At 74.1% G+C, this 221,000-nt stretch carries 202 protein-coding genes (1 of these 202 running past the window's edge); 75 read left to right on the top strand and 127 right to left on the bottom strand.

Features of this window, described 5'->3' with window-relative positions:
* The 3 genes from ACIGW2_RS25675 to ACIGW2_RS25665 form a co-directional block, all read right to left on the bottom strand.
* A protein-coding gene (locus ACIGW2_RS25675; protein ID WP_356065234.1) for a GNAT family protein crosses the window boundary here: on the bottom strand, positions 1-339 show its 5' portion. 228 nt of this gene lie to the left of the window's left edge; the window shows 339 of its 567 coding nt (coding positions 1-339); its start codon is at positions 337-339; its stop codon lies off the left edge, out of view.
* A gap of 64 nt (positions 340-403) precedes the next feature.
* Positions 404-763, bottom strand: a complete 360-nt coding sequence (locus ACIGW2_RS25670) for a hypothetical protein (RefSeq protein ID WP_391656072.1) — start codon at positions 761-763, stop codon at positions 404-406.
* A complete protein-coding gene (locus tag ACIGW2_RS25665) occupies positions 760-1,002 on the bottom strand; it encodes a DUF1049 domain-containing protein (protein ID WP_391656073.1) in 243 nt (80 codons plus the stop codon). Before ACIGW2_RS25665 ends, ACIGW2_RS25670 begins: the two co-directional genes overlap by 4 nt.
* 154 nt (positions 1,003-1,156) lie before the next feature.
* Between ACIGW2_RS25665 and ACIGW2_RS25660 the strand changes: the two genes are divergently transcribed.
* Both ACIGW2_RS25660 and ACIGW2_RS25655 read left to right on the top strand, forming a co-directional pair.
* On the top strand, positions 1,157-1,906 hold the full coding sequence (locus ACIGW2_RS25660) for a GntR family transcriptional regulator (RefSeq protein WP_399846223.1): 750 nt from the start codon (positions 1,157-1,159) through the stop codon (positions 1,904-1,906).
* 125 nt (positions 1,907-2,031) lie between these two features.
* The gene (locus ACIGW2_RS25655; RefSeq protein ID WP_399846221.1) at positions 2,032-3,123 is read left to right on the top strand and encodes an adenosine deaminase; all 1,092 of its coding nucleotides are present in this window, start codon (positions 2,032-2,034) and stop codon (positions 3,121-3,123) included.
* 63 nt (positions 3,124-3,186) lie between these two features.
* On the opposite strand, the gene ACIGW2_RS25650 is transcribed toward ACIGW2_RS25655, so the two are convergent.
* The 4 genes from ACIGW2_RS25650 to ACIGW2_RS25635 all read right to left on the bottom strand — a co-directional run bounded on the left by ACIGW2_RS25650 (position 3,187) and on the right by ACIGW2_RS25635 (position 8,324).
* Positions 3,187-4,116, bottom strand: a complete 930-nt coding sequence (locus tag ACIGW2_RS25650) for an LD-carboxypeptidase (RefSeq protein WP_391656076.1) — start codon at positions 4,114-4,116, stop codon at positions 3,187-3,189.
* Positions 4,113-6,101: a prolyl oligopeptidase family serine peptidase gene (locus tag ACIGW2_RS25645; RefSeq protein ID WP_399846219.1), complete on the bottom strand. Its 1,989-nt coding sequence runs from the start codon at positions 6,099-6,101 to the stop codon at positions 4,113-4,115. The genes ACIGW2_RS25650 and ACIGW2_RS25645 overlap by 4 nt, the downstream gene beginning before the upstream one ends.
* Positions 6,102-6,163: 62 nt before the next feature.
* The gene (locus ACIGW2_RS25640) at positions 6,164-7,498 is read right to left on the bottom strand and encodes a M20/M25/M40 family metallo-hydrolase (RefSeq protein ID WP_391656078.1); all 1,335 of its coding nucleotides are present in this window, start codon (positions 7,496-7,498) and stop codon (positions 6,164-6,166) included.
* Positions 7,491-8,324: a M55 family metallopeptidase gene (locus ACIGW2_RS25635; protein WP_391656079.1), complete on the bottom strand. Its 834-nt coding sequence runs from the start codon at positions 8,322-8,324 to the stop codon at positions 7,491-7,493. Before ACIGW2_RS25635 ends, ACIGW2_RS25640 begins: the two co-directional genes overlap by 8 nt.
* Before the next feature lie 273 nt (positions 8,325-8,597).
* Here ACIGW2_RS25635 and ACIGW2_RS25630 point away from each other — a divergent pair, with 273 nt between their 5' ends.
* A complete protein-coding gene (locus ACIGW2_RS25630; protein WP_399846215.1) occupies positions 8,598-9,728 on the top strand; it encodes a hypothetical protein in 1,131 nt (376 codons plus the stop codon).
* 75 nt (positions 9,729-9,803) lie between these two features.
* On the opposite strand, the gene ACIGW2_RS25625 is transcribed toward ACIGW2_RS25630, so the two are convergent.
* Entirely contained in the window at positions 9,804-12,293 is a 2,490-nt protein-coding gene (locus tag ACIGW2_RS25625) for an MFS transporter (protein ID WP_399846212.1), read from the bottom strand.
* A gap of 280 nt (positions 12,294-12,573) precedes the next feature.
* Complete coding sequence (locus ACIGW2_RS25620; RefSeq protein WP_356065264.1) at positions 12,574-13,017, bottom strand: SRPBCC family protein; 444 nt, start codon at positions 13,015-13,017, stop codon at positions 12,574-12,576.
* 148 nt (positions 13,018-13,165) lie between these two features.
* Here ACIGW2_RS25620 and ACIGW2_RS25615 point away from each other — a divergent pair, with 148 nt between their 5' ends.
* Together ACIGW2_RS25615 and ACIGW2_RS25610 are read left to right on the top strand one after the other, a co-directional pair.
* Entirely contained in the window at positions 13,166-14,245 is a 1,080-nt protein-coding gene (locus ACIGW2_RS25615) for an Rv2578c family radical SAM protein (RefSeq protein WP_391656082.1), read from the top strand.
* Positions 14,246-14,440: 195 nt separating this feature from the next.
* Complete coding sequence (locus tag ACIGW2_RS25610; protein ID WP_399846208.1) at positions 14,441-16,036, top strand: alpha/beta hydrolase; 1,596 nt, start codon at positions 14,441-14,443, stop codon at positions 16,034-16,036.
* A 54-nt stretch (positions 16,037-16,090) separates the two neighbouring features.
* Here the strand turns inward: ACIGW2_RS25610 and ACIGW2_RS25605 are convergent, their stop codons facing one another.
* The 6 genes from ACIGW2_RS25605 to ACIGW2_RS25580 form a co-directional block, all read right to left on the bottom strand.
* Positions 16,091-16,798, bottom strand: a complete 708-nt coding sequence (locus tag ACIGW2_RS25605) for a DUF6230 family protein (protein ID WP_399846205.1) — start codon at positions 16,796-16,798, stop codon at positions 16,091-16,093.
* The gene (locus ACIGW2_RS25600) at positions 16,795-17,391 is read right to left on the bottom strand and encodes a hypothetical protein (protein WP_356065274.1); all 597 of its coding nucleotides are present in this window, start codon (positions 17,389-17,391) and stop codon (positions 16,795-16,797) included. Before ACIGW2_RS25600 ends, ACIGW2_RS25605 begins: the two co-directional genes overlap by 4 nt.
* The gene (locus tag ACIGW2_RS25595; RefSeq protein WP_399846203.1) at positions 17,391-17,834 is read right to left on the bottom strand and encodes a DUF6114 domain-containing protein; all 444 of its coding nucleotides are present in this window, start codon (positions 17,832-17,834) and stop codon (positions 17,391-17,393) included. Before ACIGW2_RS25595 ends, ACIGW2_RS25600 begins: the two co-directional genes overlap by 1 nt.
* Before the next feature lie 77 nt (positions 17,835-17,911).
* Positions 17,912-18,673, bottom strand: a complete 762-nt coding sequence (locus tag ACIGW2_RS25590; protein ID WP_391656086.1) for a DUF6230 family protein — start codon at positions 18,671-18,673, stop codon at positions 17,912-17,914.
* Entirely contained in the window at positions 18,670-19,152 is a 483-nt protein-coding gene (locus ACIGW2_RS25585; RefSeq protein WP_391656087.1) for a DUF6114 domain-containing protein, read from the bottom strand. The genes ACIGW2_RS25590 and ACIGW2_RS25585 overlap by 4 nt, the downstream gene beginning before the upstream one ends.
* Before the next feature lie 210 nt (positions 19,153-19,362).
* A complete protein-coding gene (locus ACIGW2_RS25580) occupies positions 19,363-20,088 on the bottom strand; it encodes a DUF6230 family protein (RefSeq protein WP_399846199.1) in 726 nt (241 codons plus the stop codon).
* 165 nt (positions 20,089-20,253) lie between these two features.
* Here ACIGW2_RS25580 and ACIGW2_RS25575 point away from each other — a divergent pair, with 165 nt between their 5' ends.
* The gene (locus ACIGW2_RS25575; protein ID WP_391656089.1) at positions 20,254-20,856 is read left to right on the top strand and encodes a TetR/AcrR family transcriptional regulator; all 603 of its coding nucleotides are present in this window, start codon (positions 20,254-20,256) and stop codon (positions 20,854-20,856) included.
* A gap of 7 nt (positions 20,857-20,863) precedes the next feature.
* On the opposite strand, the gene lepB is transcribed toward ACIGW2_RS25575, so the two are convergent.
* From lepB to ACIGW2_RS25560, 3 genes are all read right to left on the bottom strand, one after another.
* Positions 20,864-21,478: a signal peptidase I gene (gene lepB / locus ACIGW2_RS25570; RefSeq protein WP_399846196.1), complete on the bottom strand. Its 615-nt coding sequence runs from the start codon at positions 21,476-21,478 to the stop codon at positions 20,864-20,866.
* 188 nt (positions 21,479-21,666) lie between these two features.
* Positions 21,667-22,734 (bottom strand): AraC family transcriptional regulator, encoded by a 1,068-nt coding sequence (locus ACIGW2_RS25565; protein WP_399846193.1) that lies wholly within the window; start codon positions 22,732-22,734, stop codon positions 21,667-21,669.
* A gap of 110 nt (positions 22,735-22,844) precedes the next feature.
* Positions 22,845-23,435, bottom strand: a complete 591-nt coding sequence (locus ACIGW2_RS25560) for a HEAT repeat domain-containing protein (protein ID WP_399846191.1) — start codon at positions 23,433-23,435, stop codon at positions 22,845-22,847.
* A 313-nt stretch (positions 23,436-23,748) separates the two neighbouring features.
* Between ACIGW2_RS25560 and ACIGW2_RS25555 the strand changes: the two genes are divergently transcribed.
* The 9 genes from ACIGW2_RS25555 to pssA all read left to right on the top strand — a co-directional run bounded on the left by ACIGW2_RS25555 (position 23,749) and on the right by pssA (position 34,682).
* Positions 23,749-25,530, top strand: coding sequence for a 3-hydroxyacyl-CoA dehydrogenase family protein (locus ACIGW2_RS25555; protein WP_391656093.1), 1,782 nt, complete (start codon positions 23,749-23,751; stop codon positions 25,528-25,530).
* A 124-nt stretch (positions 25,531-25,654) separates the two neighbouring features.
* Positions 25,655-26,494 carry a TetR family transcriptional regulator gene (locus ACIGW2_RS25550; protein ID WP_361577686.1) on the top strand — a complete coding sequence of 280 codons (840 nt, stop codon included), beginning with the start codon at positions 25,655-25,657 and terminating at the stop codon, positions 26,492-26,494.
* Positions 26,495-26,902: 408 nt separating this feature from the next.
* Positions 26,903-28,240, top strand: coding sequence for a crotonyl-CoA carboxylase/reductase (gene ccrA, locus ACIGW2_RS25545; protein WP_391656094.1), 1,338 nt, complete (start codon positions 26,903-26,905; stop codon positions 28,238-28,240).
* Between the two features lie 14 nt (positions 28,241-28,254).
* Positions 28,255-30,291, top strand: a complete 2,037-nt coding sequence (locus ACIGW2_RS25540) for a protein meaA (RefSeq protein WP_391656095.1) — start codon at positions 28,255-28,257, stop codon at positions 30,289-30,291.
* Positions 30,288-31,262: a CoA ester lyase gene (locus tag ACIGW2_RS25535; protein WP_356065309.1), complete on the top strand. Its 975-nt coding sequence runs from the start codon at positions 30,288-30,290 to the stop codon at positions 31,260-31,262. Before ACIGW2_RS25540 ends, ACIGW2_RS25535 begins: the two co-directional genes overlap by 4 nt.
* Before the next feature lie 5 nt (positions 31,263-31,267).
* Complete coding sequence (locus ACIGW2_RS25530; RefSeq protein ID WP_128981445.1) at positions 31,268-31,780, top strand: MaoC family dehydratase; 513 nt, start codon at positions 31,268-31,270, stop codon at positions 31,778-31,780.
* Between the two features lie 2 nt (positions 31,781-31,782).
* The gene (locus ACIGW2_RS25525; RefSeq protein WP_361577697.1) at positions 31,783-32,988 is read left to right on the top strand and encodes an acyl-CoA dehydrogenase family protein; all 1,206 of its coding nucleotides are present in this window, start codon (positions 31,783-31,785) and stop codon (positions 32,986-32,988) included.
* A gap of 169 nt (positions 32,989-33,157) precedes the next feature.
* Entirely contained in the window at positions 33,158-33,814 is a 657-nt protein-coding gene (locus ACIGW2_RS25520; protein ID WP_391656097.1) for a phosphatidylserine decarboxylase, read from the top strand.
* Positions 33,807-34,682: a CDP-diacylglycerol--serine O-phosphatidyltransferase gene (pssA, locus tag ACIGW2_RS25515; protein ID WP_391656098.1), complete on the top strand. Its 876-nt coding sequence runs from the start codon at positions 33,807-33,809 to the stop codon at positions 34,680-34,682. Before ACIGW2_RS25520 ends, pssA begins: the two co-directional genes overlap by 8 nt.
* Positions 34,683-35,337: 655 nt before the next feature.
* Here pssA and ACIGW2_RS25510 read toward each other — a convergent pair.
* On the bottom strand, positions 35,338-36,306 hold the full coding sequence (locus ACIGW2_RS25510; protein WP_399846184.1) for a GNAT family N-acetyltransferase: 969 nt from the start codon (positions 36,304-36,306) through the stop codon (positions 35,338-35,340).
* Between the two features lie 835 nt (positions 36,307-37,141).
* Positions 37,142-38,293 carry a glycerate kinase gene (locus ACIGW2_RS25505; protein WP_399846182.1) on the bottom strand — a complete coding sequence of 384 codons (1,152 nt, stop codon included), beginning with the start codon at positions 38,291-38,293 and terminating at the stop codon, positions 37,142-37,144.
* Between the two features lie 112 nt (positions 38,294-38,405).
* On the opposite strand from ACIGW2_RS25505, the gene ACIGW2_RS25500 reads away from it, so the two are divergent.
* Together ACIGW2_RS25500 and ACIGW2_RS25495 are read left to right on the top strand one after the other, a co-directional pair.
* Positions 38,406-40,082 (top strand): BCCT family transporter, encoded by a 1,677-nt coding sequence (locus tag ACIGW2_RS25500; RefSeq protein ID WP_399846180.1) that lies wholly within the window; start codon positions 38,406-38,408, stop codon positions 40,080-40,082.
* A gap of 81 nt (positions 40,083-40,163) precedes the next feature.
* Positions 40,164-41,276, top strand: coding sequence for an ADP-ribosylglycohydrolase family protein (locus ACIGW2_RS25495; RefSeq protein WP_399846516.1), 1,113 nt, complete (start codon positions 40,164-40,166; stop codon positions 41,274-41,276).
* Positions 41,277-41,313: 37 nt separating this feature from the next.
* Here ACIGW2_RS25495 and ACIGW2_RS25490 read toward each other — a convergent pair whose 3' ends face one another.
* Positions 41,314-41,517, bottom strand: coding sequence for a DUF2191 domain-containing protein (locus ACIGW2_RS25490; RefSeq protein ID WP_356065327.1), 204 nt, complete (start codon positions 41,515-41,517; stop codon positions 41,314-41,316).
* Between the two features lie 64 nt (positions 41,518-41,581).
* On the opposite strand from ACIGW2_RS25490, the gene ACIGW2_RS25485 reads away from it, so the two are divergent.
* Positions 41,582-42,298: an SIR2 family NAD-dependent protein deacylase gene (locus tag ACIGW2_RS25485; RefSeq protein WP_399846176.1), complete on the top strand. Its 717-nt coding sequence runs from the start codon at positions 41,582-41,584 to the stop codon at positions 42,296-42,298.
* A 20-nt stretch (positions 42,299-42,318) separates the two neighbouring features.
* Here the strand turns inward: ACIGW2_RS25485 and ACIGW2_RS25480 are convergent, their stop codons facing one another.
* From ACIGW2_RS25480 to ACIGW2_RS25470, 3 genes are read right to left on the bottom strand one after another with little or no spacing between them, the layout of a single operon-like run.
* Positions 42,319-42,819, bottom strand: coding sequence for a methylated-DNA--[protein]-cysteine S-methyltransferase (locus ACIGW2_RS25480; RefSeq protein WP_391656103.1), 501 nt, complete (start codon positions 42,817-42,819; stop codon positions 42,319-42,321).
* A gap of 42 nt (positions 42,820-42,861) precedes the next feature.
* Positions 42,862-44,355, bottom strand: coding sequence for an AlkA N-terminal domain-containing protein (locus ACIGW2_RS25475; RefSeq protein ID WP_399846174.1), 1,494 nt, complete (start codon positions 44,353-44,355; stop codon positions 42,862-42,864).
* A gap of 50 nt (positions 44,356-44,405) precedes the next feature.
* Positions 44,406-45,185, bottom strand: a complete 780-nt coding sequence (locus ACIGW2_RS25470) for a TetR/AcrR family transcriptional regulator (protein WP_399846172.1) — start codon at positions 45,183-45,185, stop codon at positions 44,406-44,408.
* Positions 45,186-45,290: 105 nt separating this feature from the next.
* Between ACIGW2_RS25470 and ACIGW2_RS25465 the strand changes: the two genes are divergently transcribed.
* Entirely contained in the window at positions 45,291-45,770 is a 480-nt protein-coding gene (locus tag ACIGW2_RS25465; RefSeq protein ID WP_391656106.1) for a VOC family protein, read from the top strand.
* On the opposite strand, the gene ACIGW2_RS25460 is transcribed toward ACIGW2_RS25465, so the two are convergent.
* The 3 genes from ACIGW2_RS25460 to ACIGW2_RS25450 all read right to left on the bottom strand — a co-directional run bounded on the left by ACIGW2_RS25460 (position 45,767) and on the right by ACIGW2_RS25450 (position 48,768).
* Complete coding sequence (locus ACIGW2_RS25460) at positions 45,767-46,342, bottom strand: O-acetyl-ADP-ribose deacetylase (RefSeq protein WP_399846168.1); 576 nt, start codon at positions 46,340-46,342, stop codon at positions 45,767-45,769. The two genes, ACIGW2_RS25465 and ACIGW2_RS25460, sit on opposite strands and share 4 nt — an antisense overlap.
* A 64-nt stretch (positions 46,343-46,406) precedes the next feature.
* Positions 46,407-47,831 carry a phytoene desaturase family protein gene (locus ACIGW2_RS25455; protein ID WP_391656108.1) on the bottom strand — a complete coding sequence of 475 codons (1,425 nt, stop codon included), beginning with the start codon at positions 47,829-47,831 and terminating at the stop codon, positions 46,407-46,409.
* A gap of 58 nt (positions 47,832-47,889) precedes the next feature.
* Entirely contained in the window at positions 47,890-48,768 is an 879-nt protein-coding gene (locus ACIGW2_RS25450) for an inositol monophosphatase family protein (protein WP_391656109.1), read from the bottom strand.
* A 126-nt stretch (positions 48,769-48,894) separates the two neighbouring features.
* On the opposite strand from ACIGW2_RS25450, the gene ACIGW2_RS25445 reads away from it, so the two are divergent.
* A complete protein-coding gene (locus ACIGW2_RS25445; RefSeq protein WP_361577737.1) occupies positions 48,895-49,950 on the top strand; it encodes a biotin/lipoate A/B protein ligase family protein in 1,056 nt (351 codons plus the stop codon).
* Between the two features lie 19 nt (positions 49,951-49,969).
* On the opposite strand, the gene ACIGW2_RS25440 is transcribed toward ACIGW2_RS25445, so the two are convergent.
* The 9 genes from ACIGW2_RS25440 to ACIGW2_RS25400 all read right to left on the bottom strand — a co-directional run bounded on the left by ACIGW2_RS25440 (position 49,970) and on the right by ACIGW2_RS25400 (position 59,936).
* Positions 49,970-51,493: an NCS1 family nucleobase:cation symporter-1 gene (locus ACIGW2_RS25440; protein WP_391656111.1), complete on the bottom strand. Its 1,524-nt coding sequence runs from the start codon at positions 51,491-51,493 to the stop codon at positions 49,970-49,972.
* 48 nt (positions 51,494-51,541) lie between these two features.
* Entirely contained in the window at positions 51,542-52,558 is a 1,017-nt protein-coding gene (locus ACIGW2_RS25435; protein WP_391656112.1) for a TIGR03842 family LLM class F420-dependent oxidoreductase, read from the bottom strand.
* Between the two features lie 13 nt (positions 52,559-52,571).
* Positions 52,572-53,975 (bottom strand): dihydropyrimidinase, encoded by a 1,404-nt coding sequence (gene hydA, locus ACIGW2_RS25430; protein ID WP_391656113.1) that lies wholly within the window; start codon positions 53,973-53,975, stop codon positions 52,572-52,574.
* 114 nt (positions 53,976-54,089) lie between these two features.
* Positions 54,090-55,370, bottom strand: a complete 1,281-nt coding sequence (locus ACIGW2_RS25425; RefSeq protein ID WP_399846161.1) for an aspartate aminotransferase family protein — start codon at positions 55,368-55,370, stop codon at positions 54,090-54,092.
* Complete coding sequence (locus ACIGW2_RS25420; protein WP_356066119.1) at positions 55,367-56,209, bottom strand: nitrilase-related carbon-nitrogen hydrolase; 843 nt, start codon at positions 56,207-56,209, stop codon at positions 55,367-55,369. Before ACIGW2_RS25420 ends, ACIGW2_RS25425 begins: the two co-directional genes overlap by 4 nt.
* Positions 56,210-56,442: 233 nt before the next feature.
* Positions 56,443-57,720 (bottom strand): UL36 very large tegument protein, encoded by a 1,278-nt coding sequence (locus ACIGW2_RS25415; protein ID WP_399846156.1) that lies wholly within the window; start codon positions 57,718-57,720, stop codon positions 56,443-56,445.
* 53 nt (positions 57,721-57,773) lie between these two features.
* Complete coding sequence (locus ACIGW2_RS25410; RefSeq protein WP_399846512.1) at positions 57,774-58,202, bottom strand: PPOX class F420-dependent oxidoreductase; 429 nt, start codon at positions 58,200-58,202, stop codon at positions 57,774-57,776.
* 25 nt (positions 58,203-58,227) lie between these two features.
* Positions 58,228-59,487 (bottom strand): alginate lyase family protein, encoded by a 1,260-nt coding sequence (locus ACIGW2_RS25405; protein WP_399846154.1) that lies wholly within the window; start codon positions 59,485-59,487, stop codon positions 58,228-58,230.
* 41 nt (positions 59,488-59,528) lie between these two features.
* On the bottom strand, positions 59,529-59,936 hold the full coding sequence (locus tag ACIGW2_RS25400) for a winged helix-turn-helix transcriptional regulator (protein ID WP_391656117.1): 408 nt from the start codon (positions 59,934-59,936) through the stop codon (positions 59,529-59,531).
* A gap of 70 nt (positions 59,937-60,006) precedes the next feature.
* On the opposite strand from ACIGW2_RS25400, the gene ACIGW2_RS25395 reads away from it, so the two are divergent.
* Positions 60,007-60,711: an NAD(P)-dependent oxidoreductase gene (locus ACIGW2_RS25395; RefSeq protein WP_391656118.1), complete on the top strand. Its 705-nt coding sequence runs from the start codon at positions 60,007-60,009 to the stop codon at positions 60,709-60,711.
* A gap of 29 nt (positions 60,712-60,740) precedes the next feature.
* On the opposite strand, the gene ACIGW2_RS25390 is transcribed toward ACIGW2_RS25395, so the two are convergent.
* Positions 60,741-61,034: a hypothetical protein gene (locus ACIGW2_RS25390; RefSeq protein ID WP_391656119.1), complete on the bottom strand. Its 294-nt coding sequence runs from the start codon at positions 61,032-61,034 to the stop codon at positions 60,741-60,743.
* 131 nt (positions 61,035-61,165) lie between these two features.
* A complete protein-coding gene (locus ACIGW2_RS25385; protein ID WP_356066104.1) occupies positions 61,166-61,417 on the bottom strand; it encodes a helix-turn-helix transcriptional regulator in 252 nt (83 codons plus the stop codon).
* Positions 61,418-61,450: 33 nt separating this feature from the next.
* Here ACIGW2_RS25385 and map point away from each other — a divergent pair, with 33 nt between their 5' ends.
* Positions 61,451-62,218, top strand: a complete 768-nt coding sequence (map, locus tag ACIGW2_RS25380) for a type I methionyl aminopeptidase (RefSeq protein ID WP_391656120.1) — start codon at positions 61,451-61,453, stop codon at positions 62,216-62,218.
* Positions 62,219-62,247: 29 nt separating this feature from the next.
* Here map and ggt read toward each other — a convergent pair whose 3' ends face one another.
* Entirely contained in the window at positions 62,248-64,077 is a 1,830-nt protein-coding gene (gene ggt, locus ACIGW2_RS25375; protein WP_391656121.1) for a gamma-glutamyltransferase, read from the bottom strand.
* 106 nt (positions 64,078-64,183) lie between these two features.
* Between ggt and ACIGW2_RS25370 the strand changes: the two genes are divergently transcribed.
* Positions 64,184-64,915 carry a hypothetical protein gene (locus tag ACIGW2_RS25370; protein ID WP_399846147.1) on the top strand — a complete coding sequence of 244 codons (732 nt, stop codon included), beginning with the start codon at positions 64,184-64,186 and terminating at the stop codon, positions 64,913-64,915.
* Here the strand turns inward: ACIGW2_RS25370 and ACIGW2_RS25365 are convergent.
* The gene (locus tag ACIGW2_RS25365; protein WP_399846144.1) at positions 64,869-66,140 is read right to left on the bottom strand and encodes a cytochrome P450; all 1,272 of its coding nucleotides are present in this window, start codon (positions 66,138-66,140) and stop codon (positions 64,869-64,871) included. The genes ACIGW2_RS25370 and ACIGW2_RS25365 overlap by 47 nt on opposite strands.
* A 148-nt stretch (positions 66,141-66,288) precedes the next feature.
* Between ACIGW2_RS25365 and ACIGW2_RS25360 the strand changes: the two genes are divergently transcribed.
* Both ACIGW2_RS25360 and ACIGW2_RS25355 read left to right on the top strand, forming a co-directional pair.
* On the top strand, positions 66,289-66,609 hold the full coding sequence (locus tag ACIGW2_RS25360; protein WP_399846141.1) for a hypothetical protein: 321 nt from the start codon (positions 66,289-66,291) through the stop codon (positions 66,607-66,609).
* A 144-nt stretch (positions 66,610-66,753) separates the two neighbouring features.
* Positions 66,754-68,310: an alpha/beta fold hydrolase gene (locus ACIGW2_RS25355; RefSeq protein WP_399846139.1), complete on the top strand. Its 1,557-nt coding sequence runs from the start codon at positions 66,754-66,756 to the stop codon at positions 68,308-68,310.
* 59 nt (positions 68,311-68,369) lie between these two features.
* On the opposite strand, the gene ACIGW2_RS25350 is transcribed toward ACIGW2_RS25355, so the two are convergent.
* From ACIGW2_RS25350 to ACIGW2_RS25285, 14 genes are all read right to left on the bottom strand, one after another.
* A complete protein-coding gene (locus ACIGW2_RS25350; RefSeq protein ID WP_361577788.1) occupies positions 68,370-69,242 on the bottom strand; it encodes an amino acid ABC transporter permease in 873 nt (290 codons plus the stop codon).
* Positions 69,239-69,883 (bottom strand): amino acid ABC transporter permease, encoded by a 645-nt coding sequence (locus ACIGW2_RS25345; RefSeq protein WP_356066087.1) that lies wholly within the window; start codon positions 69,881-69,883, stop codon positions 69,239-69,241. The genes ACIGW2_RS25350 and ACIGW2_RS25345 overlap by 4 nt, the downstream gene beginning before the upstream one ends.
* Before the next feature lie 20 nt (positions 69,884-69,903).
* Positions 69,904-70,821: a glutamate ABC transporter substrate-binding protein gene (locus ACIGW2_RS25340; RefSeq protein ID WP_391656126.1), complete on the bottom strand. Its 918-nt coding sequence runs from the start codon at positions 70,819-70,821 to the stop codon at positions 69,904-69,906.
* A 25-nt stretch (positions 70,822-70,846) separates the two neighbouring features.
* Positions 70,847-71,593 carry an amino acid ABC transporter ATP-binding protein gene (locus tag ACIGW2_RS25335; protein WP_391656127.1) on the bottom strand — a complete coding sequence of 249 codons (747 nt, stop codon included), beginning with the start codon at positions 71,591-71,593 and terminating at the stop codon, positions 70,847-70,849.
* A gap of 209 nt (positions 71,594-71,802) precedes the next feature.
* Positions 71,803-72,240, bottom strand: a complete 438-nt coding sequence (locus ACIGW2_RS25330; RefSeq protein ID WP_356066078.1) for a DUF6278 family protein — start codon at positions 72,238-72,240, stop codon at positions 71,803-71,805.
* A gap of 53 nt (positions 72,241-72,293) precedes the next feature.
* Positions 72,294-73,073, bottom strand: a complete 780-nt coding sequence (locus tag ACIGW2_RS25325; RefSeq protein WP_391656129.1) for an exodeoxyribonuclease III — start codon at positions 73,071-73,073, stop codon at positions 72,294-72,296.
* Between the two features lie 41 nt (positions 73,074-73,114).
* Positions 73,115-73,747 carry an MBL fold metallo-hydrolase gene (locus ACIGW2_RS25320; protein WP_391656130.1) on the bottom strand — a complete coding sequence of 211 codons (633 nt, stop codon included), beginning with the start codon at positions 73,745-73,747 and terminating at the stop codon, positions 73,115-73,117.
* A 94-nt stretch (positions 73,748-73,841) separates the two neighbouring features.
* Positions 73,842-75,104, bottom strand: a complete 1,263-nt coding sequence (locus ACIGW2_RS25315) for an alpha/beta fold hydrolase (protein ID WP_392172492.1) — start codon at positions 75,102-75,104, stop codon at positions 73,842-73,844.
* Positions 75,105-75,518: 414 nt separating this feature from the next.
* Complete coding sequence (locus tag ACIGW2_RS25310; RefSeq protein ID WP_399846130.1) at positions 75,519-76,250, bottom strand: lysophospholipid acyltransferase family protein; 732 nt, start codon at positions 76,248-76,250, stop codon at positions 75,519-75,521.
* A gap of 183 nt (positions 76,251-76,433) precedes the next feature.
* Complete coding sequence (locus ACIGW2_RS25305) at positions 76,434-77,042, bottom strand: hypothetical protein (protein ID WP_391656563.1); 609 nt, start codon at positions 77,040-77,042, stop codon at positions 76,434-76,436.
* Positions 77,039-78,214: an ROK family glucokinase gene (locus ACIGW2_RS25300; protein WP_391656564.1), complete on the bottom strand. Its 1,176-nt coding sequence runs from the start codon at positions 78,212-78,214 to the stop codon at positions 77,039-77,041. Before ACIGW2_RS25300 ends, ACIGW2_RS25305 begins: the two co-directional genes overlap by 4 nt.
* A 36-nt stretch (positions 78,215-78,250) precedes the next feature.
* Positions 78,251-79,063 carry an ATP-binding cassette domain-containing protein gene (locus ACIGW2_RS25295; RefSeq protein ID WP_361577822.1) on the bottom strand — a complete coding sequence of 271 codons (813 nt, stop codon included), beginning with the start codon at positions 79,061-79,063 and terminating at the stop codon, positions 78,251-78,253.
* Positions 79,060-80,115 carry an ABC transporter permease gene (locus ACIGW2_RS25290; RefSeq protein WP_391656565.1) on the bottom strand — a complete coding sequence of 352 codons (1,056 nt, stop codon included), beginning with the start codon at positions 80,113-80,115 and terminating at the stop codon, positions 79,060-79,062. The genes ACIGW2_RS25295 and ACIGW2_RS25290 overlap by 4 nt, the downstream gene beginning before the upstream one ends.
* Complete coding sequence (locus ACIGW2_RS25285) at positions 80,112-81,131, bottom strand: sugar ABC transporter substrate-binding protein (RefSeq protein ID WP_391656566.1); 1,020 nt, start codon at positions 81,129-81,131, stop codon at positions 80,112-80,114. Before ACIGW2_RS25285 ends, ACIGW2_RS25290 begins: the two co-directional genes overlap by 4 nt.
* A 229-nt stretch (positions 81,132-81,360) precedes the next feature.
* Here ACIGW2_RS25285 and ACIGW2_RS25280 point away from each other — a divergent pair, with 229 nt between their 5' ends.
* Positions 81,361-82,368 carry a Gfo/Idh/MocA family oxidoreductase gene (locus ACIGW2_RS25280; RefSeq protein ID WP_399846123.1) on the top strand — a complete coding sequence of 336 codons (1,008 nt, stop codon included), beginning with the start codon at positions 81,361-81,363 and terminating at the stop codon, positions 82,366-82,368.
* A 7-nt stretch (positions 82,369-82,375) separates the two neighbouring features.
* Here ACIGW2_RS25280 and ACIGW2_RS25275 read toward each other — a convergent pair whose 3' ends face one another.
* Genes ACIGW2_RS25275 through ACIGW2_RS25260 form a run of 4 tightly spaced genes read right to left on the bottom strand, consistent with a single transcriptional unit; the run spans position 82,376 to position 85,910 of the window.
* A complete protein-coding gene (locus ACIGW2_RS25275) occupies positions 82,376-82,801 on the bottom strand; it encodes a PaaI family thioesterase (protein WP_399846120.1) in 426 nt (141 codons plus the stop codon).
* Between the two features lie 5 nt (positions 82,802-82,806).
* Positions 82,807-83,988, bottom strand: coding sequence for a cytochrome P450 (locus ACIGW2_RS25270; protein WP_399846117.1), 1,182 nt, complete (start codon positions 83,986-83,988; stop codon positions 82,807-82,809).
* A gap of 9 nt (positions 83,989-83,997) precedes the next feature.
* Positions 83,998-84,681: a response regulator gene (locus ACIGW2_RS25265; protein WP_391656569.1), complete on the bottom strand. Its 684-nt coding sequence runs from the start codon at positions 84,679-84,681 to the stop codon at positions 83,998-84,000.
* Positions 84,678-85,910, bottom strand: a complete 1,233-nt coding sequence (locus tag ACIGW2_RS25260) for a sensor histidine kinase (protein ID WP_399846113.1) — start codon at positions 85,908-85,910, stop codon at positions 84,678-84,680. Before ACIGW2_RS25260 ends, ACIGW2_RS25265 begins: the two co-directional genes overlap by 4 nt.
* A 155-nt stretch (positions 85,911-86,065) precedes the next feature.
* Here ACIGW2_RS25260 and ACIGW2_RS25255 point away from each other — a divergent pair, with 155 nt between their 5' ends.
* Positions 86,066-86,284 (top strand): hypothetical protein, encoded by a 219-nt coding sequence (locus ACIGW2_RS25255; RefSeq protein WP_391656571.1) that lies wholly within the window; start codon positions 86,066-86,068, stop codon positions 86,282-86,284.
* Between the two features lie 19 nt (positions 86,285-86,303).
* On the opposite strand, the gene ACIGW2_RS25250 is transcribed toward ACIGW2_RS25255, so the two are convergent.
* Positions 86,304-87,188, bottom strand: a complete 885-nt coding sequence (locus ACIGW2_RS25250) for a maleylpyruvate isomerase family mycothiol-dependent enzyme (protein WP_399846109.1) — start codon at positions 87,186-87,188, stop codon at positions 86,304-86,306.
* A gap of 87 nt (positions 87,189-87,275) precedes the next feature.
* Complete coding sequence (locus tag ACIGW2_RS25245; protein WP_391656573.1) at positions 87,276-88,202, bottom strand: DMT family transporter; 927 nt, start codon at positions 88,200-88,202, stop codon at positions 87,276-87,278.
* A 222-nt stretch (positions 88,203-88,424) separates the two neighbouring features.
* Between ACIGW2_RS25245 and ACIGW2_RS25240 the strand changes: the two genes are divergently transcribed.
* Positions 88,425-89,165: an SDR family NAD(P)-dependent oxidoreductase gene (locus ACIGW2_RS25240; RefSeq protein WP_391656574.1), complete on the top strand. Its 741-nt coding sequence runs from the start codon at positions 88,425-88,427 to the stop codon at positions 89,163-89,165.
* Positions 89,166-89,452: 287 nt separating this feature from the next.
* Here ACIGW2_RS25240 and alc read toward each other — a convergent pair whose 3' ends face one another.
* Positions 89,453-90,568 carry an allantoicase gene (gene alc, locus ACIGW2_RS25235; RefSeq protein WP_391656575.1) on the bottom strand — a complete coding sequence of 372 codons (1,116 nt, stop codon included), beginning with the start codon at positions 90,566-90,568 and terminating at the stop codon, positions 89,453-89,455.
* Between the two features lies 1 nt (position 90,569).
* Entirely contained in the window at positions 90,570-91,853 is a 1,284-nt protein-coding gene (gene allB / locus ACIGW2_RS25230; protein ID WP_399846509.1) for an allantoinase AllB, read from the bottom strand.
* Between the two features lie 387 nt (positions 91,854-92,240).
* On the opposite strand from allB, the gene ACIGW2_RS25225 reads away from it, so the two are divergent.
* Entirely contained in the window at positions 92,241-93,050 is an 810-nt protein-coding gene (locus tag ACIGW2_RS25225; protein ID WP_361577858.1) for an IclR family transcriptional regulator, read from the top strand.
* Positions 93,051-93,123: 73 nt separating this feature from the next.
* Here the strand turns inward: ACIGW2_RS25225 and ACIGW2_RS25220 are convergent, their stop codons facing one another.
* Positions 93,124-93,810 carry an ABC transporter ATP-binding protein gene (locus tag ACIGW2_RS25220; RefSeq protein WP_399846102.1) on the bottom strand — a complete coding sequence of 229 codons (687 nt, stop codon included), beginning with the start codon at positions 93,808-93,810 and terminating at the stop codon, positions 93,124-93,126.
* Positions 93,807-94,889 (bottom strand): ABC transporter permease, encoded by a 1,083-nt coding sequence (locus ACIGW2_RS25215; protein ID WP_391656578.1) that lies wholly within the window; start codon positions 94,887-94,889, stop codon positions 93,807-93,809. Before ACIGW2_RS25215 ends, ACIGW2_RS25220 begins: the two co-directional genes overlap by 4 nt.
* Before the next feature lie 181 nt (positions 94,890-95,070).
* On the opposite strand from ACIGW2_RS25215, the gene ACIGW2_RS25210 reads away from it, so the two are divergent.
* From ACIGW2_RS25210 to ACIGW2_RS25200, 3 genes are all read left to right on the top strand, one after another.
* Positions 95,071-96,756 (top strand): serine/threonine-protein kinase, encoded by a 1,686-nt coding sequence (locus tag ACIGW2_RS25210; RefSeq protein ID WP_391656579.1) that lies wholly within the window; start codon positions 95,071-95,073, stop codon positions 96,754-96,756.
* A gap of 87 nt (positions 96,757-96,843) precedes the next feature.
* A complete protein-coding gene (locus ACIGW2_RS25205; protein WP_391656580.1) occupies positions 96,844-98,013 on the top strand; it encodes a sensor histidine kinase in 1,170 nt (389 codons plus the stop codon).
* Positions 98,010-98,636 carry a response regulator transcription factor gene (locus tag ACIGW2_RS25200; protein WP_361577873.1) on the top strand — a complete coding sequence of 209 codons (627 nt, stop codon included), beginning with the start codon at positions 98,010-98,012 and terminating at the stop codon, positions 98,634-98,636. Before ACIGW2_RS25205 ends, ACIGW2_RS25200 begins: the two co-directional genes overlap by 4 nt.
* 47 nt (positions 98,637-98,683) lie before the next feature.
* Here the strand turns inward: ACIGW2_RS25200 and ACIGW2_RS25195 are convergent, their stop codons facing one another.
* The 3 genes from ACIGW2_RS25195 to ACIGW2_RS25185 all read right to left on the bottom strand — a co-directional run bounded on the left by ACIGW2_RS25195 (position 98,684) and on the right by ACIGW2_RS25185 (position 100,146).
* Positions 98,684-99,157: an amphi-Trp domain-containing protein gene (locus ACIGW2_RS25195; RefSeq protein WP_391656581.1), complete on the bottom strand. Its 474-nt coding sequence runs from the start codon at positions 99,155-99,157 to the stop codon at positions 98,684-98,686.
* On the bottom strand, positions 99,154-99,606 hold the full coding sequence (locus ACIGW2_RS25190; protein WP_361577879.1) for a hypothetical protein: 453 nt from the start codon (positions 99,604-99,606) through the stop codon (positions 99,154-99,156). The genes ACIGW2_RS25195 and ACIGW2_RS25190 overlap by 4 nt, the downstream gene beginning before the upstream one ends.
* Before the next feature lie 183 nt (positions 99,607-99,789).
* Complete coding sequence (locus ACIGW2_RS25185; RefSeq protein WP_391656582.1) at positions 99,790-100,146, bottom strand: DUF5955 family protein; 357 nt, start codon at positions 100,144-100,146, stop codon at positions 99,790-99,792.
* 175 nt (positions 100,147-100,321) lie between these two features.
* On the opposite strand from ACIGW2_RS25185, the gene ACIGW2_RS25180 reads away from it, so the two are divergent.
* From ACIGW2_RS25180 to ACIGW2_RS25170, 3 genes are all read left to right on the top strand, one after another.
* Positions 100,322-100,933, top strand: a complete 612-nt coding sequence (locus ACIGW2_RS25180) for an NTP transferase domain-containing protein (RefSeq protein WP_399846093.1) — start codon at positions 100,322-100,324, stop codon at positions 100,931-100,933.
* A 242-nt stretch (positions 100,934-101,175) separates the two neighbouring features.
* Complete coding sequence (gene aceB / locus ACIGW2_RS25175; RefSeq protein ID WP_399846090.1) at positions 101,176-102,798, top strand: malate synthase A; 1,623 nt, start codon at positions 101,176-101,178, stop codon at positions 102,796-102,798.
* Between the two features lie 275 nt (positions 102,799-103,073).
* On the top strand, positions 103,074-104,222 hold the full coding sequence (locus ACIGW2_RS25170; RefSeq protein ID WP_399846088.1) for a GDSL-type esterase/lipase family protein: 1,149 nt from the start codon (positions 103,074-103,076) through the stop codon (positions 104,220-104,222).
* Positions 104,223-104,318: 96 nt separating this feature from the next.
* On the opposite strand, the gene ACIGW2_RS25165 is transcribed toward ACIGW2_RS25170, so the two are convergent.
* From ACIGW2_RS25165 to ACIGW2_RS25155, 3 genes are all read right to left on the bottom strand, one after another.
* A complete protein-coding gene (locus ACIGW2_RS25165) occupies positions 104,319-106,139 on the bottom strand; it encodes a hypothetical protein (protein WP_399846086.1) in 1,821 nt (606 codons plus the stop codon).
* An 85-nt stretch (positions 106,140-106,224) separates the two neighbouring features.
* Positions 106,225-106,734, bottom strand: a complete 510-nt coding sequence (locus ACIGW2_RS25160) for a GNAT family N-acetyltransferase (protein ID WP_391656586.1) — start codon at positions 106,732-106,734, stop codon at positions 106,225-106,227.
* Between the two features lie 80 nt (positions 106,735-106,814).
* A complete protein-coding gene (locus tag ACIGW2_RS25155) occupies positions 106,815-107,768 on the bottom strand; it encodes a fibronectin type III domain-containing protein (RefSeq protein WP_399846082.1) in 954 nt (317 codons plus the stop codon).
* 155 nt (positions 107,769-107,923) lie between these two features.
* Here ACIGW2_RS25155 and ACIGW2_RS25150 point away from each other — a divergent pair, with 155 nt between their 5' ends.
* Complete coding sequence (locus ACIGW2_RS25150) at positions 107,924-108,502, top strand: hypothetical protein (protein ID WP_391656588.1); 579 nt, start codon at positions 107,924-107,926, stop codon at positions 108,500-108,502.
* A 7-nt stretch (positions 108,503-108,509) separates the two neighbouring features.
* Here ACIGW2_RS25150 and ACIGW2_RS25145 read toward each other — a convergent pair whose 3' ends face one another.
* The 9 genes from ACIGW2_RS25145 to ACIGW2_RS25105 all read right to left on the bottom strand — a co-directional run bounded on the left by ACIGW2_RS25145 (position 108,510) and on the right by ACIGW2_RS25105 (position 116,772).
* Positions 108,510-109,355, bottom strand: a complete 846-nt coding sequence (locus ACIGW2_RS25145) for an aspartate/glutamate racemase family protein (RefSeq protein WP_399846078.1) — start codon at positions 109,353-109,355, stop codon at positions 108,510-108,512.
* Positions 109,356-109,420: 65 nt separating this feature from the next.
* Positions 109,421-110,872 carry a nucleobase:cation symporter-2 family protein gene (locus tag ACIGW2_RS25140; protein ID WP_391656590.1) on the bottom strand — a complete coding sequence of 484 codons (1,452 nt, stop codon included), beginning with the start codon at positions 110,870-110,872 and terminating at the stop codon, positions 109,421-109,423.
* A gap of 295 nt (positions 110,873-111,167) precedes the next feature.
* On the bottom strand, positions 111,168-112,559 hold the full coding sequence (locus ACIGW2_RS25135; protein ID WP_399846074.1) for an 8-oxoguanine deaminase: 1,392 nt from the start codon (positions 112,557-112,559) through the stop codon (positions 111,168-111,170).
* Between the two features lie 75 nt (positions 112,560-112,634).
* Positions 112,635-114,062 (bottom strand): nucleobase:cation symporter-2 family protein, encoded by a 1,428-nt coding sequence (locus tag ACIGW2_RS25130; protein ID WP_391656592.1) that lies wholly within the window; start codon positions 114,060-114,062, stop codon positions 112,635-112,637.
* Between the two features lie 74 nt (positions 114,063-114,136).
* Positions 114,137-115,060, bottom strand: coding sequence for a factor-independent urate hydroxylase (gene pucL, locus ACIGW2_RS25125; protein ID WP_361577915.1), 924 nt, complete (start codon positions 115,058-115,060; stop codon positions 114,137-114,139).
* Positions 115,061-115,065: 5 nt separating this feature from the next.
* Positions 115,066-115,473 (bottom strand): hydroxyisourate hydrolase, encoded by a 408-nt coding sequence (gene uraH / locus ACIGW2_RS25120; RefSeq protein WP_391656593.1) that lies wholly within the window; start codon positions 115,471-115,473, stop codon positions 115,066-115,068.
* Positions 115,470-115,991 (bottom strand): 2-oxo-4-hydroxy-4-carboxy-5-ureidoimidazoline decarboxylase, encoded by a 522-nt coding sequence (gene uraD / locus ACIGW2_RS25115; protein ID WP_399846067.1) that lies wholly within the window; start codon positions 115,989-115,991, stop codon positions 115,470-115,472. The genes uraH and uraD overlap by 4 nt, the downstream gene beginning before the upstream one ends.
* Before the next feature lie 155 nt (positions 115,992-116,146).
* The gene (locus ACIGW2_RS25110) at positions 116,147-116,467 is read right to left on the bottom strand and encodes a helix-turn-helix domain-containing protein (RefSeq protein ID WP_361578249.1); all 321 of its coding nucleotides are present in this window, start codon (positions 116,465-116,467) and stop codon (positions 116,147-116,149) included.
* A gap of 44 nt (positions 116,468-116,511) precedes the next feature.
* Positions 116,512-116,772, bottom strand: a complete 261-nt coding sequence (locus ACIGW2_RS25105; protein WP_037881565.1) for a hypothetical protein — start codon at positions 116,770-116,772, stop codon at positions 116,512-116,514.
* Between the two features lie 141 nt (positions 116,773-116,913).
* Between ACIGW2_RS25105 and ACIGW2_RS25100 the strand changes: the two genes are divergently transcribed.
* The 3 genes from ACIGW2_RS25100 (at position 116,914) to ACIGW2_RS25090 (ending at position 120,364) form a co-directional block, all read left to right on the top strand.
* On the top strand, positions 116,914-117,747 hold the full coding sequence (locus ACIGW2_RS25100) for a TIM barrel protein (RefSeq protein WP_399846065.1): 834 nt from the start codon (positions 116,914-116,916) through the stop codon (positions 117,745-117,747).
* A 65-nt stretch (positions 117,748-117,812) separates the two neighbouring features.
* Positions 117,813-118,727 (top strand): 2-hydroxy-3-oxopropionate reductase, encoded by a 915-nt coding sequence (locus ACIGW2_RS25095; RefSeq protein ID WP_391656595.1) that lies wholly within the window; start codon positions 117,813-117,815, stop codon positions 118,725-118,727.
* Between the two features lie 179 nt (positions 118,728-118,906).
* On the top strand, positions 118,907-120,364 hold the full coding sequence (locus tag ACIGW2_RS25090) for a catalase (RefSeq protein WP_361577930.1): 1,458 nt from the start codon (positions 118,907-118,909) through the stop codon (positions 120,362-120,364).
* Between the two features lie 297 nt (positions 120,365-120,661).
* Here ACIGW2_RS25090 and ACIGW2_RS25085 read toward each other — a convergent pair whose 3' ends face one another.
* Complete coding sequence (locus tag ACIGW2_RS25085) at positions 120,662-121,870, bottom strand: MFS transporter (RefSeq protein WP_399846060.1); 1,209 nt, start codon at positions 121,868-121,870, stop codon at positions 120,662-120,664.
* A 79-nt stretch (positions 121,871-121,949) separates the two neighbouring features.
* On the opposite strand from ACIGW2_RS25085, the gene ACIGW2_RS25080 reads away from it, so the two are divergent.
* A complete protein-coding gene (locus ACIGW2_RS25080; RefSeq protein WP_399846057.1) occupies positions 121,950-122,930 on the top strand; it encodes an ArsR family transcriptional regulator in 981 nt (326 codons plus the stop codon).
* Positions 122,931-123,019: 89 nt separating this feature from the next.
* Here the strand turns inward: ACIGW2_RS25080 and gcl are convergent, their stop codons facing one another.
* Positions 123,020-124,807, bottom strand: a complete 1,788-nt coding sequence (gene gcl, locus ACIGW2_RS25075; RefSeq protein ID WP_361577939.1) for a glyoxylate carboligase — start codon at positions 124,805-124,807, stop codon at positions 123,020-123,022.
* Between the two features lie 237 nt (positions 124,808-125,044).
* Between gcl and ACIGW2_RS25070 the strand changes: the two genes are divergently transcribed.
* The 3 genes from ACIGW2_RS25070 to ACIGW2_RS25060 all read left to right on the top strand — a co-directional run bounded on the left by ACIGW2_RS25070 (position 125,045) and on the right by ACIGW2_RS25060 (position 127,541).
* Entirely contained in the window at positions 125,045-125,923 is an 879-nt protein-coding gene (locus tag ACIGW2_RS25070) for a hypothetical protein (RefSeq protein WP_399846054.1), read from the top strand.
* A 67-nt stretch (positions 125,924-125,990) separates the two neighbouring features.
* Complete coding sequence (locus ACIGW2_RS25065; RefSeq protein WP_399846052.1) at positions 125,991-126,776, top strand: TIGR04222 domain-containing membrane protein; 786 nt, start codon at positions 125,991-125,993, stop codon at positions 126,774-126,776.
* A gap of 171 nt (positions 126,777-126,947) precedes the next feature.
* The gene (locus ACIGW2_RS25060; protein ID WP_399846049.1) at positions 126,948-127,541 is read left to right on the top strand and encodes a GNAT family N-acetyltransferase; all 594 of its coding nucleotides are present in this window, start codon (positions 126,948-126,950) and stop codon (positions 127,539-127,541) included.
* On the opposite strand, the gene ACIGW2_RS25055 is transcribed toward ACIGW2_RS25060, so the two are convergent.
* Together ACIGW2_RS25055 and ACIGW2_RS25050 are read right to left on the bottom strand one after the other, a co-directional pair.
* Positions 127,489-129,171, bottom strand: coding sequence for an AMP-binding protein (locus tag ACIGW2_RS25055; protein WP_399846046.1), 1,683 nt, complete (start codon positions 129,169-129,171; stop codon positions 127,489-127,491). The two genes, ACIGW2_RS25060 and ACIGW2_RS25055, sit on opposite strands and share 53 nt — an antisense overlap.
* Entirely contained in the window at positions 129,168-130,856 is a 1,689-nt protein-coding gene (locus tag ACIGW2_RS25050) for an AMP-binding protein (protein ID WP_399846043.1), read from the bottom strand. The genes ACIGW2_RS25055 and ACIGW2_RS25050 overlap by 4 nt, the downstream gene beginning before the upstream one ends.
* 102 nt (positions 130,857-130,958) lie before the next feature.
* Here ACIGW2_RS25050 and ACIGW2_RS25045 point away from each other — a divergent pair, with 102 nt between their 5' ends.
* Positions 130,959-131,867, top strand: a complete 909-nt coding sequence (locus ACIGW2_RS25045) for a response regulator transcription factor (protein ID WP_391656603.1) — start codon at positions 130,959-130,961, stop codon at positions 131,865-131,867.
* A gap of 19 nt (positions 131,868-131,886) precedes the next feature.
* On the opposite strand, the gene ACIGW2_RS25040 is transcribed toward ACIGW2_RS25045, so the two are convergent.
* Together ACIGW2_RS25040 and ACIGW2_RS25035 are read right to left on the bottom strand one after the other, a co-directional pair.
* Positions 131,887-132,996: a winged helix DNA-binding domain-containing protein gene (locus tag ACIGW2_RS25040; protein WP_399846040.1), complete on the bottom strand. Its 1,110-nt coding sequence runs from the start codon at positions 132,994-132,996 to the stop codon at positions 131,887-131,889.
* A gap of 170 nt (positions 132,997-133,166) precedes the next feature.
* On the bottom strand, positions 133,167-134,660 hold the full coding sequence (locus ACIGW2_RS25035) for an IMP dehydrogenase (RefSeq protein ID WP_399846038.1): 1,494 nt from the start codon (positions 134,658-134,660) through the stop codon (positions 133,167-133,169).
* A gap of 354 nt (positions 134,661-135,014) precedes the next feature.
* On the opposite strand from ACIGW2_RS25035, the gene ACIGW2_RS25030 reads away from it, so the two are divergent.
* Both ACIGW2_RS25030 and ACIGW2_RS25025 read left to right on the top strand, forming a co-directional pair.
* Entirely contained in the window at positions 135,015-135,338 is a 324-nt protein-coding gene (locus tag ACIGW2_RS25030) for a plasmid stabilization protein (protein WP_361577962.1), read from the top strand.
* Between the two features lie 44 nt (positions 135,339-135,382).
* On the top strand, positions 135,383-135,952 hold the full coding sequence (locus ACIGW2_RS25025; RefSeq protein ID WP_399846506.1) for a type 1 glutamine amidotransferase domain-containing protein: 570 nt from the start codon (positions 135,383-135,385) through the stop codon (positions 135,950-135,952).
* A 105-nt stretch (positions 135,953-136,057) separates the two neighbouring features.
* On the opposite strand, the gene ACIGW2_RS25020 is transcribed toward ACIGW2_RS25025, so the two are convergent.
* Positions 136,058-136,573, bottom strand: coding sequence for a universal stress protein (locus tag ACIGW2_RS25020; protein ID WP_391656624.1), 516 nt, complete (start codon positions 136,571-136,573; stop codon positions 136,058-136,060).
* A gap of 780 nt (positions 136,574-137,353) precedes the next feature.
* Here ACIGW2_RS25020 and ACIGW2_RS25015 point away from each other — a divergent pair.
* Positions 137,354-138,313, top strand: coding sequence for an NmrA/HSCARG family protein (locus ACIGW2_RS25015; protein ID WP_399846034.1), 960 nt, complete (start codon positions 137,354-137,356; stop codon positions 138,311-138,313).
* Positions 138,314-138,341: 28 nt separating this feature from the next.
* On the opposite strand, the gene ACIGW2_RS25010 is transcribed toward ACIGW2_RS25015, so the two are convergent.
* A complete protein-coding gene (locus tag ACIGW2_RS25010; protein ID WP_399846031.1) occupies positions 138,342-139,142 on the bottom strand; it encodes an NAD(P)H-dependent oxidoreductase in 801 nt (266 codons plus the stop codon).
* Positions 139,143-139,272: 130 nt separating this feature from the next.
* Between ACIGW2_RS25010 and ACIGW2_RS25005 the strand changes: the two genes are divergently transcribed.
* From ACIGW2_RS25005 to ACIGW2_RS24995, 3 genes are all read left to right on the top strand, one after another.
* The gene (locus ACIGW2_RS25005) at positions 139,273-140,124 is read left to right on the top strand and encodes a helix-turn-helix transcriptional regulator (RefSeq protein WP_391656608.1); all 852 of its coding nucleotides are present in this window, start codon (positions 139,273-139,275) and stop codon (positions 140,122-140,124) included.
* Positions 140,125-140,222: 98 nt separating this feature from the next.
* Entirely contained in the window at positions 140,223-142,226 is a 2,004-nt protein-coding gene (locus tag ACIGW2_RS25000; protein WP_399846026.1) for a TerD family protein, read from the top strand.
* Position 142,227: 1 nt separating this feature from the next.
* Complete coding sequence (locus ACIGW2_RS24995) at positions 142,228-142,899, top strand: hypothetical protein (protein ID WP_399846023.1); 672 nt, start codon at positions 142,228-142,230, stop codon at positions 142,897-142,899.
* Positions 142,900-142,963: 64 nt separating this feature from the next.
* Here the strand turns inward: ACIGW2_RS24995 and ACIGW2_RS24990 are convergent, their stop codons facing one another.
* Complete coding sequence (locus tag ACIGW2_RS24990; protein ID WP_399846020.1) at positions 142,964-144,322, bottom strand: NAD(P)/FAD-dependent oxidoreductase; 1,359 nt, start codon at positions 144,320-144,322, stop codon at positions 142,964-142,966.
* Positions 144,323-144,566: 244 nt separating this feature from the next.
* Here ACIGW2_RS24990 and ACIGW2_RS24985 point away from each other — a divergent pair, with 244 nt between their 5' ends.
* A complete protein-coding gene (locus ACIGW2_RS24985) occupies positions 144,567-145,919 on the top strand; it encodes a GH1 family beta-glucosidase (RefSeq protein WP_399846503.1) in 1,353 nt (450 codons plus the stop codon).
* Between the two features lie 70 nt (positions 145,920-145,989).
* On the opposite strand, the gene ACIGW2_RS24980 is transcribed toward ACIGW2_RS24985, so the two are convergent.
* The 3 genes from ACIGW2_RS24980 to ACIGW2_RS24970 form a co-directional block, all read right to left on the bottom strand.
* A complete protein-coding gene (locus tag ACIGW2_RS24980) occupies positions 145,990-146,403 on the bottom strand; it encodes a VOC family protein (protein WP_391656611.1) in 414 nt (137 codons plus the stop codon).
* A 136-nt stretch (positions 146,404-146,539) separates the two neighbouring features.
* Positions 146,540-148,000 carry an LCP family protein gene (locus ACIGW2_RS24975; RefSeq protein WP_391656612.1) on the bottom strand — a complete coding sequence of 487 codons (1,461 nt, stop codon included), beginning with the start codon at positions 147,998-148,000 and terminating at the stop codon, positions 146,540-146,542.
* A gap of 113 nt (positions 148,001-148,113) precedes the next feature.
* Positions 148,114-150,090, bottom strand: a complete 1,977-nt coding sequence (locus tag ACIGW2_RS24970; RefSeq protein WP_391656613.1) for a heavy metal translocating P-type ATPase — start codon at positions 150,088-150,090, stop codon at positions 148,114-148,116.
* Positions 150,091-150,185: 95 nt separating this feature from the next.
* On the opposite strand from ACIGW2_RS24970, the gene ACIGW2_RS24965 reads away from it, so the two are divergent.
* The 5 genes from ACIGW2_RS24965 (at position 150,186) to ACIGW2_RS24945 (ending at position 158,399) form a co-directional block, all read left to right on the top strand.
* A complete protein-coding gene (locus ACIGW2_RS24965; protein ID WP_356075513.1) occupies positions 150,186-150,572 on the top strand; it encodes a metalloregulator ArsR/SmtB family transcription factor in 387 nt (128 codons plus the stop codon).
* Between the two features lie 177 nt (positions 150,573-150,749).
* Entirely contained in the window at positions 150,750-152,567 is a 1,818-nt protein-coding gene (locus tag ACIGW2_RS24960) for a methylmalonyl-CoA mutase family protein (protein WP_391656614.1), read from the top strand.
* A complete protein-coding gene (gene scpA / locus ACIGW2_RS24955; RefSeq protein ID WP_391656615.1) occupies positions 152,567-154,759 on the top strand; it encodes a methylmalonyl-CoA mutase in 2,193 nt (730 codons plus the stop codon). Before ACIGW2_RS24960 ends, scpA begins: the two co-directional genes overlap by 1 nt.
* 3 nt (positions 154,760-154,762) lie before the next feature.
* Positions 154,763-155,767 (top strand): methylmalonyl Co-A mutase-associated GTPase MeaB, encoded by a 1,005-nt coding sequence (gene meaB, locus ACIGW2_RS24950; RefSeq protein ID WP_391656616.1) that lies wholly within the window; start codon positions 154,763-154,765, stop codon positions 155,765-155,767.
* A 553-nt stretch (positions 155,768-156,320) separates the two neighbouring features.
* Positions 156,321-158,399 carry a SpoIIE family protein phosphatase gene (locus tag ACIGW2_RS24945; RefSeq protein ID WP_391656617.1) on the top strand — a complete coding sequence of 693 codons (2,079 nt, stop codon included), beginning with the start codon at positions 156,321-156,323 and terminating at the stop codon, positions 158,397-158,399.
* Between the two features lie 46 nt (positions 158,400-158,445).
* Here ACIGW2_RS24945 and ACIGW2_RS24940 read toward each other — a convergent pair whose 3' ends face one another.
* From ACIGW2_RS24940 to rpmG, 6 genes are all read right to left on the bottom strand, one after another.
* Positions 158,446-159,237, bottom strand: a complete 792-nt coding sequence (locus tag ACIGW2_RS24940) for a DUF4239 domain-containing protein (RefSeq protein ID WP_399846011.1) — start codon at positions 159,235-159,237, stop codon at positions 158,446-158,448.
* A 145-nt stretch (positions 159,238-159,382) separates the two neighbouring features.
* Positions 159,383-159,706 carry a hypothetical protein gene (locus ACIGW2_RS24935; RefSeq protein WP_399846008.1) on the bottom strand — a complete coding sequence of 108 codons (324 nt, stop codon included), beginning with the start codon at positions 159,704-159,706 and terminating at the stop codon, positions 159,383-159,385.
* 98 nt (positions 159,707-159,804) lie between these two features.
* Positions 159,805-161,565 (bottom strand): hypothetical protein, encoded by a 1,761-nt coding sequence (locus ACIGW2_RS24930; protein WP_399846005.1) that lies wholly within the window; start codon positions 161,563-161,565, stop codon positions 159,805-159,807.
* Positions 161,566-161,741: 176 nt separating this feature from the next.
* A complete protein-coding gene (locus ACIGW2_RS24925) occupies positions 161,742-162,899 on the bottom strand; it encodes a CobW family GTP-binding protein (protein WP_391656619.1) in 1,158 nt (385 codons plus the stop codon).
* Positions 162,899-163,144: a type B 50S ribosomal protein L31 gene (locus ACIGW2_RS24920; RefSeq protein WP_361578012.1), complete on the bottom strand. Its 246-nt coding sequence runs from the start codon at positions 163,142-163,144 to the stop codon at positions 162,899-162,901. The genes ACIGW2_RS24925 and ACIGW2_RS24920 overlap by 1 nt, the downstream gene beginning before the upstream one ends.
* Before the next feature lie 49 nt (positions 163,145-163,193).
* Positions 163,194-163,358, bottom strand: a complete 165-nt coding sequence (gene rpmG / locus ACIGW2_RS24915) for a 50S ribosomal protein L33 (RefSeq protein WP_123456582.1) — start codon at positions 163,356-163,358, stop codon at positions 163,194-163,196.
* A gap of 68 nt (positions 163,359-163,426) precedes the next feature.
* Here rpmG and rpmB point away from each other — a divergent pair, with 68 nt between their 5' ends.
* Complete coding sequence (gene rpmB, locus ACIGW2_RS24910; RefSeq protein ID WP_391656620.1) at positions 163,427-163,663, top strand: 50S ribosomal protein L28; 237 nt, start codon at positions 163,427-163,429, stop codon at positions 163,661-163,663.
* Entirely contained in the window at positions 163,663-163,968 is a 306-nt protein-coding gene (gene rpsN, locus ACIGW2_RS24905) for a 30S ribosomal protein S14 (RefSeq protein ID WP_391656621.1), read from the top strand. Before rpmB ends, rpsN begins: the two co-directional genes overlap by 1 nt.
* 105 nt (positions 163,969-164,073) lie before the next feature.
* On the opposite strand, the gene ACIGW2_RS24900 is transcribed toward rpsN, so the two are convergent.
* Positions 164,074-164,649 carry a flavodoxin family protein gene (locus ACIGW2_RS24900; RefSeq protein WP_391656626.1) on the bottom strand — a complete coding sequence of 192 codons (576 nt, stop codon included), beginning with the start codon at positions 164,647-164,649 and terminating at the stop codon, positions 164,074-164,076.
* Between the two features lie 28 nt (positions 164,650-164,677).
* Entirely contained in the window at positions 164,678-165,469 is a 792-nt protein-coding gene (locus tag ACIGW2_RS24895; protein WP_399845998.1) for a class I SAM-dependent methyltransferase, read from the bottom strand.
* Between the two features lie 399 nt (positions 165,470-165,868).
* Here ACIGW2_RS24895 and ACIGW2_RS24890 point away from each other — a divergent pair, with 399 nt between their 5' ends.
* Positions 165,869-166,657 carry a LuxR C-terminal-related transcriptional regulator gene (locus ACIGW2_RS24890; RefSeq protein WP_391656628.1) on the top strand — a complete coding sequence of 263 codons (789 nt, stop codon included), beginning with the start codon at positions 165,869-165,871 and terminating at the stop codon, positions 166,655-166,657.
* 39 nt (positions 166,658-166,696) lie between these two features.
* Here ACIGW2_RS24890 and metK read toward each other — a convergent pair whose 3' ends face one another.
* The 16 genes from metK to ACIGW2_RS24810 all read right to left on the bottom strand — a co-directional run bounded on the left by metK (position 166,697) and on the right by ACIGW2_RS24810 (position 187,249).
* Positions 166,697-167,986 (bottom strand): methionine adenosyltransferase, encoded by a 1,290-nt coding sequence (metK, locus tag ACIGW2_RS24885; protein ID WP_399845994.1) that lies wholly within the window; start codon positions 167,984-167,986, stop codon positions 166,697-166,699.
* Positions 167,983-168,831 carry a thioesterase II family protein gene (locus ACIGW2_RS24880; protein ID WP_391656630.1) on the bottom strand — a complete coding sequence of 283 codons (849 nt, stop codon included), beginning with the start codon at positions 168,829-168,831 and terminating at the stop codon, positions 167,983-167,985. The genes metK and ACIGW2_RS24880 overlap by 4 nt, the downstream gene beginning before the upstream one ends.
* On the bottom strand, positions 168,828-169,820 hold the full coding sequence (locus ACIGW2_RS24875; RefSeq protein WP_399845989.1) for a 3-oxoacyl-ACP synthase III family protein: 993 nt from the start codon (positions 169,818-169,820) through the stop codon (positions 168,828-168,830). Before ACIGW2_RS24875 ends, ACIGW2_RS24880 begins: the two co-directional genes overlap by 4 nt.
* A 1-nt stretch (position 169,821) precedes the next feature.
* Positions 169,822-170,868: a MupA/Atu3671 family FMN-dependent luciferase-like monooxygenase gene (locus tag ACIGW2_RS24870; protein ID WP_391656632.1), complete on the bottom strand. Its 1,047-nt coding sequence runs from the start codon at positions 170,866-170,868 to the stop codon at positions 169,822-169,824.
* Positions 170,869-170,895: 27 nt separating this feature from the next.
* Positions 170,896-172,137, bottom strand: a complete 1,242-nt coding sequence (locus tag ACIGW2_RS24865; protein WP_361578042.1) for an MFS transporter — start codon at positions 172,135-172,137, stop codon at positions 170,896-170,898.
* Entirely contained in the window at positions 172,121-173,758 is a 1,638-nt protein-coding gene (locus tag ACIGW2_RS24860; RefSeq protein ID WP_399845984.1) for an amino acid adenylation domain-containing protein, read from the bottom strand. Before ACIGW2_RS24860 ends, ACIGW2_RS24865 begins: the two co-directional genes overlap by 17 nt.
* Positions 173,751-174,854 (bottom strand): HAD-IIIC family phosphatase, encoded by a 1,104-nt coding sequence (locus ACIGW2_RS24855; protein ID WP_391656635.1) that lies wholly within the window; start codon positions 174,852-174,854, stop codon positions 173,751-173,753. The genes ACIGW2_RS24860 and ACIGW2_RS24855 overlap by 8 nt, the downstream gene beginning before the upstream one ends.
* Before the next feature lie 2 nt (positions 174,855-174,856).
* Positions 174,857-175,861 (bottom strand): 3-oxoacyl-[acyl-carrier-protein] synthase III C-terminal domain-containing protein, encoded by a 1,005-nt coding sequence (locus tag ACIGW2_RS24850; RefSeq protein WP_391656636.1) that lies wholly within the window; start codon positions 175,859-175,861, stop codon positions 174,857-174,859.
* Positions 175,858-176,985, bottom strand: coding sequence for an acyl-CoA dehydrogenase family protein (locus ACIGW2_RS24845; RefSeq protein ID WP_399845980.1), 1,128 nt, complete (start codon positions 176,983-176,985; stop codon positions 175,858-175,860). Before ACIGW2_RS24845 ends, ACIGW2_RS24850 begins: the two co-directional genes overlap by 4 nt.
* Entirely contained in the window at positions 176,978-177,250 is a 273-nt protein-coding gene (locus ACIGW2_RS24840) for an acyl carrier protein (RefSeq protein ID WP_391656638.1), read from the bottom strand. The genes ACIGW2_RS24845 and ACIGW2_RS24840 overlap by 8 nt, the downstream gene beginning before the upstream one ends.
* Entirely contained in the window at positions 177,247-178,140 is an 894-nt protein-coding gene (locus ACIGW2_RS24835; RefSeq protein WP_399845976.1) for a 3-hydroxyacyl-CoA dehydrogenase family protein, read from the bottom strand. The genes ACIGW2_RS24840 and ACIGW2_RS24835 overlap by 4 nt, the downstream gene beginning before the upstream one ends.
* Positions 178,137-181,625 (bottom strand): beta-ketoacyl synthase N-terminal-like domain-containing protein, encoded by a 3,489-nt coding sequence (locus tag ACIGW2_RS24830; RefSeq protein WP_399845973.1) that lies wholly within the window; start codon positions 181,623-181,625, stop codon positions 178,137-178,139. Before ACIGW2_RS24830 ends, ACIGW2_RS24835 begins: the two co-directional genes overlap by 4 nt.
* Positions 181,626-181,642: 17 nt before the next feature.
* A complete protein-coding gene (locus ACIGW2_RS24825) occupies positions 181,643-181,996 on the bottom strand; it encodes a phosphopantetheine-binding protein (RefSeq protein ID WP_391656641.1) in 354 nt (117 codons plus the stop codon).
* Positions 181,993-185,085: a condensation domain-containing protein gene (locus ACIGW2_RS24820; protein WP_399845970.1), complete on the bottom strand. Its 3,093-nt coding sequence runs from the start codon at positions 185,083-185,085 to the stop codon at positions 181,993-181,995. The genes ACIGW2_RS24825 and ACIGW2_RS24820 overlap by 4 nt, the downstream gene beginning before the upstream one ends.
* The gene (locus ACIGW2_RS24815) at positions 185,082-186,950 is read right to left on the bottom strand and encodes an amino acid adenylation domain-containing protein (RefSeq protein WP_391656643.1); all 1,869 of its coding nucleotides are present in this window, start codon (positions 186,948-186,950) and stop codon (positions 185,082-185,084) included. The genes ACIGW2_RS24820 and ACIGW2_RS24815 overlap by 4 nt, the downstream gene beginning before the upstream one ends.
* Positions 186,951-187,015: 65 nt before the next feature.
* Entirely contained in the window at positions 187,016-187,249 is a 234-nt protein-coding gene (locus tag ACIGW2_RS24810) for a hypothetical protein (RefSeq protein ID WP_399845965.1), read from the bottom strand.
* Between the two features lie 274 nt (positions 187,250-187,523).
* On the opposite strand from ACIGW2_RS24810, the gene ACIGW2_RS24805 reads away from it, so the two are divergent.
* Positions 187,524-188,081, top strand: a complete 558-nt coding sequence (locus tag ACIGW2_RS24805; protein WP_356073538.1) for a GNAT family protein — start codon at positions 187,524-187,526, stop codon at positions 188,079-188,081.
* 196 nt (positions 188,082-188,277) lie between these two features.
* Complete coding sequence (helR, locus tag ACIGW2_RS24800) at positions 188,278-190,464, top strand: RNA polymerase recycling motor ATPase HelR (protein ID WP_399845962.1); 2,187 nt, start codon at positions 188,278-188,280, stop codon at positions 190,462-190,464.
* A 6-nt stretch (positions 190,465-190,470) separates the two neighbouring features.
* On the opposite strand, the gene ACIGW2_RS24795 is transcribed toward helR, so the two are convergent.
* Entirely contained in the window at positions 190,471-191,028 is a 558-nt protein-coding gene (locus ACIGW2_RS24795; protein ID WP_399845960.1) for a heme-binding protein, read from the bottom strand.
* A 288-nt stretch (positions 191,029-191,316) separates the two neighbouring features.
* Here ACIGW2_RS24795 and ACIGW2_RS24790 point away from each other — a divergent pair, with 288 nt between their 5' ends.
* Positions 191,317-192,621, top strand: a complete 1,305-nt coding sequence (locus ACIGW2_RS24790; RefSeq protein ID WP_399845957.1) for a sensor histidine kinase — start codon at positions 191,317-191,319, stop codon at positions 192,619-192,621.
* 78 nt (positions 192,622-192,699) lie between these two features.
* Here ACIGW2_RS24790 and ACIGW2_RS24785 read toward each other — a convergent pair whose 3' ends face one another.
* Positions 192,700-194,352: an adenosine deaminase gene (locus ACIGW2_RS24785; protein ID WP_399845954.1), complete on the bottom strand. Its 1,653-nt coding sequence runs from the start codon at positions 194,350-194,352 to the stop codon at positions 192,700-192,702.
* 887 nt (positions 194,353-195,239) lie between these two features.
* Between ACIGW2_RS24785 and ACIGW2_RS24780 the strand changes: the two genes are divergently transcribed.
* The 5 genes from ACIGW2_RS24780 to ACIGW2_RS24760 all read left to right on the top strand — a co-directional run bounded on the left by ACIGW2_RS24780 (position 195,240) and on the right by ACIGW2_RS24760 (position 198,374).
* The gene (locus ACIGW2_RS24780; RefSeq protein ID WP_399845951.1) at positions 195,240-196,310 is read left to right on the top strand and encodes a questin oxidase family protein; all 1,071 of its coding nucleotides are present in this window, start codon (positions 195,240-195,242) and stop codon (positions 196,308-196,310) included.
* A 99-nt stretch (positions 196,311-196,409) separates the two neighbouring features.
* Positions 196,410-196,832, top strand: a complete 423-nt coding sequence (locus ACIGW2_RS24775; protein ID WP_399845948.1) for an STAS domain-containing protein — start codon at positions 196,410-196,412, stop codon at positions 196,830-196,832.
* Between the two features lie 93 nt (positions 196,833-196,925).
* Entirely contained in the window at positions 196,926-197,309 is a 384-nt protein-coding gene (locus tag ACIGW2_RS24770) for an STAS domain-containing protein (protein ID WP_391656674.1), read from the top strand.
* Entirely contained in the window at positions 197,306-197,845 is a 540-nt protein-coding gene (locus ACIGW2_RS24765; protein WP_391656651.1) for an ATP-binding protein, read from the top strand. Before ACIGW2_RS24770 ends, ACIGW2_RS24765 begins: the two co-directional genes overlap by 4 nt.
* Positions 197,846-197,906: 61 nt before the next feature.
* Complete coding sequence (locus ACIGW2_RS24760) at positions 197,907-198,374, top strand: ATP-binding protein (RefSeq protein WP_399845944.1); 468 nt, start codon at positions 197,907-197,909, stop codon at positions 198,372-198,374.
* Here ACIGW2_RS24760 and ACIGW2_RS24755 read toward each other — a convergent pair.
* On the bottom strand, positions 198,371-199,123 hold the full coding sequence (locus ACIGW2_RS24755; RefSeq protein ID WP_399845941.1) for a LysR substrate-binding domain-containing protein: 753 nt from the start codon (positions 199,121-199,123) through the stop codon (positions 198,371-198,373). The two genes, ACIGW2_RS24760 and ACIGW2_RS24755, sit on opposite strands and share 4 nt — an antisense overlap.
* A 55-nt stretch (positions 199,124-199,178) precedes the next feature.
* On the opposite strand from ACIGW2_RS24755, the gene ACIGW2_RS24750 reads away from it, so the two are divergent.
* A complete protein-coding gene (locus ACIGW2_RS24750) occupies positions 199,179-202,433 on the top strand; it encodes a HAMP domain-containing protein (RefSeq protein WP_399845938.1) in 3,255 nt (1,084 codons plus the stop codon).
* Here ACIGW2_RS24750 and ACIGW2_RS24745 read toward each other — a convergent pair.
* Both ACIGW2_RS24745 and ACIGW2_RS24740 read right to left on the bottom strand, forming a co-directional pair.
* On the bottom strand, positions 202,405-204,780 hold the full coding sequence (locus tag ACIGW2_RS24745) for a PP2C family protein-serine/threonine phosphatase (RefSeq protein ID WP_399845935.1): 2,376 nt from the start codon (positions 204,778-204,780) through the stop codon (positions 202,405-202,407). The two genes, ACIGW2_RS24750 and ACIGW2_RS24745, sit on opposite strands and share 29 nt — an antisense overlap.
* A 107-nt stretch (positions 204,781-204,887) precedes the next feature.
* Positions 204,888-205,142 carry a hypothetical protein gene (locus ACIGW2_RS24740; protein ID WP_399845932.1) on the bottom strand — a complete coding sequence of 85 codons (255 nt, stop codon included), beginning with the start codon at positions 205,140-205,142 and terminating at the stop codon, positions 204,888-204,890.
* A gap of 251 nt (positions 205,143-205,393) precedes the next feature.
* Between ACIGW2_RS24740 and ACIGW2_RS24735 the strand changes: the two genes are divergently transcribed.
* Together ACIGW2_RS24735 and ACIGW2_RS24730 are read left to right on the top strand one after the other, a co-directional pair.
* Positions 205,394-206,704, top strand: a complete 1,311-nt coding sequence (locus ACIGW2_RS24735; RefSeq protein WP_399845929.1) for a serine hydrolase domain-containing protein — start codon at positions 205,394-205,396, stop codon at positions 206,702-206,704.
* Positions 206,705-206,820: 116 nt separating this feature from the next.
* Complete coding sequence (locus ACIGW2_RS24730; protein WP_391656658.1) at positions 206,821-208,248, top strand: esterase-like activity of phytase family protein; 1,428 nt, start codon at positions 206,821-206,823, stop codon at positions 208,246-208,248.
* A 359-nt stretch (positions 208,249-208,607) separates the two neighbouring features.
* Here the strand turns inward: ACIGW2_RS24730 and ACIGW2_RS24725 are convergent, their stop codons facing one another.
* Positions 208,608-209,447: a LysR family transcriptional regulator gene (locus tag ACIGW2_RS24725; RefSeq protein WP_399845926.1), complete on the bottom strand. Its 840-nt coding sequence runs from the start codon at positions 209,445-209,447 to the stop codon at positions 208,608-208,610.
* A gap of 105 nt (positions 209,448-209,552) precedes the next feature.
* On the opposite strand from ACIGW2_RS24725, the gene ACIGW2_RS24720 reads away from it, so the two are divergent.
* Positions 209,553-210,278 (top strand): SDR family NAD(P)-dependent oxidoreductase, encoded by a 726-nt coding sequence (locus ACIGW2_RS24720; protein WP_361578130.1) that lies wholly within the window; start codon positions 209,553-209,555, stop codon positions 210,276-210,278.
* Positions 210,279-210,282: 4 nt separating this feature from the next.
* On the opposite strand, the gene ACIGW2_RS24715 is transcribed toward ACIGW2_RS24720, so the two are convergent.
* From ACIGW2_RS24715 to ACIGW2_RS24705, 3 genes are all read right to left on the bottom strand, one after another.
* On the bottom strand, positions 210,283-211,002 hold the full coding sequence (locus tag ACIGW2_RS24715; protein ID WP_391656661.1) for an alpha/beta fold hydrolase: 720 nt from the start codon (positions 211,000-211,002) through the stop codon (positions 210,283-210,285).
* A gap of 118 nt (positions 211,003-211,120) precedes the next feature.
* Positions 211,121-211,789 carry a phosphoribosylanthranilate isomerase gene (locus tag ACIGW2_RS24710; RefSeq protein WP_399845923.1) on the bottom strand — a complete coding sequence of 223 codons (669 nt, stop codon included), beginning with the start codon at positions 211,787-211,789 and terminating at the stop codon, positions 211,121-211,123.
* Between the two features lie 330 nt (positions 211,790-212,119).
* On the bottom strand, positions 212,120-213,190 hold the full coding sequence (locus tag ACIGW2_RS24705; RefSeq protein WP_399845920.1) for a hypothetical protein: 1,071 nt from the start codon (positions 213,188-213,190) through the stop codon (positions 212,120-212,122).
* 410 nt (positions 213,191-213,600) lie between these two features.
* On the opposite strand from ACIGW2_RS24705, the gene ACIGW2_RS24700 reads away from it, so the two are divergent.
* The gene (locus ACIGW2_RS24700; protein ID WP_391656664.1) at positions 213,601-214,848 is read left to right on the top strand and encodes a threonine/serine exporter family protein; all 1,248 of its coding nucleotides are present in this window, start codon (positions 213,601-213,603) and stop codon (positions 214,846-214,848) included.
* Positions 214,849-214,912: 64 nt separating this feature from the next.
* Complete coding sequence (locus ACIGW2_RS24695) at positions 214,913-215,752, top strand: PhzF family phenazine biosynthesis protein (RefSeq protein ID WP_399845917.1); 840 nt, start codon at positions 214,913-214,915, stop codon at positions 215,750-215,752.
* Positions 215,753-215,841: 89 nt separating this feature from the next.
* Here the strand turns inward: ACIGW2_RS24695 and ACIGW2_RS24690 are convergent, their stop codons facing one another.
* Positions 215,842-216,531 (bottom strand): esterase/lipase family protein, encoded by a 690-nt coding sequence (locus ACIGW2_RS24690; protein WP_399845914.1) that lies wholly within the window; start codon positions 216,529-216,531, stop codon positions 215,842-215,844.
* Positions 216,532-216,807: 276 nt separating this feature from the next.
* On the opposite strand from ACIGW2_RS24690, the gene ACIGW2_RS24685 reads away from it, so the two are divergent.
* Complete coding sequence (locus ACIGW2_RS24685; RefSeq protein ID WP_356075715.1) at positions 216,808-218,253, top strand: glyceraldehyde-3-phosphate dehydrogenase; 1,446 nt, start codon at positions 216,808-216,810, stop codon at positions 218,251-218,253.
* Between the two features lie 231 nt (positions 218,254-218,484).
* On the opposite strand, the gene ACIGW2_RS24680 is transcribed toward ACIGW2_RS24685, so the two are convergent.
* Positions 218,485-219,489: a LysR family transcriptional regulator gene (locus tag ACIGW2_RS24680; RefSeq protein ID WP_391656666.1), complete on the bottom strand. Its 1,005-nt coding sequence runs from the start codon at positions 219,487-219,489 to the stop codon at positions 218,485-218,487.
* A 150-nt stretch (positions 219,490-219,639) separates the two neighbouring features.
* Positions 219,640-220,188: a carboxymuconolactone decarboxylase family protein gene (locus ACIGW2_RS24675; protein ID WP_356075689.1), complete on the bottom strand. Its 549-nt coding sequence runs from the start codon at positions 220,186-220,188 to the stop codon at positions 219,640-219,642.
* A 130-nt stretch (positions 220,189-220,318) separates the two neighbouring features.
* Between ACIGW2_RS24675 and ACIGW2_RS24670 the strand changes: the two genes are divergently transcribed.
* Positions 220,319-220,909, top strand: a complete 591-nt coding sequence (locus ACIGW2_RS24670; RefSeq protein WP_391656667.1) for a TetR/AcrR family transcriptional regulator — start codon at positions 220,319-220,321, stop codon at positions 220,907-220,909.
* Positions 220,910-221,000 lie beyond the last annotated feature (91 nt).

The following is a 221,000-nucleotide window of genomic DNA, read 5'->3' as shown; positions in this document are numbered from 1 at the left end:
CTCGGTGAGGAGTCCGCGGCCGGCCGCGTGCGCGAAGGCGCCGTAGCCGAGGGCGCCGGAGAGGAAGGCGCCGCGGACGATGTTGTTGATGTTGACGAAGCCGGCGATCCCGCCGCCGTCCCGCTCGCACACGAGGAAGCCCTCCCGGGCCGGGTCCTCGATCAGCGGACGGCTGTAGACGGCGTACGCCTCGGGGGTCTGGGGCGGGTAGAGCCAGGGCGCGTGCAGCTCCCGGCTCTCCCGGGCCCGTGCGGTGAACTCCTCGGCGTCCGCGGCCGTGAAGGGCCGCAGCCCGACGCGGGGCCCGGTGACGAGATACCGACCAAGATCGCCAGACATGGGCCCAGGCTACCGGTGGGGCGGTCCGGGTGGCAGCCCCGTGGGGCTGGGGCTCGGCGACGGGTCAGCGGCGGGCGGCCGTCACGCGGGGCGGGCAGGGCTCGCCCTTCTTCGCCACGCCGACCACGACCCGGCCGCGCGGGGCGCGCTCGGCGCCCGGGGCGGGGTGCTGGGTGCAGACCCACCAGTTCGGCGGCCAGAGCACGCGCCGGTCGCCGCCGCCCACGTCGATGACGTCGAGCCGGGTGCGCGGCGCGAGGCTCGTGAAGACCCGCCACAGGCCTCCGCCGAGCAGGTCCGGCATGGGCTGGCGGGCCGGTGGGCCGGTGTCGTCCTCCTGGTCCGCGAGCGGTTCGGCCGAACCGACGGCGACGGCCGCGAGCGCCAGGACCGCGCACGCGCCGAGCAGGGTCGAGCGTCTCATTTCCGCCTCCGGGCCGCCGCGTAGTAGCCGCAGACCGCGCCGAGCAGCGCGGTCGCGAGCAGGGCGAGGTACAGCGGCGTGGTCACCTCGGGGACCAGCAGCCTGATCCGTACCTCGCGGGTGTTCTCGAAGATGAACACGAGCAGCAGGATCGCCACGACGCCGATCGCGATCCGGCCGGGAGTGAAGACCCCGCCCGCCCGGGACGTGCCCGTGCTCGCTGTCTCCTTGCGACTCATCGCCGGCCCTCTCCTCCGTCGTGCGTCCCCCCAGGATGGGCAGATGTGTCGGGTTCGGCGGAGGTGGAGTAGGCCATCCGAGTGACTTGTCAGACAAGGTCGGGCGGCTACGGTAGATCCCGGAAGACCTGAAGCGCGTGAGGAGGACCGATCCGTGGCAGCCGGCGGACCGCAGCGACGTCCCGTGGTGGCGCTCTACGAACGGATCGCGGACGCCATCCACGACGGCACCTACCCGCCGGGCTGCACGCTGCCCTCCGAGCCCAAGCTCGCGAGCGAGCTCGGGGTGAGCCGGCCGGCCCTGCGCGAGGCGCTGCTGCTGCTCCAGGAGGACGGGCTGCTCACGGTCCGCCGCGGGGTCGGGCGCACGGTCAACGCGCATCCGCCGCGGCGCGGGTTCGAGCAGGTCAGGGCCCTGGAGGAGCTGCTGGGCGGGGCCGCGCCGCTGCGCGTGCGGGGGCTGCTGCGCACGGCCGAGGAGCCGACGGACTTCACCACCCAGCACCTGCTCGCCCCGGCCGGCGCCGAACTGCGGTTCTGGGAGTCGGTGCTGGTGGGCGAGGCCGGTCCGGCAGCGCTCAGCCACGAGTGGGCGGCCGCCGACGAGGTCCTGGAGCGCGTCCACCCGGCCTTCGCCGAGGCCCTGCGGACCGCCTCCGCGGCCGAGCGCACCTCGATGCTGGCCGTGCTGGCCGGGGCCTCGCGCGGTGTGCCGCTGGCCGCGCACAGCGCGGTCACGGCGACCCTGCTCGGGCGGCGCCGGGGCGAGCAGCTGGGCCGCTCGGCGGACACCCCCGCGGTGCTGGTCACCCAGGTGGTACGGGTCGGGGAGACGCCCGTCCTGGCCGCCAAGCACATGCTGCCGACGGGTGCGCCCGCGCTGCCGGTGCTCCAGTCGAACTGAGCGGGAGCGGGGCCGGCACGGCAGCCCGCAGTACGGCTGCGGGCACCCGCTCGCGCACCGGCGCTCGGCGGCCTGTCGCCGGGGTCACACCGCCGCGTCCCCCGGGTGGCGTACACTTCCCCGCCATGCACTTGTCTGACAACCCCGCCGCCGCCTCCGTCACCACTTCCGTGGCCGAGTGGATCCGCCGCGCCCCCAAGGCCGTCCTGCACGACCACCTCGACGGCGGGCTGCGCCCGGCGACGATCGTCGAACTGGCCCGGGCCTGCGGTTACACCGGGCTCCCCACCGAGGACCCGGCCGAGCTGGCGGTCTGGTTCCGGGACGCCGCCGACTCCGGTTCCCTGGAGCGGTACCTGGAGACCTTCGCCCACACCTGCGCGGTGATGCAGACCCGCGAGGCGCTGGAGCGGATCGCGGCCGAGTGCGCCGAGGACCTGGCCGCCGACGGGGTGGTCTACGCGGAGATCCGCTACGCCCCCGAGCAGCACCTGGCCGGCGGGCTGACCCTCGACGAGGTGGTCGAGGCGGTGAACGACGGCTTCCGCGAGGGCGAGCGCCGCACCGGCGGCCGGATCACCGTCCGCACGCTGCTCACCGGCATGCGGCACACCGACCGCTCGCTGGAGATCGCGCAGCTGACCGTGGCCCACCGGGACAAGGGCGTGGCCGGCTTCGACATCGCCGGCGGCGAGATCGGCAACCCGCCGGCCCGCCACCTGCCCGCCTTCCAGCACCTGAAGCGGGAGAACTGCCACTTCACCATCCACGCGGGCGAGGCCGTCGGCGCGGAGTCGATCCACGAAGCGGTGCAGGTCTGCGGCACCGAGCGGATCGGGCACGGCGTGCGGATCACCGACGACATCGCCGAGGACGGCACGCTCGGCCGGCTCGCCGCCTACGTCCGGGACAACCGGATCGCCCTGGAGGTCTGCCCGACCTCCAACCTCCAGACGGGCGCCGCGAAGGACTACGCCTCGCACCCGATCGACGAGCTGCGCCGGCTCGGCTTCCGGATCACCCTGAACACCGACAACCGGCTGGTCTCCGGCACCACCATGAGCGAGGAGTTCCAGCACATGGTGGACGCCTTCGGCTACGGCCCGGAGGTCTTCGAGGAGTTCACGGTCGCCGCCCTGGAGGCCGCGTTCCTGCCGCTGCCGGAGCGGCAGCGCCTGATCGACGAGGTCGTGCGCCCGGGGTACGCCGCCCTGTAGGACCTTCCGGAGCGCCTCCGTCCCCCGACCGGGGCGGGGGCGCTCCGCCGTGTCCGGACCGGGTCAGGCGAGGGCGGGTACGTCGAGGGTGAGGGTGCCCGCGTCGGCGTCGAGCACGCCGGGTATGCCGAGCGGGACGGTGGGCGCGGCGGCTCCGTGGCCGAAGCCCAGCCGCTCGACGACGGGGACGCCGAGCGTGCCGAGGCGGTCGGCGAGGACGGCGCGCACCTCCTCGTAGGGCCCGCACTCCTCCCACGAGCCGAGGCCGATCCCGGCGACCCCGTCCAGCCAGCCGGAGCGGAGCAGCTGGGTGAGGATGCGGTCGAGACGGTACGGCTCCTCCCCCACGTCCTCCAGGAGGAGCAGCCCGCCCCGGGCGGAGCGGCGGGCGTGCGGCGTGCCGAGGTCGGCGGCGAGCAGGCTGACGCAGCCGCCGAGGGTGACGCCGTGGGCGCGGCCCGGCACCAGGGCGCCGGCGCCCTCCGGGCGGAGGACCCGTACCGACTCGGGCTCGAACAGGGTGGCGCGCAGCGACTCCTGGGTGCGTGCGTCCGTCAGGAAGACGGCGGCGGCGACCATCGGGCCGTGCAGGGTGGCGAGGCCGAGCCGGGTGGCGAAGGCCTCGTGGAGGGCGGTGACGTCGCTGTAGCCGACGAGGACCTTGGGGCCGGCGGCCCGCAGGGCGTCCCAGTCGAGCAGGTCGGTGATCCGCTGGGCTCCGTAGCCGCCGCGGGCGCAGAACACCGCGGACACCTCGGGGTCGCACCAGGCCTCGGCGAGGTCGCGGGCGCGGTCGGCGTCGGTGCCGGCGAGGTGGCCGAGGGTCGGGTGGGCGTCGAGCACGTGCGGGGCGACGACGGGGTCGAGGTCCCAGCCGCGCAGGATGTCGAGCCCGGCCCGGAGGCGGTCCTCGGGGACGGGGCCGCTGGGAGCGACCACGGCCACGCGGGCGCCCGGGCGCAGCCGGGGCGGGCGGACGAGCCCGGGCGTCACGAGCGCAGCTCCAGTTCCGCGAGGTCGTCCCGGGTGATGCCGAAGACGCGGGCGTAGAGGGCGAGTTCGGACTCCAGGGCTCGGATCATGGTCTCGGCGCGGCGGAAGCCGTGGCTCTCGCCGGGGAAGGCGAGGTAGCCGTGCGGGACGCCCCGGCCGGCCATCCGGGCGAGGAGCCGCTCGGCCTGCGCGGGCGGGCACACGGGGTCGTCGAGGCCCTGGAGCAGCAGGAAGGGGGCGGAGATCTTCTCGGCGTGCTCCAGGGGCGAGCGGTCCCGGTAGCGGTCGGGCACCTCGTCGGGCCGGCCGATGAGGGAGTGCATGTACTGCGACTCGAAGTCGTGGGTCTCCCCGGTGGTGAAGGCGGTGGCGTCGAGGACGGGGTAGAGGATGGTGCCGCAGGCGTAGACGTCGGTCCGGCCGAGGGACGCGGCGGCGGTCCAGCCGCCGGCGCTGCCGCCGCGGATGGCGAGGCGCTCGCGGTCGGCGGTGCCCTCGTCGGCGAGGGCGCGGGCCACGGCGGCGCAGTCCTCGACGTCGACCACGCCCCACTGCTCGCGCAGGCGGTTGCGGTACTCCCGGCCGTAGCCGGTGGAGCCGCCGTAGTTGACCACGGCGACCCCGATGCCGCGAGAGGTGAAGTAGGCGATCTCCAGGTCGAGGGCGAGCGGGGCGTGGCCGGTGGGGCCGCCGTGCGCGCACACGATGTAGGGCGGGAGCTCGCCGGCGGGGGCGGTGTGGTCGGGGTGGTGCGGCGGGTGGACGTGGGCGTGGATCTCGCGGTCGTCGGGGCCGGTGAAGGTGCGGATCCGCGGCTCGGGGTAGTGGGCGGGGTCGACGGGGTCCTGGTGCGGGGAGCCGATGACCCGGGTGCGGCCGGTGCAGGTGTCGAGCTCGACGACCTCGTAGGAGCGGCGGGGTCCGGCGGCGACGCCGACCACGCGGGTGCCGTGCACGGCGAGGGTGGCGGCCCAGGCGGTCCAGGGTCCGGTGACGTCGACGAGTTCGCCGCCGGCCGGGTCGAGGATGCCGAGGGTGGTGTCGCCGCGGCCGTGGACGACGGCGACGAGGCCGCTGTCGAGCGACTGGAACCAGCTGAGGCCGAGCTGCCACAGCGGGCCGGCGAACTCCTCGGGGCGCGGGCAGAGCGGGACCGGTTCGGCGCCGGGGGCGGGGGTGCGGTAGAGGTTCCACCAGCCGGTGCGGTCGCTGACGTGCAGGAGCTGGCCGGACGCGGTCCAGCCGACCTGGGGCACGGACTCCTCGGGGCCGCCGGCGACGGTGCGCGGTGCCTCGAAGGTGCCGTCGTCGGTGACGTCGGCGAGCAGCACCTCGGTGCCGTCCCAGGGCATCCGGGGGTGGTCCCAGGCGATCCAGGCGGCCTGCCGGCCGTCCGGGGAGAGCCGGGGTCCGGTGACGAAGCGGTGGGTGTCGTCGGTGAGTTCGCGGATCCGGCCGCGGTCCTCGGCGGCGGAGCCGTCGAGCGGCACGGCGGCGATGACCCGGCGCACGTCGGTGGGCGCGGGACCGGTGAACTCCTCCAGGACGCACCAGACCTCGCCGCGCCCGGGCAGCAGCACCGGGTCGGCCCAGCGCAGGCCCTCGCCGGTGCCGGAGAGCGGGGTGAGCGGCCGGGGGTCCGGGCCGCCGGGTGCGTCGGGCTCGAAGGCGTAGAGCCGCTGGTCGGGGTGGTGGCTGAAGACGACGAGCGGGGTGCCGTCGTCCCGTACGGTGCCGGCCCAGGCCTGGCCCCCGTATTCGAGGACCCTGGTGCGCACGTTCCAGGGGGCGGGGAGCACCGATTCCTCGGTGCCGTCCGGGCGGCGGCGCACCAGGGCGCGCCGTCCGCCCTCGGTGGGCCGCGGGGCGGTCCACCAGACCTCGTCACCGACGAATCCGACGGAGTCGGGCCGCCCGTCGTGGGCCGCGGCGAGCGCGGCGTCGATGGGTGACGGCCAGCTGCCGTAGGTGGCCGTGGTTGCCATCAGGTTCCCCCCTGGTGGGTGTGGTGGTGGGTGCGGGTGCGGGTGTGCGGACCGGCCGGGTGTCAGGCCGTGCGCAGGTAGTGGTCGAGGACGCGGACGCCGAAGTGCAGGGCGTCGACCGGGACGCGTTCGTCCACGCCGTGGAAGAGGGCCCCGTAGTCGAGGTCCGGGGGCAGCTTGAGCGGCGAGAAGCCGTAGCCGGTGATGCCGAGGCGGGAGAACTGCTTGGCGTCGGTGCCGCCGGTCATGGAGAAGGGCACGGTGTGTCCCTCGGGGTCGAAGCGCTCGACCGCGGCGCGCAGCTTGGCGAAGGTCGGCGAGTCGACGGGGGCCTCCAGGGGCACCTCGCGGTGGTGGAACTCCCAGTCCACGCCGGGCCCGGTGAGCCGGTCCATGGTCTCGGTGAACTCGTCCTCGCCGCCGGGCAGCATCCGCCCGTCGACGTAGGCCACGGCCTGGCCGGGGATCACGTTCACCTTGTAGCCGGCGTCCAGCATCGTGGGGTTGCTGCTGTTGCGCAGGGTGGGTGCGACGAGGGCGGCGGCCGGGCCGAGCTTCTCCAGGAGCAGGTCGACGTCGAAGCCGGGGGCGTCGACATCGGTCTCGATGCCGTAGAGCGCGGCGAGTTCGCTCAGGGCGGCGCGGACGGTCCGGGTGATCCGCACCGGCCACTCGTGGGCGCCGATCCGGGCGACGGCGGCGGCGAGCCGGGTCACCGCGTTCTCCGTGTTGATCTTCGAGCCGTGGCCGGCCCGGCCGTGCGCGGTGAGCTTGAGCCAGGCCGTGCCGCGCTCGCCGGCCGCGATCGGGTAGAGCCGGGTGCTCGGGTCCGGGTGGAAGCTGAAGGCGCCGGACTCGCTGATCCCCTCGGTGCAGCCCTCGAAGAGCTGGGCGTGCCGCTCGGCGAGGAAGGCGGAGCCGTCCTCGGCGCTCGCCTCCTCGTCGGCCGTGTAGGCGACGACGATGTCACGGCGCGGCCGGACGCCCTGCCGGGCCCAGGAGCGCACGACGGAGAGCACCATCGCGTCCATGTTCTTCATGTCGACGGCGCCGCGCCCCCACACGACGCCGTCGCGGACCTCGCCGGAGAAGGGGTGCACGGTCCAGTCGGCGGCCTCGGCGGGCACGACGTCCAGGTGGCCGTGGACGAGCAGCGCGTCGGCCGTCGGGTCGGTGCCGGGGATCCGGGCGACGACGTTGGTGCGGCCCGGGGTGCGCTCCAGGAGCGTGGCCTGGAGGCCGGCGTCGGCGAGGCGCTCCGCCACGTACTCGGCGGCGGGGCGCTCGCGGCAGTCGCCGCCGCCCCGGTTGGTGGTGTCGATCCTGATGAGCTCGGACGTGAAGGTGACGACCTCGTCGAGTGCCGTCGCGTCCGGGCCGGGGTGCTGCTCAGCCATACTGCTCCTCCACGGCGGCCGACACAATGGTGGTGACCGCCTTGAACGTGCGAATTGCCTCGTACATCGTCTCGCTGGTGTAGGCGGTGCGCCGCTCGCCACTCCGCTCCGCGCCCGGCACCACCGTGGCGGCGGCGGCCAGGTGCTCGGCGTCGAACTCCAGCTCCACGGTGAAGGGTCCGGCGCTGACCGGCTCGTGCCGGACGGCGAGCGCCGCGGCCTCCTTGGCGGCGGCGCGGATCTCCGCGGCGGTGCGGGCGGGGGTGCGGCAGACCGCCGCGTACCGCGACACGTAGTCCTTGACGGCGACCTTGTGCGCCTCCGGCGCGTAACCGAGGGCGTCCTCGCAGGTGAGGTCGTCGCCGGTGACGAGCACGACGGGGACGCCGAACTCGGCGACCACGCGCGCGTTGAGCAGGCCCTCGCTGGCGCGGACGCCGTCGAGCCAGACGCCGGTGATGGAGTTGGCGAGATAGGTGTGCGCGAGGACGCCCTCGGCGCCGGCGCCGGTGTGATAGCCGACGAAGGCGACGCCGTCCACGTCCCCGTGCTGCACGCCCTCGACCATCGAGAGCGACTTGTGGCGGCCGGTGAGCATCTCGGCCCGCTCGTCGAGCCGCTCCAGGAGCAGATTGCGCATGGACCAGTGCGCCTCGTTGATCAGCACCTCGTCGGCGCCGCCGTCGAAGAAGCCGAGCACCGCCGCGTTCACGTCGGAGGTGAACATGGACCGGCACCGCTCCCACTGCGGCGTGCCGGGCAGCACGTCGGCGGGCCAGGTCACGCCGGTGGCGCCTTCCATGTCGGCGCTGATCAGGATCTTCATGCCTGGCACCGTACGCGCCGAGCGGCAGGCCCCACCACCCCTGTGGAAAAGTGTCGAAGGCGTGGACCGGTGACGCCGGTTCGGGCCCGGGGGCGTGCGGTCGGGAGTGCGATCGGGGCGGGTGGTCCGGGGCCGGTGCCGGGTGGTCCGGGGCCGGTGCGGGGCGGTCCGGGGCCGGTGCCGCGCCGCCGGTGATTCGGGCGAATCCTTTCATCTCGTGCGTATAGGCTGTCGGCCGCAGAATTTCCCTCCCGATTCGCAGGAGACCCCTCGGTGACCACCTCGCTCGCCCCGTCCGAAGTCCCGTCCCCCTCCGCCGAGCCGGCCGTCGACACCGGCGAGTGGGTCGAGCCCGCCGCGCAGGCCGTCGCCGAGGCCGTGGTCCGCGACGCCCGCGACTTCGGGGTGTACGCGCGGACCGGCGGCTGGGCCTTCGCGCTCAAGGTGGCCCGCAGCGTGCGGCCCGGCGGCCAGGCCGCGGAGGGCACGGACAAGGTGTCCGCGAAGGCCTTCGCGGAGCTGGCCGGCTGCTCGCCCGAGCGCGTGATGCGCTACTACAAGGCGTGGGACATGGCGGCGGACGACGGGCTCGTGCCGCAGTTCGAGGCGCTGGAGCCCGGCGCGGAGGTCGAGCTTCCGGAGGCCGACGTCTGGCTGTCGTACTACTCCTCGCGCAACAGCGCGACCTCCGTGCGCGGACACGCGATCAGCGCGGCCGCGGAGGCGGAGGGCATCAAGCCGACGAAGGCGCTGGAGGTCGCGGAGAACCCCACGGCCCTGCGCGCCGCGATCCTCGCCGACCCCGGCACCGCGGAGGCGGCGCGCGGCGCGCTGCTCGACCGCATGAAGGAGGACCCGGCCCTCCAGACCGAGATGGCCCGCGCCATCGCCCGCACCGGCGACCTGAAGAAGGCGGTGGCCCAGGAGGCGAAGGCCGCCGACCGCATCGAGTACGTCCGCCAGATCGCCGAGGGCGGCCGGATCAAGACCCCGGCCGGCCAGACCGTCCCCGCCCCGCCGGAGCTCCGCGCCGAGGCCGAGCGCCACCTGTCCCTCATCGACGAGCTCGACGACTCGGAGGAGGCCGGCGAGTGGGCCGGCGAGGCGTACGAGACGGTCCGCACGATGGTCGCCAAGGCGGTCGAGGAGAACCCGGAGCTGCGGGTCCAGGAGCGCCGCACCAAGTTCTACAACAGCCTCCAGAAGGCCACGAAGGTCTTCGAGGAACTGACCCTCGACGAGGTCCTGGAGGAGGACGTCGTCGAGGAGGACATGCTCCAGCGCCTGGAGGCCCTCCAGGCGGCGATCGGCGCCTGCATCAGCGCCCTGCGCAAGGCGACGACGCCGGGGGCCGCCGAGGCCACCGGGACCGCCGGGGCCACCGAGACGGCGGACGAGGGCTGAGGGAGCGGGCGCGACGCCCTCCCCCGCAGCGAGACCCCCGGGCCGCCCGCCCCCTCAGGGCCGCTCCCGGGCCCCTCAGTCCTCGTGGCCCAGCTGAAGATCGCGTTCCGTGCGGCCGCCGCCGGCGACCTGGAGGACGGTGGCGACCGGGGGGTAGCCGGCGGCGATGACCGTGTATGCGCCGGACGCGAGGTCGACGAAGCGGAAGGTGCCGTCGGGGCCGGTGGTGAGGGTGTCGACGACGTTGCCGGCGGCGTCGAGGAGGGTGACGCGGGCGTCCTCGACGGGGCGGCCGGCGCCGGCGCGGACGGTGCCGCGGAGGACCGAGCCGCCGGCGAGTTCGATGTCCTGGCGGGTCTCGCGGGAGGACTGGACGGTGACCGGGAGGGCGGCCGGGCGGAAGGCGGGGGCGCTGGCGGCGAGGGTGTACTCGCCGGCGACCAGCTCGCCGATGACGTAGCCGCCCTCGCGCCCGCTGCGGGTGGAGGCGACGACCTCGCCGCGTACGTCGGTGAGGGTGACGGCGGCGTCGCCGACCGGGGTGCCGTCGGCGGTGACGACCGTGCCGGCGAGCCGGCCCGCGCCGCCGAGGACGACGTCGAGTTCGACCGGGCGGTCCCCCACCGTCACCGAGACGGCCTGCGGCTGGTGCCCGCCGGCGGCGGCGATCAGCACGTACGCGCCGGCGCCGGGCACGCTCAGCGCGTACCGTCCGTCGTCGCCGCTCGCGCCGCGGCCGATCTGCCGGCCGGTGACGTCGATGAGGGTGAGGGCGGCGCGCGGCACGCAGCTGCCGTCGGGGTGCTGGACGTGGCCGCAGACGGGGACGCCGGACACGGGCGGGGCGGTGCGGGCCGGTGGGATGGGGGTGGTGGCCTCGGCGGCGGGGGTGTGGTGGGACACCAGCGGTTTCTCCTTGAGGAAGAAGGCGAGGACGAGGCCGAGCGCGAGGACCGGCACGAGGTAGAGGAAGATCCGGGGCATCGCGTCGGCGTACGCCTGGACGAACGCGTCCCGGAGGGCGGGCGGCAGGGCGTGCACGGACTGCGGGGTGACCGACTCGGCCGGCGGCAGCGCGCCCGCGCTGTCCCGGGGCAGCCGCTCGGCGAGGGCGTCGTCGAGGCGGGCGGCGAAGAGCGTGCCGAAGACGGCGGCGCCGACGCTGCCGCCGATCTGCCGGAAGTAGTTGTGCGCGCTGGTGGCGGTGCCGAGGTCGGCTGGCCGCACCGAGTTCTGCACGGCGAGCACCAGGACCGGCATGATCAGGCCGATGCCGGTGCCGAGCACCGCCTGCCACAGGCTGTGCTGGAGGCGCGGGGTGTCGGTGTCCATCCGGGAGAGCAGCCACATGCCGAGGGTGGCGACGGCGGCACCGGCCACCGGGTAGGCCTTGTAGCGGCCGGTGCGGCTGATGAGCTGCCCGGAGACGACGGACGCGACGACGATGCCGCCCATGAGCGGGAGCATCAGCAGCCCGGACTCGGTGGCGCTGGCGCCCTCGACCATCTGCAGGAAGGTGGGCAGATAGCTGGCGGCGCCGAAGAGGGCGATGCCGACGACGGCGCCGACCAGGCTGGTGACGGTGAAGACGGAGTCGCGGAACAGCCGCAGCGGGATGAGGGGTTCGGGCGCGAAGCGCTCGACGACGAGGAAGAGCGCGGCGGCCGCCGCCGCGCCGGCCCCGAGGCCGACGATGACCCGCGAGTCCCAGGCGTACTCGGTGCCGCCCCAACTGGTGAGCAGCACCAGGCAGGTGGACGCGGCGGCGAGCAGCAGCGTGCCGAGCCAGTCGAAGCGGGCCCGCGCGATGGGCTTGGGGAGCTTGAGGACGAGGGCGACGACGGCCAGGGTGACCAGGCCGAAGGGCACGTTGAAGTAGAAGCACCAGCGCCAGGAGACGTGGTCGGTGAAGAAGCCGCCGAGCAGCGGACCGGCGACCGAGGCGAGGCCGAAGACGGCGCCGATCAGGCCCATGTAGCGGCCGCGTTCCCGGGACGGCACGATGTCGGCGATGATCGCCTGGACGCCGATCATCAGGCCGCCGGCACCGACGCCCTGGAGGGCGCGGAAGGCGATGAGCTGGTCCATGGTGCGCGACCAGCCGGCCAGCCCGGAGCCGATGACGAAGACGACGATGGCGAAGACGAAGACGCCCTTGCGGCCGAGCAGGTCGCCGAGCTTGCCGTAGACCGGCAGGCCGATGGTGGCGGTGAGCAGATAGGCCGTGATCGCCCAGGACATGCGGTCCAGGCCCTGGAGTTCGCCGACGATCTTCGGCAGCGCGGTGGCGACGATCATCTGCTCCAGCGCGGCCAGGAGCAGCGCGAGCATCAGGCCGACGAAGACCAGCCGGACCCGGCGGGGGTCGAGCGCCGCTGCCGCGTCCGCGTCCGGACCCGGGTCTACGGGACTCGAAGCCCCCGAAGCACCCGCAGGAGCCTCCGTACCCGAAGGAGCCGCCGCACCCGAGGGGTCCTCGGGTCCCGGGCCGGCCGGGGGCGCCTCGTGGGCCGGGGCCGGGGCCCGGGCCGGTTCGGCGTCTTTCACGCTCGTGATGGCACCCACCTGCTGCTCCCCTCGACCCGGCCGTGGCTCGTCACGGCCCCTGCGCGCGCCATTCTTCGCATTGCGCGCGAAGCAGGAGCAAGTCGGGCGGTACGGGGGCGGGGTGGGACCGGGGCGCCTGAACCTCCCTGCGGGACGGCGCACTTGGGGCGCTCATCAGCGCGTTTACCGAATGACGCGCGACCCCCGGGTGCGCCGGGCACTCTTGCGGGGGTCGCGCGGAAACCACTCGAATCGGTGACGATTCGGGGCGTTACTTCATGGTTCCGGTTTCCCGGGGCTACTTCTCGACCTCGGCGGCCAGGTTGGCGAGCACCGCGTCGTAGATCCGGGCGAGGCCCTTGGGCGCGAAGGTGCGCTCGAAGAAGCCGCCGATGCCGCCGGCGCCGTTCCAGACGGTGGTGACGACGGCCTTGGAGCGGCCCTCGCCGGCCGGGGTGACGGTCCAGGTGGTGACCATGGAGGAGTTGCGGTCCTTCTCGACCAGCTGCCCGTCGGTGGGCTCGGTGACCTCCAGGAGGCAGTCGCGGACCCGCTTGCTGGTGGCCTGGAGCTTCCAGTGGACGAGGGTGCCCTCGCCGTCGCCGCCCTCGCGCACCTCGTACTCGCTGAAGTGCTCGGGGAGCAGCTTCCCGCGCGTGCCGGTGTAGTCGGCGAGCGCGTCGAACACCTTCTCCGCGTCGGCGGCGACGATCCGCTCCGTCGTGGCCTCGACCTGCGCCATGGCACTTCCTCCAGCTGTTCTCGTGGTGCTCACGGGGATGTGGGCCAAGCCAACCACCTGGGCGCCGGGGCCCAAAATCCGGGTTGCAGCGATCAAGGGAACACCTGTTCTATTCTGGCACCCATCACCGCTCACCGAGGAGGCGTCCATGCGCTGGGACCATCTGGCCGACACCCCGGGCACGCCCGCCGCTCCGGCCGCTCCCGCCGAGATCGCGCTGTTCGGCCGGGACGCCGTGACCACCCGGACCTTCGACACGCCCGAGTTCCGCGGGATCACCTTCCACGAGGTGCGGGCGAAGTCGATCGTGAACCGGGTGCCCGGCGCCTCCCGGATGCCGTTCGAGTGGACGGTCAACCCGTACCGCGGCTGCACGCACGCGTGCGTGTACTGCTTCGCCCGCAAGACGCACAGCTACCTGGACCTGGACACGGGCATCGGCTTCGACTCGCAGATCGTGGTGAAGGTGAACGCGCCGGAGCTGCTGCGCGCCCACCTCGCCTCGCCGCGCTGGCAGGGCGCGCACATCGCGATGGGCACCAACGTGGACTGCTACCAGCGGGCGGAGGGCCGCTACCGGTTGATGCCGGGCATCCTGGAGGCGCTGCGGGACCGGGCCAACCCCTTCTCGATCCTCACCAAGGGCACGCTCATCCTGCGCGACCTGGAGCTGCTGCGGCAGGCCGCCGAGGTGACCGAGGTCGGGGTCTCCGTCTCGGTCGGCTTCACCGACCAGGAGCTGTGGCGCACCGTCGAGCCCGGCACCCCGGCCCCCGAGCGGCGCCTGGACGTCGTGCGGACCCTCGCCGCGCACGGCATCGGCTGCGGGGTCCTGATGGCGCCGGTCATCCCCTTCCTCGGGGACCGGCCGGAGCAGCTGCGGGCCACCGTCCGCGCGGTCGCCGAGGCCGGCGCGACCTCGGTCACCCCGCTGGTGCTGCACCTGCGGCCGGGCGCCCGCGAGTGGTTCCTCGGCTGGCTCGGCCGCCACCATCCCGGACTGGTCCCGCGGTACGAGCGCATGTACGCGGGCGGCGCCTACGCGCCCACCTGGTACCAGCGCCGGATCACCCGTCAGGTGCACGAGCTGGCCGCCGAGTTCGGCATCGGCCCGGCGGACCGCGGGACCGGGCGCCGGGGACACCGGCCGGAACGCCGGCCCGCCCCCGCACCCGTACCCGAGCACCACGCGCGCGTGTCCGAGCCGGAGCAGCTGACCCTCCTCTGAGCTCCGGGGCCGCGAAGCCCTGCGCCACGAACGGCCCGGACAGCTCGGACGACCCGGACGGATCCGACGGCTGATGCGGCTCCGGCGGCTCGGGGGGTCCGGCAGCGTCGTCCTGACGGCGCGTCATGTCTGCCGAACGGGTCAACTCCGCGCCGAACCGGTCCTTTCGCGCCCCGCACGGGGCACGCACGCCGTATGACACCCCGCGCAGGCATGCTGATCGCCGCTGGGGCGCTGGTCGCCGGGACGGTCGCCGTCCTGCCCGCGCCCGCCACCGCCGCGAGCGAGCCCGTACCGACCACCCGTCCCGTGGCCCCGCTCACCTGGACCGACTGTCCGACCCGGGCCTATCCGAAGCTCCAGTGCGCCACCCTCCGGGTGCCGCTCAACCACGACGACCCGGCCGGCCGGAGCATCTCGCTCGCCCTCACCCGGGTCGCGCACACCGCGAAGACCTTCCAGGGCCCGCTGCTGGTCAACCCGGGCGGCCCGGGCGGCAGCGGCCGGGGGATGGCCGGTTACGTCGCGGCCTCGCTGCCGCCGAAGGTGGCCGCGCAGTACGACGTCATCGGCTTCGACCCGCGCGGCGTCGGCAAGAGCGAGCCCGCCCTGAACTGCCGCCCCGGGCACTTCGACCCGGTGCGCCCGGACTCCGTGCCGCACGGCGCGGAGGGCGAGCGGACGAACCTGGAGCGGGCCCAGGCCTTCGCCAAGGCCTGCGGCGACAAGTACGCCGACGTCCTGCCGTACGTCGACACCGTCTCCACCGCGCACGACATGGACGCCGTCCGCGCCGCGCTCGGCGCCCCGAGGATCAACTACCTCGGCTACTCCTACGGCACCTACCTCGGCGCCGTGTACGCGCGGCTCCACCCCGACCGGGTCCGGCGGATGGCCCTGGACTCCGTGGTCAACCCGCACGGGGTCTGGTACGAGGACAACCTCGCGCAGGACTACGCCTTCGACACCCGGCACAAGGACTTCGCCGCCTGGGTGGCCCGCAACGACGCGACCTACCGGCTCGGCACCGACCCGACGGCGGTCGAGGCGGCCTGGTACCGGATGCGCGACGAGCTGGCGGAGGCGCCGGCCGGCGGCAAGGTCGGCCCGGGCGAGCTGGAGGACACGTATCTGCCCGGCGGCTACTACAACGGCTACTGGCCGCGGCTCGCGACCGCCTTCGCCGCCTACGTCAACGACCGTGACAGCGCGCCGCTGGTGAAGGCGTACGAGGACTACGGGGCGGCGGACGCGGCGGCCGAGAACGGCTACTCGGTCTACGCGAGCGTGCAGTGCAGGGACGCGGCCTGGCCGCGCGACTGGAGCGTGTGGCGCAAGGACAACTGGGAGACCCACGCCAAGGCGCCGTTCTCCACCTGGAACAACGCCTGGTACAACGCGCCGTGCGCCTTCTGGCCGGTCGAGCCGCTGTCCCCGCCGGACGTGCACAACGACGAGGTGCCGCCCACGCTGATCCTCCAGGCCACCGACGACGCCGCCACGCCGTACGAGGGCGGGGTCGCCCTGCACCGGATGATGCGCGGCTCCAGCCTGGTGGTGGAGGAGGGCGGCGGCAACCACGGGGTGACGCTGGCCGGCAACGACTGCATGGACGCGCACCTCGCCGCGTACCTCTCCTCCGGCAAGGTGCCGCGCGGCGCGGCCGGCGCGGAGGCGGACGCGGTCTGCGAGACGCTCCCCGAGCCGGAGCCCGCGAAGGCCGCCGCCACCCGCGGCGCGGCCCCGGCGGCGGGCACCACCCTGCACGGGCTGCTCGGCCACGTGCGCTGACGGCCCGCCGGCCACCGGGACCCCGGGAATCGCCGCCGCCGGCGACGTACGCGGCTACGGCGTTCCCGGGGTCCCGGTCGGTGCGGGGGGCCTCGGACAGGCGACCGTGCCCGGCTTCACCGTGAGGCTCAGCCTGGGGGTGGTGAGCAGGCCGGGGATCTGCATGTCCTGGGCGGTGCCGGTGATGGCGTCGAACTTGGCGTAGCGGGCCTGGATGCCGAAGCGGTGCTGGGGGCTGTCGAGCGGGTTGGGGACGTACGCGCCGGTCGCGTCCTTCACGGTCCTCACGTCGGCGCCGTTGACGTTGAGGTCGACGATGCCGTCCATGTCGAGTTCGCCGGTGGCGCTGCGCAGGTCGAGGACGGTGTTCCTGGTGCGGATCTCCCAGGTGCCGGGGTCGGTGTCGCCGAGGGTCAGCAGCAGGGTGTAGGTGAGGCCGGCGATCTGCTGGCGCTGGCTCAGGCACAGCCCGTTGACGACCCCGTCCGCGAAGCCCATGCGGAGCACGCGCAGGGTGCCGGTGGTGCCGTCCGGCCGGACCACGGTCTGGTCGACGACGGCGGCGCCGTACTGGGTGCCGTAGAGGCTGCTGGTGGTGAAGTCCACCGGCCGGTCCTGGATGTGCAGGTCGAGGGCGAGCGCGCCGCCGGACAGGGCGGCCGTCAGGGAGCCGGCCGCGAGCAGGGCGGGCAGGGCGACGGCGAGGGAGCGCCGCCAGTGGGTGCGCCCCTCCTCGGGGGCGGGTGCGGGGCTCGGGTTCATGGGCTGGTCACCGTGATCGTGCCGGGCAGGTGGACGGGGTTGTCGGTGGAGTTCAGGGCGGCGTGGTCGTCGACGGTGCGGATCGCGTAGATGGTGCCGCGGAAGTTGGTGGCGCCGGAGGTCAGCGGGATGAACTGGCCGAAGAAGTCGAGCAGGCCCTGGATGTGGCAGGCGATGAGCAGCACGCAGATGTTGTCGATGGTGCCCCACATGGTGGTGGTCTCGGCCTTGCCCGCGCTGTCGTAGCCGCCGAGGGAGCCCTCGTTCGGCACGTCGATGGTGAGGGTGTGGCCGGCGGCGCGCTGGGTGACGCTCATGTGCCGGGCGATCTTGAGCTTGGTGAAGGTGTACTTGTTCGTGACCACCTGGGTGCCGTCGGAGAGCCGGATGGTGACGCCCTGTTCGACGGTCAGCGACACGGCGACCAGGCTGTCGATGCGTACGTCCAGGGGGTACGGGGAGGGCAGGAAGGGCACGCCCTGCGGGACGACCTCGGCCGCCGGGCGCGGGGCGGCGCTGCCGGTGCGGCCGGGAACGACGGCCGTGGCGACGGCGGCGAGGAGCACGGTGGCGACGGCGAGCGCGCGGCGCATCAGCCCTCCTCCGCGACGCGGGGCGCCTGCGGGCCGCCGGTCGGGCGCCGGCGAGCCGGGCGCTTGGGGCCCCAGCCGACGGTCATCGAGGCGCCGAGGACGCCGAGCGCCATCCCGGCCAGGAAGCCGCCCAGGTTGGACACGACCAGCGAGACGACCGCGAGGACGGCGCCGATGAGGCCGAAGGTGTAGCGCTGGCGGGGTGCGGCGATCGGGATCAGTCCGCACAGGATCATGCCGCCGCCGGTGAGGTAGCCGGCCACTCCCCCGAAGCCGGTGCTCACGATCAACTGCACCGAGCTGAGCGAGAACTTGAGCACCGTCCAGCCGCCCGCGACCAGCCACAGGCCGCCCCAGAACGGCCGGGTGCGCCGGAAGGCCCGGAACCAGCGCCGGGCGGCGCCCGCCTTCGCCCGTACCACCGCCGCCTTCTCCCGTACCACCGCCGCCTTCTCCCGTACCGCTGCCGCCGTCCCCCGTGCCCTCGTCCGTGCGGTGTGCGCCCGCTCCGGGGCCGCGCTCAGCACGAGGTCGCCGTTCCGCCGACGATGCGGATGTCGAGCTGGGGCAGCACCAGCGCGCCGGCGATCTCGGCGTCGTACGCGGTGGCGTCGAGGCCGTGCAGGGTGACCGAGCTGCCGCCGGGGCCGCCGGCCGAGCCGAGGCCGAAGCCGCCGGGAACGGCGCCGGTGAGCGGCTTGCCGTCGACGAGGACCTGGTCGGCGGACTGGCCGATGACCGCGTTCTCCAGGGTGGTGGGGCCGGAGGAGCGCAGTTCGGTGGCCTGGATGAAGAGGTTGGAGGCGTCGATGTCGGTGGTGAACGCGGCGGGCGGGGTGGCGGTGACCCGCTGGCCGGCGGTCAGGAGCAGGGAGTACGGCAGGCCGGCGATCGACTGGTGGACGATGCCGCACAGTCCGGCGAGCCCGGCCTGTGCGAAGCCGACCCGTGCCATGCCGGTGGTGGCGGTGGAGGTGCCGTCCGGGCGGCCGACCGGCGGGGTGTTGACGATGGCGCCGAAGCCGGTGCCGGAGACCCCGTTGGAGGTGAGGGTGAAGGGCTGACCGGTGACGCTGAAGTTGGCGGCGAGCGCGCCCTGCGCCATCGCGCCGCCGAGCGCGCCGACGGCGAGCACGGCCGGGACGAGGGCGAGGGCGCCGCGCCCCCACCGGGTGCCGCGGCGGGTGCCGTCGGCGGCCTCGGCGAGCATCTCGGCGTTCCAGCGGGCCCCGGCGCGGGCCAGCGTGCGGACGGCGTCCTTCGGTCCGGGCAGGGCGCTCATGCGGCGGCGCTCCCTTCCTGGGCGGGGGCGGGGACGGTGGGGGCGGGGCGGCGGCGGAGGCGGCGCGCGAGGGGCTTCTCGGGCAGCCAGGAGAAGGCCATGGAGCCGCCGAGCACGGCGAGGAACATGCCGACGAACAGGCCGCCGAGGTTGGACAGCGGGAAGGAGGCGACGCCGGCGATCACGGCGATGACGCCCGCGGTGTGGCGCTGGCTCGGCAGCAGCAGGATCAGCAGCGCCATCGCCATCAGGAGCACCCCGCCGGCCATGCCCGCGATCCCGCCGACGCCGATCTGGAGGATCTTGCCGAGCGGCGCGAGCGGCAGGAAGAGGATCACGAAGCCGCCGGTCCCGGTCCACAGCGCCGCCCAGAAGGGCCGGGTGCGCCGCCAGCGCCGGAACGCGCGCCGGGCGCGCGGCAGCGGACCGCCCGCCCGCGGGCCGGCCCCGGACGAGGGGTCGGGGGCGGGGGCTGTCACGGCCGCGAGGGACCCGGCGGCGGCCCCGGGGACGGATCCGGGCGCGGATCCGGGTGCGGATCCGGGTTCGGCGGAGGGGACTTCGGGCTCGGAGCCCGGTTCGTGGTGCGTCATGCGGACCTCGCAGCGGGGAGGGGGCCGGGTGTCGGTGGTGCGGGGCGCCGCGTCCCGTGCGGCGCCCCGACCCGTGGGGGGTGCGGAGGTGCGGACTCAGCAGCTCGTGTCGCCGTGGGCGATGCCGATGGCGAGGTTGGGCAGGGTGATCGCGCCGGCGATGGTCGCGCCGTTCGCGTCGGCCTTCAGGCTCTCGATGGTGGTGCGGCCGCCGGTCGCGTCGAGGCCGAACTGGCCCGCCGTGCCGTCGTTGATGCCGGTGCCCTTGATGCCGGCGCCGTCGGCGGCGGCACCGATCACATTGGGCGTGGTGTCGGAGGCGTTGAGCGTGGCCTTGGACGCCTTGAGGGCCTGGGCGTCGAGGACGAGCTTGCGCGCCTGGAGGCCCTCGCCGGCCGCGAGCTGGTCCGGGGTGAGCGGGGTCGCGGCGGCCGGGGAGGAGATGTTGAGCGACCAGGTGCCGAGGCTGCCGATCACCGGGAGGTTGACCGCCTGGGTGGCGTGCACGCACAGCCCGTCGAGGCCCGCCTGGGCGATGCCGACCTCGGCGGCGCCCTTGGGCCCGCCGGCGTCGACGGTGTGCATGACGGCGCCGATGCCGGAGGGCGCGGCGACCGTACGGGAGCTGAGGGTGAAGGGGACGCTGGTCAGCGAGAGGTTCGCGGCCAGGGCGCCCTGCACCATCGCGGTCGCCATCCCGGCGACGGCCGCGCCGGCCGGCAGTGCCAGGAGGACGGATCTGCGCCAGCGGGTGACGCCCCGGGGCTCCCCGGCGTCCCCAGGAACCCGGGTCTCCCGGGTCCCTCTGATCTCTTCGGACATGAGCCTTCTCCAACCGTCGTCCCGTGCGGTGCACGGGTTCCTTGCTGTCACGGCCGCGTGCCGTGACACTGCGTGGCCACTTGTTCGAGAATTGGACACTATTGACGAATGTGTCAACAGTTTGGACAGAGGGGCCGGAAAATTCGTCTCCACTAGGCTGGGCCGATGGCCAGGTTCAGGGAGACGGTGCGCACGCTGCTGCGCGAGCGCCTGTTGGACGCCGCGTACGAACTCGTCGCGGACCGCGGTTTCGAGAAGCTGCGCATGGCGCACATCGCGAGCGCCGTGGGCGTGAGCCGGCAGACGTTGTACTCGGAGTTCCCCTCCCGGGAGGCGGTCGGCGAGGCCCTGTTCCAGCGCGAGCTGGAGCGCTGCCTGGTCGGCATCCAGGCGGCGCTCGACGCGCACCGCGACGACCTGCGGGCGGCCGTGACCGCCGCCGCCGACTTCACCCTCACCCTGGCCGGGCGCAACCCGCTGGTGCGCGCGATGCTCACGAGCACCGGGGACGACGGACTGCTCCCCTATCTGACGACGCGGTCCCAGGCCGCGTTCGCCACCGCGACGGCGATGGCCGACGCGTACGTGGCCGAGGCCTGGCCCGCCGTGGACCCGGTCGCGCGCGACCTCGCGGTCGACACCGCCGTACGCCTGACGGCCAGCCATATCGTGCAGGCCGCGGGCTCGCCGCAGGAGTCGGCCGGGCGCATCGCCGACGTCTTCCTGCGGATCGCGCTCAGCACGGGCCGCGAGGACCTCCCCTCCTGAGCCGCCGTCAGGGACCGGGACCGGGTCCCCGGGCCGTTTCCATGACCGGCGCAGGGCCGAGGTCCGGGGAGGTCGGCAGCAGGCCGCCGCGCAGGCCCACCCGTCCCTCGACCCGGGCGATCTCGCCCCAGCCGTAGGCGCGGGAGTCGTCGGAGAGGTCGGGGTTGTCGCCCAGGTAGAAGAAGGCGCCGGCCGGCACCGTGCGCAGCTCCGGGCGGGCCGAGCGGGTGCCGTCGGCGGCGCAGCAGTTCCCGGTCCGCCGCGCCTGGTCCGTCCACGGGCGTGCGGTCACCCGCCGGACCGGACCGCGGCCCTGCTCCTGGAGGAGGACCTGGAAGGGGTCGTCGGGGGTGGACACGATCGCGATCCGGTCGCCGGGGAGGCCGACGACCCGTTTGACCAGGAGCGCGTTCTGGTGCCTCGACCTCAGCAGGACGAGGTCGAAGCGGTGGACCTCGCCCGCGGAGCCGGGCACCGGCAGCAGCCGGTCGCCGTCGCGCAGGGTCGGCGCCATGCTCGATCCCTCGACCCGCACGCTGAGGGTGGTCACCGCCACGCCCGCGAGCAGGCAGAGCAGCACGAGCCCGGCGAGGACGGCGGGGACCGCCCGGCGCGCGGTCATCTTCGGCGGCCCGGCGGGCTGGCGGCGCCGGGCAGGGGGTTCGCTTCCATGGCGGGGACGGTAGGCCCGGCGTGCCGGGTCCGCCGTGACCGTACCGCTCACCCTCCGCCCGTACGGACGCCCCGGCCCGAGCACCCCGGCGGCGCGGGGCCGTACGGCTTCCCCAGGGGGACGCCCCCTTGGGGACCTCAGGGCGCGTGCCGCAGGTACGCCCCCGGGGGTGCGCCGGTCCAGCGGCGGAACGCCCGGTGGAAGGCGCTGGGTTCGGAGAAGCCGAGCCGGCGGGAGAGATCCTCGATGGAGAGGGTGCCGTGGGCGAGGGCGGCGAGGGCGTGGTCGCGGCGCACCTGGTCGCGCAGCCGCTGGTACGAGGTGCCCTCGGCGGCCAGCCGGCGGCGCAGGGTCTGCGGGCTGACGGAGAGCCGGTGGGCGACCTCCTCGGGCGGCGGGACGGGGCCGGCCGGGAGGGCGGCGGCGATCAGCCGGCGGACCCGGACGGTGGCGGTGGCGGCGGAGCGCTCGTCGCGGCAGACGAGGACGTCGAGGGTGACCCGGCGCAGCAGGGCGCGCAGCTCGGCCGGGTCGCGGCGGACCGGGGCGTCGAGGTCGGCGCGGTCGAGGACGAGGGCGGTGCGCGGGGCGCCGAAGACGCAGGGGGCGCGGAAGAGCAGGGCGTACTCGTGGGCGTGGCGGGGCGCGGGGTAGCCGAACTCGACCCGGCGCAGGCCGAGTCGGCGGCCGATGAGCCAGCCGGCGAAGCGCTGGGCGGCGAGGACGGTGGTCTCGGCGCCGAAGCGCAGCGGGTCGTCGTAGCCGGAGACGTCGAAGTCGATGCGGGCCTCGTCCGCGAACTCGCCCCCGGGCGCCTCGGGTTCGACGAGCCGGAGGCGGGGGCCCGCCGGGAAGAGGCGGTAGAAGGAGGCGCCGCGGTGCAGGGCCTCGCGCAGGTCGCGGCTGCCGTGCACGACGAGGTCGGCCATGGTGGCGAAGGTGCCGAAGCGGCTGGGGGCCTCGCCGAAGCCGAGCAGTTCGTCGTCCAGGCGCCGCCAGAGGGTGCCGACCAGCCGGCCGAACTGCCGGGCGGGCACCCGGGCGGGGAGGTCGAGGGACAGTCCGGCGCGGGCGAGCAGCGGTGCGGGGGCGAGGCCGTGCCGTTCGGCGCCGAGCAGCGCGGCGCGCACGTGGTGGGCGCCGACCGAGAGCGCGGGTGCCGGGCGCGGGGGCGCCGGCGGTGCGGCCGGGGTCGCAGGGGGCATGTTCCGCCTCCGCTCTGCCAGTCGGGAACAGGGACGAGTGAACCGGTGCCGGACACTGTAATAAGACGTGTCAACAACGGAACCCGTCCGTTCCCCCGGCGGGACGCACGTCACAGCCGCCGGAGCGCCTCCCGGGCCGCCTCCGCGAGCCTCGGGTGCGGCAGGGCGGCGGTCAGCACCTCGCGGGCCACCGGGTCGCCGAGGGCGCCGAGCCCCTCCACACAGGCGAGGGCGACCCGCCAGTGCGGGTCGCCGGGAACGAGCCGGCGCTCCAGCACGGTGACGAGGGCGGGCGCGCTCTCCGGGGCGCGCAGAGCGGCGAGCAGACGGACCGGCAGCAGGGCGTAGGCGACGCGCAGTTCGTTCGTGGCGAGCGCGGCGGCGGCGCGGGCGGTGCGCGGGTCGCCGAGCCGGGTGAGCGCGTGGGCGGCGGAGACGCAGCGCTCGGGGTCGCGGTGGTTGAGGAGCAGGACGAGGGCCTCGAAGGCGCGGGGGTCGCCGGCCAGGCCGAGCCGGAAGGCGGCGATCTCGCGGGCCCACAGCGGCTGTCCGGGGGCGGTGAGGGCGGTGTGGAGTTCCTCCGCACCGAGCGGTCCGGCGAGTTGTTCGAATGCCGCGGGAACCTCCCCGCCGGCATTCTCGATCTCTTCTCGCAAACGATCGATCATCGAGCAGAATTCGGGGTCCGCGGCGAAATTCATATTCCGCAGCCTATCCGCGACCCAGATCACACTTTCCCCAACTTCCCAGGACTGGCGTGCTCGTTACCGGGCAGTTAATCTCAGGTGAGCGGGCCACCCCCCGCATCCGCACGACGGCCTGGTGACGCAGCCGTTGTGTCCGTTCGTTCGGTTCGGCAGTTTTCGACGTGACTCCGGGACAGGGTCCGTCGCCCTTTTTCCCCACGGCCTCCGGCCGCTTGCGCCCTCGGTCGTCCGTGCCTTCGGGCCACTCGCGCCTTCCGCATTTCGCGCGCTGCCTTCAGTCGTCACTCTTCCTCCCAGGAGTCCCCTGATGGACACCCCTCTCTCCACCATCGCCGTCGTCGGTCTCGGCACCATGGGCACGGGCATCGCCGATGTCCTCACCCGGGCAGGCCGTGAGGTCATCGGCATCGACATCGACGAGAACGCGGCCGCCCAGGCCGTCGCCGCCCTGGAGGCCTCCACCGCCCGCGCGGTGGCCCGCGAGCGCATCACCGAGGAGGAGCGGCAGGACGTCCTCGCCCGCTTCCGCACCTTCTCCGACCTGCAGGCGGCCGCGGAGGCCGATCTCGTCATCGAGGTCGTGCCCGAGTCGTACGAGACCAAGCAGGAGGTCTTCCGGGCCCTGGACGGCATCGTCCGGCCCGGCACGATCCTCGCCACCGGCACCAACGCCCTGTCGGTCACCCGGCTGGCCGCCGACTCCGCGCACCCCGAGCGGGTCCTCGGCCTGCACTTCTTCACCCCGGTCCAGGCCATGAAGCTGGTCGAGGTGGTCTCCTCGGTGCTCACCGACCCGCGGCACGTCGAGGCCGTCACGCGGCTCGCCCAGGAGCTGGGCAAGGAGCCGGTCGCGGTGGGCGACCGTCCCGGCTTCGTCGCCGACGGGCTGCTCTTCGGCTACCTGAACCAGGCCGCCGCGATGTACGAGGCCAAGTACGCCTCCCGCGAGGACATCGACGCCGCCATGCGGCTCGGCTGCGGCCTGCCGATGGGCCCGCTGGCGCTGCTCGACCTGATCGGCATCGACACCGCCCGTACCGTCCTGGAGGCCATGTACGCCTCCTCCCAGGACCGGCTGCACGCCCCGGCCCCGATCCTCAAGCAGCTCAGCGAGGCCGGTCTGACCGGCCGCAAGTCCGGCCGCGGCTTCTACACCTACGAGGCGCCCGGCTCGGCCACCGTGGTCCGCGACGCGCTCACCCCGCTGGACGCGGCCGCCACGGCCGGCGGCCGCGAGGTGCGCTCGGTCGGCGTCGCCGGCTCGGGCACCATGGCCTCCGGCATCGCCGAGGTCTTCGCCAAGGCCGGTTACGAGGTCGTCCTGGCCGCCCGCTCCCAGGAGAAGGCCGACACCGCGAAGGCCCGGATCGCCAAGAACCTGGCCCGTTCCGTGGACAAGGGCCGGATGACCGGCGAGGCCCGCGACGAGACGCTGGCGCGGATCGTCCCGGCCGGTTCGCTCGACGCGTTCGCCGAGGTCGACCTGGCCGTCGAGGCGGTCGCCGAGGACCTGGAGATCAAGCAGGAGCTGTTCGCCCGCCTGGACAAGATCTGCAAGCCCGGCGCGGTGCTCGCCACCACGACCTCCTCGCTGCCGGTGGTCGCCTGCGCCCGCGCCACCAGCCGCCCGCAGGACGTCATCGGCATGCACTTCTTCAACCCGGCGCCCGCCATGAAGCTGGTGGAGATCGTCCGCACGGTGCTGACCGCCGACGACGTCCACGCGACCGTCCGCGAGGTCACGGCGAAGATCAGGAAGCACGGCGTGGACTGCGGCGACCGGGCCGGCTTCATCGTCAACGCGCTGCTCTTCCCGTACCTCAACAACGCGATCAAGATGGTCCAGGAGCACTACGCCTCCCTGGACGACATCGACGCGGCGATGAAGCTGGGCGGCGGCTACCCGATGGGCCCGTTCGAGCTCCTCGACGTGGTCGGCCTGGACGTCTCCCTCGCCATCGAGAAGGTGCTGCACCGCGAGTTCCGCGACCCGGGCCTCGCCCCCGCACCCCTCCTGGAGCACCTGGTGGCCGCGGGCTGCCTCGGCCGGAAGACGGGCCGTGGCTTCCGCGAATATGCCCGCCGCTGAGCCGGGCGACGGGTCGTACGGGGGTTGGGGAGGGCTGCTCAGCCCGTCGGGCACCGTCGGTGCCGGGCCGGGCTCCCCTCCCCCACCTGGGCACACTCCCGCTCGGATGCAGTACGTTCGGGGCATGTCCAAGGCCGCGAAGACACCCCGTGCCACGTCCACGCCCGACGCCCAGGAGAGCGCGGCGGGGACCCGTGCCGCCGCGCAGCGGCTGAAAATGCGCCGGGAGCTCGCCAGCGCGGCCATGGAGCTCTTCGCCACCAAGGGGTACGAGGCGACCACCGTCGACGAGATCGCGGCGGCGGCCGGGGTGGCCCGGCGGACCTTCTTCCGGCACTTCCGGTCCAAGGAAGAGGCGATCTTCCCCGACCACGACGACACCCTGGTGCGCGCCGAGGCGGTGCTGAACGCCGCCCCGCCGCACGAGCACCCGCTCGACACGGTGTGCCGGGGCATCAAGGAGGTCATGAAGATGTACGCGGGCTCGCCCGCGGTCTCCGTGGCCCGCTACCGGCTCACCCGCGAGGTGCCGACGCTGCGCGAGCGCGAGATCGCCTCGGTGGCCCGCTACGAGCGCCTCTTCACCCGCTATCTGCTCGGGCACTTCGACGAGCGCGACCACCACGACGGCAACGACGACCCGCTGCTCGCCGAGGTGGCGGCCTCCGCGGTGGTCACGGCCCACAACCACGTGCTGCGGCGCTGGCTGCGGGCCGGCGGCCAGGGGGACGTGGAGGCGCAGCTCGACCACGCCTTCGCGATCGTCCGGGAGACCTTCGGCAGCGGGATAGGCGCCCGCCCCGGCACCGTGCCGGCCGGGGCCGCGGGCGCCGCGGAGGAGCCGGTCCGGCCGGCCGCCGCCACCGCCTCCACGACGGGCGACGTGGTGGTCGCCGTCGCCCGGACGGACGCACCGCTGGACGAGGTCATGCGGACCATCCAGCAGGCGCTGACGAAGGGCTGAGAAAGAGCCGAAGATCACGCCGCACGAGGGCCGCTCCCGGATTTCCGGGGGCGGCCCTCGTCGTATCCGCCCAGTTCAGGGGCATTTTCGATCGATCATCGCTCATCCGTGAGCAGCAGATTGCATCTGAGTGAAATTGTTGGCACGCAGTGCCTTGTCACGTGACACGGCGTGCCATACGTTGAGGGTGTCCGGGCGGCCGGCGCGCAGAGATCTCCTCGTGCGCCGGCTGTCCCCACAGGCAATCCTGCTCGTGCGCCCGGACGCCTGCGTCACAGGCACCTCCCGCGCCCCACCACGGCGCCGCCACCGCACCACCGCGCCGAACCGACGGCACACCTCCACAGCACCAACCCCGACGAAACCCTCAGCGCGTCCCCGCGGGACGCCGCACCGCCGGAGGCATCCGTGAAGGACATCCTGGACGCGATCCAGTCGCCCGACTCCACCTCGGCCGACTTCGCCAACCTCAAGCTCCCCGAGTCGTACCGCGCCGTCACCGTCCACAAGGACGAGGCCGAGATGTTCGCCGGCGTCGCCAGCCGCGACAAGGACCCGCGCAAGTCGCTCCACCTGGACGACGTGGCGCTGCCGGAGCTCGGCCCGGGCGAGGCCCTGGTCGCCGTCATGGCCTCCTCCGTGAACTACAACTCGGTGTGGACCTCGATCTTCGAGCCCGTCTCCACCTTCAACTTCCTGGAGCGCTACGGCCGGCTCTCCGAGCTCACCAAGCGCCACGACCTGCCGTACCACGTCATCGGCTCCGACCTCGCGGGCGTCGTGCTGCGCACCGGCCCGGGCGTCAACTCCTGGAAGCCCGGCGACGAGGTCGTCGCGCACTGCCTGAGCGTCGAGCTGGAGTCCTCGGACGGCCACAACGACACGATGCTCGACCCCGAGCAGCGCATCTGGGGCTTCGAGACCAACTTCGGCGGCCTCGCCGAGATCGCCCTCGTCAAGTCCAACCAGCTGATGCCGAAGCCGGACCACCTCAGCTGGGAGGAGGCCGCGGCCCCGGGCCTGGTCAACTCCACCGCGTACCGCCAGCTGGTCTCCCGCAACGGCGCCGGCATGAAGCAGGGCGACAACGTCCTGATCTGGGGCGCGAGCGGCGGCCTCGGCTCGTACGCCACCCAGTTCGCCCTGGCCGGCGGCGCCAACCCGATCTGTGTCGTCTCCTCCCCGGAGAAGGCCGACATCTGCCGCTCCATGGGCGCGGAGGCGGTCATCGACCGCAACGCCGAGGGCTACAAGTTCTGGAAGGACGAGAACACCCAGGACCCGCGCGAGTGGAAGCGCTTCGGCTCCAAGATCCGCGAGCTGACCGGCGGCGAGGACATCGACATCGTCTTCGAGCACCCGGGCCGCGAGACCTTCGGCGCCTCCGTGTACGTCACCCGCAAGGGCGGCACCATCACCACCTGCGCCTCGACCTCGGGCTACATGCACCAGTACGACAACCGCTACCTGTGGATGTCGCTGAAGCGCATCATCGGCTCCCACTTCGCCAACTACCGCGAGGCCTGGGAGGCCAACCGCCTCATCGCCAAGGGCAAGATCCACCCGACCCTCTCCAAGGTCTACTCCCTGGAGGAGACCGGCCAGGCCGCCTACGACGTGCACCGCAACCTGCACCAGGGCAAGGTCGGCGTGCTCGCCCTCGCCCCGGAGGAGGGCCTCGGCGTCCGCGACCACGAGCTGCGGGCCAAGCACATCGACGCCATCAACCGCTTCCGTAACATCTGACCCCGGGACCACAGATGACAGAGCGCCAGAAGGACCGGCCGTGGCTCATGCGGACCTACGCCGGTCACTCCACCGCCGAGGCGTCGAACGAGCTCTACCGGCGGAACCTCGCCAAGGGCCAGACCGGACTCTCGGTCGCGTTCGACCTGCCCACGCAGACCGGCTACGACCCCGACCACGTCCTCGCCCGCGGCGAGGTCGGCCGGGTCGGCGTGCCGGTCTCGCACCTCGGTGACATGCGGCGGCTGTTCCAGGACATCCCCCTGGAGCAGATGAACACCTCGATGACCATCAACGCCACCGCCATGTGGCTCCTTGCGCTCTACCAGGTGGTCGCCGAGGAGCAGGGTGCCGACATCACCAAGCTCCAGGGCACCACCCAGAACGACATCGTGAAGGAGTACCTGTCGCGCGGGACGCACGTCTTCCCGCCCGGCCCCTCGCTCCGCCTCACGACGGACATGATCGCGTACACGGTCAACCACATCCCGAAGTGGAACCCGATCAACATCTGCAGCTACCACCTGCAGGAGGCCGGCGCCACGCCGGTCCAGGAGATCGCCTACGCCATGTCCACCGCGATCGCCGTCCTCGACGCCGTCCGCGACTCGGGACAGGTCCCCGAGGAGCGGTTCGGCGAGGTCGTGGCCCGGATCTCGTTCTTCGTGAACGCCGGCGTCCGCTTCATCGAGGAGATGTGCAAGATGCGCGCCTTCGGACGCATCTGGGACACCATCACCCGCGAGCGGTACGGCATCGAGGACCCCAAGCAGCGCCGCTTCCGCTACGGCGTGCAGGTCAACTCGCTCGGCCTGACCGAGGCCCAGCCGGAGAACAACGTCCAGCGCATCGTCCTGGAGATGCTGGCCGTGACGCTGTCGAAGGACGCACGCGCGCGTGCCGTCCAGCTCCCCGCCTGGAACGAGGCGCTCGGCCTGCCGCGCCCCTGGGACCAGCAGTGGTCGCTGCGCATCCAGCAGGTCCTCGCCCACGAGTCCGACCTCCTGGAGTACGAGGACATCTTCGCCGGCTCGCACGTCATCGAGGCCAAGGTGGACGCCCTGGTCACCGAGTGCCTGGCCGAGATCGAGCGGATCCAGGAGATGGGCGGCGCCATGGCCGCCGTCGAGTCCGGATACCTCAAGGCCCAGCTGGTCTCCTCGCACGCCGAGCGGCGCGCCCGCATCGAGTCCGGCGAGGACAAGATCGTCGGCGTCAACATCTTCGAGACCACCGAGCCCAACCCGCTCACCGCCGACCTGGACACCGCGATCCAGACCGTCGACCCGGCCGTCGAGGCCCGCGTCGTCGAGGCGCTGAAGAACTGGCGCGACACCCGCTACCAGCCGCCCTTCAACCACCCGCGGCCCTGCAAGGCCCTGGAGCGCCTCAAGGAGGCCGCCAAGGGCACCGGCAACCTGATGGAGGCCACCCTGGAGTGCGCCCGCGCCGGCGTCACCACCGGCGAGTGGGCCGGGGCGCTGCGCGAGGTCTTCGGCGAGTTCCGCGCCCCGACCGGCGTCTCCTCCGCCCCGGTGGCCGTGCCGGCCGAGGAGGGCTCCCCGCTCGCCGAGGTGCGCCGCAGGGTGGACCGCACGGCGGCGGACCTGGGCGTCGGAAAGCTGCGCTTCCTGGTCGGCAAGCCGGGCCTGGACGGGCACTCCAACGGCGCCGAGCAGATCGCCGTGCGGGCCCGCGACGCCGGGTTCGAGGTGGTCTACCAGGGCATCCGGCTGACCCCCGAGCAGATCGTGGACGCGGCTCTGGAGGAGGACGTGCACGCGGTCGGCCTGTCGATCCTCTCCGGCTCGCACGCCCAGCTCGTGCCCGACGTCCTCGACCGCCTGAAGCAGGCCGGCGCGGCCGACATCCCGGTCGTCGTGGGCGGAATCATCCCGAACGCCGACGCCGAGGAGCTCCGGGCCGCGGGCGTGGCCGCGGTCTTCACCCCGAAGGACTTCGGCATCACCGGGATCATCGGCCGTATCGTCGACGAGATCCGGAAAGCCAACCAGCTCAACCCCCTCGAAAGCACGGAGGTCCCCGCATGACCAGCACCGCTTCCCCTGTGAACCGGCTGCGCCCCCGCCGCTCCTGTCTCGCGGTGCCCGGCTCGAACCCCCGCTTCCTGGAGAAGGCCCAGGGCCTCGCCGCCGACCAGGTCTTCCTCGACCTGGAGGACGCCTGCGCCCCGCTGGCCAAGCCCGAGGCCCGCCACACGATCGTGAAGTTCCTCAACGAGGGCGACTGGACCGGCAAGACCCGCGTGGTCCGGGTCAACGACTGGACGACCCACTGGACGTACCGGGACGTCGTCACCGTCGTCGAGGGCGCCGGCCAGAACCTCGACTGCATCATGCTGCCGAAGGTGCAGAACGCCGAGCAGATCGTCGCGCTCGACCTGCTGCTCACCCAGATCGAGAAGACCATGGGCTTCGAGGTCGGCAAGATCGGCATCGAGGCGCAGATCGAGAACGCCCAGGGCCTGACCAACGTCAACGCCATCGCGCAGGCCTCCCAGCGCGTCGAGACGATCATCTTCGGCCCGGCCGACTTCATGGCCTCCATCAACATGAAGTCGCTGGTCGTCGGCGAGCAGCCGCCCGGCTACCCGGCGGACGCCTACCACCACATCCTGATGAGCATCCTGATGGCCGCCCGCGCCAACAACCTCCAGGCGATCGACGGCCCCTACCTGCAGATCCGCAACCAGGAGGGCTACCGCGCGGTCGCGCAGCGCGCCGCCGCCCTGGGCTTCGACGGCAAGTGGGTGCTGCACCCGGACCAGGTCGCCGCCGCGAACGAGATCTTCTCGCCCTCGCAGGAGGACTACGACCACGCCGAGCTGATCCTCGACGCGTACGACTACTACACCTCCGAGGCGGGCGGGAAGAAGGGCTCCGCGATGCTCGGCGACGAGATGATCGACGAGGCCTCCCGCAAGATGGCGCTGGTCATCTCCGGCAAGGGCCGGGCCGCCGGCATGCAGCGCACCAGCAAGTTCGAGATCCCGGAGGCCTGAGTCCGATGCAGTTCGGCCGCACCTACGAAGAGTTCGAGATCGGCGCCGTCTACAAGCACTGGCCCGGGAAGACGGTCACCGAGTACGACGACCACCTCTTCTGCCTGCTGACGATGAACCACCACCCGCTTCACATGGACGTGAACTACGCGGAGAACACGACGGACTTCAAGAAGAACGTCGTCGTCGGCAACTACATCTACTCGCTGCTGCTCGGCATGTCCGTGCCGGACGTCTCCGGCAAGGCCATCGCCAACCTGGAGATCGAGTCGCTGCGGCACGTGGCGCCGACCTTCCACGGCGACACCATCTACGGCGAGACGACCGTCCTGGACAAGACGCCGTCGAAGTCGAAGAGCGACCGCGGCATCGTCTACGTCGAGACCAAGGGCTACAAGCAGGACGGCACGCTCGTGTGCGTCTTCCGCCGCAAGGTCATGGTCCCGACGGCCGAGTACATCGACGCGCGCGGCGGCGAGCAGCCCGGCCGCCCCGAACTGAAGGAACAGGGGAAGTAGCCATGGCGCGACTCGCCCAGACCCACGGCCTGACCGACGTCCAGCAGGAGATCCTCTCCACCGTCCGCGACTTCGTGGACAAGGAGATCATCCCGGTCGCCACCGAGCTGGAGCACCGTGACGAGTACCCGCAGCAGATCGTCGACGGGCTGAAGGAGCTCGGCGTCTTCGGTCTGATGATCCCCGAGGAGTACGGGGGCCTGGGTGAGTCGCTGCTCACCTACGCGCTGTGCGTGGAGGAGATCGCCCGCGGCTGGATGTCGGTGTCCGGCATCATCAACACCCACTTCATCGTGGCGTACATGCTGAAGCAGCACGGCACCCAGGAGCAGAAGGACTACTTCCTGCCGCGGATGGCGGCCGGCGAGACGCGCGGCGCCTTCTCGATGTCGGAGCCGGGCCTCGGCTCGGACGTCTCGGCGATCACCTCGAAGGCGGTGAAGGACGGCGACGAGTACGTCCTGAACGGCCAGAAGATGTGGCTGACGAACGGCGGCACGTCCACGCTGGTCGCGGTGCTCGTCCGAAGTGACGAAGGCCACCCCGAGGGCACCGCCCCGCACAAGTCGATGACCACCTTCCTCGTCGAGAAGGAGCCCGGCTTCGGAGAGGTCCGCCCCGGCCTCACCATCCCGGGCAAGATCGAGAAGATGGGTTACAAGGGCGTCGACACGACCGAACTCATCATGGACGGACTGCGCATTCCGGCCAATCGTGTCCTCGGCGGGGTCACCGGCCGAGGGTTTTACCAAATGATGGACGGCGTGGAGGTCGGCCGCGTGAACGTCGCGGCCCGTGGCTGCGGCGTCGCGCAGCGTGCCTTCGAGCTGGGTGTCCAGTATGCCCAGCAGCGTCACACTTTCGGCAAGCCGATCGCCCAGCACCAGGCGATTCAGTTCAAGCTCGCCGAGATGGCTACCAAGGTCGAGGCCGCTCATGCCATGATGGTGAACGCAGCACGCAAAAAGGACTCCGGGGAACGAAACGACCTCGAAGCGGGGATGGCGAAGTACCTCGCCTCCGAATACTGCAAGGAGGTCGTCGAGGATGCCTTCCGCATCCACGGTGGTTACGGGTTCTCGAAGGAGTACGAGATCGAGCGCCTCTACCGCGAGGCCCCGATGCTGCTCATCGGCGAAGGTACCGCCGAGATCCAGAAAATGATCATTGGTCGGCGGTTGCTCGAGGAGTACCGCTTCCAGGGTTGATTGTCGCATTTGAGTCGGTTTGGCCGCGAAGAAGATCACACCCTGTGTTCGGCTTCCGGCCGCCGACTCGGCTTCTGGCTTGCCCAGTTGCGGCCCGCAACCGATAGCATCGCCGGAAAGCCGCCGTCCCCCGTTGCCAGTGCGGCATCATCCGCTACGAAGGTCATCCATGCCCCACAGCCAAACCTCTGCACACCGCGACAGCCTCAAGGGCGTACGCATCGCACGCGGAGCATCGCCGTGGCTTCTGCCGACCGTCGCCACCGCGGCGCTGAGCCTCGCGCGCTCGCGCAGGTCGACGGCCGCCAAGGCCGTCGCCGTGCCGGCCACCGCTCTCGCGGCCGGCATGCTGTGGTTCTTCCGCGACCCCGAGCGCGAGATCGCTCAGGGCCGGGTCATCTCGCCCGCCGACGGCGTGGTGCAGAGCATCATGCCGTGGAAGGACGGGCGCACCCGCGTCGCCATCTTCATGAGCCCGCTGAACGTCCACGTCAACCGCGCGCCGCTGGCCGGCACGGTGACGTCCGTGGAGCACGTCCCCGGCGGCTTCGTGCCGGCGTTCAACAAGGAGAGCGAGAACAACGAGCGCGTTGTCTGGCACTTCGACACCGAGCTCGGCGACATCGAGATGGTGCAGATCGCCGGCGCCGTGGCCCGGCGGATCGTGCCTTACATCCCGCAGGGGACGAAGGTCGAGCAGGGTGACCGGATCGGACTGATCCGCTTCGGGTCGCGGGTCGACATCTACCTCCCCGAGGGTGTCGAGGTCGCCGTCGAGGTGGGCCAGCCCACGACCGCGGGGGTGACTCGCATTGACCGTGATTGATCCCGACACACGGGCGGCCGACTGGGTCGCCGAGTCGGAGGCGGACGCCGAGGACGCCGAGGAGATGCCGCTGTCGCTGAGGCTGTCCATAGCGGACGCCCTCACGCTCGGTAACGCCACGTGCGGCTTCATGGCGGTGTACTTCACCACCACCGGCATCCTGATCCCGCACCTCACGGGCAGCGGGGTGGAGACCGGCATGGCGCGGCACTCCGCCGCGACGGCCGTGATCCTCATGCTGGGAGCGGCGATCTTCGACCTCTTCGACGGCATCGTGGCCCGCAAGCTGCGCAGCTCGCCGATGGGCGCCGAGCTCGACAACCTCTCGGACCTGATCAGCTTCGGCCTGGCGCCGGCGTACTTCGTCCTCGTGTACGGCATGGTCGCGGACGACGCGCACCAGAAGGTCTCGGCGGTGGCCGCGATCGTGGTGCTGCTCGCGGTGGTGCTGAGGCTCGCGCGGTTCTCCTGCGTGACGATGAAGGACGGCATGTTCCAGGGCATGCCGAGCCCCTTCGGCGCGCTGACCGTCGTGTCGATCATCCTCCTGGAGCTCCCCTTCATCCCGACCCTGCTGGCAATCATCGGCACGGCGTGGCTGATGGTGAGCCGGGTGGAGTACCCGAAGCCGCGGGGTGTCCTCGCGGCGGCGATGCTCAGCTGGATCGTCGGAGCGATGGCGATGCTGGCGGCCTGGGCCTTCGACGCCCCGGGCGGTCAGCTCCTGCTCCAGACCGGCTGTGCGCTGCAGGTGGTGCTGGGCGCCGTGATCCCCCTCTTCGCGACGGCCCGGCGAGTGAACACCTTCCGCGACAACCGTCGCGAGAGCCGCGAGGCTCGCCAGGCGGAGGCCGCACAGCTGCGGTGACGCCGGCGGCGACGCCGCCCGGACACGGGAAAGGGCCCCGGACGCGAGAAGCGTCCGGGGCCCTTTCCCGTGCCGTAGGGGGTGTCTCGCCGATCAGGCCGGACGAGCGAGCGGCGTCCGGTGCATGGGGTCTCCCCAGGCCCGCCAGGGCCGAGGGCTGGGGCCTCCCCAGGCCAGCCCGGGCCGAGAGTTTGGGGCCTTCCCAGGCCCGCCAGGACCCAGGGCTGGGGCCTCCCCAGGCCAGCCCGGGCCGAGAGTTTGGGGCCTTCCCAGGCCCGCCAGGACCCAGGGATGGGGCCTCCCCGCGCGCCAGGACCCAGGGGTGGGGCCTCCCCAGGCCCGCCAAGGCCCAGGGATGGGGCCTCCCCAGCCCCGCCAGGACCCAGGGATGGGGCCTCCCAGACCCGCCAGGACCCAGGGATGGGGCCTCCCCAGACCCGCCAGGACCCAGGGGAAGGATCGCAAGGCGGAGGTGGCGGCACCTCCCCGGCCGCCGGGCCGCAGCGGCGGAAGCGACGCGTGGGGGGGGACCTGCCCTGGGCTTCGCCCAGGGGCACCCCACCTGGGCGAAGGCCAGGGGGCCATCGGCGACCGCCGACAACGCGGCGAGGCGCGGCACCGGGCGCCGAGAGCCCGGCACGATCGGCGGGACCCCCTAGCGGGCGAGCCGCTTGTAGTAGAGGGTCGTGGGGCGCAGGGTGCCCGAGGGGTCGGCGGCGAAGTCCGGGATGGTGCCGGCCGGGGTCCAGCCGGTCGCGCGGTAGAGGCGCTCGGCAGGGCTGTCGGTCTGGGTGTCCAGGACGAGGAGGGTCAGCCCGGTGGCGGCGGCGTGCGCCTCGGCGGCGGCCAGGAGGCGCCGGGCGATGCCCTGGCCGCGGGCCTCCCGGTGGACGACCAGCCGGGCGATCTCGCCGCGGTGGCGGCCGTTCGCCTTGCCGTCGCGGGCCAGCGTGACGGCGCCCAGGACGCGCCCGCGCGGGTCGAGGGCCGCCCACACCTCCCGTACCCCCGCCGCCTCCGTCCACCAGGCGGCGGCCTCGGCGGGCTCCAGGGGCGCCAGGAAGCCGATGGAGGCCCCGTCGTCGACCGCGTCCACGAGGAGGGCGGCGAGCCCGTCCGCGGCCCGCTCGCGGACCTCCCCGGGCGTCAGGCGCCGGACTTCCGCCGTGCCGGAGCGCCACTCCAGGAACAGCAGCCCCTCGCGTGCGTCCCAGGGCTGCGCCGACCGGAACCCCAGCCGCCGGTACAGGCCCAGCGCGTCCGCCCGCCACCGCCACACCGAGAGCCGTACGGACCCGAGCCCGCGCTCCTCGGCCCGGCGCAGGGCCTCCGTCACGAGCGCGCTCGCGAGCCCGCGCCCGCGCGCCTCCGGCGCCACCCAGAGCCGCTTCAGCTCGCCGCCGGCGGTGAGGACGACACATCCGGCCGGCCCGGCGACGAGCACCGTGTCGCCGGCGAACGCGCCGGCCGGATCGGCCACCTCCGCCCGGTAGCGCTCGGGCAGCTCGTCCGGCCCGGCCACGGGCCGCCCCTTCTCGGCCTCGGTGGCGAGGTGATAGGCGGCGAGCAGTGAGGGCAGCGCCGGGTGGTGACGGGATTCTTCGAGGCTGGGGTTCGTGTGCACGCCCCTGAGCCTCACATCCCGGTGTTACGCGGGTGTGTCCCCCGCCCCCGCGCACCCCGGCCCCGCCCCGTGACCCTCCAGGTGTCACGGGGCGGCGTCACGCGCTGTGGGGCGCCGCGCCGGGGGCCGCCCAGGTCGTTCCTTCCGGATCAGGCGGGATCCGGGGGGCACCTCCCGTGCCCGAAGGGCTACGGGGAGGGCGCCGTCCGAGGCATGGGGCTCCCCGGGCCCGCCAGGGCCCAGGGCCGGGACCTCCCCGATCCCGCTAGGGCCCACCGTCGGGGCCCCCAGGCCCGCCAAGGCCCAGGTCGCGGCCTCCCCAGACTCACCAGACCCCCGGCCCGGGGCCTCCCCGAGCCCGCCACGGCCCAGGGTCACGGCCTCCGCGGGCCCGCCAGGGCCCACGACCGGGGTCCCCAGGCCCGCCAAGGCCCAGGGCCGGGACCTCCCCAAGCCCGCCACGGCCCACGGTCGGCACCTCCCCAGGCCCACCAAGGCCCACGGTCGGGGCTCCCCAGGCCCGCCAAGGCCCACGGTCGGGGCCTCCCCGAGCCCGCCACAGCCCCGGGGAAGGATCGCAAGGCGGAGGCGGGGGCACCTCCCGGGCCGCCAGGCCGAGGGGGCGGAAGCGACGCGTGGGGGGGGACCTGCCCTGGGCTTCGCCCAGGGGCACCCCCACCCGGGCGAAGGCCAGGGGGCCATCGGCGACCGCCGACAACGCGGCGAGGCGCGGTGCCGGGGGGCACTCCCCCACGCTCCGCCGGGAGCACCCCCGCCCAGGCGAAGCTCTGGGGATGGGGAAGTCGCGAGCCCGGCAAGATCCGGAAGAGACGGCCTACAGCAGGAAGTCGCGCGCGATGTTCGCCGAGACCTGTTCCAGGAGGGGGCCCGCGTTCGGGATGGACTTGGCCGGGTCCGGTTCCAGGTCGGTGAGCGGGTAGGCGCGGCGGATGCCGGCGGTGCCGAGGGCCTCCGGCGGGAGGGCCAGGCGGCCGCAGACCGCGACGACCTCCTTGCCGGCTGCGCGCGCGGCCGCGGCGACGCCCGCGGGGGCCTTGCCGTGCAGGGTCTGCTCGTCGAGGGAGCCCTCGCCGGTGATGACCAGGGTCGCGCGCTCCAGGGCGGGCGCGAAGCCCAGCACCTCCAGCATCAGCTCGATGCCGGGCCGGAAGCTCGCGCCGAGCAGCAGCGCGCCGTAGCCGATGCCGCCGGCGCCGCCTGCCCCCGGGGAGGCGGCGAGCTCGGCGGCCCGGGGGCCGATCGCCTTTTCCAGGACCTGCGCGTAGTGCGCGAGGGCCGCGTCCAGGGTCGCGACGTCCTCGGGGGTGGCGCCCTTCTGCGGGCCGTACACCGCCGCGCAGCCCTTCGGGCCGGTCAGCGGGTTGTCCACGTCGCTGGCGAGGACGAAGTCGACGTCGGCGAAGCGCGGGTCGACGCCCGACAGGTCGGCGGAGGCCAGGTCGGCGAGGGCGCCGCCGCCCGGGCCGACGGGCTTGCCGTCCGCGTCGAGGAAGACCGCGCCGAGCGCGGTGAGCATGCCGGCGCCGCCGTCGGTGGTGGCGCTGCCGCCGACGCCGAAGACCATCGTGGTGGCGCCCGCGTCGAGGGCGGCGCGCAGCACCTCGCCCGAGCCGTACGTGGTGGCGGTGAGCGGCGCGAAGACGCCCTCGGGCAGCAACTGGAGGCCGGAGGCCTCGGCCATCTCCACCACCGCGGTGGTCCCGCGCAGCGCGAACGCGGCCGTCACCGGCTCGCCGACCGGCCCGGTCACGGTGACCTCGCGTCGCTCGAACCCGGCCGCCACGGCCGCGGCCACGGTGCCGTCGCCGCCGTCGGCGACGGGCAGCGTCTCCACCTCGAGCTCCGGGACGACCCGTCGCAGACCTGCTGTGACCCGCTCCGCGACCTGTACGGCCGTGAGCGAACCCTTGAACTTGTCGGCCGCGACGAGCACGCGTGCGGCCTCAGTTACTGCTCCGTCCGTCACCTTGCATCCCTTGCTTTCGAACAGGCAGTCGCGCCAGGGCCGACCCTATCCGTACCGCGAGACGGCGTGCCACCCCCTGATACGGCGATATTCCGCACCATAGTGGGGCGACATGAGCACGGAACCGATCGATCAGATCCAGGGACAAGGCTCCCGCCCCGACACGAAGGTCATCGGCATCGGGATGGCGGCCGTCGTCGGCGTGGTGTGCTGGGCGGCGCTCGGCAAGGAGTCCTTCGACGACGCCTCCTCCTCGGCGCTGCAGTGGGTCCTGGACAATTTCGCGTGGCTGTTCGTGACGGCCGCCGACGTCTTCCTGGTGCTCTGCGTGGTGATCGCGCTCAGCCGCTTCGGCCGGATCCGGCTGGGCGCGGACGACTCGGAGCCGGAGTTCAGCAATCTCGCGTGGATCGCGATGATGTTCAGCGCGGGCATGGGCATCGGCCTGATGTTCTACGGGGTGGGCGAACCGCTCCAGCACTATCTGGACCCGCCCCCGGCGAGCGGCATCGCTCCGCGGTCGGGCGCGGCGGCCCGCACGGCCATGGAGTACTCCTTCTTCCACTGGACGCTCACGCCCTGGGCGATCTACGGCATCGCCGGCCTCGCCCTGGCCTACGCGGGCTTCCGCAAGGGCCGCGGCAACACGCTGAGCGCCGCGTTCGTGCCGCTGATGGGCGAGCGGCGGGCACGGTCCTGGCCGGGCCGGGCGGTCGACCTGCTCGCGGTGTTCGCGACGGTCTTCGGGACCGCGACCAGCCTCGGCCTCGGCGCGCTCCAGGTCGCGGAGGGCCTGAACATCACCGCCGGGGTCGAGGACTCGACGGCCACCGAGCTGATCATCATCGTGTCGCTGTCGGCCGCCTTCGTGCTGTCGGCGTTCTCCGGGCTCCACAAGGGCGTGAAGTGGCTGTCGACGCTGAACATCGTGCTGGCCGCGGCGCTGATGCTGTTCGTGTTCCTGCTCGGCCCGACGGTGTACGTGCTCGACACGATCCCGGCTTCGGTGGGCGGCTATCTGCACCAGCTGCTGCCGATGGCGAGCCGTACGGGCGCCTTCACGGACCGGGCCTGGCTCGGCGCGTGGACGATCTTCTACTGGGCGTGGTGGCTGTCCTGGGCGCCGTTCGTCGGCACCTTCATCGCCCGGATCTCGCACGGCCGGACGGTCCGCGAGTTCCTCTTCGGGGTGCTGCTCGTGCCCTCGGGGGCGACGGTGATCTGGTTCTGCGTGATGGGCGGCACGGCGATCAGGCTCGACTCGACGGGCGCCGCGGACCTGGCGGGCGCGGTGAAGGACGGGGCGGAGGCCTCGCTGTTCGCGATGCTGGACGCGCTGCCGATCGGCACGGTCACCTCGTACCTCGCGATGCTGCTCGTGATGACGTACTTCGTGACCAGCGCGGACTCGGCCTCGCTGGTGATGGGTTCGCTGACCAGCAGGGGCGCGCTGCACCCGCCGACCTGGCTGGTGGTCGCCTGGGGCGTGCTGATGGCGGCGGTGGCCGCGGTGCTGCTGATGGCGGGCGGCCTGAACTCGCTGCAGACGGCGACGATCCTGGTGGCGCTGCCGTTCGTCCTGGTGATGCTGGGGCTGTGCTGGGCGCTGTTGAGGGAGCTGCGCGAGGACCCGGGCGCGGGTCCGGCCCGGCACCACGCGCTGTACGGCGTGGGGGACGCGGTGCGGGCGATGGTGGGCGAGGCGACCACGGACCGGGGTGCGGCCCGGCACCACCGGCTGCGCCGGGCGGCGCGGTCCCGGACGGGCGGCGGGGACGAGGAGGGGTGAGGCGGGGCCGGGTGGGCGGGTCGGCGCGCGTCGGCCCGGCCGTTCGGTTAGACCGGAGTCATGAGCGAAGTCATGGGTGCCATGGGCGGAGCCCCGGACGGGGTCTCGGGCGGGGTGACGGGCGGCGGGCTCGGGCACGCCGAGCTGGCCGACCGGATCCTCGGCGGCTGGACCGGCCGGATCGCCGGGAACATGCTCGGCAAGCCGGTCGAGCGCGGTGACCACTGGACGCCCGAGCGGATCGACGCCTATCTGCGCCTCACCGACGCCCTGCCGCTCACCGACTACCTCCCGCCGCCGCCCGCCGCCGGCGCGGACGGCTTCGAACTGCGCCCGGAGTGGCCCCAGTGCGTGCGCGGCCGGATCAACGGCAGCTGCCGGGACGACGACATCGACTACTCGATCCTGGGCCTGCACCTGCTGGAGACCCGCGGTTTCGCCTTCAGCACCGAGCAGGTCGGCGAACTGTGGCTGCTGCGGCTGCCGTACCTCCAGACCTTCACGGCCGAGCGGGTGGCCTACCGGAACCTGGCGAACGGCCTGAAGCCGCCGCTCACCGCCACCTACGACAACCCGTACCAGGAGTGGATCGGCGCGCTGATCCGGGCGGACGTGTACGGCTGGACCTCGCCGGGCGACCCGCGCCGGGCCGCCTCGCTGGCCCGCCGCGACGCGGTGCTCTCGCACACCGGGAACGGGGTGTACGGCGCGATGTGGGCGGCGGCGCTGGTCGCCGCGGCCTTCACCGCGCCCGACGCGCGGTCGGCGCTCGCCACCGCCCTGGAGCGGATCCCGGCGAGCTGCCGGCTCGCCCGCACCGTACGGCACGCGATGGCGCTCCACGAGGCGGGCGTCGGGTGGGCGGAGGCGCTGGCCGAGCTGCGCCGGGAGACCGGGGCGCTCGGCTGGATCCACACGGTGCCGAACGCGGCGGTGCTGACCGCCGGGCTGCTGTACGGGGAGGGCGACTTCACCCGCACCATCGCGCTGACCGTGCGCGGCGGCCTGGACACGGACTCCAACGGGGCGACGGCCGGCTCGGTGGCCGGGGTGCTGTGCGGGGCGGCGGCGATCCCGCCGCAGTGGTCGGAACCGCTGCGGGACCGGGTGCGCAGCGCGGTGACCGGTTTCGACGGGGTACGGATCGGCGAACTGGCGGAGCGGACGCTGCGGCTGGCGACCCTGGCGGGCTGACGGCCTCGGCCCGCCCCGCGTGCTCAGCCCCGCGTGCTCAGCCCTGCTCGGGGTCGGGCGCGGTGAGGCGGCCGGTGCGGTGGGGTTCGTCGCGGGAGGCGGTGCGGGCCTCCGTGCGGTGGCCGTGGGCGATGTAGTCGCGGACGACGGCCTCGACCGCGTCCTGCGGGTTGCCGATGCCGGCGAGGACCATGACCTCGACCACGAGTTCGGCGTCGAGGGAGATGCTGACCTTGGGCATGGGCGGAAGGTAGCAGCCGGGAATGCGCTCGCGGGAGGGTTTCCCGGACGCCTACCCTCCCGGCATGAGCATGGTGGCGATTCTCAGCGGCGCGGGCATCTCGACGGACTCGGGGATTCCCGACTACCGGGGGCCGAACGGGATGTGGACCCGGGACCCCGGGGCCGAGCGGCTCGTCACCTACGGGCCCTACATGTCCGACCCCGAGGTGCGCCGGCGGTCCTGGCGGATGCGCCGGGACGGGCCCGGCCTGGACGCCCGGCCGAACGCGGCGCACCGCGCGATCGCCGCGTTCGAGTCGAGCGGGCACGCGCTGCGGGTGATCACGCAGAACGTGGACGGGCTGCACCAGGCGGCCGGGGTGTCCGAGCGCAAGGTGCTCGAACTCCACGGCTCCGCACAGGCGGTGGTGTGCACGGCGTGCCACGCGCGGTCCTCGATGGCGGAGGCCTTCGCGCGCATCGACGCCGGTGAGGACGACCCTGACTGCCGGGCCTGCGGCGGGATCCTGAAGGCGGCCACGGTGATGTTCGGCGAGCGGCTGGACCCGGTGGTGCTCGGCGACGCGATGTCGATCGCCAAGGCGGCGGAGGTCTTCGTCGTGGTCGGCACCAGCCTCCAGGTGCAGCCGGCGGCCTCGCTGGCGGGGATGGCGGCCGAGCACGGGGCCCGGCTGATCATCGTGAACGCCGAGCCGACGCCGTACGACCCGGTCGCGGACGAGATCGTCCGCGAGCCGATCGGCACGGCGCTGCCCGCGCTCCTCGACCGGCTGCGGTAGGCGCGCTTCTCCGGGGCGGGTCAGAACAGGGCGTCGGGTCCGGCGGCGCCCGACTCGAAGGCGAGCAGGCGCTGTTTGCGGTCGAGGCCGCCGCCGTAGCCGGTGAGGCTGCCGCCGGAGCCGATCACCCGGTGGCAGGGGACGACGATGCTGACCGGGTTCTTGCCGTTGGCGAGGCCGACCGCCCGGGAGGCGCCGGGGTTGCCGAGGGCCTCGGCGAGTTCGCCGTACGTCCGGGTCTCCCCGTACGGGATGCGCCGGAGCTGTTCCCAGACGCGCAGCTGGAACGGCGTGCCGACGAGGTGCAGCGGCAGGTCGAACTCGGTGAGTTCGCCGGCGAAATAGGCGTCGAGCTGGCGCACGGCCTCGGTGAAGGGGCGCGGGTCGGGGGCGCCGAAGGTCTCCTCGGGCGGGCGGTGCCGCTGGGCGGTCATGTGGATGCGGCTGAGGACGCCGTCGACGGCGACCAGGGTCAGCGGGTCGTAGGGGCTGTCCACGACCGTGTGCGTCACGGTGGGCATGAGCGGTTCCTTACCGGGGGGACAGAGGGGCTCGCGGCTGGGTCACGCGGGCAGGTGGTTGATGGGGTGGCTGTCGGTGGCCCACAGGTACTGGACGGCGTAGGCGCGCCAGGGCCGCCAGCGCGCCGCGCGGGCGGTGAGCGCGGCGGGGGCGCCGGGCAGGCCGAGGCCCTGGGCGGCGCGGCGGATGCCGAGGTCGCCGGGGAGGAAGGCGTCGGGGTCGCCGAGTGCGCGCATGGCGATGAGCTCGGTGGTCCAGGGGCCGAAGCCGGGTAGGGCGCGCAGCTTCTCGCGGGCCTCGGTCCAGTCGCTCTCGGGGCCGAGCGCGAGGCTGCCGTCGGCAAGGGCGGTGACGAGGGTGAGCAGGGTGGTGCGGCGGCTGCGGGGCAGCGCGAGGGTCTCGGGGTCGAGTCCGGCGAGCGCGGCCGGGGCCGGGAAGAGGTGCGTCAGGCCGCCCTCGGGGTCGTCCACGGGCACGCCGTGCGCGGTGACCAGGCGGGCCGCGTGGGTGCGGGCGGCGGCGGTGGAGACCTGCTGTCCGAGGACCGCGCGGACGGCGAACTCGGCGGCGTCGACGGTGCGGGGCACCCGGCGCCCCGGGGCTGCGTCGACGAGCGGGGCGAGCAGCGGGTCGGCGCGCAGTTGTTCGTCGACGGCGAGCGGGTCGGCGTCGAGGTCGAGCAGCCGGCGGCAGCGGCTGATGGCGTGGGTGAGGTCGCGGTGGTCGGTCAGCGACAGCCGGCACAGGACGTGGTCGGGGCGCGGGGCGAGGGCGACGATGCCGTGGCCGTACGGCAGGGCCAGCGTCCTGCGGTAGGCGCCGTCGCGCCATTCCTCGACGCCGGGGACGGCGGTGGCGGCGAGGTGGCCGAAGAGGTTGGACGGTTCGAGGGGGGCGCGGAACGGCAGCCGCAGGGTGAGGGTGCCGGGCGCGGCGGGCGCGGGCGCGGCGGTGGCACCGGCGGCGCGCGGGCGGGTGGCGCGGGCGCGCAGTTCGCCGGGGGTGAGGGCGAAGACCTCGCGGACGGTGTCGTTGAAGGTGCGGATCGAGGCGAAGCCGGCGGCGAAGGCGATCTCGGCCATGGACAGCGGGGTGGTCTCGATGAGCAGCCGGGCGGTCTGGGCGCGCTGGGCGCGGGCGAGGGCGAGCGGTCCGGCGCCGAGTTCGGCGAGCAGTTGGCGTTCGATCTGGCGGGTGGAGTAGCCGAGGCGGGCGGCGAGCCCGGGGACGCCCTCGCGGTCGACGACGCCGTCCTGGATGAGGCGGACGGCACGGGCGACGGCGTCGGCGCGGGCGTGCCAGGTGGAGGAGCCGGGGCTGGTGTCGGGCCGGCAGCGCTTGCAGGCCCGGTAGCCGGCCCGCTGGCAGGACGCGGCGCTGGGGTGGAACTCCATGTTCTCCGCCTTGGGCGGCACGGCGGGGCAGCTGGGGCGGCAGTAGATCCGAGTGGTGCGGACGGCGGTGAAGAAGACGCCGTCGAACCGGGCGTCCTTGGACTGGACGGCCCGCACGCAGCGCTCGGTGTCGGTGTGCATGGCTCCAGGATCGGTGATCGCGGGCGGGCCGGGCTGGCGAGAAAACGACATCAACGTGGGGCCGGCCGGGGCGCGGGTCCGGGACCGGGACCGGTTCGGGGTCCGGCTCCCGGTCCGGGACCCGTGTCGGGTCCGTCCGTGGGCGCGGGGGCGAGCAGCTGGTCGGTGACGAGTGCGGTCAGCCACTCCCGGTAGGCCTCGGCCGACCAGCCGCGCAGCCGGCGCAGGAGCTGGTGGACGTGCGGGGAGACCAGGGCGAAGAGGACGTCGGCCGCCCGGGCGGCGTCCAGGCCGGGGCGTAGCGCGCCGCGCACGTGCAGGGCGGTGGTGAGGCGGAGGTAGACGGCGTGTGTGGCGGCGGCTCCGGCGTCGGCGGCCGCCCGCATGTCGGGGTCGGCGCCGGCGGCCTCGACGCTCACCATGATCAGGTCGCCGGCCCGGTCGAGCAGGTCGGCGGTCCGGGCGACCAGGGCCTCGATGGTCTCGGCGGGGTTGGTCTCGGCCCCGAGTTCGCGGAACTCGGGGCGGTCCGCGACGGCGACGGGCTCCTCGTCGCCGACGGTGGCGACGCCGAGGGTGTGGCCGAACAGCGCGGCCTTGGTCGGGAAGGCGTCGTACAGGGTGCGCTCCCCCACGCCGGCGGCCCGGGCGACCTCGCGCATCCGGGTGGCGGCATAGCCCTGTTCGACGAAGAGGCGGGCCGCCGCCTCCCGGATCCGGGCCCGGGTCCGGGCCGCGGCGGCGGCGCGGCGGGGTGCGTCGTAGGGGCGTTTGCCCGGGTCCGCCCCTGCTGTCGGCGCGGGCCGGTCCGCCTTGACGGGGTCTGCCATGGGGAGCAGTCTAGAAGGGATTCGCCGCAGTGGCACTGCGGCGAAAGGCCCCGGGGTCCCGCCAGGGACAGAGGGACCCGAGCACGCAGCCCGAGGAGGCGCGCCATGCCGGAACTCGCCGGAATCCACCATGTGAAGATCCCCGTCACCGATCTCCCGCGCTCCCTCGATTGGTACCGCCGGGTCCTCGGCTTCCGGACCGTGATCGAGTTCCCGGACGAGGAGGGCGTGGTGCGCGGGGTCGGGGGCACGATGCCGGGCCTGGACGGCACGCTCGTCGCCCTCCGGGAGAACCCGGAGGCGGCCAGGGGCTGCGCCGGCTTCGACCCGGTGTCCTTCGCGATCAGGGACCGCGCCGACGCGGAGGCCTGGGCGGCCCACCTGGACGCGCTGGGCGTCGAGCACTCCCCCGTCGTCGAGGCGAGCATCGGCTGGCTGCTGGTCTTCGAGGACCCCGACGGCCTGGTCCTGCACCTGTACTCCTGGGCCGGCCACGGCCGGGACCACTCGGACCGGCCGGGCTACGGACGCCCGGTGGCCGAGGACGCGGCCGCCCCGGACGCGGCCTCCCCGGGGGCCTCCTAGGCCGTCGCCTCGCGGGCCGCCTCGAAGGCGGCGTACGCGGCGGCGTCGTACAGCACGAAGCGCACCTCCCGTACGGAGGCGGGGCGGGCCACGCGGACGGTTTCGAGGGCGATCCGGGCGGCGTCGTCCATCGGCCAGCCGTAGACGCCGGTGGAGACGGCCGGGAAGGCGACGGTCCGGGCGCCCAGTTCGTCGGCCACGCGCAGGGACGCGCGGTAGCAGGAGGCGAGCAGCTCGGAGCGGTCCTCCTGGGTGCTGTGGACCGGGCCGACGGTGTGGACGACCCAGCGCGCGGCGAGCCGGCCCGCGGTGGTGGCGACGGCCTGGCCGGTGGGGAGGCCGCGGCCGTAGTGGCCGGCGCGGAGGGTGCGGCAGGCGTCGAGGATGGCCGGGCCGCCCTTGCGGTGGATCGCGCCGTCGACCCCGCCGCCGCCGAGCAGCGAGGAGTTGGCGGCGTTCACGATGACGTCGGTGTCCTGTTCGGTGATGTCCCCGCGGACCAGGACGATGTCGGGCGGGCCGGCCGGGTCGGCGCGGTCGGCCGGGTCGGGGCGGTCGGATGCGCTGCTCATGGCTCCATCCTCGCGTCGCGTGGCCGCCGCGACATCCCGTTTTCCGGCTCCGGTTCGCCTCCGGTCAGCGGCCGGCCGGGGTGCGCAGCCGGCGCCAGACGGCCTTGGCGGCGTTGTGTCCGGACATGCCGTGGACGCCGGGGCCGGGCGGGGTGGCCGAGGAGCAGAGGAAGACCGCCGGGTGCGGGGTGTGGTACGGGAACAGGGACGGCTTGGGGCGCAGCAGCAGCTGGAGTCCGCGGGCGGCGCCGCAGGCGATGTCGCCGCCGACGTAGTTGGCGTTGCGCTCGGCGAGCTCGGGGGGTCCGGCGGTGGCGCGGGCCAGGATCAGGTCGCGGAAGCCGGGGGCGAAGCGTTCGATCTGGCGCTCGACGGCGTCGGTGAGGTCGCCGCGCCAGCCGTTGGGGACGTGGCCGTAGGCCCAGAAGACGTGCTTGCCCGCGGGGGCGCGGCCGGGGTCGACCAGGCTGGGCTGGGCGGTGATGAGGAACGGGGTGTCGGGCGCGGTGCCGCCGGAGGCCTGGTTCAGGGCGGTGCCGATCTCGCCCATGGTGGGGCCGACCTGGACGGTGCCGGCCCGACGGGCCTCCTCGCTGGTCCAGGGCACGGGCCCGGACAGGGCGTAGTCGATCTTGAAGCAGCTGGCGCCGTACCGGTAGCCGTCGTAGGCGGCGCCGAGGCCGGCGATCCGGGCCAGGGCGGTGGGCGAGGTGTCGAAGACGTAGGCGCGGGCCGGCGGCAGGTCGTCGAGCCGCTTGACCTCGAAGTCGGTGTGGACGGCGCCGCCGAGCTCCTTCAGATACCCGGCGAGGGCGTCGGAGATCGACTGGGAGCCGCCCCGGGGCAGCGGCCAGCCGACCGCGTGCGCGGCGAGCGCGAAGACCAGGCCGACGGCGCCGGTGGCGAGGCCGCCGAGCGGGGCGATGACGTGGCCGACGAGCCCGGCGAACAGGCCGCGGGCCTTCTCGTCGCGGAAGCGGCGCATCAGCCAGGTGGCCGGCGGCAGTCCGGCGAGGCCGAAGCGGGCGAGGGTGACCGGATCGCGGGGCAGCGCGGTGAGCGGCAGCTGCATGAAGTCCTGGAAGAGGGTCTCCCAGTGCGGCAGGAAGGGGGCGACGAGGCGTCGGTAGGTGCCGGCGTCGCGCGGGCCGAAGGAGGCGGCGGTCTCGGCGACGGAGCGGGAGAGCACGGCCGCCGTGCCGTCGTCCCAGGGGTGGGCCATGGGCAGCTCGGGGTGCAGCCACTCCAGGCCGTACCGGTCGAGCGGCATGGTGCGGAAGACCGGCGAGGCGATGCCCAGCGGGTGCACGGCGGAGCACGGGTCGTGGCGGAAGCCGGGCAGGGTGAGTTCCTCGGTGCGGGCGCCGCCGCCGATGGTCGGCTTCGCCTCGAAGACGGCGACCGAGAAGCCGCGCCGGGCGAGTTCCACGGCGGCGGTCAGTCCGTTGGGCCCCGCCCCCACGACGACGGCATCGAGCATCGACGGCACCTTGGACTCCTTCGTCGGCCGGTCGGGGAACCAGCATATTCCCGGCCCCGTACGGGACTTACCCGGCCCCGAGGAGTGACCGGATCCGGGCGGCGGTGGCCGCGTCGCGGGCGGCCGTGAACGGCAGGGTGTTGCCGCCGGTGATGCGGAAGCGCTCCCCGGTGAGGGTCAGGTCGGTGCCGCCGGCCTCCTCGACCAGGAGCAGGCCCGCGGCGTGGTCCCAGGCGTACTCCCAGGAGAAGGCGACGGCGTCGAGCGCGCCCCGGGCGACGGCCAGGTACTCCAGGCCGGCCGAGCCGCAGGGGCGCGGGCGGACGCCCTCGGTGCGCAGGCCGAGCAGGGCCCGCTTCTGGTCCGGGGTGGTGTAGTCGGGGTGCGAGGTCGCGACCTCCAGGGCCGCTCCGGGGGCGGGCGCCCCGGCCCGTATCGGCGCGCCGTCGAGGGTGGCGCCGCGGCCGCGGACGGCGACGGCGAACTCGTCGAGGGCGGGCGCGTAGGTGAAGGAGGCGAGCAGCTCGCCGCGGCGGGCGAGGGCGACCAGGGTGCAGAAGCCGTCCTCGCCGCGGACGAACTGGCGGGTGCCGTCCACCGGGTCGACGATCCACACCGGCGCGTCGCCCTTCAGCGCCTCGTAGATCGCCGGGTCGGCGTGCACGGCCTCCTCGCCGACGACCACGGAGCCGGGCAGGAGCGCGGTGAGGGAGGCGGTGAGATGGGCCTCGGCGGCGCGGTCGGCGACGGTGACGAGGTCGTGCGGCCCGTTCTTCTCCACGACGTCGTCGGTGTCGAGCTGCCGGAAGCGCGGCATGATCTCGGCGGCGGCGGCCTTGCGGACGGCCTCCTCCACCGCGGTGGTGTCGCCGGCGAGCAGCCGGGTGAGGAAGTCGTCGCCCGTGGTCGCCCTCGTGTCCGGTGTCGTCACGCTTCGTTCCGTCATGCGTCCATCCCACCACACCGGTCTGACATCGCGGGGTCCGCCCGGCGACCTGTGGACGACCGGGGGGCGACCCGCGGCCGCGGGTAGGCTCTGATCGAGTTCACCCCTTGGTCCGAGGAGGGTTCCGTGCACGGCGAGTACAAGGTCCCGGGCGGCAAGCTGGTCGTGGTCGACCTGGACGTGGCGGACGGCGTGCTGCGCCGGGTCCGGGTCGCGGGCGACTTCTTCCTCGAACCGGACGAGGCGATCCTGGCGATCGACCGGGCCCTGGAGGGCGCCCCGGCCGACACCGACGCGGCGGGCCTGGCGGCCCGGATCGACCAGGCGCTGCCGCCGGGCACGGAGATGTTCGGCCTGACCACCGAGGGCATCGGGGTGGCGGTGCGGCGGGCGCTCGCGCACGCGACGGACTGGACGGACTACGACTGGCAGCTGATCCACGGTCCGGCCCAGTCCCCCGCCCTGCACATGGCGCTCGACGAGGTCCTGACGGCCGAGGTCGCGGCCGGCCGCCGCCCGCCGACCCTGCGGGTCTGGGAATGGGCCTCGCCCGCCGTGGTGATCGGCAGCTTCCAGTCCCTGCGCAACGAGGTGGACCCGGAGGCCGCCGAGCGGCACGGCATCGAGGTGGTGCGCCGGATCAGCGGCGGCGGCGCGATGTTCATCGAGCCGGGCAACACCATCACGTACTCCCTGTCGGTCCCCGACGCCCTGGTCCAGGGCCTGTCCTTCACCGACAGCTACGCCTACCTCGACGACTGGGTGCTCGGCGCGCTCGGCGACATGGGCGTCAAGGCCTGGTACCAGCCGCTGAACGACATCGCGACCGAGGCCGGCAAGATCGCCGGCGCCGCCCAGAAGCGCGTGGTCGCCGGCGAGGGAGCGGTGCTCCACCACGTGACGATGGCCTACGACATCGACGCCGACAAGATGACCGAGGTGCTGCGGATCGGCCGAGAGAAGCTCTCCGACAAGGGCACGAAGAGTGCGAAGAAGCGCGTCGACCCCCTCCGCCGCCAGACCGGCCTCCCCCGCGAGGCGGTCATCGACCGCATGATCGCCTCCTTCCGCTCCCGCTACGGCCTGACGGACGGCACCGTCACCGAGGAGGAGCTGGCCCGCGCCAAGGAGCTGGCGGAGACCAAGTTCTCCACCCCGGAGTGGACGGCGCGGGTGCCGTAGCGGTGAGCGGGTCCGCCCGTCATTCCCGGGCGCGCCGCGCCATCAGCCCCGTGTACAGGAGCAGTGAGGCCGCCAGGCCGACCGCCCAGCCGTAGTCGGCGAGGGGTTTGAGGAAGGGGATCAGGCCGTCCGCCGGGAAGGGGCCCGTGCCCGGGGCGGAGTGGGAGCCGCCGACGGCGAGGACGCCGCCGGTCGCGAAGGCGAGGACGGCGGCGGGGTTCCAGCCTCCGCGGTACCAGTAGGGGCCGTCGGGGCGGTAGAGGGCGGCCGGGTCGAGGTGGGTGCGGCGGACGAGCCAGTAGTCGGCGATGAGGATGCCCGCGACCGTACCGAGCAGGCCGCCGACCAGTCCGAGCCAGGTGAAGATGTACAGCTCGGGGGTGGAGGTGAGTTTCCACGGCATGATCAGGACGCCGACCACGCCGGTGATCAGGGCGCCCCTGCGGAAGTCGACGAACCGCGGGGCGAGGTTGGCGAGGTCGTAGGCGGGTGAGACGACGTTGGCCGCCAGGTTCACCGAGAGGGTCGCGACCAGCACGGTGACCAGGGCGAAGAGCAGGCCGAAGACGTTGTCGGTCTTCGCGGCGAGCGCCACCGGGTCCCAGACGGGTGCTCCGTACACGGCCTGGGAACCGGAGGTCACGAGGACGGAGAGCAGCGCGAAGAGGGTCATCGTGGTCGGCAGTCCCAGGGTCTGGCCCCAGACCTGGGCGCGCTGGCCGGCGCCGAAGCGGGTGAAGTCGGGGATGTTGAGGCTGAGGGTGGCCCAGAAGGCGATCATGCCCATGAGGGAGGGGAAGAAGACCGGCCAGAAGTCGGCTCCCCAGCCGAGCCGGGACGGCTGGTCGAGCAGCGGGCCGAAGCCGCCCGCCTTGACCGCGATCCAGACCAGGAGCACCAGCGCGCCGACGATCACGAAGGGCGCGGCCCAGTTCTCGAAGCGGCGCAGGGTCTCCATGCCCCGGTGGATGATGGCGAGTTCGAGGGCCCAGAACAGCGCGAAGCACAGCCACAGCGTCCAGGGCTGGCCGGCGATCCTGGCCGCCGAGGCCCAGTCGCCGCCGAAGGCCTTGTCGAGCAGGACGAAGATGCCCTGGCCGCCGATCCAGGTCTGGATGCCGAACCAGGCGCAGGCCACGCCGGCCCGGACGAGGGCCGGCAGATTGGCCCCGCGCAGCCCGAAGGAGGCGCGGGCGAGGACCGGGAAGGGGATGCCGTACTTGGGTCCGGCGTGCCCGGTGAGCAGCATCGGCAGCAGCACGATGACGTTGGCGAGCGCGATGGTGAGCACGGCCTGCACCCAGTCCATGCCGAGCGCGACGAGCCCGGAGGCGAGCAGCCAGGACGGGATGTTGTGGGCCATGCCGACCCAGAGCGCGGCGAAGTTGTAGGTGGTCCAGCGGCGTTCGGCGACGGGGACCGGGAGCAGGTCGGCGTTGACGAAGCGGGGGTCGTCCCCGGCCGCGCCGGGCGGGAGCTCGACGCGGCCGGGACCGGCTATGGCGGGGTCGGCGGGTCTGTCCGAGGGGGTGGTGGCGGTCATGGCGGCGTAACCCTTCCTACACGGGGGACGGGAGGGGTCGGCGGGCGGTCAGCTCCGGAACGCGGGGATGATCTCGGAGCCGTACGCGTCGACGGTGCCCTCGCGGTGGTCGTGCATGGCGTAGACGGCGAACTGGTCGACGCCCAGCTCGCGCAGCTTGCCGAGCTTCTCGATGTGCGCCTCGGCGGGGCCGAGGAGGCAGAAGCGGTCGACGATCTCGTCGGGGACGAACGCGGTGTCGGGGTTCCCCGCCCGGCCGTGGTGGCTGTAGTCGTAGCCCTGCCGGTCCTTGATGTACGCGGTGAGCTCGTCGGGGACCATAGCGGAGTGCTCGCCGTACTTGGCGACCAGGTCGGCGACGTGGTTGCCGACCATGCCGCCGAACCAGCGGCACTGGTCGCGGGCGTGGGCCAGGGCCTCGGGCGAGGCGTCGGCGGTGACGTAGGCGGGGGCGGCGACGCAGATGGTGAGCGCGTCGGGGTCGCGGCCGGCCTCGCGCGCCGCGTCGCGGACGGCCTTGACCATCCACTCGGTGAGGAAGGGGTCGGCGAGCTGGAGGATGAAGCCGTCGGCCTTCCGTCCGGCGAGCGCGAGGGCCTTCGGGCCGTAGGCGGCCATCCACACCGGGAGTCTGCCGTCCCTGATCCACGGGATGCGGATCGGGTTGCCGTCGACGACGGCCTCGCGGCCCTCGGCGAGGTCGCGGATGACCTCGATGGCCTCGCCGAGCCGGGCGAGCGTGTTGGGCCTGCGGCCGGCGACCCGCATCGCGGAGTCGCCGCGGCCGATGCCGCAGACGGTCCGGTTGCCGAACATGTCGTTGAGGGTGGCGAAGGTGGAGGCGGTGACCTCCCAGGTCCGGGTGCCCGGGTTGGTCACCATGGGGCCGACGTGCAGCTTGGTGGTGTTGGCGAGGATCTGGCTGTAGATGACGAAGGGTTCCTGCCACAGCACGGCGGAGTCGAAGGTCCAGCCGTAGCGGAAGCCGTTGCGCTCCGCCCGGCGCATCAGGCCGACGACCTGGGACGCGGGCGGGTCGGTCTGCAGGACGAGTCCGAAGTCCAAGGGTGCGGCCTTCCTAGTTCAGGTACTGGCAGGTGGAGCGGGGGACGAAGCTGCCGTGGCCGGCGCGGCCGGTGAACTTGCGCCGCTCGATGACCACTTCGCCGCGGGACAGCACCGTCTCGACCTGGCCGGTGACCGTCTTCCCCTCGTAGGCCGAGTAGTCGACGTTCATGTGGTGGGTGGTCACGGACAGCGTCTGGGTGGTGTGCGGGTCGTAGACGACGACGTCGGCGTCCGCGCCGGGCGCGATGGTGCCCTTCTGCGGGTAGAGGCCGAACATCCGGGCGGGGGTGGCGCAGGCGATCTCGATCCAGCGGCGGCGCGAGATGTGCCCGTCCACGACGGCCTGGTGGAGCAGGTCCATGCGGTTCTCGACGCCGGGCAGTCCGTTGGGGATCCGGGAGAAGTCGCCGCGGCCCAGCTCCTTCTGGCCGACGAAGCAGAAGGGGCAGTGGTCGGTGGAGACCACCTGGAGGTCGTTGGTCCGCAGGCCGCGCCAGAGCGCCGCCTGGTGCTCCTTGGGCCTCAGGGGGGTGCTGCACACGTACTTGGCGCCCTCGAAGTCGGGCTCGGCCAGGTTGTCCGTGGAGAGGAAGAGGTACTGCGGGCAGGTCTCGCCGAAGACCGGCAGGCCCATGTCCCGGGCGGCCGCCAGCTCGGCCACCGCCTCCTCGGCCGACACGTGCACCACGTAGAGCGGGGAGCCGGCGACCCGGGCGAGCTGGATGGCCCGGTGGGTGGCCTCCGCCTCCAGGAGGGTCTTGCGGACCTCGCCGTGGTGGCGGGGGTCGGTCTCGCCCCGGGCGAGCGCCTGCTCGACGAGGACGTCGATCGCGATGCCGTTCTCGGCGTGCATCATGATCAGCCCGCCGTTCTCCGCGCCGCGCTGCATGGCCCGCAGGATCTGCCCGTCGTCGCTGTAGAAGACGCCGGGGTAGGCCATGAAGAGCTTGAACGAGGAGATGCCCTCCTGGACCAGCCGGTCCATCTCCTTGAGCGTGTGCTCGTTGACGTCGGAGAGGATCATGTGGAAGCCGTAGTCGACGGCGCAGTTGCCGTCGGCCTTGGCGTACCAGGCGTCCAGTCCCTCGCGCAGGGACTGGCCGACGGTCTGGACGGCGAAGTCGACGATGGTGGTGGTGCCGCCCCAGGCGGCGGCCCGGGTGCCCGTCTCGAAGGTGTCGGAGGCGAAGGTGCCACCGAAGGGCAGCTCCATGTGGGTGTGGGCGTCGACGCCGCCCGGGATGACGTAGCGGTCGGTGGCGTCGATGATCCGCTCGGCGGTCCAGCCGGCGGCGATGTCGGAGCCGTGGGCGGCGAGGGCGGCGACGCGCCCGTCCTCGATCAGGACGTCGGCGTGGAGTTCGTCGGCGGCGGTGACGACCAGTCCGCCGCGGATCAGGGTGCGGGTGCTCACGGGACTTCTCCCTGCGGACGAGGGGATCGCGCGCCGGGGGCGCGCGATCAGGAGGGTGCGCGCACCGCGCGGCTCGCGGGCCGGGGTGGCCTCGGGAAGCCGGCGGTGCGCGAACTAGAGGGACCGGAGGGCCTGTTCGAGGATGGCGGCGCCTTCCTCGGCCTCGGCGACGGTGAGCGACAGCGGGGGCGCGATGCGCAGGGCGCTGGTGTCGTGGCCGCCGCCCTTGCCGATGAGCAGGCCGTTCTCCCGGGCGGATTCCAGGACGGCGGCGGCCGCCTCGGGGGCGGCCCGGTCGGTGCCGGGCTCGGTGAGCTCGATGCCGATCATCAGGCCGCGGCCGCGCACTTCGCGTACGGCGTCGACGCCGGCGGCGACGGCGCGCAGGCGCTCGATGAGCAGGCCGCCGACGCGGCGGGCGTTGCCCTGGAGGTCGTGTTCCAGGAGGTAGCCGAGGTTGGCGAGGCCGGCGGCCATGGTGACGGGCGAACCGCCGAAGGTGGAGATGGAGTTGGCGTCGAGGCAGTTCATGATCTCGGCGCGGGCGACGACGCCGCCGATGGACATGCCGTTGCCGATGCCCTTGGCGAAGGTCAGCATGTCGGGCGGTCCGGCCTGGCCGTGCGCCTGCCAGCCCCAGAAGTGCTCGCCGGTGCGGCCCCAGCCGGTCTGCACCTCGTCGGCGATCCAGAGGATGCCGTGCCGGTCGAGGACCCGGCGGAAGGCGGCGTAGAGGCCGTCGGGCGGGGAGGTGAAGCCGCCGACGCCCTGGATGGGTTCGGCGATGAGGGCGGCGACGTCGTGGGTGTGGCCGAGCAGGTCCTCCAGGTCGGCCACGCAGGCGTCGACGAAGCGCTCGTCGGTGTACCCGGCGAAGGGGCCGCGGCCGCGGACGCCGCCGTGCACGTACAGGGTCTGCAGCGGGGAGAGGCCGGTGGGCGACCAGGAGCGGTTGCCGGTGATGCCGACGGTGGAGAAGGAGCGCCCGTGGTAGCTGTTGCGCATGGCCAGGATCTGGCTGGAGCGCCGGTAGGTGGTGGCGAGCAGCAGGGCGGTGTCGTTGGCCTCGGTGCCGGAGGTGGTGAAGAAGACCCGGGCGTCGGGGATGCCGGAGAGGGCGGCGATCCGCTCGGCGAGCTCCACCATGGGGCGGTTGAGGTAGAGGGTGGAGGAGTGGATGATCCGCCCGGCCTGGTCGGCGACGGCCTTGGTGACCTCGGGCAGGGCGTGGGCGGTCATGGTGGTGAGGATGCCGCCGAAGAAGTCGAGGTAGCGCCGGCCGTCGGCGTCCCAGACGTGCCGGCCCTCGCCGTGGGTGATCTCGATGGGGTCCTTGTAGTAGAGGGCGAGCCAGTCGGGCAGGACGGCGCGGTGGCGGTCGTGGAGGCTGCTCACGGCTGCACCAGCCCCTCGTACGCGTCGGGGCGGCGGTCGCGGTAGAACGCCCACTGCTGCCGGACCTCTTCGATGAGGCCGAAGTCGAGGTCGCGCACGACGAGTTCCTCCTCCTTGGTGGAGGCGACGTCGCCGACGAACTGGCCGCGCGGGTCGACGAAGTAGCTGGTGCCGTAGAAGTCGTTGTCGCCGTACTCCTCGATGCCGACGCGGTTGATCGCGGCGACGAAGTACTCGTTGGCGACGGCCGCGGCGGGCTGCTCCAGCTGCCAGAGGTAGGAGGAGAGACCGCGGTGGGTGGCCGAGGGGTTGTAGACCAACTGGGCTCCGTTGAGACCGAGTTGCCGCCAGCCCTCGGGGAAGTGCCGGTCGTAGCAGATGTAGACGCCGACCTTGCCGACGGCGGTGTCGAAGACCGGCCAGCCGAGGTTGCCCGGGCGGAAGTAGTACTTCTCCCAGAAGCCCTTCACCTGGGGGATGTGGTGCTTGCGGTACTTGCCGAGGTAGGAGCCGTCGGCGTCGATGACGGCTGCGGTGTTGTAGTAGAAGCCGGCACCCTCGATCTCGAAGACCGGGACGACGATCACCATCCCGGTCTCCCGGGCGAGCTCCTGCATCCGGCGCACGGTGGGCCCGTCGGGCACGGGCTCGGCCCAGCGGTAGTGCTCGGGCTCCTGCACCTGGCAGAAGTACGGGGCGTTGAACACCTCCTGGAACCCGATGACCTTCGCCCCCTGCCGGGCGGCCTCGCGGGCGTGCTCCTCGTGCTTGGCGATCATGGATTCGGTGTCGCCGGTCCAGGTCGCCTGGACGAGCGCGGCGCGTACGACGTCGGTCATGAGCTGCTCCTTCGGCGCGGCGTCGATGAGCCTCTACGCACGTAGACGCGATGCGTAGGAGGAGAACGTAAGCCCCGTCACACCCCGGAGCAAGACCACTGCCGTGAAGTAGCGGAGTCGATCATGTTTCATACCCGAGTGGTCCATGTCGTACACGTACCGACACATACCGACCCGTCCGAGTCCCTGTCCGTACGGGGCCGGGCGCGGCGCCCCGGCCGGGCGAGCCCCGGTCAGGCGAGCCGCGCGACCCGCAGGGCGTGCAGCAGGTCCCGCTCGCGGGCCGGGGACAGTGCGCGGGCGGCGGCGCGCAGCTCCGGGACGAGCGCGGCGGGATCGGTGGCGGCGAGCGCGGCGGCCTCCTCGACGGTGCGCCGGGCCAGGAAGGCGCCGAGCAGGGCCCGCGCCTCCGCGTCCCGCCGCCCGGTGCGCAGGGCGGCGCAGGCCCCGGCCAGCTCGGGCACCGGGCGGGCCGCGCCCTGGCGGAGCAGCCGGTCGCGGTCCTCGGTGCGGCCCGCGTCGGCGAGCGCCGCGGCGACGGCGGCGAGCCGGTCGGGCGGCAGGTCAGCGGCTTCCCAGAGCAGGGTGGCCCAGTCGGCGGCGAGCCCGGCCGCCGCCAGCTCGTCGGCCAGCGCGGGCAGCCACTGCGGCGGTCCGGCGAGCGCCTCGCAGAGCAGGGCGTGCGCCTCGCCCGTACGGCCCTGGGCGCGCAGCCGGCGCAGGGCGTAGACGGCGTTCCCGGCGGCCCGCGCGGCGCGGGCGGTCGCGTCGGGAGCGGGGCGGGCCTCCGGTGCCGGTGCGGGATCCGGCGCGGTCGGTGCCGGGCCGAAGCGGGCTCCGCGGGGCGCGGGGCGGGCCTCCCGTGCAGGTCCGGGACCGGCCGCCGGCTGCCCCGGCGGCACCGGAACCGGTTCCGGCCCGTCCTCGAGGCCCGCGAAACGGGCCCCGCGCGGCCGGCGCCGGACCGGCTCGCGGGTCCCGGTCGGCACCGGCGGCACGGGCGGCGCGGGCGGTGCGGCGGCCCCGCCGAGGGCGGCGAGCCGTTCGGTGAGCTCCGCGAGCCGGGCGGTGGCGCGGGCGTGGTCGTCGCGGGCCCAGAACAGGGCGTCCGGGTCCGGGCCGCCGCCGGGCCCCGGGGCGCCCGGCTCCCGTCCGCTCAGCTCCCGGACGCGCCGCTCCGCGTAGGCGAGCTCGCGGGCCATCAGGGCGCGCCGTTCGGTGAGCGCCGCCGCCCCGCCCGGCCCCCGGTCGTGGGCGGCGGCCGCGGCCCGGTGCAGGGCGCGGCCGTGCCGTGCGCGCGGGCCGTCGGCCGGTTCGCCGAGGTCCTGGAGCAGGGACTCGACGACGTCCCAGGGCAGGATCTCGGCGCCCGCGAAGCAGGCCCGCAGGCCGTCCGGGTCGCGGGCGGCGAAGAACCCGTACCAGCCGGCGCCCGGTTCGAGCCGGCCGGCCAGCTCGCCGAGCCAGCCGGTGAACGCGGAGATCTCCGCCGGGAGGTGATGCACCGTCATGCCACTGCCCCTTCGTTCCGGGGGCATTGGACCGCAGTCGTGTTACGGGACGGCTACGCAGGGTTTTCGGACGTGCCTCGGGTCCGTCCGGTGTCCCCCGGGCGGCCGAAGCTCACCACGATGCCGGTGTGCGGGCGCTTGCCGAGCCGGGCGAGGGTCGCGGGCCAGTCGACCGCCCAGAACTGCCAGGTGTACTTGCGGGCGAGCAGTTTGCGCACCCGCCGCAGCTCCTCGCCCGTGACGAGCCGGGCGGTGCCCTCGGCCCGTACCGCGTCCGCGGCGACGTTGCCGCGCACGTCGCAGACGGCGGCGACGACCCGGGGGTCGCGGCGCAGCCGCTTGACCTTCCAGGAGTCGGTGCGGGTCCAGGCGTACAGCTCGTCGCCCTCGACCGCGTACCAGACGGGGGTGGCGACCCCGGTGCCGTTCCGGCGGAAGGTGGTGAGGCTGACGTAGCGGCCGTGCCGCAGCTCTTCGGGCATCTCTTCGGGCGTCACGCCCCCGAGGCTACGCGGGGCCCGGGTTGGCGGCGTGGGTCAGGGTCTCCCAGGCGACGAAGAGGTCGTCGGTGCCGCCGGGGCGCTGGCTCCGGGCGAGCTTCGCGGTCTCCGGGAGGTTGCGGTGCATCCGGCCCTGGAGGTGGTTGAGGGCGACCTCGACGTCGGGGCCCATGGTGCGCTCCACCTTGCCGCCGCACAGCCAGCTCGGCGGGGGCGCGCCGAGCTGGTAGCGGGCGTGGAACTCCAGGGCCGCGGTGAGCCGGTCGGCCTCCTCGCGGTAGAGGTCGACGCCCTGGTGCCAGGCGGTCTCGGCGATGTGCGCGGTGGCGGCCAGCGAGTAGCCGATGTGCATGAAGTTGCGGCAGGTCTCCTGGCCGAGGCCGTCGCGGTAGGTGCGCTGGCCGAACCAGTACGTGGCGAGCTGGTCGGCGGTCCGGATGGTGCCGCCGGGCGGGGGCTTGGGCAGGGCGCCGTCGGAGGCGAGGTAGAAGTAGGCGGGGACGCGGGCGCGGTAGCGCCGTACCGCGTCCTCGAAGAGCGTGCGGTCCTCCAGGAAGACGGCCATGCCCATGGCGGCGTCGGTCATCGCCAGTTCCCAGTTGCCGTTGTAGTCGGGGACCTTGGCGGTGACGTCGGGCAGATAGGCCTTGCGCAGCATCCACTTGAAGCGCTGCACCTCCGGGCCCTTCCAGGCCGGGTAGCCGGCGTGCACGATGTCGGCGGCACGGGCCCAGGAGGAGCCGGACCAGGCGGTCTGGAGGTCGGCGTCGTCGCGGGTGTGCCGCTTCACCGTCTTCGACCAGGCGTCCATGATCTCGACGGCCTTGTCGGCGTGCGCGCGCCGGCCGGTGACGGACCACATGAGGGCGTGGGTGTACGCGGCGATGGCGTCCTCGCGCTCGTCGACGCAGGCGTCGGTGCCGGCGTTGGACGCGCAGGCGACCACCTCGGCGGGGTGCGGGGTGTAGTCCAGCGCGGCGTACTTGCTGGCGCTCATCTCGGCGAACGCGGACTTCCACGGCTCCTGCCCGGCGGCGACGTGCTCGCGCACGGCCGCGAGCTGGGCGGCGCCGACGACGACGCCGGGGTGCCGGAACCGCTCGGGCGCGGTGCCCGCGGGCGGCGCGACGGCCTGCGGCGTCCCGGTCCCGGTGCCGCAGCCGGTGGCGCCGGCGGCGAGCAGGAGCGCGGCGGCGAGGCCCGCGAGGGAGCGGACGCCCGGGCGGGGCGCCGGGCGGCGGGGTGCGGGCTGCTGACGACGGTTCACGCGTCCACGGTGGGGCCGTGCGCCGGGCGGCGCATCCGCTGCTAGGCCACCGGGCTGGCGGCCGTGTCGTAGTGCTCGCGCGCCTCGGTGACGGCGGACGCGTGGGTGCGGGCCCAGGCGCAGGCGGTGTCGAGGGGCGCGAGGAGGGAGCGCCCGAGGGCGGTGAGGGCGTATTCGACCCGGGGCGGGTTCTCGTCGTGGACGGTCCGGGTGAGCAGTCCGTCGCGCTCCATCGTGCGCAGGGTCTCGGTGAGGACCTTGGCGGTGACCATGTGGAGCGGGACGCGCAGTTCGGTGAAGCGCCGGGCCCGGCCGTCCTCCAGGCAGCGCAGCACCATGGCCGTCCACTTGCCGCCGAGGACCCGGACGGGCTGGGGCCGGTCGCCGCAGCGGGGGTCGGCGAAGAGGGCGGGGCTGAGGGGCGGGGCGGGCTGCTCGGGCGTGGTCATGCTCCGACGCTAGCGGAGGGGCCGTCGGTACCGTTGAAGTAACCGGGGGCGGGCGTTCTACGGTCCCGCCATGACCGACAGGAACACGCGCGCCACGGGCGCGCACAGCAGCGAGCGCCGCGGCGAGAGCGGCGGGGGCGTCGTCGTCTTCGGGGCCGGCGGGCGGGTCGGCCGGGCCGCCGTCGCCGAGGCGGTGGCCCGCGGGCACCGGGTGACGGCGGTGGTCCGGGACCCCGCGAAGTACCCGGACCTGGGCGGGCCGGGCGTCACGGTGGTGCGGGGCGACGCCACGGACCCGGTCGCGGTGGCGGAGCTCGCCGCCGGGCACGCCGCGGCCGTGCACGCGGGGGCGCGCCTGGACGTCCCCTCGGAGCAGTACTTCACGGCGGCGGCGCGGGCGATGCTGACGGGCCTTCCGGCGGCGGGCGTGCGACGGCTCCTCGTGGTGGGCATCGCGGTCACGCTGGAGACGGCGCCGGGCGTGCGGCTGATGGACGCGCCCGACTTCCCCGCCGCGTGGCGGGCGTTCGCGCAGGGCCACGTGGCCGAGTTCGAGCTGCTGAGCGCCGAGGCGGGCCCGGAGCTCGACTGGCTGATGGTGGTGCCGGGGCTCGACCTGAACGCGGAGGCGCCGGTGACCGGCGGCTACCGTACGGCGGTGGGCACGGTCCTCGACGGCTCCGGGCGGATCGCGCACGCCGACCTGGCGCGGGCGCTGCTTGACGAGATCGAGCGCCCGCGCCACAGCAGGGTGCAGCTGGCGGTGTCGGTCTGAACCGCCGGGTCCTGCCGGGTCCTGCCGGGCTACCGGGCGAGGGCGTCGAGGCCCTTGCGGAGGTCCTCCGGGTTCATCACCGGCGAGTAGTGGACCTTGGCGTGCAGGTCCATGAAGAAGGGCTCCGAGATCGACGGCAGGTCCGAGGGATCGGCCAGGTCGAAGAAGAGGTAGCCGGTGCGGCAGCCGTCCTCCACCGTGAAGTAGGCGGCCTCGCAGTTCAGCTTCTGGAGCGTGGCCTCCATGGTCTTGCGGAGGGTGCCCCGGCGGATGGCCTCGTTGGAGGCCGCGGTGTCCATCTGAACCTTCAGCAGCATGCGCATGACGCGGCCTTTCCCGGCCGGGCGGAGGGCCCTGTGCGGTGGGCCTCGGCACACCCGGACGCGCTCATTTCCAGCGTCCTCCCTCCGCCGGGCCGGGACCACTCGGCGGGGGTCCGCGCCCGTCACGTTCCCTAGAGCGGGACGAGGGCGCAGCGGGTGACCAGTTCGTCCATCGAGATGTCGAGGACGCCGGCGAGGGCGGCGACGGTGAAGAAGGCCGGGGTCGGGGCGCGGCCGGTCTCGATCTTGCGGAGGGTCTCCGCGGAGAGGCCGGCGGCGGCGGCGATCTCGGCCATCGAGCGCTCGCCGCGGGCCTCGCGGAGCAGTCGGCCGAGCCGCTCGCCGCGCTCGCGCTCTTCGGGGGTGAGGGGGGTGCGCACCATGCCGCCCATTCTAATACCGGTATAGTAATTGGCATGGTGGAGATCAAGACGGATGCGGACCTGCTGCTCATGCGCGAGGCCGGGCGGGTCGTGGCCCGGGCCCTCCAGGCGGTCCGGGACAAGGCGGCGCCCGGGGTGACCCCGGCCGAGCTCGACGGCGTGGCCCGGGAGGTGCTGGCCGCGGCCGGCGCGGACTCGCCGTTCCTGGGCTATCGCCCGGGCTGGGCGCCGGTGCCCTTCCCGGCGACGCTGTGCCTGTCGGTGAACGACGCGATCGTGCACGGCGTCCCGGGCACGGTGCCGCTCGCCGACGGGGACCTGGTGAGCGCGGACTTCGGGGCGGTCCTGGACGGCTGGGTCGGCGACGCGGCGATCAGCTTCACGGTCGGCCGGGCCCGCCCGGAGGACGCCCGGCTGATCGACACGGCCCACGAGGCCCTGGCGGCGGGCATCGCGGCGGCCGTGGTCGGCAACCGGATCGGGGACATCGGGCACGCCGTGGCCCGGGTCTGCCGCTCGGCGGGCTACGGCATCCCGGACGGCATGGGCGGCCACGGCGTCGGCCGCACCATGCACGAGGGCCCGGACGTCCCCAACGAGGGCCGCCCGGGCCGGGGCATGCCGCTGCGCCACGGCATGGTGATCGCGATCGAGCCGATGCTGATCGCGGGCGGGATCGACCACCACTACACGGCCGCCGACGGCTGGACCATCCGCACCCTCGACGGCTCCCGCGCCGCCCACACCGAACACACGGTGGCCGTCACGGACGCGGGCCCGCGCATCCTGACGGCGCCGTAGCGGCCCGGCCGGCCCCCGCCCCACCCCTCTCAGTCCGCCGGGCGGACCACCATCGCCGAGCCGCCGCCGCGGCGGGTGGTCTCGGCGGCGGCGAGCCAGCGGCCGTCGGGGAGGCGCTGGACGCCGGTGGCGGCGCCGATCTCCGGGTTCTGGCGGAAGGCGTGGCCGAGGGCTTCGAGTTCGGCCCTCAGGGGGCTGTTCCAGAGGGCCGGTTCGAGTTCCGTGGTGGGCTGGTTGCGCTGGCTGGCGCGCGGGGCGGCGATCGCGTCGACGAGCGGCAGGCCGCGGTCGACGACGCCGGTCAGGGTCTGCAGGACCGTGGTGATGATGGTGGCGCCGCCCGGGGAGCCGAGGGCGAGGACCGGGCGGCCGGTGCGGTCGAGGACGATCGTCGGGGAGATCGAGGAGCGCGGGCGCTTGCCGGGGCCGGGCAGGTTGGGGTCGTGGACGGCCGGGTTGGCCGGGGCGAAGGAGAAGTCGGTGAGCTCGTTGTTGAGCAGGAAGCCCCGGCCCGGGACGGTGATGCCGCTGCCGCCGGTGGACTCGATGGTCAGGGTGTAGGCGACGACGTTGCCCCACTTGTCGGCCACGGTCAGATGGGTGGTGTTCTCGCCCTCGTACGTGGTCGGGGCGGCGGTGCCGGCCGCGCCGCAGGGCACCGGGTCGCGCGGGTCGCCGGGCGCGAGCGGGCTGGTCAGGGCGGCGTCGTCGCGGATCAGACAGGCCCGCGAGTCGGCGTACCGCTGGGAGAGCAGTCCGGCGACGGGCACGTCCTCGAAGGCGGGGTCGCCGACCCAGCGCCCGCGGTCGGCGAAGGCGATCCGGCTCGCCTCGACGAAGCGGTGCAGGTAGGCGGCCTGCGGGGCGCGCGCGAGGTCGGTGGACTCCAGGATGTTGAGGGCCTCGCCGACGCTGGTGCCGCCGGAGGAGGAGGGCGCCATGCCGTACACGTCGAGGCCCCGGTAGGACACCTTGGTGGGGCGGCGGCCGATCGTCTCGTAGCCCGCGAGGTCGGCCTCCGTGAGGTCGCCAGAGCGCACCACGCGCGTGGCGCCCGGCCGGACCGGTGGGTGCCGGACGGTCTGGACGATGTCCCGGGCGAGCGGGCCCTCGTAGAGCGCGCCGACGCCCTCGCGGCCCAGCTCCTCGTACGTACGGGCCAGGTCGGGGTTCTTGAAGACGGAGCCGACCACCGGCAACTGCCCGCCGGGCAGGAAGAGTTCGGCGGAGGCCGGGAAGTCGCGGAAGCGGGCCTCGTTGCTCGCGGTCTGGGCGCGGAAGGTGGCGTCGACGGTGAAGCCCTCGCGGGCCAGGCGCTCGGCCGGTTCGAGGAGCTTGCCGAGCGGCTTGCTGCCCCAGGCGTCGAGCGCGGCCTGCCAGGTGGCGGGGGTGCCGGGGGTGCCGACGCCGCGGCCGCTGGTCATGCCCTCCTCGAAGGGGATGGGCTTGCCGTTCTCGGTGAAGAGGTGCGCGTCGGCGGTGGCGGGGGCGGTCTCCCGGCCGTCGATGGTGTGGACGGTACGGGTCTTCGCGTCGTAGTGGACGAAGTAGCCGCCCCCGCCGATGCCGGCCGAGTACGGCTCGGTGACGCCGAGCGCGGCGGCCACGGCGACGGCGGCGTCCACGGCGTTGCCGCCCTTGCGCAGCACCTCGACGCCCGCGGCGGAGGCGTCCGCGTCGACGCTGGCGACGGCACCGCCCCAGCCCGCGGCGACCGGCACCTTCGCGGGCGCCGGGCGGGGCGGGGCGGCGGCGGGCCCTGCGGCCGGCGGCGCGGCGGCGCCCACCGAGAGCACCGTGGCGGCGACGGCCACGACGGACCCCTTGCGTACGGCGAAGCGCCGTGTCCGAGACTGCATCCCAACCTCCAGTCAACGCCCGTTCGCGCAGCGTAACTTCTGCCCCCGCGATCCGTCAGGACCGCCTCTCGAACAGTCGGCCGAAAGCCCAGTAGCATGCGCGCCCATGAACGAAGACCTGCGCAATGTCGTCCTGGGCGTCCTGGCCACCGGTGTCAGCGGCTCGCTCGGCTGGCTGACCCGCACCTACGCCTGGCGGCGCCGGCTCCGCCGGAAGCAGGCCTTCTTCGGGCTGCCGGCCGGGTCGGAGTGCCTGCTCGTGGTGAACCGGCTGGCCGGCAGCGAGCGCGGGGTGCACGCGACGGACGTCTCCGCGCTGCTCGAACTGTCCGCTCTCGTGAAGGACTGCGGTGCGCGGCCCCGGATCGTGCAGCACGACACGGCCCGCCAAGGCCTGGGCGAGATAGCCGAGTTCTGCATCGGCGGTCCGTTCTCGAATCGCCGGATGGCCGCCCATCTGCCGAATCTGCTGCCGGGGATCACGATGAACGTCGAGCAGGAACCGGCCGAGGACCGCGGGATGTTCACGGTGGGCGGCGAGAACTACCGGCCGGAGTGGGGCGTCAGCGAGTACGTGGTGCTGGCGCGGCTCACCCGGGGCGAGGGCGGGCGGCCGGTGTTCCTGCTCTGCGGGCAGGCGGCGGTGACCAATCAGGCCGCGGCCCGTCATCTGGCCCGGCACCACGAGGCACTGGCCGCCAGGTACGGCCGGGACGGCTCCTTCGTGCTGCTGCTGAGGGTCGTCAACTCCCAGGCGTACGGCCCCGATGTGGTGGAGGTGGTGGCCGATCTCACCCGGGTGGCGCGCACCGCTCCAGCCGCAGCGGCAGCGACTTGATCCCGTTGATGAAGTTGGACACCAGGCGGCGGGGCGGCCCGGCGGGCGCGAGGCCCGGCAGGACGGCGCGCGCCTCCTCGTACAGCACCCGGAGCTGAAGCCGGGCGAAGTGGGCGCCGAGGCAGACGTGCGGCCCGTCGCCGAAGGAGACGTGCGGGTTGGGGGTGCGGGCGAGGTCGAGCCGCCCGGGGTCGGCGAAGACGCGCTCGTCGTGGTTGGCGGAGGCGTGGAAGACGACGACCTTGTCGCCGGCCCGGATCCGCGCGCCGGCGAGCACGGTGTCCCGGGCCGCGGTGCGGCGGAAGGACAGCACGGGCGGGTGCCAGCGCAGCAGTTCGTCCACGGCGGTGTCCGTGCCGACCTCCCCGTGCCACAACAGGCGCTGCTGATCGGGGTGTTCGGCGAGGGCGAGGAAGCCGCCGGGGGCGGCACCGCGCACGGTGTCGTTGCCGGCGACGGTGAGCAGGAAGAAGAACATCTCCAGTTCGGCGTCGCGGAGTTCCGAGGCGGCGAGGGTGGTCATGACGTCGTCGGCGGGGTGTTTCCGCTTGTGGGCGGCGAGGTCCTGCGCGTAGCCGAACATCTCGGCCAGCAGGGCGGGCGAGCGCGGGTTGACCGGGCGGCCTTCGGTGTCGAGGACGGGCGGTTCGTCGGGGTCCTGGTAGGCGATGACCCGCTCGGTCCAGGTGTGCAGCAGTCCGCGGTCGGCGGCGGGCACGCCGAGCAGGTCGGTGAGGTTGAGCAGGGCGTACTCGTCGGTGACGGCCCGGACGAGGTCGACGTCCGGCCCGGACTCGCGTGCGGCGAGCAGGAGCCGGCGGGCCCGGTCGCGGGCGGTGGCGGCGAAGCGCTCGATCCGCCCGGGGGTGAAGGCGCGGCTGACCAGCCGGCGCAGCCGGCCGTGGTGCGGCGGGTCCTGGTTGAGCATCATCCGGCGGATGAAGGGCAGGTCGGCGGGGTCGGGGTCGCGGATCTGGGTGGCGCCGAGGTACGAGGAGAACCCGGTGCCGTCCTTGAGGACCCGGACGACGTCGGCGTGCCGTGTGACGGCCCAGAACCCGGGCCCCGCGGGCCAGCCGAGGACCTCGGGCTCCCGCTGACGGGCGACCGGCCACCGGTCGCGCAGGGCGCGGAAGCGCTCGTGCGGGATGCCCGCCGCGTAGATCCGCGGGTCGAAGACGTCTGGCACGCCGTCCGTGCCGCCCCTGTCGTCCGTGTGCTCCACCGGCCCTCCCGTCGGGGTGAAGACGTCACCATCATGACAGGTCAGCGGCCATTTTCGTAGGACGGAACGCACAGTTGGCGAGCCTTGTCCGGACTGCCCGCCGGCTCCCAGAATCTCCCTCGTGCATCACACGGAGAACAGGGGGCACATGGCGAAGACGGATCGCGACGCGGTGGTGCGGGCGCAGGTGTTGCTGCTGGGGACGGAGGAGCCGGAGCTCCTGGAGCGGATCGCCGCGTACCGGGCACTGGCCGAGGTGGGGCCGCTGACGTATCTGCCGAAGCTGTCGGGGGCGTTGTGCGAGCTCGCCGACGCGCCCGTTCTGGAGGACCGTCCGGAGCTACGGCTGCGGTACTTCTCGGAGGCGCTGGAGATCGCCCGCCGGCTGGGCGAGGACCAGCCGGCCCGGGACGCCCTGGTCCGGGAGGCGCGGAGCGGGTGCGAGCGGGTGGCCGCGGACGCCGGGTGACGCCGGGCCGCGGCGGGGCAAGCCCACGCCACCCAATCGTTACCCATGCGTAACTTACCGACCAGTTACCTCCGGTAAGCGCACGCCGTTACCGTCGGGTCGCTTTCACTGCCCCCCATTCAATGAACCAGTGAGGAGTGACCCGTGCGCAGAGCCCTGCCGTACGCCGTCTCGGCGACCCTCGTCGCCGGGGCGGCCCTCGGTCTCGCCCCCGCCGCCCATGCCGAGTCCACGTCCACCGGCAGCCTCCGCTTCGTGGACATCGCCGGGGACGGCGGGACCGTCCTCAAGGCCAATGTCGCCACCCCGGCCGGCGCCGCCGGGGACCGGCGCTTCCCGGTGATCGTGCTGCCGACCAGCTGGGGCATGCCCCAGGTCGAGTACCTCGCCCAGGCTCAGCAGCTCGCCGACTCCGGCTACGTCGTGGTGAGTTACAACTCGCGCGGCTTCTGGCAGTCCGGCGGCCAGATCGAGACCGCCGGGCCCCGGGACGTCGCCGACGCCTCGCTGGTCATCGACTGGGCCCTCGCCCACACTCCCGCCGACCCCGAGCGGGTGGGCATGGCCGGCGTGTCGTACGGCGCGGGGATCAGCCTGCTCGCCGCCGCGCACGACAAGCGGGTCAAGGCCGTCGCCGCGCTCAGCGGCTGGGCCGACCTCATCGACTCCATCTACAGCGGCCGCACCCAGCACCTCCAGGCGGCCGCGCTGCTCGGCGGCGCGGGCTATCTCACCGGCCGCCCGGGGCCCGAACTCCAGCAGGTGCTCGGCGACTTCCTCTCCTCCCGCCTGGACAAGGAGGACGAGATGATCGCCTGGGGCCGCAAGCGCTCCGCCGCGACCCACCTCGACGCGCTCAACACCAACCGGCCCGCGATCATGCTGGGCAACGCCTGGGGCGACTCCATCTTCCCGCCCAACCAGTTCGCGAGCTTCTACGAGAAGCTGGCCGGCCCCAAGCGCCTGGAGTTCCGGCCCGGCGACCACGCCACCGCCGAGGCCACCGGCCTGCTCGGGCTGCCCAACGACACCTGGACCAGCGCCCACCGCTGGTTCGACCACTACCTCAAGGGCGTCGACAACGGCGTCGACCGCGAACAGCCCGTCCGGCTCAAGCCGCGCTCCGACGCCGGCTACGAGGGCTACCCCGACTGGGCCTCCGTCAACGCCCACCGCACCACCATCCCGCTCGGCGGCTCCGAGCACCTGTGGGCGAACGTCGACTCCGGCGCCGACGGTGGCGTGATCATGCTCTCCAGCCTCCTCGACCAGTTCCTCCAGGCCCCGCCCACCGCCTCCATCCCGCTGCTCCCCCGCGCCTTCGCGGGCGTGTGGCAGACCGAGCGGTACGACACGGCGCAGCGGGTGCGCGGCACCGCCCGGCTGCACACCACGGTCACCCCGACCGCGGAGAGCGGCACCTTCGTGGCCTACCTCTACGACGTGGGCCCGCTCGGGATCGGCAAGCTGGTCACGCACGCCCCGTACACCTTCCACGGCAAGGAGCCGGGGCGCCCGTTCGGCGTCGACCTGGACCTGTTCTCCACGGCCTACGACGTGCCGGCCGGCCACCGGCTCGCGGTGGTCGTCGACACCGTCGACCCGCTGTACATCGAGCACAACCCGACCGGCGCACAGCTGACCTTCTCCTCGCCCGCGGCCGACCCGAGTCACCTGTCGGTACCGCTGCGGACGGAGTGATCACGGCTGCTGCCGGGCGGGCAGGGCCCGTGCGGGGCGTTCCGCGCCGTGCGGGGAGGCTACTCCCGGCCCGGCAGCAGTGTGGGCGGTTCGGCCGGAGCGACGTCCGCGGCCCTGGTCCGGGGGCTGCGGCGCTCCCGCTTCGCCACCCAGGTGGCGAACCAGGACAGCAGCACGCACAGACCGATGTAGATCGGCGAGATCACCATCACCACCGGGATGAACGGCAGGTCGTAGTCCAGGTTGGAGGCGATCAGCTTGCCCGCGTGCAGGAACTCCTCGTACGTGATGAGGAAGCCGAGCGAGGTGTCCTTGAGGGCCACCACCAGCTGGCTGATGATCGCGGGCAGCATGGCCCGGACCGCCTGCGGCACGAGGACGTGGACCATGACCTGCGTCTTGCGCATGCCCAGCGCGTACGCGGCCTCCCGCTGCCCGCGCGAGACGGTGAGGACACCGGTGCGGAAGACCTCGGCGAGCACCGAGCCGTTGTAGAGGGTGAGTCCGGTGACCAGGGCGGGCAGCGGCTGGACCTTGAGCGCCACGAAGACGAAGAAGATCATCACCAGCACCGGCATGGCCCGGAAGAACTCCACCAGCAGGGTGCAGCTCCAGCGGAAGACCCGGTGCTCGGAGAGGCGCCCGGTGGCGAGCACCGCGCCGAGCGCGAGCGAGAGCACCGAGGCGTACGCGAAGGCCTTGAGGGTGTTGCCGAGGCCCCGGAGCAGCAGTTCCTGGATGCCCTTGTACTGGAACGGGGTCCACTTGGCGGCGGTGAACTGGCCGGTGTCGAAGAGGAGATAGAGGATCCAGGCGACGAGGCCGAGCAGGACGAGGGTGGAGAGCACTCCGTAGAGCAGGTGCCGGCGGCGGGCGTGCGGCCCCGGGATGTCGTAGAGCGCGGTGGAGGAGGTGGCGGTGGCGGAGGTCATCGGGCGACTCCGTAGCGCTTCTCCAGGAAGTGGAAGAGCGCGCTGATGGCGAGGGTGATGATCAGGTAGCCGACGGCGATCCAGACGAAGGTCCAGACGATGTTGTAGCCGAGCTCGCTCAAGGTCTTGTACGTGCCGAGGAGTTCGGTGACGCTGAACGCGCCGGCGATCGCGGAGTTCTTCGCGAGGGCGATGAGGGTGGAGCCGATCGGCGGGATCACCGAGCGGAAGGCCTGCGGCAGGACGACGTTGCCGAGGGTCTGGCCGAAGGTCATGCCGAGGCTGCGGGCGGCCTCTCCCTGCCCGAGCGGCACGGTGTTGATGCCGGAGCGCAGCGCCTCGCAGATGAAGGCGGAGGTGTAGCAGCCGAGCGCGAGGACCGCGAACACCTTGAAGGGCAGCACCAGTCCGAAGCGGGGCAGGCCCAGCATCACCGCGAAGAACAGCAGGGTGAGCGGGGTGTTGCGGAGCACGGTGACCCAGGCGGCTCCGAAGACCCGGAAGGAGCCGACCGGCGCGACCCGGAACGAGGCCATGAGGAAGCCGAGGACGAGGGCGAGCAGGGAGGCGTAGACGGTGAGTTCGACGGTGCCGAGGAAACCCTCGCCATAGGCCGCGAAGTTGTCGGTCAGGACGTCCATGTCGGTGCGGTGCTCCTTCCTCAGCCGGCCGGGTAGCGGTCGATGGCGGGCGGGGCGGGCGCGGGCACGCCGGACAGGCCGAGGGTCGCGTCGTAGGCCTTCTTCCAGTCGCCGTTCTTCTCGTGGGCGGCGATGGCGTCGTCCAGGGCGAGGCGCAGCGCGGTGTCGGAGCGGGGGACGCCGATGCCGTACGGCTCCTTGCTGAACGGCTTGCCGGCCAGCTTGAGTTCGTCGGGCACCTTGGCCGCGTAGCCCATGAGGATGGTGTCGTCGGTGGTGACGGCGTCGACCTGGTAGGTGAGCAGGTTGTCCACGCAGACGGAGTAGGTGTCGTACGCGACGAGTTCGGCCCGCGGGTAGTCCTTCTGGATGCGCTGGTACGGGGTGGAGCCGGCGGCCGAGCAGACCCGCTTGCCGGCGAGGTCGGCCGGGCCGTGGATGTCGTCCTCGTCGGTGCGCACCAGGAGGGACTGGCCGGCCTGGTAGTAGGGCCCGGCGAAGCCGACGAGCTTCTTGCGCTTGTCGTTGATGGTGTAGGTGCCGACGTAGTAGTCGATCTGGCCGTTCTGCAGGGCGGTCTCGCGGTTGGCGGAGGCGATGGTGCGGAAGGTGATGCCGGCCGGGTCGAAGCCGAGGGAGGCGGCCATCATCCGGGCGATCTCGATGTCGAAGCCCGAGTAGGTGCCGCTCGCGGGGTCCTTCTCGCCCATGTAGGGCTGGTCCTCCTTGACGCCGACGACGAGCCGGCCGCGCTTCTTCGCCCGGTTCCAGGTCGCGGAGTCGGGCAGGGAGAACCCGGATCGCACCTGGTAGACGGGGAGTTGGCCGGGCTTGGGGCCCTTGACGGGCGGGCTGCCCTCCTTGCCGCAGCCGGCGCCGGTGAGGGCGGCGGCGAGCAGCAGGGCGAGCGCGGCGAGGGTTCGTTTCGTTCGCTGCATGGGGGTGTGCGCTGCTCCGGTCCGGTCAGTGCTTGAGGATCTTGGACAGGAAGTCCTTGGCGCGGTCGCTCTCGGGTGCGGTGAAGAAGTCCTCGGGGGCGCGGTCCTCGACGATCCGGCCGTCGGCCATGAAGACCACGCGGTTGGCGGCGGAGCGGGCGAAGCCCATCTCGTGGGTGACGACCACCATCGTCATGCCCTCCTGGGCCAGCTGCTGCATGACCTCCAGGACCTCGTTGATCATCTCCGGGTCGAGCGCGGAGGTCGGCTCGTCGAAGAGGAGGGCCTTGGGGTCCATGGCGAGCGCGCGGGCGATGGCCACGCGCTGCTGCTGGCCGCCGGAGAGCTGCGCGGGGTACTTGTCGGCGTGGGCGGCGAGGCCGACCCGGTCGAGGAGCTCCCGGGAGCGCCGGTCCGCCTCCGCCTTACCGCGCTTGCGGACCTTGACCTGGGCGAGGGAGACGTTGGCGAGCACGGTCTTGTGCGCGAAGAGGTTGAAGGACTGGAAGACCATGCCGACCTCGGCGCGGAGCCGGGCGAGGGCCCTGCCCTCCTCGGGGAGCGGCTCGCCGTCGATGCGGATCTCGCCGGACTCGACGGTCTCCAGGCGGTTCACCGCCCGGCACAGGGTGGACTTGCCGGAGCCGGAGGGTCCGATGACCACGACCACCTCCCCGCGGCCGACGGTGAGGTGGATGTCCTGGAGGACGTGCAACGCGCCGTAGTGCTTGTTCACGCCACGCAGTTCGATCAACGGATCGACGACGGCCATCTGCTGCCCTGCCCCTGTGTCTCTCAGCTGCTGTCGAGGTCAGCGCAAACTATCCGCCGGGAAAAGGGACTTCGGGCCCGACACGCACGAGGGGGACATAAGCCGTATTTACTGCACAGGGGTCATGCCGGAGCGGGTCACGGGCCGGGTCCGGGGCGGGGCCGGACGGCCTCCGGCCCCGGCCTCTGGGCGGAATCGGGCGGCCTCGGTCAGAACTCGGCGGACTCCGCGTAGATCTGGGTCAGCTCGGGCGTGCCGGTCGCGGCCCAGTCGAGACCGGCCTCGACCACGTTGACCTCACGGCCGGAGGGCAACCGGACCACCGGCTGCCCGTCGGGCCGCAGCCGCCAGCCGGCGCCCGGCACGGTCCGGACGATCACGGTGCCGAGATAGAGCCCCGCGTCGTTCCCCACCCAGGGCAGCTCCTCCGGGTCGTCCCGCCAGCGCGGCGGCAGCTGGTCGAGCGCCGCGAGCGAGCGTGGGGTGTCGTCGAGCGTCACCCCGGCCTCCTGGGCACGGGCGCGCAGCAGCTCGCACTCGGCGAGCAGCTCGGCCGCCCCCTCCGGGTCCCGGTCGAAGACGGAGACCAGGGGGGAGCCGGCCGTGTCGTGCTTCTTGCGCCAGTTGTCCAGGAAAGGAATGTTCATCCGAACAGCGTCGCACCGCACCCCCGGGGGGCACCACCCGGCGCGCGGAGGGCTCAGACGTCGAGGTCGACGACGACCGGGGCGTGGTCGGACGCGCCCTTGCCCTTGCGCTCCTCGCGGTCCACGTATGCGTCCTTGACGGCGTCCGCGAAGGGCTTGTTGCCGTACACCAGGTCGATGCGCATGCCGCGGTTCTTGGGGAAGCACAGCTGGCGGTAGTCCCAGTACGTGAAGGGGTGCTCGTACTTCAGCGGGCGCGGCACGATGTCGGCGAGGCCGGCCTCGCGCAGCCCGGCGAGCGCGGCCCGCTCCGGCGCCGTGACGTGGGTGAGGCCCTCGAACTGGGCGACGTCCCAGACGTCGTCGTCGGTGGGCGCGATGTTGTAGTCGCCGAGCACCGCGAAGGGGCGCTCGCCCGCCGCGTCCTCGCCGACGGCCGCCTTGAGGGCCTCCAGCCAGCGCAGCTTGTACGCGTAGTGGTCGTGGGCGACCTCCCGGCCGTTCGGCACGTAGACCGACCAGACGCGGACCGGGCCGCAGGTCGCGGAGATGGCCCGCGGCTCCTGCACGCCCTCGTAGTCGGGCCCGCCGGGCAGGCCGGTGACGACGTCCTCCAGGCCGACCCGGGAGAGCAGGGCGACCCCGTTCCACCGGCCGGTGGCGTTGACCGCCGACTCGTACCCCAGCTCGCGCAGCTCGGCGGCGGGGAACTGCTCGGCGGTGCACTTGGTCTCCTGGATGCACAGCACGTCGGTGCCGCTGCTCTCCAGCCAGGCCAGGAGCCGGGGCAGCCGGGCGGTGATCGAATTGACGTTCCAGGTGGCGATGCGCATGACCGCAAGCCTAACGGCGGGGTGTGACACCCCGCCGACTCTCAGATCTCGGCCGAGTCGCCCGGGGCGAGCCGGCGGTGGTCGGTGCCGCCGAGGGCCCCGATCTGGCGGTCGTAGATCGGGCGGGCCAGGTCGGTGAGGAGGGCGTCGTGGATGTCGTAGGCGCGCGCCGGCTTCACCTCGCGCACGTAGTCGATCACCTCGGAGATCTTGTTCCACGGTGCCATGACCGGCAGGAACAGCGTCTCCACCGGCCGGCCGGGCACGGTGAGGGCGTCGCCGGGGTGGAAGACGGCGCCGTCGACGAGGAAGCCGACGTTGGTGATGCGCGGGATGTCCGGGTGGATCACGGCGTGCAGCTCCCCGTGCACCTGCACGTCGAACCCGCACGCCTCGAAGGCGTCCCCGTCCCCCACGGTGTGCACCCGCCCGGGAAACGCCGCCGTCAGCTGCTCGGCGACGCTCCGCAGCGTCCACAGCTCGGCCGCCGGATTCCCGTCGAGCGCGGCCCGCAGCCGCCCCTCGTCGAAGTGGTCGGGATGCTCGTGCGTCACGAGCAGCACGTCCGCGCCGAGGGCGGCGTCCTCCTCGGTGAACATCCCGGGATCGATGACGAGCGTCCGCCCGTCCTTCTCCAGACGGACACAGGCGTGAGTGTTCTTCGTCAGCTTCACGGGGCCGAGCCTAGGGGGTGTCCCGGCGATCCGGCCGGAGGCGGGGACTGCCCGCCGGCGGGGAGGCGCGGCTCCCCGCCGACGGGCCCGGCGGTCAGGCCGGTGGGGTGGTGTACTCCTCGATCACGCGGCGGACGACGCGCTGCGCGCTCTCCGCGGCCGGGAGGCCGGAGTAGAGGGCGGTCTGGAGGAGGATCTCGCGCAGTTCGTCGGGGGTGAGGCCGTTGCGGAGGGCGGCGCGGGTGTGGTCGGCGAGGGCCTCGTGGTGGCCGCCGGTGATGAGGGCGGCGAGGGTGACGGCGCTGCGGGTGCGCCGGTCGAGGCCCTCGCGGCTCCACACCTCGCCCCAGGCGAAGCGGGTGACGAGGCTCTGCAGCTCGGTGCCGAAGGGGTCGGCGAGGGCCTCGTCGACGTGGGCGTCGCCGAGCACCTCGCGGCGCAGCTTGAGCCCGCTCTCGTACGGGTCGGGGCGGGCGTCCGCCTCCTCGGCGGGGGCCGCGGGGGCGAGCTCGCCGGCCGGGACGACGGGCGCGGAGACCGGCGGCACGCCGGGCACCGCAAGGGAGCCGGTGGACTCCTGGGCGAGCGGGGCGAAGTGGCCGGTGAGCAGCTCGGTGACGGCGGCGGGCTGCTCGACGGGCGCGAGGTGGGAGGCGCCGGGCACGACGGCGAGCCGGGCGTCCGCTATCCCGGCGACCAGGGTGCGGGCCTCGGCGGGGCCGGTGATCCGGTCGTCGGCGCCGACCAGGACGAGCACGGGGATGCCGATCCGCTCCAGGGCCTCGCGGACGTCGAAGACGGCCAGCGCCTCGCAGGCGGCGATGTAGCAGCCGGGGTCGGTGGTGCGGACCATCTGCACGGCCCAGTCGACGATGGCCGGCTGGGCGCCGGCGAAGGCCGGGGTGAACCACTGTTCGGGCGCGGTGCGGGCCATCGGTTCGAGGCCGTTGGTGCGCACGAGGACACCGCGCTGGCGGAACTCGTCGGGGGTGCCGAAGCGGGGCGAGGTGGCGACCAGGGCGAGCGAGGCGACCCGGTGCGGGGCGCGCAGCGCGAGGTCGAGGCCGATCGCGCCGGCGAGCGCGCAGCCCGCGTAGCCGAAGCGCTGGATGCCGAGCTCGTCCAGGGTGGCGAGCAGCCGGTCCCCGAGCTCGGCGACCGAGTCGGCGGGGTGCGCCGGGGCGCCGCCGTGACCGGGCAGGTCGAAGCGGACGACCCGCCAGGAGCGGGTCAGTTCGGGGATCTGGCGGTCCCACATGTGCCAGGTGGTGCCCAGTGACGGCCCCAGGACCAGGACCGGGGCGTCCTCTCGCCCGTCGACACGGTATTGCAGGGTGTTCGTCGGTGTCTCGCTCACCCGCTAGACCCTCTCATCTCTCAGGACCGGCCCGGCGGCCGGGGCACGGCCACGCCGTCCGCACCGGCCCCCCGCCGGGTCGCCGACCGCTACCTTTCCGCACGTCAGAGGTGTGGCGGAGCTCACCCCTTGGTGAGTTTCAGCCTCACATGATGTCAGGTCCTCGCGTCCTTCCCATGCCCCGGTCGACAACTCGTGGAACGACCCGGACGCTCCGCGCTCGGGCCCGCGCCGCGGCGGGGGTGCCGGCATGAGGATCAGCGCCTCGGTCTTCCGGACCGCCCTCACCGCCCTCACGCCCCGTGACGTCCGGGCGGGTGGGGACGCGGTGTCCGCGGGCGGCGGGTCCCGGGGTGAGCGGGCCCCGGCTCTCGTTTCCGCGCCGTTCCGCGTTCGTCCGGCGGCGTCGGGGGCTCAGGCGGCCGCCCGGCCCGACTGGGCCCCCTCCCCCGCCGGCGCGGGCGCGGGCGCGGGCAGCGGGAGCACGGCGGCCGTGGCGGCCGGTTCGCCGAGCCGGGCGGCGGCCTCCCGCCAGGCGGCGGTGACCGCGCGGTGCGCCCGGGCGGTACGGGCCGGGGCGTCGCCCGTGAGGGAGAGCGGGCGGCCGACGTGGACGTGGAGGTCGGGGCGGCGCAGCGGGGCGGTGGCGAGGCCGGCGAGCTGCTTGGCCGGGCCGCCGGAGATCAGCCGGCGGGCGCCGGCCTGGCCGATCGGGACGAGCGGGGCGCCGGTGCGCAGGGAGAGCCGGGCGATGCCGCTGCGGAAGGCCTCGGGGGGCGCCTCGGCGGCGTCCTTGCGGGCGGGCAGTCCGCCCTCGGGGTAGATGAGCACCAGCCGGCCCGCGGCGAGCGCCTCGGCCACGCGGTCGAGCGCCTCGGCGGCGCGGGCGCTGCCCCGGTGCACCGGGATGTGGCCCTCGCGGGCCAGGGCCCGGCCGAGCCAGGGCACCTTCCAGAGGCCGGCGGTGGCGGCGACGACGGGTTCGACGCCGAGCCGGTGCAGGGCGGCGAGGACGACCGCCGGGTCGGCGAGCGAGGTGTGGTTGGCGACCAGGAGGGTGCCGGGTGCGAGGGCGGCCCGCGGGTCGGTGGTGACGCCGAGGCGGGCGAAGGCCGGCAGCAGGTGTCCGGAAAGGCGGCTGAGCATGGGGTCCCCCCGAGGTCGGCGACGTTCCTGCCGCCATGCTCGGCCCGGGCGGGCCCCGGCCGCCTGAGTCGGGCTACTCAGCCGCGCCCGGCGCCGTACCCAGAGCACATCACCCCACCCCCGCGCCGTACCCGGGACGCATCGCCCACCCCCTCCCCCGCGCCGTACCCGGCGCGCGGGCGCTCAGGGGGAGGTCGTCGAGACCACGTACACGTGCGGGAAGGCCGGGTCCGTGAGGTCGACGGTGATGTCGGTGTGGGGGCGCGGGCGCTCGCGGGTGACGGTGACGCCGGACCAGGCGCGGTCGGGGGTGAAGTTCCAGCCGACGATGTCGGCGTCGCGGCTGCCGACGGTCACCTCGCCCGGCCTCAGGGCGGCGCGGCTGCCGCCGCTGTCGGCGAGGAAGGTGTCGAGGCCCGCGGCCGTGGTGGTGAAGTGGACGTAGAGGCGGCTGGTCTTCCAGTTGCTGGTCTCGTAGTAGGCGACGTGCCAGGCGCCGGTGGGGATCGGGATCTCGAAGACCCGGCGCTTCATCTGGGAGGGCCAGTTGTTCTGGAGGCCGACGACGGAGGACTCGCGCTCCTTGTCCCGGCCGCTGTCGCGGCTCTGGCCGGCGGAGATCACCAGATAGCCGGCGGGGATGCCGATGAGCAGCACGATGGTGAGCAGGGTGAGCACCCGGCGGCGCAGCATGTGGCCGCGCTCCTCCGGGAGCTTCCCGGCGGTCGTGACGGCGGGGAGTTCGCCCTGCTCGGTGTGCTCCGGCGGCAGGGTCGGGTGGGGCAGGGTCATGACTGCGGGTCCTGGGTGGGGCGGGTGCCGCGCTCGGTGGTGGCGCCGCGCAGGGCCTGGGCGTAGCGGCCGTAGCGCTCGTAGCGCTCGACCCGGCGGCGGTTGGCGCGGCGGAAGCGGCGGGCGACGAGGCGGGCGAGGTCGGCGGCGCCGACCATGCCGGCCTCGGGGCCGAGCTGGGCGCGGGCGATCCGGGCCTCGGGGCGGTAGCCGCGGCCGGTGAGGTGACGGCGGAAGGCGTCCCGGGCGGGGCCGATGAGCAGGTCGTCGGCGGCGGAGACGCCGCCGCCGATGACGAAGCAGGAGGGGTCGAGGGCGGCGGCGAGGTTGGCCAGGCCGACGCCGAGCCACTGGCCGATGTCCTGGAGCAGCTCGACGCACATGGCGTCGCCCTCGCGGGCGAGCTCGGTGATGAGCGGGCCGGTGATGTCGGGGACGCTGCCCTTGACCCGCTCGATGATGCCGTGGGCGACCGGGGAGTCGGCGGCGGCCAGCTCGCGGGCCTCGCGGACCAGCGCGTTGCCGGAGCTGTACTGCTCCCAGCAGCCGCGGTTGCCGCACGGGCAGCGGTGGCCGCCGGGGACGACCTGCATGTGGCCGAACTCGCCGGCCACGCCGTACTTGCCGCGCTTGACCTGCCCGTCCTCCAGGATGGCGCCGCCGATGCCGGTGCCGAGGGTGATCATGACGAGGTGGTCCTCGCCGCGGCCGGCGCCGAAGCGCCACTCGGCCCAGGCGGCGGTGTTGGCGTCGTTGTCCACCATGACGGGGACGGCGAGCCGGTCCTGGAGGGCGTCCCGGAGCGGCTCGTTGCGCCAGGCGAGGTGGGGGGCGAAGAGCACCCGGGCCCGGTCGGCGTCGACCCAGCCGGCCGCGCCGATGCCGACGGCGTGCACGTCGTGCCGGTCGGAGAGGTCCAGGACCAGCTCGACGATGGTGTCCTCGACGACCTTGGGGCTCTTGGACTTGTCGGGGGTCTCGGTGCGGACCTTCTCCAGGATGTTGCCGTCGGCGTCGACGACCCCGGCCATCACCTTCGTACCGCCGATGTCGATGCCGACGGTCGGCACGCGGGGCGCGGTGAGGTGCGAGCGCCGCTCCCGGGTGCCGACGGTCCGCAGGACGGTGCCGCGGGAGGCGCCCCTGAGCGTCAGGTCACGGTAGGTACTCATCGGCTCGATTCTGCCAGGTGGGGTGTGAGGGGCGCGTTACGAACCGGAGGGCCGTTCCAGTTCGTGGCGGAGGTCCTCGAGCTCGCTGCCGCCGGCCATCTGGCGGGTCAACTCGTCGAGGGTGATGGAGTCCTTGGTGTGGCTGCCCGCCATGACGCCGCGCTTCAGGAGGACGAAGCGGTCGCCGACGAGGTAGGCGTGGTGCGGGTTGTGGGTGATGAGGACCACGCCGAGGCCCTGGTCACGTGCGGCCGCGACGTACTTGAGGACCACGCCGGACTGCTTGACGCCGAGGGCGGCGGTCGGCTCGTCGAGGACCAGGACCTTGGCGCCGAAGTGCACGGCGCGGGCGATGGCCACGCACTGGCGCTCGCCGCCGGAGAGGGTGCCGATGGGCTGGTCGACGTCGCGCAGGTCGATGCCCATGCGCAGCAGAGCCGTACGGGTGGTCTCCCGCATGGTCGCGACGTCGAGGCGCTTGAAGGGGCCCTTGCCGAGGGTGGGCTCGGAGCCGAGGAAGAAGTTGCGCCAGACGGGCATCAGCGGGACCACGGCGAGGTCCTGGTAGACGGTGGCGATGCCGCGGTCGAGGGCGTCGCGCGGGTTGGCGAGGGTGACCTCCTCGCCCTCGATGCGGAAGCTGCCGGCGTCGTGCCGGTGCAGGCCGGCGACGATCTTGATGAGGGTGGACTTGCCGGCGCCGTTGTCGCCGAGGACGCAGGAGATCTCCCCCGCGTTCACCTCCAGGGAGACCCCTTCGAGGGCGCGGATGTTGCCGTAGTACTTGCTGACGGCGTCGAGCTCGACGAGCGGGCTGGCGCCGGTCTCGGGCACGGTCTCGGTCGTCACTTGGCCGCCTCCACGCGCTTGCGGATCCAGGCGTTCAGGAGGGTCGCGAGCAGCAGCATGGCGCCCAGGAAGAACTTGAACCAGTCGGGGTTCCACTCCGCGTACACGATGCCCTTGCCGGTCATGCCGAAGATGAGGGCGCCGACCGCGGAGCCGATGGCGGAGCCGTAGCCGCCGGTGATCAGACAGCCGCCGATGACGGCCGCGATGATGTAGATCAGCTCGTTGCCGACGCCCTCGCCGGACTGGACGACGTCGAACGAGAAGAGCAGGTGCTGGCCGGAGATCCAGGCGCACAGGGCGACGCCCATGTAGAGGCCGATCTTGGTCTTGTAGACCGGGACGCCGACCGCGCGGGCGGCGTCGGCGCCGCCGCCGACGGCGAAGATCCAGTTGCCGAAGCGGGTGCGGAGCAGGATCCAGGTGGCGACGGCGACCAGGGCGAACCACCACAGGATGGTGACCTTGAGCTCGACCCCGCCGACCGTCCAGGTGGAGGCGAAGAGCTTGCGGGCGGAGGGGAAGCCCTCCATGTCGGCGATCGACTTGGTGGAGACGGTGCCGCTGATCAGCTTGGTGAAGCCGAGGTTCAGGCCGGTCAGCATGAGGAAGGTGCCCAGCGTGATGATGAAGCTGGGCAGCTTGGTGCGGGTCAGCATGAAGCCGTTGAACGCGCCGATGGCGAGGGTGGCGAGCAGCGAGACGCCGACGCCGACCCAGACGTTCGCGGTCATCTGGTAGCTGAACATCGAGGAGATCAGCGCCGAGCTGGTGACGAGGACGCCTGCCGAGAGGTCGAACTCGCCGCCGATCATGAGCAGCGCGACCGGCACGGCCATGATGCCGATGGTGGAGGCCGCGTACAGCACCGTGCCCAGGCTGGAGGCGCGCAGGAAGCTGTCCGCGACGATCGCGAAGAAGGCGAAGACGGCGACGGCGCCGACCACCGAGCCCAGCTCGGGGCGGGCCAGCAGCTTCTTCACCGGCGAAGTGCGCAGCAGGCGCTCGTCGACGTGGTCGAGGCCGTCGGTGGGCGGGGAGGCGGCGCTCATCGGGTGCCCCGCTCGGTGTAGTCCTTCAGCGCGCCGGCCTGGTCCTTGGTGATGATCTGCGGGCCGGTGAGCACGGGCTTGCCGCCGCCGAGGACGTCGGCGTTGTAGCGGTAGAGCCAGAGCAGGTCGACGGCCTGGTAGCCCTGGAGGTACGGCTGCTGGTCGACGGCGAAGCCGAGGGTGCCGGCCTCCAGGGCGGTGGCGACCTTGGCGTTGAGGTCGAAGGTGTCGACCTCGGCCTTGCTGCCGGCGCTCTTCCGCGCCTGGACGGCGGCGTCCGCGAAGGGCGCGCCGAGGGTCACGACGGCGTCGACGGACGGGTCGGACTGGAGCTTGGCGAGGATGGAGGCCTGGACGTCGGGCATGTTGGTGCCGTCGACGTAGAGGTTCTGCAGCTCGCCGCCGAAGGTCTTCTTCGCGCCGGCGCAGCGCTGCTCGTGCCCGACGTTGCCCTGCTCGTGCAAGACGCACAGGGCCTTCTTGCGGCCGCGCCGGTCGAGCTCCTCGCCGACGGCCTCGCCGGCCACGGTCTCGTCCTGGCCGATGTGGGTGAGGGCGCCGAAGGCCTTGGACTGGTCGGCGCCGGAGTTCACGGTGATCACCGGGATGCCGGCCTTCACGGCCTTCTCGACGGAGGCCTTCATCGCGTCGGGCTTGGCGAGGGTGACGATGATCCCGTCGACCTTCTTCGCCACGTACGAGTCGATGAGCTGGGCCTGCTGCTGCGCCTCGTCGCTGTGGGCGTAGAGGAAGTTGATGTTGTCCTTGACGGCGGCCTGCTTGGCGCCGTTCTGGACGATGTCCCAGAAGGTGTCGCCGTCGCCCGAGTGGGTGACCATGGCGAAGGTCCACCGGGGGGTGTTCACGGCCGCCCTGCCCTGGGCGGCGGCCGCCTTGCGGGCGTCCTCCGCGCGCTTGCCGCCGGTGCTGCTGCATCCGGCGAGCGCGGCGGTCAGCGCCACCGCGAGCACGGCGCCGACGGCCGCGCGTACCCCTCCTGTAGGAACCCTGGTCACGAGGCCGTGCCCTCCTTTGTGTCCTTCTGCGTGCATTGCAGTATCGGTCATGGGGGGCGCGCCGATCTTCAGCGGGGCCCGGTCCCAGGCGGACGGCCTACCCACGGGTGAGCCCGGGGAAGCACGGGAGCGGTGGCGGAGGGCCCGGTGCGGCCGGGTCCGCGGGGGCCCGGTGCGGTTGGCCGGGGGCTTCCTTGACACCCGGGGCGAGGGGCACGACCTTGGGGCCATGCGGATCGGACTGGTCGGAACGGGGCGGATCGGCGGTTTCCACGCGGGGGTGCTCGCGCGGCACCCGGAGGTCGAGGCGCTGGTCCTGGCGGACGCCGACGCGGCGCGGGCCGCGCGGGTCGCGGGCGCGCTGGGCGCGGAGGCGGCGCCGGACGTCGAGGCGCTGTTCGCGCGACACGCGCTCGACGCGGTGGTGATCGCCTCGGCGACGGCGGCGCACGCGGAGCTGATCGGGCGGGCCGCGGCGGCCGGGCTGCCGGCGTTCTGCGAGAAGCCGATCGCGCTCGGCATACCGGGGACGCTCGGGGCGCTGCGGGCCGTCGCGGAGGCCGGGACCGAGCTGCAGCTGGGCTTCATGCGGCGCTTCGACGCCGGGTACGGGGCGGCCCGCCGGGCCGTCGCCGAGGGGCGGCTCGGCCGGCTGCACACCGTGCGGACGGCGTCCTCCGACCCGGCGCCGCCGCCCGCCGCGTATCTGCCGCTGTCGGGCGGGCTGTTCCGGGACTGCATGGTGCACGACTTCGACATCGTGCGCTGGGTGACCGGCCGGGAGGTCGTGGAGGTGTACGCGCGTGGCTCGGACGCCGGTCCGGAGATGTTCCGCGCGGCGGACGACGTGGACACGGCGGCCGCGCTGCTCACCCTGGACGACGGCACGCTGGTGACGGCGACCGCGACCCGCTGCAACGGCGCCGGGTACGACGTGCGGATGGAGCTGGCCGGGGAGCTCGCCCAGCTCGCGGTGGGCCTGGACGAGCGCAGCCCGCTGGAGTCGGTCGAGCCGATGGGCCCGCCGCCGCCCGCGAAGCCGTGGCCCGGTTTCCTGGAGCGGTTCGCGCCGGCGTACGAGGCGGAACTGGACGCCTTCGTACGGCTGGTGCGCGGCGAGGGCGTGAACCCCTGCGACGGGCGGGAGGCGCTGGCGGCGCTGCGGATCGCGGAGGCCTGCGAGCTGTCCCGCCGGGAGCACCGCCCGGTGCCGTTGGCGGAGGTCCCGGCGGACTGACCGCGGATCAGGCGGAGTTGAGCACCGTCCCCTGGGCGACCGCGCACAGCGTCTCGGTGCCCTCCGCGTCCGCGCAGAACACCTCGCAGCGCACCACCGCCTGCCGCCGCCCGGCGTGCACGACGCTCGCGCGGGCGCGCAGCACCGCGCCGACGGCGGGGCGCACGTACTGGATGGAGAAACCGGCGGTCAGCACGGAGGGGCCGAGCGCCGCGCCCGCCGCGAAGGTGAGCGCGTTGTCGGCCGCGTACGAGAGCACGCCGCCGTGCACGTATCCGTTCTGCTGGCGGTGCTCCTCCCGGAGGTCGAGCTCCAGGGTCGCCGCGCCGTCGCCGAAGGCGGTGATGCGGGCGCCGAGGAGACGGCTGAAGGGCTGGGCGTCGAGGACCTTGCGGGCGAGGTCGAGGTCGAGTTCGGCGGGCACGGAGGTCATGGGGGTCACCATACGACCGGGAGGCGCCGCGTGCCGCGGATCAGCAGACCGGGCAGCCACTCCAACGGGCCCGCTTCGGGGTCGAGTTCCAGCCGCGGGAAGCGCTCCAGCAGCGACCGGATGGCGATCTTGCCCTCCAGGCGGGCCAACGGGGCGCCCAGGCAGTAGTGGATGCCGTGGCCGAAGGCGAGGTGGCCGCGCGGGTCGCGGTGGACGTCGAAGCGGTCGGGGTCGGCGAAGCGGTCGGCGTCGCGGTCCGCGGCGGCGAGACCGACGAGCACCACGGAGCCGGCGGGTATCACCGTCCCGGCGAGCTCCACGTCCTCGCGCGCGAAGCGGTACGTGGCCGCCTCGACCGGCCCGTCGAAGCGCAGGCCCTCCTCGATCGCCGCGTCGACGAGGCCGGGGTCGGCGCGCAGCGCGGCCGACTGGTCGGGGTGGGTGAGCAGCAGCCGTACGGTGCCGGCGATCAGGTTCACCGTGGTCTCGTGGCCGGCGATGAGCAACAGATAGGCGAGTGCGCGGAGTTCCGGGAGCGAGAGCCGGTCGCCGTCCTCGGCGCGCGCGGCGATGAGCGCGGACAGCAGGTCGTCCTGAGGGCCGCCGGCACGCTTGTCCTCGATGAGCTCGTCGAGGTAGCCGCCGAAGCCGTCGACGGCCTCGCGTTCGGTCAACGCTCCCGTGGGGGCGACGAGTTCGTTCGACCAGGCACGGAAGGAGTCGCGGTCGGCGGCGGGGACGCCGAGGAGTTCGCAGATGACGGTGATCGGCAGCGGGAAGGCGAAGGCGTCGACCAGGTCGGCGCGGCCGGCCGGGGCCATCGCGTCGAGGAGTTCGTCGGTGAGCTGCTGGATCCTGGGACGCAGCGCCGCCACCCGGCGGGCGGTGAACTCGCCCGCGACGAGCCGGCGCAGCCGGGTGTGGTCCGGTGGGTCGACGGTCAGGAGGTTCGGGCCGATGACCTCGACGTCCAGCGGCACGAAGTCCAGGACGGCGGTGGGGTCCTTGACGAACCGCTGGTCGGCGAGGGCGGCGCGGGCCTCCTCGTACCCGACGACCAGCCAGGCGGGCACCCCCTCCGGGGTGACGATCTCGTGGACCGGGCCGGAGGCGCGGAGCTGGGCGTAGGCGGGGTACGGGTTCGCGGTGAAGTCCGCGCCGTACTGCCGCAGATCGGTGACCGACATCCGGTCACCCTAGTCGGCGGCCTCGCCGTCCGGGGGGTCGAGCAGGCCGGCGTCGTGGACCAGCAGCGCGATCTGGACACGGTTGTTGAGGCCGAGTTTGGCCAGAACGCGCGAGACGTGGGTCTTGACGGTCGGCACGCTCAGGTACAGGGCGGCGCCGATCTCGGCGTTGGAGTGGCCGCGGCCGACGCCGACGGCGACCTCCCGCTCGCGTTCGGCGAGGAGGCCGAGGCGCTCGCGGGCCCTGGTGCGGCGGGGCGGTTCCTCGGGGCGGCCGGCGACGTGGCTCATCAGGCGGCGGGTGACGGCCGGGGAGAGCACGGGGTCGCCGGCGGCGACACGGCGGACGGCGGTGACGATCTCGGCGGGCGGGGTGTCCTTGAGGACGAAGCCGGCCGCCCCGGCACGCAGGGCGCGCAGCACCTGCTCGTCGGCGTGGAAGGTGGTGAGCACGACGACCTCGGGGGCGCCGGGCCGGGCGCGCAGCCGTTCGGTGGCGGTGAGGCCGTCGACGCCGGGCATGCGGATGTCCATGAGGACGACGTCGGGGGCGTGGCGGTCGACGAGCGCGGGCACCTCGGCGCCGTCGGCGGCCTCCCCGACGATCTCGATGTCCTCGGCGCCGCCGAGCATGAGGGAGAGGCCCGCGCGGACCAGGGGGTCGTCGTCGACGACGATCAGCCGGATGGTCATGCGGGCCACGGTAGCCAGGCGCGCAGCGCGAAGCCGCCGTCGGGGGCCGGTCCGTGCGTCAGCCGGCCGCCGGCGAGGGTGGCGCGTTCGGTGAGCCCGATGAGGCCCTGCCCGGAGCCGGGGACGGGCGGGACGGGTCCCTCGGGCGCGGGGTTGCGCACCTCGACGGTGAGTCCGTCGCCGGGGCGGCCGCGCAGGGTGAGGGTGACCTCGGTGCCGGGGGCGTGCTTGCGGGCGTTGGTGAGGGCTTCCTGCGCGATCCGGTAGACGGTGCGGCCGGTGGCGGCGGGCACCCGGTCGGGGTCGGTGACGGTGGAGTCGAGGACCACCTTCATGCCGGCCTCGCGGACCTCGTCGACCAGGGTGCCGAGGGTGGCCAGGGTGGGCTGCGGGCGGTCCTCGGCGCCCTCGCCCGGGGAGCGCAGCACGCCGATGATCTCGCGCAGGTCCTGGAGGGCCTCGTGGGCGCTGTCCCGGATGACGCCGGCGGCGCGGGCGACCTGCTCGGGCGGGGCGTCGGGCCGGAACTCCAGGGCGCCGGCGTGCACGCTGAGCAGGGTCAGCCGGTGCGCGAGCACGTCGTGCATCTCGCGGGCGATGGCCTCGCGGGCGAGCCGCTGGGCCTCCTTGGCGCGCAGTTCGGCCTCGGCCTCGGCGCGCAGGGCGCGGTCACGCAGCGCCTCGACGAGGAGGCGGCGGGAGCGCACGAGCATGCCCCAGGCGGTGACGAGCAGCACGAGGACGACGCCGACGCCGATGTTGAGGGCGGTGGCGGTGCCGGGGTCGGGGCGGGCGAAGACCTGGACGGTGGAGGCGGCCATGGCGAGCAGCCCGATCCAGGCCACCTGCCGGAACGGGCGGCGCACGGCCACGCTGAACAGGCTCGCGAGCAGCGCGCCGCCCGCGGTCGGCGCGACCACGGTGACCAGGCTGAGGGCGACGGCGAGGCCGACGGGCAGGCGGCGGCGCAGCCAGACCGCGACGCAGGCGAGGCCGCCGACGACCTGGTCGGCGAGGGCGACGGCCTCGCTGTTGTACTGCGCGCTGGTCTCTGCGGCGAGCAGGCCGACGAGCGCGGCGAGCAGGAACATCACCGTGTCCACGACCCAGTCGCGCACGGTGCGCCGGGGCCGCTCCGCCGGCCGGTCCCGGCCGCCGTCGCGGGAGGCCTGGACCAGATGGGAGGGGAGCAGCCAGGTGTGCCGCTCCGGGCGGGCCGCGGGTGTCATACCGGAAATGTACGCAGGCGGGCGCCGGGGCGCGGGCCGGGGAGCGCCGCCCGATACCAAGGTCGGGCGGCGCGCGACTCAGGTCGTACGGGAGGTTCCGGAGGGGATACCCGCGGCCGACGCGGGGCGGGGCGCCGGTGGATCATGCTCGGGGCATGAAGAGGTTTCTGGAGGTCACGGGTTTTCTGTTGACGGTCTTCGGGGTGTGCGGGGTGATCCGCGAGCTGACCGACGGCTGGTTCCGGCTGATGGGGGTGACCCGCTTCCTGACCGAGAACGTGTGGTTCCTGGCGGAGCACGCGCTGTTCGCGAACATCGTGGTCACCGCGCTCGGTTTCGCCCTGATGGTGATGTCGGACCGGGTCCGGAAGTGAGCCCCGGGGCCGCGGCTCGTCAGGGGCTGGCGATGAGCCGGCCGAGGCGGTGGGCCAGCCAGGGCCTGCGGCCGCCGGCCCGGAGCCGGCCGAGGGCGACCGCCCGCCAGATCGGCGTCCGCCGGAAGGAGACGAGCAGGAAGGTGGCGGGGTCGGCGGTGATGCGGCAGTCGTAGCGCCGGGGCGGGGCGTCCCGGGTGACGGTGGCCCGCCCGTCGGCGACGACGACCGCGAGGCGGGGTCCGCCGGTGAGGGCGAGGTCGAAGGCGAGGTCGACGCCGCGCGCCCGGACCGGGTCCAGGGCCAGCGGCATCACGGTCGGCATCGCCTGTCCGAGCACCAGCCGGGCCTCGTCGGGGCCGATGCGCCAGGGCAGCCGGGCGCCGCGGGCGATGTCGAGGCCGTGCACCAGGCTCTCGCTGAGCAGCAGCCCGGTGGCGGTGGCGAGGGTGAGTTCCGCGCCCTCCCCGTACCAGGGCGCGAGGACCGGGGTGTCGGGGGCGAGGCCGCGGGTGGCGCGCAGGAAGGTCGCGCCGCGTTCGGCGACGACCTCGCCGAGCCGGGCCCGCTCCTCGGGGCCGAAGAGGGCGATCGAGGTGGCGTTGAGGTCCCGGATGCGTGCGGCGAAGGTGGGCGCGCCGGCGGGCAGCAGGGCGTCCCAGTCCATGGGCTCGTCGGTGACGATGGAGCAGAACGCCAGGTGGGCGGCGGCGAGGTGGGCCCCGGCGTCGCCGACGCTCCAGCCGGGCAGGCCGGAGGGCGCGTCCGGGTCGGGCACGTCCCCGAGGAGGCGGACGAGCCGGGCGTTCACGTCCGCCAGGGCCGCGCGGGTCCTCTCGTGCTCGACGGCCGGATCGTGGCCGCCGTCGGTGCCGGTGGTGCCCCTGGTGCTGTCGGTGCCCATGACCACTCCCCCGGGCCTGTCGCGGCCCGGGCGGCCGCGGACGGCCCGCAGATTACCGCCGGGTAGCACCGATCGGTAGGGGGCCGGTCAGACCTCGGCCTTGTCGGCGGCCCGGCGGCCCCATGCGGTGCCGGCGAGGACCAGCACCCCGCCGGCGAGCCCGAGGGTGCCGGGGCGGTCGCCGGCGAGCGCGATGCCGGCGGCCGCGGCCCACAGGGGTTCGGTGCCGAGCAGCAGGCTGACCCGGGACGGCGAGGTGCGGCGTACGGCCCACATCTGCACGAAGAAGGCGAAGAGCGTGCAGAAGACCGAGAGGAAGAGCAGGCCCGCCCACTCCCCCGGCCCGAAGTCCGCGGCCGCCGCCCAGGGCGTGGCGCCGGTGCCGGGCACGGCGCACAGCAGGGCGAAGACGGCGACAGCGGAGCCGAGCTGGACCGTGGTGAGGGAGAGCGAGTCGGCGCTCCGCACGGCCTTGATCCGGGACATGGCGAGCACGTGGACGGTACGGGCGAGGGCCGCGAGCAGCATCAGCAGGTCGCCGAGGGACGGGGCGGTGAAGCCCCCGCCCTGGGTCAGCAGGATCACGCCGGTCACCGAGAGCGCGGCGGCGGCCAGGAAGGCGCGGGGCGGCCGGACGCGGGTGACGGCGGCCTCCGCGAGCGGCGTGAAGATCATGGTGAGGCTGATGATCAGCCCCGCGTTGGTGGCGGAGGTGTGGACGACGCCGTACGTCTCCAGGAGGAAGATCCCGGCGAGGATCAGGCCGAGGACGGCGGCCCCGCGCCACTGAGCCGCGTCGAGGGCCCGCAGCCTGCGCCATCCCGCCGCGACCAGGACGGGCAGCACGATCGCGAAGCGCAGGACGAGCACGGCGAGCACGGTGTGCGCGGTGGTGACGCCCTTCGCGGCGAGGTAACTGGCGCCCCAGACCACGGCGACGAGCAGGACCGGCAGGTCGGTGAGCCAGGCGCGGCGCGGGGCGCCGAGGGGCAGGGGGGCGGCAAGCGACGACATCTCGTCTCCGACTCGGGGGGTGCGGTGGAGACTTCGGCGGCTCGCACACGGGAGAGGGTGATCACCGTACCGGCGAGGGGCCGGTGGTGGCTACACCTTTCCCGCGCCCCCGCTCCTCCGGCTCGGTGTCCGTTTCCCGCCAGCACGACCCACCCGCTCCCCGTTTGATTGAACCCGCAACGACAAAGGGTCGAAGCACCAGCGAGACACGAGGAGTTCGAGATGTCCACGATGCGCGACAAGGCGGTCCTGGTCACCGGCGGCAGCCGGGGCATCGGCGCGGCGATCGCCGTCCGCCTTGCCGAGGAGGGCGCGCACGTCGCCTTCACGTACGTACGGGAGGAGGAGCGGGCCCGCGAGGTCGCGGCCCGGATCGAGGCGGCCGGCGGCAAGGCGCTGCCGCTGCGCGCGGACGCGGCCGACGCCGGGGACGCGGCGGGCGCGGTGGAGTGGGCGGCGGACGCGCTGGGCGGGCTCGACGTCCTGGTGAACAACGCGGGCGTCGGCGTGATCGCCCCGCTGGAGTCGCTGACGCTCGCCGAGGTGGACCGGGTGCTGGCGGTGAACGTCCGCGCGACCTTCCTGGCCTCGCAGGCGGCGGCCGCCCGCATGACGGCGGGCGGCCGGATCGTCACGATCGGCACCTGCATGACGCAGCGGGTGCCGGGGCCGGGCGGCACGCTGTACGCGATGAGCAAGACGGCGCTCGTGGGGCTCACGAAGGCACTGGCCCGTGAGCTGGGCGGGCGCGGCATCACCGCGAACATCGTCCACCCGGGCCCCACGGACACCGACATGAACCCGGCGGCCGGCCCGTTCGCCGCGGACCAGGCGGCCATGACGGCCCTCGGCCGCTACGGCACGGCCGCCGAGGTCGCCGCGGCGGTCGCCTTCCTGTCCGGCCCGGACGCGGCGTACGTGACGGGCGCCGAGTTCTCGGTCGACGGCGGCCACGCGGCCTGAGCCGTAGCCCTACCCGGACCGGGGTCCTTCACCCCGACGAGCCCCGACCCGCCACCCGTCGGACCTCGGCGAGTGAGCCGAAGGGCGCGCCGGGGGAACGACCCCGGCCGCGCGCAGCCCCCGAGGAACGAGGGGGCGAGCACGGTCGGGGTCGTGAGCCCGGCACTCAGCGCCCGGAGGCGAACCGAGCCCCGAAAAACACAGGAGGGCGCACCGGTGCTGTCGGGTCGGTGCGCCCTCGCGGGCCGGGCGGGGTGTCGTTGCCCGCCCAGTTCAGGGGGAGCCGGTCAGCCGCCGAGCTCCTGGTGGCGGGCCGTCAGCCGCGCCGTGCCCGCTTCGGTGAGCGAGCCGAAGAGGCGCAGGCGGGAGATGCCGCCGTCGGGATAGATGTCGATGCGGACGCGGGAGCCGACGGCCGGGGTGTCGAGGACGAACCGGTGGTTGGTGTCGGGCTGGAGGCGGGTGCGGGGCAGGATCTCGGTCCAGTCCTCGGAGCCTTCGGCGGCGACGGAGAGCGCGGCCCAGCCGGCGCTGTTGCCCTTGAGGTAGGCGGTGTCGATCTCGACGGCGCGGATCTCGGCCTCGGCGGCGAGGCTGTAGCGGATCCAGTCGTTGCCCTTGTCGCGGCGGCGGCGGGTTTCCCAGCCGTCGTCCATCTTGCGGGAGCGGCCGGGCTGGATGGTGTTGGTGGCCGGGGAGTAGAAGCGGTCGGAGGCGTCCTCGACCTGGCCGCCGTTCTCGAGGGCGGCGAGGTCGAAGGTGCCGAGCACGCCGAGCCACCGCGGGTCGGGGGCGACTTCGCCGTACACGCGGAGGCGGGCGATGCCGCCGTCGGGGTGCTGGTTGACGCGGAGGTGGGTGAAGCGCTGTTCGACGTCGACGGCGAAGCCGTTGGCGGCGTGGCCGCCGATGGCGGTGCGCGGGACGAGGGTGGTCCACTTGACGTCGTCGGCGAGGAGGTCCTCGGGCGAGGGGGAGCCGGCGACGGAGGTGGCCTCGACGGAGACGGCCTGCGGGTAGTTGCCTCGGAAGTGGGCGGTGTCGACGACGATGCCGCGGATGACGCCGGGGGCGCCGAGGCGGACGAGGGCCCAGTCGTGGTCGTCCTCGGTGGGGTGGGGCTGCTCGGCGGAGACGCCGCGGCGGCGGCGGGTCTCCCAGCCGTCCATGATCTTGCCCTTGTGGCCGAAGTGCTCGGGGTCGAATTCGGCGGCCTCGGGCTTGAGCAGGTTCTCGCGCTCGGCGAAGAACTCGTCGTTGGCGGCGATGACGCCCGCGCCGAGGCGGCGGTCGGCGAGGTCGGCGTACTGGGTGAAGGGGAAGTCGGCCGTGCGGTAGTCGGCGTACGGGTCACCGCCGCCGTAGGGGCTCGCGTCGCCGGTGAAGGAGGGTATGGCGGACACGTCAGTTGTTCCTTTCGAGCAGGCGGCCGGTGGGTTCGGTCAGGGTGCCGTGGTCGTTGATGCGTTCGCCGCGGAGCCAGGTGGCGGTGACGACGCCGTGGAGGGTCTTTCCGGCGTAGGCGGTGACGCGGTTGCGGTGCTGGAGGTGGGCGGGGTCGACGGTGAAGGTGGCGTCGGGGTCGAGGATCGCGAAGTCGGCGTCGCGGCCGGGTGCGATGGCGCCCTTGTGGTGGAGTCCGGCGAGGCGGGCGGGGGCGGTGGACATCCAGCGGGCGAGGTCGGTGAGGTCGTGGCCGCGGCGGCGGGCCTCGGTCCAGATCGCGGGCAGGCCGAGCTGGAGGGAGGAGATGCCGCCCCAGGCGGAGGCGAAGTCGCCGGTCTTGAGGTCGGCGGTGGAGGGCGAGTGGTCGGAGACGATGCAGTCGATGGTGCCGTCGGCCAGGCCCTGCCAGAGCAGGTCCTGGTTGGCGGCCTCGCGGATCGGCGGGCAGCACTTGAACTCGGTGGCGCCGTCGGGGACTTCCTCGGCGGTCAGGGTGAGGAAGTGCGGGCAGGTCTCCACGGTGATCTTCACGCCCTCGGCCTTGGCGGCGGCGATGAGCGGCAGCGCGTCGGAGGACGACAGGTGCAGCACGTGGACGCGGGCCGAGAGCCGGCGGGCCTGGTCGATCAGGTTCTGGATCGCGGTGTTCTCGGCGGTGCGGGGCCGGGAGGCGAGGAAGTCGGCGTACTTCGCGCCCGGCTTCTGCGGGGCGGCGTCGAGTTCGTGGGGGTCCTCGGCGTGGACGATCATCAGCCCGTCGAAGCCGGCGATCTCGGCGAGCGAGGCGGCGAGCTGGTCCTGGTCGAGCTGCGGGAACTCCTCCACGCCGGAGGGGGACAGGAAGCACTTGAAGCCGAAGACGCCGGCGTCGTGCAGGGGGCGCAGGTCCTTGACGTTGTCGGGCAGCGCGCCGCCCCAGAAACCGGTGTCGACGTGGGCCTTGGGGCGGGCGGTGTCCTGCTTGATCCGCAGGTGCTCGACCGTCGTGGTCGGCGGCAGCGAGTTCAGCGGCATGTCGAGCAGGGTGGTGATGCCCCCGGCCGCGGCGGCCCGGGTCGCGGTCCAGAAACCCTCCCACTCCGTGCGGCCGGGATCGTTCACGTGCACGTGGGTGTCGACCAGACCGGGCAGGACCACGTCGTCACCGACGTCCTCAAGCCGCGCCCCGGCCGGGACCTCGGCGTCATGCGGCCACACCGCCACGATCGACCCGCCGGACACGGCGACCGACGCCGCACGCATCCCCTCCGGAGTGATGACACGCGTCGAGCGCAGGACCAGGTTGACGTCCACCCGTACCCCTTCTTCTTCCGCGAAGCAGAAATTCAACGAACTGTTGAAGGAGTCTGCGCGCGGGGCGACATGTCGTCAAGGGTGCTTTTTCAGGATCACCCCGTCCGCCCGGTCCTCGCGAGGGCCGATTGGACGTTTCCATGAAGTGGAATGACAATTTCGTACAGTAGAACGTAGCTCCGCACATGCGGGGTGGACCAGGACCCCTCAGGGCAGCCGCCGACATGGGACAAACACCCCCCTGACCGGCCCGGACGCCGCGACCTGGGCCGTGTGCCCGGCCCGGCGGCCCGGTAGGCTGCTGCCTTGCCCGCCTGCCCCGAAAGGACCGTTGCCGTGCCGACGTCCAGCGCCAGCACCACCGACGCCGCGAAGCCCGCCGCCGCGAGCGGTGGCGTCCAGTCCCTCGAGCGTGCCTTCGACCTCCTGGAGCGGATGGCCGACGCAGGCGGCGAGGTCGGGCTGAGCGAGCTCTCCGCCAGCAGCGGCCTGCCGCTGCCCACCATCCACCGCCTGATGCGCACCCTGGTCGCCTGCGGCTACGTGCGCCAGCAGCCCAACCGCCGCTACGCCCTCGGCCCGCGCCTGATCCGCCTCGGCGAGTCCGCCTCCCGGCTGCTCGGCACCTGGGCCCGGCCCTATCTGGCGCGGCTCGTGGAGGAGACCGGCGAGACGGCGAACATGGCGCTGCTCGACGGCGACGAGATCGTCTACGTCGCCCAGGTGCCGTCCAAGCACTCGATGCGCATGTTCACCGAGGTCGGCCGCCGGGTCCTGCCGCACTCCACCGGTGTCGGCAAGGCGCTGCTCGCCGACGCCCCGGCCGACGAGGTGCGCGCGCTGCTCGCCCGTACCGGCATGCCCGCCGCCACCGAGAAGACCATCACCACGCCCGAGGGCTTCCTGGAGGCGCTGGCGGCGGTCCGCGAGACGGGGTACGCGGTCGACGACAACGAGCAGGAGATAGGAGTCCGCTGCCTCGCGGTGCCGGTGCCGAACTCCCCCACCGCGGCGGCCATCTCCATCTCGGGCCCGGCCGGCCGGGTCACCGAGGCCGCCACCGAGAAGATCGTCCCGATCCTCCAGCAGGTCGCCCAGGAGCTGTCGGCGGCCCTGGTGAACACGGCGGGCAACGGCCAGGCCTGAGCCGCGGACGTACGAGAAGGGCGCCCGGAGCAGCGATGCTCCGGGCGCCCTTCCGCATGCCGGGTCCGGTGGCTCAGACCGCCGCGGGCGACTCCTCCGTCAGGCGCCCGTCCCGCACCGTCACCACCCGGTCCGCCCGTCCCAGGTGCGTGCGGTCGTGGGTGACCAGCACCGTGGCCGTGCCGCGCTCGGCGGTCAGTCCGGCGAGCAGCTCCATGACGGCCGCGCCGCGCTCGTGGTCCAGGGCGCTGGTCGGCTCGTCGACGAGGAGCACGGAGGGCTCGTTCATCAGGGCCCGGGCGATGTTGACGCGCTGGCGCTGGCCGCCGGAGAGCTGGTGTGGGCGCCGGTGCGCCTGCGCGCCGAGGTCCACGGCGTCGAGCAGGTCCGCAGCCCGCTCCCGTACCGCCCGGGCCGGCCGGCCGGACAGGTGCGCCATCACCTGGAGTTGTTCGAGGGCGGTGAGCGAGGGCAGCAGATTGGGCTGCTGGAAGACGATGCCGATCTTCTCCCGGCGCAGCTCCGCCCGGGCCGCCGGGGTGAGCGGGCCGGTGTCGGTGCCGGCCACGACGACCCCGCCGCTGTCCGGGGTGACCAGGGTGGCGGCGACGGCGAGCAGGCTGGACTTGCCGGAGCCGGAGGGGCCGACGACGGCGGCGAGCCGGCCCGCGGGGACGTCCAGACAGACCGCGTCGAGTGCGGTGAGCCGGCCGTCGCCGTCGGGGTAGGTCAGGGTGACGTGGTCGAGCAGCAGGCTCATCGGGCGCTCCCGAGGGCGGTCAGGGGGTCGACGGCGGTGATCCGCCGGATGGACAGGGCCGCGCCGAGCACACCGAGCACGATCATCACGGCGGCCGGGCCGAGCACGGTGAGCGGCTGGAGGACGAAGGGCACGTCGCCGCCGCTGATCAGGGCGCCGAAGCCGACGGCGAGCCCGGTGCCGAGCAGGGTGCCCGCCGCGAGCATGACGACGGCCTGCCCGAGGGCGTCCTTCAGGAGGTACGGGGTGGAGGCGCCGAGCGCCTTGAGGACGGCCACGTCGGCGCTGCGCTGAATGGTCCAGACGGTGAAGAAGGCTCCTATGACCAGCGCGGAGATGGCGAAGAGGAAGCCGCGCATCAGCTGGAGCGAGCCGTTCTCGGCCTGGTAGGACCCTATGGCGCCGAGCGCCTCGTCGACGCTCTTCGCCGAGGTCTTCAGGGCCGCGTCCCCGGCGGCCCAGTCGGCGCCGGAGCCGGTCAGGGCGATGACGGTGGCCTGCTCCTCGGCACCGGTGCCGCTGCGGCCCAGCCGCTGCCAGTCGCCGAGGGAGGTCCAGACGACGGGCGTGTGGCTGTACGAGGCGTCCCCGGCGACCGCGACGACGGTGGCGTCCACCGGCCCGAGCCGCACCGCGTCCCCGGCCCCGACGCCCAGCTCTTCGGCGGCCGAGCGCGACAGGACGGCCTTGCCCGGCCCGAGCCGCCCGCTCTCGGGCGCGAGGCCCGAGCCCGGCCGCGTACCGAAGGCGGAGAGGGCGGCGGTGCGGTCGCCGGCCGACGCGTTGAGGGTGCGGATGCCGAGCGGCTCGGCGCCGTCGACGCCGGGCCGGGCGGCCCAGCCGCGCCACTGGTCGGCGGTGACGGTCGAGTTGGTGAAGGAGACCGACTGCCCGGCGGGCGGGGCCGCGAAGGCCAGCCGGTCCGCGGGCAGGCCGGTGATCGCGGAGATGTTCTCCCGCGCGAGCCCGGCGGTCAGCCCCGACAGCAGTCCGACGAGCAGCGTGATCAGCACGATCACGGTGCCCATCAGGGTGAAACGCCCCTTGGCGAATCTCAGGTCTCTCCATGCCACGAACATGGCACCCAGACTGCTCGGCGGGGGCCGCCGCGGGCATCGCGCCACGGATGGCTCCGCCGTCAAACTTTCGGTTGATGCGGCGCAGCGCGGTCACCCGGCCGGACTTCCCGGTGAGGAGGGGATCACGACAGGGGCGTCACCTATACTCCAGCGCGTCGCGGAGCCGTCGGTTGGGGGAGACATGCTCGAGGCCGCGGAGGCACAGTCGACCCTCGGGGTGGCCTGGCTCGTCCTCCTGATCAGCGCCCTGGTCGTACGGCTGGTGTCGCTGCCCCTGCTGGTGCGCACGCAGCGTGCCGTCAGACAGCGGGAGGCGGCGGCCTTCTCCGGCGTCCGGTCCGGTGACGCCGAGTGGGCGGCGCCGTTCTTCGAGCGGACGCTGGCCGTCCTGCTCGGCATCGGTCTCCTGGCCTTCCTCGCCAACGTCGACGAGCCCGTCCACTTCCGGGACGACGTGTCGGCCGCCCTCTGGCCGCAGGGCGGGGGCAATCCGGTCGACCTCGGCAGCGTGGTCCTCTCGATGGCGAACGCGGACGGCGGCAGCCTGCCCGTCGACGCCTGGTGGGTGGGGGCCGCCTTCGCCGTCCTGTCCACCGTCCTGTGGGTCCTGACGCAGAAGGGCCTGCTCACCGCCGGCATGCCCGAGGGGCTGTGGCCGTCGTCCCGGACCCGCCTGCGGTTCATCGCCGGATTCCTGCTGCAAGCGGTGCTGCTGGTGGTCCTGCTGCCGGTCGCGGCGACGGCCGTGTTCCTGGTGTTCCACGCCGTCGCGCTCGTGACGAGCCGCCGGCACCCGCCCGTCGCCACGGCCGGCCCGACCCGCGCGCCCGTACCGACGATGCCCGCGGACGCACCGCGGTCCCCCGCGGCGCACGCCGCACCGGCGCACGCCGCCGCGCCGGCCGCGGGGGTCGTGCCGTCCGCCCGTCCCGCACCGGGGGCGCTCGACGTGCCCGTCGCCGCGCACGACCTCGGCGCGCACGAACCGCGGACCATCGGCACGTACCGGCTCCTCGGCAGGATCGGGGCCGGCGGCATGGGCACCGTCTACCTCGCCCGGCGGGACGGCTCCGCCACCCAGGTCGCCCTCAAGACCCTCCACCCCGAGCTGCTCGGGAACGCCGAACTGCTGAGCCGCTTCGAGCGCGAGGCCGAGGTGCTGTCCATGGTCTCCGGTGCCTACACCGCCCGCGTGCTGGACGCGGGCGTGGACTCCGGACGGCCGTACCTCGCCATGGAACTCCTCGACGGCCGGCCGCTCGACCGCCACCTCCGTGAGCTGGGCCCGCTGCGGGCCCCCGAGGCGCTCCGCGCCCTCGCCCTGGCGCTCGCCGCGGCGCTCGCCGCCGTCCACCGCCTCGGACTCGTCCACCGCGACCTCAAGCCGGGCAACATCATGCTCACCAGTGCCGGGCCGCGCCTGCTCGACTTCGGCATCGCGACGATCGTCGACCGCACCCGGCTCACCGCCACCGGCGGCGGGCCCGGCACCCTCGGCTACATGGCACCCGAGCAGTTCGAGGACGCCCCGACCGGACCGGCCGCCGACGTGTGGGCCTGGGCCTGCTGCGTCGTCTGCGCCGCGCACGGAGACAGCCCCTTCGCCGCGACCGGCATCGGCGCCGCGTACCGCCGCATCACGGAGGGCCTGCCGGACCCCGCCGCGCTCGCCGCCGTCGACGGCATCGCCCCGGACCTCGCCGCGGTCGTCCGCGAGGCCCTGAGCACGCGTCCCGAGGACCGCCCCGCCGACGGCGCGGCCCTCCTCGCCCGCCTCACCGGGGGCCCCGGACACACGGTGCCCGTGGCGCGCTCCGTGCACGAGGAGATCACCCGGGGCTGGCGCACCCTGGACCCCGGCGCCTGAGGCCCTCGCCGAGCCGCCGATTTCCAACTTTCGGTTGAGTCCGGATTGTCCGGACCACTCGCGCGGCCCGCCTACCCTGGACGGGTCATGGATCCCCGTTCGCTCACCCCCGCCCTGCGCGCCGTGCGCCTCTGCCTGCACCTGTTGGTGGCGGGGCTGCTGGTGCTCGCCGCGCTGCGTTCGCACTCCGCCGCCGGTGTGGTGGCGGCCGTCGTCACCGGGGCGGTGTACGCGGCGGGCTCGGTCCTGCCGGCGGTGCGGGAGTCCCAGCGGGCGGCGGCGGTGTGGCTGGGGGCGCTGTGCCTGGCGTGGCTGGTGCTGCTCTGGGTGACGCCCGAGGGGCTGTGGATCGCCTTCCCGCTGTACTTCCTCCAGCTGCACCTGCTGCCGGTGCGCTGGTCGCTGCCGGCCGTGGGGCTGACCGCGGGCGCGGCGATCCTGTCGTACGTGCGGCACGGGGCCGCGCTCAACCCCGGGGTCTTCATCGGGCCGCTGCTCGGCGCGGCGGTCGCGGTGGCGACGGTGCTGGGCTACCAGGCGCTGTACCGGGAGAGCGAGCGGCGCCGGCGGATGGTCGAGGAGCTGATCGCCACCCGGGCCGAGCTGGCCGCGGCCGAGCGGCACGCGGGGACGCTCGCCGAGCGGGAGCGGCTGGCCCGGGAGATCCACGACACCCTGGCCCAGGGCCTGTCCTCGATCCAGCTGCTGCTGCGGGCCGCGGAGCGGGCGCTGCCGGCGGACTCGCCGGCCGCCGGGCACATCGACGCGGCCCGCCGGGCCGCCCAGGACAACCTGGCGGAGGCGCGCCGTTTCGTACGGGCGCTGGCCCCGCCGGACCTGGAGCACGGTTCGCTGGCCGGGGCCCTGGAGCGGCTGTGCGGGGCGGCCGGTCCGGACGGTCCCCGGGTGCGCTTCGCGGTGAGCGGCACACCGGTGGAGCTGCCCACCCCGTACGAGGTGGCGCTGCTGCGGATCGCGCAGTCCTCGCTCGCCAACACGGTCCGGCACGCCGGGGCCTCCCGGGTCGGGATCACACTGTCCTTCATGGGCGGCTCGGTCACCCTGGACGTGGTGGACGACGGCGCCGGCTTCGACCCGGGGTCCGTGCGCCCGTCCTCGGCGGAGGGCGGGTTCGGCCTTCCGGCGATGCGCTCGCGCGCCGAGTCGCTCGGCGGCTCCTTCACCGTCGAGTCCGCCCCCGGCCAGGGCACCGCCGTGGCCGTCTCCCTTCCCCTCCCCGCTGGAGCCGAGGCATGACCGTCCGACTGCTGCTGGCCGACGACCATCCCGTCGTACGGGCCGGGCTGCGCGCCGTGCTCGACACGGAGCCCGGGTTCTCCGTGGTCGCGGAGGCGGCGACCGCCGAGCGGGCGGTGGAGCTGGCCGCCGCCGGAGGCGTGGACGTGGTCCTGATGGACCTCCAGTTCGGTGCGGGGATGCACGGTTCGGAGGCGACGGCGGCGATCACCGCCGTACCGGGCGGTCCCCGGGTCCTGGTGCTGACCACGTACGACTCGGACGCCGACATCCTGGCGGCGGTGGAGGCGGGGGCCTCGGGCTACCTCCTGAAGGACGCCCCGCCGGAGGAGCTGGCGGCGGCGGTACGCACGGCGGCGGCCGGCCAGTCGGCGCTCGCCCCGGCGGTGGCGCACCGCCTGATGGACCGGATGCGCACCCCGGCGGAGGCGCTGACCCGGCGCGAGCTGGAGGTGCTCCAGCTGGTCGGCGAGGGTCTGTCGAACCAGCAGATCAGCAAGGCGCTGTTCCTGAGCCAGGCGACGGTGAAGTCCCACCTGGTGCACATCTTCGCCAAGCTCGGCGTGGACTCCCGCACGGCGGCGGTGGCGGCGGCGACGGCCCGGCGGCTGATCCGCCGGTAGGGCGGGGCGTCGGACGGTCGCCGCCGGGTCGCCGCCGGGCGGTGGGCTCAGTGCTTGGCGCGGGCGCGCTTGGCGCGGCGTTTGGCGCGTTTGCCCTTGGGCTTGGCGGAGGAGCTCTTCGGTTTCGCCGAGCCGGGCTTCGGCTTCGGGGCCTTGTCCTTGGGCTTGGCGGCCTTGGCGTCGGGCTCGGTGGCCTTGTCCTTGGTGTCGGGCTCGGCGGGCTTGGCGCGCGCCTTCGTGTCGGGGTCCGCCGGCTCGGTGGCCGGCGGGAGGGGGATCGGCTCGCGGGCGCCGTCGCCGGTGCGCCACTTCAGCTCGATCTCCATCTCGATCTCGTCGCCGTCCACCTCGACCTCGACCTCGGTGCGGAAGCCCTCGGGGACCTTGAGGCTGAGCGTGCCGCCACCGAAGGGCAGCTCGGCCTCACCGCCCTTCTTGAACGCCTTGGCGAGCGAGGCGAGCAGCTCCGCGGCCTCCGCGTGGCCGAGCGCGCGCTTCTGCTCGAACTTCAGGTCGTTCACGAGGTCCTCCCGCCGGTGCCGGCGGCGGCGCCGTCTTCCTTCCGGGTGACGCACAGGGCCCAGATGATGAAGCCGGACATCGCGATCATGACGACCGACCACACCGGGTAGTACGGCAGCGAGAGGAAGTTGGCGATGATCACCAGGCCGGCGATGGCCACGCCGGTGACCCGTGCCCAGGTCGCCGTCATGAACAGCCCGATGCTCACCAGGACGGCGACGACGCCGAGCGCGAGATGGACCCAGCCCCATCCGGTGAGGTCGAACTGGAAGACGTACTTCGGTGTGGTGACGAAGACCTCGTCCTCGGCGATCGCGCTGATGCCGCGGAAGACGGCGAGCAGCCCCGCGAGGGCCAGCATGACGGCGGCGAAGGCCGTCAGCCCTTCGGCCCAGGCGTAGGTCGCCGGGCTGCGGGTGGTGCGCGTCGAAGCGTGGGTGGTGGCCATCTCGGTTCTCCTTTCCTCCCTCCCGGGTCCGTGTGCCGGGAGGGGCGCCGCTGCCGGCGCTCGTGGACGCGGTGGCCGTGTCCGGGCTCGGGGCCCGGCCTCCTCCCAGTCTGGCGAGGTTCCGGCACAACGGCAGGCCGAGGCGGAACCCCGCTGGGGTACTCGGAACGGAAAGGGGGCGTCTCAGGCCTCCGGATCGCGCCCGTCGCGGGCCGGGGGCACCGACGGCGGGCCGAAGAGGTCGACGGCGTGGCGGACCTGGGCGAGGGCCTCGGCGAGGGCGCTGACCGAGCCGAGGGCGCCGGCGACCAGGAGCAGGGAGCGGCGCAGCCGCCAGACCTCCGGGGCGCCGCCGGCGGCCATCGCGTCGAGTGCGGCGAGCTCGTCCTCGGCGATGCCCCGGTCGGCGAACTCCCTGGGGTGTCCGGCGAGTTCCCGGCGGAGCCGGGACACGGCGGCGCGCAGCGCGGACACCCTCGGGTCCACGCCGTCCGCGGTCACTCGCCCGGTCACTCGCCTCTGCCCCACGCTCCGCACCATGGCCCCCTCGTACGATGTCGCACCGACCCGTCGGACGGTGGTCAGGCGCCGGGGGTCGCGGGTCAGTCAACACCTCAGTGCGCCCGGCGCGCCAGCGGCATGACGCGATTTCAGGCGTCCGGGTGGCGGGGTCCTTTGGTCGGGTCGGCGGGGCCCGATGCGGTATGCAGTCCCCATGACGCATGAGACTGAGGAACCCCTGGTCGCCGGGCTGCTGCTGGCCGCGGGCGGTGGGCGCCGGCTCGGCGGCCGGCCGAAGGCGCTGCTCCCCCATCGCGGGCGTCCGCTGGTGGAGCACGCGGTGCGGACGCTGCGCGAGGGCGGCTGCGAGGTGGTGCACGTGGTGCTGGGTGCGGCGGCGGAGCGGGTGCGGGCGGAGGCCGAGCTGCCGGGCTGCGTGCTGGTGGACAACCCGGACTGGGCCGAGGGCATGGGGTCCTCGCTGCGGGTGGGTCTCGGCTCGCTGCGGGCGGCGGCGCCGCCGGTGGACGCGGCGCTGGTGTCGCTGGTGGACCAGCCGGGGATCGGCGCGGCGGCGGTGGCCCGGGTGCGCGGGGCGTACGACGGGCGGCGGGCGCTGGCGGCGGCCTCGTACCAGGGCAGGCGGGGGCATCCGGTGCTGTTCGGCGCGGACCGCTGGGCCGGGATCGCGGCGGGGGCGGTCGGGGACCGGGGTGCGCGGGACTACCTGGCGGCGCACCGGGATGCGATCACGCTGGTGGACTGTTCGGATGTGGCCGAGCCGTACGACATCGACACGGAGGCGGATCTGGACCGGCTGGAGTGAGGCACCGGGAGTGAGGGGCGTGGCACCGTGCGCCACGTTCTGTCGACCCAAAGAATCTCGACATCAACAAACCATTGAACTTCCACCATGAGGAAACTAGTATCCACTGTTCAGAAGCGCCTGATCCCCCGAGACGGCGCTCCCGGCCGTATCCCGGCGCCTGTGGCACTGCGTGCCGCATGACGACGCCCGGCGGCCGGGCTGGCACCGCCCGTGAAGTCCGCTGAAGGAAGTGACAGTTCATGTCCGCACCAGCGCCGTCCTCCCTGGTCGTCGTCGAAGCCGAGCCCCTGCCGCGCCAGGAGGAGGTGCTCACCGACGCGGCCCTCGCCTTCGTGGCCGAGCTGCACCGCCGGTTCACCCCGCGCCGGGACGAGCTGCTCGCCCGCCGTGCCGAGCGCCGCGCCGAGATCGCCCGCACGTCCACCCTGGACTTCCTGCCCGAGACGGCGGCGGTCCGCGCCGACGACTCGTGGAAGGTCGCGCCCGCCCCGGCGGCGCTGAACGACCGGCGGGTGGAGATCACCGGCCCGACCGACCGCAAGATGACGATCAACGCGCTGAACTCGGGCGCGAAGGTCTGGCTCGCGGACTTCGAGGACGCCTCGGCGCCCACCTGGGAGAACGTGGTCCTCGGCCAGGTCAACCTGATCGACGCCTACACCCGGAACATCGACTTCACCGACCCGAAGTCGGGCAAGTCCTACGCCCTCAAGCCGGCCGAGGAGCTCGCCACGGTCGTCATGCGCCCGCGCGGCTGGCACCTGGAGGAGCGCCACCTCACCGTGGACGGGCGCCCGGTCCCCGGCGCGCTCGTCGACTTCGGCCTCTACTTCTTCCACAACGCCCAGCGCCTGATCGACCTCGGCAAGGGCCCGTACTTCTACCTGCCGAAGACGGAGTCGCACCTGGAGGCCCGCCTCTGGAACGAGATCTTCGTCTTCGCCCAGGACTACGTGGGCATCCCGCAGGGCACCGTCCGCGCCACGGTCCTCATCGAGACCATCACGGCCGCGTACGAGATGGAGGAGATCCTCTACGAACTGCGCGACCACGCCGCCGGGTTGAACGCCGGCCGCTGGGACTACCTCTTCTCCATCGTCAAGAACTTCCGTGACGGCGGGCCGAAGTTCGTGCTGCCGGACCGCAACGCGGTCACCATGACCGCCCCGTTCATGCGCGCGTACACCGAGCTGCTCGTGCGCACCTGCCACAAGCGCGGCGCGCACGCGATCGGCGGCATGGCGGCCTTCATCCCGTCCCGGCGCGACGCCGAGGTCAACAAGGTCGCCTTCGAGAAGGTCAAGGCCGACAAGGACCGCGAGGCCGGCGACGGCTTCGACGGCTCCTGGGTCGCCCACCCCGACCTGGTGCCGATCGCCATGGCCTCCTTCGACGCCGTCCTCGGCGACAAGCCCAACCAGAAGGACCGGCTGCGCGAGGACGTGCACGTGGCCGGACCCGAGCTGATCGACATCGCCTCGCTGGACGCCCGGCCCACCTACGAGGGCCTGCGCAACGCCGTCCAGGTCGGCATCCGCTACATCGAGGCCTGGCTGCGCGGCCTGGGCGCCGTCGCCATCTTCAACCTGATGGAGGACGCCGCCACCGCCGAGATCTCGCGCTCGCAGATCTGGCAGTGGATCAACGCCGGGGTCGAGTTCGAGAGCGGCGCGAAGGCCACCCCCGAGCTGGCCCGCCAGGTCGCCGCCGAGGAGCTCGCCGCGATCCGCGCCGAGATCGGCGAGGAGGCCTTCGCGGCCGGGAAGTGGCAGCAGGCGCACGACCTCCTGCTGCACGTCTCCCTGGACGCCGACTACGCGGACTTCCTCACCCTCCCCGCCTACGACCAGCTGGTCGGCTGACCGCACAACAGCCGTCCACGCCCCTGAGGGGCAGGCAGGACCCGACCCCGCCCCCGGTGCTCGCACAGCACCGGGGGCGGGGTCTCTTTTCGGCCCGGAGGCCTTTGCGGGAGAAACGGCCGGTTTTCGCTCCATGGCGTTTCACAAGTCACGTGACGCAACCGAAATACGCAACTACCTAGCGGTAACAAGGCGGCGCGTGCGAAATTCCGCCATGCCACCGGCCGGCGGACGTCCCCCACTCACTGCGCACCGCATCCCGCAGGAGCACAGCCATGCCTTCGTACCGCCACCGCGCACTGCGCGGACTGCTCCCCCTGTGCCTGGCCGCCGGACTCGTCACCCTGGCGCCCTCCCCCGCCCTCGCCTCCCCCGGCAGCGGCCCCACCGCCGTCGTCACGATGGGCGACAGCTACATCTCCGGCGAGGCCGGCCGCTGGCAGGGCAACAGCCTGACCACCAGCGGCAGCCGGTCCGGCACCGACCGCGCCTGGACCGGCAGCACGTACGACCCGAGCCGGGTCTACGGCAGCACCGAGGCCAACGGCTGCCACCGCTCCGACTCGGCCGAGGTGAACAGCGCGGGCGCGCTCACCGACGAGCGGATCAACCTCGCCTGCTCCGGCGCCACCACCCAGAACGTCTTCCGGAGCGTCTCCGGCGGTGTCTCCTACAAGGGCGAGGCCCCGCAGGCCGACCGGCTCGCCGCCGTCGCCGCGAGCCGAGACGTGAAGCTGATCGCGCTCTCCATCGGCGGCAACGACCTGGGCTTCGCCGACATCATCAGCACCTGCGCCACCGACTACATCGTCTGGTACTCCTACTGCCACGACGACCAGCAGGCCGCCGTCGACGCCAAGATCGACGGGGTGATGGCGAACGTCGGCAAGGCCGTCGACGAGATCCGGGCGGTGATGTCGGGCGCCGGCTACGGCGCCTCCGACTACCGGATCGTGCTCCAGTCCTACCCCTCCCCCATCCCCCGCGCGACCGAGAACCGCTACTCGGAGAGCGGCTGGAGCCGGACGAACACGGGCGGCTGCCCCTTCTGGGACCTGGACTCGAACTGGGCCCGCGACTCGCTGGTGCCGCAGATCGCGAACCGCCTGAAGGGGGTGGCGACGGCGAAGGGCGCGCAGTTCCTCGACCTGCGCGACATGCTCCAGGGGCGCGAGGTGTGCGCGAAGGCGAGCAAGCAGGTGTCGTCGACGGTGCCGGCCTCGGCGAGCACCAGCGAGTGGGCCCGCTGGATCGACCAGAACCAGACCCAGGGCCCGCTCCAGGAGAACATGCACCCCAACTACTACGGCCAGCTGGCGCTGGGCCGCTGTCTGGCGCTGATCAACGCCCGGCCGACCGGCAACTTCGCCTGCCGGAACACGGCGGGCAGCGGCGCCTCGGGGATGTACCTCACCACCGGCTGAGCACCGGCCCCGGGGGGCGTCTTGTCGATCAGGCCGGATCAGCGACCGGGCGTCGAGGGCCCGGCGGGACCGGCGAGACACCCCCTGGGGCCGCCGTCACGGCAGGGTGACGCCGAGCGGGCGCAGCACCCGCGCGGTCTCGTGCGGGTCGGCGGCCGCCATCGCGGCGACCAGGGCCGCCGACCCGCCGGGCCAGCGGGCCGCCGCCGTGTCGAAGGCGGTCCGGCGGGCCTCCAGCGGGCCCTTCTTCGCCGGGAGCGCGTCGAGCACGGCGAGCGCGCGGGCCGCCGCCGGCACCGCGCCCGGGTCCACGGGCTCGCCGCGCGCGGTCAGCTCGGCCGCGGCCCTGGCCCCCGCCACCGGGTCGGCGAGGGCCGCGTGCAGGGCCCCGGAGGGCACCGCCGACCAGTCGAGCAGCGCGAGCAGCGCGCGGGTCGAGGCGGCGTCGGAGGTTCCGGCGTTGACGGTGCCGACGGCGTCGAACAGCTCGCTCCAGGCCGCATCGGCGCCGTCCCGGGCGGCCAGCCAGGCACCGAGCACCCGGCCGGCGGGGGCGGGCGGCCAGCCCTCGGCGGCGGCCACCAGGGTGGCGGCCGGCCAGGCGGCGGCCTCGGCGGCGTCGGGGACCTGGACCCGGCGCACCGCGAGCAGATAGCGCACCGCGGCGCAGCCGCGCGCGGTGAGCCCGAAGGCGTCCCCGTGGCGGAAGACCAGTCCGGTGGCGGCGAGCCGGTCGACGACGGCGGCGAGTTCGCGGGCGGGCTTGTCGAGCCGGGCCCGGTCGGCGTCGGTGAGGCCGGGCGTGCCGAGCAGCCGGGCGAGTTCGCCGGGGTCCGGGGTGGTGTACGCGGGCGAGCCGGGCGGCGGTACGGGGACGGGCGCGTCCTCCAGGTCGGGGTCGACGGTCCAGTCCTCGAACTCGGCGGCGCGGCGGGCGACCGACTCGGCGGAGCAGCCGCGCTGGTAGAGCGTGTAGAGCAGGTGGGCGGCCTCGCCGCCGTACGGTCCGGAGTCCTCCCCGTCCGGGCCGGCGAGGGCGTCGACGGCGGCGGCGAGCAGGTCGGCGTCGGCCTCGACGTCCGCGCCCCCGGCCGGCCCGGCCCCCGTGGTGGCGCCGCTCTCCGGCGGCGGGAGCGGCACGGCGGGGTCGCCGTAGTAGTCGAGGTGCTCGTCGAGCAGGGCGTCGGCGAGGACGAGGTGGGGGAAGTCGTCGGGGCCGGGCGCGAGGTGGGCGTAGGGGCCGGCCAGGCCCTCGGCGAGTCCGGCGGCGGTCCACCGGTCGAGCAGGGCCTGGGCGACGGTCCCGATGCCCTGGGCCACGTCGTGGTCGCCGAGCAGCGGCCCGGCGGCCGGCGGGTGCTCGGCGTCGCGGACGTAGGCCCTGGTCAGGACCTCGGCGAGGAGGACGTCGGCGAGCGCGGTGCGGCCCATCAGGTCGGCCCGGCGCATGCCGTCGGGCAGCGGCGGCCCGTCGAGCCGGGCGAGCCAGTCGCGTACGGCTCCGGGGTCTCCGGGGTCGGTGCCGTCGGCGCGCAGCCGCTGGGCGTACCAGCGGTGCCAGGTGAGGTTGCCGGGGTCGCCCATGGCGCGGGCGAAGTCGGGCTCGGCCTCGGCGAGCGCGGCCTCGGCGCGCTGTCGGCGGTCTCCGTCGAGCCCGGCGACCAGGGCCCGCAGCACGGCCGGGTAGACGTCCAGCTCGGCGGGGGCGGCGCCCACGAACGCCGGCAGGTCCTCCAGGAGGAGCCGTCGGATCAGCGCGGGCGTGGGCTCCGGCATCCCGCCGGCCCGCTCCGCGCCGCGCAGGGCGAGCAGCCCGAGCACGGCGTCCACGGCCCGGGCCGCGCCGGACCCGCGGAACTCGGGGTGCGCTGCCAGGAACGCGTCAACACCGGTGTTGGTGAGAACGATCTCGGCCACGCTTCCCAGCGTAGTTCGGGGGGCGGCGGAACGCGTTCGGGACGCGGCGGGCGGAACGACGGGGCGTCCGTGGGGCGGCCCGGTGTCAGCGGGCCGGGGTCTCGGCCAGGGCGAGGGTGAAGGCCACCCGGGCGAGTCCGGGGCCGTCGTAGTCGGCGAGCGGGGCGGAGGCGGTGAAGCCGAGCCGGGTGTGGAAGGCCTGCGAGGCGGTGTTCTCGGGGCTGGTGACGCAGTGTACGGCGGTGCGGCCGTGTGCCCGGGCGAGGTCGAAGAAGGCCCGGTAGAGGGCCTGGCCGACGCCCCGTCCGTGGAGGGCCGGATCGACGCCGACGAAGTGCACGTAGGCGGTGTCGGGGTCGGTCTGCGACAGGAAGCCGACGAGGAACGCGGCGAGTGCGCCGTCCGGGTGCTCCACCACGAGGCTGGTGGTGGTGAAGTGCTGGAAGTACAGCCGGGGCAGGAGCAGGGCGCGCTCCATCGCCCCCGCCTCGCCCTTGAGGTCGCCCCACCACGCGTCGAGGACGGCGAGGACGCGCGGGTGGTCGTCGGTGGTGGGGTGGCGGGCGGTGAGGCCCGCGGGAAGGTTGTCGATCATGGTCTCAGTCTGGCACCGGCGGGCGCCGGTTTCCGGGTTTTTTCAGGGAGTTGGGCCGCGGGGCGGGCGGCGAGGGGCGGTCAGGGGGTGACCGCCGTGACGGGTGCCGAGAAGTCGCCCCAGGTGCCGTCGGGGAGGCGGGCGCGCAGGGTGAGGGCGTAGCGGAGGCCGGGGGTGGTGGGGACGGCGAGGGTGTAGTTCACCGGGCCGGGGGCGGGGTCGGCGCCCCAGACGATGGTGGTGGCGAAGCGTCCGTTGAGGTGCAGCTGGTGCTCCCTGACGGGGCCGGTGGTGCGGGGCGGGGTCCAGGTGACGGTGAGGGAGCCCCGGGTGGCGCGGACGGTGACGCCGGTGGGTGCGGTGGCGGGGCGGCGGCCGGGGGCGGCGGGGGTGGTGAGCGGGACGGCGTTGCTGTCCGGGGAGGAGTTCTCGGCGGCGTCGCGGGCGCGCACGGTGAAGAGGTAGGCGGTGGCCGGGCGCAGGCCGGTGACGCGGGTCTCGGTCGCGGTGCCGGGGACGGTGTGGACGCGGGAGCCGGACTGGTAGACGTCGTAGGCGGTGACGCGGGTGTCGTCCCGGGCGGGGCGCCAGGCGAGCACGGCGGCGTCGGGCCCGGCGGGGGTGAGCCGCAGGGCGGTGGGGCGGGTGGGGGCGGTGCGGTCCTCGACGCCGGCGGCGGGGGTGGTGGCGGTGACGGCGGCGCTGTCCGGGGAGACGTTGCCGGCGGCGTCGCGGGCACGGACGGTGAAGGTGTGGGCGGTGGCGGGGGCGAGGCCGGTGACGTCGGTCATCAGGGTCTCGGCGGGCAGGTCCTTGAGCTTGCGGCCCTGGCGGTAGACGGCGTAGCCGGTGACGGCGCGGTCGTCGGTGGCGGGGCTCCACATGACGTGGACGGTGGTGGCGCTGCCCGCGGTGGCGGTGACGCCGGTGGGCGGGACCGGGGCGCGGGTGTCCTCGGGGGTCGCGGCGGCGCCGGCGCAGCCGGTGAGCAGGGTGGCGAGCGCCAACAGGGTTGCGGCGTGGGGGCGTTGCATGGGGGGTGCCTCCGTCCGGGGGGGGTTCCGGTGAAAGGTCTGGACCTGTATCGCACGGCGGCCGGGACGGGGGCAAGGGGGCGGTCGCGGTGGCGTTGTCAGTGGGGTGCGCTTCACTGGTTCCATCACTCTCCGTAGTCGAATCTGGGGGAATCGTGACGGACCGTACGACGTATGTGACCCTGGCCGGGCTGCGCGGGCGCGGGTGGAGCGACGCGATGGTCGGCGAGCTGCTCGGGCAGCCCGATGTGCGGGGGCGCGACCCGCGGCGCTGGTCGCTCGCGCCGGTGCTCCTCTACCTCCTCGCGCGGGTCGAGGCGGTGGAGCGCACGCCGGAGTTCCTGCGGGCCGCGGCCCTCGCCGGGCGCGGCTCGGCGGCGGCCGGCGCGCAGGCCGAGCGGCGCCGGCGGGCGGTGCTCGCGGCGATCCGCGCCGAGCCGATCACGGTGCCCCGGCTGTCCTCCGCCGAGCTGGAGCGGCGCGCGGTGCGGCACCGGCACCTGCTGGGCGCCCGCGGTCCGGGCGGGGTGACGGCGGGCGCGATGGTCCGCTGGCAGGTGGGCTATCTGCGGCACGCCCTGTCCCGGTACGACACGCTGCTCGACGGCCTGTACGGGGACACAGGCCGGGCCGAGGCCGAGCGGCTGCTGCGCCGCCGGGTGTACGAGGCGATCGCGGCGACCTATCCGCACCTGGCCCGGGAGTGCGCGCGGCGCATGGAGGTGGAGCGGTGAGGGCGTGTCAGGCCCGGCCGAGCACCCGGGCGATCCGGCGGCAGGCGGCCGGGACCGGGGCGACGACCGGCACGGTGAGCCGCGACCGGAGGGCCTCGGCGGCGTCGCCCAGCGGGCCCCCGCCGATGACCACGACCTCGGCCCCGTCCCGTACGACACAGGCGCGGGCGGCCGTCTCCAGGGCGGCGAGCAGGACCGCGGGGTGGGCGGAGAGACGTTCGGGCGCACCGGCGGTGAAGCGGGCTCCGGTGTACCCGGCGGTGAGACCGAGCCGGGTGACCAGGGTGTCGATCGAGGCGGCGAGCAGCGGAGTGGTCGTCGCGATGCCGAAGCGCCGACCGCCCGCGGCCGCCTCGGCCAGGGCCGCCTCGCCGATGCCGACGACGGGAACGGGAACGGATACGGGGACGACGGGAACGGGAACGAGGACGGGAACGTGCTCGGGCCCGGACGCCCGGCCGGGCGCGCCCAAGGGGCCCGGATCCTCGCGCAGTTCGGGCACACCGGGGTCACCGAAGGCGGATACGGGAACGAGGGCGGGAAAGTGCTCGGGCCCGGGCGCCCGGCCGGGCGCGCCCAACGGGCCCCGATCCTCGCGCAGTTCGGGCACACCCGGGTCGCCGAAGGCGGCGACGATCAGGGCGGCGCAGTCGCCGGCGGCCAGGGCCCGGCGGGCGGCGGCGAGGACGTGCGGGACGGCGGCGCTCAGGGCGGCCGGGTCGGTGAGCATCGGCGGCCCGGCGGCGACCGTGACGCCCCGGACCCGCAGGCCGGTGCCGGCGAGGGCGCGGCGGGCGATGCCGGTCATCATCCGGGTGGTGGCGGCCGAGGTGTTGGGGTTGACCAGGACCACGCCCGGCGCCCCGGGCTCCGCGGCGTGCGCGGGGACCGGGGCGGACGGGCGGGGGTGCGGGCGGTTCAGTGGGCGTGGACCGCCTTCGCGGAGGCCGTCTCGGAGATCTCCTCGCCCGGCTCCATCGGCGCGGTCACCGTGTCGGCGTCGCGGTTCTTGCCGAGGTGGTTGAAGACCAGGTTGAGCAGCACGGCGGCCACACAGCCGGTGGAGATGCCCGAGTCCAGGATGATCTTCGCCGTCTCGGGGAAGGCGTGGTAGAACTCCGGCTTGGTGATCGGGATGATGCCGACCGCGAGCGAGACGGCGACGATCAGCACGTTGTTGTCCTTCTCCAGGCCGGCCTTGACCAGGGTCTGGATGCCGCTCGCGGCGACCGAGCCGAAGAGGACGACGCCCGCGCCGCCGAGCACCGGTCGCGGCACGACCGAGATCAGCGAGGCGGCCACCGGCGAGAGGCCCATGAGGACCAGGAAGCCGCCGCCGCAGGCGACCACGAAGCGGCTGCGGATCCGGGTCATCGCGACCAGGCCGATGTTCTGCGCGAAGGCGCTGCACATGAAGCCGTTGAAGAGCGGGCTGAGCGCCGAGCCGAGGGTGTCGGCGCGCAGTCCGGCCGCGATGGTCTTCTCGTCGGCCGGCCGGTCGACGATCTCGCCGAGCGCCAGCATGTCGGCGGTCGACTCGGTCATGGAGACCAGCATGACGACGCACATGGAGATGATCGCGGCGAGCGCGAACTGCGGGGCGCCGAAGTGGAACGGGGTGGGGAAGCCGACGATGTCCGCCTCGGTCACCGGGCTGAAGTCGGCGACGCCGAACGGGATCGCGATGAGGGTGCCGAGCACCAGGCCGACCAGGACGGCGATCTGCTTGAGGAAGCCGCGGGTGAAGCGGCGCAGCAGGAGCACGACGACCAGGGTGATGCCGGCCAGCGAGAGATAGGTGGTCGAGCCGTAGTCGGTGGCCTTGGGGTTGGGGCCCTGGGCCCAGCCGAAGGCGACCGGCAGCAGCGAGACGCCGATCAGGGTGATGACGGAGCCGGTCACGACCGGCGGGAAGAACCGCACGAGGCGGGAGAACCAGGGGGCGGCGATGAAGCCGAGCAGTCCGGCGACGATGATCGCGCCGAAGATCACCGGGAGGGCGTCGGCCTTGTCCTTCGTGGTGTCGATGATGGCGAGCATCGGGGCGACACCGGCGAAGGTGACGCCGTTGACGAAGGGGAGCCTGGCACCGATCTTCCAGACGCCGAGGGTCTGGAGGAAGGTGGCGAGTCCGGCGGTGAAGAGACTGGCGCCGGTGAGGAACGTCAGTTCGGTCCCGGAGAGGCCCACGGCCGCTCCGACGATCAACGGCGGGGCGACGACCCCGGCGTACATGGCGGCCACGTGCTGCAGACCGCTGGTGAGCATTTTCGCTGGGGGCAGGGTCTCGTCGACCGGATGCTTCGTCCGGTCGCCGGCGGGGGCGCTGCCTGCGTCTTGTGCATTGCGAACCTGGGGCTTGGCGGCCACGGCGGTTCCTCCGGTCGGGTACACGTCGGCGGGGACGCGGGTGTCAGGGAGGTGGTGCGATGCGGTGCGGGGTGCAGGAGGTGCGGCTCGGTGCGGGGTGGAGCGGTGCGTCGGCCGAGGGGCTGCCGCGCGGGACGGACGTCCGGTGGGGGTGCGGACGCGGGTGCACCGTTCCGGGGGGTGGCGCACGACTGGTGCGTGTGCACACCCCCCGGTCCGGCAGCCGCGGACCCCGCTCGGGTCCGCGGTGACCGACCGAGGGCCGTCCCCCTCGGTCGGACTCCTTGGGGAGGGATCAGCCCTGGGCCGCGATGCGGGCCAGGCGCTGCGCCTCCGCGCGCGCGTCGCGCGCGATGGCGTCCTCGTCGGCGGTCAGCAGGCGGTTGTTCTCCACGATCTGCCGGCCGTTGACGAAGGAGGCGGTGACCGGGGCCGCGGCACCGAAGACGATGGCGGTGACCGGGTCGGCGATCGAGGAGTGGCCGAGGCCGTCGATCTTCCAGAGGACGAAGTCGGCGAGCTTGCCCGGCTCCAGGGAGCCGATGCTGTCGGCGCGGCCGAGGACCTGCGCGCCGCCGTAGGTGCCGAGGCGCAGCGCCTGGCGGGCGTTGAGCGCGGCCTCGCGGTGCGCGCCGAGGCGGTTGATGAGGAGCGCGTTGCGCAGCTCGGTGTGCAGCTCGCCCGACTCGTTGGAGGCGGTGCCGTCGACGCCGAGGCCGACCGGGACGCCCGCCTTCAGCATGTCGGGGACGCGGGCGATGCCGGCGGCGAGGCGCGCGTTGGAGGACGGGCAGTGGGCGACACCCGTCTTCGTGCGGGCGAAGGCGGCGATGTCGGAGTCGTTCATGTGGACGCAGTGCGCCATCCACACGTCCTCGCCGAGGAAGCCGGTGGACTCGAAGTAGTCGGTCGGGCCCATGCCGAACAGCTCGTGGCAGAACTTCTCCTCCTCCACGGTCTCCGAGCCGTGGGTGTGCATGCGCACGCCGAGCCGGCGGCCGAGGGCCGCGCCCTCGCGCAGCAGCTCGGTGGAGATGGAGAAGGGCGAGCAGGGGGCGACGGCGACCTGGGTCATCGCGTCGAAGGAGGCGTCGTGGTACTTGCGCACCGTCTCCTCGGTCGCGGTGAGCGCGCCCTCGGTGGTCTCGACGGCGAAGTCCGGCGGCAGGCCGCCGTCCTTCTCGCTGCGGTCCATGGAGCCGCGGGCGAGGGTGAAGCGGACGCCCATGTCGGCGGCGGCGCCGATGATGGCGCCGGACAGGTCGCCGGAGCCCTGCGGGTAGACGTAGTGGTGGTCCATGGCGGTGGTGACACCGCCGCGGGCCATCATGGCGAGCGAGCCCTGCGCGGCCGTGCGGACCATCGACTCGTCGATCCGCGCCCACGTCGGGTAGAGCGCGACCAGCCAGTTGAAGAGGTTGTGGTCGGTCGCGAGACCCCGGGTGATCCACTGGTAGAAGTGGTGGTGGGTGTTGACCAGACCCGGCGTGATCAGGTGGCCGGTGGCGTCGATCCGCCGGACCACGTTCTCCAGGCCCTCGGGCGCGCGGCCGGCGCCGAGGGACTCGATCTTGTTGCCCGCGACGACGAGGTGGCCGGTGGCGTACTCGGTGTCGTGCGCGTCCACGGTCGCGATCGCCGCGTTCTCGACGACGATGCGCTGCGGGGCTGCCGAAGGTGCTGCCATGGCGGTGCTTCCTTCATTCCTAAGGGGTGGGGGTCCCCCCGTGACGGGGTCGCGGGGGGAGGGCACGGCAGGACCCTAGGAGGATTTGAGTGCCGGGGCCGCCTGACGGCTCCGGGTGCCGAGATGGTGGAAGAACAGGTTCAGCAGGACGGCGACGAGCGCGCCGGCGCTGATGCCGGACCCGAGCACGGTCTGTGCCCAGGCGGGGAATCCGGCGTAGAAGGTGGGTGCGGCGAGCGGGATGATGCCCGCGCCGAGCGCGACGGCCACCAGGATGATGTTGGAGCTGTCGTCGAGGCCGGCCTCGGACAGGGTGCGGATGCCGCTGACCGCGATCGAGCCGAAGAGGACGATGCCCGCGCCGCCGAGGACCGGCATGGGGACCAGCGAGACGACCGCGCCGAGGACCGGGAAGGCGCCGAGGACCAGCAGGGCGCCGCCGGCGACGGCGACCACGTAGCGGCTGCGCACCCGGGTCAGCGAGACGACGCCGACGTTCTGGGCGAAGGCCGAGGTGGGGAAGCCGCCGAAGACGGGGCCGATCAGGGTGGCGATGCCGTCGGTGCGCAGGCCGCGGGTGATGGTCCGCCCGTCGCTGCGCCGCTCGCAGATCTCGCCGAGGGCGAGCATGCCGGCGCTGGACTCGGTCATCAGGACCAGCATGACGATGCACAGGGAGAGGATCGCAGCGGGCTGGAACTCGGGGGCGCCGAAGGCGAAGGGGGCGGGCAGCGCGGCGACCGGCGCCTCGCGCAGGGCGGTGAAGTCCGCCATGCCGAAGGGGATCGCGGCGAGCGTGCCGATGAACAGGCCGAGCAGGAGGGCGATCTGCTTGACGAAGCCCTTGCCGAAGCGCTGGAAGAGGAGGATGACGACCAGGGTGAAGGCGGCGAGCGCCAGGTACTTCATGGAGCCGAAGTCGGCGGCGTTCTTGTCGCCGCCCTGCGCCCAGCCCACCGGGACGGGCATCAGGGTGACCCCGATGAGGGTGATGACGACGCCGGTGACGAGCGGCGGGAAGAAGCGCAGCAGCCGCCCGAAGAAGGGGCCGACGGCGAGGCAGAAGACTCCGGCGACCATGACCGCGCCGTAGATGGCGGGGAGTTGGTGGCCCTTGGCGCTGGTCTCGGCGATGGCGAGCATGGGCGCGATGCCGGCCGAGGAGGCGGCGTTGACGAAGGGCAGCCGGTTTCCGGCGAAGCCGCCGAGGCCGATCGTCTGCAGGATGGTGGCGCAGCCGGCGATGAGCAGGCTGGCGGCGATGAGCCGGGTCATGCCGGCGGCGTCCAGGCCGACGGCCTGGCCGATGATGAGCGGAGGGGTGACGACGCCGGCGTACATGGCGGCGATGTGCTGGAGCGCCGCGGGGACGAGCCGCGAGGCGGGGAGCTTCTCGTCCACGGGGTGGCAGTCGGCCGGGGACGGGGCCGAGGACGGAGCCGTGGTGGACGGGGTGGAACACGGGCCTTCGGCGGACGCCGGCCCCTTTGCGGGCAGTGCCATGCTGGGTTCCCTCCGGTCTGGTGCCGGTCCCCGCCCGACTGCGGGCGGGCGGGGACCGGGTCACTCAGTGCCGCTCAGAGATTGGTCATGTCGACCGGGATCTGCGCCGTGGCGCCGTCCCGCAGGACCGTGGCCTCGATCAGGCCGTACATGCGGTCCGCGGCGTAGTAGACCTCGTTGTCGTTCTTCAGGCCGAAGGGCTCGAGGTCGACCAGGAAGTGGTGCTTGTTCGGGAGCGAGAAGCGCACCTCGTCGATCTCCGCGCGGTTGTTGATGATCCGCGTGGCCATCTGGTACAGCGTCTGCTGCAGGGAGTACGAGTAGGTCTCCGCGAAGGCCTCGAGCATGTGCTTCTTGGTCTGCTCGTAGGACCGCTCCCAGTTGGGCATGCGCTGGTCGTCGTCGGTCCAGTTGAACCGCCAGCGGCCCGACACCTGGGTGGCGAGGATCCGGTCGTACGCCTCCTGGAGGGTGGTGTACTTGTCCTTGATGTAGCCCCAGAACTCCGAGTTGGTGGAGTTCATGACGACGAGGTCCTTGAGGCCGGAGATGACCTCCCACTTCGTGCCGTCGTAGGTGATCTGGGTGACGCGGGTCTCCTGGCCCTTGCGGACGAAGGAGTGGTTGACCTCGTCGGCGCCGATGAACTTGGAGTTGGCGTCGGAGCTGGCGATCCGCTCCCAGGCGTACTCCTCGATCCGGATCCGGGCCCGGTGGATCGGCTCCTGGCTCGACACGAAGTGGCGGGCGAGGTGGATGCCGAACTGCTCGGCGGACTCGATGCCGTACTCCTTGGCGAACGCGAAGACGGTGTTCTTCGTCGTGTCGGTGGGGAGGCAGTGGGCGTTGGAGCCGGTGAGGTGGACGTCGTCGAGGTCGCCGGAGAGGGCGACGGAGACGTTCAGGTCCTTGATGTGGTGCGTGCCGCCGTCGCGCGTGATCTTGACGACGCGGTTCTCTGCTTTGCCGTACTGGTTCTGGCCGAGAATCGTGGGCATGTCTGCTAGCTCCCTCGGTAAACGGAGTAGCCGAACGGGTTGAGCAGCAGCGGCACGTGGTAGTGCTCGCCCGGGACGACGGCGAACGTGATCGCCACCTCCGGGAAGAACACACCGCTCGCGCCACTGTCCCGATTCGCGGGGGCGTCCTGCTGCGCCTCGGCTTGCTTGTTCTGCTTGCTCAGGAAGTACGACTCGGTCTGGAAGTCGAGGCGTACGTGGGTCGTGCCCTCCGGCAGGGCCGGGAGGTCCTTGCAGCGCCCGTCCGCGTCGGTGGCGGAGCCGCCCAGGGCCACCCAGGCGGCGTCGGAGCCGGCGCGGGCCGCGAGCGCGATGGCCACGCCCTCGGCCGGCCGGCCGACGCTGGTGTCCAGGATGTGGGTGGACACCGATGCGGTGGTGTCGGTGCTCATCGGTTCTCTTCCTCGGTGGTCTCGACGAGACGGTTCAGACGGATGCGGTTGATCTTGCCCAGTTCGGTGCGGACGATCTCCCGCTCCTGCTCGGGCGAGTTGCCGATCCGCTCGCGGAGGGCGTCGCGCATCTGCTCGCCGGTCTTGCCGGTGGCGCAGATGAGGAAGACGTGCCCGAAGGTGTCCTGGTAGGCCAGGTTCAGTTCGAGCATCTCGGCCTTGAGCTGCGCGGAGGCGCCGGCCATCCCGCTCTGCTCGCGGGAGGAGGTCGGGTCCCCTTCCTTGGGACGACCGATCGGCGGGTGGCCCGCCATCGCCTCGGCGAGGTCCTCGGCGGTCAGCTCGGCCATGGCGACGTCGCTGGCCTGGAAGAGGGCCTCGACCGTGGCGTACGGGCGCTGGGCGAGGAGCTTGCTCGCCCATGCCGAACTCGTGCACACCTCGTGCAGCGCGGCGAGCGCGTCGCCCTCCGCCGAAGTGTTGAACCGGGCGAGACCCGGAGTCGTACCAGAAGTCACGGGATGCCTCCGTGGCTGTTTTTCGCTGTGCGTCGGACGGGCTGCGGATAGCTAACGCCCTCGACAAGACGACGTCAACACTTTGTTGAAAACTCGGCGTTACAAAAGCCGTCGTCCCGACATGCGGACGACGGCTTGTGGCAACCCTTGATCAACTAGGCGTTCTTGGAGGCATTCTCCCTGTTCAGGTAGTTGTACACGGTGAAGCGGCTGACACCGAGTGCACCGGCCACCGTCTCCACCCCGTGCCGCACGGAGAAGGCCCCCCGCGCCTCCAGGAGCCGCACCACCTCCTGCTTGGCCTTGCGGTCGAGCTCGGACAACGGCATCCCGTGCCGGCGCTCCATCGCCGCGAGGATGCGCTCCAGGGAGTCCGACAGCTGCGGCAGCCGTACGGCGAGGACCTCCTCGCCCTCCCAGGACAGCACGATGTCGTCGACCTCGGCCTGCGCCGGCTCCAGCACTTCCGCGCCCATCGCGTCGACCAGCGGCTTCACCGCCGCCGCCAAGGGATGCTCGGTCACTTCGCGTCCTCCCCGCCCTCGCCGATCACATTGACCTGGAGCGAGACCCGGGTGGCACCGGCACCGAGCGCCTTGCGCAGCAGCTCGTCGACGGCGGTGAGGACGGCGTCGGCGCCGCCCTCGGCCGTGTTGCCGAAGGGCCCCACGTCCACCGCGTCCAGTTCGGCCGACTGGATGACCTCACGTGCCACGACCGCGTGCGCCGGCGCCTCGTCGAGGTCGAACGGCTCGGTCGTGAACTCCACTCTCAAACGCACCATGCCCCCACGCTAAGGCCCCTTTCCGGCCCGCGGGAGCCCCGGACCTGCGGGGACCTCTTGACAAGAGGGGCGCCCGCCCTGCAACCTTCCACCAGACAGAAAGTTACTTCCGCAATACGGAAGGAGCGCCGACCCCTCATGGGATACCCGGACCAGCGCTTCGATGTGAACCTGTCGATCCTCTTCACGGAACTCCCGCTCCTGGAGCGCCCCGCGGCCGCCGCCGCGGCGGGCTTCACGGCGGTCGAGCTGTGGTGGCCCTGGATCGACACCGCCACCCCCGAGCAGAGTGAGCTCGACGCCCTGAAGAAGGCGCTCGACGACGCCGGCACCCAGCTGGTGGGCCTGAACTTCTACGCCGGACAGCTGCCCGGCCCGGACCGCGGCGCGGTCTCGGTGCCCGGCCAGGAGTCGGACCGGTTCAAGGCCAACATCGACGTCGCCGCGGACTTCGCGGCCTCGGTCGGCTGCAAGGCGCTCAACGCGCTGTACGGCAACCGCGTCGAGGGCGTGGACCCGGCCGTCCAGGACGAGCTCGCCCTGGAGAACCTGGTGCTGGCCGCCCGCGCCGCCGACCGGGTGGGCGCGATCCTCCTGATCGAGACCCTCAACAAGCCCGAGTCGCCGCTCTACCCGCTGGTGAGCGCCCCCTCGGCGATCGAGGTCGTGGACAAGGTGAACGCGGCCACCGGCCTCGGCAACGCCAAGTTCCTTCTCGACGTCTACCACCTGGCCATGAACGGCGAGGACGTCAGCACGGTCATCGCGCAGTACGCCGACAAGACCGGCCACGTGCAGATCGCCGACATGCCGGGCCGTGGCGCCCCGGGCACCGGCGAGCTCCCGCTGGAGCAGCTGCTCGACGAGCTGAGGAAGGCCGGTTACGACGGCTGGGTCGGCCTGGAGTACAAGGCCGCCGACGCCGCCGCCTCCTTCGGATGGTTGCCCGCCGAGGCGCGCGCCGCCAAGTAAGTCCGGGCGTTCCGCCAGGCGACCCCCGACGTTTTCGTACGAAGCTTCAGAGAAGGACCCTCACGATGAGCAACCTCGCTGACTCCTCCCAGCCCACCCGCCCGACGATTGCGTGGATCGGCCTCGGCATCATGGGCTCCCCCATGTCCGAGAACCTGATCAAGGCCGGCTACTCGGTCACCGGTTACACCCTGGAGCAGGACAAGCTGGACCGCCTGGCCGCCGCCGGCGGCACCGCGGCCGGCTCGATCGCCGAGGCCGTCAAGGACGCCGACGTGATCATCACGATGGTGCCCGCCTCGCCGCAGGTCGAGGCCATCTCCTACGGCCCCGAGGGCATCCTGGAGAACGCGAAGCAGGGTGCGCTGATCATCGACATGTCGTCGATCACCCCGCAGACCTCCGTCGACCTGGCCAAGAACGCCAAGGAGAAGGGCATCCGCGTCATCGACGCCCCCGTCTCCGGCGGCGAGGCCGGCGCCATCGAGGCCGTCCTGTCGATCATGGTGGGCGGCGAGCAGGCCGACTTCGACGCGGCCCTGCCGATCCTCGAGGCCCTCGGCAAGACCATCGTCCTGTGCGGCCCGCACGGCTCCGGCCAGACGGTGAAGGCGGCCAACCAGCTCATCGTCGCCGTCAACATCCAGGCGTGCGCCGAGGCCGTGGTCTTCCTGGAGAAGTCCGGCGTGGACCTCAACGCCGCCCTCGACGTCCTCAACGGCGGTCTGGCCGGCTCCACGGTCCTGACCCGCAAGAAGGACAACTTCCTGAACCGGGACTTCAAGCCCGGCTTCCGGATCGACCTGCACCACAAGGACATGGGCATCGTCACCGACGCCGCCCGCAACGTCGGTGCGGCCCTCCCGGTCGGCGCCGTGGTCGCCCAGCTGGTCGCCTCGCTGCGCGCCCAGGGCGACGGCGGCCTGGACCACTCGGCCCTGCTGCGCGCCGTCGAGCGCCTCTCCGGCCAGCAGGTCTGACCCAGATTTCCGGGCGGCGGCGGCGCTGACAACCTGTCCTGTCGCGCCCAGGCGCCGCCGCCGCCCGGAACACCACACTTCATTTTCAACAAACTGTTGACGTTTTTTGCCGGGCGTACCTACGCTCCAGGCACTTCACCCGCCAGCAGTGCAGCTCACGGAAGGTCCGACCCGACAAGATGGCCAAGCGCGTGCTTACGACCGAGTCCGGCGCCCCCGTCGCCGACAACCAGAACTCCGCCACCGCCGGCGTCGGTGGCCCCATCCTGCTCCAGGACCAGCACCTCCTCGAGAAGCTCGCCCGCTTCAACCGTGAGCGGATCCCGGAGCGCGTCGTCCACGCCCGCGGCTCCGGCGCGTACGGCTACTTCGAGGTGACGGACGACGTCACGGCCTGGACCAAGGCGGCCTTCCTCTCCGAGGTCGGCAAGAAGACCGAGCTGTTCCTGCGCTTCTCCACCGTGGCCGACTCGCTCGGCGGCGCGGACGCGGTCCGCGACCCGCGCGGCTTCGCGGTGAAGTTCTACACCGAGGAGGGCAACTACGACCTCGTCGGCAACAACACCCCGGTGTTCTTCATCAAGGACCCGATCAAGTTCCCCGACTTCATCCACTCCCAGAAGCGCGACCCCTTCACGGGCAAGCAGGAGGCGGACAACGTCTGGGACTTCTGGGCCCACGCCCCCGAGGCGACCCACCAGGTGACCTGGCTGTTCGGCGACCGCGGCATCCCCGCCTCGTACCGCCACATGAACGGCTACGGCTCGCACACCTACCAGTGGACCAACGAGGCGGGCGAGGCCTTCTTCGTCAAGTACCACTTCAAGACGAACCAGGGCGTGCGCAGCCTCTCCGCCGAGCAGGCCGCCGAGCTGGTCGGCAAGGACGCCAACTCGCACCAGACCGACCTGCTGCAGTCCATCGAGCGCGGTGTGTGCCCGTCCTGGACCCTCTACGTGCAGGTCATGCCGGCCGCCGAGGCCGCGGACTACCGCTTCAACCCCTTCGACCTCACCAAGGTGTGGCCGCACGCGGACTACCCGCTGCAGCGCGTGGGCCGGCTGGTCCTCGACCGCAACCCGGACAACGTCTTCGCCGAGGTCGAGCAGGCCGCGTTCTCCCCGAACAACTTCGTCCCGGGCATCGGCCCGTCGCCGGACAAGATGCTCCAGGGCCGCCTCTTCGCCTACGCGGACGCCCACCGCTACCGCCTCGGCGTCAACCACACCCAGCTGCCGGTCAACGCGCCGAAGGCCACCGTGGCCGACAACTACGGCCGCGACGGCTTCATGGCCACCCGCAACGGCTCGCGCCACGACAAGAACTACGAGCCCAACTCGTACCAGGGCCCGGCGCAGACCGACGCCCCGCTGTCCGCGCCGCTCGCGATCCACGGCTGGACCGGCACCCACGCGGCCCCGGCCCACGTCAAGGACGACGACTTCTTCCAGGCCGGTGAGCTCTACCGCCTGATGTCCGAGGACGAGAAGTCCCGCCTGGTGGCCAACATCGCCGGCAGCCTCTCCCAGGTCGCCCGCGAGGACATCATCGAGAAGAACATCGCCCACTTCGCCGCCGCCGACGCCGAGTACGGCCGGCGCGTCGAGGAGGCCGTCCGCGCCCTGCGCGAGGACTGAGCCTCGACACCCAGACTGCGTACGGCTCCTGACGGGAGGTCAGAGCCGTACGCGGTCCGGATCACCGGCCCGGATGAGGGGTGGTCGGCGTTCCGGACAGCGTGAGGACCGCGGTGGCTCCGAGCCAGTGCGGTGGTAAGGGACCGCGAGCCCCCTTCTTGACCTGAAGGAAGGGACCGGACGCGGCACCCGTCGGCGCCACCGCGGTCCGACGCACCCCCTTCTCGCACGGAAGGGGGCCAGACTCCGCCCGGCGGCGCGAACGTCCTGTCGCGCCAGCCTCGCACCGTCGGGCGGTCACCAACGAGAGCGCGGAACCAGGTTTACGGTCCCTGGTTCCGCGCTCTTGCGCGTGCGCCGCTCCCGGGCCGCCAGGGACGCGGTCACCGCGAGCGAGCCGCACGCGAGGAGCGTCATCGCCGTGGCGGGCGAGGAGAGCTGGGCCAGACCGCCGGCCAGGGCCGCGCTCAGGCCCTGGAGCGCGAGCATGCCGGAGGCGTGCAGACCGAGCGCGTGCCCGCTCAGCTCGTCCGGCACCAGCCGCGTCAGACGCTCCTGGTACAGCAGGCTCGCCGCGTACCCGACGGCCGAGACGGTGATGGCGAGCACCGCGAGCGGCAGCCCCGGCCGGAGCACGAAGAGCAGGTACGGGGCGGCCAGCAGGGCCTGCAGGGGCGCCGCGAGCCGGGCCCGCCAGGCGGGCGGCACGAAGCGCCCGACGACGGTGTCCCCGGCCAGCATGCCCACGGCCGCGCAGCTGAACAGCAGCCCGGCGCGCTCGGGGGCGTACGGCACGAACAGCGACTCGCAGCCCACGATCAGCCCGTTGGGCACCCACAGGGACAGATACACCCGGCGCCGGGCGGGCGAGGACCACAGCCGGGCGTTGGTCCGCCAGGTCTCGGCGGGCGAGGGCCGGCCGGCGGCGCGCGGGACGCGCGCGGACAGGCCGCGGTACGCGAGCAGCGCCCCGGCCAGGTAGAGCGCGGCGCCGGCGAGCAGCGCGCCGCGCGGGGACAGCCAGGCCAGCAGCACGCCGCCGGTGGCGAAGCCGGCGATCTGGCAGACGCCCACGGACATGTTGAGCACGGAGCGCCCGAGCAGGAAGCTCTCCCGGGGCAGGATCTCGTTCAGCAGGCCGTAGCGCACGCCGCCGACCAGGGAGCCGGCCAGGCCCTGGAGGAAGAGCAGCGCGAAGGCCGCGGCGACCGGGAGTCCGGGCAGTGCCTGGGCGGCGGTGACGGCCGCGAAGAGCAGCGCGACGCCGCCGAGGGCCGCGCGCGGCGGCAGCCGGTCGGCGGCGGACAGCAGGGTGGTGGCGCCGACGAGCTGGGCGAGGGCGGGGCCGAACAGGGCGAGCGCGGAGAGCAGCGGCGAGCCGGTGGACCGGTAGACGAGGGTGGCGAGGCCCAGGCCGGCCACGTTCTGGGCGGCGGACTGCGCCGAGCCGCTGAGGAAGAGCGGGGTGAACTCGGGGATGCGGAAGACGTCGCGGTAGCGGGGCATGCCGCGGAGTCTGGGGGAGCCCGGGGGACGGCGTTATTGTTTCGCGCGGTGGCGAAACGATCGGGGCGGGGGGCCTTCCATGGGCTGGTGGCACATCGGTACGGACGCGCTGGCGAGCAGCCGGTTCGTGGTGTCGCCGCTGGCCGAGGCCTGTGCGGCGCTGATGACCCTGCACGCGGGCCGGGGCGCGCATCCGGGTGAGCGGGCGTGGCTGGCGGCCCGGCTGCCGGCGTACCGGGCGCGGCTCGCCGCCGATCCGGTGGACGCGCTGCTGGTGCGGGCGGCGATCGGCCGGACGTGGAACGCGGACTTCCTGACGCCGACGCCGCTGGGCGAGGGCGAGCCGTCCTTCGAGGAGGAGGTCGCGGCCGTCCGGGAAGCCGAACCGGGCGACGCGGTACCGCAGTTGGAGGTGGCGGTCGGCGGCCCCGTGCCGGAGCCGCTGCGCCGGGCGCCCGATCTGCCGCGGCGGATGGCGGGGATCCTGGAGTGGGTGTGGCGCGAGACGGTGCTGCCGGAGTGGCCGCGCCGACGGCGGGTCCTGGAGGCCGACGTGGTGGCGCGGACGGCGCTGCTCGGCCGGGGCGGCTGGGCGGCGGCGCTCGACGAGCTGTGTCCGGGGAAGATGCGCTGGCTGGGCGACGGACGGCTGCAGATCAACACCCGTGACTATCCGCCGCGTTCGGTGGAGGGGGCGCGGCTGCTGTTCGTGCCGGTGACGCCGGCGAAGGGCTGGTGCTCCTGGGCGGGCACGGAGCGGTACGCGGTGACGTACGCGTGCCAGGGCGCGCTGGCGGACGTGTCGGGGCCGGGCGCGCCCCAGGCGCTGGCGGCGCTGCTCGGCCGGGCCCGTGCCGGGGTGCTCGTACGGCTCGAATCCCCGGCGTCGACCAGCCAGTTGGTGGCGCTGACCGGGCAGGGGCTCGGGTCGGTGGGGCGGCATCTGAAGGTGCTGCTCGACGCCGGTCTGGTACGGCGGCGGCGGGCGGGCCGCTCGGTGCTCTACGACCGTACGGAGGCGGGCACGGTCCTGGTCCGGGCGGCGCGGGAAGGGGCCTGACGGAGGGTCAGGGAGGCTGACGGCCCTGGACGCGGGGCGGCCCCCGTCCCGGTGCTCAGCGGGGCGGGGGCCGTCGGGCGCGCGGTGGATCAGACCTTGAGGGCCTTGATCGCGGTGGGGGCGTGGCCGGGCTCGGTGGCCAGCTCCTCGAACTCCTTGACGTTGCTCATGTCGACGTTGGGGCTCATGGAGATGTTGGTGATGCGCTCCAGGATGGCCTCGACGACGACCGGGACCTGGTACTCGACGGCCGTCTTCTTGGCCTGCTCCAGGGCCTCGCCGAGCTTGCTCGGGTCCTCGACGCGGATGGCCTTGACGCCGAGGCCCTCGGCGACCTTGACGTGGTCGACGCCGTAGACGCCGATCTCCGGGGTGTTGATGTTCTCGAACTCGAGGTTGACCTCGAAGTTGATGCCGAGGTTGCCCTGCGCCTGCCGGATGAGGCCGAGGTAGGCGTTGTTCACGAGGACGTGGACGTAGGGGACCTTGTGCTGGGCGGCGACCGCCAGCTCCTCGATCATGAACTGGAAGTCGTAGTCGCCGGAGAGCGCGACGACCGGGGTCTCCGGGTCGGCGGTGGCGGCGCCGATGGCGGCCGGGATGGTCCAGCCGAGCGGGCCGGCCTGGCCGCAGTTGATCCAGTGGCGCGGCTTGTAGACGTGCAGGAACTGCGCGGCGGCGATCTGGGAGAGGCCGATGGTGGTGACGTAGCGGGTCTCCGGTCCGAAGGCCTTGTTCATCTCCTCGTAGACGCGCTGCGGCTTCATCGGGATGTCGTCGAAGTGCGTGCGGCGCTGGAGGGTGGCCTTGCGCTCCTGCGCGGAGGCGGCCCAGGCGGAGAAGTCGGGCAGCTTGCCGGCGGCCTTCCACTCCTTGGCGATCTCGACGAAGAGCTCCAGGGCGACCTTGGCGTCGGAGGCGATGCCGTAGTCCGGGGCGAAGATCTTGCCGATCTGGGTGGGCTCGATGTCGACGTGGACGAACTTCCGGCCCGCGGTGTAGGCGTCCATGTTGTAACCGGTGTGGCGGTTGGCCCAGCGGTTGCCGATGCCGAGGACGAAGTCGGACTCCAGGAAGGTCGCGTTGCCGTAGCGGTGCGCGGTCTGGACGCCGACCATGCCGGCGGCGAGCTCGTGGTCGTCCGGGATGGTGCCCCAGCCCATCAGGGTGGAGATGACCGGGACGTTGGTGAGCTCGGCGAACTCGACGAGCAGGTCGGAGGCGTCGGCGTTGATGATGCCGCCGCCGGCGACGATCAGCGGGCGCTCGGACTCCAGGAGGAAGCCGAGCGCCTTCTCGGCCTGGGCGCGGGTCGCGGACGGCTTGTAGACCGGCAGCGGCTCGTAGGTCTCCGGGTCGAAGTCGATCTCGGCCAGCTGGACGTCGAGCGGCAGGTCGATGAGGACCGGGCCGGGGCGGCCGGAGCGCATGAGGTGGAAGGCCTGCTGGAAGACGCCCGGGACCTGCGCGGGCTCCAGGACGGTCGTGGCGGCCTTGGTCACCGGCTTGGCGATCGAGGCGATGTCGACCGCCTGGAAGTCCTCCTTGTGGAGCTTGGAGGTCGGGGCCTGGCCGGTGATGCAGAGGATCGGGATGGAGTCGGCGATCGCCGAGTACAGGCCGGTGATCATGTCGGTGCCGGCGGGGCCGGAGGTACCGATGCAGACGCCGATGTTGCCGGCCTTGGCGCGGGTGTAGCCCTCGGCCATGTGGGAGGCGCCCTCGACGTGGCGGGCCAGCGTGTGGCTGATCCCGCCGACGTTCTTGAGCTCGCGGTAGAAGGGGTTGATCGCCGCGCCGGGCACACCGAACGCGTTGGTGACGCCTTCGCGCTTGAGGATCTCAACGGCCGCTGCGGCGGCGGTCATACGAGGCATGGGAGTGCTCCTGCTTCGGCCAGGGGGACGCAGGCGCGGCGGCTCCGGCGGGAGCCCCGAGGGCCTGTTTCCATAATGCGGAAGTACTGTTCTGCTATACGGAAGCAATGTAGGTGGGCCGGACGAGAGGCGTCAAGAGACGTCCCGCCCCTCGATCACGCGCGTTGGCCGAAGTCGCTCCCCCGGACGGCCGAAAGGGGGCACGATGGGGACGCACGTCGCAGAGGGGGTACGTCCGTGGCCGAGTCGGTGGAAGTGCGCTGTCCGGAATGCCTCCGGGCGCTGCGCTACGCGGCGCCCGCCTTCCCGTGCTCCTGCGGCAGACCGCTCGCTCCCCCGGTGATCGCCGGCGCCGAGGCCGTACCCGTCACCCGCCGCAACTGGTCCGACGAGTGGGTCACCGTCCGGTGCCCCGCCTGCACCCGCCGCTCCGACTGGCCGCACCCCGAGGTGGGCTGCGCCTGCGGCGCGGTGCTGCGGGTGCCCGTACGGGCTCCGGACGGCGACTCCGGCGAGGGCCGCGTGCCCCCGCAGCCGGCGGGCGGGCGCGGGGCGCGGCCGGAGCCGCCCGCAGCGCCCGGGACGCGCGGCCACCGGACGGCCGGCGGGCCGCCCGGGGACGGCGGCGCCCCCCGCTACCGGGCGCCCGGCACTCCCCCGCCCTTCGCGCTGCGCCACCCCTCGCCCGCGGCGCCCGCCACCGCGCCCGGCCGGCCGATGCCCGAGGCCGCGCGCCCCTCCTTCCGGCCGGTGACCATCAGGACCGCCCGGGACGCGGTCGCCGCCTCCGCCGGCTATCTGCGCTGGCTGGGCTTCCGCGACGTGGTCCAGCCCGAGGAGCGCGCCACCCCCGGGGTCGACCTGCGCGGGCCCGGACTGGTCGCCCAGGTCGACCCGAGCACCCGGCCGACCGGGCTGCGGGCGGTCGAGTGCCTCTGGCTCAACGGCCTCGGCAGCGCCGCGCTGAGCGTCTGCTTCTCCCTGGCCGGCTACACGCCCGAGGCGCACGAGCGGGCGGACGGCCTCGGCATCCCGCTCTTCGTGCTCGACCTCACCGGCACGCCCCAGCCCGTCAACACCCCCGCGAGCGCGCTGGTGGCCTCCGGCGCACCCTGATGGTTTCGGCCATTCGTACGTGAGGACGGGCACTCCCCCGGGCACAACACCTGTGGGGGTGGACGTCATGACAACGGGGATGTGGTGGTTCCTGGGAGCCGCCGTGGCACAACTCGCTCTCGCGGCACTGCTGTTGCGTGCCCGCAGCCAGGAGCGCCCGGAACTGCCGCCGCAGGCGCTCGCGCTGCTGCGCGGCGGACCGCGCGCGGCGGTCGTGGTGGCGCTGGTCGCCCTGCACCAGCGCGGGGCGGTGGCGGCCGGGCGCCGGGGCACGATTCGCGCCAACGGCGGCGCCGGGCGCACCCGCGACCCGCTCCAGCTCGGCGTGCACCGCTCGCTGCACCGCGCGCTCACCGTGCGGCTGCTCGCCACCCGGCCCAAGGCCCGGCAGGCGCTCGACGCGCTCCGCGCGGAACTGGGCCGGACCGGCCTTCTCCGCCCGCCCGGCCGGCACCGGGCGGCCCGGGCGCTGCTGGTGTGCGTCCCGCCGACGGTGGCCGTCGGTCTCGCCGCGACCGGGGTGTCGGCGCCGGCCCTCGCCCTGGGCGCGCTGCCCGTCCTCGCGGCCCTGGGGCTGCTCTGCGTCCCGCCGACCACCCGCGCGGCCCGCCGCCTCCTCGCCGCCCTGCGCGCCCGCCACCCGCTGCCGGCCCACCGTCGCGAGGTCACCGACGCCCGCGACGTCCTGCTCTACGTCGCCCTCTACGGCGACCCGGCCCTCACCCTCTTCCTCCCCCACTTCTCCCGCGACGGCGGCCTCCTCTCCGGGCACTCCTCCCGCGACGACCCCTATGCCCTGGGCCGGGGCACCACGGACGCCCCGTTCACCTGCGGCAGCGTGACACCGGACTGAGGGGGCGGGGGTGCGGTTGGGGCCGGCGTGGGGCGCGCAAGGCGGGTGAGCCGAGCGGGAGTGGTGGGGCGGGTGTGACGGGTGTGCCGCCAGGGGCGTCCGGACGGCCGGGCCGGACCGGTGGAACCCCCTGCGGGCGCCGTCCCCGGTTCCGGCGCGCCATACTGGCGTATGCGCATCCGAGCGGCCGCACCGGCCGAACTCCTTCTTCTCCAGGACATCGAACGCGCCGCGGGTGAGGCCTTCCGGCCCCTCGGCATGGGAGAGATCGCAGACGACGACCCCCTGCCGCTGGACGTCCTGCAGGGCTACCAGTGCGACGGACGGGCGTGGGTGGCGGTGGACGCCGGCGACCGTCCGGTCGCGTATCTGCTCACCGACACCGTTGACGGGGCCGCCCACATCGAGCAGGTCTCGGTGCACCCGGCCGCCGCCCGGCGGGGCGTCGGGCGGGCGCTGATCGAGCACCTGGCGCGGGCCGCCCGGGAGCAGGGCCTGACGGCCCTGACCCTGACGACCTTCGCCGAGGTCCCGTGGAACGCTCCCTACTACACCCGGCTCGGCTTCCGCCGCCTCGACGCCGGCGACCCCGCGCTCACCGAGGGCCTGCGGGCGATCAGCGCCGCCGAGGCCGCGCACGGGCTGGCGGCCTGGCCCCGGGTGTGCATGCGCAGGGAGCTCACCGTGGGTGCCGGCGGGCCCGCCGGGGCGGTCAGCCAGCCCCGTACCGTTCCCGCAGCTCCACCTTCCGCACCTTCCCGCTGACCGTCATCGGGAACTCGGCCAGGATCTCCACCCGGCGCGGGATCTTGTAGTGGGCGAGGCGGTCCCGGCAGAAGGCCGTGACCTCCTCCAGGGTGGGCGGGTCGGCCGGGTCGCGCGGGATCACACAGGCGAGGATCTCCTCCCCGTACCGCTCGTCCGGCACGCCCACCACCTGCACGTCGGCGATCTTGGCGTGCCCGTACAGGAACTCCTCGATCTCGCGCGGATACACGTTCTCCCCGCCGCGGATGATCATGTCCTTGATGCGGCCGACGATCTGCACGTAGCCGTCCTCGCGGAGCACGGCGAGGTCGCCGGTGTGCATCCAGCGGCCCGCGTCGATCGCCTCGGCGGTCTTCTCCGGCTCCTCCCAGTACCCCAGCATCACGCTGTAGCCCCGGGTGCACAGCTCGCCCGGGGTGCCGCGCGGGACGGTGAGGCCGGTGGCCGGGTCGACGATCTTCACCTCGACGTGCGGCATGACCCGGCCGACGGTGCCGGTGCGCCGCTCCAGGTCGTCGTCGCGACGGGTCTGGGTGGAGACCGGCGAGGTCTCCGTCATGCCGTAACAGATGGACACCTCCGCCATGTTCATCTCGGCGACCACCCGCTTCATGACCTCCACCGGGCACGGCGAGCCCGCCATGATGCCGGTGCGCAGGGTCGAGAGGTCGTACGAGGCGAAGTCCGGCAGGTTGAGCTCGGCGATGAACATCGTCGGCACCCCGTAGAGCGAGGTGCAGCGCTCCTCCTGCACCGCGCGCAGCGTGGCGGCCGGATCGAAGGACGGGGCCGGGATCACCATGCAGGCGCCGTGCGAGGTGGCCGCGAGGTTGCCCATGACCATGCCGAAGCAGTGGTAGAAGGGCACCGGGATGCAGATCCGGTCCTGCTCGGTGTAGGCGATCATCTCGCCCACGAAATAGCCGTTGTTGAGGATGTTGTGGTGGGAGAGGGTGGCGCCCTTCGGGAAGCCGGTGGTTCCCGAGGTGTACTGGATGTTGACCGGCTCGTCGCAGGACAGGGGGGCCGGACGGACGCCCTCCGGGGCGGTGCGGGCGAGGAGCTCGTCCCAGCTGGGGTCGCCGAAGTAGACCGTCTCGCGCAGCGCCGGGCAGGCGCCCCGGACCTCCTCCACCATGGCCCGGTAGTCGCTGGTCTTGTGGGTGAGCGAGGCGAACAGCAGCGAGACGCCGGCCTGGTTGAGGACGTACTCCAACTCGTGCGCCCGGTAGGCCGGGTTGATGTTGACCATGATGGCGCCGATGCGTGCCGTGGCGTACTGCACGAGCACCCACTCCGCGCAGTTGACCGCCCAGATGCCGACCCGGTCGCCCTTCGTCACCCCGCTGCCGAGCAGCGCGTCCGCCAGCCGGTCGACGTCGGCGCCGAACCGCGCGTACGTCCAGCGGCGGCCGGTCGGCACGTCGACGAGGGCCTCGCGGTCGGGCCAGGCGGCGACGGCCCGGTCGAGGTTGGCACCGATGGTGTCGCCGAGGAGGGGCGTGGTGCCGGTCCCGTGGGCGTAGGAGAGGGAGTCGGCCGCGCCGGCCGGGCTGGTCGTGGCGGCCGTGCCGGTGGGACTGGCCGTGCTGGGCGTGTTGCCGGTGGGGCCGGCCGTGCCGGTCATGCGAGGTCCCCTTCCGTGTACTCCGTGCCCGTGTTCCCCTCCGCCGTGAGCTTGCGCAGCTCGACGCGGCGGATCTTGCCGGAGACGGTCTTCGGCAGGTCGGCGAACTCGATCCGGCGGATCCGCTTGTACGGGGCGAGCACCTCGCGCGAGTGCGCGAAGAGCGCCTTCGCCGTGTCGGGCCCCGGCTCCCAGCCCGCCGCGAGGACCACGTACGCCTTGGGGACGGCGAGCCGCAGCGGGTCGGGGGCCGGGACCACGGCGGCCTCGGCCACCGCCTCGTGTTCGAGCAGCGCGCTCTCCAGCTCGAAGGGGCTGATCTTGTAGTCGCTCGCCTTGAAGACGTCGTCCGCGCGGCCCACGTACGTGATGTAGCCCTCGGCGTCCCGCGCGCCGATGTCACCCGTGCGGTAGTACCCCCCGGCCATCGCCTCGGCCGTGCGCTCCGGGTCCCCGTGGTACCCGGTCATCAGGCCCACCGGGTCGGTGGCGAGGTCGACGCAGATCTCGCCCTCCGCCACGTCCGGCTCGCCGCTGACCGGGTCGACCAGGGTGATCCGGAAGCCGGGGCTCGGCCGGCCCATCGAGCCCTCCTTGAGGGGCTGGCCGGGGCTGTTCGACACCTGGACGGCGGTCTCGGTCTGGCCGAAGCCGTCCCGGATGGTGACGCCCCAGGCGCGCCGGACGGTCTCGATGACCTCCGGGTTGAGCGGCTCGCCGGCCGCGACGACCTCGCGGGGCGGGGTGCTCAGCCGGCTCAGGTCGGACTGGATCAGCATCCGCCACACCGTGGGCGGGGCGCAGAAGCTGGTGACGCCGTGCCGCTCCATCTCGTCCATCAGCCGGGCCGGGTCGAAGCGCGTGTAGTTGTGGATGAAGACGGTCGCTTCCGCGTTCCACGGGGCGAAGAGGTTGGACCAGGCGTGCTTGGCCCAGCCCGGCGAGGAGATGTTGAGGTGCACGTCGCCGGGCCGGAGCCCGATCCAGTACATCGTCGCGAGGTGGCCCACCGGGTACGAGGTGTGGGTGTGCTCGACCAGCTTGGGGCGGGCGGTGGTGCCGGAGGTGAAGTAGAGCATCAGCGTGTCGTCCGCGCGGGTCGCGCCGCCGGGCGTGAACTCCGCGGACGCGCCGTACGCCTCCTCGTAACCGAGCCAGCCCACCCCGTCCCCGCCGACCGCGATGCGGGTGTAGTCCCCCGGCACCTCGTCGAACTTGGCGGTGTCCTCGGCCCGTACGAGCACGTGCCGCGCCCGGCCGCGCTCCACCCGGTCGCGCAGGTCGGCGGGGCCGAGCAGCGGCGTGGCCGGGATGACGACCGCGCGCAGCTTCATCGCGGCGAGCATGGTCTCCCACAGCTCCGCCTGGTTGCCCAGCATGACGATCATGCGGTCGCCGGCCCGGACGCCCTGCGCGCCCAGCCAGTTCGCCACCTGGTTCGAGCGGCGTGCCATCTCGGCGAAGCTCAGCTTCGTCTCGGTGCCGTCCTCCTCGACGATGTGGAGCGCCGTCCGGTCGTTGCCCTCGGCGATGACGTCGAACCATTCGAGCGCCCAGTTGAACCGGTCGGGGCGGGGCCAGGCGAAGCCGGCGTACGCCGTCTCGTAGTCCTCCCGGTGCTGGAGCAGGAAGTCCCGGGCGGCCCGGAACCTCTCCGTGGCCTCCGTCGCACTCGTCGTGGTCATGCGTCCTCGTCCTCCTCGTGGCGGCACACCGGTCCGTTGCGGGACCGGCCTCCGACATCGTGTAATCAGTGACCCAGGTCTCACTACCCCCGTTCGGGGGTGATGGCCGCGACGAAGGAGAACAACGTGCCGGAGCGGGTCGAGGGGGTCGAGCGGGGCGAGCCGGGCGCGGGCATCAGGGACGAGGGCGTCGGGGGCGTCAGGGGCACGGCCCCGGCCGAGACGGCCGGGCTGCGCGAGGCGCTGCTGCGGCTGCGGCGCGCCACGGGCCTGCAGGTGGCCTTCGGCGGTCTGCTCCACGACGGCTCGGCGGTGCGGATCGAGGAGCTGCACGGCGCCGTGACCCCGGCCCTGCGCGGCCTGGCCGTCTCCACCGGCTCCGGCCTCGGCGGCAAGTGCCTGGCACTGTCCCGGCCGTGCGCGGTCACCGACTACCCCTCGGCGCGCCACATCACCCACGAGTACGACGGACCGGTGTCGGCGGAGGGCCTGCGCTCGGTGATCGCCGTCCCCCTGGTGGTCCGCCGCAGGGTGCGGGGCGTGCTGTACGGGGCGCTGCGCGACGCCCTCCCCATCGGGGAGCGGGTCTTCGACGCGGCGGTCGCCGCCGCCCGCGACGTCGAGCAGGCACTGGCCGTCCAGGACGAGGCGCGCCGGCTGGTGGCCGAGCGGGAGGAGCTGCGGCAGGCCTACGGGGAGCTGCGCGAGCTGGCGTCCCGGGTGGCCGACCCCGAGGTGCGCGAGCGCCTGTGGGCGGTGTGCGGGCGTCTGGAGAACGCCTCGGCGGGCAGCGTCGTCCCGGGGTCGGACCCCGAGGTGTCCCTGACCCCGCGTGAGACGGACGTCTTGTCGGCGGTGGCCTCGGGTGCGACGAACGCAGCGGTGGCGGAGCGGCTGGGGCTACGTCCGGAGACGGTGAAGGGCTACCTCCGCTCGGCGATGCGCAAGCTCGGCGCGCACACCCGCCTGGAGGCGGTGGTGGCGGCGCGCCGGGCGGGCGTCCTGGTGTAGGGCGTCCGCCCGCGGGGCCTCAGGCGCCGTACCGGATGTCGTACGGGAGGCCGGCGGGGCCGAGCAGGCGCAGGGTGCGCTCGGCCTCGGCGGTGAGCGCCTCGCGCTGCGCCCGGGTGGTGCGGACGAAGGGCTCGATGGTCAGGAGGGTGCGGTCCTTGCCCTCGTCCAGGTGCCAGATCCCGGCGAGGAAACCGTCGAGGAGGAAGGTCCGGTGGGCCTGGTTGCCGGTCCAGGTGCGGGTGCGGTGCGCGGCGGGGACCACGCGGGTGCGGTCGGCGTGCGAGAGCAGCAGGTTGTCGAACTCGGGCAGCAGCCGGGGCGGCGCGGGCGTGTCCTCGTCGGGCCGGGGCGCGTCGGGGAGGTCGAAGAGTTCGGTGCCCCGCTCGTCGCGGAGGACCAGGAGCCGGGGACGGAGCCGCTCGAAGGCGGGCCGGAGCCGGGTGAGCCCGCACCAGGTCTGCATGTCCTTGACGGAGGCGGGTCCGAAGGCGCCGAGGTAGCGCAGGACGGTCTCGTCGAGGTCGGCGGCCCGGTCGTCGACCTCTCCGAACCACCGGGTGGCGCGGGCGAGCGCCACCCGGCCGCTGCGGCCCCAGAGCCCGCGGGGCGTCACCTGGACCATGGGCAGCAGACAGCGGGCGGCGATGCCGAGGGACTGCGGGTCGGCCTCCGGCCACTCCTGGAGCAGCCGCTCGCGCAGCTCCTTCGGGGTGCGCGGCCGTTCGTCCACCGCGTCGGCGGTCAGCGCGGTGAGCCGGTCGAGGTCCACCCCGGCGAGCCCCTTGGCGAACATCCGCAACTCGCGCTCGATCGCCCCGTCCTGGACGAGCCGGCGCAGCGCAACGGCGTCGGCGGCGGTGTGGGTGTGCACGGTGGACCGCAGCGAAACGATCCGCCCGACCCGCCGCGCCTCCATGAGCCCGGACAACTCCTCGGGCCGGAACCCGTCGAGCCGGGCGGCGAGGGCGTAGTACGGCGGCTTGGTGTTCTGCGCCTGCAGCCCGACGAGGTGGTGGACGGCCTGTTCGGCGGTGAGCGGGGCACGGCGCAGCAGCAGCTGCCGGTCGAGGGTGGCGCGGTTGAGGGCGCGGGGGGAGAGGACCGGGGACGTCGTCTTCGGGGCCATGGGCGCAGGCTAGCGAGCATCGCGGACAGGGAGTGTCCGCGAGAAGCGGCCGCGGGGGCGCGCCGTTGGTCCCGCACCCTGCGGCATACGGGGTGCGGCCCAGGGGCCGCGGCCCGCGGCCCCGCTCCGGCCGCCCGGCGTTCCGGGCGGCCGGAGCGGGGCCGGAGGGGTCATTCGCCGGCGGCGATGGCGGGGCGGCGGACTTCGATCTCGGCGCCGGTCTGCTTGAAGGACTCCGAGGAGACCGGGACCAGGACGGCGTCGCGGGTGAAGTCGCGGAGGTTGGTCGAGCCGCAGCTGATCATCGTGGAGATGATCTTCGCGCGGGTGCGCTCCACGTTGTCGTACATGCTGCCGGCGTAGGGGACGTAGCCGTCGACGCCCTCCTCGAACACCATCTGGCCGCGCTGCCCGTAGCGGGCCGCGTTCTGGGCGCGGCGCGAGCCCTCGCCCCAGTACTCCTTGTACCACTGGCCGCCGATCTGGAGCTTGCGCGAGGGGCTCTCGTCGAGGCGGGCGAAGTAGCGGCCGAGCATGATGAAGTCGGCGCCCATGGCGAGCGCCATGGCCATGTGGGAGTCGTTGAGCAGGCCGCCGTCGCAACACAGCGGCACGTACACGCCGGTCTCCTGGGCGTAGGCGTCGCGCGCCTGGACCACGTCGAGGAGGGCGGAGGCCTGGCCGCGGCCGATGCCCTTCTGCTCCCGCGTGGTGCAAATGGCGCCGCCGCCGATGCCGACCTTCACGAAGGCCGCGCCCGCGTCGGCGAGATAACGGAAGGCCCGCTCGTCGACGACATTTCCGGCGCCGACGAAAACCTCGTCCCCGAACTTCTCGCGGGCGAATGCGATGGTCTTCGCCTGGTAAACGGAATAACCGTCGGAGGAGTCCAGGCACAGCACGTCGGCGCCGGCCTCGACGAGGGCCGGAATGCGGTCCTCGTAGTCGCGGGAGTTGATTCCGGCGCCGACCCGCAGGCGCTTTTCGGCGTCCACCGTCGCCCGGTGGAAGGTCTTGTGGGCCTGGTAGTCGCGCTTGAGGACGAGGGAGGAGACCCGCCCGTCCTCAAGGACCGGAAGCACGTCGAGGTGGTGCCGCCAGATCAGCTCGTTCGCCTCGGAGAGAGTGACCGTGGCGGGCGCGGTGACCAGGCCGTCGCGCCCGCGCATCCGGTTGCCGGCGGTCTCGTCGGCGCCGTGCCGCTCCAGGTGGAAGTCGTCGAGGCTGATGATCCCGAGGAACTCGCCGTCCGGCTCGCCGCCCCGCGTGACCACGGCCACGCCCTGCTCGGCCTCGGACAGACGCCGGGTGACCTCGCCGAGCGTGGTCTCCGGCGCCACCGTGACCTCGCTGGTCCGGAAACCGGCCTTGTGCCGCTTCACCGCCAGCACGTCCGCGGCCTGCTCCTCGATCCGCTGGTTCTGGTGGATGAATGACAGCCCGCCGAGCTGCGCCAGCGCCACCGCGAGGGTCGGCGACGACACCGCCTGCATGATCGCGCTCACCATGGGCGTCGCGATCCTGATCCCCGGCTCCTCGCCCACCCGGTGACGCACCAGGGGCGCCCCGAGATCCACGTTGTCCGGCGTGCAGTCCTCTGTCGTCAGGCCGGGGATGAGGAGGTATTCACTCAGCGTACGAGAGATTTCGGGGAGGATTTTCACGTGGTCTCCAGAAAGGAGCCGTCGGACCATCGTGCGTGAATGGGCGCGGCTCGAGCGGGCACTGCAGACACCGGCGGCTCGTGGTCCAACTGCACGATGCTGCACAGGCGTTCATGTCCCTTACGCCATACGGGATGGTACCGCACCGAAAAGCGTGCCCAGCCGGGGCCGGGACCCCGCCGGCATTTCCCCGGCGCCGGACAGGACGCGTATCGCGATCCAGGGCGACATCGGCCCGACGAGTTCGCGAGTGGGCCGCATGAACCCTCGCGGCAGGGGCAGCGGCCGGGCGAGAGCACTTGCGGCGGCGCACGTGGCACGAACGGACGTGCGCGCGGACGAGAGGAGTGGATCATGCCCCGCGGATCGAGCCCCAAGCGCGAGCGACAGTACGAGCACATCAAGGAGAGCGCCCGGGACCGGGGCGAGAGCGAGAAGCGCGCCAAGGAGATCGCGGCCCGCACGGTGAACAAGGAACGGGCGCGGTCCGGGGAGTCCAAGACGGCGAGCAAGAGCTCCACCCAGGACATGTCGTCCTCCAAGCGCGGCGGGAAGCGCTCGCACAGCGGGTCGGAGGGGCCGACCTACGACCAGCTGTACGCCGAGGCGCAGCGCCGCAACATCCACGGGCGCTCGAACATGAACAAGGCCGAACTCAAGCGCTCCCTGGGCCACTGAGGCCCTCCGGGCGTCGAAGGAGGACCACCGTGACCCTCGACGGAATGCACGTCCTCGTCCTCACCACCAACTACGGAGTCGAGCAGGACGAACTCACCCGCCCCATGGCGGCCCTGCGCGAGGCCGGCGCCGAGGTCGTCGTCGCCGCGCAACGGGCCGCGCCGGTCCTGACCCTGGTCTCGGACCGGCGGCCGGGCACCGTCGTCGGCGCGGACGCCGCCATGGGCGACGTGATGGCCCAGGAGTTCGACGCGGTCGTCGTTCCCGGCGGGACGCTCAACGCCGACCGGCTGCGCACCGACCGGGACGCACAGCGGCTGGTCGGCGCCTTCGCCAAGGCCGGCAAACCGGTGGCCTCGATCTGTCACGGACCGTGGCTCCTGGTGAACAGCGAGGTGGCGCGGGGCCGCGAACTGACCTCGTACCCCTCGCTGCGCACCGACATCGAGAACGGCGGCGGGACCTGGCGCGACGAGCAGGTCGTCGTCGACACCAGCGGCGGCTTCCCGCTGATCACCTCGCGCCGCCCGGGCGACCTGGACGCGTTCAACGAGGCCCTCGTCCGCACGCTCGACAGCCGTCTGACCGCCACGCGGGAGCGCGCGCAGTCGTGAACCCGCGTGTCCCACGTGTCCCGCGCATCCCGCGCGGGACACGTGGACGGAGGGCCGCCCGATCAGGCGGCCCTCCGTCCGTCACACCCCCTCGCACGGTCCACCTCACGCCGCCTCCGCATCCGTCCCGCCCGTCATGCCGCTGCGGACGATCACCACCGGGCAGGAGGCGTGCACGGCGCACTGCTGGCTGACGGACCCGAGCAGCAGGCTGGAGAAGCCGCCCCGGCCCCGGCTGCCGACGACCAGCAGCTCGGCGCCGTTCGACGCCTCGATCAGCACCTGGGCGGGATTCCCGCGGACCACGTGCTCCTCCAGCGGGACGTCCGACACCTGGGCGAGTTCGTCCCGCAGTTCGTCGGTCAGGGCGCTGCTTGCCGCCTCCGCGTCGAAGGCCGCGTCCACGGCCGGCGCGGACCAGCCGACGGAGCCGGGAAGGTCGTACGCGGCCACGGCCTCCACCGTCGCGCCGGTCAGCCGGGCCTGCCGGACGGCCCAGCGCAGGGCGTCGTGCGAGGCCGGGGAACCGTCGACGCCGACGACGACGCGCCGCCCCGGCCGGTCCGGTGCGGCCGGGTCCCGCACGGCCGGACCGGGATCGGGAGCGGGATCGTCCCTCATGGGGCTGCTCATCACGGGGCTGCTCGTGCCCGGGGTGGTCGCGCCGGGGGGCGGCGTGCCGGGCTGGGGCGTGGCCTGGGGGTTCATGGCGGGCGTGCTCATGGCGGGCGTGCTCATGGCGGGGTCCCTTCGGTCACGGAATCCGGGTGGGCACCGACTCCGCGGTGGTCACGGATTCCGGGTGGTCGCGGATTCCGGGGCGAGTCGTGGATCACGTGGGCCGGGGTCGGATCACCGGGCGGGGCCGGGATGCGTGGGCCGAGATCGGATCACGGGTTCCGAGGCCGGGTCACGTGTACCGGCTCCGGGTCACGGGCTCCGGTGCCGGGACGGGGCCGGGCAGAGGGCCCGGGTGCGGGCCCGGCTCCGGGGGCGGGCCACCCGGTTCCGGGTCAGGGCCGGGGCGCGGTGGCGCCGGGGGCACCGGGTCGGGGCCCGGCGCGGGCACCGGCCCCGGAACCGGGCCCGGCTGTGGCCCGGGTCCCGGGCCCGGCGCGGGGGTGGGGCTGGGCGGCACCGGGTCGTTCGGAGGCGGTCCGGTACCGACCGACCCGTCCGTGGCGGGTCCGGTCAGGCTGCTTCTCCTCATGGTCACTCCGCCCGCTCGGGGATACGGATCGAGGGCTTCCACCCTGTCGCCTGCCCACCGATGCCCGGCTCACGCTCGCCCGCCCGGGATCCGGCCCCGCCGGGGCACGTACCGGCGCATGGATCGGGCGGGCCCGGGAACGCGCCGGGAGGAGTCGTCGGGAGGCGAGTGGGCGGGAGGCACACCACGTCATGACCGGAAAGAAGATCATCACCGTTGTCGGCGCCACCGGCCGCCAGGGCGGCGGCCTGGCCCGGGCGATCCTCGCCGAGCGCGGCGACGACGCCGAGTTCTCCGTACGCGCGGTCACCCGGCACCCGGACGGGGAGCCGGCCCGGGAGCTGGAGCGGCTCGGCGCCGAGATCGTCCGGGCCGACCTGGACGACGAGGAGAGCCTGACGGCCGCTTTCGAACATGCGTACGGGGCGTTCTGTGTGACGAACTTCTGGGAGCACATGTCCGCCGAGCGCGAGATCGCCCAGGCCGGGGCCATGGCGCGGGCGGCGGCGCACGCGGGGGTCCAGCACGCCATCTGGTCGACCCTGGAGGACACCCGGGAGTGCGTCCCGCTGGACGACCCCCGGATGCCGGTCCTCCAGGAGCGCTACAAGGTGCCGCACTTCGACGGCAAGGCGGAGGCCGACCACCTCTTCACCGACGAGGGCGTGCCGACCACCTTCCTGCGCACCACCTTCTTCTGGGAGAACCTGCTCGGTCCCTTCGCGCCGCAGCCCGGCGACGACGGGGCGCTGTGGCTGAGGTTTCCGATGGGCGAGAGCCGGCTCTCCGGGATGGCCGCCGAGGACATCGGCAAGACCGCGCTGGCGCTCTTCCGGCAGGGCGCGTCCGTGGTCGCCGCCACGATCAGCATCGCCGGGGAGCACCTGCCGGTCGCCGACATGGCGGCGGCCCTCACCGACGCGGTCGACCGGCCGGTGCGCTACCGCCCGCTGAGCGCGGACGAGTGGCGGGCCCAGGGATTCCCGGGGGCGGACGAGTCGGGGAACATGTTCCAGTACTACGCCGACTGCGAGCGGCGCTTCACCGGCGCGCGGGACCTCGACGCCGTGCGCCGCATCGACCCCGCGCTCCAGGACTTCTCCACCTGGCTCGCCGCACACCGGGAGGCCCTGCGCAACGCCTGGGCCTGAACAGGGCCCGTCCAGACCGAGCGCAGGCTCAGGCGCGCTCTTCCCGGTGGACCCGGTGGAGGCCGAAACCGGTGGCCCCCGCCGCCTCGCGCCCCGGCAGCAGCTGGAGGTCGGCGTCGTAGTCGCCGCCCCGTTCCGGGCGGTACGGGAGGGGCTCGGCGGTCTCGATGCCGGCCAGGCGCTCGCGGTAGCGGTCGGCCATCTCGGCGAACTGCTCCTCGGTGAGGTCGACGGCCCGGTGGGCCACGAAGGGCGGCAGCACCTGGAAGCCGGTGAACCACAGGAGGCCGTGATTGACCGGGAACAGCAGGTCGTCCATGGGGCCGTTCACGCCCCGGGCGGTGTAGTTGCTCTCCCGCCCGCCGGTGGTGGTGACGACCATCGCGCGCTTGCCGGTGAACGGCCCCTCGCCGTAGCGCGGCAGCCCGGGCCCGTAGGCGAAGCCGGCGGTGAAGACGCGGTCGAACCAGCCCTTGAGGATGGCCGGCATGGTGAACCACCACAGCGGATAGTGCAGCAGCACCAGGTCGGCCTCCAGGAGCTTGCGCTGCTCGGCGCGGATGTCCTCGCCGAGCCGGCCGGAGGCGAAGGCCTCGCCGGAGGCGCGCATGAAGTCCGGGCCGGGGCGCCCGTCGGGGCCGGTGCGCACCTCGTCACCGGCGAATCCGGCGAAGTCGTCGAAGTCGGCCTCGGACTTCCACTTCATGGCGTACAGGTCGCTGATCTCGACCTCGTGGCCCTGCTCGCGCAGGGTCCGTACGGCGACGTCCTGGAGGGAGTGGGTGAGCGAGCGGGGGTCGGGGTGCGCGGTGACGATGAGTGTCTTCATGCCGATCAGCCTCGGCCGGTCGCCGCGGCGGGACCAGAGACCCGGCTGTCCGCCGGTTCCGCGTTCCTAGGACTGGCAGGGCCACCCTCGACGCCCGCCGCGCGCGCGACGGCCGCCCATACTGGGGTGCATGGACGATCTCGGCGATCTCGGTGCCTTCCTCCAGTCCCGCCGGGCGCAGGTGACGCCCGCCTCGGTCGGCGTGCCCGTGGGCGCCCGCCGCAGGGTGTCGGGGCTGCGGCGCGAGGAGCTGGCGCAGCTGGCCGGGGTGAGCGTCGACTACTACACGCGGCTCGAACAGGGCCGGGCCACGCAGCCCTCGGAGCAGGTCCTGGACGCGCTGGCGCGCGCCCTGCGGCTCGACGAGCCGGCCCGCGACCACCTGCACCGGCTGGCCCGGCTCGGCAACCGCCGCCCGCCGCTGTCCCACTACCCGAGCGAGGTGCGTCCGCAGCTGCGCCAGATCCTCGACGCGATGCCCGACTTCCCGGCGCTGATCCTCAACCACCGGATGGACATGCTGGCGTACAACAAGCCGGCCGGGCTGCTCTACTGCGACCTGGACTCGATGCCCGCGGCGGAGCGCAACCTCGCCCGGATGGTGTTCCTGGACGCGGAGCGCTGCCAGACCTACTTCGACGGGGCCTCCTGCCGCGCCGACACCGTGGCCCATCTCCGGCACGCGGCGGGCGAGTTTCCCGATGACGCCGAACTGGCGGCGCTCGTCGGCGAGTTGTCGATCCGGAGCCGCCGATTCAGCGAGCTCTGGGGCGCCGCCCACGTCCGGGTGCGCAGCCACGGCCCCAAGCGCTTCCGGCACCCGCTGATCGGCGTGCTGACGCTGCACCAGGAGCGGTTCGTCCTGCCGGACGGCTCGGGCCAGGAGCTGATCACCCTGACCCCCGAGCCGGACGGCGCGGACGCGGACAGCCTGCGGCTGCTGACCAACCTCGCCGCGACGGCGGGCCGTTCGGAGGCGTAGCGGCCCCTCGTGACGGAAGGCGGGAGTTCGGCGTTCATCCAGGGACAAATCGGCGTTCGGGTTGAATCGGCCGTCGCGTCCGGATCATCCTTGCCGTCATGCCTCCCGCACTTGCCACGCTCGACGTGTCCCACCTCCCCGGCTACGCGCACGACTGGGCGCTCGTCGACGTCGAGACCTCCGGGCTCGTCGCCCGGCGCGACCGGATCCTGTCGCTCGCGGTGCTGACCTTCGGGCCGGACGGCACGCAGACCGGGGAGTTCAGCACCCTGGTCGATCCCGGCTGCGACCCCGGGCCCGTGCACGTCCACGGGCTCACCCTGCAACGCCTGCGCGGCGCACCGGCCTTCGAGCGGGTCGCGGAGCGCGTGGCCGAGCTGCTGCGGGGGCGGGTCATGGTCGCCCACAACGCGCGGTTCGACTACGACTTCCTCGCCCACGAGTTCGCGCGCGCCGGGCTCCACCTGCCCGTCACGCGCCGGCTGTGCACCCTGGCCCTGAACCGGCGGGTGGATCCGCCGACCGGCGACCTCGGCCTGGCCTCGCTCGCCGCGCACTACGGCGTGCCGCAGACCAGGGCCCATGACGCGCTGGACGACACCCGCGTCCTCGCGGGCGTCTTCCGCGCCTCCCTCGCCGAGGCGGTACGGCTCGACCTGGCGCTGCCCCTCGTGGCGTGCCCGCCGCGCCAGGACCCGCGGTTCGCGCCCAAGCCGCCGAAGGTCCCCTGCGCCTACCGGAATCCGGGCCGGCTCGCCCCGGACGGTCCGCTCGTCCAGGGCATGAAGGTCGCGATCACGGGCGAGACGGGCATGTCCCGGGCCGAGTTGACGCTGCTGGCCACCGCGGCCGGGCTCAACGTGATGGGCTCGGTCAGCCGGCACACCAGCGTGCTGGTCGCCAACGACGGCGCGTCCGGCTCGACGAAGGCCCGCCGCGCGCTCGCCGAGGGCGTCCCGGTCCTCGACGAGGAGGCCTTCCTCGCCCTCCTGAAGGACGTGCGCCCGGGCAGCCCGCACGAGGGCCGGGCCGGCGAGGGCGGGGGCGGGGGCGGTCAGGAACGGGTCCGCGAGGAGCGGGCCCACGAGCTCCCCGTGCCCGGCGCACCCGCCCCGTCCCCCGAGCCGCCCGCGGCGGCCGACGCTCCGTCCCCTCCTCCCCCGGTCGGGCCGGCGGCTCCCGCCGTGCCCGCGCCCCGCCGTCCCGCGCCGCCGCGGACGGCGGCGGAGCCGCGCGCGACGCCCCCGTTCCGGCCGTTCGGCCGGCGGCGGGTCCTGGTCCTGGGCGGCACCCACGAGGAGGCGGCCGCCGCCCGCAGCCGGGTGGTGGACCTGGGCGGGTCCGCGGCGATCCGTCTCTCCGCGAGCGTCACCGACGTCGTGGTCCTCGCCGGCGGCGAACGGGACCGCCGGATGGGCCGCGTGGGCGCGATGGGGCTGCCGGTCCGCGAGCCGGCCTGGCTCGCCTCGCCCACCTTCCACGAGCCGGTCTTCGAGACACCCGTGCCCGGGGGTCCCGCCGCACCGGCCGTCCCGGGGGCCGAGGTGCTGCCCCGCGGCGGGGTCATCGACCTGCCCGGCCTCCCGGCCGGCGGCCGCTGGCACGTCGGTGCCTCCTGGGCCCGGCAGGAGGGCTGCGAGATCGACGTCGTCGCGTTCGTCCTCGACGAGGACGAGCAGGTCTCCGGCGACGGGGACTTCGTCTTCTACGGCGCCCCGGAGAGCCCCGACGGAGCCGCCCTGCTCTGCTGCGACGGGCCGACCGAGCAGACCGTCGCCCTGGACCTCGCGGCCCTGTCGCCCGCGGTCCGGCGGATCGCCGTCGCCGCCGCGATCGACGGGGCCGCCACCTTCGGGGACGTCGGCGCCGTGCAGATCACCCTCGCCCCGGGCGCGGACGCCGGCGCCGTGGCCCAGGCCACCCTCGACGCCGCCACCAGCGAACGCACCCTGCTGCTCGCCGAGGTCTACCGCCGCGGCCCGCTCTGGCGCTTCCGCGCCGTCGGCCAGGGCTACGACCACGACCTCGCGGGCCTGGCCCGTTCCTACGGGGTCGACGTCGAGGACCCGCACGAGGCCGCCGCCCCCACGAGGAAGGTGTGACATGACCCCACCCGCCACCGTCAGCCTGACCAAAGCGGCACCGCTGGTCTCCCTGGACAAGCACGGGGTGACCTCGGGCCTGATCAGGGTCAATCTGAACTGGACCTCGCCGCAGGCCGCGGCCGCGCGGGCGGCCGGCGAGGCCCGCGGGCTGATCGGCCGGATCCGGGCCTCGCTGCGCGGGGCCTCGGCCAGGAGCGTCGACCTCGACCTGGGCTGCATGATCCGCTGCACGGACGGCGGCAAGACCGTCGTCCAGGCCCTGGGCAACGCCTTCGGCTCGGTGCACGACTTCCCGTACGTGGCCCTGGACGCGGACGACCGGACCGGCGCCGCGGAAGCCGGCGAGAACCTTGTCATCAACCTGGACCACCAGGCCGAGTTCCAGAAGCTGCTGCTCTTCGTCTACATCTACGAGGGCTCCGGCGACTTCCGCGGACTCGACGCCGTGGTGACCCTCACCTCCGACCGGGGCGACCGCTTCCGGGTCGAGCTGGACGACTGCCCGCCCCAGGCGCACGCCTGCGCCATCGCCCTGATCAAGCGGCAGAAGGGCGAGCTCGTGATCAGCCGCGAGGTGCGCTGGTTCACCCCCGCGGACGGCCCCGGTGTGCAGGACGTGATCTCCCGGGCGTACCGCCTCGGCATGAAGTGGACCCCGGGCCGCAAGTGACCCCGGGTCACAAGTGACTCCGGGCGGCCGGAAGTGACCCCGGCCCGGCCCCCGGCCCCGGCCGTCAGGCCCTCCGCCTCGCCCGGTGGCGCAGGTTGACGGCCACCGCCTTCGTCAGGGCCAGGGGGTTGAGGAAGCGGAGCGGGCCGATCAGACGGGCGGCGAAGAGGTACATGTGGCGGGCCATCGCCTCGTCGCGGGCCGCCGCCGCGAACATCAGGCTCTCGCCCGGGTTGAAGGGGCGGGCCTTGGCGAAGTCGGCGGCGAGGCGCTGGTGGCCGCGCAGGGTGCGGTGGCGGCGGGCGTAGCGGGCGAGGGACCGGTCGAGGTCGCCGCGGCCTGCGGCAGCCGGGCCGACGGCCCGGGCGAGCCAGTGGGCGGTCTGGAGCGCCCAGCCGCATCCGACGCCCCACAGCGGGTCGCCGGTGAGGGCCGCGTCGCCGATCAGGGCGAGGCCGGGCGCGGTGGGGCGGCGGCTGATCAGCGGGTGGTCGACGGTGCCGATGATCTTCGAGACGCGTTCGGCGGAGTCGACGGGCGGGGCCTCGGGCAGGCCGCGGACGAACGCGAGGAAGCTGCCCTCCAGGTCCTCGCGGAAGGCCGGCAGGCGCTTCTTGTCGGGGAGGACGGCGAGGACGGTGATCCCGTCGTCGTTGGGGAACGCGTAGGCCATGTCCGGTTCCAGGAACCAGGTCTGGCCGATGCCGCCGCGCAGCGGGAGGTCGCGGAAGTGCGCGAGGTAGCCGAACCGGGTGTTCTCGTGCCGCCGGGTGGGCACGCCGGCGAACCCGGCCACCGCCGAGTCCTTGCCGTCGGCCCCGACCACGAGGCGGGCCCGGATCTCCCGGGTGCCGTCCGGGGCCGAGACCCGCACCCCGGCGACACGCCCGCCGTCGTCCCGGACGACCCCGGTCACCTTGTGGCCGAGCAGCAGGTCGACGCCGGGGGTCTCGGCCGCGCGGGCCCGGAGCATCGGGTCGAGGGTGCTGCGCCGCACGTTGTAGCCGTACGGCAGCGCGGACCCGCCGGCCGCCGCGCGCGGCTCGATCCAGCCCCAACGGGTGTACCAGCGCGCGTCGTTGCGCAGCGCTCCGGCCTTCTCCAGGGCCGGGACGAGACCGAGCTCGTCGAGGACGGGACGCGCGTTCGCCGTGATGGAGTGGGTGCAGAGCACCTTGTACGCCTCGGGGTCCGAGCGGCGTTCGAGCAGGGCCACGCGCGCGCCCTGCCGGGCGAGCAGGACCGCCGCCGCGCTGCCGGCGAGGCTCGCGCCGCTGATCACGACGTCGTACGAGGAGACGCGGGCCTCCGCGCCCTCGCCCCCGCTCCCCTGTCCGCCCTCGCCCGCCCGGACCTCCCCCTGGACCTCCCCGTGCTCGCGCCCCTGCTCGTGCGCGTCTCCCGCGCTCTCGGACCCGGTCATGCCCTGATCGCCCCCTCCGGTCGGCCTGACGCTGACGCAAGGGGACCACACCTGTCAGGTGCATGCCTCTCATGTCAAGCGTCGGAGCGCGGACGGGAGTTCAGAGCGCCGGCCGTAGAACGTGAACAAGGTTCATGTTACGGTGCGGCGGCCGTGAGGACCCTCACGTCTCCCGACGCGGCCCCGACCGAGGCAGGTGCCCGTGACCGCACGCCCCACCCGTCCCTCCCCCGCTCCGAACGGGATCCCCGGCGGCCTCCCGGCCCGCTTCCCGGCCGGTTTCGTGTGGGGCGCGTCGACCGCCGCGTACCAGATCGAGGGCGCGGCCGAGGAGGACGGCAAGGGCCCGTCGGTCTGGGACACCTTCGTCCGGCGGCCCGGCGCCGTCCGCGACGGACACACCGGTGACGTGGCCTGCGACCACTACCACCGGCTCGACGAGGACGTCGCCCTGATGCGCCGGCTCGGTCTCGGCGCGTACCGCTTCTCGGTCTCCTGGCCGCGCGTGCTGCCGGCCGGGGCCGGCCGGGTCGAGCCGCGCGGACTCGACTTCTACGACCGGCTGGTCGACGCCCTGCTCGGCGCGGGGATCGAGCCGACACCGACGCTGTTCCACTGGGACCTGCCGCAGGCCCTGGAGGACCGGGGCGGCTGGCTGGACCGCGAGACGGCGTACCGCTTCGGGGAGTACGCGGCCGTGGTCGCGGAGCGGCTCGGCGACCGGGTGGGACGGTGGATCACCCTCAACGAGCCGTTCGTGCACATGTCGTTCGGCTACGGCTTCGGGGTGCACGCCCCGGGCCGCGCGCTGCTCCTCGACGCGCTGCCCGTCGCCCACCACCAGCTCCTGGGCCACGGCCTCGCGGCGGCGGCGCTGCGGGCGGCCGTGCCGGGCGCGGAGCTGCTCGTGGCCAACAACTGCACGCCGGTGCGGCTGCGCGCCGACGCGCGCGGCACGGCGGACCGGGCGGCGGTGGAGGCGTACGACGTCCTGCACAACCGGCTCTTCAACGACCCGCTGCTGCTGGGGCGTTACCCCGACCTGTCGGCCTACGGCACGCCCGATCCGGCCTGGGGCGGAGTGGTGCGCGAGGGTGATCTCGACCTGATCGGCGCCCCGTTGGACGGGCTGGGCGTCAACTACTACAACCCGACCTGGGTGACGGCTCCGGCGGAGCCCTCGGCGGGGCTGCCCTTCGACCTCGCCGAGCCCGAAGAGGCCTACGAGCGCACGGCGTTCGGCTGGCCGGTGGTGCCGGAGGGGCTCACGGAGCTGCTCACCGGGCTGGCCTCCCGCTACGGGAGCGCGCTGCCGCCGGTGTGGATCACCGAGAACGGCTGCTCGCAGCCGGCCGGGCTGCGGGACGGGGCGCGGATCGCCTACCTCGCGGGGCATCTCGACGCGCTCGCGCGGGCGATCGCGTCGGGCGTGGACGTGCGCGGCTACTTCACCTGGTCGCTGCTGGACAACTTCGAGTGGGCGGAGGGCTATCACCAGCGCTTCGGCCTGGTCGAGGTGGACTTCGCGACCGGGACGCGCATGCCCCGGGAGAGCTTCGCGTGGTACCGCGAGCTGATCGCCGCCCACCGGGCCTGAGGCCGCCCGGGACGCCGGCCCGGCCGCGGGGGGCGGGGCCCGCTCCCGCGTCCGGATCCGGGGCTGCCGCTCAGCCCTGCTGGTTGATGTTGACCATCCAGGTGATGCCGAACTTGTCCGTGCACATGCCGAAGACGTCGCCCCACATCTGCTTCTCCAGCGGGACGGCGACGTCGCCGTCCGCGGACAGCTTCTCCCAGTAGCCGCGCAGCTCGTCGGCGTCGTCGCCGCTCAGGCTGACCGAGAAGTTGTTGCCGGGCCTGTGCTCCATCCCGGGCGGCACGTCGGCCGCCATGAGCGTGAAGCCGCCGTCGGTCTCCAGCATGCCGTGCATGATCTTGTCCTCGTAGCCGGGTGGGGCCTCGGGCGTGAAGTCCCCGTAGCCGTTGAGGCTCAGGTCGCCGCCGAGGACGCTCCGGTAGAACTCCAGGGCCTGCCGGGCTTCGCCGTTGAAGTTGATGTACGGGTTGAGGCGGGATGCCACCACGTGCTCCCTTCGAAGGGGTGCGGGCGTTCGATACGGGGAGCTTAGGGCGGGTACGTCGCGATCCGTCCGAAGCGGGCGCCCGCGTCGCCCGTCCGGTCGTCCCGGTCCGGTCCCGGGCCGCCCCGGGCCCGCCTCAGCCGTACGAGAGGTCCGCGCAGGGGTCCGCGTCCGCCGCGCGGGTGTCGGCGGGCGGGACCGTCGCCGTGGGGGCGCCGGTCGGGGCGCCGGCCGAGGGCGTGGGCGCGGTCGTCGAGGGGGCGTCGGCGTAGGAGCGGCCGAGGGTGACGGTGATGCCGGGGGTGGTGGAGGCGGTGAGTTCGGCGTCCGGGAAGTGGGTGGCGACGGCCTCGGCGCCGGCCCGCTGCCCGGGGCCGTAGGCGATCACGGTGCGCGGGTGGGTCTGGTCGGGAGCGGTGGCGGTGTCCGTGACGGTGAAGCCGGCCGCGCCGAGCCGTTCGGCGGCGCGGGCGGCGAGTCCGCGGGTGCGGGTGCCGTTGCGGACGGCGACGGAGATGCCGGCGCCGGAGGCCGGTGAGGCGCCGGCGGTGGGGCTCGCGTCCGGGGCGGGGGCGGCGCCGAGCGGGCGGTCTGCCCGCAGGGCGGCCCAGAGGGCGGCGGCCTCGGGCTCGACGATCGCGACGCGGGCGCCCTCGTACCGCCAGGGCAGGGTCACGAAGGTGGTGTCGTGCAGGTCGATGTCCTTGAGGGACATCGCGAAGTCGATCAGCTTGTCGGCGGAGCCGAGTCCGGGGTCGACGGTGAGGGAGTCGGTCGCCGCCCGGGCGAGCGGCAGCAGCTTGGTCGGGGTCAGACCCTCGTCCTTGACCTGCTTGAACAGGGCGCTGACGAAGGCCTGTTGGCGCTTGATGCGGCCGATGTCGGAGCCGTCGCCGATGCCGTGCCGCAGTCGGACGTAGTCGAGGGCGCGCTGTCCGGAGACGGTCTGCTCGCCCTTGGGGAAGAGGAGGTCGCCGCGGGTGGCGCGCTTGGGGTTGAGGTCCTTCTGGTAGACCTCGCCGGGCAGGCAGACCCGGACGCCGCCGACGACCTCCGTCAGGGCGGCGAAGCCCTTGAAGTCGACGACCATGGTGTGGTCGACGCGCAGTCCGGTGAGCTTCTCCACGGTGTTCTGGGTGCAGGCGGGGTTGCCCTTGGCGGTCTCGCCGGTGCTGAAGGCGGAGTTGAACATCACGCGCGTGCGCGGCCGGCTCCAGCTTCCGTCGGGGAGCCGACAGGGCGGGATGTCCACGAGGGTGTCGCGCGGGAAGGACACGGCGACGGCGTGCCGGCCGTCGCGGTAGACGTGCAGCAGGAAGGCGGTGTCGGAGCGTCCGATGTCGTGCGCGTCGCCGCCGCCGAAGGCGTCGTTGCCGTCGGTGCGGGTGTCGGAGCCGATGACGAGGACGTTCTGTCCGGCGGCGGAGGCGGCGGGCCGGTTGTCGGAGAGTCCGTCGGCGCCGAACGTGGCGATGTTGCCGTCGAGTTCGAGGTAGATCCAGCCGACGCCGGAGGCGGCCAGCACGAGCAGCGACAGCGCGCCCGCGATCATGCGTCCGCCGCGGCGCCGGCGCGTGGTGTGGTGGTTGGCAGTCATGCTCACGTCCTCGATCGTCCGGTGCCGATCGTCCCGGCCCCCGAGAGGAGGACGGTCGGCCGGGCCACTGGGTTGCACGCGCGGCCCGGCGGTGTGCGGCGGACGGTCCCGGGTCAGTGCCCGGCTGCGGCCCGGCGCCAGGCCCGGTCCGCGAGCAGGCGCAGCCCGTTGAGGCCGACGAGGACGGTGGAGCCCTCGTGGCCGGCGACGCCGAGCGGCAGCGGCAGGGTGCCGGCCAGGTCCCAGACGACCAGGACGGCGATGAACGTGCCGGCGATGAGCAGGTTCTGCACGACCAGGGCGCGGGCGCGCCGGGCGAGGGCCACCGCGGCGGGGATCGCGGCGAGTTCGTCGCGGACCACGATCGCGTCGGCGGTGCGCAGGGTGAGGTCGGAGCCGGCCCGGCCCATGGCGAGACCGGTGTGGGCGGTGGCCAGGGCGGGGGCGTCGTTGACGCCGTCGCCGACGGCCAGGACCTTGGCCCCGGTGGCCTGGAGGGCCTCGACGGCGGTCACCTTGTCCTGGGGCAGCAGCCCGGCCCGTACCTCGGTGAGGCCGGCCTCGGCGGCGAGCCGGGCCGCGGCGCGCGGGTTGTCGCCGGTCAGCAGGACGGGTGCGCGGCCGGTGAGGGCGCGCAGTGCGCGGGTGGCGTCGGCGGCGCCGGGGCGGAGCCGGTCGGTGAGGCCGAGGACCCCGGTGGGGTGGCCGTCGACGGTGACGAGGACGGCGGTGCGGCCGGTCTCCTCCAGTGCGGTGAGGACGGCGGGCGGCGGGCCCTCGGGGACGCCGACGGTCACGGTGCGGCCCTCGACGCTCGCGGTGACGCCGCGGCCGGGGGTGGCGGTGAAGTCGCGGGCGGCCGGCAGGTCGAGGCCCCGGGCCCGGGCGGCCTCGACCACGGCGCGGGCGAGGGGGTGTTCGCTGGGGTGCTCGGCGGCGGCGGCGAGCCGGAGCAGCGCGTCCTCGTCGAGGCCGGCGTCCCGGGCGGGGTCCCCGGTACCGGGCAGCGGGCGCAGGTCGGTGAGGCGCGGGGTGCCCTCGGTGAGGGTGCCGGTCTTGTCGAGGGCGACGGCGTCGACCTCGGCCAGGCGTTCCATGACGACGGCGGACTTGACGAGGACGCCGTGGCGGCCGGCGTTGGCCATCGCCGAGAGCAGCGGCGGCATGGTGGCGAGGACGACGGCGCAGGGCGAGGCCACGATCATGAAGGTCATGGCCCGCAGCAGCGCGGGCTGCAGTGCCTCGCCGAGGAACAGCGGGACGGCGAAGACGAGGAGGGTGGCGGCGACCATGCCGAGGCTGTAGCGCTGCTCGACCTTCTCGATGAGGAGCTGGGTGGGGGCCTTGGTGCGGGCGGCCTCCTCGACCATGGCGACGATCCGGGCGACGACCGACTCGGAGGGGTCGCGCGCGACCTCGATCCGCAGGGCGCCGGAGCCGTTGAGGGTGCCGGCGAAGACCTCGTCGCCGGGGTGCTTGGCGACGGGCAGCGGTTCGCCGGTGATGGTGGCCTGGTCGACGTCGCTCGCCCCGTCGACGACCCGTCCGTCGGCGCCGATCCGCTCCCCCGGGCGGACCAGGACGAGGTCGCCGACGGCGAGCTCGACGGCCGGGACGGTCTCCTCGGCGCCGTCGGCGGTGATCCGGGTCGCGGTGTCCGGCGCGAGGTCGAGCAGTCCGCGCACGGAGTCGGCGGTACGGGCGGTGGCGACGGCCTCCAGGGCTCCGGAGGTGGCGAAGATGACGACGAGCAGGGCGCCGTCGAGGACCTGGCCGATGGCGGCGGCGCCGAGCGCGGCGACGACCATGAGCAGGTCCACGTCGAGGGTGCGCTCGCGCAGCGCCTTCAGGCCCTCCCAGCCGGGCTCCCAGCCGCCGGTGACATAGGTGGCGGCGAGGAGCGGGCCCCAGGTCCAGGCGGGCGCGCCGAGCAGGTACGGCGGGAGCGCAAGCAGGAAGAGCAGCAGGGCGGCGAGCGCCCAGCGGGCCTCGGGCAGCGCCAGGACCCGGGTGCGGCGGCGCGGGGCGGGGGTGGGTCCGGGGGCGGCCGGGGCGGGCCCGGCCTGGAGGGCGGGCGGGGCGGAGGACATGACGAATCAACCCTTCTCGGGCGGACCGGGGGCAACACGCCCAGCTTACAAGAACACCTGAATAGGTCTTCACATGTATTCCGTATCATGGACCCATGGGCCACCGAATGAACGCCGGCAGCGGCGCCACCAGCCGCGAACGCCTCGACGCGGTGGGCGCGAGCGAGGTCGCCACCACCCTCCAGGCCCTCGCCACGCCCTCGCGGCTCTACATCCTGGCCAGGCTCCAGGAGGGCCCCTGCGCGGTCGGCGAACTCGCCGCCGCCGTCGGGATGGAGCCCTCGGCCTGCTCCCACCAGCTGCGGCTGCTGCGCAACCTCGGTCTGGTCACCGGCGAGCGGCACGGGCGCTCGATCGTCTACGCGCTCCACGACGACCACGTGGCCGAACTCCTCGACCAGGCGCTCTACCACGTCGAGCACCTGCGCCTGGGCGCCCGCGACCTCCCGGCCGAGCTCACCGGCGCGGCCCCGCGGGACTGACCCCCACGACCCGCACACCCCCTCGCACCACCCCGCACCACCCCGTACGGCCCCCTCGGCAGCCCTCTCTCACGGGCCCAGCACGACCGCCACCAGGGATCAAGGGAAATCCGTGGAGGTCAAGGTCACAGCTCTTGACGATGCGGCCCGAATGTGCGGCGGCCTAAAGTCCGGGGCATGACTGTGCTGCCTGACGACGGCCTCTCGCTGGCCGCCGAGTTCCCCGCAGCGACCCATGCGCAGTGGCAGCGCCTCGTGGCGGGCGTACTGAGCAGGTCGGGCAAGGACGTTCCCGAGACCGAGGCCGAGGACGCGCTCTCCACCCCGCTGGAGGACGGCCTGCGGGCCCGGCCGCTGTACACGGCCGCCGACGCGGTGCCCGATCCCGGGTTCCCCGGCTTCGCCCCCTTCGTGCGCGCCGGCCGCGCCGAGGGCAACACGGCCGGCGGCTGGGACGTGCGCCAGCGCCACCGCACCGCGGATCCCGAGGCCGTCCTCACCGACCTGGAGAACGGCGTCACCTCGCTGTGGCTGGCCGTCGGCACCGGAGGCATCCCGGTGGACGCGCTCGGCCGGGTCCTGGAGGGCGTCTACCTCGACCTCGCGCCGGTCGTCCTGGAGGCCGGCGCCGACACCGACGCCGCCGCGCGGGAGCTGTTCGCGGTGTACGAGCGCCGGGGCGTCGCCGCCGACTCCGTGCGCGGCAACCTGGGCGCCGACCCGCTCGGCACCGAGGCCCGCACCGGCACCGCGTACGACCCCGAGGGCTTCCCGGGCGCCGTCGCGCTGGCCCGGCGCTGCGCCGACGCGTACCCGGGTCTGCGGGCGCTGACCGTCGACGCCCTGCCGTACCACGAGGCCGGCGGCTCCGCGGCGCAGGAGCTCGGCGCCTCGCTCGCCACCGGCGTGGCCTACCTCCGCGCCCTCACCGACGCCGGTGTCGGGCTCGAAGCGGCCCTCGGCCAGCTGGAGTTCCGCTACGCGGCCACCGCCGACCAGTTCCTCACCATCGCCAAGCTGCGCGCCGCGCGCCGGCTGTGGGCCCGGGTCGCCGAGGCGTCCGGGGCACCGGAGGCCGGGGCGCAGCTCCAGCACGCGGTCACCTCGCCGGTGATGATGACGGCCCGCGACCCGTGGGTGAACATGCTGCGCACCACGGTCGCCACGCTGGCCGCCGGAGTGGGCGGCGCGGACTCGGTGACCGTGCACCCCTTCGACCACGCGCTCGGTCTGCCGGACGCGTTCGCCCGCCGGATCGCCCGCAACACCTCCACGATCCTCATCGAGGAGTCCCACCTGTCCCGGGTCATCGACCCGGCCGGCGGCTCCTGGTACGTGGAGACGCTGACCGACGAACTCGCGCACGCGGCCTGGGACTTCTTCCAGGAGATCGAGCGCGAGGGCGGCCAGGCCGCGGTGCTCCGCTCCGGTTGGGTCGAGCAGCGGCTGAGCGCGACCTGGGCCGAGCGCTCGAAGGCGCTCGCCAAGCGCCGCGAACCGGTCACCGGCGTCAGCGAGTTCCCGCACCTGGCGGAGAAGCCGGTGGTGCGCGAGCCCGCGCCCGCCGAGCCCTCCGGTGGTCTGCCGCGGGTCCGCCGCGACGAGGCCTTCGAGGCGCTGCGCGCCCGCTCCGACGCGCACCTGGCCGCGACCGGCGCCCGGCCGCGGATCTACCTCGCCGCGCTCGGCCCGGCCGCCGCGCACACCGCGCGCCTCACCTTCGCCGCCAACCTCTTCCAGGCCGGCGGCATCGAGCCGGTCACCGAGGGCGGCTTCGCGGACAGCGGCGCCACCGAGGTCTGCCTGTGCTCCAGCGACGCGGTGTACGAGGAGCGGGCCGCCGAGGAGGCCGCCGCGTTCCGCGCCGCCGGTGCCGGGCACGTCGTGCTGGCCGGGCGCCCCGCCGCGTACCCGGACGCCGACTCGTACGTCTTCGCGGGGTGCGACGCCGTCGCCGTGCTCTCCGCCACCCTCGACCGCATGGGAGTGTCCTGATGGGAATCCCCGACTTCACCGGGATCGACCTCGGATCCCCCGCCCCGGCGGGCAGCGCCGACGACTGGCGTGACGCGGTCAAGCGCGCGTCGGGCGGCGACGACCTGCTGTGGGAGACGCCCGAGGGCATCGGGGTCAAGCCGCTCTACACCGGCCGCGACCTGGAGGACGTCGACTTCCTCGGCACCTACCCGGGCGTCACGCCGTACCTGCGCGGCCCGTACCCGACGATGTACGTCAACCAGCCGTGGACGATCCGGCAGTACGCCGGCTTCTCCACCGCCGAGGAGTCGAACGCCTTCTACCGGCGCAACCTGGCGGCCGGTCAGAAGGGCCTGTCGGTCGCCTTCGACCTGCCGACCCACCGCGGCTACGACAGCGACCACCCGCGCGTCACCGGCGACGTCGGCATGGCGGGCGTCGCCATCGACTCGATCTACGACATGCGGACCCTGTTCGACGGCATCCCGCTGGACCGGATGTCGGTGTCGATGACGATGAACGGCGCGGTGCTGCCCGTGCTCGCGCTGTACATCGTGGCCGCCGAGGAGCAGGGCGTGCCGGCCGAGAAGCTGGCGGGGACCATCCAGAACGACATCCTCAAGGAGTTCATGGTCCGCAACACCTACATCTACCCGCCGAAGCCGTCGATGCGGATCATCTCCGACATCTTCGCCTTCACCTCGAAGCACATGCCCCGCTACAACTCCATCTCCATCTCGGGCTACCACATCCAGGAGGCCGGGGCCACGGCCGACCTGGAGCTGGCGTACACGCTCGCGGACGGCGTGGAGTACCTGCGGGCGGGCCGCGAGGCGGGCCTGGACGTGGACGCGTTCGCACCGCGCCTGTCGTTCTTCTGGGCGATCGGCATGAACTTCTTCATGGAGGTCGCCAAGCTGCGCGCGGCCCGCCTCCTGTGGGCCAAGCTGGTCAAGCAGTTCGACCCGAAGAACCCCAAGTCCCTGTCCCTGCGGACGCATTCGCAGACCTCCGGCTGGTCGCTCACCGCCCAGGACGTCTTCAACAACGTCACCCGCACCTGCGTGGAGGCGATGGCGGCGACCCAGGGCCACACCCAGTCGCTGCACACCAACGCGCTCGACGAGGCGCTCGCCCTGCCGACCGACTTCTCCGCGCGCATCGCCCGCAACACCCAGCTGCTCATCCAGCAGGAGTCGGGCACCACCCGGGTCATCGACCCGTGGGGCGGCAGCGCCTACGTCGAGCGCCTCACCTACGACCTGGCGCGCAAGGCCTGGCAGCACATCCAGGAGGTCGAGGCGGCCGGCGGCATGGCGCAGGCCATCGACGCGGGCATCCCGAAGCTGCGCGTCGAGGAGGCCGCGGCCCGCACCCAGGCCCGGATCGACTCCGGCCGGCAGCCGGTCATCGGCGTCAACAAGTACCGGGTGGACGGCGACGAACAGATCGAGGTCCTCAAGGTCGACAACTCCTCGGTCCGCGCCCAGCAGATCGAGAAGCTGCGCCGGCTGCGCGCCGAGCGCGACGAGCGGGCCTGCCGGGACGCGCTCGACGACCTCACCCGGGCCGCCGGCGGCGAGGGCAACCTGCTCGAACTGGCCGTGCGGGCGGCCCGCGCGAAGGCGACCGTCGGCGAGATCTCGGACGCCCTGGAGAAGGTGTACGGGCGGCACGCGGGCCAGATCCGTACGATCTCCGGCGTGTACCGCAACGAAGCAGGCGAGTCCCCGTCCGTGGACGGCACCCGTGCGCTGGTCGACGCCTTCGAGGAGAACGAGGGCCGGCGTCCCCGCATCCTGGTGGCCAAGATGGGCCAGGACGGGCACGACCGCGGCCAGAAGGTGATCGCGACCGCCTTCGCCGACCTGGGCTTCGACGTCGACGTCGGCCCGCTGTTCCAGACGCCGGCCGAGGTGGCCCGGCAGGCCGTGGAGGCGGACGTCCACATCGTGGGCGTGTCGTCCCTCGCGGCCGGTCACCTCACGCTCGTCCCCGCGCTGCGGGACGAGCTGGCGGCGGAGGGCCGCGAGGACATCATGATCGTGGTCGGCGGGGTCATCCCGCCCCAGGACGTGCCCACGCTCCTGGAGATGGGCGCCGCCGCGGTGTTCCCGCCCGGCACGGTGATCCCGGACGCCGCCGCGGACCTGGTGCGCCGGCTCGCCGCCGACCTGGGGCACGACGCCGGCCCGGGAGACGGCGCCTGACCCATGGGCATCGACATCGACACGTACGAGAAGGGCGTACGGGACGGCAGGCGCGCCCTCGTGGCGCGCGCCATCACCCTCGTCGAGTCCACCCGGCCACAGCACCGGGCGCTGGCCCAGGAGCTGCTGACCCGGCTGCTGCCGCACAGCGGCCGGGCCCGGCGGATCGGCATCAGCGGGGTGCCCGGGGTCGGCAAGTCGACCTTCATCGACGCCTTCGGCACGATGCTGACCGGGCTCGGACACCGGGTGGCGGTGCTCGCCGTCGACCCGTCCTCGACCCGCACCGGCGGCTCCATCCTGGGCGACAAGACCCGGATGGAGCGGCTGGCGGTCGATCCGGCGGCCTTCGTGCGCCCCTCGCCGAGCGCGGGCACGCTCGGCGGCGTCGCCAAGGCCACCCGCGAGTCGATGGTGGTGATGGAGGCCGCCGGGTACGACGTCGTGCTGGTCGAGACCGTCGGCGTCGGGCAGTCGGAGACGACCGTGGCGAACATGGTCGACTCCTTCCTGCTGCTCTCCCTGGCCCGCACCGGCGACCAGCTCCAGGGCATCAAGAAGGGCGTCCTGGAACTGGCCGACGTGGTCGCGATCAACAAGGCGGACGGCCCGCACGCCGCCGACGCCCGCTCCGCCGCCCGTGAACTCGCCGGCGCCCTGCGGCTCATGCACGGCAGGGAGGCCTTCTGGACGCCGCCGGTGCTCAGTTGCAGCGCCCGCGAGTCCACCGGCCTCGACGAGGTGTGGGAGCGCCTGGAGAAGCACCGCGCGCTCCTGGACGCGACCGGGCGGCTCGACGCCCGCCGCCGGGACCAGCAGGTCGACTGGACCTGGTCGATGGTCCGCGACGAGCTCCTGAACCGGCTGCACGCCGACCCGGCGGTCCGCGCCCTCACCCCCGAGGTGGAGCGGCGGGTCCGGGACGGCGAGCTGACGGCGACGCTGGCCGCGGAGCGGATCCTCGGCGCGCTGGGCTCCGCGGACGGGGGCGCTCGCCCGAACGGGTGAGGCGGTCCGGACGGGACCCGCGGGGCCCGGCGGAGCCGGGCGGAGCCCGGCGGGACCAGGCGGAGCCCGGCGGAGCCCGGCGGGACCAGGCGGAGCCCGGCGGGACCAGGCGGGACCAGGCGGAGCCGGACTGGGCCGGGCGGGGCGCGGCGGGACCAGGCGGAGCCCGGCGGGACCAGGCGGAGCCCGGCGGAGCCCGGCGGAGCCCGGCGGGACCAGGCGGAGCCCGGCGGAGCCCGGCGGAGCCCGGCGGGACCAGGCGGAGCCCGGCGGGACCAGGCGGAGCCCGGCGGAGCCCGGCGGGACCAGGCGGGACCAGGCGGAGCCGGACTGTGCCGGACTGTGCCGGGCCGAGCCGGGCGGGGCCCGGCGGGGCCGGGCGGGTGCGAGGGTGCGGGCCGCCCCGCCCCCGTACCGCGCCCCTCCCCGTACCGCGTCCAGCGCCCCTCCCCGTACCGCTCCCGCGCACCGTCCCGACTTGCCGCGGGCGCCGTGGCTGCCATCGTGGTCTGCGGGGCACACGGCGGCCCGTCGAGCGGAGGTGGTGGCGACCGTGGGCGAGGCGGAGCGCGGGGCCGAGGACCGGGCGGCCGAGGCGGCGCTGCTGGACGCCCTCTTCACCCAGGCGCCGGTGGGCCTGTTCCTGGTCGACCCGGAGCTGCGGGTGACCCGCTTCAACCACGCCGCGCGCGGACTGCGCCAGGTGCCCGCGGAACGGGTGCTCGGGCACCGGATCGGCGGCTTCGCGCCGGGTCTCGCCACCGACGAGCTGCTCGCGACCGCACGGCGCGTCCTGGAGACCGGCGAGCCCGCGCTCGGCGTGCTGCTGCGCGGCCGCCGGCCCGCCGGGCCGGGACACGGCGACGGCGAGGAGATCGCCGTGTCCGCCTCCCTCTTCCGGCTCACCGACCCCGCCGGGCGGGTCCTCGGCCTCGCCGCGCTCGCCGAGGACGTCACCGACCGGGAGCGGGCCCTGGAGCGCCTGGAGATCCTGCACCGGGCGCACCGCCGCATCGGCACGAGCCTCGACGAGACCGTCACGGCCGAGGAGCTGACGGCGGTGGCGGTGCCGGACCTCGCCGACGTCGTGATCGTCGACGTGCTCGGCGAGGTGTCGCAGGGGCGCCGGTTGCGGCCCGGCCGGGTCGGGCCGGGCAGCCCGCTGCGCCGTGCCGCGTTCGGCTCCGCCGACGGCTCGCCCGGGGAGGTTCCCACGGGCACGCTGGTCGAACTCCCCTTCCCCACCCCGTGTTCCCAGGCCCTCGCCGATCTGCGCCCGCGGCTCGTCCCCCGCCTCGGCGCCGACGACGTGGGGCCGAGGGCCGTCGCACGCGGGGCGCACTCGCTGATCGCGGCGCCGCTGGTGGTGCACGGCACGGCCCTCGGGATCGCGGTCTTCCTGCGCACCGGGCGCCCCGAGCCCTTCGACGAGGACGACCTCCAGCTCGCCGAGCAGCTCGCCACGCTCACCGCGCACGGTCTCGACAAGGCGCACGCGTACACCCGCGAACGCACGGTCGCCACCGCGCTGCAGCGCCGGCTGCTGCCGTCCGCCCCGCCGCGGCTGACCGGGGTGGAGGCGGCGCACGTCCATCTGCCCGGCGACGACGGCGCCGACTGGTTCGACGTCATCTCGCTGTCGGGGGCGCGGGTCGGGCTGACCGTCGGCACGGTCGCCGGACGGGGCATCGAGGCGGCCGCCACCATGGGCCAGTTGCGCACCGCCGCGCGGGCCCTCGCCGCCCGCGACGCGGCCCCGGACGAGCTGATCGCCGGGCTCGACGAGGTGACCGTACGGCTCGCGCGGGAGGTCGGCGCGGAGGGCGAGGGCGCGCCGGCGGCGGCCGCTCCCCTGTCCGCGACCTGCCTCTATCTGGTGTACGACCCGGTGACCGGGCACTGCCGGGGCGCGAGCGCCGGGCATCCGGTGCCCCTGGTGGTCGCCCCGGACGGATCGAGCGAGGGGCCGGCGATCCGGCCGGGGCCGCCGCTCGGCGAGGGCGGCGGCTTCTCCGTCGCGAGCGCGGAGCTCCCCGAGGGCAGCCTGCTCGCGCTCTACTCCTCCGGTCTGGTGCTCGGCCGGGGCCGCTCGGCCGCCGAGGGCCGGGAGACCCTGCGGTCGGTGCTCGGCCGGCCGGGCCGGACGCCGGCGGAGCTGTGCGACGACGTCGTGTACGCGCTGGGCGAGCGGCACGATCCGCGCACCGTGGACGACGCGAGCCTGCTGCTGGTGCGCACCGGTCGGCTGGGCGCGGACCGGATCGCCGAGTGGCCGCTGCGGCACGACCCGGAGGTGGTCGCGCAGGCGCGGGCGCTGGCGGTGCGGCAGCTGGCTCAGTGGGGTCTGGACGGGCTCGCCGACGTCACCGAACTGATCGTCAGCGAGCTCGTCACGAACGCGGTCCGTTACGGGCTGCCGCCGCTGAGCCTGCGGCTGCTGCGCGACCGGGAGCTGATCTGCGAGGTCACGGACGGCAGCAGCACCACCCCGCACATGCGGCTCGCGGAGCCCACCGACGAGGGCGGGCGGGGGCTGTTCCTGGTGATGCACCTGGCCGACCGCTGGGGCACCCGGTTCGCCGCCCGGGGCAAGACGATCTGGGCGACGCAGGCGCTCCCGTCGGCGGAGTGAAGACGGACCCCGCTGCGCGGGCCCGGCGCGGAGGGGCTGAGACGGCTCACGGCGTCCAGTACCGCGCGAGGGCGCCCTCCCGGTACGGGGCGGGGCTCACGCTGAGTTCGCCGGCGAAGGGGCGGTCGAGGACCAGGACGAGGAGCAGGCTGAAGCCGACGAGGGCGGCGACGGAGGCGACGAAGAGCAGCTGGATGCGCAGCTTGCGCATGCCGTAGAGGAAGGTCAGCGGGATGAGGACGACGGCGCCGCCGAAGGCCAGCACCTGGAGCAGCGGCGGGAGTTCCTGCTCGGCCATGGTGATGCGGGCGCGCCGCTGGGCGGCGACGTCGTTGAGGTGGCCGACGGCCTGCTCGTAGAAGACCTCCTCGCGCGGGGTCCTCGGGTCGTAGGCCTGGAGCACCTCGAACGCGGACCGCAGGTGCGCCTCGGTCGCCCCGTACGACGGCTGCCCGGCCCGCATCCGCGGCCACTGGTCCTCGACGACGGCGTGCACGTACCCGCTGAGCGCCCGGTCGAGGTCGGCCCGCACCGGCGGCGGGAACGCGGCGGCGTCGCGGGCGATGAGCGCGGTGTCGGTGGCCTCGCTGGCGACGATGGTCTGGGTGCTGTCCAGCTGCGTCCAGAGGGTGACGATGACGAAGGCGAGGATGATCCCGTAGATCGCGCCGAACATCCCCAGCGTGACCCCGACCATGTCGTTGTGCTCGCCGCCCGCGAGCGACGGATACCTGCGGCGCAGCAGCACGCTCCCGGTGACGGAGAGGAGGACGGTTCCGCCGACGGCGACGACGGCGAGGGTGAAGGTGCTGAAGTGGTTGAGCAGCCAGAGGGACATGGCCGCGGAGTCTAGGCGCGCCCCCCGCGCCCCTTTTCCACCCCGCGCGCCGCGCGCCGCGCCCTCACCGCGCCCCCGCAGGCCGGCGGAGGGGCGCGGGGGGCGGGGAGTCCACCCCATCGGGTGATCGATCGTGTCCGGGGAATCAGCCCACCCATCCTGCGACGGCGTGGGCGAGGGCCTCTCCGGCCTGCTGCACGGCCGTACCCGCCACCAGTGCCGGCAGGGCGGTCACGACTCCGGTCAGGGCTCGGCGCGCCTGCGGGTCGCCGGAGTCCAGCGTCGCGCCGACGGTGTCCGCCATTCCGTGCAGGCTCGATGCGACGACCGACAACTCCGCCTCGTGCTCGGCTACATCCGCCCGGAAGGCCTCAAGCAGCACGCGCAGACTCGCGGCATCGACCGGGGTGGCCTGGACGGCCGTCGTCTGATGGACGTTCGAGATGTTGTTCCCCACGACGTTCTGCACGGCCGCGATGTTGTCCCGACCGATATGAACCCCCGAGCCCCGCTCGTTCCCGGTCTCCTCGCGCCGACGTCCCCACATCGTTCGTTCTCCCCTCGTTCTCAGGTGCCCTGGCCGACGTTGCTGATGCCGCTGCCGACGACGTTCTGAATGGGCGCGTTGTTGTCTCCGTAAACCTGAATGTTGTTGATGACCATGGACACCTGCTCCTCGTAGCCCGTGGTGTCGATCCCGAGTTGTTTGAGGTGCTCGGCCACCGCACGGAAGACACAGGTCTGCATCAGAACGACATGCCGCTTGGCGTCGTCGCTCTGGTGCATGTCGGTGACTTCCTCCCTCGCATAGCGGTCGCGCAGGCTGACCGGGTCCTTCTCCTCCCTCCGGCCCACGGACGCCTGCTCCTTGAGGGCCAGCCGCTTGACGAACCTGAACAGGGCGAGAGGCGCGTCAGCCGCGTCCAGCAGCCCGTGCACGCCCGTCCGGCCGAAGAACCGCAGCCGCTGACCACGCGACGGCCAGCCCGCCACCAACAGCTCGCTGTAGAGGGGCGTCATCACGTGCGGACGGACGGTCAGCCTCAGTTCGCCGGCTTCGAAAGCGGCATGGACGAACACGGTCACCACGATCTGCCCGCTCCAGCTGACGCACTGGGCGCGCAGGTAGAGGCGGTCCGGCACGCTGGACGGCGAGCGGCGCCCCCTGCCCCGGAGGTCCGGCGCGGACGGCTTGCCGAACTGAGTCCGCGCCAGCCACAGGGCTGACGGGAGCCCGACGACCCGCTGGACGGAGAAGCCCGGAAGGGCATCGGTGCCCTGGCTGTCGCCACCTCCCAACTCCTTCAGGGCGGTGCCGATACCATCGAGCAGCTCCGACTCGCCCGGCAGCTCGACTTGGGCTTTCGGGTCCTTGGACTTCAGCGGAATCGTGATGTCCGCCGTTCCCCACACATCGCGACCGGCCCCGACGAACCGCTCGGGATCGTCGTACGGTAGTTCCTGCCTGAGCTGTCCCTCTTTGAGAGGCTGCAGCCGGTTCCTGCCCTTGACAGTGGCCCGGGGGAAACGCACGGCCGTCACGCCATCCCTGGCGATCCTCGACACCGCCGCACGCGCGCCGATCCGGTCGATCACGCAGACGATTGCCGTCCAGGTGAGCCATGCGAACGGTAGGCACACCAGGGCGACACGCGTGGATACGAGATCGCCGGAAGACTCCTCGAACGGCACCGTCGCGATCAGCCATGGCAGGCACAGAACGAGGAGAATCAGACGCGGCGAGCGCGCCAGCCGTGACTTCGGCACCTTTCCCTTGCGCACGGCCCGGAACGCTGCCCACCAGAGCAGAAGCGTCACGAGAAGTGCCGCCGCCCACACAGCAGCCGAAGCAGGTGCCACGGCGGCGATCAGGGCGATGCCGAGCAGTACCGCCGTTCGCCGGATGCGCCGCTGCCGCCTGGCCCGCAGGCTGTGGACGACCACGGGTAGCAGGTCGAAGCCGTAGGCGGGGACCGGCAATCGTGGACCGCGCAGCACGTGGTCCACGACCCACTGCGCCATGGGTTCGCCCAGTGGCGGGCAGTCGTCGCTACCTTCGAGGAAGATACGGCGCCTCGTGCTGCGCCGGGGCTTCGCCGGCCGGCGCCCTCTCCCCCGGAGGTTTCTCCACCACTCCTTGACCAGTCGCACCCGGTCGACCCGTTCATGGAGCGCCTGGCAGAGCAGCCGGGTCACCTCGGAGGCGGTCGGATCCACCGCCTCGACGGCCTTCTCTCCGACGGGAGGGCCGCCTTGCCTCGGCACCGCAGGCCCGTTCCACTTCTCCTGCTCAGAGTGCTCCCGCACGTCCGCCCAGCCTTGCTCCACGCCGTCCCCCGTTCACTGCTACGGCGGGCATCCTCTTGGTGAATTCGGGGAACCACCAGACCGCAAATGCGCCATTGAGAGTCATGCGCACCGGCGACGGTCGGGCGTGGATGGACACCTCTTCGGCCCCGGGCTCCTCCCGCGGAGCCCGGGGCCGCCAGGGGCCCGAAGGGGGGTCAGGCCGGGTCGAGGAAGGGGGCGAAGGTGGCCGGGAAGTGTTGCCAGGCCTCGCGGCCCGAGGCGTATTCGGCGTCGTCCAGGAGGCACGAGTCCAGCAGGCGTTCCAGGGACTCGCGGTCGAGGCCGGGGGACGTGAAGACGAGGTGCTGGCAGCGGTCGCCGTGTTCGGGGTGCCAGTCCAGGGCGGCGGCCGCGCGGCGGACCGGGGGGACGAGGTCCCAGGCCGCGTCGGGCAGGGAGGACAGCCAGGGGCCGGCGCTCTCCACGCAGAGGGCGCCGCCGGCGGCGTCCCAGGCGAGGAGGGTGTCGGGGCGGTCGGCGAGCCAGAAGCGGCCACGGCTGCGGGGCGCCGCGCAGCAGAGCTCCTCCAGGGCGTCGTAGAGCCGCCCGGGGTGGAAGGGGCGGTGGCGGCGCCAGACCAGGGTGGTGACGCCGGCCTCGTCGGCGTCCTGCGGGAGCAGGGCGCAGGCGGGGTGCTGGGCGGCCGCGGCGGCCTCGACGTCGAAGCCGGCCAGGGCGGCGCGGGCGAGGTCGGGCGAGCCGACGGGCAACCGGCGCGCGGTGGGGTGGAGTTGGGCGAGGAGAGCGTGGTCCTCGGCGTCGGCGTCCGGGCTGTCGACGAGCGCGAGCACGGGGGCGTACTCCAGCTGGCGGGCGAAGGTGTCGCCGACGGTGCGCCGATCGGTGGGGGCGGCGGCGAGGCCGGCCTCGGCCAGGTCGTCGCCGTTGCCCAGGCAGGGCAGCACGAGCGCCGGGTCGACGGCGGTGAGGACGCCGGTCAGGGCGATCCGGTCGCCGCCGTGCGCGGCGACGACCTCGGCCATGGTGCGGGGTTCGACCGAGTCCCACAGCTCGACGACGGCGAGCCGGGTGAGCCCGGCCTCGGCGAGCCGCGTCAGTTCGGGGACCAGGTCCTCGCGCAGCGCACAGCAGGCGCAGTCGTCGACGAGCGGGGTCTCGCCGGAGGAGAGCGGGCCGTCGGCGTCGCGGACGGTGCGGAGCACGGTGCCGTCGACGGCACGGCCGAGGTCGTGGTGGAGGGCCACGCTCCCGGGCACGGTGCGCAGCAGCCGCTCGACGACCTCCTTGCGGGCGTCGGCGTGGAGCCCGGCGACGAGCACGACGGGCATCTGCTCGGCGTACGGCGGGCGCATCAGCGGGCTCCGTAGCGGCGCTCGAAGCGTTCGACCCGGCCGGCGGTGTCGAGGACGCGGGCGGTGCCGGTGTAGAAGGGGTGGCTCGCCGAGGAGATCTCGACGTCGACGAGGGGGTAGGTGTTGCCGTCCTCCCACTCGATCGTCTTGTCGCTGCTCATGGTGGAGCGGGTGAGGAAGGCGGTGCCGGAGGCGGAGTCGCGGAAGACGACGGGACCGTAGGCGGGGTGGATTCCGGGCTTCATGGCAGGGCCTGGGCCTTTCGTGGTGCGGGGCGGGTGGGCGGGGCGGGGGTCAGCGCTCTTCGCGGAAGTCGACGTGGCGGCCGGCGACGGGGTCGTACTTGCGCAGGACCAGGCGGTCGGGGTCGTTGCGGCGGTTCTTGCGGGTGACGTAGGTGAAGCCGGTGCCGGCGGTGGAGCGGAGCTTGATGACGGGACGGATCTCGTTGCGTGCCATGGGCGCTAGTATACGACAATGGTTTTCATTACCGATAACGCTTCCCGTCGAGAGGGGTAGCCCCACCCATGTCCGCCCACTGCCAACTGACCGGCGCCAAGCCCGGATTCGGCAACACCATCTCCCACTCCCACCGGCGCACCGCGCGCCGCTTCGACCCGAACGTGCAGCGCAAGCGCTACTGGCTGCCGAGCGAGGGCCGCTACGTCCGGCTGACCCTGAGCGCCCGCGCGATCCGTACGGTCGACTCGATCGGCATCGAGGCCGCCGTGGCCCGGATCCGCGCGCGGGGAGGGAAGGTCTGATGGCCAAGAAGAGCAAGATCGCGAAGAACGAGCAGCGCCGGCGCACGGTCGAGCGGTACGCCGCCCGCCGGGCGGAGCTCAAGGAGATCCTGCGCCGGCCGGGCTCCACCCCGGCCGAACGCGCCGCCGCCCACGCCGAACTGAGCCGCCAGCCGCGCGACGCCAGCGCCACTCGGGTGCGCAACCGCGACGCCGTGGACGGGCGTCCGCGCGGTCATCTGCGCCGCTTCGGCCTCTCCCGGGTGCGCACCCGGGAGCTGGCGCACGCCGGCTTCCTGCCCGGGGTCACCAAGTCCTCCTGGTAGTACGGGAATTCCAGGCAGGGGGAATCCGGGCACGGGTCTCCGGGCACGCGAAGGGGCCGGGCGGGGTCGTGCGACCCCGCCCGGCCCGTTCGGCCGTCGCCCCGCTCAGCGCTCCGGCGCGAAGAACGCGGCCGCCCGCGCCAGCGCCGCCGGGTCCGCCTCCAGGTCGCCGGGGCGGTGGGCGCGCGCGAGCAGGGCGCCGCACCAGCGCATGCCGAGGTAGCCGGCGGTGCGGCTGAGCATCCCGGTGAGGGGGTCGGTGTCGGCGTCCTCGCCGCGGGCGTAGGCCGTCACCGCCCACAGGTTCTTGCCGCGCATCCGCGCGCGGAAGTCGAGGTCCGGCAGGGCGAGCCAGCGCGCCCAGTAGTCCAGGTAGAGCTTGGTCGCCGCGGAGACGCTGTACCAGTGCAGCGGCGAGGCGATGACGAGGTCGGTGCTGTCGAGCGTCGCGTCGAGCAGCACCTTCTCCGGGCCGTCCGGCAGCGGGCCGGAGGGCTCGGCGGGGAGGGCGAGTTCGCTCAGGCTGAGCCAGCTGCCGGTGCTGTGCGGCGGGAGGCCCTCGGCCGCGTACCGGGCCAGGGTCTCGGTGTTCCCGCCGCCGCGGGGGCTGCCCAGGACGAAGACGAAGCTCCGGCCGCGTACCGGATCGAGCGTGCGCGGGGCGGTGGCAGGGGAGGTCACGGCGGTCCTCACGGCTCGTCCCGGTCCCTCACGCGGACCGGAGGTCGGCCGCGCGGGCGTCGGCGACCCGGCGCAGGTGCTCACGGGCGTCCTCGTGCAGCTGGTCCGAGTAGTCGATGGCGCCGCCCGGTCCGGCGTACCGCAGCTTCTTCGCGCCGGAGGTGCGGCGCAGGACGGTGACGCTGTTCTGCATCAGCTTCTGCGACTCCAGGAGGCTGACCACCTCCAGCTCGCCGGGGTGGCGCTCCTGGAACTTGGCGATGTAGCGGCGGACGGCGTCGCCCTCGGGGTAGGTCATCAGGTAGTGCATGACGACGAGCCCGCCGTCCGGGTTGATCAGCGGCCAGAAGTGGTCGAAGAACCACAGGCACTCCCAGGCGTCGACCCAGGCGAAGTCGATGGGGGTGAACTCCTCGGGGAGCTTGTCGAGGGAGTCCTTCAGGTCGGCGTTGACGACCGTGACCCGGTCCGCCAGGCCGAGTTCGGTCAGCACCTCCTGGCAGCGGCCGGCCGAGGACTCGGCGATCGAGAGGTTGTCGACGGCGGCCAGGCGCGGACGGTAGGGCTCCAGGTGGAGCGCCGGGGTGACGAGCGGCGGCTCGGCGAGCAGCCACTCGTCGTCGAGCGCGCGGCCGCTGTCCAGATGCGCGCGGGTCTTCTCGGCCAGGGCGAGGGACTCGGCGGCGACCGTCTCCTCCGCCTCGGCGAGCGCGGCAGCGAGGAAGGGGGTGGTGTAGCCCATTCCCACTTCCAGGACGCGACTCGGGCGGAGGAGCTGGACGAGGTTCGCGAGGAGCGGGCCGACGACTTCGGTGCCCATTCCCGGCACGGAGAGCCGGGAAACCGCCGCACGGAACTCTTCGCTCTGAATTGAGGGTGCCATTTCCATCCCTTGGTAAATGCGGTTCGAACCGAGTCGGAGAGGGTTCACTCATGGTTTCCGGCGCGCGGTTGCCGCAACAACGCCCTGACCTAACATGTATGCGCAGCGCATGATCACGCAGGGGGGCAAATGTCGCAAACAGGATGTGATAGCACGCCATGTGGACCAGGACTGTGCGAGCCCGGTCTACGTCGTTACGAAAGCGCCGTCGCCGCGGGATCGGCACCGGCCGAGCCGCCGGTGCACTGTGCGACGGCACTCGGTCTTCTGGTGCCGGCGGCCGGGGAGCCCGGACTGCTCTCCCCGGTCACCCCGGCCATCGCCGCGGGCCGCACCATGGCTCCCCTGGAGCGGACGCTCGCGGAGGGCCGGCGCCGGCTCGACGCCCTGACCAAGTCCTTCGAGACGGCCGAGGCCGTGTACTTCGAGGCCCGGCAGAGCGGGACGCAGTGCTCGACGGTGCTCAAGGGCGCCGGTGAGATCGCGGCGACGATCGACGTGGCGGTCGGGCTCTGCAAGGCCGAGCTGCTGACCGCCCAGCCGGGCGGCCGCCGGCCCCCGGAGATCCTGGAAACGGTGGTGCGGCGCAATCTCGAACTCCTGTCACGGGGCGTCTCGCAACGCACCCTTTATCAGCATGCGGTATGGAACCATCCGCCGACCGCGGAATACATCCGGACCGTCGCGGAAGCCGGCGGAAGTGTCCGGACCGTGGACGAGATGTTCGACCGGGTCATCATCTGCGACCGCACGGTCGCATTCATTCCGACCCTTTCCGATTCTCCCGACGAGGCGCTGGAGGTCCGGGACCCCAGCATCGTCCGCTATCTGGCGAATGTCTTCGAGTACGCGTGGGCCCGCGGCACCCCGGTCGATCCGGCCGCCGGAAAACGGCCGGAAATCGTCGTTTCGGAGCTGGAACAGAGCATCGTGCGCTTTCTGGTCGCCGGGCACACCGAAGAGAAGATCGCCCGCGGCCTCGGCATCAGCCGGCGCACCGTGGCCGAGTACATCAGCCGGATATCCCGGCGGCTCGGCAGCGTGAGCCGGGCCCAGCTCGGCTATCTGATCGCGACCAAGGGGCTGCTCCCGGAGCCGGAGAACGAGCGCCCCTGCGATCCCTGACGGCCCGGCGGCCACGGCGGTCCCGATGGCCGGATCCGGTCAGCCGGCCGCGGTGGCCGAACCGGCCGTCTCCGCCGTCTCCGCCGTCTCCGCCGTGTCGGCCGTGTCGGCCGCCACGGCCGCCACGGCCGCGGTCAGTGCCTCGGCCCGGTCGGTGCGCTCCCAGGTGAACTCCGGCAGCTCGCGGCCGAAGTGCCCGTAGGCGGCGGTCAGCGAGTAGATCGGGCGGAGCAGGTCCAGGTCGCGGATGATCGCCGCCGGGCGGAGGTCGAAGACCTCCCGTACGGCCCGCTCGATCGACTCCACCGGCGCCCGCTCGGTGCCGAAGGTCTCGATGAAGAGGCCGACCGGCTCGGCCTTGCCGATGGCGTACGCGACCTGGACCTCACAGCGGGAGGCGAGCCCGGCGGCGACGACGTTCTTGGCGACCCAGCGCATCGCGTAGGCGGCCGAACGGTCCACCTTCGACGGGTCCTTGCCGGAGAAGGCGCCGCCGCCGTGCCGGGCCATGCCGCCGTACGTGTCGATGATGATCTTCCGGCCGGTGAGGCCGGCGTCGCCCATCGGGCCGCCGATCTCGAAGCGCCCGGTCGGGTTCACAAGGAGCCGGTAGCCGGCCGTCTCCAGCTTGATGCCGTCCGCGGCGAGCGCCTCCAGGACGTGCTCGACGACGTGCCGGCGGACGTCCGGCGCGAGGAGCGAGTCCAGGTCGACGTCCGAGGCGTGCTGCGAGGAGACCACCACCGTGTCGAGCCGGACCGGCCGGTCGCCCTCGTACTCGATGGTCACCTGCGTCTTGCCGTCCGGGCGCAGGTACGGCATCGTCCCGTCCTTGCGCACCTCGGTCAGCCGCCGCGAGAGGCGGTGCGCCAGCGCGATCGGCAGCGGCATCAGCTCGGCCGTCTCGTCGCACGCGTAGCCGAACATCAGGCCCTGGTCGCCGGCGCCCTGCGCGGCCAGCTCGTCGTCCGCGCCCGAACCCTCCACCCGGGACTCGTAGGCCGTGTCCACGCCCTGCGCGATGTCCGGGGACTGCGCGCCGATGGACACCGACACCCCGCACGAGGCGCCGTCGAAGCCCTTGGCCGAGGAGTCGTAGCCGATCGCCAGGACCCGGTCCCGGACCAGCTGCGCGATCGGCGCGTACGCGCTGGTCGACACCTCGCCGGCCACGTGCACCTGGCCGGTGGTGATCAGGGTCTCCACCGCGACGCGCGCGGCCGGGTCCTGGGCGAGCAGGGCGTCCAGAATGGTGTCGCTGATCTGGTCGGCGATCTTGTCGGGATGGCCCTCGGTGACCGACTCCGAGGTGAACAGTCGACGGGTCATGAGCGTGCCTCCGAAGGAGAGGAAGAAGGACTCACGGGACGGGTGCGGCGGGCGGCGGCCACGTCACGGGCGATCCGCGCGCAGACCTCCGCCGCGTGCTCGAAGAGGAAGAAGTGGCCGCCGGGCCAGGAGTGCCGGGCGGTGGGGCCGGTGGTGTGCCCGGCCCAGGGCGCGGCGATGCCGGGGTGGGCGACCGGGTCGTCCTCGCCGGTGAACAGCGAGAGCGGGACGCCCAGCGGCGGGCCGGGGTGCTCCTCGTACGTGTCGACGATCGACAGGTCGCCGCGCAGCGCCTCGACCATCGGGCCGACCAGGTCGGGGACCTGGAGCACCTCCTCCGGCGTGCCGCCCAGCTCGCGCAGGAAGGCGGTCAGCCGCTCCCGGGTCCACAGGTGGCGCTGGGCGCGCTCGGGCCGGTGGCCGGGGGCGGGCGCGCCGGACAGGCCGACCCAGACGGGCGGGCGGCCGTCCCGGGAGAGCGCCCGGGAGAGTTCGTACGCGATGAGGGCGCCCATGCTGTGCCCGAAGACGCCGTAGGGGCCGCGGGGACCGTCGAGCACCCGCCGGGTGAGCGGGGCCAGCCACTCCACCGCCTCGGTGGTGGTGCGGCAGCCGCCCTCCCCCATCGCCATCAGCCGGCCGGGGAGGTCGACGGCGAGCAGCCGCCAGTCCGCGGGCAGGTGGCGCAGCAGCGGCGCGAAGGCGGCGGCCGAGCCGCCCGCGTGGTGGGTGAGGAGCAGCGTGAACGGCTCCCCCGCCGCCGGGCCGGCGGGCGGCTCCGCCACGGGGGCGAGGTGGCGCCGCAGGTCCTTCCAGCCCGCGTACGGGCGTACGGGGGCGGTCATCGGCCTCGGTACTCCAGCGCCGTCACGCCCCAGCTGAAGCCCATGCCGCTGGAGGCGACGAGGACCAGGTCCCCGGGCGTCATGCGGTCCTCGCCGATCAGGTCGCGCAGGGCGAGGAACGGGTCGGAGCCGCCCATGTGGCCGTAGCGGTGGTAGTTGAAGACGCTCTTGCCGGCCGGGATGCCGAGCTTGGCGAGCAGCTTCTCGTGCATGCCCTTGTCCCCTTGGTTGACGAGGAACCAGTCGACGTCGTCGATCCGCCGGCCCAGGGTGTCCAGGACGTCGTGGACCCGGGCCGGGAAGTTCTCCAGGTAGGCGTCGCCGAGTCCGGGCCGGCGGCCCCGGCGGCGCATCAGGACGCGGTCGTCCTCGACGTCGCCGGAGTAGTAGTCGGCCCAGGAGGGGTCGGTGCGGGTGGCGGAGGTCAGCACGTCGAGGAGGGTGTTCTCGCGGCCGAGGAGGACCGCCGCCGGGGCGTCGCCGAAGTTGAACAGGTGCTTGGACTCGGCGTCCTCGTGGTCGACCAGCCGGCTGAGCCGGTCGCCGATGAGGACGAGGGCGTACCGGGCGCGGTTCAGGGCGAGTTCGGCGAGCGCCGTGCGGATCGCGGTCATCGCGCCGTTGCAGAAGTTGGTGACCTCGTAGCAGTGGGCGTTGCCGATGCCGAGGTCGTCGGCGACCTTGGCGGCGGGCGACCAGAAGGGCAGGTCCCACTCGCCCGAGCCGGCGTAGACGACGAGGCCGATGGCGTCGGGGTCGACGCCGGTGCGCTCCAGGACGGTGCGGCCGGCGGCCGCGGCCAGCTCCCAGGCGGCCTCGTCCTCGTCGAGGGCGGGGAACTCCGCGGTGTGGGTGATGGCGAGGATGTCGGCGACGGGCACGCCGGAGGCGGCGTGCAGTTCGGCCACCTCCACCGTGGAGGAGGGCAGCACGACCTCGAAGTCGACGATGCCGCCCGGGGCCGGGAGGGTGTGCGGTGCGTCGGTCATGTCAGGCCGCCGTCCGCTCGCGGAGCCGGTTCAGGTGCTCGAGGCCGGCGAGGACGGCCGGGGTGGGCAGGCCGAAGTCGATCAGGCAGGCGACCTCGTCGACGCCGATGGCGCGGAAGCGCTCGACCATCCGCTCGGCCTTGTCGACGGTGCCGAGCAGGCCGCCGTCGTCGAAGTAGCGGTCGAAGGAGCGGGCGACGATGAAGTCGACGTCCTCGGGGGCGAGTCTGGAGGCGTCGATCCGGCGCCCGTCGAGCTGCGAGCCGAGCAGCAGGCCGAGCGAGCTGCGCAGATAGGCGCCGAGCGGGGCGCGGACGGTGTCGCGTACGGCGTCCTCGTCCTCGCCGAGGAAGGCGTGCACCATGAGGGCGACGTGGCCGGTCCAGCCGTCGGGGCGGCCGAGTTCGGCGACGGCCTTGCGGTACTCGCCGATCTTGTGGGCGAGGTCGTCGAGGTCCTGGCCGAGCAGGTGGGTGAGCAGTCCGGCGCCGGAGCGGCCGGCGTTGCGGAAGGTCTCGACGCCGCCGGCGCTGGTGACCCAGACCGGGAGTTCGGGCTGGACGGGCGGCGGGTAGACGCCGAGCCGCTGCTCGGTGCCGACGCCGTCGGTGACGGTGATCTTCTCGCCGCGCCACAGTGCGCGGACCTGCTCGACCTGTTCGAGCAGGATCGTGCGGCGGTCGGCGTAGTTCTCGGGGCGCAGGGCGAAGTCGGTGGCGTGCCAGCCGGAGGCGAAGGAGAGGCCGACCCTGCCGTTCGACAGGTTGTCGACGACCGACCACTCCTCGGCGATGCGCAGCGGGTGGTGGAGCGGGGCGACGACGCTGCCGGCCCGGATGCCGATGCGTTCGGTGACGGCGGCGACGGCGGCTCCGGTGACGGAGGGGTTGGGGTAGAGGCCGCCGAAGGGGTGGAAGTGCCGTTCGGGGGTCCACACCGCGCTGAAGCCGTTGCGGTCGGCGAACGTGGCGCCTTCCATGAGGAGTCGGTAGCGGTCGCCGGTGGCCTCGGTGCTGTCGTTGGCGAAGTAGAAGAGGCTGAAGTCCATGGTGGGCTTTCTCCGTTGGGGCGGCGGTCAGGCCACGGCCGGTTCGGCGCCCGCCTCGGGGGCCGGCTTGCGGGTGCGTTCGGCCCAGGACGCCACGGCCGGGGCGGCGAGGCCCGCGGCGAGCAGCAGGGCGGCGAAGACCACCCAGGCGGGCCAGCCGAGCTTCACGATGAGCAGGGTGGCGAGCGCGGGGGTGACCATGGAGCCGAGCTGGGTCGACATGCCGAACATGCCCTGGTACTGGCCCTGGGCGTGGTCGGGGGCGAGGCCGAAGGCGAGCGACCAGGAGCCGGCGCTGTAGAGCATCTCGCCGATGACGTGGACGACGGCGCCGGCGAGCAGCGCGGCGACGGCGACCCACACCGGGCGGTCGGCGGCGAGCGCGAAGAGTCCGCAGCACAGGGCGAGGAAGACGCCGCAGCGGCGCAGGGTACGGGCGCCGCCGCGGACGGTCTCGCTGCCCTTGCCGGCCCGCACCTGGAACAGCACGACCATGATCGTGTTGAGGATCAGGATGGCCGAGTAGAGCCACTTGGGGGCCTCGGTGTGGCCGGTGATCCAGATCGGCAGGGCGACGGTGAGGATGGCGACGTTCATCACCAGGACCGAGTTGAGCAGGGCGACGGCCGCGTACGGCAGGTCGCGCAGCACGACCCACTTGGGGCCGGTCCGCTCCTTGGGGGCCGGGTCGACGGACGGCACGGTGAGGTAGGCGGCGCCGGCGATCAGGAACATGGCGCCGCCGGCGATGAGCAGGCCCACGTAGGCGGGGCGGCTGTCGAACCAGAGGGCGACGGCGCCGGCCGCGGCGCCGAGGGTGACGCCGAGGTTGGACACGGCCCGCATGTAGGACCAGGCGCGGACCCGTTCCTCCTGCGGGATGAGGCCGGCGATCAGGGCGCCGCGGGCGGCGTCGGTGGAGGACTCGGCCATCAGGGCGAGGCTGGTGACGACGACGAGGGCGGCGAAGCTCTCCACGAAGGCGTAGGCGCCGACGAACACGCCGAGCAGCAGCAGGAAGCCGACGGTGGTGTTGCGGGGGCCGACGACGTCGGCGAGCCGGCCGGCCGGGATGCTGGCGGCCATCGCCATGGCGGCGCCGATGCTGAGCGCGAGGCCGACCTGCTCGGCGGGGATGCCGACGGTGCGGGTGAAGAAGAGCACGCTGACGGCCATGAGCACACCGTGGCCCGCGGTCTTGGCGAAGTTGCTCAGGCAGAGGGTGCGGACGATGCCGGGCGGCGGGACGATGTCATCGAGTAGCGCCATGGTGGCCTCCGTGGCCGCCGGCCGGTCCGGCCGCGGCGAGGTCGTGGGGGGTCTGGAGCTCGCGGGCGATGCGCGGCCGGTCGACCTTGCCGTTGGGGTTGAGCGGCAGGCTGTCCAGGTGCCGGAATCGCCGGGGCACCATGTGGACCGGTACGCGCTTGCGCAGCCAGCGGGCGAGCGGCTGGGGTTCGACGGGGGTGCCGGTGTGGCAGCCGACGAGTTCGACGTCGTCGCCGTCGCGCAGGGCGATGACGACGGCCTCGGCGATGTCGGGGTGGCGGCGCATCGCGGCCTCGATCTCGCCGAGTTCGATGCGGTAGCCGCGCACCTTGACCTGGTTGTCGAGGCGGCCGAGGTGCACGAGCCGCCCGTCCTCCCAGCGCACCCGGTCGCCGGTCCGGTAGTAGTGCGCGGGGGTGAGCGGGCCCTCGCCCTCGTACGGGGTGACGCCGTGCTCCGCGTCGTGGGCGAGGAAGCGGCCCCGGTTGTCGGCCGGGTCGAGGTAGCCGTCGAAGCGCTGCGGGCCGCGCACGACCAGCTCGCCCTCCTGGGCGGGCCGGCCGTCCTCGTCCAGGATGAGGTGGTCGAGGAAGTCGTAGACGGGCCCGATCGGCACGGTGTCGTTGGAGGTGGCGGGCCAGTCGGCCGGGTCGGCGGGCAGCGCGAACTCGGTGCAGGCGACGGTGAGTTCGGTCGGACCGTAGACGTTCTCCAGGGCGGCGTGCGGGGCCACCGCGTGCCAGGCGCGGGCCTGGTCGTAGGACAGCTGCTCGCCGATGAAGACGCTGGAGCGCAGGCTGGTGGCGAGCCCGGTGGGCAGGTTGTCCAGCTGGGCGCTGACGGACACCACGGACGGCACCGAGAACCAGTGGGTGATGCCGTTGTCCGCGATGTAGTCGACGGGCGAGAGGAGTTCGGCCCGGCCGGGCACCACGAGGGTGCCGCCGCCGCCCCAGGTCACGAACAGGTCGAAGACGGAGGGGTCGAAGGTGAGGTCGAAGGTGTGCGAGGTGCGGCAGCCGGGGCCGATGCCGTACCGGGCGATGTTGTGCGCGAGGTACGGCGTGAGGTTGCGGTGCCGGATCGGCACGCCCTTGGGGCGGCCGGTGGAGCCGGAGGTGAACAGCACGTAGGCCACGTCGTCCGGCCCGGTGGTGTACGGCGGGAGCCCGGGCGCGGGCAGGTCCGCCGCGCGCCCCGCTCCGGCCACCTCCGCGGCGTCCAGGCGCAGTTCGGTGGCGGCCGCGCCGGCGAGCTCGCCGTCGAGCTGGCTCGCGTCGGCGGCGTCCACGACGAGCACCTCGGCGCCGGACAGTTCGACGATCATCCGGTTGCGGGCCACCGGGAAGCCTGGGTTGACCGGGGTGACGGTCGCGCCGAGCCGCTGGCCCGCGAGGTAGGCGGCGAGGACGGCGACGGAGCGGGTGGCCATGACGGAGATCCGCCGGGGCGCGGTGCCGTGCGCGTCCACGATGCGGGCGGCGACGTGCTCGGCGGCCCGGCGCAGCTCGCGGTAGCTCAGGGTGGCCCCGCCCGCCTCCAGGGCCGGCTCGTCCGGGTGCCGCTCGGCGGTCCGGTCGAACCACGCGTACAGGGTGGCGGGGAGCCGCGGGTCAGCCATGCGACACCTCGCCGGCGGGCACGGTCAGGTCGGGCGCGTCCAGCCGCATGGTGGTCGGCGGCTCCTGGCGTGCGGGCTCGATGTGCAGCAGCTCGATGCCCTCGCGGTCCGGTCCGGTGACGGCGGCGGCGCAGGGGCAGGCGTCGTCGGTGAAGCCGGCGAAGCGGTAGGCGACCTCCATCATGCGGTTGCGCTCGGTGCGCCGGAAGTCGGCGGCGAGGTGCACGCCCGCGGCGGCGGCCCCGTCGGTGAGCCAGCGCAGGATGACCGCGCCGGCGCCGAAGGAGACGACCCGGCAGGAGGTGGCGAGCAGCTTGAGGTGCCAGACGCCGGGGAGGCGCTGGAGGAGCACGATGCCGACGGCGCCGTGGTCGCCGAAGCGGTCGGCGAGGGAGATGACCAGGACCTCGTGGCCGGGATCGGCGAGCAGGGCGCGCAGTTCGGCGTCTCCGTAGTGGACGCCCGTGGCGTTCATCTGGCTGGTGCGCAGGGTGAGTTCCTCGACCCGGGCGAGGTCCTCCTCGGCGGCCCGCCGGATGGTCATGACGAGGTCGAGGGTGCGCAGGAAGTCCTCGTCGGCGCCGGTGAAGTCCTGGCGGGCGGCCTCGCGGCGGAAGCCGGCCTGGTACATCTCGCGGCGGCGGCGCGAGTCGGCGGTGGTGACGGGGCTGAACTCGGGGCGGCCGGTGAGCTCCAGGGCCTCCTCGGCGCGGTAGCAGCGCACCTCGGGGAGGTGGTGGGCGACCTCGGCGCGCTCGGCGGGCTGGTCGTCGATGAAGGCGATGGTCTTCAGGGCGAAGTTGAGCTGTTCGGCGATGTCGCGGACGGAGCCGGACTTGGGGTTCCAGCCGATCCGGGGGTGCACGAAGTACTCGGCGACGCCCAGCTTCTCCAGCTGTCCCCAGGCGTGGTCGTGGTCGTTCTTGCTGGCCACGGCCTGGAGGATGCCCCGCTCGTCGAGCGTGGTGATCACCTCGCGGATCTCGTCGGGGAGCCGGACCTCGCCGTCCTCCAGCAGGGTGCCCTGCCACAGGGTGTTGTCGAGGTCCCACACCAGGCACTTGACGTGCGTGACGTCCTGCACGGTCTCCGTCATGGTCATACCTCCCACAGGGTCACGGCCCAGGCGGCGACCGGGCTGTTGTTGAGGACGAGCACGAGGTCGCCCGGGGCGAGTTCGCCGGCCGCGAGGAGCCGGTCGAGGTTGAGCACGACGTCCATGGCGCCCAGGTGGCCGTAGGCGGCGAGGTGTTCGCCGCAGACGGGGTGGATGGGCAGGCCGAGGAGCGTCTCGTAGAACTGGTAGGCGCTCGCGGTGACGTTCTGCATGAGGGTGGTCGCGACGGCGCCCTTGTCGACGCCGGCGTCGGCGAGCACCTCGTCGACCATCCGGGACAGCCGCATGCGGCTGTTCATGGCGAGCTCGAACCGGTAGCGGTCGGGCGAGGCGCACTCCTCACGCCACTCGTAGGACGGCACCTGCTTGTAGTCCACGCGGAACAGGTCGTGGAAGGTGCCGTCGGTCTCCTGGCGGTGGGCGCGCAGCACCGGCCGGCCGCCGCGGACCAGGGTCATCGCGTAGGCGCCGTCGCCGATCACGGTGACCGGGTGGCGGACCCGGTCGTAGCCGGTGGGGCGGCTGCCGTGGGCGACGAGGACGCTGTGGCGGGACGGGTCGGCGAGCAGCAGGTCCCGGGCCAGTGCCCAGGCGGCGCTGGAGCCGGTGCAGCCGAGGCCGTCGAGGGTGAAGGCGAAGGCGCCGTCGAGCTTGGCCTCGGCCTGGACGCGGCAGGCGTCCGAGCCGAGCAGCACGTCGGGGGCGCGGGGCCCGACGAGCACCAGGGTGTCGGGCCGGGCGGTGCCGCCCTCGCCGGAGCCCTCGCCGGCGTCGAGCCGCTCCAGGAGGCCCTGGACCGCGCGGACCGCGAGGTCGCCGGCGGTGGTGTCCTCCAGGACGCCGACGGTCGCGATGCCGCTGCCGCGGGCGAACTCGGCTTCCTCGGGGGCGAGTCCGGGGAACTCGGGGAGCTGTTCGAGGGGCGTGCGCTCGGTGGGCAGGACGGTGTGCACCAGGCCGATGCCGACGGAGGTGTCGTGGCTCATGACCACACCGCCAGGGCGTGCTTGCCGAGCAGCAGCTGGCTGATCTCGTTGCTGCCCTCGATGATCTCCATCAGCTTGGCATCCCGGTAGGCGCGGGCCACCGGCCCGCCGTCCCGGGCGCCCGCGGAGGCGAGCACCTGGACGGCGGCGGCCGCGCCGCGGGCGGCCTGCCCGGCGGCGAGGTGCTTGGCCGTGACGGCGGCGGTGACGAGCTCGGGGCTGTTCTCGTCCCAGCAGCGGCTGGCCTGCTCGCAGCAGCGGGCGGAGGCCTCCTGGGCGACGTGCAGTTCGGCGAGGTGCCGGGCGACCAGCTGGTGGTCGGCGAGCGGGACGCCGAACTGCTCGCGGGAGGCGGCGTGCGCGGCGGCGGCCCGCAGGCAGGCCCGCAGGATGCCGACGCAGCCCCAGGCCACGGAGACCCGGCCGAAGGTGAGCGCGGAGGTGACCAGCCAGTCCACCGGGAGTCCGGCGCCGCCGAGGAGCCGGTCGGCGGGCAGCCGCACCCCGTCGAGGGTGACGTTCGCGTGGCCGGCGGCCCGGCAGCCCATCGGGTCCGGGACCCGCTCGACGCGTACGCCGGGCGCGTCGGTGGGCACGACCACGGCGCCCGCGCCCTCGCCGTACCGGCCGAAGACGACGAGCAGGTCGGCGTAGGCGCCCACGGTGATCCAGGACTTGCGGCCGTCGAGGACGACGCTGTCGCCCTCGGCGCGGATGGTGGTGCTCATGGCGCCGAGGTCGCTGCCGGCGCCGGGCTCGCTGAAGGCGACCCCGGCGAGCTTCCCGGAGGTCAGCTCGGCCAGGTGGACGGCCTTCTGCTCGTCGCCGCCGAGCCGCTCGATCGTCCAGGCGGCCATGCCCTGGGAGGTCATGACGCTGCGGACGGAGGAGCACAGCGCGCCGACGTGCGCGGTCAGCTCGCCGTTGTCGGCACTGCTGAGGCCGAGACCGCCGTACGGGGCGGGCACCTGGGCGCACAGCACGCCCTTGCCGCCCAGTTCGCGCAGCAGGTCCAGGGGCAGTTCGCCGGCCCGGTCCCAGGCGTCGGCGCGGTCGCCGATCAGCTCGCCGGCCAGCTGCTCCGCCTCGGCGCGGGCGGAGCGGCGTACGGTCGCCTCACTCATCGCCGGCGCCCCGCAGGCGCAGCACGAGGGCGGTCATGGCGTCGACGCTGCGGAAGTTGTCCAGGGTGAGGTCGGCGCCGCCGACCTGGACGCCGAAGGACTGCTCGACGTGCACCAGGAGCTCCATGGCGAACAGGGAGGTGACCAGGCCGGTGGAGAACAGGTCGACGTCGGCGGCGACGGCGGCCTTGGTGCGCTGCTCCAGGAAGGCGGTCAGCGTCTCGCGGATGGCGGCGGTGTCCTGCTGGGTGGTGGGGGTGCTCACTTCGTGCTTCCTCCGTATTCGAAAAATCCGCGGCCGGTCTTGCGGCCGTAATCGCCGGCGGCGACCTTCTCCAGGAGCAGGGCGCAGGGTTCGTAGCCCGCGTCCCCGGTGCGTTCGTGCAGGACCCGCAGGGAGTCGACCACGTTGTCGAGGCCGATGAGGTCGGCGGTGGCGAGCGGGCCGGTGGTGTGGCCCAGGCAGCCCTCGAAGGCGGCGTCGACGGAGGCCGGGTCGGCGATGCCGTCGGCGACGATCCGGGCGGCCTCGTTGATCATGCGCTGGAGGATCCGGTTGATGACGAAGCCGGGTCCGTCGCCCACGACCACGCCGTGCTGGCCGAGGGCTTCGAGCAGGGCGCGGGCGTCGGCGACGGCCTTCTCCCCGCTGCGCGGGCCGCGGATCAGCTCCGCGGTGTGGATCAGGTAGGGCGGGTTCATGAAGTGGATGCCGACCAGGTCCTCGGGCCGGGCGACGGAGTCGGCCTGCTCGTCGATCGGCACGGCCGAGGTGTTGGAGATCAGCAGGGTGCCGGGGGCGACCACGGCGGACACCTCGGCGAGCACCTTGGCCTTGAGCGGGGCGAGTTCGGTGACGGCCTCGACGACGGCGGTGGCGTCGGCGACGTCGGCGATCCGGGTGGTGGTGACGAGCTCGCCGGTGGCGCCCTCGCGGGGCAGCTTGCCCATCATGCGGGCGAGCCGCAGCTGGCCGGTGGCGGCGGTACGGGCCTTGTCGAGGATCTCCTCGGAGACGTCCACCAGGATCACGTCGACGCCGCGGCCGAGGGCCAGGGTGGTGATGCCGGTTCCCATGACGCCGGCGCCGATGACGGCGAGCCGGTGGCGGGGCGTGCCGGCGTCCGCGATGGGGTCGGTGTGCTGGTCGGTCACTGCTGTTCTCCCTGGGTGGCGGCGGCCGCGCCCTCGGCCTTGAGGGCCGGGAGGAGCGAGCCGATGTCCTCGGTACGGTGGGCCAGGAAGGCCAGTCCGCTGCGCAGCTGCTCGCCGGTGACCAGCGGGGACAGGCCGGTCTTGCGCAGCCAGGGCTGCCAGGCGCGGGCCTGCACGCCGGCCTCGTCGAGCTCGTGGCCCTCCATCTCGTAGAGGGCGGTGGCGGACAGGACCTTGCTGCCGGTGGCGGTGGCGCGCTCGGCGACGAGGCGCTGCCACTCGGTCAGCGGGACGGTGCGGGTGGGCAGTCCCGCGCTCTGCAGGGCCTCGAAGAGGTCCTCCAGGCTGGGCGAGATCTCGTCCACGAGGTGGTAGGCGCGGCCCACGGACTTGCCGGAGAGGGCGAGTTCGGCGACGGCGCGGGCGAGGACGTCGACCGGGGAGACCGGCATGCCGCGGTCGTCGACCGGGCGGGCGCCGACGACGAGGCCGCTGGCGAGCAGGAACCAGATGAGGTCCTTGTCGTTGCAGGCGCCGGTCTTGCTGGAGGCCATGATGAGGCCGGGGCGGAAGACCCGGACCCGCATGCCGTCCTGGTCGGCCCGCTCCAGGATGCGCTCGCCGACCCACTTGCTGACGCCGTAGCCGCCGAGCTGCGGGTCGAGCGGCTGCTCGCGGGTCTCCATGAGGCGCCCGTCGGCGCCGGCGGGCGCGGTGGCGGCGACGGTGGAGATGAAGCTGATGTCGCGGATGCCGAGCGGGCGCATCCAGTTGAGCAGGCCGACGAGCGGCAGGATGTTGTCCTCGCGGAGCATCCGGTACGGCTCGGTGAAGACGACCTTCGCGGCGCAGTGCAGCACGTGCCCGATGCGGCCGGCGAGCTCGCCGTCGCGGTAGGACGCGCAGACCTCGGCGATGTTCCGGAGGTCGCCGGGGACGGCGTGCACGCGCTCCGGGTCGGGCTCGGGCAGCCCGAACTTGGCGGCGGTGGCCTTGAGCCGGGCCATGCCCTCGGCCTCGTCGGCGGCGCGGACCACGCAGTAGACCCGGCCCTTGGAGGCGCGGACCAGCTCGTCGAGGAGGAAGGCGCCGAGGTAGCCGGTGGCGCCGGTGAGCAGCACGTCCTTGCCGGGCGCGGTCTTCTTGGCGAGCGGTTCGAGGGCGATCTGGAGGTCGGCGTCGACGAGGGCGCCGTCGCCGTCGGCGGCCGGGTCGACCTCCTCGTCGCCGAGGCCGGCGCCGTTCTGCAGGCCCTCGACGATCTGGGTGAGCCGGCGGACGGTGGCCTGGCTGCCGCCGGCGCGGTGGATGTTGACCAGGACGCCGAAGCGCTGCTGGATCTCCAGGACGAGCTGGACGGAGAGCAGCGAGGTGCCGCCGAGCGCGGCGAACTCGTCGTCGAGGCCGATGGTCTCGTGCCCGAAGAGGTCCTTCCACAGCTGGACCATGCCGGCCTCGACGCTGCCCTCGGCGGCGGTGGAGGTGCCGCCGGTGCCGGGGGCGGCGGGCGCGGCGGCGACCGGGCCGTCGTAGGTCAGCCGGTCGAGGGCCCAGTGCCGCTTGCGGGTGAAGGGGTACGTGGGGAGGGTGACGCGGCGGCCGCGGGCGCCGTCGAGGGCGGTCCAGTCGACCTCGGCGCCGTGCAGCCAGGCGGTGGTGACGGCGTCGTCGAGCAGCTCGGCCAGGGCCTCGGCGTCGAGCGGGGCGTCCGGCGCGGGGAGGGCGAGGACGTGCCGGTCGCGGCCCGGCTCGCCGTGGCCCACGTACAGCGGGAAGCGTCCCTCGGGCCGGGTGTCCTGGGGGCCGGTCAGGGGCTCGCCGAGGCCGGGGAGCGCGGCGCGCAGTCCGGCGAGGAGGGCGGCCGGGGGCTGCGGGGCGCCGTCGGCGGGCAGTACGAGCACGGGGCGGCGGCCGGTGGAGCGCTCGGTGCGGACGGCCGGCGGCCGGGGCAGCCGCAGGGCGGCGGCGAGGCGCTCGCGGGGCGCGGTGACGACCCGGCGCTCGTCGAAGGAGGCGCGGCCGACCCGCAGGGTGTGGGCGACGTCCTCGGCGTCGAGGCCGCCCTCGTCGAGGGCGTCGGCGAGCCGGCGGCAGCTCTGGTCGAGCTCGGCGCGGGTGCGGGCGGACAGCACGAGGCGGACGGTGGCGCGGCGCGGGGCGGCGGGGCGGACCGGCTCGGGCGGGGCGGCGAGCACGACGGCGGCGTTGGTGCCGCCGACGCCCATGGAGTTGACCAGGACGTGCCGGTCGGCGTCGGCGCAGTCCTCGCCGGCGGTGGTGACGAAGAAGGGGCTCTCGTCGAGGATGTCGGGGTCGCGGGGGCTCTCGAAGGTGGGGTGCGGCGGGATCTTGCCGGTGCGGGCGACGTGCACGGCCTTGATGAAGCCGGCGATGCCGGCGGCGGGGCCGGTGTGCCCGATGTTGGACATGACCGAACCGAGCGCGCAGTAGGCGGTCTTGTCGGTGGTGGCGCGGAAGGCCCGGTTGAGCGCGAGGAGTTCGATGTTGTCGCCGACCGGGGTCGCGGTGCCGTGCGCCTCGACGTAGCGCAGCTTGTCAGCGGTGACGCCGGCGGTGCCGAGGGCGGCGGCGATGACGTCGGCGACGCCGCGCGGGCTGGGGGCGACGAAGCCGAGGCGGTCGCCGCCGTCGTTGCCGACGGCGCTGCCGCGGATCACGGCGAGCACGGTGTCGCCGTCCGCGAGGGCGTCGTCGAGGCGGCGCAGGGCGACGACACCGATGCCGGAGCTGTACGTGGTGCCGGTGGAGCTCGCGTCGAAGGAGCGGCAGTAGCCGTCCTCGGAGAGCACGCCGCCGGGCTGGTGGCGGTAGCCGCGGAAGGGCTCCAGGACGGTGGCGCCGCCGGCCAGGGCGATGTCGCACTCGCCGGAGAGCAGGCTGAGGGTGGCGTAGTGGACGCCGTACAGCGAGGAGGAGCAGCCGGTCTGGATGCTCAGGGCGGGGCCGCGCAGGCCGAGCTTGTAGGCGGCGCGGGAGGTCATGAAGTCGGCCTGGCCGCCGACCGTGAGCTCCAGGTCGTCGACGGCGGCGCGCAGGCCGGACTCGCGGGCCTTGGCGGCGAGCAGGGCGGCGGAGTAGTTGCCGGCGGCGCTGCCGGCGAAGACGCCGATGACCGGGCCGTCGGTGGCGTCCTTGCGGGCGGGGTGGCCGGCCGCCTCCAGGGCCTCCCAGCAGGCCTCCAGGAAGATGCGCTGCTGCGGGTCGATGGTCTCGGCCTCGCGCGGCGGGTAGCCGAAGAACTCGGAGGCGAACTCCTCGACGCCGGGCAGCGAGGTGGCGACCCGGACGAAGGAGGGGTCGGCGAGCATCTCGTCGGTGACGCCGGCGGCCTTGAGCTGCTCGGGGGACATCTCGCGCATGGAGACGACGCCGCGGTCGATGTTGCGCCAGAACTCCGCCGGGGTGGTGGCGTCGGGGTAGCGCAGGCCGATGCCGACGACGGCGATGTCGGTGCTGCTGGTCATGGTCGCGGTTCCCCCGTTCACGCGGACGCGGACTGGTCGCGGCGCGCGCGGCCGATGAGGCCGCCGCGGTTGCGGGCGCCGAGCTCGGTCAGCTGCTCCTCGGTGCCGGAGGCGTCGCCGAGCAGGGCCACCTGGGCCTTGACGGTGCTGTGCTGGAAGAGGTCGGAGACCTTCAGGGTCCGCTCGGTCAGCGGGTCCAGCTCCTCCCACAGCATGATGAGGAGCAGCGAACTGCCGCCCGCCTCCAGGAAGTTGACCTCGTCGGGTACCTGCTCGACGGCGTCCAGGTCCAGGACGTCGGCCCAGGCCTGGCGGACCCGGGCGAGCAGTTCGGTCTCGGTGAGCGGGGTCGTGGCCACGGTGTTGTTCACGAAGTGCTCCTGGTGATGGGGTGGGAGTCGGGGTCGGCCGCGAGGTCTTCGGCGGCGGTGACCACGTCGGTGAGCAGGGCCTCGGCCGTGTCCCGGGTGAAGAGGTTGACGGCGTAGGCCAGGCGGAGGTCGAGCCGCTCGTCCGCCGCCTCTTCGGCGACGAGTTCGAGCTCGTACTTGATGTGGAGCGGTTCGAGCGGGAGGAGCCGGGCGGTGGTCCCGGCGGCCAGTCCGGCGGGGCCCTGGGCGCCGCTCTGGGCGCTGAGGAAGACCGGGGTGAGGGCGGGGCGGCTCAGGTCGCGGTCGCTGTGCAGCTCGGTGGCGAGGACGTCGAGCGCCACGTCGGCGTGCCGGTAGGAGACGGAACAGCTCTCCCGGACCCGGCCGAGGAGTTCCCGCCAGGTCGGTTCGCCGCGCAGGTCGATCCGGAGGACCAGGGTGTTGACGAACATCCCGACGGCCTCGCCGGCGGCCGGGTCCTCGCGGCCGGCCCAGGGAAAGGCGAAGAGGAAGTCGCGCTGGGTGCCGCGCCGGGCCAGGGCCACGGCGAGCAGGGCCGCCGTGGTCATGAAGAGGGTGCAGCCGACGACGTCGGCGGCGACGGCGCGCAGCCGGGCGGCGGTGGCGGCGGGCAGCTCGGCGGTGAGCAGCGTGGCCTCGGTGGACTGGAGTTCGGTGCGCGGCCAGTCGTGGGGCAGCTCGATGTCGTTGGGCGCGCCGCGCAGGTGGTCCAGGAGGGCGGCGGCGTGCTCGGCCTCCTGCGCCGGGGCGGCGGGCGCGGCCGGGGCGAGGCTCGCCGGGTGGACGGGGGCGGCGAGCACCGGCTCGGCGCCGGCGGCCAGGGCGCGGTAGGCCGTGCCGATCTCGTCGAGCAGCAGGTCCCGGGACCAGCCGTCGGCGACGATGTGGTGGACGACCAGGGCGAGCACGGTCCGGCCGGGCCCGAGGACCAGGATCTCGGCGCGGGCCGGGGCCTCCTTGCCGAGGTCCACGGGCGCCCAGCACAGCCGGGACAGGCGGTTGCGCAGGGTGTCGGGGTGCCAGTCGGCGGCGTCGGTGACGGGCGTGGGCGGCGGGGTGGCGGTGGTGCGGTAGCAGACGTGCCGCTTGCGCCGGTCGAGGCAGAACACCGAGGACAGCGCGGGGTGCCGGCCGAGCACCAGGTCGACGGCGCGGCGCAGCACGTCGTGGTCGACGTCCCCGGTGTACTCGACGAGGGTGGGGATGAGGTAGGCGGCGCGCAGCGAGGGCAGCCGGTCGAGGAACCAGAAGCGCTGCTGTACGGGCGAGGCCGGGTGGGCCTCCTGGTCGGCGGCGGCCGTGCCGGGGCGCTCGGCGCTCGCGGCGACCGGCGCGGGCGCGGCCGGCTGCGCGGCGGCCTCCGCCGCCTCGGCGGCGGCGGTGGCGCGGGCCCGGTCGAGCAGCCGGGCGAGTCCGGCGACCGTCGGGTCCGGCAGGAAGTCGCGCGGCGACACGGTCAGTTCGTGCCGGCGCTTGGCCTCGGCGAGCATCGTGACGGCGAGCAGCGAGTGTCCGCCGAGCGCGAAGAAGTCGGAGCCCGGGGCGAGTTCGGCGACGGCCGGGGCGGGGCCGAGGCCGCCGCGCCCGGAGAGGGCGGCGACGAAGAGCTCCGCCGCCTCGGCCTCGCTGCCGCGCAGGGCGGCGCCGTGCGGTGCCGCGGCCTTCCGGGACCCGTCGGCCGGGAGTGCCGGGAGTGCCGGGACCTCGGGCACGGGCGGCAGCGCGTCGGCGGCCGGCTGGCCGGGCAGCTCCGGCAGCGCGGCGAGGGGCCGGTCGGGGTCGGCGACGGCCGCGTCGAGCAGGGCGGCCAGGCCCTCGGCGAGGGCCCGCGCGCCCTCGGGGCCGTACAGCTCGGTGTCGTACTCGATCGTGACGGACAGGCCCTCGGGGCCGTCCTCCAGGATCAGCAGCAGGTCGAACTTGGCGGTGCCGGTGCCGAGGACCACGGGCACGGTCCAGCCGGCGCCGCCGGCCCGGACCACGGGCGCGTTCTGGTAGACGAAGCCGACCTCGACCAGCGGGGTGCGGCCGGTGCCGCGCGCGGCGCCGACGGCGGCGGTGAGCCGGTCGAAGGGGATCCGCTGGGCGGACAGCGCCCGGAAGGCCTCCTTGCGGGCGGCCTTGCACAGCGCGCGGAAGGTGTCGGCGGCGTCGACCCGGGCGTGCAGCGGCACGGTGTTGACGAAGAAGCCGACGGCCTCCTCCAGGCCGGGGTGGTCCCGGTTGGCGGTCATGGTGCCGAGCAGGAACTCGCTCCGGCCGGACCAGCGGTGCAGCAGGGTCTGCACGGCGGCGGTGAGGACGACGTACGGGGTGACGCGCAGCCCGGCGGCGAGCGCGTCGATCCCGGCGCGCACCGGCGGCGGCACGAGCAGCTCGTGACGGGCGCCGGCGCGGCTGCCGTCGGGGCCGGCCGGGCGGTCGGCGCGGCCGGCCAGGCGCAGGCCGGGGGCGACCCGGAGCAGTTCGGCGGCGCGCTCGTCGAGGGCCCGGACGGCGGCCGGGTCCTCGGCGGCGGCCCGCTCCTGGACGGCGAACTCCGCGTACCGGGCGGGGAGTTCGGGCAGGTCCACGGGGTCGCCGGCGAGGGCCGTCGCGTAGGCGCGGGCCAGGTCGTCGAAGAGCGGGGCGAGGGACCAGCCGTCCACGGCGATGTGGTGGACGGTGAGCAGGACGGCGTCGCCGCCGGGCAGGCCCTGCCACAGGGTGCAGCGCAGCAGCGGGCCGCGGGCCAGGTCGAAGGGGGCGCGGCCGCGCTCCGCGGCGTCCCGTTCGGCGCGGGCGGCGGCCTCGGGCGCGCCGGTGAGGTCGACGACCTCGACGGGCACCGGTTCGGGAGCGAGGACGTGCTGTTCGAGGCGGTCGTCGACGAGCCGGTAGACGGTGCGGAGCGGTTCGTGACGGGTGGTGACCGCCTCCAGGGCGAGGGAGAGCGCCTTGGGGTCGAGGGGCTCCGCGGTCCGGAAGAACAGCGGGACGTTGTAGGTGGGGTTGCCGGGAGCGGCGGCGTCGGCGAACCACAGGCGCTCCTGCGCGAAGGAGAGCGGCGCGGGCTGGTTTCCGGTCACGAGGCGGCCGCCAGGGGTGTCGAGGCCACGTGCGCGGCCAGCTCGTCGAGGCTGTCGGTGAGCAGCACGGCACCGGCGTCGATGCGGACGTCGAGGCGCTGCCGCACCCGGGTGGCGATCTGCATGGCGAGGATCGAATTGCCGCCGAGGTCGATGAAGTTGGCCTCCGGCTCGACGGCGGGGACGCCGAGCACGTCCTGCCAGATCTCCTGGAGGGCGGCGAGTACGGAGGCGCCGGACGGGGCGTCGGACGCGACGTCGGAGGGGGGACCGGCGTCCGGGGCGGGGGCAGGGGCTCCGGCCGGTGCGGCGGGGGCGTCGAGCATGCGGAGCAGCTGGGCGCGGTCGGCCTTGCCGGTGGACCCGAAGGGGACCCGGTCGAGCACCAGCCAGCGGGTGGGCAGCATGTAGCTGGGCAGGGTCTCGCCGAGGCGCCGGTTGAGGGCGGCGGGCAGCTCGGCGCGGGGGACGCCGGAACCGTCGGCCGAGGGGCCGGTCCCGGCCTCGGCGGCGGGCAGGACGAAGCCGACCAGGGAGGCGGCCGGGCCCTCGCCGACCTTCTCGACGAAGGCGGAGTCGGCGAGCCCGCAGGCCATCGCGGCGCGCTCGATCTCCTCCAGCTCGATCCGGAAGCCGCGCAGCTTGACCTGGCGGTCGGTGCGGCCGAAGAGCTCGACGGCGCCGCTCGGCAGCAGCCGGCCGGTGTCACCGGTGCGGTAGATCCGCTCGCCGGTGCCCGGATGGGTGATGAAACGTTCCGCCGTGAGCTCGGGGCGGGCCAGGTAGCCGAGCGCCACGCCCGGGCCGCCGACGCACAGCTCGCCGGTCTCCCCCGCCGGCACCTCGTTCAGCTCCGCGTCCAGGAGGTGGAGGGTGGTCTCCTGGAGCGGGAAGCCGACCGGCACCCGGTCGAGGCCGTCGAGCGAGGCGTCCGTGCAGTCGAAGTAGGCGGCGAAGGTGGTGGTCTCGGTCGGCCCGTAGCCGTTGACCAGCCGCCCGGGCGGGGTGGCCGCGAGCACCCGGCGGACCGCGCCCAGCTCCAGCTGCTCGCCGCCGACCACGACGGTGCCGACGCCCGCGAAGGCGTCCGCGCTCTCCCGCGCCACGGTGTGGAAGAGGGAGGTGGTGAGGAACATGTGGTCGATCCGCTCGGCCCGCAGCAACGCCGTCCACTCGTCCATGGCCAGCTCGGTCACGGACGGGAAGACCACGACGGTCGCGCCGCCGCACAGCGCGTTCCACAGCTCGAAGGTGGTGGCGTCGAAGGCCGGGTTGGCGGAGCTCGCCACCCGGTCGCCGGGCTCGACCGTGCAGAACAGGGCGCCGAGGGCGAGCCGCAGCACGGCCCGGTGGGGGACGACGACGCCCTTGGGGCGCCCGGTGGACCCCGAGGTGAAGTTCACGTACGCCGGGGCGTCCCGGTCGCCGGCGGGGGCGGGGACCGGGCGGCCGGGGTCGCGCTCCGGCAGGTCGAGCGGCTCGACGCCCTCGGGCAGCCAGGTCGCGAGGTCCGCCCAGCGTCCGGTGGCGCCCGGGGCCCGGACGATCACCCGCGAGCCGGACTCGCCGACGATGTCGGCGAGCCGGCTCGTCGGGGCGAGCCCGTCGAGGGGGAGGTAGGCGGCACCGCAGCGCAGGATGCCGAGGAAGGTGACGACCAGGTCGGCCGAGCGGTCCTGGGCGACCGGCACCAGGTCGCCCGGGCGGACGCCCCGGTGCGCGAGCTCGGCGGCCAGCCAGCCGGCGCGCTGCCAGAGCTCCCGGTACGAGAGCGACCGGCCCTTCGCCGGATCGCGTACGGCACAGGCCTCAGGCTGTCGCTCGACCCACCGTGCCACGACCTCGTGCACGCTGACTGCCGCCATGTCTACCCCTCCCCTTGATCCCTGATGAACTGCGTGTGACGCGGTGCGGCGCGGGCGGTGGGTGCTCAGCCCCAGCCGTGGTCGCCGGCCTCGCCGGCGAGGACGAGGAGACCGTCGGCGGAACCCTCATCGAAGGTGGCGGCGTTCTTTCCCCAGCCGTGGTCCGCCGTGATCCGCTGCGTCGCACCGGCGGCGTCGCCCGCACCCGCCAGGAGTTCGCCCGAGGCGACCGGAGCGGCCGCGAGGAAAAGGGCCGTGAAGGCCATTCCGGCGGACTTGACGAACCGGTTGGTAAGCATCTCTCTCCGTTTCGGTCGACGGCCGTCGATATTCACCGGCCGCGTTCGCTTTCCGACGTCCACATCGTGTGGCGAACGGGGAGCGGGGATCAAGAAATGGCGCGCGCACGCCTGTGCGGCGCACGTTCATGCGGAGGGACGAAACGGACATCGCCGACGGGCGCGGTGGGCGCGCCGGCGGGCGCTCGCCTATCGTGGGCGGCGTTCACCAGGTGTGCGAACGCCCGTCACCGGCCGTCCGCAGCAACCGGATACGACGCCCAGGGAGGCTTGCGTGACCCTCTTCGGCCACGACCTGACAGACTCCGCCCAGCTGCGCCCACTGGAGCCGTGGCAGGCGGGAGAATTCGCCGAGTACGTGGACCGGGTGCGACCGCATCTGGCCCCGTGGCTGCCGTGGGCGCACTTCGTCGTGGACCCGGATTCCGCACGGAATTTCCTCCAGCGGTATGCCGACACGCAGAGCCAGGACGGCGGCCGGATTTTCGGCATCTGGGTCGACGGAAAAATGGAGGGCGGGGCGCTCTTCCGTATCTTCGACGTGCCCACCGGTGTGTGCGAAATGGGGGTCTGGCTTTCCCCGGACGCCCAGGGAAAGGGCCTTGTCACGCGTGCCGCCCGGCATCTCGCGGACTGGGCGCTGAAGGTGCGCGGAATGCATCGGGTGGAATGGCGCGTGACGCCCGCGAACGAGCGCAGCATCGCCGTCGCGAAGCGCCTCGGCATGCGGTACGAGGGCACCCTGCGCGAGGTGTTCTCCTTCAACGGCGCGCGCCAGGACCTGGAGGTGTGGGCGCTGCTCGCGACCGACCCGGCGGAACCGGCGGCGTGATCCCGGCACCGGGCTCGGACCACCGACCCGGGCGAAAAGGGCCCGTGCGAAAGGGCCCGGACAACAGAAGAGGCGAGGAACGCTCTCCTCGCCACTCTTAACTTATAGCGGATGGGGGGCCTTGCCGCAAGGCCCCCCTTGTGCCGCACAATCGCTCCCCTGACGCCGGAACCTGCGGAAATGGGAGCTTCACCACGTGCGTACGCATACGTCCGCGTTCAATCTGTCCGACCGCCACTCCGCCAAGGCCGACCCGGCACTGATCGGCGCCGACGAACGGCACTTCACCGCGATCGCCGAGAGCCTGGAGGAGTCGGTCGCCGAGCTCACGGAGCGGCTCACCGTGCTGCGCCGGGCGCCCGGCGGCATCGGCCGGGAGGCGATGGAGCGGGACCACGAGATCCACCGGCTGACCGGCCGGCTGCGCACCCTGCGCCGCTTCGGCCTCGACCTGTGCCTGGGCCGGATCGTGCCCGAGGGCGCGGACGAGCCGGTCTACATCGGCCGGCTCGGCCTCACCGACGCCGCCGGCCGGCGGCTGCTCGTCGACTGGCGCTCGCCGGCCGCCGAGCCCTTCTTCGCCGCGACCCACGCCCGCCCGATGGGCCTGGCCAGCCGGCGCCGCTACCAGTGGACCGACGGCCGGATCCACGACTACTGGGACGAGGTGTTCACCGCCGACGGCCTCGAAGGACACGCGGCCCTCGACGACCAGTCCGCGTTCCTCGCCAGCCTCGGCGGCACCCGCTCGGAGCGCATGCGGGACGTGCTCGCCACCCTCCAGGCCGACCAGGACGCGATCATCCGGGCCGGCTCGCGCGGCACCCTGGTCGTCGACGGCGGCCCGGGCACCGGCAAGACCGTGGTCGCCCTGCACCGCACCGCCCACCTGCTCTACGCCGACCCCCGGCTCGGCCACCGGCGCGGCGGCGTCCTCTTCGTCGGGCCCAGCCGCCCGTACCTGGCCTACGTCTCCGACGTGCTGCCCAGCCTCGGCGAGGAGGGCGTGCGCACCTGCACCCTGCGCGACCTGGTCCCGGAGGGCGCGACGGCGGGGCCCGAGCGCGACCCGGAGGTGGCCCGCCTGAAGTCCTCGGCCTCGATGGTCCGTTCGATCGAGCTGGCGGTGCGCTTCTACGAGGAGGCACCGACCCGGGCGCTCACCGTGAGCACCCCATGGGCCGAGCTGCGGCTGACCGCCGACGACTGGGCGGAGGCCTTCGAGGCCGCCGACGGCGTGCCGCACAACGAGGCCCGCGAACGCATCTGGGAGGAGCTCGGCAGCCTGCTCCTGGAGAAGCTGGACGCGGACGCCGAGGTGCCCGAGGAGGCCTTCCGTCGGGCGCTGCGCGCCGACCGGGAGCTGGTCGAGACGCTGCACGGGGCCTGGCCGGTGCTCGACCCGGCCGACGTGGTGGGCGACCTCTGGTCCGTACCCGCCTATCTGCGCCTGTGCGCGCCGTGGCTGGGGCCGGACGAGGTGCGGCTGTTGCAGCGCGCCGAGCCCCGGGCCTGGACGGTGGCCGACCTGCCGCTGCTCGACGCGGCGCGGCAGCGGCTCGGCGACCCGGAGGCGGGGCTGCGGCAGCGCCGTTACGAGCAGGCGCTCGCCGCCCAGCGCCGGGAGATGTCGGCGGTGGTCGACAACCTGATCGCGGCGGCGGTCGACTCCGGCGCGGACGGGGACGACGGCGAGGGTCTGGTGCGGATGCTGCGCGGCGCGGACGCCGAGGTCAGCCTGGTCGACGAGAGCGGGCTGCCCGGCGCCGAACGGGACGCGCTCGCCGGGCCGTTCGCGCACATCGTGGTCGACGAGGCGCAGGAACTCACCGACGCGGAGTGGCAGATGCTGCTGCTGCGCTGCCCGTCCCGGTCCTTCACGGTGGTCGGCGACCGCGCGCAGGCCCGGCACGGCTTCGCCGAGTCGTGGCGGGAGCGCCTGGAGCGGGTCGGCCTCGACCGGGTCGAGACGGCCTCGCTGGGCATCAACTACCGCACGCCGGAAGAGGTGATGGCGGAGGCGGAGCCCGCGATCCGGGCCGCGCTGCCGGACGCCAACGTGCCGACCTCGGTGCGCCGCTCCGGCGTCCCGGTGGTGCACGGCCGGGCCGACGACCTGGACGCGGTCCTGGACGCCTGGCTGGCCGAGCACGCCGAAGGGACCGCCTGTGTCATCGGCGGTCCCGTGGTGCGGGGCAGGGAGCGGGTGTCCTCGCTCACCCCGGAGCTGTCGAAGGGCCTGGAGTTCGACCTGGTGGTCCTGGTCGACCCCGAGCGCTTCGGCACCGGCGTGGCCGGCGCGGTCGACCGCTACGTGGCGATGACCCGGGCGACCCGGCAGCTCGTGATTCTCACGAGCACGCCTTCTCCGTCCGCGAGTTGATCGAGATCAGCTCAGGGAGGCGACGCCGGCCCGGGCGAACTTCTCGTCCAGGTCGCCGGACGGGGCGCCCGCGACGCCGATGCCCGCGATCGGGGCGCCCTTGGCGGTGACGGGGGCGCCGCCGGCGAGGAAGAGGGTGCCCGGGATGTCCTTCAGGGTCGGCGCGTTGGTGAGGCGCTTGACCAGCTCGGAGGTGGGGGCGTTCCAGGAGACGGCGGTGTACGCCTTCTTCACGGCCGACTCGTAGGACTGCGGGCCCGCGCCGTCCCCGCGCAGGGTCACGAGGGTGTTGCCGTTGCGGTCCACCACCGCGACGGAGACCCTCTGGTTCTCCTTCTCGGCGGCCTTCAGAGTCGCCTGCGCGGCCTTCGTCGCGGCCTCGATCGTCAGGTGCGTGCTCCGCGTGGTGTTCTTGTTCTTCACGTCGGCCTTGGCGACCGCGGCGGCCGGGGCGGCGGCGGGCGTGGCGGCGTTCGCGGAGACGGCGCCGAAGGCACCGGCGCCGAGGACGACGAGGGTGGCGCCGCCGGTCAGGACACGGGCCCGCATCGAGATCTTCTTCATGGTGGATGACTCCTCGTGGTGGTGGTCGCTGCCCGGGAGGCGCTCGCCGTCCCGCTCCGCCTTCCATCCTGGTGCCGCCCCCGGCCCTGCCCGGTCCGCCCGCCGGCCCCTCTCCCGGCCCCGCCCGGCCGACCCCGGGGTCGGCCGATCGGCTGACCCCGGGCGTGACCGAGGTCCCGGAGGGGGTTCCGTGGACGCCGGGGGCCGGCCACCGGGCCGGATGGGGCATTCCCGGTGCTTTCCGGATTTACTGGGGCGGTGACGGCCGGCAGGAGAAGGGCACGCGGGATGGCGGGGACGGACGGGGTGCGGGACGGGCGGGACGGGGACGTCCGGTACGCGGGTGACGGCGCGGCGGGCGGAGTGTGGGGCCCGCCGGCGCCGGAGGCGGAGGAGCGCTGGTTCCGGGTGCTGCTCTACGCCGGCTTCTTCCTGCTGCTCGGCTCCTCGCTGACCCGCTTCCTGATGCGGCACACCGACGACGGCCGGGCGCCCTGGGTGGTCGCCCTCGCCCTGCTGCTCGCCGCCCTGTACGTCGCCGAGACGGCACCCCGCACCCGTACCGGCAGCAGCCGCCGGGTATGGCTGGGCGCGGTGGTCGCGGTCTGGATCGCCCTGGTGTTCCTGGCGCCCAGCTTCGCCTGGTGCTCGATCCCGCTGTTCTACCTGAGCCTGCGCACCCTGCGCCCGCCGGCCGCCGCGGCGCTGATCACACTGCTCACAGCGGTGGCGGTGGTGGCGCAGCTGCGGCTCGCCGGCCGGTTCGACCTGGACCTGCTGCTGGCACCGCCCGCGGTCTCGGCGATCGCCGTGGCCGTCTTCGTCCAGATGGACCGGCAGACCCAGCGGCAGCGGCGGCTGATCGCCGATCTGGTGCGCACCCGGCGGGAGCTGGCGGCGACCGAGCGCCGCGAGGGCACCCTCGCCGAGCGCCAGCGGCTCTCCATGGAGATCCACGACACCCTCGCGCAGGGCCTGTCCAGCCAGCAGATGCTGCTCCAGGCGGCCGACCGGGTGTGGGACGGGGAGCCGGAGACCGCCCGCCGGCACGTGCGGGCGGCGACGGCGATCGCCGAGCACAATCTCGCCGAGGCCCGCCGGTTCGTGCACGACCTGGCGCCCGCCGACCTCGCCCAGGGCGGCGGCGTTGAGGAGGCGCTGCGGGCGCTCGCCGCGCGGGAGAGCACCGGCGGGCTCGACGTGCGCTGCCACGTGGACGGCGCGCCGGACCGGCCGCTGCCGGGCCGGGTCGAGTCGGCGCTGGTGCGGATCGCGCAGGGCGCCCTGGCGAACGTGCGGGAGCACTCGGGCGCGGGCACGGCCGCGCTGACCCTCACCTATCTCGACGACCAGGTCGTCCTGGACGTGGCCGACGACGGGCGGGGCTTCGACCCGGCGGCCGCGCTCGCGGACACCGGCGGCGTTCGGGGCCACGGCCTGCCCGCGATCCGCACCCGGGCCGCCCAGCTCGGCGGCACCCTGACGGTGGAGTCGGCGCCCGGGGAGGGCACGGTCCTGTCGGCCGCGATCCCGCTCGGCCCCGCACCGGCCCCGTACCCGTCCTCGTCCCCCTCCTCCCCCTCCCCTGCCTGACGGGCCCCGGGCACGACACGGCCCCGCCGCCCGCCCGGGAGGGGCGGGCGGCGGGGCCGCGCACGGGACGGACGGGGATCAGCCGCCCACGGTCCCCAGGGCGATGCGCCGCTCGAAGGCGTCGAAGGCCGCCTCCTGGCGCCACTCGACGGCGGCCTTGGGGCTGGCGTCGAGGAGCCGGCGGCAGGCGGGGCGCAGCCGCTCGGAGCCCGGCTCGTCGTGGCGGCAGGCGCCGGCGAGCCGGTAGCCGTCACGGGTGGGGTTGCCCTGCCAGATGCTCGCGCCGGGCAGGAAGGCGTACTCGAGGGAGGCGCGGGCCAGGTCCTTCAGCTCGCGGTAGCCGAGGTCGTAGGTCTCGCTCGCGTAGCGGTACTCGTGCGTGATGTCGATCCGCGAGACGCCCGGGTCGTCGGTGGCGAGGACGACCGGGACGCCGTGCGCGCGGTACGTCTCGAAGGGGTGGTCGGCGCCCTTGACGCCGAGGATCTGGGCGTTGCTGGTGAACGGCACCTCGACGGCGATCCGGCGCGCGGCCATGGTGTCGGCGACCCGCTGCCAGTCGTCCTCGTGGACGAGGTCGACGCCGTGCCCGATGCGCTCGGCGCGGGCGGTGTTCACGGCCTCGCCGATGTGGAAGGTGAGGTGCTCGGGCTTGACCAGGCCGGGCCACAGCTCGCCCGCGTGCAGGGTGACGTGCGCCTTCGGGTAGACGCCGCGCAGGTACTGGAGCATCCGCATCTGGGTGCGGTAGTTGGCCAGCGAGGTGTCCCAGTCCTCGGGCTGGACCAGGTTGACGGCGACGAAGCGCGGGTCGGCCTCGGCGAGCCGCATGCCGAGCGCCATCTGCGTGAAGACCCGCTCGTTGGAACTGCCGCGCGAGACCTGGGAGATCCAGCGCACGGTCAGCTCGCAGCCGGGGCGGGGCGTGTCGGTGGCGCAGCGGGCGGCGGTGCGGAACTCGGCGTCGCCGTCGTCGGCCTCCTTGCGGGCCTCGGCGACGACCTTGTCGAGCTTGCCGCCGGCGACCAGCTTGTCGTGCATCCGGGCCAGGTCGGCGTCCCAGCCGACCTCGGCGGCGAGCTTCTTCGCGCTCTCGGAGGCCGGGCTGACCATGGTCTCCAGATAGAACTGGTTCTGCTCGGCCACGGAATCGGCGACCTCGGCGAGCAGCTTGCCGCGGTGCCGCCAGGTCACCTCGCCGAACTTGCCGAAGGTGTCGAAGAAGTGGTCGTGCCCGTTGCCGCCGGCCGGGAAGTCCTGCATCGACCAGGCGCGCACCAGCGCGTCGCGGAAGGCGGTGTCGGTGCGCGCGTCGGCGGCGGGCCGGGTGCCCGGGCCGCACGGCGGGGTGACGGCGGTCATGGTCTTCGTGTCGACGCAGAGCCCGTCCTCGGCGGCGAGCTCGATCAGGTACTCGGTGGTGACCGCGCCGGACAGGTGGTTGTGCAGCTCGCCGCCCTTGGGCAGGGCCCGGAAGAAGTTCTGGAGCGCGGCCGGGTCGTTGCGGATCGCGGCGAGCCGGGCGGCGGCCACCGCCTCTCCGGCCGTCGCCACCGGCCGCGGCGCGGCCGCGGACCCGCCGGGGGCGCCGGGGGCGGCGCTCGCCTGGCCGGCCGGAGCGGCGACGGCGGCGGGCAGCAGGCAGAGCGCGGCGACGAGCAGTGCGCGACGGCGCGAAGTGCGGCGCGGGGCGGGGCGGTTGGGTTCCTGTGGGGGTACGGAATTGATCACCCCGGCATGATCGCGAGTGCCGGCCCGGGGCGGGGCCCGCGACGGGCTTTTCGCCCGGCACACCACCCGCACGGGGAGTTCCTTCGCACACACCAGCGGGGCGGTGCACGCGTGTTCAGACCGCCCGGCGGGGCGGTCCTGGGCCGTTTCTTTCGGATCAGGCCGGATCCGGGGGCACCTCCCGTGCCCGGAGGGCTACGGGGGAGAGCGGCATCCGGTGCATGGGGTCTCCCCAGGCCCGCCAGGGCCGAGGGTTGGGGTCTCCCCAGGCCCGCCAGGGCCGAGGGTTGGGGTCTCCCCAGGCCCGCCAGGGCCGAGGGTTGGGGTCTCCCCGGGCCCGCCAGGGCCCAGGGGAAGGATCGCAAGGCGGAGGTGGGGGCACCTCCCCGCCCCCTCGGCCTGGTGGCCGGGGAGGTGGGGGCACCTCCCGGGCCACGAGGCGGAGGGGGCGCAAGCGATGCGGTGGGGGTACTCCCCCAGGCTCCGCCGGGGGCGCCCCCACCCAGGCGAAGCTCTGGGGGAGCCGAGAGCCCGGCAAGATCCGGAAGAGACGGACAGGGCCTAGGTCCTGTCCGGAAAGTGGCGTCGTCTGCCCGCAGGGCAGGGCTCGCGGTGTCTGGTGCGTGCGATCGCAAGGCGGAGGTGGGGGTACCTCCCCGGCCGCCAGGCCGAGGGGGCGGAGACATGGCTTGCCATGGCGACCGACGACAACGCGGCGTGGGGGCACCTCCCGTGCCCGCAGGGCTACGGGGGAGTGCGTGCCAGGCGCCGCGAGCCAGGCGAAACTTTCCGGACAGGGCCTAGGTCCGGCCTAGGCCGGACGGTCCCGCCGTCCTCCGCCCCGGGCCCGTTCCGCCGCCCCCGCGGCCCGGCCTACCGTCGCCCCCATGGAGACGACAGGAACGGACCCGCGGGCGTACACCCCCGCGCGCGGCACCGCCGGGATTCTCGACGAGGCGCTGGAGCGGCTGCACTCCAGCGGGCCCGAGCGGCTCGGGCGGCTCACCAACCACGCGCCGATGGCCGTCGAGGCGCTCGCCGCGCACGGGCAGGAGCGGGCGGTACACCGGTGGCTCGACCGCTACGCGCCGAAGCTGGAGGACTTCCCGACCGGGCTCGCCCCGGTCACCGCCGCGAACTGGCCGGAGGCCCTGGGCGACCCGCGGCGGGCCGCCGACTGGATCGTCCACTTCGGGCGCGAGCTGGAGGGGCGCCCCTGGCGGGAGGTGCTCGCGGAGTGGTGGCCGCGGCTGCTGCCCGGTCTGTACGGCGGATCGACGCACCCCGTGATCCGGGTCGGGCACGCCGTGCGCACCCTGCTCGCGGACGGCGACGCCACCACCGCCCCGCGGCTGGCCGAGCTGGCGCACGGGCTCGGCTACTGGGCCGCCCGGCACCGCCCGGTCACCGGTGTCACCGCGCTGCCCGGCACCGAGGAGGCGGCCGCCTCCGCCGCGCTGGACGCGGTGCCGCGCATCGCCGGGCAGGAGGGCGGCTTCCCCGACCGGCTCGGCCGGGTGCGGCGGCTGCCGGTCTGGGCGACGGCGGTGACCGGTCCGGACACGGCGTACGAGCGGCTGGCGGAGCTGGTCCGGGCCGCCACCCACCGCTACGCCACCCACGGGCACGGCGAGGAGACCATGCTGGTGCACGCCGCCACCGCGCCGAACGCCGTGCTGCGCGCCCTCCCCGCGCTGCCCCGCACCCTGTGGGTGCCGAGCCTGCACGCCGCGTGGGCGGCCTCGGCGGCGGTGACCGCGATGTACGCGCCGGCCGAGGGCGTTCCCCTCGTACCGCCGCCCGGTCGGCTCACTCCCGGGGAGGTCATGGAACGGGCCCTGGCGCACGGCGACGAACACGTGATCAAGCTGACCGACACCGCCCTGGACTTCCCCGACGGGCCGTCCCTCGCGGCCGCCCTGCGGGCCGTGGAGCTGAGCGCGCCGCTGTCCCCCTGACCGCCCGGGGCCCGGCACCGACACCGCCCGGGCCGGCCGCGCCGGTCCGGGCCGCATGGGCGGCCCGGACGGGGGCAGGCGCGCAGTGGAGGTGTCGCCATGGTCCCGGTGGATCACGTGTCGTCCCAGGGCGGGGAGCGCGGACCGGCCCCCGAGGGCCGGGAGCCGCGGACCTACCGCACGCCCTCGGGCACGGCCCGGGTGGTCTGCGAGGAGGCCCCGGACGGGGACACGGTGGTGCTCTCGGCGACCGGCGAGTTCGACGTGGACACCGTGGACTGCCTGCGCCGGGCGCTGGCCGACGCCCGGCACTCGGGCTGCCGGCGGACCGTGCTCGACGTCTCGCAGATCGGCTTCGGCGACTCCTCGTTCCTGCACGAACTGGTGACCGCGCACTTCGCGAACGGCTCCCTGGTCCTCACCGGGCCGCTGCCGCGGCAGCTGAAGCAGTTGTTCACGATGACGGGCACACTGCGCCTGTTCACGATCGTCCAGGATCGCGCGGTGCTCGGCTTCGCCTGATCATGGGCATGAGGCAGGGGACGGCAGGAGCGGGGGAGGGTGGTCCGGCGGGGCCGGACCGGAGCGGAAGGAGGCCGCCCGCGCATGGAGGCCATGGATCGGCCGGGAGACGTGACCGGACGGCTCGACGTCCGGGAACAGAGCGGACGGCGCCCCGGCACCGTCGTCCTCGCCCTCTCGGGCGAACTCGACCACGACACCGCGGGACCCTTGCGGGACGCCCTCGCGGCCCACGGCACGGACGGCGAGCGGATCGTCGTCGACTGCTCAGGACTCGGCTTCTGTGACTCCACGGGGCTGAACGTGCTGCTCCGCGCCCGGCTGCGGCTCACCCGGAACGGCGGCCGGCTCGACCTCGCGGGCCTACGGCCACCGGTCGACCGCATGTTCGAGATCACCGGGGCGCGCTCCGTCTTCCGGGTGTACGAGACCGCCGCGAGCGCCCTCGCGGACGCCCCGGCCCCGGAGGAGTCATGAGGCCCGGCACGCCGGGGAGCGACGGGCCGGGCGACGAGGACGACCGGCCACCGGACGCGGCCGCCGCCCCCGAGCCCGGGCCCTTCCCCGGCGCCCAGGTCAGGCGGCTCCTGCTCGACGGCTCCGCCGGGGCCGTGACCCGCTGCCGCGAGTTCACGGCGGTGGCTCTGCGCGACTGGGGCTGGCTGCCGGCGGACACCCCGGAGGGACGCGAGCGGGCCGAGGACGTGCTCCTGATGGTCTCGGAGGTCGTCACCAACGCCTGTCTGCACACCGCCGGGCCCGAGGAGCTGGTGCTGCGGCACGCCGGCGGCCTGCTGCGCCTCGAAGTGGCCGACGGCAGCCCGGAGCCGCCCCGTCCGAACGCGCCGCGCTCCCCCGCGCTGCCGGGCGGGCACGGGCTGATGGTCCTGAACCGGCTGGCCGGGGCCTGGGGCGCGGAGCCGAAGCCGGACGGCGCCCCCGGCAAGGTCGTCTGGGCCGAGATCGCCCGCCCGTCGCAGCCCCCGTGGTGGCGGACCCGCGGCCGGGACTGAGCACCGGCGGGGGGCGCCGGTCGGCGGTTTACGGCTCCCGGGAGGCGGAAAGCCGCCGCCTATGACGCTCGCGCACGGGAAGGAGATCCGGGTCAGCGGCCGCTCCCTGCGGTACGACCTGACGGGGGCGCCGCTCGGTCCGGGCGTGGTCGCGGAGTGCCGGGAGGTGACCCGGCGGGCGCTGCGGACCTGGTTCGGGCGGGCCGGCGCGCCGGAGGAGCGGGCGGCGGCGGACGCGCTGCTGCTGGTCTCGGAGGTCGTCACGAACGCGCACCGGCACGGCGGGACGCCGAGCGAGCTGCGCCTGGACGGCACCGACCGCGCGCTGTGGGTGCAGGTCAGCGACACCAGCCCGGAACCTCCCCGCCCGCACGGCCCGCACCGCGCCCGCCGCGCCTCCGGGCACGGCCTCTACCTGCTCGAACGCCTGGCCGCGCGCTGGGGCACGGTGCCCCGCGGCCCGGCCGGGAAGACGGTCTGGTTCCAGGTGGACGTACTCCCGGACGCTTCCCGGGGCGACGGGTCCTAGCTCCGGGTCTCGCGGGCGGCGCCGTCCTTCGCCGGCCGGCCCGTACCGGCGGACTCGCGGAGGGCGTCGAGGAGTGTGCGCAGGACCGGCTGGTCCAGGGAACCGGAGCGGACCACGGCGTGGATCGGCCTGATCGGCTCCGGGTGCCGGACGCGGCGGACGGCGACGCCGGGGTGACGGGTGCTCAGTCCGAGCAGGGGGACGAGGCTGACGCCGAGGCCGGCGGCGACGAAGCCCTGCGCGGTGGCGTACTCCTGTGACGTGGCCGCGAAGTCCGGGCTGAAACCCGCCGCGGCGCAGGCGTCGGTGACCGGGGTGAGACAGGGTCCTGGGGGCTCGCTCCGCACCCAGGGTTCGCCGGCGAGGTCGGTGAGGTCGAGCACGCGCCGGGCGGCGAGCGGGTGGCCGGTGGGCAGCACGGCCCGGTAGGGGTCGTCGAGGAGGTGCACGCCCCGGACGCCCTGCCGGGAGGCGTCGGCCGGCGGCCGGACGACCAGGGCCAGGTCGGCGTCGCCCTCGTACACCTCCGCCAGCGCGTCGTCGGGATCCGCGAGGCCGGCGTCGATCGCCACCGCCGGGTGCTCGCGGCGCACACGGGCCAGGGCGGGCGCCGGCCGGGTCGGGCCGTCCTGCGGCGGCGGGCCGGCCGGCCGCTCCCGTCGGACGGATGTCCCCCGACCGGGTGTCCGGCCGGGCCCGGGGTGTCCGGAGGGCGCGTGCCCGGCTCCGCGAGCCGGGCGAAACCTCACGGACTGGGCCTAGAGTGGATGGGCGGGGCGTCCGACCCCGTCCGGGCAGGGCCTCATGGCAGAGCGCACACCAGCATCCCACGGCAAGCACCAGGAAAAGCGCGACGGCAAGCGGGACAAGCGCCGCCGCGAGCGGGACGCGTCCGTGACGCGCGACGGCGAGGCGTCCGGGGCCGCGGCCCCGGCGGAGAGCACGCGCGGGGCCGCCGACGAGGGCTTGCGGGGGCTGCTCGCGGGGCTGACCGCCGTACGGGACGGGGATCTGTCCGTACGCCTTCCGGAGGGCACGGACGGTGTCCAGGGCGAGATCGCGGGCGTCTACAACGACATGGTCGACCGGCTGTCCCTGCTGACCGCCGAGGTGACCCGGGTGGCCGACGAGGTCGGCGGGCAGGGCCTGCTCGGCGGGCGGGCGGGCGCGCCGCGGGCGAGCGGGGTGTGGCGGGAGCTCAGCACCGGCGTGAACACGATGGCCGACAACCTCACCTCCCAGGTGCGGTCCATCGCCCAGGTCGCGACCGCCGTGGCGCGCGGCGACCTCACGCAGAAGATCCGGGTGGACGCGCGCGGGGAGATCCTGGAGCTGAAGGAGACCATCAACACGATGGTCGACCGGCTCTCCTCCTTCGCCGAGGAGGTCACCCGGGTGGCCCGCGAGGTCGGCACCGAGGGCAAGCTGGGCGGCCAGGCCCGGGTGCGCGGGGTGTCGGGCACCTGGAAGGACCTCACGGACAACGTCAACTCGATGGCGGACAACCTGACCAACCAGGTCCGCAACATCGCGCAGGTGACCACCGCCGTCGCCCAGGGCGATCTGACCAGCCGGATCGACGTGTCGGCGCGCGGGGAGATCCTGGAGCTCAAGACCACCATCAACACGATGGTCGACCAGCTGTCCTCGTTCGCGGCCGAGGTGACCCGGGTGGCCCGCGAGGTCGGCACGGAGGGCAAGCTGGGCGGCCAGGCGGAGGTCGAGGGCGTCTCGGGCACCTGGATGCGGCTCACCGAGAACGTCAACGAACTGGCCGGGAACCTGACCCGGCAGGTCCGGGCCATCGCCGAGGTGACGAGCGCGGTCGCCGAGGGCGACCTCACCCGCTCCATCGCCGTGGAGGCGCCGGGCGAGGTGGGCGAGCTGCGGGACAACATCAACGCCATGGTCGAGTCGCTGCGCGCGACCACGCGGGCCAACGAGGAACAGGACTGGCTGCAGACCAACCTGGCCCGGATCACGGCGCTGCTCCAGGGCACCCGGGGGCTGCCGGAGATCGCCGAGCTGATCATGGCCGAGGTGCCGCCGCTGGTCTCGGCACAGTACGGCGCGTTCTTCCTGGCCGCCGAGCCCGAACCCGGGCCGGGCCGGGGCCCCGGGGCGGTGCCGGGCGGCGAGCCGGGCGCGAGCCCCGACGGGGAGGCCGGCGGGCCGGCCGGTGCGCCGCCGCCCGTCCGGCCGGTGCCGGGCCCGGACCTGGTGCTGGCCGCCGCGTACGGCCTGCCGGTCGCCGACGGCGGTCCGCCGCGCCGGTTCCGCACCGGCGAGGGACTGGTCGGGCAGGCCGCCCGGAACCGGCGGGTGCTGCTCGTCGACCCGGTGCCCAAGGGGTACGCGACGGTGTCCTCGGCCGTCGGCACCGGCGAGCCGGCCGCGCTGATCGTCCTGCCGATCGTGGTCGAGGACCAGGTGCTCGGCGCCGTCGAACTGGCCTCGCTCCAGCCCTTCGGCGCGCTCCAGCGGGACTTCCTGGACCGGTTCGTGGTGAGCGCGGGCGCCGTGCTCAGCTCGCTGGTGGCCAACCTCCGCACCGACGAGCTGCTCGCCCAGTCCCGCAGCCTCGCCGACGAACTGCGCTCCCGCACCCTGGAGTTGCAGGCCCGGCAGCGCGAGCTGCAGCGCTCCAACGCCGAGTTGCAGGAGCAGGCGGAGCTGCTCGCCGAACGCAACCAGGACATCGAGTCGAAGAACCGGGTCATCGAGCAGGCCCGGCAGGAACTGGAGGCGCGCGCCCAGCAGTTGTCGCGCACCTCCATGTACAAGTCGGAGTTCCTGGCCAACATGAGCCACGAGCTGCGCACCCCGCTCAACAGCCTGCTGATCCTGGCCCGGCTGCTCGCGCAGAACCCGGAGGGGAACCTGACGGAGAAGCAGGTCGACTACGCGGAGGTCATCCACTCGGCCGGATCCGACCTGCTCCAGCTCATCAACGACATCCTCGACCTGTCGAAGGTGGAGGCGGGCAAGATGGAGGTGCGGCGCGAGCCCTTCGCGCTGTCCCAGCTCCTGGAGTCCCTGGAGGCCACGTTCGCCCCGGTGGCCGACCAGCAGGGCCTGGACTTCGCCGTCACCGTCGGCCCCGGCGTACCGGAGCGGCTGACCACGGACGAGGCGCGGCTGCGGCAGGTGCTGCGCAACCTGCTGTCCAACGCGCTGAAGTTCACCGAGGTGGGCGAGGTGTCGCTGACCGTCGAGCACACCCCGGCCGACGAGGTCCCGGCGGGTCTGCGGGACGGGCGGCCGGTGCTCGCCTTCCGGGTCACGGACACCGGCGTGGGCATCCCGGCGGACCGGCTGCGGCACATCTTCGAGGCCTTCCAGCAGGGGGACGGGACGACCGCGCGCGAGTACGGCGGGACCGGTCTCGGGCTCTCCATCAGCCGCGAGGTGGCCACGCTGCTCGGCGGCACCATCGAGGTGGAGAGCAGCCCGGGCAAGGGCAGCCGCTTCACCTTCCACCTGCCGGAGCGGCCCGCCCCGGCGGACCCGGCCGACGCCGAAGCCGCAGGGCCGGACGAGGACACCGGGCACGTCGGGCACGCCGGGCATGCCGGGGACGCGGGAGTCCCGGGGGCCACCGGGGGCACGGGGGACGCGGACGGCGCGGGGCTCGCGGGCGGCACCGAGGACACCGGGGAGGAGGCCCCGGCCGGGGCGGGCGCCGAACCGGCGACGACGGTGCTCGTCGTGGACGACGACGACCGGAACGTCTTCGCGCTCACCCAGGTCCTGGAGGCCCACGGGCTGCGGGTGCTGACCGCCGACGGGGGCCGGCGGGCCGTCGAGCTGCTCGCCGTGCACGACGAGGTCCGGCTGGTCCTGATGGACGTGATGATGGCCGGCATGGACGGCTACCGGGCCATCGAGGAGATCCGGCGGATGCCCGGCCGCGCCGCACTGCCCGTCATCGTGGTCACCGCGAAGGCCATGCCGGGCGACCGGGCCCGGGCCCTGGAGGCGGGCGCCGACGACTACCTCGCCAAGCCGGTCGACGAGGACGAGCTGCTCGTCAGGATCCGGCGCCGGCTGGAGGACTGACCGTCCCGCCGCCCGTCTCGTCCGGGCGCCGCACCCGGACCGCGACCACGCTGGTGTCGTCGTCCGTGTCCCCGAGCGCCATCCCGAGCAGCGCGTCCACGAGGAGTTCCGGGCTCTCCCGGCCGGCCACCCGGGTCGCGACCGCCAGCAGCCGCGCGAGCCCCGGCCCCAGGCCCTCGTGACGGCGCTCCACCAGGCCGTCGGTGTAGAGCAGCAGGGTGTCGCCGGGGTGCAGGGCGGTGCGGCGTTCCTGGTACGCGTAGCCGGGCACCGCGCCGAGCAGCACGTCCTGCGGCGGCTCCAGGAGCCGGGCCCGGCCGTCGCGGATCAGCAGCAGCGGCAGGTGGCCGGCGCTGGACCAGACGAGCCCGCCGTCCTCGGGGTCGTACAGCGCGCAGACCGCGGTGGCGGTGGAGCCGTCGCCGGTGCGCAGGGTGACCTCGTTGAGCCAGCCCATCAGACGGTGCGGCGGGCGGCCGGTGAAGGCGAGGGCGCGCTGGGCGTTGCGCAGCGAGACCATGCCGGTGACCGAGTCGATGCCGTGCCCGGCGATGTCGCCGACGGCGAGCAGCACCTTGCCGCCGGGCAGCGGCAGCACGTCGTACCAGTCGCCGCCGACCTGGTACTCCTCGGCGGCCGGGCGGTAGCGGGCCGCGACGGTGAGGCCGCCGGGGAGCTCGCGCAGGGCGGTCGCCTCGGGGACGATCGCCTGCTGGAGCTGGAGGGCGACCTGATGGCGCAGTTCGGCCCGGTCGCGGACGGCGGTGAGCCGGTCGAAGGTGGCGGTGAGGGCGAGCTCGGTGCGGCGGGTCGCGGAGACGTCCTGGTAGGCGCCGACGAAGCCGGTGACGGTGTCGCCGTCGAGGAGCGGTTCGGCGGCGACCCGGACGTGCCGCACGGAGCCGTCGGGCAGCACCGTCCGCAGCACGGTCTGGGCGCCCGAACGGCGCTCGGTGAGCGTCCGGAGCAGCGCGGTCAGGGACTCGCCGTCCTCCTCGTGGATGCGGGCGCGCAGCGCGAGCAGCGGCAGCGGCGGCTCGTCGCGGGCCATGCCGAAGATGGCGTACGCCTGCTCCGACCACACCGTGTCGCCGCCGGTCAGGCTGTCCTGGAAGGTGGCGACGCTCTGCAGCCGGGCGACGGCGCGGCCGGTGGCCAGGCCGGGGTCGCCGGTGGTGTGCCACAGGACGACGACGCGGCGGGGGCCCACGGGGAGCACCCGGACGTCGAGCAGCGGGCCCGGTCCGTCCTCGGGCGTGCGCGGCGGCCCGGCGGGCAGCCGGGCGGCGTGTCCGGGCCGGTGGGTGTGCCGGGCGCGGCGGGCCATCCGGGTGAGTTCGGCGTGGCAGTGCGGGAAGGCGCGGGCGAGGGAGCCGTCGTCGGCGGGGAAGGTGCCGCCGAGGGCGGTGGCGGCGGCCTCGTTGAGGTGCTCCACCTCCACGACCGGGGTGCCGGTCGCCTCCCCGGTGCGGAGCAGCACGGCCGGGTGGGTGAGCGCGTCGAGCAGGTCGGCCAGGACGGGGGCGCCGGCCTCGGGTCCGTCCGGGCGTTCCAGGAGGGCGGCGGCCACGTCCATCAGGCCGTGCACGGCCCGGCGCAGCGCCGGGTCGAAGGTGACCGGGCCGGGCCAGCCGACCAGCGCGACGCCCTCGGTCATCCCGCGCCGGCGCAGCGGGAGCACGGCCCGGGCGGCGTCCGCGCCGCCGCCCGGCAGGACGCCGTCGGCGGGGCCGGCGGGCAACCACACCGGCACGTTCCCGTCGAGCGCCGACCGGATCGCGGCCGGCCGGGCGGGCGGGATCCACGCCCAGGCGGCGGCCTCGGCGTGGCCGGCCCCGGCGTGCCCGGCGAGCCGCAGACAGCCGGCGCCGGCGAGCCGCCACAGCCACACGCTGTCGGCGCCGAGCGGCCGGAGCCCGTCCTCCAGGAGCGCCCGGGCCGCCGCCCCGACGTCCTCGGAGGTCTCGGCGACGGCCGCGGCGCGGCGCCGGCGGCGGGCGAGGAGGGGCGAGGCCCCGGTGTCGGCGAGGTCCGGGACCGGGGTGGCGGGGCGGCTGTCCGGGCCGGAGACGGAGTTCAGGACGTCCGCGGCGAGGTCCTCGGGCGACAGGCCGGTGGCGGTGGCGAGCGCGGAGAGGTGGGCGGCCGCGTCGACGGTGGAGACGCCCAGCTGGGCGGAGAGGACGCCGGTGGCGAGGTCGGTCAGATGGGCCCGGGCGCGCTCGGCCCGCAGCCGCCGGTTCTCGGCGGCCAGGCCCGCGAACCCGGACCGCTCCCCGGTGTCGGACGCCCCCGGGGGCGTCTCCGGGGATCCGGCGGAACCGGCGGAGCCGGCGGAACCGACCAAGACGACCTCCGGCGCAGGCGCTCGCCCCCCTCGTACCGTTTCGTCCCCTTTCGCTCTCGCGAGTCTACTCGCGGGTCGCTTCCCGCGCGGGCGGCGCGGGCCGGGGCTCAGTGCTGCACGGGTTCCGGCGGGTCGAGGGCCTCCAGGATGCCCGTGGCGTCGCCGAGGGCGGTGGTCGAGCCGCCGGACGCGTAGACGCAGTTGCCGGTGATGCCGACCGGGCACGGCATGGCGGCGGCGGCGAGACCGACGCGTCGGGTCGGCAGCGGGGGCAGGTCGGTCTTCCTCCGGTACGGGCGAACGTCCCGGAAGGTGTTCCACTCGGTGCCGCGGCCCCGGCCGCCTACCGGCGAGTCACCCACCGATGGCCCCGGGCCCGGACGGGCGGCGGGACGGCCCGTCCGGGCCCGGGTCCGGGTCGCGCCCGGGCCGTTCCCCCGGCACGGGGGCGCTGCTCCGAGTGGTCGGGATTCGGCCAGGCGAAGGGTGCGGATTATGGCCGGAACACGCCGGGGGCGGCGGGAACCCTTCCCGTACCCCGACACTCATGCTCGGTGACGAGTCGTCCGGAACGTCCGGGTCGACCGCATCGAGTGAGAAGTCGAGGAATTCCGTGCTCCTTTCGCCGCACCGACGTCTGGCCGTGGGCGCGGGCGCCGCGCTGGTCGCCGCGCTCGCCGGGACGCTCGTCCCGGCCGCTCCGGCCGCCGCGCAGGCACCGGCCCGCACCACCGCCCAGGCCCAGGCGCCCGACCCGGCGCCGGCACCCGACATGGCGGGCGTCACCGCCGCGCTGAACGCCGCCCTGGCCAACGGCGCGCCCGGTGCGATGGCCCGGTACAGCGGCCCCGAGGGCGTCCGGAGCCGGACGGCCGGCGTGCAGGACCGCACGACGGGCGAGGCGATGGACGTGCGCTCGCGGTTCCGGATCGGCAGCGTCAGCAAGACCTTCTCCACGGTCGTGCTGCTGCAGCTCGTGGACGAGGGCCGGCTGGAGCTCGACGCGCCGGTCGACCGCTACCTGCCGGGCCTGCTGCCCGACGAGCGCGTCACGGTCCGCCATCTGCTCACCCACCGCAGCGGTCTCGCCGACTACACCGACCCGATGTTCGAGCGGACCGTGCCGGGCTTCGAGGCCGTGCGGAACCGGGTGTTCACCTACCAGGAGCTGGTGGACCTCTCCCTGGCCCTGCCCCGCACGACCGAACCCGGCGTCTCCTACAAGTACTCCAACACCAACTTCGTGGTCGTCGGCATGCTGATCGAGAAGCTGACCGGCCGGCCGGTGGCCGACGCGTACCAGCGGCGCGTCATCAAGCCGCTGAAGCTGCGCGGAACGTCCTACGTGCACCCGGACACCCGCATCGCCGGCCCGCACGTGCACGGCTACCTGCACCCGGACGAGGCGGGCGCGCCGCTGGTCGACTCGACCGAGCAGACCGTGTCCTGGGCGCAGTCGGCGGGCGCGGTCATCTCCACCACGGCCGACCTCGACACCTTCATGAGCGCCCTGATGCGCGGCCGGCTGCTCTCCCCCGCGATGCTCGACGCGATGACGACGATGACGCCGACCGACACCGCCCGCACCCGCTTCTACGGGCTCGGGCTGCGCCGCTACGACCTGTCGTGCGGCGCCCAGGTCTACGGGCACACCGGCACGGTCCAGGGCTTCTACACGTACGCCTTCGCCACCCGCGACGGGCGCCGCAGCGTGGCCGCGCTCGCGAACACCTCCAACCACGGGGCCGCGAACACGGCGCTCGGCGGGGTCCTGGAGGCGGCCTTCTGCGGGGCCCCGAAGACCGCGACGGCCACGAAGCCGGCCGCGCCGTCCGCGTCCTCGGCCCCGGCCGTCCGCTCGCTGGAGTCGGCGCCGAGCGCGACGGACCGCCCGGCCGAGCGCGACCTGCCCGAGCGGCACTGAGAGCCGGGGAACCGGCCGGTGGCGGGACGCGTGAACGAGCGTTCCGCCACCGCCGGTTCATCCGGTCACCCCCTGCCCGCCACCCGGACCTCACCGGCGGCGCCCACGATCCGGCCATGACCCGTGCCTCCCGCGCGACCCGCGCCGCCTCCCCGTCCGCCTCCGCCACCCCGGCCCACGCCCTCGCCTTCGCCCTCCGGCGCCCGGCCGCCGCCGTCCTCCCGCTGTCCGCCGCGCTCGTCCTGGCCGGCCTCGCGTGGCCGGCCTCGGGGGCGCAGGCCGCGGCGGCCGAAGCAGCACCGGGCGGGTCGGCGCCGGCGGCCCGTGTGGTGGCCACGGCCACGCTGCCCGACATCCCGCTGGCCGGGTTCAGCAACGGCCTGCTGCCCGGCACGGTCGCCGACGACCGGGGCGTCGACCTCGGCGGCATCGGCAGCGACCTCTACCCGGCCGAGCGGCCCGGCGAGTACTGGACCGTCACCGACCGCGGGCCCAACGGGCAGATCACCGTCGGCAAGGAGAAGCGCCGCACCTTCCCGGTGCCCGGCTTCGACCCGGCGATCGTGAAGATCCGCGCCACCGGCGACCGCGTCGAGGTGCTGCGCGCGATCCCGCTCACCACCGCCTCCGGCAAGCCGGTCACCGGCCTGCCCAACCAGCCGGGCCGCGACGAGGCGCCGTACTCCTACGACGCCCGGACCCCGCTCGCGTACGACCCGAACGGCCTGGACACCGAGGGCCTGGTCCGCGACCGGGACGGAAGCTTCTGGCTGGTGGACGAGTACGGTCCCTCGCTCGTGCACGTGTCCCCGGGCGGCCGGGTGCTCGCCCGGCACGTGCCGCAGGGCCTGAACCTGACCGGCGCCGACTACCCGGTGATCGAGTCGCTGCCCTCGATCCACCTCACCCGCAAGAACAACCGCGGCTTCGAGGGCCTCGCCCTGCTCCCGGACGGCGACCTGGTGATGGCGCTGCAGAGCCCGCTGCTCAACCCCGACAAGAACAGCGGCGAGGACTCGCGCACCACCCGGCTGCTGCGCTTCTCGCCGCGCGAGGGCGCCGTCACCGCCGAGTACGCGTACCGCTTCGACCCGGTCGGCGAGGTCGAGCCCGGCCAGACCAAGACCTCCGAGCTGAAGATCTCCGCGCTGGTCGCGCTCGGCGGCGACCGCCTCCTCGTGCAGGAGCGCACCGACAAGGCCGCCCGGCTGTACGAGATCCGGCTGCGCCGCGGCGCGGACATCCTCGGCTCTGCCTGGGACTCCCCCGCCACCAGCCCGTCCCTGGAACAGCTGACGGACCCGGCCGCCGCCGGCGTGCCCGTGCCGGCCAAGCGCCTGGTCGTGGACCTCGGCCGGGTCGAGGGCGTGCCCGGGAAGATCGAGGGCGTGGCGGTGACGGGCCGGCACACGCTGGTGCTGCTCAACGACAACGACTTCGGCATGACCGACGGCCCGCAGGCCTTCGACGCGGACGGCCGGCTGGTCGACAGCGGCGTGGAGACCACCCTGGTCACGGTCCGGCTGGACCGCCCGGTCCGCTGAGCCGGAGGACGGGGAAAGGCGCCGCCGGGGGCCGACCGGGCCGGCGGTGAGGGGCGGCCGGGGTCTGTCCGGCGGATCAGGGCCGGACAGGCCGCGGCGGCCGGTGCGTGGGGGCCTCCCCGGGCCCACCAGGGCCGAGGGCCGGGGCCCTTTCCCCGGGCCCGCCAGGGCGAGGGGCGGAAGCGATGCCGGAGGACTCCCCTGGGCTTCGCCCGGGGCACCCCCACCCCCCGGGCGAAGCCCAGGGGGGACATCGGCGACCGACGGCAACGCGGCGCGGCACGGTGCCCGGGGGCGCCCCCGCCCGGGCGGGGCTCGGGGGGAGTCGCGAGCCCGGCGTGATCGGTGAGACGCCCCCCCTAGAGGCGGGTCGCGGTGCGGACCAGGGCGGCGACGGCGCGGGAGCGGCTGTGGGGCGGCCAGGCGATGACGGTCGTGACGGGCGGGGCGTCCGGGACCGCGACCGTCGCGTGGGCCTCGCGCAGCTGGGGTCGGAGGGACTCCGGTACGAGCGCGCAGGCCCGGCCCAGTGCGATCAGCTGGAAGAGCTGGGTGTGGTCGCGCACCCGCGGGCCGGGGCCGTCCGGGTACCGGCCGCCCGGGCGCGGCCAGCGCGGCAGCGGGAGGTCCGGCCGGCCGGTGACCTCGGCCATCGTGACGTGCGGGCGGCCGGACCAGGGGTGCCCGGCGGGCAGGACCAGGATCTGCGGTTCGGTGTGCAGGTCCTCCGTGTCGAGGCCGGCCGTCGTGTCGAAGGGCCGCTGGAGCAGGGCGACATCGGCGTGCCCGTCGCGCAGCAGCCGCTCCTGCTCGCCCGGCCCGCACAGCAGCACCTCGACGGCGACCGCGCCGGGCTCGGCGGCGTAGGCGTCCAGCAGCTTCGCCAGCAGGTCGCCGGCCGCCCCGGCCTTCGTGGCCAGCACCAGGCCGTGCGACGGGCAGGCCGCGCGGCGGGTGCGGCGCTCGGCGGCCTCGACCGCGTCGAGCGCGACCCGGGCCTCCCGCAGCAGCACCGCTCCGGCCTCGGTCAGGGAGACGGCGCGAGCGCCGCGGTGCAACAGCGGCACGCCGAGCCGCCGTTCGAGCCGCTGGATCGCCCGCGACAGCGGGGGCTGCGCCATGCCGAGCCGCCGAGCCGCCCGCCCGAAGTGCAACTCCTCCGCGACGGCGACGAAGTAGCGCAACTCCCGTGTCTCCACCGGCACATGCTATCGGCGCCCCACCAGGACCGATACCCGTGCGGTATCGCCGGCCACCCGGCCGGTCTTGGACCTCGGGCCCCCGTGCGCACCAGGCTGGAGGACATGAGCGAACGGACGATCGCGCTGGTGACCGGCGCGAACAAGGGAATCGGGTACGAGATCGCGGCCGGTCTGGGCGCCCTCGGCTGGCACGTCGGCGTGGGCGCGCGGGACCCGCACCGCCGCGACACCGCGGTGGAGAAGCTGCGGGCCGCCGGGGCCGACGCGTTCGGCGTGCCGCTCGACGTCACGGACGACGCGAGTGCGGCCGCCGCGGCCGAACTGCTCGCCGACCGCGCCGGAGGGCTCGACGTCCTGGTGAACAACGCCGCGATCGCCGGCGGCCTCCCGCAGACGGCCGGCACCGTCGATGCCTCGACCGTGCGGGCCGTTGTGGAGACCAACGTGCTCGGCGTCGTCCGCGTCACCCACGCGATGCTGCCCCTGCTGCGCCGCTCGGCGTCGCCGCGGATCGTGAACATGTCCAGCAGCCTCGGCTCGCTGGCCCTGCAGACCGCACCCGGCGCCGACATGGGCCCGGTTCCCGCGGCGTACGCGGCGTCGAAGACCTTCCTCAACGCCGTCACCGTCCACTACGCCAAGGAACTGGGCGCCGCCGGGATCCTCGTCAACTGCGCGTGCCCCGGCTTCACCGCCACCGACCTCAACGGCTTCCGGGGCGTGCGCACCCCGCAGCAGGGCGCGGCGATCGCGATCCGCCTCGCGACCCTGCCCGACGACGGACCGACCGGCGGCTTCTTCGACGACGGCGGCCCCGTGCCCTGGTGACCCTTCAGTCCTCGGCCACCACCGTGGCCTCCGCCGCCTCGGCCGCTTCCGCCGCCTCCGCGAGGATGCGGGCGAGTTCGCGGGGGCGGGTGGTCATCGGCCAGTGACCGGAGTCGATGTCCACGTACGAGAGGTGCTTCACGGCGGCGAGCTCCGGGCTCTCCCCGCCCGCGATCCACTCGCGGGCCTGGTCCGGGGTGAACTCGGGGCACACCAGCGTCACCGGCAGTGCGAAGCGGCGCGGGTCGGTGAGCCGCACGATCCCCTCGGCGACCGCGCCGGGCACCGGGAGCGCGGCGGAGGCCAGGCGGGCCCGGGCGGCCTCGTCCAGGTCGGCGGCGTCCGGGCCCTCGAAGGGCTCCCAGCCGGGGAAGTCCACGACCCCGTCCCGGACCGGGAAGAAGGGGGCGTAGGGCCGCCCGTCGGAGGCGGGGAAGCCGCCGATCACGGCGACTCCGGCGATCCGCCCGGGCCGCGCGTCGGCGGCCGCCCAGGCCAGGGAGGCCGCGGCGGAGTGCCCCACCACGAAGGGCTTCCCGGCCGCCGCGTCCACGGCGGCGACGACGGCCGCGACCTGGTCGTCGAGCGTGGCGCCGACGGCGCCGTCGCCCTGGCCGGGCAGGGTGAGCGGCACGGGCCGGTGGCCGAGTGCGGCGAGTTCGGGCACGACGTCGTCCCATGCGGATCCGTCGAGCCACAGACCGGCGACGAGCAGAATGTCCACGAGCGGTTCTCCCGGTGCGAGTGCGAGTGCAAGCGCGAGTGCGAGTGCGGGCGGGTGCTGTTGCGGGGTGAAGACTGCGTCCGCACGCTACCGGGAGGGTCTGACAACGGCCCCCGCGTCAGCCGGCGACGCCGGCCCGGCCTTCCTCGTCCCCCGTCGCGTTGGCGTCCTCCGTCGCCTTGGCGGCCGTGACGAAGGCGCGGATCAGGGCGTGGTCCTTCACGCCGGGCGCCGACTCCACTCCGCTGGACACGTCGACGCCCCAGGGGCGGGCGTGCTCGACGGCCTCGGCGACGTTGTCGGGGGCCAGGCCGCCGGCGAGCAGCCAGGGGCCCTCGGGGCGGGCCGCGTCCAGCAGGGACAGGTCCCAGCGGGCGCCGGACCCGGCGCGGGGCGAGTCGAGCAGCAGCACCTCCTCGCCGTAGGCGCCGACCCGGGTGTCGGGCCGCTCCTTGAGGGAGGTGGCGCGCCACAGCCGGGGGAAGATCCGTGCGGCCGCCGCGAACTCCGCCTCGCCGTAGGCCGGGCCGTGCAGCTGGAGCGCGTCGACGTCGAGTGCGCGGGCGAGCTCGGCCGCCTCGGAGGCGGGGGTGTCGTTGACGACGAGGACGGACAGCACCCGCTCGGGGGTGTGGGCGCGGGCGTGGCGGGCGAGCGCGGCCGCCTGCTCGCGGGCCAGGCCGCGGACGCTGGTCCCGCTGACGACCAGCCCGACCGCGTCGGCCCCGGCCGCGACGGCCACGTCGATGTCGGACGTCGTGGCGAGCCCGCACACCTTCACGAACACAGCGTCTCCTCGTCTGTTCCCGGCCCCGGACCGCCCGCCGGCCCCGGACCGCCCGAGCCTACCGCCGCGGTCCGGTCGGCCGGCGGGGCGCCTAGGCCCTGTCCGGAAAGTGGCGTCGTCTGCCCGCAGGGCAGGGCTCGCGGTGTCTGGTGCGTGCGATCGCAAGGCGGAGGTGGGGGTACCTCCCCGGCCGCCAGGCCGAGGGGGCGGAGACATGGCTTGCCATGGCGACCGACGACAACGCGGCGTGGGGGCACCTCCCGTGCCCGCAGGGCTACGGGGGAGTGCGTGCCAGGCGCCGCGAGCCAGGTGAGACTTTCCGGACAGGGCCTAGGAGCCCTCGGTCCGTTCGGCGGGTTCCTCGTCGTCGAAGGAGTCGGCGGCGTACGGGTGGACGTAGTGGTCCTCGCCGAACGGGGTGAACCAGGTGCCGAAGCCGAGCAGCGGGGGCTCCTCCTCCGCACCCCCCTCGTGCACGTGGGCGCGGAAGCGCTCCAGGGCGGCGAGGACGTCCGCGTCGAGCAGGCCGTACAGCTCGAGGGCGGCCCTGGCCTGTTCGAGGAGGAAGCGCAGGACCAGTTCCTCGGCCAGGCAGCCGAGGCGGGCGAAGCTGCCGTCGGTGAAGCGGGTGGTGAGGGCGACCGCGGTGACGAGGAAGCGGCGGGCGAAGGGCTCGTCGTAGCGGGCGGCGTGACGGGCCGGGAGCCGGTCGAGGTGCCAGAGGTGGCCCTGGCAGTCGGCCACGTCGGTGTCCTCGTCGGCGAGGGCCTGCACGTCGTCGTACAGCTCGTCGATGAACACCTCGGCGGCGTGCACCAGGGCGCCGGCGGCGAGTTCGGCGGTGTCGGGGCTCGCGCCGAAGACGGCCGGTTCGAAGGACCGGAGCCGCGCCGCCATCGCGCGGATCTCCGTCTCGGGGTCGGGCGCGTCCTCCACGACCTCGGACCAGACGCCGTCCTCGTCCTCGCCGTCCTCCCGCCGGGCCCCGCCGGCCGTGTGGCGGGCCCGCCGGGCGGCCGGGTCGCTGGGCGGCACGTCCGGGCCGTCGGCGGCGGCCAGGCTCTCCCGGGCGCGGTCGGTGTGCAGCCGCACCTCGCTGCTGACCACGAGCCAGCCGGTGAGGAGGTCGGTCCGGTCCAGGACCTCCTGGACCACGGCCCCGACCGCGTCCTCGGCGCTCTCCAGGGAGGGCGCGAGGGCGGTCACGGACAGTTCGGCGCCCCGCGCGTAGGGGGTCACGTCCACGTCCAGGACGTCCACCTCCACGCCGTCCGGTCCCTCGGCGCCGGCCACGGAGCCGAAGCCGCGCTCCAGGAGCACGGCCGCGCCGAACCTGCCGAGGGCGTCGAGGTCGGGGGCGTCGTCGGGTATGCAGGTTTCCACGGTCACGACGTACGTCACGACGCAAGACTGCCAGCCCGGGCGGGGTGGTTTCGAAGGGATTGCGGAATCCGGACGGAACGGGACGCGGGCCGGGCGCGGGCGGGGCACGGCCGGCGCGTGGCAGCGATGCCGCCGGGCCCGGGCCCGAGGGCCGGAGAGGCGCGGGAGGCGGGGCATGGGAGGCCGGAGGGGCTCCCGGGCCTGAGGGGCTCCCGGGCCTGAGGGGCTCCCGGGCCGGAGGGGTACGGGAGGCCGGAGGGGCTCCCGGGCCTGAGGGGCTCCGGACCCGGGGCGCGAGGGGTGCGGGAGGCCTGAGGGGCTCCCGGGCCCGAGGGGTGCGGGGGCTGGAACGGCATCGGGGCCGTGGCCTCACCCGTAAGGGCGCCGCCGGCTCGCCGCTCCCCCGGCCGCGCCGCACCCTGGGGCGGATGAAGCCACCCGCTGCCGCCGGACCCGACGAACTGACCGCCTTCCTCGCCCGGCTCACGACGGTGCTGCTCGGCGTCAGCGGGGAGGGCGCCGAGATCGTCGACCGCACGGTGACGACGGCCGCCCGCGCCTGCGGCGGCGAGGCGACCCTGCTGCTCGTGCCGGACGCCGCCGTGCTCACCGTCCGTACCACCGGCGGCGAGCGGACGACGACCGTGCGGGCCTTCCCCGAGGTGTTCCGGCTCGACCGGGTGGTGGCCGTGAAGGCGCTGGTCGCCGACCTGACGGCGGGCCGGGTCGGGCTCGCCGGGGCGGCGCGGCGGCTCGACCGGATCGAGGCCGCGCCCGCCCCGTACCCCTGGCCGCTCAAGCTGCTCGGGATCGTGCTGTTCTCGCTGGGCTTCGCACCCCTGATGCAGCCGACCTGGTACGAGATCGGCACGACGGGCGTGCTCGCGGCGATCGCCGCCGGGCTGGCCGTCGCCGCGGACCGGCTGCCGCGGCTGGCCAGGGTGCTGCCGCTGGTGGTGTCCGTCGCGGTCTCCGTCGTCACCCTGGTGTTCTTCGCCGACGGTCCGGCGCGCGGCGGGCCCGTGCTGCTGATGCTGCCCGCGCTGTTCTTCTTCGTGCCGGGCGACTACCTGAGCGCGGCGGCGGCCGAACTCGGCGCGGGCCGCCTCACGACGGGCGCGATCCGGCTCGTCTACTCCGCCTTCCTCCTCGTCCAGCTGTACGTGGGCGTGCTGCTCGGCCTGTACGTGACGGACACGCCCGCGCGCGCCCTGTTCGACGTGGCGGCGGAGGCCGATCTGCCGCGCTGGGCGCTGTTCCTGTCCTGGATCGTGTTCACGGCCGGGACGGTGCTCGCCTTCGCGGTCCCGGCCCGCCTGTTCTGGCCGCTGCTGGCCCTGGTGTACCTGACGGTCGGCGTGCAGTCGCTGGTCACCAAGCTGATCGGGGAGACCGGCGGCACCTTCGTCGCCGCCGCCGTCCTCGCGGCGACGGCGACCCTGCTGACCCGGCGGCCCGACCGGCCGCCGCGGCTGGTGCTGCTGCTGCCCGGCTTCTTCACCCTCACCGTGGGCTCGCTCGGCATGCGCGGCCTGACCACGCTGGCGGGCGGGCACGTCATCGCGGGCTTCCGGGACCTGCTGCAACTGGTCACGACGGTGGTCGCGATCGCCGCCGGCCTGCTCCTCGGCGCGACCCTGGCCGCCCGCTCCCCGCACCCGGAGCCCGCGCCCTGAGGGGTCCGGCGCGCTGCGGGACACTGGCCCCGGACCAAGGCGCACGGGACGGGGAGGTGGGGGCGTGCGGCCGGACGTGACGGTGGTGCGGGCGTGTCTAAGGGACGGGGACGGGGGCGGCGGCAGTCCGACGGCCGTCGTGTGCGAGGACGCCGGGGAGGCGGCGGAGGCCGGCGAGGCCGCGCGGCAGCGGGTGCCGGAGAGGTACGGCACCTCGCATGCGGTGTTCGTGCGGCGCGCGGGCGACACCGTCGGGCTGCGCTTCTTCACCTCGGGCGGTGAGCTGCCCGCCTGCGGGCACGGCACGGTGGCCGCCCTCGCCGTGCTCGCCGCCCGCGGGGGTCCCGGGCCGGTCTCGCTGTCCGCGGGCGGACGGCGCTTCACCGGCCGCACCGCGCCCGTGCCCGGGGCGCCCGGGCGGGTCGCGGCGGCGTTCGACCCGGGCCCGGTGGCGCTGCGCGCGCTCGGGCCCGGGGAGCAGGGCCCGCTGCTCGCCGCGCTCGGACTGCGCGCGGACGCAGAGGTCCGGATCGCCGGTGTGGGGCGCGAGCGGGCCCTGGTGGCGGTCCCGGACCGGGCGGCGCTGTGGGGTCTGGCGCCGGATCCGGTGCGGCTGCGGGCGGCCTGCGACCGCGCGGGGCTGCTCGGCGCGTACGTGTACACCGCGCCCGGCCCCGAGGGGGCCCTGGCGGCGCGGATGTTCGCGCCGTCGATCGGCGTGCCGGAGGACATCGCCAACGCCAACGGCACCGCCTGTCTCGCCGCGCTGCTCGGGCGGCGCGGGATCGCCTCGATCGCGGTCGACATGGGGGACGCGCTCGGCAGCCCCGCCACGGTGACGGCCGCCGTCCGCCCGGACGGGTCCGTGGAGGTCGGCGGCCTCGCGGAGGTGCCGCCCGGCTGAGCCGGGGCCCGTCAGGTGGCGGTCGTCAGGGCGGTCGGAGAGGTCCCCGCGCGCGCGTCAGGCGCTCGTCAGGTGATCGCCTGCGATCCTCATGCGCCCGTCAGCGCGGCGACCACTCCGCGCCCGACGCCCTCGTCCCCGAGCAGCGCGTTGTGGTCGAGGCAGCCGGCCGCGATGTTGGTCGCGCCGGTGAGCGGGACGCTGGTGTCGGGGTCGATCACCTCGTCGCAGCCGGACCAGAAGGTGGTGTGGGTGACCGGGCCGGGGGTCTCGTCGCCCTCGGCGAGGCGGTTCTGGACCCAGCTGCCGGGGGTCATGTCGCGGCAGGCCTGGTCCCAGAGGGCGCAGGCCCAGGCGACGCTCGTGCCGTGGTTGGGTCCGGCCAGGGAGATCCAGTGGGCGACGGTGGCGGTGCCGCCGCCGTACTTCACGTACCAGCGGGTGGGCAGGCTGCCGAAGGAGTGGGCGACGACGTCGACGCGCTCGGCGCCGGTGGTGCGGCGCACCTCGTCCACGTACGCGGCGAAGCGGCCGGCCAGGACCTCGTTGACGGACCGGTGGGTGTCGTAGCCCCAGCGGAAGATCTCGCCCTCGGCGTATCCGGCGGCGCGGAGCCGCGCGTCGAGGCCGCCCCAGACGCCGGGGTCGGCGTTGTAGCCGTGCACGAGGATCACGGGCCGGTGGGCGGTGGCGGCCCGGGCGGGTGCCGTGCCGGGGCCGGCGAGCAGGGCGGCCAGGGCGATCAGCAGGGTGAGGAGGGCGGTGGCGGGGCGTCGCATCGGCGGGCCTCCCGGCGGTCGGGGTGTGGGGGCGGGGACGGCGGCGGGAACGGGGATGGCGGCGGTGCCGGCGCCCGGTCTCGCCGGTGAGGCGGTCGACGGGGGGACACCGCTCCGGAGTTGACGGAGCGTCAGCTTCTCGCACCCCGGATGTTACCGCCGGAAACCCCGCCCCCGCACCCCCGTGTCCAGGACCACACGGGACCCCCCTGCCGCACATCGGAGGGGGCGGGTTAGCATTTGAGCACTGCCTGGCTCGATCGAGAGATGCTTTCTGTGACTGTCAACGAGGACTCGTTCACAAACTGGAAGAACCGCGAGGAGATCGCGGAGTCCATGATCCCGATCATCGGGAAGCTGCACCGGGAGCAGGACGTCAACGTCCTCCTCCACAGCCGCTCCCTGGTGAACAAGTCGGTGGTGAGCATTCTCAAGACCCACCGATTCGCCCGCCAGATCGACGGCGAGGAGCTGTCGGTCACCGAGACCATGCCGTTCCTGCAGGCGCTCACCACGCTCGACCTGGGCCCGTCCCAGATCGACATCGGCATGCTGGCCGCCGACTACAAGGCGGACGACAAGGGCCTGTCCGTGGCGGAGTTCACCGCCCAGGCCGTCGCGGGCGCCACCGGTGCCAACAAGATCGAGCGCGGCGAGGGCCGTGACGTCGTCCTGTACGGCTTCGGCCGCATCGGCCGGCTCGTCGCCCGCCTGCTCATCGAGAAGGCCGGCTCCGGCAACGGCCTGCGCCTGCGCGCCATCGTCGTGCGCGGCGGCGGCGACCAGGACCTCGTGAAGCGCGCCTCGCTGCTGCGCCGCGACTCCATCCACGGCCAGTTCCAGGGCACCATCACGGTCGACGAGGCCAACGGCACGATCGTCGCCAACGGCAACACGATCAAGGTGATCTACGCCAACGACCCCTCCGAGGTCGACTACACGGCGTACGGCATCGAGAACGCCATCCTGATCGACAACACCGGCAAGTGGCGCGACCGCGAGGGCCTGTCGAAGCACCTGCGTCCGGGCATCGACAAGGTCGTCCTGACCGCCCCCGGCAAGGGCGACGTCCCGAACATCGTGCACGGCGTCAACCACGACACCGTGAAGCCGGACGAGAAGATCCTGTCCTGCGCCTCCTGCACCACCAACGCGATCGTCCCGCCGCTCAAGGCGATGGACGACGAGTACGGCGTGCTGCGCGGTCACGTGGAGACGGTCCACTCGTTCACGAACGACCAGAACCTGCTGGACAACTACCACAAGGCCGACCGCCGCGGCCGTTCCGCGCCGCTGAACATGGTCATCACGGAGACGGGCGCCGCCTCCGCCGTGGCCAAGGCGCTGCCGGACCTCAAGGCCCCGATCACCGGCAGCTCGATCCGCGTCCCCGTCCCGGACGTCTCGATCGCGATCCTCAGCCTGCGCCTGGGCCGCGAGACCACCCGCGACGAGGTCCTGGAGTACCTGCGCGACGTCTCGCTGCACTCGCCGCTGAAGCGCCAGATCGACTTCACCACGGCGCCCGACGCCGTCTCGATGGACTTCGTCGGCTCGCGCCACGCGTCCATCGTCGACGCCGGTGCGACCAAGGTCGACGGCGACAACGCGATCCTGTACCTGTGGTACGACAACGAGTTCGGCTACTCCTGCCAGGTCATCCGGGTCGTCCAGCACGTCTCGGGCGTCGAGTACCCGACCTTCCCGGCGCCGGCGGCCTGAGCCGCCCCGGCCCCGGCCGGGACCGCGTCGCACGCACACCGCCGGAGGGCGGCGGGGCACCCGCCCCGCCGCCCTTCGGCGTTCCCGGGCCCCGTCCCGTACCGGCGCTCCCGGGGAACGAGGAGGTGCCACGGCGCGCCCGTCGCCTCTGGAGCCCGGTCGGGGGTGTGGGTCCGGGGAGAGACGGGCGTGCCGTGGCACCGGTTCGGGGGTGGCGCGGGGTGGAGCGGGTCAGCCGGCGAGGCCCTCGGGGCCGAGGGCGGACACCGCGGCGGCGCCCTCGGGGTCGTCGCCGGGCACGGAGCCGGCCAGCGCGGTGGCCTGCCGCAGGGTCTCGGCGAGGTTCTCCCAGTCGAGGGCCGGGCGGTCGTCGCCGCGCACCGAGATCAGGGAGGCGTTCCAGCGCATCCGGGGCACGCCGGGCAGCGGGCGCAGTCCGCCGGCCTCGCGCGGGGAGGCGGCCAGGGCCCTGGGGAGCATGGCGCAGCCGAGCCCGGACTGGGCGGCGGCGCGGACCCCGGCCATGGAGCCGAGCTCGTGGATCTCGGGCGGTCCGTCGGAGCGGAGCCGCAGGAACTCGGGCAGCCAGCGCTGCGAGGGGCAGTCGGGGTCGGCGATGACGACCTGCCGGCCGACGGCCGCGCCGCGCATCCGGGCGACTCCGGTGACGGGCACGAACTCGACCTCCTGGAGGCGCACTTCTGTCAGGTCGTCGGGCCGGTCGGGGGTGCGCAGCGGGTCGGCAAGGGTGCCGGGCAGGGCGGCGGGGTCGTCGGCGTCGACGACGGTGAGGACGAGCGCGCCGTCGATGGTGCCGGCCCGGAAGGCGTCGTGGACCTCGCCGGTGCCCATGACCCGCAGGGCCAGCTGGACTCCGGAGAGGAGCCGGCGGCCGATGTGGGTGAGGCGGGCCAGCTGCTGTCCGTAGGCGAGCGCGGGCACCACGCCGACGGTCATCCGCGGCGGGTTGGCGGCCGGGCGGCGCAGGGCGGTCTCCATCTCGCCGACGAGCGCGAGGATCTGCCGGGCGTAGTCGCAGAGCACGGTCCCGGTGCGGGTGAGCCGTACGCCGCTGGGGAGCCGTTCGAAGACGGGCTCGCCCACCTGCCGTTCCAGGGCGCGCATCTGCGCCGTGACGCTGGACTGCGAGTACCCGAGGCGGCGGGCCGCCTGGGTGAAGGACCCGGTCAGGGTCACCTCGCGGAAGGTTCGCAGGGTTCTTGCGTCGATGTCCACGTGTTCAACCCCCTTGCCGCCCCCCGGCGGCACCTGACACGGGGGCGGCTCGGTCAGGCCGCCCGTTCGATCGCCCCAGTCGGTCTTCTCACACCACAGGGGTGCCGGACGCTTCCTCGCTCCCGGCACCCCTGTCGGCAGCGCAGGACTCTACTCGGCGAGCTGCGCCGGAACCAACGGAAAGTCCAGTTCCGGTTGCGCAACGTGATTGAAGAAGTTCGACAGCACGTTGAGCGCCACGTGGCCGACGATCTCGGCGAGTTCGGCGTCGGAGACGCCGGCGGCGCGGGCGTCGGCGAGGGCCGCGTCGCTGACCCGGCCGCCGCTCTCCATGATGGCGCCGGTGATCCGCAGGACCTGGTCCATGTGCGGGTCGCCGGCGTCCTGGCCCTTGCGGGTGGCGAGCAGCTCCTGCTCGCTCAGGCCGACCTTGCCGCCGCGCAGGGTGTGCGCGGAGACGCAGTAGGTGCAGTCGTTGCGCTGGGCGATGTAGAGCGCCAGCTGCTCGCGCTGCCGGGCGCTGAAGCTGCCGCCGACCAGGGCGTCGCGCATGGCGAGGTAACCGCGCAGGGCGGCCGGGCCGTTGGCGAGGGCGGCGTAGAGGTTGGGCAGCTTGCCGAGCTGCTTGAGGGTGCTCTCGAGCAGCTCGCGCTGCTCCTCGTTGGCGGACTCGACGGTCAGCTGGGGCAGGCGGGGCATGGATCTCTCCTTGAGCCGAACCAAGACGGAACTGATCGGTACCATCCTGACGGTACCGATCGGTTCCATCCGGCGCAACGGGAGGCGCGGACTCCGTTCCCGGCTATGGAACCGAGTGGTACCGTTTGGTATGGCCACGAACGCGAAAGAACGACTCCTCAGTGCCGCGGAGCGTCTTTTCTACGAAGAGGGCATCCGGGCCGTCGGCATCGAGCGGATCCTGTCCGAGTCCGGAGTGGGCCGGGCCTCCTTCTACCGGCACTTCCCCAGCAAGGACGACGTGGTCGTCGAGGTGCTCAGGCGCCGCGACGGCATGTGGCGGGCCTGGCTGGAGGGCCGCATCGAGGCGAGCGAGCGCACGCCCGAGGAGCTGCCGCTCGCCCTCTTCGACGGACTGGCGGAGCGCTTCGCCGCCGCCGACTTCCGCGGCTGCGCCTTCATCAACACCATGGTCGAGGCCGCCGATCCGGAGAGCCCGGCCCACCACGTGGCGGCCGAGCACAAGGAGAAGGTCATCGCCCGGCTCGACGCCCTCCTGACCGAGGGCGGCTACCGCGACCACGAGGCCCTCGCCCGCCAGCTCGCCCTCCTCGGCGACGGTGCCATCGTCACCGCCCTGCGCGAGGGCACCACCGAGGCTGCCCTGCGCGCCCGCGCGGTCGCGACGGTCCTCCTGCGCACGGCGGACCGCGCACCGCAGCCGGCCGAGGCCGCCCGCTAGGGGGTGTCTTGTCGATCAGGCCGGATCTGGGGGCACCTCCCGTGCCCGGAGGGCTACGGGGGAGAGCGGCGTCCGGTGCATGGGGTCTCCC

This window comes from Streptomyces sp. NPDC053541 (assembly GCF_044544705.1).
Taxonomy (GTDB): Bacteria; Actinomycetota; Actinomycetes; order Streptomycetales; family Streptomycetaceae; genus Streptomyces.
Note: the sequence above shows the minus strand (reverse complement) of the source record. Positions and strands in the feature narration are given on the sequence as shown.

What these genes read in the sequence shown, in the direction of transcription:
- ACIGW2_RS25670 (WP_391656072.1), bottom strand. Translation starts at nt 763, where the DNA reads ATGAGACGCTCGACCCTGCTCGGCGCGTGCGCGGTCCTGGCGCTCGCG.
- ACIGW2_RS25665 (WP_391656073.1), bottom strand. Translation starts at nt 1,002, where the DNA reads ATGAGTCGCAAGGAGACAGCGAGCACGGGCACGTCCCGGGCGGGCGGG.
- ACIGW2_RS25655 (WP_399846221.1), top strand. Translation starts at nt 2,032, where the DNA reads ATGCACTTGTCTGACAACCCCGCCGCCGCCTCCGTCACCACTTCCGTG.
- ACIGW2_RS25645 (WP_399846219.1), bottom strand. Translation starts at nt 6,101, where the DNA reads ATGGCAACCACGGCCACCTACGGCAGCTGGCCGTCACCCATCGACGCC.
- ACIGW2_RS25640 (WP_391656078.1), bottom strand. Translation starts at nt 7,498, where the DNA reads ATGGCTGAGCAGCACCCCGGCCCGGACGCGACGGCACTCGACGAGGTC.
- ACIGW2_RS25635 (WP_391656079.1), bottom strand. Translation starts at nt 8,324, where the DNA reads ATGAAGATCCTGATCAGCGCCGACATGGAAGGCGCCACCGGCGTGACC.
- ACIGW2_RS25620 (WP_356065264.1), bottom strand. Translation starts at nt 13,017, where the DNA reads ATGGCGCAGGTCGAGGCCACGACGGAGCGGATCGTCGCCGCCGACGCG.
- ACIGW2_RS25615 (WP_391656082.1), top strand. Translation starts at nt 13,166, where the DNA reads ATGCGCTGGGACCATCTGGCCGACACCCCGGGCACGCCCGCCGCTCCG.
- ACIGW2_RS25610 (WP_399846208.1), top strand. Translation starts at nt 14,441, where the DNA reads ATGACACCCCGCGCAGGCATGCTGATCGCCGCTGGGGCGCTGGTCGCC.
- ACIGW2_RS25605 (WP_399846205.1), bottom strand. Translation starts at nt 16,798, where the DNA reads ATGAACCCGAGCCCCGCACCCGCCCCCGAGGAGGGGCGCACCCACTGG.
- ACIGW2_RS25600 (WP_356065274.1), bottom strand. Translation starts at nt 17,391, where the DNA reads ATGCGCCGCGCGCTCGCCGTCGCCACCGTGCTCCTCGCCGCCGTCGCC.
- ACIGW2_RS25590 (WP_391656086.1), bottom strand. Translation starts at nt 18,673, where the DNA reads ATGAGCGCCCTGCCCGGACCGAAGGACGCCGTCCGCACGCTGGCCCGC.
- ACIGW2_RS25580 (WP_399846199.1), bottom strand. Translation starts at nt 20,088, where the DNA reads ATGTCCGAAGAGATCAGAGGGACCCGGGAGACCCGGGTTCCTGGGGAC.
- ACIGW2_RS25575 (WP_391656089.1), top strand. Translation starts at nt 20,254, where the DNA reads ATGGCCAGGTTCAGGGAGACGGTGCGCACGCTGCTGCGCGAGCGCCTG.
- lepB (WP_399846196.1), bottom strand. Translation starts at nt 21,478, where the DNA reads ATGACCGCGCGCCGGGCGGTCCCCGCCGTCCTCGCCGGGCTCGTGCTG.
- ACIGW2_RS25565 (WP_399846193.1), bottom strand. Translation starts at nt 22,734, where the DNA reads ATGCCCCCTGCGACCCCGGCCGCACCGCCGGCGCCCCCGCGCCCGGCA.
- ACIGW2_RS25560 (WP_399846191.1), bottom strand. Translation starts at nt 23,435, where the DNA reads ATGAATTTCGCCGCGGACCCCGAATTCTGCTCGATGATCGATCGTTTG.
- ACIGW2_RS25555 (WP_391656093.1), top strand. Translation starts at nt 23,749, where the DNA reads ATGGACACCCCTCTCTCCACCATCGCCGTCGTCGGTCTCGGCACCATG.
- ACIGW2_RS25550 (WP_361577686.1), top strand. Translation starts at nt 25,655, where the DNA reads ATGTCCAAGGCCGCGAAGACACCCCGTGCCACGTCCACGCCCGACGCC.
- ACIGW2_RS25540 (WP_391656095.1), top strand. Translation starts at nt 28,255, where the DNA reads ATGACAGAGCGCCAGAAGGACCGGCCGTGGCTCATGCGGACCTACGCC.
- ACIGW2_RS25535 (WP_356065309.1), top strand. Translation starts at nt 30,288, where the DNA reads ATGACCAGCACCGCTTCCCCTGTGAACCGGCTGCGCCCCCGCCGCTCC.
- ACIGW2_RS25530 (WP_128981445.1), top strand. Translation starts at nt 31,268, where the DNA reads ATGCAGTTCGGCCGCACCTACGAAGAGTTCGAGATCGGCGCCGTCTAC.
- ACIGW2_RS25525 (WP_361577697.1), top strand. Translation starts at nt 31,783, where the DNA reads ATGGCGCGACTCGCCCAGACCCACGGCCTGACCGACGTCCAGCAGGAG.
- ACIGW2_RS25520 (WP_391656097.1), top strand. Translation starts at nt 33,158, where the DNA reads ATGCCCCACAGCCAAACCTCTGCACACCGCGACAGCCTCAAGGGCGTA.
- ACIGW2_RS25500 (WP_399846180.1), top strand. Translation starts at nt 38,406, where the DNA reads ATGAGCACGGAACCGATCGATCAGATCCAGGGACAAGGCTCCCGCCCC.
- ACIGW2_RS25495 (WP_399846516.1), top strand. Translation starts at nt 40,164, where the DNA reads ATGGGCGGAGCCCCGGACGGGGTCTCGGGCGGGGTGACGGGCGGCGGG.
- ACIGW2_RS25490 (WP_356065327.1), bottom strand. Translation starts at nt 41,517, where the DNA reads ATGCCCAAGGTCAGCATCTCCCTCGACGCCGAACTCGTGGTCGAGGTC.
- ACIGW2_RS25485 (WP_399846176.1), top strand. Translation starts at nt 41,582, where the DNA reads ATGAGCATGGTGGCGATTCTCAGCGGCGCGGGCATCTCGACGGACTCG.
- ACIGW2_RS25480 (WP_391656103.1), bottom strand. Translation starts at nt 42,819, where the DNA reads ATGCCCACCGTGACGCACACGGTCGTGGACAGCCCCTACGACCCGCTG.
- ACIGW2_RS25475 (WP_399846174.1), bottom strand. Translation starts at nt 44,355, where the DNA reads ATGCACACCGACACCGAGCGCTGCGTGCGGGCCGTCCAGTCCAAGGAC.
- ACIGW2_RS25470 (WP_399846172.1), bottom strand. Translation starts at nt 45,185, where the DNA reads ATGGCAGACCCCGTCAAGGCGGACCGGCCCGCGCCGACAGCAGGGGCG.
- ACIGW2_RS25465 (WP_391656106.1), top strand. Translation starts at nt 45,291, where the DNA reads ATGCCGGAACTCGCCGGAATCCACCATGTGAAGATCCCCGTCACCGAT.
- ACIGW2_RS25460 (WP_399846168.1), bottom strand. Translation starts at nt 46,342, where the DNA reads ATGAGCAGCGCATCCGACCGCCCCGACCCGGCCGACCGCGCCGACCCG.
- ACIGW2_RS25450 (WP_391656109.1), bottom strand. Translation starts at nt 48,768, where the DNA reads ATGACGGAACGAAGCGTGACGACACCGGACACGAGGGCGACCACGGGC.
- ACIGW2_RS25440 (WP_391656111.1), bottom strand. Translation starts at nt 51,493, where the DNA reads ATGACCGCCACCACCCCCTCGGACAGACCCGCCGACCCCGCCATAGCC.
- ACIGW2_RS25420 (WP_356066119.1), bottom strand. Translation starts at nt 56,209, where the DNA reads ATGACCGACGTCGTACGCGCCGCGCTCGTCCAGGCGACCTGGACCGGC.
- ACIGW2_RS25415 (WP_399846156.1), bottom strand. Translation starts at nt 57,720, where the DNA reads ATGACGGTGCATCACCTCCCGGCGGAGATCTCCGCGTTCACCGGCTGG.
- ACIGW2_RS25410 (WP_399846512.1), bottom strand. Translation starts at nt 58,202, where the DNA reads ATGCCCGAAGAGCTGCGGCACGGCCGCTACGTCAGCCTCACCACCTTC.
- ACIGW2_RS25400 (WP_391656117.1), bottom strand. Translation starts at nt 59,936, where the DNA reads ATGACCACGCCCGAGCAGCCCGCCCCGCCCCTCAGCCCCGCCCTCTTC.
- ACIGW2_RS25395 (WP_391656118.1), top strand. Translation starts at nt 60,007, where the DNA reads ATGACCGACAGGAACACGCGCGCCACGGGCGCGCACAGCAGCGAGCGC.
- ACIGW2_RS25390 (WP_391656119.1), bottom strand. Translation starts at nt 61,034, where the DNA reads ATGCGCATGCTGCTGAAGGTTCAGATGGACACCGCGGCCTCCAACGAG.
- ACIGW2_RS25385 (WP_356066104.1), bottom strand. Translation starts at nt 61,417, where the DNA reads ATGGTGCGCACCCCCCTCACCCCCGAAGAGCGCGAGCGCGGCGAGCGG.
- map (WP_391656120.1), top strand. Translation starts at nt 61,451, where the DNA reads ATGGTGGAGATCAAGACGGATGCGGACCTGCTGCTCATGCGCGAGGCC.
- ggt (WP_391656121.1), bottom strand. Translation starts at nt 64,077, where the DNA reads ATGCAGTCTCGGACACGGCGCTTCGCCGTACGCAAGGGGTCCGTCGTG.
- ACIGW2_RS25370 (WP_399846147.1), top strand. Translation starts at nt 64,184, where the DNA reads ATGAACGAAGACCTGCGCAATGTCGTCCTGGGCGTCCTGGCCACCGGT.
- ACIGW2_RS25360 (WP_399846141.1), top strand. Translation starts at nt 66,289, where the DNA reads ATGGCGAAGACGGATCGCGACGCGGTGGTGCGGGCGCAGGTGTTGCTG.
- ACIGW2_RS25350 (WP_361577788.1), bottom strand. Translation starts at nt 69,242, where the DNA reads ATGACCTCCGCCACCGCCACCTCCTCCACCGCGCTCTACGACATCCCG.
- ACIGW2_RS25345 (WP_356066087.1), bottom strand. Translation starts at nt 69,883, where the DNA reads ATGGACGTCCTGACCGACAACTTCGCGGCCTATGGCGAGGGTTTCCTC.
- ACIGW2_RS25340 (WP_391656126.1), bottom strand. Translation starts at nt 70,821, where the DNA reads ATGCAGCGAACGAAACGAACCCTCGCCGCGCTCGCCCTGCTGCTCGCC.
- ACIGW2_RS25335 (WP_391656127.1), bottom strand. Translation starts at nt 71,593, where the DNA reads ATGGCCGTCGTCGATCCGTTGATCGAACTGCGTGGCGTGAACAAGCAC.
- ACIGW2_RS25330 (WP_356066078.1), bottom strand. Translation starts at nt 72,240, where the DNA reads ATGAACATTCCTTTCCTGGACAACTGGCGCAAGAAGCACGACACGGCC.
- ACIGW2_RS25325 (WP_391656129.1), bottom strand. Translation starts at nt 73,073, where the DNA reads ATGCGCATCGCCACCTGGAACGTCAATTCGATCACCGCCCGGCTGCCC.
- ACIGW2_RS25310 (WP_399846130.1), bottom strand. Translation starts at nt 76,250, where the DNA reads ATGCTCAGCCGCCTTTCCGGACACCTGCTGCCGGCCTTCGCCCGCCTC.
- ACIGW2_RS25305 (WP_391656563.1), bottom strand. Translation starts at nt 77,042, where the DNA reads ATGACCCTGCCCCACCCGACCCTGCCGCCGGAGCACACCGAGCAGGGC.
- ACIGW2_RS25300 (WP_391656564.1), bottom strand. Translation starts at nt 78,214, where the DNA reads ATGAGTACCTACCGTGACCTGACGCTCAGGGGCGCCTCCCGCGGCACC.
- ACIGW2_RS25290 (WP_391656565.1), bottom strand. Translation starts at nt 80,115, where the DNA reads ATGAGCGCCGCCTCCCCGCCCACCGACGGCCTCGACCACGTCGACGAG.
- ACIGW2_RS25280 (WP_399846123.1), top strand. Translation starts at nt 81,361, where the DNA reads ATGCGGATCGGACTGGTCGGAACGGGGCGGATCGGCGGTTTCCACGCG.
- ACIGW2_RS25275 (WP_399846120.1), bottom strand. Translation starts at nt 82,801, where the DNA reads ATGACCTCCGTGCCCGCCGAACTCGACCTCGACCTCGCCCGCAAGGTC.
- ACIGW2_RS25270 (WP_399846117.1), bottom strand. Translation starts at nt 83,988, where the DNA reads ATGTCGGTCACCGATCTGCGGCAGTACGGCGCGGACTTCACCGCGAAC.
- ACIGW2_RS25265 (WP_391656569.1), bottom strand. Translation starts at nt 84,681, where the DNA reads ATGACCATCCGGCTGATCGTCGTCGACGACGACCCCCTGGTCCGCGCG.
- ACIGW2_RS25260 (WP_399846113.1), bottom strand. Translation starts at nt 85,910, where the DNA reads ATGACACCCGCGGCCCGCCCGGAGCGGCACACCTGGCTGCTCCCCTCC.
- ACIGW2_RS25255 (WP_391656571.1), top strand. Translation starts at nt 86,066, where the DNA reads ATGAAGAGGTTTCTGGAGGTCACGGGTTTTCTGTTGACGGTCTTCGGG.
- ACIGW2_RS25250 (WP_399846109.1), bottom strand. Translation starts at nt 87,188, where the DNA reads ATGGGCACCGACAGCACCAGGGGCACCACCGGCACCGACGGCGGCCAC.
- ACIGW2_RS25245 (WP_391656573.1), bottom strand. Translation starts at nt 88,202, where the DNA reads ATGTCGTCGCTTGCCGCCCCCCTGCCCCTCGGCGCCCCGCGCCGCGCC.
- ACIGW2_RS25240 (WP_391656574.1), top strand. Translation starts at nt 88,425, where the DNA reads ATGTCCACGATGCGCGACAAGGCGGTCCTGGTCACCGGCGGCAGCCGG.
- allB (WP_399846509.1), bottom strand. Translation starts at nt 91,853, where the DNA reads ATGCGTGCGGCGTCGGTCGCCGTGTCCGGCGGGTCGATCGTGGCGGTG.
- ACIGW2_RS25220 (WP_399846102.1), bottom strand. Translation starts at nt 93,810, where the DNA reads ATGAGCCTGCTGCTCGACCACGTCACCCTGACCTACCCCGACGGCGAC.
- ACIGW2_RS25215 (WP_391656578.1), bottom strand. Translation starts at nt 94,889, where the DNA reads ATGTTCGTGGCATGGAGAGACCTGAGATTCGCCAAGGGGCGTTTCACC.
- ACIGW2_RS25210 (WP_391656579.1), top strand. Translation starts at nt 95,071, where the DNA reads ATGCTCGAGGCCGCGGAGGCACAGTCGACCCTCGGGGTGGCCTGGCTC.
- ACIGW2_RS25205 (WP_391656580.1), top strand. Translation starts at nt 96,844, where the DNA reads ATGGATCCCCGTTCGCTCACCCCCGCCCTGCGCGCCGTGCGCCTCTGC.
- ACIGW2_RS25200 (WP_361577873.1), top strand. Translation starts at nt 98,010, where the DNA reads ATGACCGTCCGACTGCTGCTGGCCGACGACCATCCCGTCGTACGGGCC.
- ACIGW2_RS25190 (WP_361577879.1), bottom strand. Translation starts at nt 99,606, where the DNA reads ATGGCCACCACCCACGCTTCGACGCGCACCACCCGCAGCCCGGCGACC.
- ACIGW2_RS25185 (WP_391656582.1), bottom strand. Translation starts at nt 100,146, where the DNA reads ATGGTGCGGAGCGTGGGGCAGAGGCGAGTGACCGGGCGAGTGACCGCG.
- ACIGW2_RS25180 (WP_399846093.1), top strand. Translation starts at nt 100,322, where the DNA reads ATGACGCATGAGACTGAGGAACCCCTGGTCGCCGGGCTGCTGCTGGCC.
- aceB (WP_399846090.1), top strand. Translation starts at nt 101,176, where the DNA reads ATGTCCGCACCAGCGCCGTCCTCCCTGGTCGTCGTCGAAGCCGAGCCC.
- ACIGW2_RS25170 (WP_399846088.1), top strand. Translation starts at nt 103,074, where the DNA reads ATGCCTTCGTACCGCCACCGCGCACTGCGCGGACTGCTCCCCCTGTGC.
- ACIGW2_RS25160 (WP_391656586.1), bottom strand. Translation starts at nt 106,734, where the DNA reads ATGATCGACAACCTTCCCGCGGGCCTCACCGCCCGCCACCCCACCACC.
- ACIGW2_RS25155 (WP_399846082.1), bottom strand. Translation starts at nt 107,768, where the DNA reads ATGCAACGCCCCCACGCCGCAACCCTGTTGGCGCTCGCCACCCTGCTC.
- ACIGW2_RS25135 (WP_399846074.1), bottom strand. Translation starts at nt 112,559, where the DNA reads ATGGCAGCACCTTCGGCAGCCCCGCAGCGCATCGTCGTCGAGAACGCG.
- ACIGW2_RS25130 (WP_391656592.1), bottom strand. Translation starts at nt 114,062, where the DNA reads ATGGCACTGCCCGCAAAGGGGCCGGCGTCCGCCGAAGGCCCGTGTTCC.
- pucL (WP_361577915.1), bottom strand. Translation starts at nt 115,060, where the DNA reads ATGCCCACGATTCTCGGCCAGAACCAGTACGGCAAAGCAGAGAACCGC.
- uraH (WP_391656593.1), bottom strand. Translation starts at nt 115,473, where the DNA reads ATGAGCACCGACACCACCGCATCGGTGTCCACCCACATCCTGGACACC.
- ACIGW2_RS25110 (WP_361578249.1), bottom strand. Translation starts at nt 116,467, where the DNA reads ATGGGCGCGGAAGTGCTGGAGCCGGCGCAGGCCGAGGTCGACGACATC.
- ACIGW2_RS25100 (WP_399846065.1), top strand. Translation starts at nt 116,914, where the DNA reads ATGGGATACCCGGACCAGCGCTTCGATGTGAACCTGTCGATCCTCTTC.
- ACIGW2_RS25095 (WP_391656595.1), top strand. Translation starts at nt 117,813, where the DNA reads ATGAGCAACCTCGCTGACTCCTCCCAGCCCACCCGCCCGACGATTGCG.
- ACIGW2_RS25090 (WP_361577930.1), top strand. Translation starts at nt 118,907, where the DNA reads ATGGCCAAGCGCGTGCTTACGACCGAGTCCGGCGCCCCCGTCGCCGAC.
- ACIGW2_RS25085 (WP_399846060.1), bottom strand. Translation starts at nt 121,870, where the DNA reads ATGCCCCGCTACCGCGACGTCTTCCGCATCCCCGAGTTCACCCCGCTC.
- ACIGW2_RS25080 (WP_399846057.1), top strand. Translation starts at nt 121,950, where the DNA reads ATGGGCTGGTGGCACATCGGTACGGACGCGCTGGCGAGCAGCCGGTTC.
- gcl (WP_361577939.1), bottom strand. Translation starts at nt 124,807, where the DNA reads ATGCCTCGTATGACCGCCGCCGCAGCGGCCGTTGAGATCCTCAAGCGC.
- ACIGW2_RS25065 (WP_399846052.1), top strand. Translation starts at nt 125,991, where the DNA reads ATGACAACGGGGATGTGGTGGTTCCTGGGAGCCGCCGTGGCACAACTC.
- ACIGW2_RS25060 (WP_399846049.1), top strand. Translation starts at nt 126,948, where the DNA reads ATGCGCATCCGAGCGGCCGCACCGGCCGAACTCCTTCTTCTCCAGGAC.
- ACIGW2_RS25055 (WP_399846046.1), bottom strand. Translation starts at nt 129,171, where the DNA reads ATGACCGGCACGGCCGGCCCCACCGGCAACACGCCCAGCACGGCCAGT.
- ACIGW2_RS25050 (WP_399846043.1), bottom strand. Translation starts at nt 130,856, where the DNA reads ATGACCACGACGAGTGCGACGGAGGCCACGGAGAGGTTCCGGGCCGCC.
- ACIGW2_RS25045 (WP_391656603.1), top strand. Translation starts at nt 130,959, where the DNA reads ATGGCCGCGACGAAGGAGAACAACGTGCCGGAGCGGGTCGAGGGGGTC.
- ACIGW2_RS25040 (WP_399846040.1), bottom strand. Translation starts at nt 132,996, where the DNA reads ATGGCCCCGAAGACGACGTCCCCGGTCCTCTCCCCCCGCGCCCTCAAC.
- ACIGW2_RS25030 (WP_361577962.1), top strand. Translation starts at nt 135,015, where the DNA reads ATGCCCCGCGGATCGAGCCCCAAGCGCGAGCGACAGTACGAGCACATC.
- ACIGW2_RS25025 (WP_399846506.1), top strand. Translation starts at nt 135,383, where the DNA reads ATGCACGTCCTCGTCCTCACCACCAACTACGGAGTCGAGCAGGACGAA.
- ACIGW2_RS25020 (WP_391656624.1), bottom strand. Translation starts at nt 136,573, where the DNA reads ATGAGGGACGATCCCGCTCCCGATCCCGGTCCGGCCGTGCGGGACCCG.
- ACIGW2_RS25015 (WP_399846034.1), top strand. Translation starts at nt 137,354, where the DNA reads ATGACCGGAAAGAAGATCATCACCGTTGTCGGCGCCACCGGCCGCCAG.
- ACIGW2_RS25010 (WP_399846031.1), bottom strand. Translation starts at nt 139,142, where the DNA reads ATGAAGACACTCATCGTCACCGCGCACCCCGACCCCCGCTCGCTCACC.
- ACIGW2_RS25005 (WP_391656608.1), top strand. Translation starts at nt 139,273, where the DNA reads ATGGACGATCTCGGCGATCTCGGTGCCTTCCTCCAGTCCCGCCGGGCG.
- ACIGW2_RS25000 (WP_399846026.1), top strand. Translation starts at nt 140,223, where the DNA reads ATGCCTCCCGCACTTGCCACGCTCGACGTGTCCCACCTCCCCGGCTAC.
- ACIGW2_RS24995 (WP_399846023.1), top strand. Translation starts at nt 142,228, where the DNA reads ATGACCCCACCCGCCACCGTCAGCCTGACCAAAGCGGCACCGCTGGTC.
- ACIGW2_RS24990 (WP_399846020.1), bottom strand. Translation starts at nt 144,322, where the DNA reads ATGACCGGGTCCGAGAGCGCGGGAGACGCGCACGAGCAGGGGCGCGAG.
- ACIGW2_RS24975 (WP_391656612.1), bottom strand. Translation starts at nt 148,000, where the DNA reads ATGACTGCCAACCACCACACCACGCGCCGGCGCCGCGGCGGACGCATG.
- ACIGW2_RS24970 (WP_391656613.1), bottom strand. Translation starts at nt 150,090, where the DNA reads ATGTCCTCCGCCCCGCCCGCCCTCCAGGCCGGGCCCGCCCCGGCCGCC.
- ACIGW2_RS24965 (WP_356075513.1), top strand. Translation starts at nt 150,186, where the DNA reads ATGGGCCACCGAATGAACGCCGGCAGCGGCGCCACCAGCCGCGAACGC.
- ACIGW2_RS24960 (WP_391656614.1), top strand. Translation starts at nt 150,750, where the DNA reads ATGACTGTGCTGCCTGACGACGGCCTCTCGCTGGCCGCCGAGTTCCCC.
- scpA (WP_391656615.1), top strand. Translation starts at nt 152,567, where the DNA reads ATGGGAATCCCCGACTTCACCGGGATCGACCTCGGATCCCCCGCCCCG.
- meaB (WP_391656616.1), top strand. Translation starts at nt 154,763, where the DNA reads ATGGGCATCGACATCGACACGTACGAGAAGGGCGTACGGGACGGCAGG.
- ACIGW2_RS24940 (WP_399846011.1), bottom strand. Translation starts at nt 159,237, where the DNA reads ATGTCCCTCTGGCTGCTCAACCACTTCAGCACCTTCACCCTCGCCGTC.
- ACIGW2_RS24925 (WP_391656619.1), bottom strand. Translation starts at nt 162,899, where the DNA reads ATGCGCCCGCCGTACGCCGAGCAGATGCCCGTCGTGCTCGTCGCCGGG.
- ACIGW2_RS24920 (WP_361578012.1), bottom strand. Translation starts at nt 163,144, where the DNA reads ATGAAGCCCGGAATCCACCCCGCCTACGGTCCCGTCGTCTTCCGCGAC.
- rpmG (WP_123456582.1), bottom strand. Translation starts at nt 163,358, where the DNA reads ATGGCACGCAACGAGATCCGTCCCGTCATCAAGCTCCGCTCCACCGCC.
- rpmB (WP_391656620.1), top strand. Translation starts at nt 163,427, where the DNA reads ATGTCCGCCCACTGCCAACTGACCGGCGCCAAGCCCGGATTCGGCAAC.
- rpsN (WP_391656621.1), top strand. Translation starts at nt 163,663, where the DNA reads ATGGCCAAGAAGAGCAAGATCGCGAAGAACGAGCAGCGCCGGCGCACG.
- ACIGW2_RS24895 (WP_399845998.1), bottom strand. Translation starts at nt 165,469, where the DNA reads ATGGGCACCGAAGTCGTCGGCCCGCTCCTCGCGAACCTCGTCCAGCTC.
- ACIGW2_RS24890 (WP_391656628.1), top strand. Translation starts at nt 165,869, where the DNA reads ATGGCTCCCCTGGAGCGGACGCTCGCGGAGGGCCGGCGCCGGCTCGAC.
- metK (WP_399845994.1), bottom strand. Translation starts at nt 167,986, where the DNA reads ATGACCCGTCGACTGTTCACCTCGGAGTCGGTCACCGAGGGCCATCCC.
- ACIGW2_RS24880 (WP_391656630.1), bottom strand. Translation starts at nt 168,831, where the DNA reads ATGACCGCCCCCGTACGCCCGTACGCGGGCTGGAAGGACCTGCGGCGC.
- ACIGW2_RS24875 (WP_399845989.1), bottom strand. Translation starts at nt 169,820, where the DNA reads ATGACCGACGCACCGCACACCCTCCCGGCCCCGGGCGGCATCGTCGAC.
- ACIGW2_RS24870 (WP_391656632.1), bottom strand. Translation starts at nt 170,868, where the DNA reads ATGGACTTCAGCCTCTTCTACTTCGCCAACGACAGCACCGAGGCCACC.
- ACIGW2_RS24865 (WP_361578042.1), bottom strand. Translation starts at nt 172,137, where the DNA reads ATGGCGCTACTCGATGACATCGTCCCGCCGCCCGGCATCGTCCGCACC.
- ACIGW2_RS24860 (WP_399845984.1), bottom strand. Translation starts at nt 173,758, where the DNA reads ATGGCTGACCCGCGGCTCCCCGCCACCCTGTACGCGTGGTTCGACCGG.
- ACIGW2_RS24855 (WP_391656635.1), bottom strand. Translation starts at nt 174,854, where the DNA reads ATGACGGAGACCGTGCAGGACGTCACGCACGTCAAGTGCCTGGTGTGG.
- ACIGW2_RS24850 (WP_391656636.1), bottom strand. Translation starts at nt 175,861, where the DNA reads ATGAGCCACGACACCTCCGTCGGCATCGGCCTGGTGCACACCGTCCTG.
- ACIGW2_RS24845 (WP_399845980.1), bottom strand. Translation starts at nt 176,985, where the DNA reads ATGAGTGAGGCGACCGTACGCCGCTCCGCCCGCGCCGAGGCGGAGCAG.
- ACIGW2_RS24830 (WP_399845973.1), bottom strand. Translation starts at nt 181,625, where the DNA reads ATGACCAGCAGCACCGACATCGCCGTCGTCGGCATCGGCCTGCGCTAC.
- ACIGW2_RS24815 (WP_391656643.1), bottom strand. Translation starts at nt 186,950, where the DNA reads ATGGCGGCAGTCAGCGTGCACGAGGTCGTGGCACGGTGGGTCGAGCGA.
- ACIGW2_RS24810 (WP_399845965.1), bottom strand. Translation starts at nt 187,249, where the DNA reads ATGCTTACCAACCGGTTCGTCAAGTCCGCCGGAATGGCCTTCACGGCC.
- ACIGW2_RS24795 (WP_399845960.1), bottom strand. Translation starts at nt 191,028, where the DNA reads ATGAAGAAGATCTCGATGCGGGCCCGTGTCCTGACCGGCGGCGCCACC.
- ACIGW2_RS24790 (WP_399845957.1), top strand. Translation starts at nt 191,317, where the DNA reads ATGGCGGGGACGGACGGGGTGCGGGACGGGCGGGACGGGGACGTCCGG.
- ACIGW2_RS24780 (WP_399845951.1), top strand. Translation starts at nt 195,240, where the DNA reads ATGGAGACGACAGGAACGGACCCGCGGGCGTACACCCCCGCGCGCGGC.
- ACIGW2_RS24775 (WP_399845948.1), top strand. Translation starts at nt 196,410, where the DNA reads ATGGTCCCGGTGGATCACGTGTCGTCCCAGGGCGGGGAGCGCGGACCG.
- ACIGW2_RS24770 (WP_391656674.1), top strand. Translation starts at nt 196,926, where the DNA reads ATGGATCGGCCGGGAGACGTGACCGGACGGCTCGACGTCCGGGAACAG.
- ACIGW2_RS24765 (WP_391656651.1), top strand. Translation starts at nt 197,306, where the DNA reads ATGAGGCCCGGCACGCCGGGGAGCGACGGGCCGGGCGACGAGGACGAC.
- ACIGW2_RS24760 (WP_399845944.1), top strand. Translation starts at nt 197,907, where the DNA reads ATGACGCTCGCGCACGGGAAGGAGATCCGGGTCAGCGGCCGCTCCCTG.
- ACIGW2_RS24750 (WP_399845938.1), top strand. Translation starts at nt 199,179, where the DNA reads ATGGCAGAGCGCACACCAGCATCCCACGGCAAGCACCAGGAAAAGCGC.
- ACIGW2_RS24730 (WP_391656658.1), top strand. Translation starts at nt 206,821, where the DNA reads ATGACCCGTGCCTCCCGCGCGACCCGCGCCGCCTCCCCGTCCGCCTCC.
- ACIGW2_RS24720 (WP_361578130.1), top strand. Translation starts at nt 209,553, where the DNA reads ATGAGCGAACGGACGATCGCGCTGGTGACCGGCGCGAACAAGGGAATC.
- ACIGW2_RS24700 (WP_391656664.1), top strand. Translation starts at nt 213,601, where the DNA reads ATGAAGCCACCCGCTGCCGCCGGACCCGACGAACTGACCGCCTTCCTC.
- ACIGW2_RS24690 (WP_399845914.1), bottom strand. Translation starts at nt 216,531, where the DNA reads ATGCGACGCCCCGCCACCGCCCTCCTCACCCTGCTGATCGCCCTGGCC.
- ACIGW2_RS24675 (WP_356075689.1), bottom strand. Translation starts at nt 220,188, where the DNA reads ATGCCCCGCCTGCCCCAGCTGACCGTCGAGTCCGCCAACGAGGAGCAG.
- ACIGW2_RS24670 (WP_391656667.1), top strand. Translation starts at nt 220,319, where the DNA reads ATGGCCACGAACGCGAAAGAACGACTCCTCAGTGCCGCGGAGCGTCTT.